The sequence below is a fragment of the Frigoribacterium sp. NPDC087798 genome (assembly GCF_044742985.1).
GTDB lineage: Bacteria > Actinomycetota > Actinomycetes > Actinomycetales > Microbacteriaceae > Frigoribacterium.
In genome coordinates, this window is the sequence record NZ_JBIUVP010000001.1 from 1 (window position 1) to 227,776 (window position 227,776).

218 protein-coding genes, 2 tRNA genes and 2 pseudogenes (1 of these 222 cut by a window edge) are annotated in these 227,776 nt (G+C 70.1%); 106 read left to right on the forward strand and 116 right to left on the reverse strand.

All coding sequences use genetic code 11. The features are described from left to right. Nucleotides 1-277: 277 nt before the first annotated feature. Nucleotides 278-1,180: a hypothetical protein gene (locus tag ACIOSR_RS00005; RefSeq protein ID WP_173154454.1), complete on the forward strand. Its 903-nt coding sequence runs from the start codon at nt 278-280 to the stop codon at nt 1,178-1,180. Nucleotides 1,181-1,218: 38 nt separating this feature from the next. Here the strand turns inward: ACIOSR_RS00005 and ACIOSR_RS00010 are convergent, their stop codons facing one another. The 5 genes from ACIOSR_RS00010 to ACIOSR_RS00030 all read right to left on the reverse strand — a co-directional run bounded on the left by ACIOSR_RS00010 (nt 1,219) and on the right by ACIOSR_RS00030 (nt 3,619). Further along, a complete protein-coding gene (locus tag ACIOSR_RS00010) occupies nt 1,219-1,476 on the reverse strand; it encodes a hypothetical protein (RefSeq protein WP_402751552.1) in 258 nt (85 codons plus the stop codon). Between the two features lie 151 nt (nt 1,477-1,627). Beyond that, nucleotides 1,628-2,026, reverse strand: a complete 399-nt coding sequence (locus tag ACIOSR_RS00015) for a hypothetical protein (RefSeq protein WP_159825157.1) — start codon at nt 2,024-2,026, stop codon at nt 1,628-1,630. A 256-nt stretch (nt 2,027-2,282) separates the two neighbouring features. Then, nucleotides 2,283-2,657 carry a hypothetical protein gene (locus ACIOSR_RS00020; RefSeq protein WP_402751553.1) on the reverse strand — a complete coding sequence of 125 codons (375 nt, stop codon included), beginning with the start codon at nt 2,655-2,657 and terminating at the stop codon, nt 2,283-2,285. A 123-nt stretch (nt 2,658-2,780) separates the two neighbouring features. After that, complete coding sequence (locus ACIOSR_RS00025) at nt 2,781-3,122, reverse strand: hypothetical protein (protein ID WP_402751554.1); 342 nt, start codon at nt 3,120-3,122, stop codon at nt 2,781-2,783. A 152-nt stretch (nt 3,123-3,274) separates the two neighbouring features. Further along, on the reverse strand, nt 3,275-3,619 hold the full coding sequence (locus ACIOSR_RS00030) for a hypothetical protein (protein WP_173154445.1): 345 nt from the start codon (nt 3,617-3,619) through the stop codon (nt 3,275-3,277). 561 nt (nt 3,620-4,180) lie between these two features. Here ACIOSR_RS00030 and ACIOSR_RS00035 point away from each other — a divergent pair. The 9 genes and pseudogenes from ACIOSR_RS00035 to ACIOSR_RS00075 all read left to right on the forward strand — a co-directional run bounded on the left by ACIOSR_RS00035 (nt 4,181) and on the right by ACIOSR_RS00075 (nt 10,145). Then, complete coding sequence (locus ACIOSR_RS00035) at nt 4,181-4,447, forward strand: hypothetical protein (protein WP_402751555.1); 267 nt, start codon at nt 4,181-4,183, stop codon at nt 4,445-4,447. A gap of 140 nt (nt 4,448-4,587) precedes the next feature. Further along, the gene (locus tag ACIOSR_RS00040; protein WP_402751556.1) at nt 4,588-5,649 is read left to right on the forward strand and encodes a hypothetical protein; all 1,062 of its coding nucleotides are present in this window, start codon (nt 4,588-4,590) and stop codon (nt 5,647-5,649) included. 140 nt (nt 5,650-5,789) lie between these two features. Continuing rightward, nucleotides 5,790-6,467, forward strand: coding sequence for a hypothetical protein (locus ACIOSR_RS00045; RefSeq protein WP_402751557.1), 678 nt, complete (start codon nt 5,790-5,792; stop codon nt 6,465-6,467). 575 nt (nt 6,468-7,042) lie between these two features. Then, nucleotides 7,043-7,465 (forward strand): hypothetical protein, encoded by a 423-nt coding sequence (locus tag ACIOSR_RS00050; protein WP_192123521.1) that lies wholly within the window; start codon nt 7,043-7,045, stop codon nt 7,463-7,465. 189 nt (nt 7,466-7,654) lie between these two features. Next, nucleotides 7,655-7,873 (forward strand): hypothetical protein, encoded by a 219-nt coding sequence (locus tag ACIOSR_RS00055; RefSeq protein WP_056044946.1) that lies wholly within the window; start codon nt 7,655-7,657, stop codon nt 7,871-7,873. Nucleotides 7,874-8,074: 201 nt separating this feature from the next. Then, nucleotides 8,075-8,572: a helix-turn-helix transcriptional regulator gene (locus ACIOSR_RS00060; RefSeq protein ID WP_402751558.1), complete on the forward strand. Its 498-nt coding sequence runs from the start codon at nt 8,075-8,077 to the stop codon at nt 8,570-8,572. 32 nt (nt 8,573-8,604) lie between these two features. Beyond that, nucleotides 8,605-9,015: pseudogene (locus ACIOSR_RS00065) on the forward strand (GNAT family N-acetyltransferase); the annotation flags it as partial. Nucleotides 9,016-9,146: 131 nt separating this feature from the next. Beyond that, nucleotides 9,147-9,671, forward strand: a complete 525-nt coding sequence (locus ACIOSR_RS00070) for a DUF427 domain-containing protein (protein ID WP_200412931.1) — start codon at nt 9,147-9,149, stop codon at nt 9,669-9,671. Between the two features lie 33 nt (nt 9,672-9,704). Further along, nucleotides 9,705-10,145, forward strand: coding sequence for a hypothetical protein (locus ACIOSR_RS00075; RefSeq protein ID WP_173150784.1), 441 nt, complete (start codon nt 9,705-9,707; stop codon nt 10,143-10,145). A 60-nt stretch (nt 10,146-10,205) separates the two neighbouring features. On the opposite strand, the gene ACIOSR_RS00080 is transcribed toward ACIOSR_RS00075, so the two are convergent. After that, entirely contained in the window at nt 10,206-10,796 is a 591-nt protein-coding gene (locus ACIOSR_RS00080; protein WP_056044955.1) for a hypothetical protein, read from the reverse strand. 287 nt (nt 10,797-11,083) lie between these two features. On the opposite strand from ACIOSR_RS00080, the gene ACIOSR_RS00085 reads away from it, so the two are divergent. Continuing rightward, complete coding sequence (locus ACIOSR_RS00085) at nt 11,084-12,691, forward strand: MFS transporter (protein WP_402751559.1); 1,608 nt, start codon at nt 11,084-11,086, stop codon at nt 12,689-12,691. Here the strand turns inward: ACIOSR_RS00085 and ACIOSR_RS00090 are convergent. The 8 genes from ACIOSR_RS00090 to ACIOSR_RS00125 all read right to left on the reverse strand — a co-directional run bounded on the left by ACIOSR_RS00090 (nt 12,688) and on the right by ACIOSR_RS00125 (nt 20,487). After that, complete coding sequence (locus ACIOSR_RS00090) at nt 12,688-13,230, reverse strand: hypothetical protein (RefSeq protein ID WP_402751560.1); 543 nt, start codon at nt 13,228-13,230, stop codon at nt 12,688-12,690. The two genes, ACIOSR_RS00085 and ACIOSR_RS00090, sit on opposite strands and share 4 nt — an antisense overlap. 20 nt (nt 13,231-13,250) lie before the next feature. Next, the gene (locus ACIOSR_RS00095) at nt 13,251-13,730 is read right to left on the reverse strand and encodes a heme-degrading domain-containing protein (protein ID WP_123569985.1); all 480 of its coding nucleotides are present in this window, start codon (nt 13,728-13,730) and stop codon (nt 13,251-13,253) included. A 124-nt stretch (nt 13,731-13,854) separates the two neighbouring features. Continuing rightward, a complete protein-coding gene (locus ACIOSR_RS00100) occupies nt 13,855-15,078 on the reverse strand; it encodes a glycosyltransferase (RefSeq protein ID WP_402751561.1) in 1,224 nt (407 codons plus the stop codon). 47 nt (nt 15,079-15,125) lie between these two features. Next, on the reverse strand, nt 15,126-16,001 hold the full coding sequence (locus tag ACIOSR_RS00105; RefSeq protein ID WP_402751562.1) for a patatin-like phospholipase family protein: 876 nt from the start codon (nt 15,999-16,001) through the stop codon (nt 15,126-15,128). A 104-nt stretch (nt 16,002-16,105) separates the two neighbouring features. Next, nucleotides 16,106-17,155 (reverse strand): MBL fold metallo-hydrolase, encoded by a 1,050-nt coding sequence (locus tag ACIOSR_RS00110; protein WP_402751563.1) that lies wholly within the window; start codon nt 17,153-17,155, stop codon nt 16,106-16,108. A 109-nt stretch (nt 17,156-17,264) separates the two neighbouring features. Next, on the reverse strand, nt 17,265-18,296 hold the full coding sequence (locus tag ACIOSR_RS00115; protein ID WP_402751564.1) for an NADPH:quinone reductase: 1,032 nt from the start codon (nt 18,294-18,296) through the stop codon (nt 17,265-17,267). 123 nt (nt 18,297-18,419) lie between these two features. Next, nucleotides 18,420-19,382, reverse strand: a complete 963-nt coding sequence (locus tag ACIOSR_RS00120; protein WP_402751565.1) for an acetylxylan esterase — start codon at nt 19,380-19,382, stop codon at nt 18,420-18,422. 61 nt (nt 19,383-19,443) lie between these two features. Next, complete coding sequence (locus ACIOSR_RS00125; protein WP_402751566.1) at nt 19,444-20,487, reverse strand: LLM class flavin-dependent oxidoreductase; 1,044 nt, start codon at nt 20,485-20,487, stop codon at nt 19,444-19,446. Between the two features lie 66 nt (nt 20,488-20,553). Between ACIOSR_RS00125 and ACIOSR_RS00130 the strand changes: the two genes are divergently transcribed. Beyond that, the gene (locus tag ACIOSR_RS00130; protein WP_056044973.1) at nt 20,554-20,955 is read left to right on the forward strand and encodes a hypothetical protein; all 402 of its coding nucleotides are present in this window, start codon (nt 20,554-20,556) and stop codon (nt 20,953-20,955) included. A 255-nt stretch (nt 20,956-21,210) separates the two neighbouring features. Continuing rightward, nucleotides 21,211-21,828 (forward strand): TetR/AcrR family transcriptional regulator, encoded by a 618-nt coding sequence (locus tag ACIOSR_RS00135; protein ID WP_402751567.1) that lies wholly within the window; start codon nt 21,211-21,213, stop codon nt 21,826-21,828. Nucleotides 21,829-21,840: 12 nt separating this feature from the next. Here the strand turns inward: ACIOSR_RS00135 and ACIOSR_RS00140 are convergent, their stop codons facing one another. After that, nucleotides 21,841-23,163, reverse strand: coding sequence for an MFS transporter (locus tag ACIOSR_RS00140; RefSeq protein WP_402751568.1), 1,323 nt, complete (start codon nt 23,161-23,163; stop codon nt 21,841-21,843). Between the two features lie 142 nt (nt 23,164-23,305). Here ACIOSR_RS00140 and ACIOSR_RS00145 point away from each other — a divergent pair, with 142 nt between their 5' ends. The 4 genes from ACIOSR_RS00145 (at nt 23,306) to ACIOSR_RS00160 (ending at nt 26,856) form a co-directional block, all read left to right on the forward strand. Continuing rightward, the gene (locus ACIOSR_RS00145) at nt 23,306-24,163 is read left to right on the forward strand and encodes a LysR substrate-binding domain-containing protein (RefSeq protein ID WP_043594893.1); all 858 of its coding nucleotides are present in this window, start codon (nt 23,306-23,308) and stop codon (nt 24,161-24,163) included. A gap of 78 nt (nt 24,164-24,241) precedes the next feature. Continuing rightward, nucleotides 24,242-24,646: a hypothetical protein gene (locus tag ACIOSR_RS00150; RefSeq protein ID WP_402751569.1), complete on the forward strand. Its 405-nt coding sequence runs from the start codon at nt 24,242-24,244 to the stop codon at nt 24,644-24,646. 113 nt (nt 24,647-24,759) lie between these two features. Next, a complete protein-coding gene (locus ACIOSR_RS00155) occupies nt 24,760-26,229 on the forward strand; it encodes an NCS2 family permease (protein WP_173150795.1) in 1,470 nt (489 codons plus the stop codon). 144 nt (nt 26,230-26,373) lie between these two features. Next, nucleotides 26,374-26,856, forward strand: coding sequence for a VOC family protein (locus ACIOSR_RS00160; RefSeq protein ID WP_056044983.1), 483 nt, complete (start codon nt 26,374-26,376; stop codon nt 26,854-26,856). 31 nt (nt 26,857-26,887) lie between these two features. On the opposite strand, the gene manD is transcribed toward ACIOSR_RS00160, so the two are convergent. The 3 genes from manD to ACIOSR_RS00175 all read right to left on the reverse strand — a co-directional run bounded on the left by manD (nt 26,888) and on the right by ACIOSR_RS00175 (nt 29,983). Then, nucleotides 26,888-28,126: a D-mannonate dehydratase ManD gene (gene manD, locus ACIOSR_RS00165; protein ID WP_402751570.1), complete on the reverse strand. Its 1,239-nt coding sequence runs from the start codon at nt 28,124-28,126 to the stop codon at nt 26,888-26,890. Nucleotides 28,127-28,262: 136 nt separating this feature from the next. Further along, on the reverse strand, nt 28,263-29,123 hold the full coding sequence (locus tag ACIOSR_RS00170) for an aldo/keto reductase (RefSeq protein ID WP_402751571.1): 861 nt from the start codon (nt 29,121-29,123) through the stop codon (nt 28,263-28,265). Then, the gene (locus ACIOSR_RS00175; protein WP_402751572.1) at nt 29,120-29,983 is read right to left on the reverse strand and encodes an EI24 domain-containing protein; all 864 of its coding nucleotides are present in this window, start codon (nt 29,981-29,983) and stop codon (nt 29,120-29,122) included. Before ACIOSR_RS00175 ends, ACIOSR_RS00170 begins: the two co-directional genes overlap by 4 nt. A 121-nt stretch (nt 29,984-30,104) precedes the next feature. Between ACIOSR_RS00175 and ACIOSR_RS00180 the strand changes: the two genes are divergently transcribed. Continuing rightward, nucleotides 30,105-31,109, forward strand: coding sequence for an aldo/keto reductase family protein (locus tag ACIOSR_RS00180; RefSeq protein ID WP_056044991.1), 1,005 nt, complete (start codon nt 30,105-30,107; stop codon nt 31,107-31,109). Between the two features lie 81 nt (nt 31,110-31,190). Here ACIOSR_RS00180 and ACIOSR_RS00185 read toward each other — a convergent pair whose 3' ends face one another. The 3 genes from ACIOSR_RS00185 to ACIOSR_RS00195 all read right to left on the reverse strand — a co-directional run bounded on the left by ACIOSR_RS00185 (nt 31,191) and on the right by ACIOSR_RS00195 (nt 33,660). Then, a complete protein-coding gene (locus ACIOSR_RS00185) occupies nt 31,191-31,739 on the reverse strand; it encodes a YbhB/YbcL family Raf kinase inhibitor-like protein (protein WP_192123723.1) in 549 nt (182 codons plus the stop codon). 72 nt (nt 31,740-31,811) lie between these two features. Further along, nucleotides 31,812-32,675 (reverse strand): aldo/keto reductase, encoded by an 864-nt coding sequence (locus ACIOSR_RS00190; RefSeq protein ID WP_056044995.1) that lies wholly within the window; start codon nt 32,673-32,675, stop codon nt 31,812-31,814. Nucleotides 32,676-32,688: 13 nt separating this feature from the next. After that, nucleotides 32,689-33,660, reverse strand: coding sequence for an aldo/keto reductase (locus tag ACIOSR_RS00195; RefSeq protein ID WP_056044998.1), 972 nt, complete (start codon nt 33,658-33,660; stop codon nt 32,689-32,691). Between the two features lie 62 nt (nt 33,661-33,722). Here ACIOSR_RS00195 and ACIOSR_RS00200 point away from each other — a divergent pair, with 62 nt between their 5' ends. The 4 genes from ACIOSR_RS00200 to ACIOSR_RS00215 all read left to right on the forward strand — a co-directional run bounded on the left by ACIOSR_RS00200 (nt 33,723) and on the right by ACIOSR_RS00215 (nt 36,811). Beyond that, nucleotides 33,723-34,130, forward strand: coding sequence for a TIGR02611 family protein (locus tag ACIOSR_RS00200; protein WP_082460206.1), 408 nt, complete (start codon nt 33,723-33,725; stop codon nt 34,128-34,130). A gap of 70 nt (nt 34,131-34,200) precedes the next feature. Further along, entirely contained in the window at nt 34,201-35,148 is a 948-nt protein-coding gene (locus tag ACIOSR_RS00205; RefSeq protein WP_402751573.1) for a DnaJ domain-containing protein, read from the forward strand. Between the two features lie 89 nt (nt 35,149-35,237). Further along, nucleotides 35,238-35,624 (forward strand): VOC family protein, encoded by a 387-nt coding sequence (locus ACIOSR_RS00210; RefSeq protein WP_056045002.1) that lies wholly within the window; start codon nt 35,238-35,240, stop codon nt 35,622-35,624. Between the two features lie 209 nt (nt 35,625-35,833). Then, nucleotides 35,834-36,811 carry an NUDIX hydrolase gene (locus tag ACIOSR_RS00215; protein WP_402751574.1) on the forward strand — a complete coding sequence of 326 codons (978 nt, stop codon included), beginning with the start codon at nt 35,834-35,836 and terminating at the stop codon, nt 36,809-36,811. Between the two features lie 60 nt (nt 36,812-36,871). Here the strand turns inward: ACIOSR_RS00215 and ACIOSR_RS00220 are convergent, their stop codons facing one another. Next, nucleotides 36,872-38,362, reverse strand: a complete 1,491-nt coding sequence (locus tag ACIOSR_RS00220; RefSeq protein ID WP_402751575.1) for a S1C family serine protease — start codon at nt 38,360-38,362, stop codon at nt 36,872-36,874. 233 nt (nt 38,363-38,595) lie between these two features. Between ACIOSR_RS00220 and ACIOSR_RS00225 the strand changes: the two genes are divergently transcribed. The 3 genes from ACIOSR_RS00225 (at nt 38,596) to ACIOSR_RS00235 (ending at nt 40,488) form a co-directional block, all read left to right on the forward strand. Continuing rightward, complete coding sequence (locus ACIOSR_RS00225; RefSeq protein ID WP_056045006.1) at nt 38,596-39,084, forward strand: FHA domain-containing protein; 489 nt, start codon at nt 38,596-38,598, stop codon at nt 39,082-39,084. A 2-nt stretch (nt 39,085-39,086) separates the two neighbouring features. Further along, a complete protein-coding gene (locus ACIOSR_RS00230) occupies nt 39,087-39,785 on the forward strand; it encodes a MerR family transcriptional regulator (RefSeq protein WP_159826735.1) in 699 nt (232 codons plus the stop codon). 154 nt (nt 39,786-39,939) lie between these two features. Next, nucleotides 39,940-40,488 carry a MerR family transcriptional regulator gene (locus ACIOSR_RS00235; protein WP_056047373.1) on the forward strand — a complete coding sequence of 183 codons (549 nt, stop codon included), beginning with the start codon at nt 39,940-39,942 and terminating at the stop codon, nt 40,486-40,488. Between the two features lie 93 nt (nt 40,489-40,581). On the opposite strand, the gene ACIOSR_RS00240 is transcribed toward ACIOSR_RS00235, so the two are convergent. Next, nucleotides 40,582-41,394 carry a ParA family protein gene (locus ACIOSR_RS00240; RefSeq protein WP_054146774.1) on the reverse strand — a complete coding sequence of 271 codons (813 nt, stop codon included), beginning with the start codon at nt 41,392-41,394 and terminating at the stop codon, nt 40,582-40,584. Between the two features lie 160 nt (nt 41,395-41,554). On the opposite strand from ACIOSR_RS00240, the gene def reads away from it, so the two are divergent. Further along, nucleotides 41,555-42,052: a peptide deformylase gene (gene def, locus ACIOSR_RS00245; protein ID WP_056045010.1), complete on the forward strand. Its 498-nt coding sequence runs from the start codon at nt 41,555-41,557 to the stop codon at nt 42,050-42,052. Here def and ACIOSR_RS00250 read toward each other — a convergent pair whose 3' ends face one another. Beyond that, complete coding sequence (locus ACIOSR_RS00250; RefSeq protein ID WP_159826731.1) at nt 42,053-43,891, reverse strand: long-chain fatty acid--CoA ligase; 1,839 nt, start codon at nt 43,889-43,891, stop codon at nt 42,053-42,055. It abuts the gene before it with no gap. A 101-nt stretch (nt 43,892-43,992) separates the two neighbouring features. On the opposite strand from ACIOSR_RS00250, the gene ACIOSR_RS00255 reads away from it, so the two are divergent. From ACIOSR_RS00255 to ACIOSR_RS00265, 3 genes are all read left to right on the forward strand, one after another. Beyond that, on the forward strand, nt 43,993-44,946 hold the full coding sequence (locus tag ACIOSR_RS00255; RefSeq protein WP_173150806.1) for an ROK family glucokinase: 954 nt from the start codon (nt 43,993-43,995) through the stop codon (nt 44,944-44,946). Between the two features lie 30 nt (nt 44,947-44,976). Beyond that, nucleotides 44,977-45,666: a 1-acyl-sn-glycerol-3-phosphate acyltransferase gene (locus ACIOSR_RS00260; RefSeq protein WP_123570011.1), complete on the forward strand. Its 690-nt coding sequence runs from the start codon at nt 44,977-44,979 to the stop codon at nt 45,664-45,666. A gap of 95 nt (nt 45,667-45,761) precedes the next feature. Further along, the gene (locus ACIOSR_RS00265) at nt 45,762-47,090 is read left to right on the forward strand and encodes a class II 3-deoxy-7-phosphoheptulonate synthase (protein WP_402752187.1); all 1,329 of its coding nucleotides are present in this window, start codon (nt 45,762-45,764) and stop codon (nt 47,088-47,090) included. A gap of 112 nt (nt 47,091-47,202) precedes the next feature. Here the strand turns inward: ACIOSR_RS00265 and pknB are convergent, their stop codons facing one another. Beyond that, the gene (gene pknB / locus ACIOSR_RS00270) at nt 47,203-49,161 is read right to left on the reverse strand and encodes a Stk1 family PASTA domain-containing Ser/Thr kinase (RefSeq protein WP_123570012.1); all 1,959 of its coding nucleotides are present in this window, start codon (nt 49,159-49,161) and stop codon (nt 47,203-47,205) included. An 87-nt stretch (nt 49,162-49,248) separates the two neighbouring features. Then, nucleotides 49,249-50,595: a LysM peptidoglycan-binding domain-containing protein gene (locus ACIOSR_RS00275; protein ID WP_267659654.1), complete on the reverse strand. Its 1,347-nt coding sequence runs from the start codon at nt 50,593-50,595 to the stop codon at nt 49,249-49,251. Between the two features lie 193 nt (nt 50,596-50,788). Between ACIOSR_RS00275 and ACIOSR_RS00280 the strand changes: the two genes are divergently transcribed. After that, nucleotides 50,789-51,145, forward strand: a complete 357-nt coding sequence (locus ACIOSR_RS00280) for an Rv2175c family DNA-binding protein (RefSeq protein ID WP_056045021.1) — start codon at nt 50,789-50,791, stop codon at nt 51,143-51,145. 56 nt (nt 51,146-51,201) lie between these two features. On the opposite strand, the gene ACIOSR_RS00285 is transcribed toward ACIOSR_RS00280, so the two are convergent. Beyond that, on the reverse strand, nt 51,202-52,323 hold the full coding sequence (locus tag ACIOSR_RS00285; protein ID WP_173150808.1) for a polyprenyl synthetase family protein: 1,122 nt from the start codon (nt 52,321-52,323) through the stop codon (nt 51,202-51,204). Nucleotides 52,324-52,433: 110 nt separating this feature from the next. Between ACIOSR_RS00285 and ACIOSR_RS00290 the strand changes: the two genes are divergently transcribed. The 21 genes from ACIOSR_RS00290 to dnaE all read left to right on the forward strand — a co-directional run bounded on the left by ACIOSR_RS00290 (nt 52,434) and on the right by dnaE (nt 76,745). Then, nucleotides 52,434-52,832: a DUF3040 domain-containing protein gene (locus ACIOSR_RS00290; RefSeq protein WP_123570752.1), complete on the forward strand. Its 399-nt coding sequence runs from the start codon at nt 52,434-52,436 to the stop codon at nt 52,830-52,832. A 273-nt stretch (nt 52,833-53,105) separates the two neighbouring features. Then, on the forward strand, nt 53,106-53,537 hold the full coding sequence (mraZ, locus tag ACIOSR_RS00295; protein WP_055973040.1) for a division/cell wall cluster transcriptional repressor MraZ: 432 nt from the start codon (nt 53,106-53,108) through the stop codon (nt 53,535-53,537). 101 nt (nt 53,538-53,638) lie between these two features. Further along, a complete protein-coding gene (gene rsmH / locus ACIOSR_RS00300) occupies nt 53,639-54,589 on the forward strand; it encodes a 16S rRNA (cytosine(1402)-N(4))-methyltransferase RsmH (protein ID WP_402751576.1) in 951 nt (316 codons plus the stop codon). Next, entirely contained in the window at nt 54,586-55,239 is a 654-nt protein-coding gene (locus tag ACIOSR_RS00305; RefSeq protein WP_402751577.1) for a hypothetical protein, read from the forward strand. Before rsmH ends, ACIOSR_RS00305 begins: the two co-directional genes overlap by 4 nt. 74 nt (nt 55,240-55,313) lie before the next feature. Then, entirely contained in the window at nt 55,314-57,080 is a 1,767-nt protein-coding gene (locus ACIOSR_RS00310; RefSeq protein ID WP_402751578.1) for a peptidoglycan D,D-transpeptidase FtsI family protein, read from the forward strand. Nucleotides 57,081-57,094: 14 nt separating this feature from the next. Continuing rightward, nucleotides 57,095-58,645 carry a Mur ligase family protein gene (locus tag ACIOSR_RS00315; RefSeq protein WP_056045031.1) on the forward strand — a complete coding sequence of 517 codons (1,551 nt, stop codon included), beginning with the start codon at nt 57,095-57,097 and terminating at the stop codon, nt 58,643-58,645. Continuing rightward, on the forward strand, nt 58,642-60,048 hold the full coding sequence (gene murF, locus ACIOSR_RS00320) for a UDP-N-acetylmuramoyl-tripeptide--D-alanyl-D-alanine ligase (RefSeq protein WP_402752188.1): 1,407 nt from the start codon (nt 58,642-58,644) through the stop codon (nt 60,046-60,048). Before ACIOSR_RS00315 ends, murF begins: the two co-directional genes overlap by 4 nt. Beyond that, nucleotides 60,045-61,148 carry a phospho-N-acetylmuramoyl-pentapeptide-transferase gene (gene mraY, locus ACIOSR_RS00325; RefSeq protein WP_043594922.1) on the forward strand — a complete coding sequence of 368 codons (1,104 nt, stop codon included), beginning with the start codon at nt 60,045-60,047 and terminating at the stop codon, nt 61,146-61,148. Before murF ends, mraY begins: the two co-directional genes overlap by 4 nt. After that, on the forward strand, nt 61,145-62,710 hold the full coding sequence (gene murD / locus ACIOSR_RS00330; RefSeq protein WP_402751579.1) for a UDP-N-acetylmuramoyl-L-alanine--D-glutamate ligase: 1,566 nt from the start codon (nt 61,145-61,147) through the stop codon (nt 62,708-62,710). Before mraY ends, murD begins: the two co-directional genes overlap by 4 nt. Next, nucleotides 62,667-63,974 (forward strand): putative lipid II flippase FtsW, encoded by a 1,308-nt coding sequence (gene ftsW / locus ACIOSR_RS00335; RefSeq protein WP_159826718.1) that lies wholly within the window; start codon nt 62,667-62,669, stop codon nt 63,972-63,974. The genes murD and ftsW overlap by 44 nt, the downstream gene beginning before the upstream one ends. Further along, nucleotides 63,971-65,086, forward strand: a complete 1,116-nt coding sequence (locus ACIOSR_RS00340; RefSeq protein WP_402751580.1) for a UDP-N-acetylglucosamine--N-acetylmuramyl-(pentapeptide) pyrophosphoryl-undecaprenol N-acetylglucosamine transferase — start codon at nt 63,971-63,973, stop codon at nt 65,084-65,086. The genes ftsW and ACIOSR_RS00340 overlap by 4 nt, the downstream gene beginning before the upstream one ends. Then, nucleotides 65,083-66,513 (forward strand): UDP-N-acetylmuramate--L-alanine ligase, encoded by a 1,431-nt coding sequence (gene murC, locus ACIOSR_RS00345; RefSeq protein ID WP_402751581.1) that lies wholly within the window; start codon nt 65,083-65,085, stop codon nt 66,511-66,513. Before ACIOSR_RS00340 ends, murC begins: the two co-directional genes overlap by 4 nt. Before the next feature lie 367 nt (nt 66,514-66,880). Then, nucleotides 66,881-67,702 (forward strand): FtsQ-type POTRA domain-containing protein, encoded by an 822-nt coding sequence (locus ACIOSR_RS00350; protein ID WP_236556990.1) that lies wholly within the window; start codon nt 66,881-66,883, stop codon nt 67,700-67,702. Nucleotides 67,703-67,840: 138 nt separating this feature from the next. Continuing rightward, nucleotides 67,841-69,001, forward strand: a complete 1,161-nt coding sequence (gene ftsZ / locus ACIOSR_RS00355; protein WP_054146791.1) for a cell division protein FtsZ — start codon at nt 67,841-67,843, stop codon at nt 68,999-69,001. Nucleotides 69,002-69,007: 6 nt separating this feature from the next. Beyond that, nucleotides 69,008-69,706, forward strand: coding sequence for a YggS family pyridoxal phosphate-dependent enzyme (locus ACIOSR_RS00360; RefSeq protein ID WP_402751582.1), 699 nt, complete (start codon nt 69,008-69,010; stop codon nt 69,704-69,706). Nucleotides 69,707-69,743: 37 nt separating this feature from the next. Continuing rightward, nucleotides 69,744-70,268 (forward strand): cell division protein SepF, encoded by a 525-nt coding sequence (locus ACIOSR_RS00365; RefSeq protein ID WP_123570020.1) that lies wholly within the window; start codon nt 69,744-69,746, stop codon nt 70,266-70,268. 93 nt (nt 70,269-70,361) lie between these two features. Beyond that, nucleotides 70,362-70,664, forward strand: a complete 303-nt coding sequence (locus tag ACIOSR_RS00370; RefSeq protein ID WP_056045042.1) for a YggT family protein — start codon at nt 70,362-70,364, stop codon at nt 70,662-70,664. A gap of 145 nt (nt 70,665-70,809) precedes the next feature. Next, complete coding sequence (locus ACIOSR_RS00375) at nt 70,810-71,586, forward strand: DivIVA domain-containing protein (RefSeq protein ID WP_056045044.1); 777 nt, start codon at nt 70,810-70,812, stop codon at nt 71,584-71,586. A 4-nt stretch (nt 71,587-71,590) separates the two neighbouring features. Next, complete coding sequence (gene lspA, locus ACIOSR_RS00380) at nt 71,591-72,262, forward strand: signal peptidase II (RefSeq protein ID WP_173150817.1); 672 nt, start codon at nt 71,591-71,593, stop codon at nt 72,260-72,262. Next, nucleotides 72,259-73,182, forward strand: a complete 924-nt coding sequence (locus ACIOSR_RS00385; protein WP_402751583.1) for an RluA family pseudouridine synthase — start codon at nt 72,259-72,261, stop codon at nt 73,180-73,182. The genes lspA and ACIOSR_RS00385 overlap by 4 nt, the downstream gene beginning before the upstream one ends. Nucleotides 73,183-73,280: 98 nt before the next feature. Next, nucleotides 73,281-76,745: a DNA polymerase III subunit alpha gene (gene dnaE, locus ACIOSR_RS00390; RefSeq protein WP_056047386.1), complete on the forward strand. Its 3,465-nt coding sequence runs from the start codon at nt 73,281-73,283 to the stop codon at nt 76,743-76,745. 65 nt (nt 76,746-76,810) lie between these two features. Here dnaE and ACIOSR_RS00395 read toward each other — a convergent pair whose 3' ends face one another. Then, nucleotides 76,811-77,329 (reverse strand): flavin reductase family protein, encoded by a 519-nt coding sequence (locus ACIOSR_RS00395; RefSeq protein ID WP_056045048.1) that lies wholly within the window; start codon nt 77,327-77,329, stop codon nt 76,811-76,813. A gap of 33 nt (nt 77,330-77,362) precedes the next feature. Between ACIOSR_RS00395 and hisD the strand changes: the two genes are divergently transcribed. From hisD to ACIOSR_RS00410, 3 genes are all read left to right on the forward strand, one after another. Then, a complete protein-coding gene (gene hisD, locus ACIOSR_RS00400; protein ID WP_402751584.1) occupies nt 77,363-78,673 on the forward strand; it encodes a histidinol dehydrogenase in 1,311 nt (436 codons plus the stop codon). Nucleotides 78,674-78,756: 83 nt separating this feature from the next. Further along, on the forward strand, nt 78,757-79,239 hold the full coding sequence (nrdR, locus tag ACIOSR_RS00405) for a transcriptional regulator NrdR (protein ID WP_402751585.1): 483 nt from the start codon (nt 78,757-78,759) through the stop codon (nt 79,237-79,239). Then, nucleotides 79,236-80,288, forward strand: a complete 1,053-nt coding sequence (locus ACIOSR_RS00410; RefSeq protein ID WP_402751586.1) for a quinone-dependent dihydroorotate dehydrogenase — start codon at nt 79,236-79,238, stop codon at nt 80,286-80,288. The genes nrdR and ACIOSR_RS00410 overlap by 4 nt, the downstream gene beginning before the upstream one ends. 87 nt (nt 80,289-80,375) lie before the next feature. Here ACIOSR_RS00410 and ACIOSR_RS00415 read toward each other — a convergent pair whose 3' ends face one another. Continuing rightward, nucleotides 80,376-80,954, reverse strand: coding sequence for a DUF3043 domain-containing protein (locus ACIOSR_RS00415; protein ID WP_173150821.1), 579 nt, complete (start codon nt 80,952-80,954; stop codon nt 80,376-80,378). Between the two features lie 41 nt (nt 80,955-80,995). Between ACIOSR_RS00415 and ACIOSR_RS00420 the strand changes: the two genes are divergently transcribed. The 5 genes from ACIOSR_RS00420 to ACIOSR_RS00440 all read left to right on the forward strand — a co-directional run bounded on the left by ACIOSR_RS00420 (nt 80,996) and on the right by ACIOSR_RS00440 (nt 86,224). After that, nucleotides 80,996-82,411: a dipeptidase gene (locus ACIOSR_RS00420; protein ID WP_402751587.1), complete on the forward strand. Its 1,416-nt coding sequence runs from the start codon at nt 80,996-80,998 to the stop codon at nt 82,409-82,411. 131 nt (nt 82,412-82,542) lie between these two features. Beyond that, the gene (erpA, locus tag ACIOSR_RS00425; protein WP_043594936.1) at nt 82,543-82,905 is read left to right on the forward strand and encodes an iron-sulfur cluster insertion protein ErpA; all 363 of its coding nucleotides are present in this window, start codon (nt 82,543-82,545) and stop codon (nt 82,903-82,905) included. A 282-nt stretch (nt 82,906-83,187) separates the two neighbouring features. Next, nucleotides 83,188-84,045 (forward strand): cytochrome c oxidase subunit II, encoded by an 858-nt coding sequence (coxB, locus tag ACIOSR_RS00430; RefSeq protein WP_159826700.1) that lies wholly within the window; start codon nt 83,188-83,190, stop codon nt 84,043-84,045. Nucleotides 84,046-84,056: 11 nt separating this feature from the next. Continuing rightward, nucleotides 84,057-85,802: a cytochrome c oxidase subunit I gene (ctaD, locus tag ACIOSR_RS00435; RefSeq protein WP_082460211.1), complete on the forward strand. Its 1,746-nt coding sequence runs from the start codon at nt 84,057-84,059 to the stop codon at nt 85,800-85,802. Between the two features lie 5 nt (nt 85,803-85,807). Continuing rightward, nucleotides 85,808-86,224, forward strand: a complete 417-nt coding sequence (locus tag ACIOSR_RS00440; protein ID WP_054146161.1) for a cytochrome c oxidase subunit 4 — start codon at nt 85,808-85,810, stop codon at nt 86,222-86,224. Nucleotides 86,225-87,650: 1,426 nt separating this feature from the next. Here the strand turns inward: ACIOSR_RS00440 and ACIOSR_RS00445 are convergent. The 4 genes from ACIOSR_RS00445 to ACIOSR_RS00460 are packed head-to-tail and all read right to left on the reverse strand — an operon-like array spanning nt 87,651 to nt 91,895. Then, on the reverse strand, nt 87,651-89,261 hold the full coding sequence (locus tag ACIOSR_RS00445) for a cytochrome bc complex cytochrome b subunit (protein ID WP_043595069.1): 1,611 nt from the start codon (nt 89,259-89,261) through the stop codon (nt 87,651-87,653). A gap of 47 nt (nt 89,262-89,308) precedes the next feature. Beyond that, complete coding sequence (locus tag ACIOSR_RS00450; protein ID WP_402751588.1) at nt 89,309-90,376, reverse strand: Rieske 2Fe-2S domain-containing protein; 1,068 nt, start codon at nt 90,374-90,376, stop codon at nt 89,309-89,311. Between the two features lie 37 nt (nt 90,377-90,413). Beyond that, complete coding sequence (locus tag ACIOSR_RS00455; protein WP_056045057.1) at nt 90,414-91,229, reverse strand: c-type cytochrome; 816 nt, start codon at nt 91,227-91,229, stop codon at nt 90,414-90,416. Nucleotides 91,230-91,250: 21 nt separating this feature from the next. Beyond that, nucleotides 91,251-91,895: a heme-copper oxidase subunit III gene (locus ACIOSR_RS00460; RefSeq protein ID WP_082460212.1), complete on the reverse strand. Its 645-nt coding sequence runs from the start codon at nt 91,893-91,895 to the stop codon at nt 91,251-91,253. A 106-nt stretch (nt 91,896-92,001) separates the two neighbouring features. Here ACIOSR_RS00460 and trpD point away from each other — a divergent pair, with 106 nt between their 5' ends. Continuing rightward, entirely contained in the window at nt 92,002-93,057 is a 1,056-nt protein-coding gene (trpD, locus tag ACIOSR_RS00465) for an anthranilate phosphoribosyltransferase (RefSeq protein ID WP_123570026.1), read from the forward strand. 79 nt (nt 93,058-93,136) lie between these two features. Here the strand turns inward: trpD and glpK are convergent, their stop codons facing one another. Then, nucleotides 93,137-94,657 (reverse strand): glycerol kinase GlpK, encoded by a 1,521-nt coding sequence (gene glpK, locus ACIOSR_RS00470; protein ID WP_056045060.1) that lies wholly within the window; start codon nt 94,655-94,657, stop codon nt 93,137-93,139. Between the two features lie 156 nt (nt 94,658-94,813). Beyond that, nucleotides 94,814-95,551: an MIP/aquaporin family protein gene (locus tag ACIOSR_RS00475; RefSeq protein ID WP_123517649.1), complete on the reverse strand. Its 738-nt coding sequence runs from the start codon at nt 95,549-95,551 to the stop codon at nt 94,814-94,816. Between the two features lie 198 nt (nt 95,552-95,749). Between ACIOSR_RS00475 and dhaK the strand changes: the two genes are divergently transcribed. The 3 genes from dhaK (at nt 95,750) to dhaM (ending at nt 98,170) form a co-directional block, all read left to right on the forward strand. Then, the gene (gene dhaK / locus ACIOSR_RS00480; protein WP_402751589.1) at nt 95,750-96,751 is read left to right on the forward strand and encodes a dihydroxyacetone kinase subunit DhaK; all 1,002 of its coding nucleotides are present in this window, start codon (nt 95,750-95,752) and stop codon (nt 96,749-96,751) included. A 79-nt stretch (nt 96,752-96,830) separates the two neighbouring features. After that, nucleotides 96,831-97,481 carry a dihydroxyacetone kinase subunit DhaL gene (dhaL, locus tag ACIOSR_RS00485; RefSeq protein WP_056045063.1) on the forward strand — a complete coding sequence of 217 codons (651 nt, stop codon included), beginning with the start codon at nt 96,831-96,833 and terminating at the stop codon, nt 97,479-97,481. Nucleotides 97,482-97,483: 2 nt separating this feature from the next. Next, complete coding sequence (gene dhaM, locus ACIOSR_RS00490; RefSeq protein WP_402751590.1) at nt 97,484-98,170, forward strand: dihydroxyacetone kinase phosphoryl donor subunit DhaM; 687 nt, start codon at nt 97,484-97,486, stop codon at nt 98,168-98,170. A 64-nt stretch (nt 98,171-98,234) separates the two neighbouring features. Here the strand turns inward: dhaM and ACIOSR_RS00495 are convergent, their stop codons facing one another. The 6 genes from ACIOSR_RS00495 to ACIOSR_RS00520 form a co-directional block, all read right to left on the reverse strand. Continuing rightward, on the reverse strand, nt 98,235-98,999 hold the full coding sequence (locus ACIOSR_RS00495) for a pyrimidine reductase family protein (protein WP_056045067.1): 765 nt from the start codon (nt 98,997-98,999) through the stop codon (nt 98,235-98,237). Beyond that, nucleotides 98,996-99,937, reverse strand: a complete 942-nt coding sequence (gene folP / locus ACIOSR_RS00500; RefSeq protein WP_402751591.1) for a dihydropteroate synthase — start codon at nt 99,935-99,937, stop codon at nt 98,996-98,998. Before folP ends, ACIOSR_RS00495 begins: the two co-directional genes overlap by 4 nt. Then, nucleotides 99,930-100,517, reverse strand: a complete 588-nt coding sequence (gene folE, locus ACIOSR_RS00505; RefSeq protein WP_402751592.1) for a GTP cyclohydrolase I — start codon at nt 100,515-100,517, stop codon at nt 99,930-99,932. The genes folP and folE overlap by 8 nt, the downstream gene beginning before the upstream one ends. Nucleotides 100,518-100,529: 12 nt before the next feature. After that, nucleotides 100,530-101,030, reverse strand: a complete 501-nt coding sequence (locus ACIOSR_RS00510) for a hypothetical protein (protein WP_159826690.1) — start codon at nt 101,028-101,030, stop codon at nt 100,530-100,532. A 149-nt stretch (nt 101,031-101,179) separates the two neighbouring features. Continuing rightward, on the reverse strand, nt 101,180-101,644 hold the full coding sequence (locus ACIOSR_RS00515) for an NUDIX hydrolase (RefSeq protein WP_402751593.1): 465 nt from the start codon (nt 101,642-101,644) through the stop codon (nt 101,180-101,182). A gap of 13 nt (nt 101,645-101,657) precedes the next feature. Beyond that, nucleotides 101,658-102,425: an SDR family oxidoreductase gene (locus tag ACIOSR_RS00520; RefSeq protein WP_056045077.1), complete on the reverse strand. Its 768-nt coding sequence runs from the start codon at nt 102,423-102,425 to the stop codon at nt 101,658-101,660. A 123-nt stretch (nt 102,426-102,548) separates the two neighbouring features. Here ACIOSR_RS00520 and ACIOSR_RS00525 point away from each other — a divergent pair, with 123 nt between their 5' ends. The 4 genes from ACIOSR_RS00525 (at nt 102,549) to ACIOSR_RS00540 (ending at nt 105,442) form a co-directional block, all read left to right on the forward strand. After that, entirely contained in the window at nt 102,549-103,028 is a 480-nt protein-coding gene (locus ACIOSR_RS00525; RefSeq protein ID WP_123570043.1) for an NfeD family protein, read from the forward strand. A 4-nt stretch (nt 103,029-103,032) separates the two neighbouring features. Then, nucleotides 103,033-104,172 (forward strand): SPFH domain-containing protein, encoded by a 1,140-nt coding sequence (locus ACIOSR_RS00530; protein ID WP_082460214.1) that lies wholly within the window; start codon nt 103,033-103,035, stop codon nt 104,170-104,172. Further along, complete coding sequence (locus ACIOSR_RS00535; protein WP_402751594.1) at nt 104,172-104,960, forward strand: glycerophosphodiester phosphodiesterase family protein; 789 nt, start codon at nt 104,172-104,174, stop codon at nt 104,958-104,960. Before ACIOSR_RS00530 ends, ACIOSR_RS00535 begins: the two co-directional genes overlap by 1 nt. A gap of 116 nt (nt 104,961-105,076) precedes the next feature. Beyond that, on the forward strand, nt 105,077-105,442 hold the full coding sequence (locus ACIOSR_RS00540; RefSeq protein ID WP_402751595.1) for an RNA polymerase-binding protein RbpA: 366 nt from the start codon (nt 105,077-105,079) through the stop codon (nt 105,440-105,442). A gap of 84 nt (nt 105,443-105,526) precedes the next feature. On the opposite strand, the gene lnt is transcribed toward ACIOSR_RS00540, so the two are convergent. The 9 genes from lnt to ACIOSR_RS00585 form a co-directional block, all read right to left on the reverse strand. Then, nucleotides 105,527-107,155 (reverse strand): apolipoprotein N-acyltransferase, encoded by a 1,629-nt coding sequence (gene lnt / locus ACIOSR_RS00545; protein WP_402751596.1) that lies wholly within the window; start codon nt 107,153-107,155, stop codon nt 105,527-105,529. Between the two features lie 74 nt (nt 107,156-107,229). After that, complete coding sequence (locus tag ACIOSR_RS00550) at nt 107,230-109,725, reverse strand: DEAD/DEAH box helicase (protein WP_402751597.1); 2,496 nt, start codon at nt 109,723-109,725, stop codon at nt 107,230-107,232. Nucleotides 109,726-109,729: 4 nt separating this feature from the next. Next, nucleotides 109,730-110,485: a twin-arginine translocase subunit TatC gene (gene tatC / locus ACIOSR_RS00555; protein WP_056047397.1), complete on the reverse strand. Its 756-nt coding sequence runs from the start codon at nt 110,483-110,485 to the stop codon at nt 109,730-109,732. A 78-nt stretch (nt 110,486-110,563) separates the two neighbouring features. Further along, complete coding sequence (tatA, locus tag ACIOSR_RS00560) at nt 110,564-110,857, reverse strand: twin-arginine translocase TatA/TatE family subunit (RefSeq protein WP_159826684.1); 294 nt, start codon at nt 110,855-110,857, stop codon at nt 110,564-110,566. Nucleotides 110,858-110,961: 104 nt separating this feature from the next. After that, nucleotides 110,962-111,954: a helix-turn-helix transcriptional regulator gene (locus ACIOSR_RS00565; protein ID WP_402751598.1), complete on the reverse strand. Its 993-nt coding sequence runs from the start codon at nt 111,952-111,954 to the stop codon at nt 110,962-110,964. After that, nucleotides 111,947-112,969, reverse strand: coding sequence for a helix-turn-helix transcriptional regulator (locus tag ACIOSR_RS00570; protein WP_402751599.1), 1,023 nt, complete (start codon nt 112,967-112,969; stop codon nt 111,947-111,949). The genes ACIOSR_RS00565 and ACIOSR_RS00570 overlap by 8 nt, the downstream gene beginning before the upstream one ends. 24 nt (nt 112,970-112,993) lie before the next feature. Then, nucleotides 112,994-113,923, reverse strand: coding sequence for a hypothetical protein (locus ACIOSR_RS00575; RefSeq protein WP_056045089.1), 930 nt, complete (start codon nt 113,921-113,923; stop codon nt 112,994-112,996). A 106-nt stretch (nt 113,924-114,029) separates the two neighbouring features. Then, complete coding sequence (locus tag ACIOSR_RS00580; protein ID WP_056045090.1) at nt 114,030-115,079, reverse strand: tRNA (adenine-N1)-methyltransferase; 1,050 nt, start codon at nt 115,077-115,079, stop codon at nt 114,030-114,032. Between the two features lie 67 nt (nt 115,080-115,146). Further along, nucleotides 115,147-115,839, reverse strand: coding sequence for an HAD family phosphatase (locus ACIOSR_RS00585; protein ID WP_233568315.1), 693 nt, complete (start codon nt 115,837-115,839; stop codon nt 115,147-115,149). Nucleotides 115,840-115,960: 121 nt separating this feature from the next. On the opposite strand from ACIOSR_RS00585, the gene ACIOSR_RS00590 reads away from it, so the two are divergent. Beyond that, the gene (locus ACIOSR_RS00590; protein ID WP_056045092.1) at nt 115,961-116,872 is read left to right on the forward strand and encodes a proteasome assembly chaperone family protein; all 912 of its coding nucleotides are present in this window, start codon (nt 115,961-115,963) and stop codon (nt 116,870-116,872) included. 58 nt (nt 116,873-116,930) lie between these two features. Here the strand turns inward: ACIOSR_RS00590 and ACIOSR_RS00595 are convergent, their stop codons facing one another. The 5 genes from ACIOSR_RS00595 to ACIOSR_RS00615 all read right to left on the reverse strand — a co-directional run bounded on the left by ACIOSR_RS00595 (nt 116,931) and on the right by ACIOSR_RS00615 (nt 122,558). Further along, nucleotides 116,931-117,626: a response regulator transcription factor gene (locus ACIOSR_RS00595; protein WP_056045093.1), complete on the reverse strand. Its 696-nt coding sequence runs from the start codon at nt 117,624-117,626 to the stop codon at nt 116,931-116,933. Continuing rightward, the gene (locus ACIOSR_RS00600; protein ID WP_402751600.1) at nt 117,623-118,969 is read right to left on the reverse strand and encodes a sensor histidine kinase; all 1,347 of its coding nucleotides are present in this window, start codon (nt 118,967-118,969) and stop codon (nt 117,623-117,625) included. The genes ACIOSR_RS00595 and ACIOSR_RS00600 overlap by 4 nt, the downstream gene beginning before the upstream one ends. Before the next feature lie 130 nt (nt 118,970-119,099). After that, the gene (gene mshC, locus ACIOSR_RS00605) at nt 119,100-120,362 is read right to left on the reverse strand and encodes a cysteine--1-D-myo-inosityl 2-amino-2-deoxy-alpha-D-glucopyranoside ligase (protein WP_056045100.1); all 1,263 of its coding nucleotides are present in this window, start codon (nt 120,360-120,362) and stop codon (nt 119,100-119,102) included. After that, a complete protein-coding gene (locus tag ACIOSR_RS00610) occupies nt 120,359-121,201 on the reverse strand; it encodes an undecaprenyl-diphosphate phosphatase (protein ID WP_056045103.1) in 843 nt (280 codons plus the stop codon). Before ACIOSR_RS00610 ends, mshC begins: the two co-directional genes overlap by 4 nt. Nucleotides 121,202-121,229: 28 nt before the next feature. Next, on the reverse strand, nt 121,230-122,558 hold the full coding sequence (locus tag ACIOSR_RS00615; protein ID WP_402751601.1) for a M20/M25/M40 family metallo-hydrolase: 1,329 nt from the start codon (nt 122,556-122,558) through the stop codon (nt 121,230-121,232). Between the two features lie 109 nt (nt 122,559-122,667). Between ACIOSR_RS00615 and ACIOSR_RS00620 the strand changes: the two genes are divergently transcribed. Beyond that, nucleotides 122,668-122,752 (forward strand) — tRNA-Leu (locus tag ACIOSR_RS00620). A gap of 132 nt (nt 122,753-122,884) precedes the next feature. On the opposite strand, the gene ACIOSR_RS00625 is transcribed toward ACIOSR_RS00620, so the two are convergent. Beyond that, nucleotides 122,885-123,835 carry a ferritin-like domain-containing protein gene (locus ACIOSR_RS00625; protein ID WP_402751602.1) on the reverse strand — a complete coding sequence of 317 codons (951 nt, stop codon included), beginning with the start codon at nt 123,833-123,835 and terminating at the stop codon, nt 122,885-122,887. 177 nt (nt 123,836-124,012) lie between these two features. Here ACIOSR_RS00625 and ACIOSR_RS00630 point away from each other — a divergent pair, with 177 nt between their 5' ends. The 4 genes from ACIOSR_RS00630 to ACIOSR_RS00645 all read left to right on the forward strand — a co-directional run bounded on the left by ACIOSR_RS00630 (nt 124,013) and on the right by ACIOSR_RS00645 (nt 127,812). After that, nucleotides 124,013-124,942, forward strand: coding sequence for an alpha/beta hydrolase fold domain-containing protein (locus tag ACIOSR_RS00630; protein WP_402751603.1), 930 nt, complete (start codon nt 124,013-124,015; stop codon nt 124,940-124,942). A 55-nt stretch (nt 124,943-124,997) separates the two neighbouring features. Further along, nucleotides 124,998-125,975, forward strand: coding sequence for an aldo/keto reductase (locus ACIOSR_RS00635; protein WP_402751604.1), 978 nt, complete (start codon nt 124,998-125,000; stop codon nt 125,973-125,975). Nucleotides 125,976-126,072: 97 nt separating this feature from the next. After that, a complete protein-coding gene (locus ACIOSR_RS00640; protein WP_043594967.1) occupies nt 126,073-126,360 on the forward strand; it encodes a hypothetical protein in 288 nt (95 codons plus the stop codon). Nucleotides 126,361-126,480: 120 nt separating this feature from the next. Continuing rightward, nucleotides 126,481-127,812 (forward strand): NAD(P)/FAD-dependent oxidoreductase, encoded by a 1,332-nt coding sequence (locus ACIOSR_RS00645; protein WP_402751605.1) that lies wholly within the window; start codon nt 126,481-126,483, stop codon nt 127,810-127,812. 90 nt (nt 127,813-127,902) lie between these two features. Here ACIOSR_RS00645 and ACIOSR_RS00650 read toward each other — a convergent pair whose 3' ends face one another. Continuing rightward, the gene (locus ACIOSR_RS00650; protein ID WP_159826635.1) at nt 127,903-128,475 is read right to left on the reverse strand and encodes a TetR/AcrR family transcriptional regulator; all 573 of its coding nucleotides are present in this window, start codon (nt 128,473-128,475) and stop codon (nt 127,903-127,905) included. An 80-nt stretch (nt 128,476-128,555) separates the two neighbouring features. Here ACIOSR_RS00650 and ACIOSR_RS00655 point away from each other — a divergent pair, with 80 nt between their 5' ends. Beyond that, nucleotides 128,556-130,013, forward strand: a complete 1,458-nt coding sequence (locus ACIOSR_RS00655) for an MFS transporter (RefSeq protein ID WP_200412190.1) — start codon at nt 128,556-128,558, stop codon at nt 130,011-130,013. On the opposite strand, the gene ACIOSR_RS00660 is transcribed toward ACIOSR_RS00655, so the two are convergent. Further along, nucleotides 130,014-131,225 (reverse strand): MFS transporter, encoded by a 1,212-nt coding sequence (locus ACIOSR_RS00660; RefSeq protein WP_402751606.1) that lies wholly within the window; start codon nt 131,223-131,225, stop codon nt 130,014-130,016. Between the two features lie 82 nt (nt 131,226-131,307). Between ACIOSR_RS00660 and ACIOSR_RS00665 the strand changes: the two genes are divergently transcribed. The 11 genes from ACIOSR_RS00665 (at nt 131,308) to ACIOSR_RS00715 (ending at nt 143,724) form a co-directional block, all read left to right on the forward strand. Next, on the forward strand, nt 131,308-132,696 hold the full coding sequence (locus tag ACIOSR_RS00665; protein WP_402751607.1) for an LLM class flavin-dependent oxidoreductase: 1,389 nt from the start codon (nt 131,308-131,310) through the stop codon (nt 132,694-132,696). Between the two features lie 242 nt (nt 132,697-132,938). Continuing rightward, nucleotides 132,939-133,589, forward strand: coding sequence for an ABC transporter permease (locus ACIOSR_RS00670; protein WP_233568317.1), 651 nt, complete (start codon nt 132,939-132,941; stop codon nt 133,587-133,589). Then, entirely contained in the window at nt 133,576-134,838 is a 1,263-nt protein-coding gene (locus ACIOSR_RS00675) for an ABC transporter ATP-binding protein (RefSeq protein WP_056045134.1), read from the forward strand. Before ACIOSR_RS00670 ends, ACIOSR_RS00675 begins: the two co-directional genes overlap by 14 nt. An 80-nt stretch (nt 134,839-134,918) precedes the next feature. Beyond that, nucleotides 134,919-135,623, forward strand: coding sequence for an ABC transporter permease (locus ACIOSR_RS00680; RefSeq protein WP_402752189.1), 705 nt, complete (start codon nt 134,919-134,921; stop codon nt 135,621-135,623). Further along, the gene (locus tag ACIOSR_RS00685) at nt 135,620-136,633 is read left to right on the forward strand and encodes a glycine betaine ABC transporter substrate-binding protein (RefSeq protein WP_402751608.1); all 1,014 of its coding nucleotides are present in this window, start codon (nt 135,620-135,622) and stop codon (nt 136,631-136,633) included. Before ACIOSR_RS00680 ends, ACIOSR_RS00685 begins: the two co-directional genes overlap by 4 nt. Before the next feature lie 695 nt (nt 136,634-137,328). Continuing rightward, nucleotides 137,329-138,900: a sugar transferase gene (locus tag ACIOSR_RS00690; RefSeq protein WP_402751609.1), complete on the forward strand. Its 1,572-nt coding sequence runs from the start codon at nt 137,329-137,331 to the stop codon at nt 138,898-138,900. A gap of 77 nt (nt 138,901-138,977) precedes the next feature. Beyond that, the gene (locus ACIOSR_RS00695) at nt 138,978-140,240 is read left to right on the forward strand and encodes a glycosyltransferase family 4 protein (RefSeq protein ID WP_056045142.1); all 1,263 of its coding nucleotides are present in this window, start codon (nt 138,978-138,980) and stop codon (nt 140,238-140,240) included. Then, nucleotides 140,237-141,034 (forward strand): CDP-alcohol phosphatidyltransferase family protein, encoded by a 798-nt coding sequence (locus ACIOSR_RS00700; RefSeq protein WP_402751610.1) that lies wholly within the window; start codon nt 140,237-140,239, stop codon nt 141,032-141,034. Before ACIOSR_RS00695 ends, ACIOSR_RS00700 begins: the two co-directional genes overlap by 4 nt. Next, nucleotides 141,031-142,479: a hypothetical protein gene (locus ACIOSR_RS00705; protein ID WP_285063451.1), complete on the forward strand. Its 1,449-nt coding sequence runs from the start codon at nt 141,031-141,033 to the stop codon at nt 142,477-142,479. Before ACIOSR_RS00700 ends, ACIOSR_RS00705 begins: the two co-directional genes overlap by 4 nt. 146 nt (nt 142,480-142,625) lie before the next feature. Continuing rightward, nucleotides 142,626-143,066 carry an adenylyltransferase/cytidyltransferase family protein gene (locus ACIOSR_RS00710; protein ID WP_056047412.1) on the forward strand — a complete coding sequence of 147 codons (441 nt, stop codon included), beginning with the start codon at nt 142,626-142,628 and terminating at the stop codon, nt 143,064-143,066. A 91-nt stretch (nt 143,067-143,157) separates the two neighbouring features. Continuing rightward, nucleotides 143,158-143,724: a hypothetical protein gene (locus ACIOSR_RS00715; RefSeq protein WP_173150841.1), complete on the forward strand. Its 567-nt coding sequence runs from the start codon at nt 143,158-143,160 to the stop codon at nt 143,722-143,724. On the opposite strand, the gene ACIOSR_RS00720 is transcribed toward ACIOSR_RS00715, so the two are convergent. The 4 genes from ACIOSR_RS00720 to ACIOSR_RS00735 form a co-directional block, all read right to left on the reverse strand. Continuing rightward, nucleotides 143,673-143,927, reverse strand: a complete 255-nt coding sequence (locus ACIOSR_RS00720; protein WP_056045153.1) for a hypothetical protein — start codon at nt 143,925-143,927, stop codon at nt 143,673-143,675. The genes ACIOSR_RS00715 and ACIOSR_RS00720 overlap by 52 nt on opposite strands. A gap of 18 nt (nt 143,928-143,945) precedes the next feature. Then, nucleotides 143,946-145,802, reverse strand: coding sequence for a DEAD/DEAH box helicase (locus ACIOSR_RS00725; RefSeq protein ID WP_402751611.1), 1,857 nt, complete (start codon nt 145,800-145,802; stop codon nt 143,946-143,948). A gap of 11 nt (nt 145,803-145,813) precedes the next feature. Beyond that, a complete protein-coding gene (dinB, locus tag ACIOSR_RS00730) occupies nt 145,814-147,097 on the reverse strand; it encodes a DNA polymerase IV (protein ID WP_402751612.1) in 1,284 nt (427 codons plus the stop codon). Between the two features lie 78 nt (nt 147,098-147,175). Next, nucleotides 147,176-148,378, reverse strand: coding sequence for an acyl-CoA dehydrogenase family protein (locus ACIOSR_RS00735; RefSeq protein ID WP_402751613.1), 1,203 nt, complete (start codon nt 148,376-148,378; stop codon nt 147,176-147,178). Between the two features lie 22 nt (nt 148,379-148,400). Between ACIOSR_RS00735 and ACIOSR_RS00740 the strand changes: the two genes are divergently transcribed. Continuing rightward, nucleotides 148,401-149,189 (forward strand): SGNH/GDSL hydrolase family protein, encoded by a 789-nt coding sequence (locus ACIOSR_RS00740; RefSeq protein ID WP_056045163.1) that lies wholly within the window; start codon nt 148,401-148,403, stop codon nt 149,187-149,189. Between the two features lie 8 nt (nt 149,190-149,197). Here the strand turns inward: ACIOSR_RS00740 and ACIOSR_RS00745 are convergent, their stop codons facing one another. Next, on the reverse strand, nt 149,198-150,430 hold the full coding sequence (locus ACIOSR_RS00745; protein WP_402751614.1) for a D-alanyl-D-alanine carboxypeptidase family protein: 1,233 nt from the start codon (nt 150,428-150,430) through the stop codon (nt 149,198-149,200). An 8-nt stretch (nt 150,431-150,438) separates the two neighbouring features. Next, entirely contained in the window at nt 150,439-151,266 is an 828-nt protein-coding gene (locus tag ACIOSR_RS00750) for a TrmH family RNA methyltransferase (RefSeq protein ID WP_402751615.1), read from the reverse strand. Between the two features lie 103 nt (nt 151,267-151,369). Between ACIOSR_RS00750 and ACIOSR_RS00755 the strand changes: the two genes are divergently transcribed. After that, complete coding sequence (locus ACIOSR_RS00755) at nt 151,370-152,212, forward strand: NAD-dependent protein deacetylase (RefSeq protein WP_402751616.1); 843 nt, start codon at nt 151,370-151,372, stop codon at nt 152,210-152,212. Between the two features lie 28 nt (nt 152,213-152,240). Further along, nucleotides 152,241-152,888 (forward strand): histidine phosphatase family protein, encoded by a 648-nt coding sequence (locus ACIOSR_RS00760; RefSeq protein ID WP_402751617.1) that lies wholly within the window; start codon nt 152,241-152,243, stop codon nt 152,886-152,888. Nucleotides 152,889-152,935: 47 nt separating this feature from the next. Here the strand turns inward: ACIOSR_RS00760 and ACIOSR_RS00765 are convergent, their stop codons facing one another. Both ACIOSR_RS00765 and ACIOSR_RS00770 read right to left on the reverse strand, forming a co-directional pair. Next, a complete protein-coding gene (locus ACIOSR_RS00765) occupies nt 152,936-154,024 on the reverse strand; it encodes a glycosyltransferase family 4 protein (protein WP_402751618.1) in 1,089 nt (362 codons plus the stop codon). Next, a complete protein-coding gene (locus tag ACIOSR_RS00770) occupies nt 154,021-154,926 on the reverse strand; it encodes an alpha/beta fold hydrolase (protein ID WP_233568320.1) in 906 nt (301 codons plus the stop codon). The genes ACIOSR_RS00765 and ACIOSR_RS00770 overlap by 4 nt, the downstream gene beginning before the upstream one ends. A gap of 70 nt (nt 154,927-154,996) precedes the next feature. On the opposite strand from ACIOSR_RS00770, the gene treS reads away from it, so the two are divergent. Together treS and ACIOSR_RS00780 are read left to right on the forward strand one after the other, a co-directional pair. Then, nucleotides 154,997-156,736, forward strand: a complete 1,740-nt coding sequence (gene treS / locus ACIOSR_RS00775) for a maltose alpha-D-glucosyltransferase (protein ID WP_056045180.1) — start codon at nt 154,997-154,999, stop codon at nt 156,734-156,736. 54 nt (nt 156,737-156,790) lie between these two features. Beyond that, entirely contained in the window at nt 156,791-157,513 is a 723-nt protein-coding gene (locus tag ACIOSR_RS00780; protein ID WP_402752190.1) for a 3'-5' exonuclease, read from the forward strand. A 181-nt stretch (nt 157,514-157,694) separates the two neighbouring features. On the opposite strand, the gene ACIOSR_RS00785 is transcribed toward ACIOSR_RS00780, so the two are convergent. The 3 genes from ACIOSR_RS00785 to glgA all read right to left on the reverse strand — a co-directional run bounded on the left by ACIOSR_RS00785 (nt 157,695) and on the right by glgA (nt 160,042). After that, nucleotides 157,695-157,943 carry a type B 50S ribosomal protein L31 gene (locus tag ACIOSR_RS00785; protein WP_043594989.1) on the reverse strand — a complete coding sequence of 83 codons (249 nt, stop codon included), beginning with the start codon at nt 157,941-157,943 and terminating at the stop codon, nt 157,695-157,697. A 118-nt stretch (nt 157,944-158,061) separates the two neighbouring features. After that, nucleotides 158,062-158,847, reverse strand: coding sequence for an ABC transporter ATP-binding protein (locus tag ACIOSR_RS00790; protein ID WP_056045184.1), 786 nt, complete (start codon nt 158,845-158,847; stop codon nt 158,062-158,064). 10 nt (nt 158,848-158,857) lie between these two features. Continuing rightward, entirely contained in the window at nt 158,858-160,042 is a 1,185-nt protein-coding gene (gene glgA, locus ACIOSR_RS00795; protein WP_402751619.1) for a glycogen synthase, read from the reverse strand. Nucleotides 160,043-160,089: 47 nt separating this feature from the next. Between glgA and ACIOSR_RS00800 the strand changes: the two genes are divergently transcribed. Both ACIOSR_RS00800 and serB read left to right on the forward strand, forming a co-directional pair. Then, the gene (locus ACIOSR_RS00800; RefSeq protein WP_054146106.1) at nt 160,090-161,331 is read left to right on the forward strand and encodes a glucose-1-phosphate adenylyltransferase; all 1,242 of its coding nucleotides are present in this window, start codon (nt 160,090-160,092) and stop codon (nt 161,329-161,331) included. A 53-nt stretch (nt 161,332-161,384) separates the two neighbouring features. Next, a complete protein-coding gene (gene serB / locus ACIOSR_RS00805; RefSeq protein WP_402751620.1) occupies nt 161,385-162,023 on the forward strand; it encodes a phosphoserine phosphatase SerB in 639 nt (212 codons plus the stop codon). A 58-nt stretch (nt 162,024-162,081) separates the two neighbouring features. Here the strand turns inward: serB and fabG are convergent, their stop codons facing one another. Beyond that, the gene (fabG, locus tag ACIOSR_RS00810; protein WP_402751621.1) at nt 162,082-162,792 is read right to left on the reverse strand and encodes a 3-oxoacyl-ACP reductase FabG; all 711 of its coding nucleotides are present in this window, start codon (nt 162,790-162,792) and stop codon (nt 162,082-162,084) included. Between the two features lie 205 nt (nt 162,793-162,997). Here fabG and ACIOSR_RS00815 point away from each other — a divergent pair, with 205 nt between their 5' ends. The 3 genes from ACIOSR_RS00815 to ACIOSR_RS00825 are packed head-to-tail and all read left to right on the forward strand — an operon-like array spanning nt 162,998 to nt 164,456. Further along, the gene (locus ACIOSR_RS00815) at nt 162,998-163,372 is read left to right on the forward strand and encodes a DUF3099 domain-containing protein (RefSeq protein ID WP_267658038.1); all 375 of its coding nucleotides are present in this window, start codon (nt 162,998-163,000) and stop codon (nt 163,370-163,372) included. Further along, nucleotides 163,372-163,608 carry a hypothetical protein gene (locus ACIOSR_RS00820; protein ID WP_056045199.1) on the forward strand — a complete coding sequence of 79 codons (237 nt, stop codon included), beginning with the start codon at nt 163,372-163,374 and terminating at the stop codon, nt 163,606-163,608. The genes ACIOSR_RS00815 and ACIOSR_RS00820 overlap by 1 nt, the downstream gene beginning before the upstream one ends. Beyond that, nucleotides 163,605-164,456, forward strand: a complete 852-nt coding sequence (locus ACIOSR_RS00825; RefSeq protein ID WP_402751622.1) for an SURF1 family protein — start codon at nt 163,605-163,607, stop codon at nt 164,454-164,456. Before ACIOSR_RS00820 ends, ACIOSR_RS00825 begins: the two co-directional genes overlap by 4 nt. A 105-nt stretch (nt 164,457-164,561) precedes the next feature. On the opposite strand, the gene ACIOSR_RS00830 is transcribed toward ACIOSR_RS00825, so the two are convergent. Further along, nucleotides 164,562-166,160: an ABC-F family ATP-binding cassette domain-containing protein gene (locus ACIOSR_RS00830; protein WP_402751623.1), complete on the reverse strand. Its 1,599-nt coding sequence runs from the start codon at nt 166,158-166,160 to the stop codon at nt 164,562-164,564. A gap of 148 nt (nt 166,161-166,308) precedes the next feature. Here ACIOSR_RS00830 and ACIOSR_RS00835 point away from each other — a divergent pair, with 148 nt between their 5' ends. Beyond that, nucleotides 166,309-166,914, forward strand: coding sequence for a biotin transporter BioY (locus tag ACIOSR_RS00835; protein ID WP_402751624.1), 606 nt, complete (start codon nt 166,309-166,311; stop codon nt 166,912-166,914). A 102-nt stretch (nt 166,915-167,016) separates the two neighbouring features. Here ACIOSR_RS00835 and ACIOSR_RS00840 read toward each other — a convergent pair whose 3' ends face one another. From ACIOSR_RS00840 to sufB, 5 genes are read right to left on the reverse strand one after another with little or no spacing between them, the layout of a single operon-like run. Next, entirely contained in the window at nt 167,017-167,349 is a 333-nt protein-coding gene (locus ACIOSR_RS00840) for a metal-sulfur cluster assembly factor (protein ID WP_043594998.1), read from the reverse strand. Between the two features lie 2 nt (nt 167,350-167,351). Beyond that, nucleotides 167,352-168,137: a Fe-S cluster assembly ATPase SufC gene (gene sufC / locus ACIOSR_RS00845; RefSeq protein ID WP_056045210.1), complete on the reverse strand. Its 786-nt coding sequence runs from the start codon at nt 168,135-168,137 to the stop codon at nt 167,352-167,354. A 13-nt stretch (nt 168,138-168,150) separates the two neighbouring features. Then, nucleotides 168,151-168,483, reverse strand: a complete 333-nt coding sequence (locus ACIOSR_RS00850) for a non-heme iron oxygenase ferredoxin subunit (RefSeq protein WP_082059966.1) — start codon at nt 168,481-168,483, stop codon at nt 168,151-168,153. After that, nucleotides 168,483-169,709, reverse strand: coding sequence for a Fe-S cluster assembly protein SufD (gene sufD, locus ACIOSR_RS00855; RefSeq protein ID WP_402751625.1), 1,227 nt, complete (start codon nt 169,707-169,709; stop codon nt 168,483-168,485). The genes ACIOSR_RS00850 and sufD overlap by 1 nt, the downstream gene beginning before the upstream one ends. Further along, on the reverse strand, nt 169,710-171,128 hold the full coding sequence (sufB, locus tag ACIOSR_RS00860) for a Fe-S cluster assembly protein SufB (protein ID WP_402751626.1): 1,419 nt from the start codon (nt 171,126-171,128) through the stop codon (nt 169,710-169,712). A 299-nt stretch (nt 171,129-171,427) separates the two neighbouring features. On the opposite strand from sufB, the gene ACIOSR_RS00865 reads away from it, so the two are divergent. Continuing rightward, nucleotides 171,428-172,396, forward strand: coding sequence for a heme A synthase (locus ACIOSR_RS00865; protein ID WP_402751627.1), 969 nt, complete (start codon nt 171,428-171,430; stop codon nt 172,394-172,396). Nucleotides 172,397-172,413: 17 nt separating this feature from the next. Here ACIOSR_RS00865 and ACIOSR_RS00870 read toward each other — a convergent pair whose 3' ends face one another. Beyond that, entirely contained in the window at nt 172,414-172,848 is a 435-nt protein-coding gene (locus ACIOSR_RS00870; protein WP_402751628.1) for a GNAT family N-acetyltransferase, read from the reverse strand. Nucleotides 172,849-172,852: 4 nt separating this feature from the next. Next, nucleotides 172,853-173,776 carry a heme o synthase gene (locus tag ACIOSR_RS00875; RefSeq protein ID WP_123570072.1) on the reverse strand — a complete coding sequence of 308 codons (924 nt, stop codon included), beginning with the start codon at nt 173,774-173,776 and terminating at the stop codon, nt 172,853-172,855. Between the two features lie 281 nt (nt 173,777-174,057). Between ACIOSR_RS00875 and tkt the strand changes: the two genes are divergently transcribed. The 6 genes from tkt to pgl all read left to right on the forward strand — a co-directional run bounded on the left by tkt (nt 174,058) and on the right by pgl (nt 182,284). Further along, on the forward strand, nt 174,058-176,151 hold the full coding sequence (gene tkt, locus ACIOSR_RS00880) for a transketolase (protein ID WP_043595005.1): 2,094 nt from the start codon (nt 174,058-174,060) through the stop codon (nt 176,149-176,151). A 28-nt stretch (nt 176,152-176,179) separates the two neighbouring features. After that, nucleotides 176,180-177,307, forward strand: a complete 1,128-nt coding sequence (tal, locus tag ACIOSR_RS00885; protein WP_056045222.1) for a transaldolase — start codon at nt 176,180-176,182, stop codon at nt 177,305-177,307. After that, a complete protein-coding gene (locus ACIOSR_RS00890) occupies nt 177,304-178,899 on the forward strand; it encodes a glucose-6-phosphate isomerase (protein WP_402751629.1) in 1,596 nt (531 codons plus the stop codon). The genes tal and ACIOSR_RS00890 overlap by 4 nt, the downstream gene beginning before the upstream one ends. Before the next feature lie 113 nt (nt 178,900-179,012). Then, complete coding sequence (gene zwf / locus ACIOSR_RS00895; protein WP_123570074.1) at nt 179,013-180,548, forward strand: glucose-6-phosphate dehydrogenase; 1,536 nt, start codon at nt 179,013-179,015, stop codon at nt 180,546-180,548. Continuing rightward, entirely contained in the window at nt 180,545-181,498 is a 954-nt protein-coding gene (locus ACIOSR_RS00900; protein ID WP_056045231.1) for a glucose-6-phosphate dehydrogenase assembly protein OpcA, read from the forward strand. The genes zwf and ACIOSR_RS00900 overlap by 4 nt, the downstream gene beginning before the upstream one ends. 15 nt (nt 181,499-181,513) lie before the next feature. After that, a complete protein-coding gene (pgl, locus tag ACIOSR_RS00905; RefSeq protein ID WP_056045234.1) occupies nt 181,514-182,284 on the forward strand; it encodes a 6-phosphogluconolactonase in 771 nt (256 codons plus the stop codon). A gap of 111 nt (nt 182,285-182,395) precedes the next feature. Here pgl and ACIOSR_RS00910 read toward each other — a convergent pair whose 3' ends face one another. The 20 genes from ACIOSR_RS00910 to polA all read right to left on the reverse strand — a co-directional run bounded on the left by ACIOSR_RS00910 (nt 182,396) and on the right by polA (nt 206,665). Beyond that, the gene (locus ACIOSR_RS00910) at nt 182,396-182,752 is read right to left on the reverse strand and encodes an RNA polymerase-binding protein RbpA (RefSeq protein ID WP_043595011.1); all 357 of its coding nucleotides are present in this window, start codon (nt 182,750-182,752) and stop codon (nt 182,396-182,398) included. Next, nucleotides 182,752-183,003: a preprotein translocase subunit SecG gene (gene secG / locus ACIOSR_RS00915; protein ID WP_043595012.1), complete on the reverse strand. Its 252-nt coding sequence runs from the start codon at nt 183,001-183,003 to the stop codon at nt 182,752-182,754. The genes ACIOSR_RS00910 and secG overlap by 1 nt, the downstream gene beginning before the upstream one ends. A gap of 106 nt (nt 183,004-183,109) precedes the next feature. Next, nucleotides 183,110-183,898 carry a triose-phosphate isomerase gene (gene tpiA, locus ACIOSR_RS00920; protein WP_056045237.1) on the reverse strand — a complete coding sequence of 263 codons (789 nt, stop codon included), beginning with the start codon at nt 183,896-183,898 and terminating at the stop codon, nt 183,110-183,112. Then, nucleotides 183,892-185,103, reverse strand: coding sequence for a phosphoglycerate kinase (locus ACIOSR_RS00925; protein WP_402751630.1), 1,212 nt, complete (start codon nt 185,101-185,103; stop codon nt 183,892-183,894). Before ACIOSR_RS00925 ends, tpiA begins: the two co-directional genes overlap by 7 nt. A 63-nt stretch (nt 185,104-185,166) precedes the next feature. Beyond that, a complete protein-coding gene (gene gap, locus ACIOSR_RS00930; RefSeq protein WP_043595015.1) occupies nt 185,167-186,171 on the reverse strand; it encodes a type I glyceraldehyde-3-phosphate dehydrogenase in 1,005 nt (334 codons plus the stop codon). A gap of 170 nt (nt 186,172-186,341) precedes the next feature. Then, nucleotides 186,342-187,322 (reverse strand): DNA-binding protein WhiA, encoded by a 981-nt coding sequence (whiA, locus tag ACIOSR_RS00935; protein WP_159826586.1) that lies wholly within the window; start codon nt 187,320-187,322, stop codon nt 186,342-186,344. A 68-nt stretch (nt 187,323-187,390) separates the two neighbouring features. Further along, on the reverse strand, nt 187,391-188,272 hold the full coding sequence (rapZ, locus tag ACIOSR_RS00940) for an RNase adapter RapZ (protein ID WP_055972789.1): 882 nt from the start codon (nt 188,270-188,272) through the stop codon (nt 187,391-187,393). Between the two features lie 40 nt (nt 188,273-188,312). After that, the gene (gene uvrC / locus ACIOSR_RS00945; protein ID WP_123570080.1) at nt 188,313-190,235 is read right to left on the reverse strand and encodes an excinuclease ABC subunit UvrC; all 1,923 of its coding nucleotides are present in this window, start codon (nt 190,233-190,235) and stop codon (nt 188,313-188,315) included. Next, nucleotides 190,232-193,183 (reverse strand): excinuclease ABC subunit UvrA, encoded by a 2,952-nt coding sequence (uvrA, locus tag ACIOSR_RS00950; RefSeq protein ID WP_402751631.1) that lies wholly within the window; start codon nt 193,181-193,183, stop codon nt 190,232-190,234. Before uvrA ends, uvrC begins: the two co-directional genes overlap by 4 nt. Before the next feature lie 70 nt (nt 193,184-193,253). Then, nucleotides 193,254-194,168 carry an SDR family NAD(P)-dependent oxidoreductase gene (locus ACIOSR_RS00955; protein WP_173150858.1) on the reverse strand — a complete coding sequence of 305 codons (915 nt, stop codon included), beginning with the start codon at nt 194,166-194,168 and terminating at the stop codon, nt 193,254-193,256. Continuing rightward, nucleotides 194,158-196,224, reverse strand: coding sequence for an excinuclease ABC subunit UvrB (uvrB, locus tag ACIOSR_RS00960; protein WP_402751632.1), 2,067 nt, complete (start codon nt 196,222-196,224; stop codon nt 194,158-194,160). The genes ACIOSR_RS00955 and uvrB overlap by 11 nt, the downstream gene beginning before the upstream one ends. Nucleotides 196,225-196,234: 10 nt before the next feature. Next, entirely contained in the window at nt 196,235-196,885 is a 651-nt protein-coding gene (gene coaE / locus ACIOSR_RS00965) for a dephospho-CoA kinase (protein ID WP_056045251.1), read from the reverse strand. A 78-nt stretch (nt 196,886-196,963) separates the two neighbouring features. Further along, nucleotides 196,964-198,412, reverse strand: coding sequence for a 30S ribosomal protein S1 (gene rpsA / locus ACIOSR_RS00970; RefSeq protein ID WP_043592805.1), 1,449 nt, complete (start codon nt 198,410-198,412; stop codon nt 196,964-196,966). Between the two features lie 168 nt (nt 198,413-198,580). Further along, the gene (locus tag ACIOSR_RS00975; RefSeq protein WP_402751633.1) at nt 198,581-200,272 is read right to left on the reverse strand and encodes a DUF885 domain-containing protein; all 1,692 of its coding nucleotides are present in this window, start codon (nt 200,270-200,272) and stop codon (nt 198,581-198,583) included. A 125-nt stretch (nt 200,273-200,397) separates the two neighbouring features. After that, on the reverse strand, nt 200,398-200,667 hold the full coding sequence (locus tag ACIOSR_RS00980) for an HPr family phosphocarrier protein (protein ID WP_043592801.1): 270 nt from the start codon (nt 200,665-200,667) through the stop codon (nt 200,398-200,400). 26 nt (nt 200,668-200,693) lie between these two features. After that, nucleotides 200,694-201,158 carry a PTS sugar transporter subunit IIA gene (locus tag ACIOSR_RS00985; RefSeq protein WP_056045258.1) on the reverse strand — a complete coding sequence of 155 codons (465 nt, stop codon included), beginning with the start codon at nt 201,156-201,158 and terminating at the stop codon, nt 200,694-200,696. A 2-nt stretch (nt 201,159-201,160) separates the two neighbouring features. Then, complete coding sequence (locus ACIOSR_RS00990; RefSeq protein WP_054146078.1) at nt 201,161-201,469, reverse strand: PTS lactose transporter subunit IIB; 309 nt, start codon at nt 201,467-201,469, stop codon at nt 201,161-201,163. A 47-nt stretch (nt 201,470-201,516) separates the two neighbouring features. Then, nucleotides 201,517-202,713 carry a PTS mannitol transporter subunit IICB gene (locus tag ACIOSR_RS00995; protein ID WP_056045261.1) on the reverse strand — a complete coding sequence of 399 codons (1,197 nt, stop codon included), beginning with the start codon at nt 202,711-202,713 and terminating at the stop codon, nt 201,517-201,519. Between the two features lie 113 nt (nt 202,714-202,826). After that, nucleotides 202,827-203,588, reverse strand: coding sequence for a DeoR/GlpR family DNA-binding transcription regulator (locus ACIOSR_RS01000; RefSeq protein WP_056045263.1), 762 nt, complete (start codon nt 203,586-203,588; stop codon nt 202,827-202,829). A 404-nt stretch (nt 203,589-203,992) separates the two neighbouring features. Beyond that, nucleotides 203,993-206,665 carry a DNA polymerase I gene (polA, locus tag ACIOSR_RS01005; RefSeq protein ID WP_402751634.1) on the reverse strand — a complete coding sequence of 891 codons (2,673 nt, stop codon included), beginning with the start codon at nt 206,663-206,665 and terminating at the stop codon, nt 203,993-203,995. 186 nt (nt 206,666-206,851) lie between these two features. On the opposite strand from polA, the gene ACIOSR_RS01010 reads away from it, so the two are divergent. After that, a complete protein-coding gene (locus ACIOSR_RS01010) occupies nt 206,852-207,205 on the forward strand; it encodes a PaaI family thioesterase (RefSeq protein ID WP_233568385.1) in 354 nt (117 codons plus the stop codon). 58 nt (nt 207,206-207,263) lie between these two features. Here the strand turns inward: ACIOSR_RS01010 and ACIOSR_RS01015 are convergent, their stop codons facing one another. After that, nucleotides 207,264-207,869 (reverse strand): ANTAR domain-containing response regulator, encoded by a 606-nt coding sequence (locus ACIOSR_RS01015; RefSeq protein ID WP_043592796.1) that lies wholly within the window; start codon nt 207,867-207,869, stop codon nt 207,264-207,266. 39 nt (nt 207,870-207,908) lie between these two features. Between ACIOSR_RS01015 and ACIOSR_RS01020 the strand changes: the two genes are divergently transcribed. Both ACIOSR_RS01020 and ACIOSR_RS01025 read left to right on the forward strand, forming a co-directional pair. Further along, nucleotides 207,909-207,994: transfer RNA gene (locus ACIOSR_RS01020), tRNA-Leu, on the forward strand. A gap of 292 nt (nt 207,995-208,286) precedes the next feature. Further along, the gene (locus tag ACIOSR_RS01025) at nt 208,287-208,490 is read left to right on the forward strand and encodes a cold-shock protein (RefSeq protein WP_043592793.1); all 204 of its coding nucleotides are present in this window, start codon (nt 208,287-208,289) and stop codon (nt 208,488-208,490) included. A gap of 123 nt (nt 208,491-208,613) precedes the next feature. On the opposite strand, the gene ACIOSR_RS01030 is transcribed toward ACIOSR_RS01025, so the two are convergent. From ACIOSR_RS01030 to ACIOSR_RS01110, 17 genes and pseudogenes are all read right to left on the reverse strand, one after another. Continuing rightward, on the reverse strand, nt 208,614-209,240 hold the full coding sequence (locus ACIOSR_RS01030; protein WP_123570083.1) for a hypothetical protein: 627 nt from the start codon (nt 209,238-209,240) through the stop codon (nt 208,614-208,616). Between the two features lie 85 nt (nt 209,241-209,325). Beyond that, complete coding sequence (gene pyk, locus ACIOSR_RS01035; protein ID WP_402751635.1) at nt 209,326-210,774, reverse strand: pyruvate kinase; 1,449 nt, start codon at nt 210,772-210,774, stop codon at nt 209,326-209,328. A gap of 78 nt (nt 210,775-210,852) precedes the next feature. Beyond that, entirely contained in the window at nt 210,853-212,310 is a 1,458-nt protein-coding gene (locus tag ACIOSR_RS01040; RefSeq protein WP_056045271.1) for a glutamate synthase subunit beta, read from the reverse strand. Then, complete coding sequence (gltB, locus tag ACIOSR_RS01045) at nt 212,303-216,880, reverse strand: glutamate synthase large subunit (protein WP_402751636.1); 4,578 nt, start codon at nt 216,878-216,880, stop codon at nt 212,303-212,305. The genes ACIOSR_RS01040 and gltB overlap by 8 nt, the downstream gene beginning before the upstream one ends. Nucleotides 216,881-217,168: 288 nt before the next feature. Beyond that, complete coding sequence (lgt, locus tag ACIOSR_RS01050) at nt 217,169-218,170, reverse strand: prolipoprotein diacylglyceryl transferase (RefSeq protein ID WP_402751637.1); 1,002 nt, start codon at nt 218,168-218,170, stop codon at nt 217,169-217,171. Nucleotides 218,171-218,256: 86 nt separating this feature from the next. Then, a complete protein-coding gene (gene trpA / locus ACIOSR_RS01055) occupies nt 218,257-219,072 on the reverse strand; it encodes a tryptophan synthase subunit alpha (RefSeq protein ID WP_056045280.1) in 816 nt (271 codons plus the stop codon). Further along, nucleotides 219,069-220,277 (reverse strand): tryptophan synthase subunit beta, encoded by a 1,209-nt coding sequence (trpB, locus tag ACIOSR_RS01060; RefSeq protein WP_056045283.1) that lies wholly within the window; start codon nt 220,275-220,277, stop codon nt 219,069-219,071. The genes trpA and trpB overlap by 4 nt, the downstream gene beginning before the upstream one ends. A gap of 2 nt (nt 220,278-220,279) precedes the next feature. After that, nucleotides 220,280-221,053 carry an indole-3-glycerol phosphate synthase TrpC gene (gene trpC / locus ACIOSR_RS01065; protein WP_123570085.1) on the reverse strand — a complete coding sequence of 258 codons (774 nt, stop codon included), beginning with the start codon at nt 221,051-221,053 and terminating at the stop codon, nt 220,280-220,282. Beyond that, a pseudogene (locus ACIOSR_RS01070) lies at nt 221,054-221,269 on the reverse strand (DUF6704 family protein); the annotation flags it as partial. A gap of 144 nt (nt 221,270-221,413) precedes the next feature. Beyond that, entirely contained in the window at nt 221,414-222,058 is a 645-nt protein-coding gene (locus ACIOSR_RS01075) for a Trp biosynthesis-associated membrane protein (protein ID WP_402751638.1), read from the reverse strand. Continuing rightward, a complete protein-coding gene (locus ACIOSR_RS01080) occupies nt 222,058-223,590 on the reverse strand; it encodes an anthranilate synthase component I (protein ID WP_402751639.1) in 1,533 nt (510 codons plus the stop codon). The genes ACIOSR_RS01075 and ACIOSR_RS01080 overlap by 1 nt, the downstream gene beginning before the upstream one ends. Next, entirely contained in the window at nt 223,583-223,999 is a 417-nt protein-coding gene (gene hisI / locus ACIOSR_RS01085; RefSeq protein ID WP_123570087.1) for a phosphoribosyl-AMP cyclohydrolase, read from the reverse strand. Before hisI ends, ACIOSR_RS01080 begins: the two co-directional genes overlap by 8 nt. A gap of 81 nt (nt 224,000-224,080) precedes the next feature. Next, nucleotides 224,081-224,887, reverse strand: a complete 807-nt coding sequence (gene hisF, locus ACIOSR_RS01090; RefSeq protein WP_192123637.1) for an imidazole glycerol phosphate synthase subunit HisF — start codon at nt 224,885-224,887, stop codon at nt 224,081-224,083. A 2-nt stretch (nt 224,888-224,889) separates the two neighbouring features. Then, complete coding sequence (gene hisG, locus ACIOSR_RS01095; protein ID WP_056045298.1) at nt 224,890-225,729, reverse strand: ATP phosphoribosyltransferase; 840 nt, start codon at nt 225,727-225,729, stop codon at nt 224,890-224,892. A gap of 64 nt (nt 225,730-225,793) precedes the next feature. Further along, nucleotides 225,794-226,057: a phosphoribosyl-ATP diphosphatase gene (locus ACIOSR_RS01100; protein ID WP_043592769.1), complete on the reverse strand. Its 264-nt coding sequence runs from the start codon at nt 226,055-226,057 to the stop codon at nt 225,794-225,796. Beyond that, nucleotides 226,054-226,719, reverse strand: coding sequence for a ribulose-phosphate 3-epimerase (gene rpe / locus ACIOSR_RS01105; RefSeq protein WP_173150869.1), 666 nt, complete (start codon nt 226,717-226,719; stop codon nt 226,054-226,056). Before rpe ends, ACIOSR_RS01100 begins: the two co-directional genes overlap by 4 nt. A gap of 9 nt (nt 226,720-226,728) precedes the next feature. Next, nucleotides 226,729-227,776 carry the 3' portion of an RsmB/NOP family class I SAM-dependent RNA methyltransferase gene (locus ACIOSR_RS01110; protein WP_402751640.1) on the reverse strand. It continues 323 nt past the right edge of the window, so the window shows 1,048 of its 1,371 coding nt (coding positions 324-1,371); its start codon lies beyond the right edge, outside the window — the gene reads right to left on this strand; the stop codon is at nt 226,729-226,731.

Consider the following 227,776-nt stretch of genomic DNA (forward strand, 5'->3'; position numbering starts at 1 on the left):
CCAAGGTATGAGCTCGGCCCAAGTTCCAGCGCTGACGCCGTACGCGCATTTGCGTCCCGTGGCAGAACGGCGACATCAAGGGGTGATGCTGAGATAAGGTCGCTAAGTTCTGCCCACGCATTGTCCCCAGTGTTCCCCATGGTCATAGTTTGAGCCATAGCCAGGGTTTACCGGATGCAGACCCAGAAGATCTGCCCGGTAGGGGATCGCCTGCCGGCCTACTCGATGGCTTGAACGTGGTCCCATCTCGCGAGCGTGTGTGCTGGATGATGGACGCATGACGGTCCCCGAGGAATCGCCCCCGCTGCGGAGATCGAAATTCCGTAGCAGGGACGAGATGGCGGCGGCTGCCGAACGGAGCGTCCTCTCGGAGCACCCGGATCTGTCCCAGCGTGTTGTTGGAGTCATCGACGAGTACGGGACCACGACGTCGAGGATCATTAAGCAGCGGCTCCAACCAGGGGATGCGGACAAAGTCAGAGACGTTCGCTCGGTCCGCTGGCTGAATGTGCGAGGTATTCCCGGTGCCGTCTCTCTCCTCGCAACGTTCTTGGTCTTCGAAAACCTGAGTGGTGGCAGGTATCAGCCGCGGGCTGTCCCGTTCTCGAACATTACGGCCCCCATCCCGCATCCTCTCGACATCTGGGCCGCTGCGTGGGCTGGGGTGGCGCTGCTCGGCGCTTTCATCGGGGTCATGGCGGCAGATCGGTCGCGGCCGCCATACCTGCTCGGAGGGGCGGCGGCGCTGTCGATGCCGTCTGCGGTCATCGGTGTGTTCGATGAAGGCACGGCAGTCAACGAGCACATCGCACCGTGGCTCGGCACGTGGTCGTTGATGCTCCTCGTGCTTGCGGGATCGGCATTGGCAATGTGGTCACGGGGTCACCGGCGCCGCCTCGCGGTGTCGGGGGGAGCGACTGCCAGGGTTGCCGCCGCGCGGGCGGGCGTAGAGGTCGAGCATGAACGTGCTCTGTACCGCCTCGCGGAACTGATGCCACCTCGCTCGCCAGAGGGGCGTGAGCTGCTCGCGGACCGTGACCGGGCTGTGGTCGCATCCCGTCGAGCGGCCGGCGCTTCTGCATGGGACTGGAGAAGGTCCGAAGGGCCGGTACCCGTCGGCGGCTTTATGTTGGCAGCAGAACACTCGGTCAGGTGCGCCGAGCTCGGACCGGCAGGATGAAGGTGTCCCGATAGACGATCGGTCACCGGCCGCGGTTGTTAGTTGGATACCTCTGGTGGGGTTGGATCTTCGTAGGCCTCGTAAGGGAGGGCTCGCAGGTAGAACGTGACCTTGAGGAGCATGGCGCCGGAGATGGCGCCTGCCCCTACGCCGAGCCAGAAGATCCAGATGCCCGTGACAATCGCAGCAAAGACGAGCAAGCCGGTGCAGAGGCCAGCCGCGGTCGCACCCAGGTACGTGATCTCGCGAGGTATGGACCCCCAAATTTTTCGATCTTCGAGAATCGTCAGGCTCATGACCGTCTCCTTCTGGGTCGTGCTTAGATGCGACCCTCTCCTAGCCAACCGAATTTGCACCCCGTCTGACCTTTCTGTCGCGCCGGTCGGTGCCCGATAGGGGATCGACATCTAGGACGAACCGTGGGGTCCCCAACCGCCGTGACGCAGGCTAAGTCCGTCGAAGCCCTCGGAGCCAAGACGCCACGGCAGCGAGGTCGCCCCAGGCCCAGAGCAAAAGGACAAGGAATGCGATCGACAGCACTGCGAACACCGGTGGAAGGACGTAACCCACCCATTCGGACTGGCCATCGTTGACTGTTTCGTTGGGGCCGAGGTAGGCGGTGGGCTGGGCGTAGGCATAGGCGTGTCCGTCCGGCCCGGTGGAACCTGTCAAGACGACGTCGTCAAGCGTTACGTGCGCGTCAGCGGAAATCCACCGGCCGATGATGACGTCACCGCCACGGCGGCCGGCCAATTCCCGTCTCTCCTCCGTGAACGTGCCCCAGATCTTGGGCTCACCTCGATCATGCGCGGCGAATGCGGAGATGACGATGAAGAACGCCGCCAAGGCAATGCAAGAGACATACGCGGCCAGTTGACCCCAGCGCTGTAGTCGGAAGAAGAAGGGTCCACGTGGTCGGGCGGGGCGCAGTGGAGGCACCAGGTCAGCGTGCCATACCGCGATGCACGTACCGGCTTCGAGCATCCGTCAACCCCAGGAGGGACCGTCTGCTCCACGTTGCGTTGCTCCACGGAGCCAGCCCACAAAGCAGTGCCCGATAGGGGATCGCTCATCGAATCAAACTCTGGCTTAGGTGCGGCGTTCAGGGGCGTGACTTTGGTACCTGTGGCTGTGGCTTCACTGTGATGAGAAAGCGCCTGTTGAGTTCGTCGACGACCTCGCCCGACCACGGTGCTTCAAGGTGCCCGTCGTCCTCGTCGTCAAAGCCGCGCAGGGCAACTCCACTGGGAACGCGAAGAATTGGTGTCGAGGAACCATCCTCGGCGACCACGACGATGTCCACGACTCGACCGCGCACACGAGTTTCAATGGGGGAGTCGTGGTGCGCCTCGATCAGCCGCACTTGTCCGTCCGCGTCCCGCCATCGGAGGCAGCCCAGGTCGACTGTCTCGTTGCGTTCGATCGCCGCACCGCAGCATTCGTGCTCCCAGTCGCCCACTTCGACTGTGACGTTCAAGGGCGTTCCTTCCGTGACCTGTATCTGCACCGTAGTGGAGCCAAAGTGGTGCCCGATAGGCGATCGGTCAGCGGTCGAGGCCCTAGGGGCCCGTCCCACGGATCGTCCCTCCGGCTCAGGCCCCTAACAGAGAGACGGGCAGGGGAGGCTGGCTGTGAGCAGGAACATGCTCGCGTGGGAGGCCACAGCAGCAGCGCCAGTCAGCCAGAGCGCCGGAACAAGTGCGCGGTGGTCACGTAGCATGCGGCGCCCAGAAAGTGCGCACGCCAGGAGCCACAGCGACAACTGCACGCCTACCAGAATTGGCCTAGCCCACAGGAAGACGTCGCCCATGATGTCGCGCCAGAGAACTGCAACGTCGATGACGACCAAGGTCGCTGCGAAGCCGACGATCAGGACCATGATCGCTCCCGCGTCGACCCTGGCTGAGATTCGCGGCGGCGCCAGCGGCTCGGCGGTGCTCATGACCCGAGACTAGACGGCTCGTCAATGTCGCCGACAGCCCCGTAGAGCTTCACAAGAAGGTGCCCGTTAGACGATCGGCGATAGGGCAAGCCCACTCTTGGTCACGGGAATCTCACGGGCCACGTGGCTTTCGTCTTTTCGTCGGTCAGACTTCAGGGCCTGGACGCTTTGCGGCGTCTCCACGAATTTCTCAGACGCGCTAAGTCGCCCCACTTTTCGGCTGCACGCAGGACGCCGAGAGCGAGCACGACGAGCAAGATGGTGGCGACGAGGACTCCGATGAGGGGGCTGCTGGTGCTGTCGTGGACGGTGTCGGTGCCGCCGAGGATGGCATCGGGTATCGCGTAGGAACGGGAGGTGCCGTCCGTTCCCACTGCCCCGTCGAGTCCGACGCTGCGGTAGGTCAACTGACCGTCGTCGCTCGTCCACGTGCCGACGCTCTGGCAGCCGTACCGGCCATCGCCTTCGCAACTCTCCTCGGTGAACGTGCCTGCCACATGCGCCTGAGTCGAGTCGTGGACGGCTGAGGCGAGAAGTAGAGCGACGACCAGCGCTGCTAGAGCGGCCCCGGCGTAGACCATGAGATGCCAGGCGCGCGTCCAGGGGCCCGAACGGTGGCAAGTTCTGTCAGGGCGCCGGTGTCTTGGGCTATAGAACCCATCATCCATTTCTGAGGGCACAACTTCGCTCACGCTGGCAAGCGTGGCACAACTCAAGGTCACCTCTGGCTATGCGCCCGTTAGGGGATCGGCCATCGGCCATCGGCCATCGGCCATCGGCCATCGTCTGTCAGGATCTGCCCATGATCTCGCGCATAGCCATAGTCCCTGTCGTGCTCTTCGTCGGCGTCGCTGGCTTCGCCTTGGGCTGGAACGGATGGGTCGTGGGGACCATCGGTTTGTTCTTCGGTGTCGCTGCGGTCGGTGGTGACTCCCTTGTGGAGCGGTCACGCCGCCGACAAGTCGGCAAGGCGTCTGATGCGCCTCGTCTTGGTGCCCGATAGGGAATAGGCCATCGGTCGCGACTGCTCGGGTCGAAGAATGGGTTTTACTCGTGGCATGGGTAGTCACTCCGGGGATCCGGCATCAGGCGAGCAGCGTGTCCCGATCGAGCAGGCTCTGGCGGGCTTAGAAGTCCATCCACTGGAGGAAGGCGAGACGGCCATTGAGGCGTTCGTGCTTGTGAAGACCCTAAATGCCGTGGGGGAAGCGACGTGGGCCTACAGAACGACAAACAGGCTCAACCGCGAAGAACTGCTGGGGGCCCTGACGGTTCAGGTCGCAGTTCTTACAAAAGAGATGCGCGACGAGTGGGATGACGACTGAGTCCCTGACAAACGCGCTTTGCGTCGACCTGAGTTAGTGCCCGATGGGGGATGGTGCAGCGGCCGTTTCGACGCGTGATGGACGCGAAGGAGTCAGGTTCGGTGGCCCAGGGGATTGCTTGGATTCTCTAGTGTTGCGGCATGGCTGACCTCCCTTCGATGGAAACACTCGCGGAGATATCCACGCATTGGGGTCAGCGTTGGTCGCCGGCGCCGCCTGGTTCGGTGGAGGACTACCGCTTCGGCAGTGGGGTCCTCTTAGAGTTCGACAGGCTCCCGACCTTGCATCAGCATGCCGAGCAGGCCATGCAATACGCCGAGATCATCTTCCGCGACCTGACGCTTCTTCGAGCCCTGAGGCAAGGCGCATCCGACGCCAGCGTCTTCGTCTCGACTTTTGCGTGGTCTCGTGGACCGGAGCCTGAGGATCGTGACTCGTGGCTCCAGCGTTTCCTCCCGGCACGCCTATGGCAGTCGAACATCAGCGTGACGTGGATGGCCGATCCAAACTTTGCCGAAGAGCTCCCCATCTACGAGCACACGTACGTCACCCAGCTCGGACTAGACGATCCTGGCCTTGCTGCCGCGTTGGCGCTGTCCTCAGGGATGGATGGGGAATCGTTGGCGATCTACCCGTCAGATGCCTCGTGGGTGTTCACCCAAAAGGAGGACGGGGCCTTTGTCCGGACTGACGGGGACAGAGCTGCCGAATTGGTGGCTCAGTTCCCTGAATGGGTCGGGCGGGCAACCCACGTGAGGCCATCGAATGCCCGCTTGGAAGATCAACGCGACTGGCAGATCGATTTCTCGTATCTTGACGAGCGGACTGCTTCGCGCATCCTGGACATGGCAGAGACCCAGGGGCTTCTGGAATGGCCAGCAGGTGGACGCCTCGTTGATCCTCGAGACGATCACAAGCTGGCCCTCTCTCGAGAGCAGGGGCAGCGCCTCCGAGTGCTCGCTACTGATGCGCCGGGCCTCGTCGTGGACGACTTCACGGGCGAAGGGCGCGAGATGACCCCGGCCATGGTGCGGGAGGAGATCGAAGAAGGACAGGACCCCCTGGCGGGTCTCGACGAGTTCATCGACGAAGTGGCCTACCGTCATCCCGCCGAGGCCAAAGACGGCCATCTTCCGAAGCGTTTCTGGAGCCCACGGCACAGTTACGACTGCATCGACGGATCGGATCTCGCGTTTACCTGAAACACGCAAAAGTCCGAGGGCCCGGCGTCCCAAAAGGGGATCGGTCACCGGGAGCTGAGCAGACGTAGGGTCTTGCTCTCTACTTTGAGTTTCGGTCAAGCGCCCTCGCCGTCTCTATCGGGAATCGGCATACTGAGGTCGTGCCGATCCCGCCCCATCACGAAGCCACATTCGGGCGGCTGACCGACGCAGCCAGGAGGACGTTCGGGACGGACCACGTCTCCGCGACCCTGCTCGATCCCGACACGGATCGCCTGCCGTTTCTGGAAGTCCCCGGACTGTCATTCATCGGCGAGCAATGGATCGTCGTCGAATTCGCCGGCGGCCGAAGACTAGAACTCGAGTGGAACGTAGCCGGTGTCGGCCGGGCATTCAGTCTGCTCGAACGACGGCAGCTGAGGATGACCATCGACAAGACCGCCCCAGAGGGCCTGCCAGGCTGGATCGAGGCACTCGTCGGCACTCACGGCCGGGTGACGGTCCACGCTCCCGTCGCTGAGTTCGACCTGGAGATGCGGGTGGTTCCTGACCGGGGTTCCGCTTTGCCCTTCTACGTTCACGTGCGGCATGACGGCAATGTTGTGGTCGAGGGCTCGCAACTTCACTGGTGGACCTTCGGCGCCGGACGCACTGACGATGACGGCATGGCGGCAGCGAAGGACCTGATGGAACAGGTCGTGCTCTACGGCGGCAGCATCAGACGCACGTGGCGAGGCGTCACCTTGCTCGACGAACACGGTGACTACTTCTCAGGGCCGATTCCGGGGCCGAGGCTGCCATTCCGGCCCCAACGTCTCCACTTCCGCGCCTACAGCTAGCCTCATCCTGCCCGCACAGAACGCAATTACGTTCAATTCAGATGTTCTGCATTTTCGACCGCCGCCCGATAGGGGATCGGCTACTGGGCTGCTCTAGACCCCAGGTGACCCGGAGAACGCGTTGCTGAACGTGCCGACCAGGATGACGATGGCGATGACCACGAATATGAGACCTACGAGCAGAAACGTGGGCGGGTGGCTTTCGGAACCCACGTGAACTCCTAGTCGTTCGCGTTCACTCCTGGTTCGTCTCGAAAAGGGCCGGTGAAAGATGACGAGGAGGATCCCGCCGCTGATGCCCAGCGAAGCAACGATGAGGGCTGGCACTTCTGTCGTGTTTGTCGTGTTCAGGGTCTCGCCTGCCGGGAGAAGTGCACGGCAGCTTTTCGCTCAGCGAGGTAAGAGGACCGGGCCCTGTAGGTATCTAATCGGATCTTGGGAGCGCGTTTGGACCTTGAGCGGCACTGCAGGGTGTCCGATAGCCGATCGTTCCCTGCGACGGTTGGGTCGGCAACTCGAGAGGCGGGTAGGGGGCCGCCCTGGTGCTGGCTTCATCGCTCGGCCAGGATGAGGACATGACCACGGGGCAGTGGGCACGACTGGCGGTAGTGCTTCTAGGTGCCGGCGCACTAGCGGGTTGCTCGGTGGCCACAACGAATGACGTGTTGGCTGAGGAACAGGTCAGTTCTGATGCCCTGCCGCAAGTCGAGAGTGTGGTCCTCGACGATCTGGACCCGGAGTCGGCGCGGTATCTCGGCGAGGCTGAAGGGACTCGGTATTGGGCGGCCCGGAACGCGGATGACGAGTTCTGCGTCCTCACGCAGGTTGTCGCGGGCGAACCTGATGACATGATGTCCGGCTGCAGCCCGGGCGATGGGGGCACGCTCACGATCTCCATGAGCGGAGGGCCGTCAGCTTCGTGGTCGGCCGTTGAAGATCCGACCGTGCCCGAGGGCAGCACGCTGCTCCGCGGTCACCTCGTTGTGTCGCCCCGCTGACCACACAGGCGGTCAGTCGCCTCGTGGCGGAGAACCCTGCCCGAACTCGGCTCGAATGGGCTGATTAGCGTTCGCATCGTCCATTCCCAGTGAGGCCGGCCTGTCCCGATAGACGATCGGTCGGTGAGACAGTGGTTGCCGGTCAGCGGCCCGCGCGCAGTAGTTCGTCGTATCCGGCATCCTCATCACATGCAGTTCTCGTGGTGGACCTGGTCGGGGCTCGTGATCGTCGCCCTCGGGGGACTCGGGCTGATCGGACGCGCCTGTGTGATGGCCGTTCGCCGAGACGGCATCGCGGGGGCCAGGGCGGAACGCGGTCCGAGCGCTCCGTGGTTCTGGTCCGGAATCGGGTTGCTCGTCGTGACCGGTGTCGTACTGGCCCTCTGGGTCCTCGCGCTCGACAGCTGACTGGCTCACGTGCAGCTCTGACCGGGCGACCAGCCGTCCGGATGGACGGTCGTTCATCGGACCCCATCTGAGACCGAGGACTGCTGCGGTGGAGGTGATGATTGGGACGGGGTGCCCGGAGGTGCTCTGTCGTGAGGGTGTCGGCTGTTTGTCGGGTCCGTTTCGTGGACCTCGGGGCTGGTCGTTCTTAGTGTGAGGTGCATGAACGAGACACGGATCGTCGATCTCCGGACCCAGATGGGTTGGACCCAGGAACGCCTCGCAGACGCGAGCGGCGTGACCGTCCGCACCGTCCAGAGGCTCGAGGCGGGCAATGACGGGAGCCTCGACACGCTGTCGCGGGTGGCGAAGGCCTTCGGCGTACCAGTCCGTGACCTCTTCGTCACCGTCACCGAGGACGACTACGGCCGCTCGGTCACCGCTCTCGACGAGCGGACGACTCGCCAGCAGGATCGGCGAGGCCGGGTCGAGGACGGCTTCCGAGCCCTGTACTACGGCGTGGGCGTGCTCTTCACGATCACCGTGGTCGTCGCAGTCGCCACCGACATCGTGCCGAACGTCGTGATCTTCTCGATTCCCGCCTACTGGATCGCCGGGTGGTTGCTGTCGATGTTCTTGTTCCTCGTCGTCCTCAGCCCCCGCCTGGACCGCGCCTATCCCCTCTCCCGTGCCGCCACGGATGAGGCGACGAGCGGGTAGCCACAGCGTGTCGATGGGAACTCGAAGCGCGTTACCGCCGTCAGTCGACGGGTCAGTCCGAAGAGGGACGTGCCGGGCGGCTGAACTGGATCATCCGATCTGCTGGCGGTGGGCCGGCCGTCGGATTCGTCCAGGTGACGCTCTTACGCGAGGGCGCTGACCTCATCGCTGATCTCGCGTGGCTGGTCACGGCCTCGGAACAGGGTCGCGGTCTCGCCGGGGAGGCGGCGACAGCCGTCGTGACGTGGCTGACCTCGCTGGGTGTCGGGCGCCTTCAGGCCTACGTCCACCCCGACCACGAGGCGTCAGCCCGGGTGGCCCGTCGGCTCGGGCTCGTACCCACGTCGACGGTCGTCGACGACGAGATCCTCTGGGAAGCCGTCGTCGCTCCCGTGGCACAGCGGCACGAGGGCGTCCGTCAGTCGATCGTCCAGCGGGGGTAGGTGCGGTTCGGCCGTCGAGCATCAGCCTCGTGGTGGAGTCGGGGCTCGTCCGGCCACCCCAATCGGCCACGGGGGCGACGGCTGCGGGCGACCCGGTGCGGCGTCCCAGCCCCGCGGCGCATCATGAGGCCATGCCCGCCTTCCGCCGCCCCTCCCGTCCGTCCCACCCCGTCCGCGTCGAGCCCGGCCCCGGGCAGGAGTCCGTCTGGGACTACCCCCGCCCGCCACGCGTCGAACCCCGCACCGAGCGCGTCGTCGTCCGTCTCGGCGGCGTCGTGGTGGCCGACACGACGGCCGCGATCCGCGTGCTCGAGACGAGCCACCCGCCCGTCTACTACCTGCCCCGCTCGGACTTCGCCGCTGGAGCCCTGTCGCGCGCCGAGGGGCGAAGCCTCTGCGAGTTCAAGGGCCAGGCCGGCTACCTCGACGTGACCGGCGGGGGAGTCGTCGCGCGCCGCGCCGGCTGGTCCTACGCCGAGCCCTGGCCCGGCTACGAGTCCCTCGTCGACCACGTCGCGCTGTACCCGGGCGCCATGGACTCCTGCGAGATCGACGGCGAGGTGGTCCAGGCGCAGGAGGGCGACTTCTACGGCGGCTGGATCACCGCGAACCTGGTCGGTCCGTTCAAGGGCGCACCCGGCACGATGGGCTGGTAGGGACGAGGGCCCCGACAGGAGGAGACTGGACGGATGTCCAGACGACCCCGCCCCCGCCCCACGTCCCTCGCCCGCACCCTGGGCCGCATCGCCCTCGGTGGCGCCCTGGTCTTCGCCGGCACGAGCCACCTCACGTTCGCCCGCGAGCCGTTCCAGGCCCAGGTGCCCGAGTGGTTGCCGCTCGACGACGACTTCGTCGTGCTCGCCTCCGGCGTCGTCGAGATCGGCATCGGCGCGGCCCTCGTCGTCGCCCCCAAGCACCGCGTGACCGTCGGATGGGTCGCCGCGGCGTTCTTCACCGCGATCTTCCCCGGCAACATCTCGCAGCTCGTCACGCACACCGACGCGTTCGGCCTCGACACCGACGGCAAGCGCGCCTTCCGCCTGGTCTTCCAGCCGCTGCTCGTCCTGCTGTCGCTCTGGTCGACGGGCGCCTGGCGCGACCGTCGCAGCATCGGCCGTCGCGCCAAGTAGTCACGGTGGGCCCCGACGGGCCCCGACGGGCCGACCGGCCCCGACCCGAGGAGGCGCGGCTCAGCTCGACAGCGCCGCCACGACCACCTCGGCGTCGGGGAACCACTTCGTGTAGTGGTCGGGGTCGGCGTTGACCTGGACGGCGTGCGCCGCCTGGGTCGGCGTCAGGTCCTTCCAGCCCGGGATGGCCACGAGCTTCGTGAAGAAGCTGGTCGCCGCCGTGTAGGGGTCCATCCGCTGCTCGTAGGTGCCCCACTGGCCGTTGTCCCGTTGCTGGAAGAGCCCTCGGCTGTCGGGCCCGACGGCGTCGCCGTAGTCGATGTTGCGGAGGCTCGACTCACCCATCGCGGTCATCACCCCGATGGCCTGGGTGTGCTCCCCGATGCCCTGCGCCCGGGCGGCCAGCATGATGTACGCGGCGTTCACCAGCCGGTCCTGGCAGTACCCGGCGACCGGCCCGGCCGGCACCTCGATGTCGCCGACCATCACCGGGTCGACCTCGGGGCAGGCCGGCACGGGCGTCGACGTGATCGCCGTGACGTCCTCGTCGCGGGGTGCCGTGAGCGCCGAGACGACCATCGCGACGGCGACGACGAAGGCGACGAGCCCCACGCCGAACACGACGGAGACGGCGATCAGCACGCGGCGCACGGCGGGCCTCCTGGGGGTCGGGTGGGGTGGCGATCAGCGGGCGGCGACCGGCACGGAAGTCGTCGTCGAGGATAGGCGATCCGCTCGGCAGTTCGTCCCGCGTCGGCTGGGGGGTGGGTGTGCCTCCCTCCGAATGCCCTGGCAATCCGCCGCCGACATGCCGGTAACGTTGCCCGCCGTCGACCCGACCACTCGGGCCGCGGCAGCCGGGCACCGCCCCTCCGCAGCTCGATCGCCGCGGCGCCCGTTCCTGCGACCGGCGCCCGAGATCCAGAGGAACGTCGTTCATGGGAACCCCACCCACCCCTGTCCGCGAGACCCGTCCCGACCGCCCGACCCGCGCCTCCGGACGGAGGCGCCCGCGGCGTCTGCGCGTCGACGACGTCACCGTCGTCGACCCCGCGATGATGAAGCGCGCCATCGGCGGCACCGTCGTCGGCAACACCATGGAGTGGTACGACGTCGGCGTCTACGGCTACCTCGCCGTCACGATGGGCCGGGTCTTCCTGCCCGAGGCCGACCCGTCGCTGCAGATCCTCTTCAGCCTCGGCGTCTTCGCCTCGACCTACGTCGCGCGTCCGCTCGGCGGGGTCGTCTTCGGCCGCCTCGGTGACCGGGTCGGACGTCAGAAGGTGCTCGCGACCACGCTCATCCTGATGGCGGGCGCGACCTTCCTGATCGGCGTGCTGCCCGACTTCGCCGCGATCGGTGCCCTCGCCCCGATCGCCCTCGTCGTGCTCAAGCTGCTGCAGGGCTTCTCGACCGGTGGGGAGTACGCCGGGGCGACGACGTTCGTCAGCGAGTACGCACCCGACAGACGGCGCGGATTCTTCGCGAGCATCCTCGACCTCGGCAGCTACCTGGGCTTCGCGCTCGGCGCCGCGGTCGTGTCGGTGCTGCAGTTGCTGACCACCGAGCAGCAGATGCTCGACTGGGCCTGGCGCCTGCCCTTCCTGCTGGCCGGCGTGCTCGGCGTCGTCGCGATCTACTTTCGCCTGAAGATCGAGGAATCGCCCGCGTTCCAGGCGACGCAGGACGCTCAAGAGAACAAGGTCGGCGAGATCGCCGACGCGCAGGGCCGTCCGCGCAACACCCTCGCCCTCGTCCGGCAGCACTGGCGTCCGATCGTCATCGCGATCGGCCTCGTCGCCGCCTCCAACACCGTCGGCTACGCGCTGACCAGCTACATGCCGACCTACCTGACCGACTCGCTCGGCTACGACCCGCTGCACGGCACGCTGCTGACCATCCCGGTGCTCGTGCTGCTCGCCCTGCTGCTGCCCGTCGCCGGGCGCCTCAGCGACCGCATCGGTCGACGTCCCGTCATGTGGCTCGGTGCCGCATCGGTGCTGCTGCTCGCCCTGCCCGCGTTCCTCCTGATCGGCGTCGGCAGCATCGTCACGACCCTCGCCGGGCTGTCGCTGCTCGCCGTGAGCGTCGCGCTCTGGGTGTCGAGCCAGGCGTCGTCGCTGCCCGCGCTCTTCCCGACGGCGAGCCGCTACGGCGCGATGGGCGTGTCGTACAACGTCGCGATCGCCGTGTTCGGCGGGACGACGCCCCTGATCATCCAGGCGCTGCTGCAGGCGACCGGCAACGAGCTCGTGCCGGCGTTCTTCCTGATGGCGACCTCGCTGGTCGGAGCCGTCGCGGTGTGGTTCATGAAGGAGTCGTCGCAGCGCCCGCTGCCCGGCTCGATGCCGAGCGTGGCCACCGAGGCCGAGGCGCACGAGCTCGTCGAGACGCAGGACGCCAACCCGAACATCGACCTCGGCGACCTGCCCTTCCTCGACGCCGAGCCCGCCGAGCCCGCCCAGCCCGTCGACCGCGCCGAGCCTGACGAGTCCGCGGCGACGACCGCGTCCGCTGCGTCGCCCTCGCGGGGGACCGTGCGTTAGAGCAGTTCGGCCCGATCGGCGAGGTACGCGGCGAGATCGCGGACCTCGCCGGTCGCCGTGCCCCACCGCACGAGGGCGTGCCCGTCGCGGACGAGGAGGCGCTGCTCGCCGCCCTGCAACGCCGCGGTCGACAGGTCCACCGGCTCGTACCCGTAGTTGACGACCTCGCCCTCGGCGAAGTGGCCGCGCACGGCCGCCCGCCGTTCGGCCTTGCGCTGCTCGACCTGGGCGGACAGGTGCTGGGAACGGGTCGGCGTGACCGCCCGGGTGATGCGTCCGGTCTCGAAGACGCGGCCGTCGGTGCCGAGCAGCAGCACGCCGAGTCGCCAGGCGCGCCCGGCGGGCTCGAGCGACTCGGCGGTCTTCACCACGACGATGCGCCGGGCGGGCTTGTGGCGGGCGAGGGCCTCGGTGCGCGCCCCGCGCGCGGCCAGGTCGGCGGCCGCCTGCTCGACGAGGGCGCGGAGCGAGGCGGCCGCCTCGTCGTCGGAGGGGAATTCGGGGGCCGGCACCGCGCCTCCTGCCGTCGGGTCGTCCACGTGATGCTCGGGCGGTGGGCTCAGGCGTCGTAGCCGTGGTCGAGGAAGTCCTCGATCACGTCGACGACGAACGCGTGGTCGTCGGCCTGCGGCAGGCCGGAGACGCCGGCGGAGCCGACGACGCCGACGCCCGTGACCCGCACGGGGAACAGCCCGCCGTGCGCCGCGTAGAGGCCGGTGTCGAGGCGCGACTTCTCGTCGAACGTGCCGCCCTGCACCCGGAACGACTCGCCCACCCGGTACGAACTCTGCCCGTAGCGCTCGACCACGCGGGCCTTGCGGTCGAGCCACTCGTCGTTGTCGAGGCTGCTGCCGGGCAGGGCCGCGTGGAACGCCCGCTGCCGACCGTGCCGCACGGTGACCGCGACGGCGAGGTCGCGGCGTCGGGCCTCGGCCAGGAGGTGGGCGCCCAGGTCGAGGGCGACGTCGAGGGTGAACCGCCGGAAGACGAGGCGCTCTTCTTGTTCGATGAGGGTCTGGAGCAGGGTGTCGTCGGTCATCGGTGGCCTCCTGGGGTGGTCGGGCGAGCTGGTGGGTCGGCACGGGCGCGCGGCGGCGCGCCGTCGCGGGACGACCCGAGCCTAGGCCCGGCCCCCGTCAACGGGCTGGTGGCGCCGAGAGGGGTCAGGCCGAGGCCGCGGCGCAGGGCGACCCCTGGCGGGCGAGCGACCCGCAGTAGACGCCCACGAGGTCGTCGGCCGAACGCGACCACGGGTGGTCGAGGGCGTGGGACCGGGAGGCGCGCGAGAGCCGGTCGCGCAGCCCGGCGTCCGCGAGCACCTGCGTCATCGCCCGGGCCCAGGCCTGCGGGTCGCGCTGCGGCAGCACGATGCCCGTGACGCCGTCGACCACCGATTCGCGGAGGCCGCCCGACGCCGCGGCGATCACCGGGACCCCGCTGGCCGCGGCCTCGAGAGCGATGAGCCCGTAGGTCTCGGAGTGGGAGGGCACGAGCACGAGGGCAGCGTCGCGCAGCAGTGCGGCGAGGCCGGGCCGCGATCGCGGGCCCAGGAAGTGCACGGTGAGGTCGAGGTCGTCGCTCAGGGCGCTCAACTCGGACTCGTACCCGGCGAACTCGGTCGAGGCGCCGCCGGCGATGACGAGGTCGGGGCGCACCTCGGCGGGGACCGCCGCCACCGCGCGCAGGGCGAGGTCGGGTGCCTTGAGCGGTTCGAGTCGCCCCGCCACGACGACGTACGGGCGGCCCGGGGCGGTCCGGCCCGCCTCCGCCGGGTGGAAGAGCTCGCCGTCGACGCCCGGCAGGACGACGTGGACGCGGTCGGGCGAGCCGCCGAGACGGGAGGTGACGGTCCCGGCCTCGGCGTGGCTGATCGCGACCACGGCGTCGGACTCGCGGGCGAGCCGTTCTTCGCCGCCGATCCTGCCGGGGGACTCGGCGCGTTCGCCGTGCGAGAGGGGGGTGGAGTCGTGGGCGGCGATCGAGTGGAAGCTCTGCAGGTGGGGCACGCCGAGGGCACGGGCGACGGGAAGCGCGGCCATGCCCGAGAACCAGTGGTGCGAGTGGAGGACGTCCCACGGGCCGAGCTCGGCGAGCCGGTCGCGGAACTCGTCGACGTAGAGCTCGTTGCGCCCCTTCGTGACCGGTTCGGCCGGGCCGGCGTCGAGGAACCGCAGCGTGACGCCGGGGGCGAGGGCCAGGCTCGCCGGCTCGTCGGGCGAGGACCGGCGGGTCAGGATCTCGACCTCGTGGCCCGCGGCGCCGAGCGCCTCGGCCTGGTTGCGGACGACGACGTTCATGCCGCCGACGTCGCCCGACCCGGGCTCGGCACCGGGGGACGTGTGCAACGACACGAGGGCGATGCGGAGCGGGGAGGAGGCGGTGGTCACTTCCCGAGGGTACCGGCCCACCGCCCCCGCGGTCTGCGCGTCGCCGGTCAGGCGACCCCGCCCGCCCAGAAGGCCCGGACGTCGTCGAGCACGGCCTCGGCCTGTCGGCGACCGGCCTCCGCCGCGGGGCGACGGGTGGTCGTCGCGAGGACGTCGGTGCCGAACGCCTGCAGGGACTCGGCGTCCGCCTGGACGACCAGGACGTCCCGGCCGGCGGTGCGGCGCGCCTCGACGACCTGCGGCAGCGTCGGTCCGAGCGGCGACAAGTCGAGCTCGGGTCCGCACGACAGCACGAGCACCCGGTCGTAGTCGTCGGCGAGGTCGGCGTTGGTGCCCGAGCGCACGCCGCCGTCCATGGTCGGGCGGCCGTCGACGTCGACGGTGGGCCAGACGACGGGCACCGAGCAGCTCGCGGCCACGGCCCGGTACAGGTCGACGTCCGAGCCCGCGTCCAGCGGACGGAACGAGCCGTCGGTGGCGTCCACGGTGCAGACGGTCAGGGCGGCGTCGGGCCAGGCCAGGCCTCCGAAGCGCTCCCGCATGGCGGTGACGAGTTCGGGTTCGTCCGCGACCACGGGCGTCTCGCGCGCCAGGGCGCCGATGCGGGCCCGCGCCTCCTGCTGGTCGGTCGCCCCGGCGAGGGCCTGCCCGAGGGTCTGCTGGAACACCTCGGGGTCGATCGAGCCCGACGGAAGTTCGGTCACGGCCTCGAACTGCTCCCGCAGGCCCTCGTCGACGCGGCCGAGCCGCACCATCGTCCCGACGACCGATCCGGCCGAGGTGCCGACGACGAGGTCGGCCTCGTCCACGGGCACGCCCGCCTCGAGCAACCTCGACAGCACGCCGAGCTCCCAGGCGATGCCGGTGATGCCGCCACCGCCCAGGACGAGGGCGGTGCGGGTGGGGGTCGTGGTCGTGCTCATGTCTCTCCTCGGTCGTGGTGGCGGTCCGGGCAGGAGGCGCGGCGCGTCCCCCGGGGCCGCGCTCGACACTAGGCCGGTCACCTCGCCACGTCCTCGGGCGGGTGTCAGGCGGCGCGCAGCTCGTCGGCGCGGCCGAGGTCCTGCACGTGCCACTCGGTCTGTGCGAGGGCGGAGCCGAGCCGGTAGCCGTGCAACGAGGCGATGCCGCCGCTCCACGACATCCGCTCGGCGACCTGCCACACCGTCGGCCGCTCGAGCGCGTCCAGGGCGGCGGCCGCGTCACGGCTGCGGTCGGTGCGGTGCGCGATCAGGGCCTCGGCCCGCGCGCGGAGGCCGACGAAGCGGTACTCGTGGCCGGGGCACACCTCGAGGGCGTCGGGGCCCGCGACGTCGAGCGCCACCATGCGGTCGAGCGAGGCGAGGTAGTCGGTCAGCGGGTTCGCTCCCGTGCGCCCGCCGAGGCCGATGCCGGGGTTGATCCGCGGCAGCACGTGGTCGCCCGTGAAGACGAGTCGCTGCTCGGGCTCGACGAAGCAGAGGTGGCCCGCCGTGTGCCCCGGGGTGTGCACGGCCCGCAACAGCCGTCCCGCGACGGGCAGCACGTCGCCGTCGCCGAGCAGCAGGTCGGCGGTGAGCGCGGGCAGGTGGCGACCCGACCCCCACGACGCGACCAGCGCCTCCTGGTCGTCCCGGGGCGCGCCCCACCGGGCGATGTCGGCGTCGGCGGCCGCGGCGTCGGACGGCCGTTCGCCCAGCGCGCGCTGCTCGGCGGCGTGCAGGGCGATCCGGGCGCCGGAGGCCCGACGCAGTGCCTCGGCTCCGCCCAGGTGGTCGGCGTGCAGGTGGGTCACGGCGATCAGGTCGACGTCGGCCAGCGAGTGGTCGACGTCGGCGAGGGCGCTCTCGAGGCGGTCGAGGTTGGCCTCGACTCCCCACCCGGGATCGATGACCGTCAGGGCGCCGTCGGAGCCCTCGACGACGTAGCCCAACGAGTGGTCGTCGATGCCGTCGCCGAACTCGAACGCGACCGACCAGACGCCGTGCCGGACCTCCTCCACGGGCGGCAGCGCGCCGCGACGGACGGCCTCGGCCTGCACGGGGCTGAGCGGGACGGGAGGGGCAGGAGGCTCGGGTCGGCTGGTGGCGTCGCTCACCCCGCGAGCCTAGCCAGCGCCGCCCGCGCCGCCCCGCGTCCGCGGAGGCGGCGCCGGGCCATGCGGAGCCCGTCGTCGACGCGGCGCCGGACTACGCGGCGCCCGTCGTCTACTCGGCGGAGACCTCGATCAGCACCTTGCCGACCACGTCGCCCTCGACGGCCTCGTGGGCGGCGGCCGTGTCGGCGAGCGGGAAGGTGTGCAGCGGAAGGCCGGCGGCCTCGCCGACCGGCAGCACGCCGTCGCGCAGGGCCGCGGTGACGTCCTCCACGGCGGCCTGCAGCGCCTCCTCGCCCACGGTGTAGAGCAGGACGAACTGGAACCGGGTGTTCGTGATCATGTTCGCCCGGATCGGGATGGTCGTCGTGTCGCCGCCGTTGTCGGCGTAGATCGCCACGGAGGCGCGGTGGGCGACGACGTCGGCCAGCAGGTCGGCGTTCTGCGAGATGGCGACCTCGACGACGACGTCGACGCCGGCGGGGGCGATCTCGCGGATGCGGGCGGCGGCGTCGTCCGTGCGGTAGTTGACGACGTGGTGGGCACCGGCGGCCGCGGCAAGGGCGGCCTTCTCGTCGCTGCTGATGGTCGTGACGACGGTGGCCCCGGCCCAGCGGGCGAGCTGGATGGCGGCGTGACCGACCGCACCCGCGCCTCCGGCGACGAGGACGACGGCACCGTCGAGGCTGCCGGCGGTCAGGCGGCTCGGGCCGTCCTCCCACACGGTGAGCGCGCGGTGGGCGGTCATGGCGGGGACGCCGAGGCTCGCACCGACGTCCAGGCCGACGCCCTCGGGCAGCGAGACGACGCGGGACGCGGGCAGGACGGTGAACTCCTGCGCGGTGCCGGTCGGGCGCTGGTGGGCCGAGAGGTAGGTCCAGACGCGGTCGCCGACCGACAGGCCGGTGACGCCCTCGCCGACGGCGTCCACGACGCCCGAGCCGTCCTGGTTGGGCGTGACCTCGGGGAACGGCAGCGACTCGCCGGGCCCGCCGCCCGCGCGGGACTTCCAGTCGGTGGGGTTGACGCCCGAGAACACGACGCGCACCCGCACCTCGCCGGCGGCGGGTTCGGGCAGGTCGCGGTCGACGAGCTGCAGCACGGTGGGGGCGGGTCCGGTCTCGGAGTACACGATCGACTTCATGCCCGGAGCCAACCAGACCCGGCCCCGCCGTGTTCCCTCCGGGACGCCACCGAGTGGACACGGCACCGCTGCACGTCACGGTGTCGTGCCCACTCGACGGCGTCGTGTGGTGCGCGGGCCGGCTCAGGCCCCGGCGCCGCGGAACAGGGCGAGCGCCAGCAGGTCGTCCTCGAACCCGCCGCCCTCGTGTCCGTTGTACGGCCAGACCGTGACGTCGGCCGCCCCGGCGTACGCGTGGAACGCGCCGAACACCGTCGACGGCGGGCAGGTCGGGTCCATCAGCGCCGTCGTGAACAGGGCCGGGGCCGTGGCCCGCCTCGCGAAGTTGACGCCGTCGAAGTACGCGAGGACGTCGTGCACCGAGGAGGCACGGTGTCGGTGGACCGCCAGGTAGCGTCCGATCTCCTTGTACGGGTCGGCGTCGGTGATGACGGTCGCGCGCCGGAAGTCGCAGAGGAACGGCACGTACGCCGCGACGGCGGCGAGGTCGGGGACGAGTCCCGCGACGGCGAGGGCGATGCCGCCGCCCTGGCTGCCGCCGACGACGGACACCCGGGAGGCGTCGACGACGTCGAGTCCGCGCGCGGCCTCGACGGCGCGAACGGCGTCGGCGAACACCCGGCGGTAGTAGTAGGTCTCGCGCGAGTCGATGCCCCGCGTCATGACGCCGGGGTGCGCCGGGCCCGAGCCGTCCGGGTCGGGGGTGGCGCCGAGGCTCCACCCCGAGCCCTGGCCGCGGGTGTCCATCTGCAGGTGAGCGAAGCCGGCCGACGACCAGAAGAGGTTCTCGACGGCGGCGCCGCGACCGCCGCCGTAGCCGACGAACTGCACGACCGCCGGCAACGGTCCCTCCGCTGCGGCCGGCACGCGCAACCAGGCCCGCACGGGCTGACCCGCCCACCCGGAGAACGTCACGTCGTAGACGTCGACCGTCGTCAGCCCCGTGTCGACCCGGTCGACCCGCAGGTCGAGCGGGTGCGCCCGCGTCTCGGCGAGCGTCGTCGCCCAGAACTCGTCGAAGTCGTCGGGGTCGGTCTGGGTGCTGCGGTACTCCCGCAGGGCGGGTTCGGGCAGGTCGGTGAACATGCCCCCTTGTCTACCGCAGCCCGTGACGACAGCCGAGGAGGCGCGGTGCAGGAGGCGCGGCTCAGCTCGCGCGGGCCAGGTTCGGCACCCAGCCGAACGCCGGGGCGACGTGGTCCGCCACCGTCTGCAGCAGACGGGCGTTGTAGGCGACCCCCAACTGGTTGGGCACCGTCAGCAGGATCGTGTCGGCGCCCCGGACCGCGGCGTCGGCGGCCAACTGCTCGGCGATGACGTCGGGTTCGCCCACGTAGCTCTTGCCGAAGCGTGACTGCACGCCGTCGAGCAGACCGACCTGGTCCTGCGAGTCGGCCTGGGCGCGGACGCCGAAGTAGCGACGGTCCTCGTCGGTGGTGATCGGGATCACGCTGCGGCTGACGGACACCCTCGGCTCACGGGCGTGCCCGGCGGCGCGGTAGGCCTCCCGGTACAGCGCGATCTGCTCGGCCTGCAGCTCGTCGAAGGGCACCCCCGTGTCCTCCGTCAAGAGGGTGCTGCTCATCAGGTTCATGCCCTGCTCGCCGGTCCAGACGGCCGTCGACCGGCTGCCGGAACCCCACCAGATGCGCTCGCCGAGGCCGGGGGAGTGCGGCTCGACCGAGAGCCCGTGCGACCAGCCGGTCATCTTGGGGTCCGACTCGGCGACGTCTGCGCCGTCGATCGCCGCCCGGAACGCCTCGGTGTGCCGGCGGGCGAGGTCGGCGTCGCTCTCGCCGTCGAGGGGGACGTGGCCGAAGGCCTCCCAGCCGCGCAGGGCGGGCTCGGGTGATCCGCGGCTGACGCCGAGCTGCAGGCGCCCCGCGCTGATCAGGTCGGCGGCCGCCGCCTGCTCGGCCATCGAGAGCGGGTTCTCGTAGCGCATGTCGATCACGCCGGTGCCGAGCTCGATGCGGGTCGTCCGCGCGGCCATCGCCGCGAGCAGCGGGAACGGGTTGGCGGCCTGGCGCACGTAGTGGTGCACGCGCACGGCGGCCACGTCGACGCCGATCTCCTCCGCGGCCTCGGCCAGCTCGATCGACTGGACCAGCGCCTCCCGGGCGGTCGGCGTCGCCGAGCCCCGCACGTCCTGGTAATGGCCGAACGACAGGAACCCGATGCGCTTCTTCATGACCGGGCGAACCCCCGACGTCGCCCGGCCATTCCGCCGGGCGGCCGTGCTGGGTAGCGTGGTGCCGTGGAGAACCGCTTTCGCATCGACGGTGACGACCTCGGCATCGACCTGCGCGCCTCCTCGGTCACGCTCGGAGACGACGGCGTCGTGGACGCCCGCATCGTCGCGGGTCGGGTGCCCGAGGTCGCGGACTGGTCCGACGAGCCGCCGTCGCTGGTGTTCCGTGACGTGCCCGTGAAGTTCGACGGTGCCACCTTCGGTGCCACGGTCGACGACGACCTGCTCGACGAGCACGAGATCGTCTTCCGGCTCGGCGAGAACCTCGACGTGCACGGGGTGCTCAGCCTCGGTGCCGGCGACCGGCTGCGCTTCGTGGGCACCACGCACGTCTCGGGCGAGCCGAAGGCCTGGCGCCTCGACGTCTCGATCGGCTTCGGCGGATCGGCGCGGCGCACCGCGATCTGACGCGGCTCGCGGTCGACGCCGGGAGGCGCGGGTCGTGCCCCTTCGACGGCCTCCGACCGGGAGTGGGGTGCGGGGTGCGCGACCGGCCTGGGGACGTGGTGAGGGTCGGACGGTCGCGCACCCGCGCGTTCTCCTGATGCTTCGGGTTCACCAGGCGATCACGATGGTAGCGCCTGGATACCCGTCGGTATGCGCCTTCTGCGAGGGCGGCGCGGGTGACTTCTGAGGATCACCCGCACCCGTTAGGGTCGCAGCATGGCCACCACCTCCGGGGCTCCGATTCCCCGCATCCCACGAGCCGAGGTCAAGCAGCGGCTGCTCGACGCGGCGGCTGAGCTGTTCTCCCGACGCGGGGTGCACGCGACCACCCTGGACGACGTCGCGCGGGCCGCCGGGTTCAGCAAGGGTGCGGTCTACTCGAACTTCTCGTCGAAGGACGACCTGGTCCGCAGCCTCATGCGTCGCGAGACCGACGGCGCGCTCGGCGCACTCGAGGGCATGTTCTTCCCGGGCACCTCGCTCGACCAGCTGCCCGAGAAGATCGGCACGGCGTTCGCGCCCTACGGCCCCGGGCAGGTCGAGGACTTCGCGCTGATGAGCGAGTTCCGCGCGCACGCCCTCTCGCACCCCGAGGTGATGGCGGACTTCGTCCGTCAGCGCCGCGAGGTGCTCGACGCCCTGCACGGCCTCGTCGAGGAGGTCTTCCAGGGGCAGACCGTCCCCGTGACCGGTCTCGAGTCGCGGACGCTCGCCCGCGTCCTCATCTGCATCACGCTGGGCGTCGCCTTCGACTGGCCCGCCACGGGTGAGCAGGCGGCCGGCGACCTCATGGGCGACGTCGTCGCCGCCCTCACCCGCGGCGTGACGGCCTGACGCCCGCCCGGCCTAGCGCTGCTCGATCGTGACGACGGGCACGTGCCCGCGGGTCCGCACCTGCAGGGTCAGCTGACCCCGCCGGGCGAGCACCAAGGCCGTCACGGCGGCGGCGACGGCCGGCACGCCGCCCGAGACGATCATGCCGACGTGCGTGCCGAAGGTCTCGACGATCACGCCCATCAGCGGTCCGCCGATCGCCTGGCCGCCGAGCAGCACGAGGATGTACAGCGACATCACGCGCCCCCGGATCGCGATGTTGCTCGACATCTGCACCAGCTGGTTCGCGGCCGTCAAGAACAGCAACGACGCGAGCCCGACGCCGACGAGGACGACGGCGAACGGCACGAGCGAGGGCATCGAGCCGGCGACGGCCTGCAGCACGCCGGTGACGAGCACGCCCAGCACGATGGTGCGCAGCCGGATCGTCGCGCGCCGCGTCGACAGCAGGGCGCCGGTCAGGGCCCCGACGGCGATCATCGAGTTGAACAGGCCGTACCCGCCGGGGCCCACGTCGTAGACGTCCGCCGCGAACGACGCGAGCAGCACGGGCATCGTGAGGCCGAACACGGCGTAGACGCCGACGAGCAGCACGGGCACGACGATCGTCGGCTTCGAGCGGGCGTAGGAGAGGCCCTGCCGCAGCTGGCCGCGGCCTCGTGCCGACGAGGCGACCCGCGTCATCTGCGCGGTCCGCAGCATCGTCAGCATCACGACCACGACCAGGCAGGCGACGCCGTTGACGACGAACGCCCACCCCGCGCCGACCGCCAGCAGCAGCACGCCGGCGATCGCGGGGCCGACCATGCCGCCCAGCTGGAACACGCTCGAGTTGACGCTGATGGCGTTGCGGAGGTGGGTGTGGCCGACGAGCTCGGTGACGATCACCTGTCGGGCCGGGTTGTCGACCACGGTGACGAGGCCCGTGGCGAAGGCGATGGCGAAGACGTGCCAGGCCTCGACGACGCCCGCCAGGGTCAGGGCGGCGAGCCCCAGGCTGAGCACGGCGAACAGGCTCTGCGTGACGAGCATGAGGGCGCGCTTCGAGAAGCGGTCGACGATGACCCCGCCGAGCAGGCCGAAGAAGAGCATCGGGGCGAACTGCATCGCCACGGTGATGCCCACGGCGGTCGCGCTGCCGGTCAGTTCGAGCACGAGCCAGTCCTGGGCGATGCGCTGCATCCAGCCGGCGGTCATCGCGACGACGTTGCCGGCCGTCCAGAGACGGAAGTTCGGCACGCTGAGGGCGATGAAGGTGTGCCGCCACGGCGGGCGGGTCGTGCTGATCGGGAGCGGGGCGGTCGGGGGGAAGTCGGTGCGGGGCGGGGCGGACATCACGTTCCTGCGCTGGTGGTTCGGTTCACGGTCTGCACCAACGGTAGGGCCGGCCTGGTCATTCGGACCCCGGTGGGGGATGATCAATCACATTGGCTTCGTGAATGACGAGGCCCGAGACCTTTTCGACGGAGGAGGCGCGGTGTACGACCCCACGCTGCTCGCGACGTTCCTCGTCGTGGCCGAGACGCGCAGTTTCACCCGGGCCGCGCAGCGCCTAGGCATCAGCCAGCCGACGGTCAGCCAGCAGGTCGGCCGGCTCGAGAAGGCCGCGGGCCGCACGCTCGTCGCCCGCGACACCCGGGACGTCCGCCTGACCGACAACGGCGACGCCATGGCCGGCTTCGCGCGCACGATCCTCGCCGCGCACGCCGCGGCCGAGAGCTACTTCAGCGGCTCGGCCATGCGGGGCCGCCTTCGCTTCGGCGCCGCCGACGACCTCGCCATCACCCAGCTGCCGCGCATCCTGCGCCACTTCCGCCAGCTCTATCCGCAGATCAACCTCGAGCTCACCGTCAACCAGTCCGCGCCGCTGCGCCGTCGTCTGGCCGCAGGCCACCTCGACCTCATCTTCGTGAAGCAGACCGCGGGCGAGTCCGACGAGGGCACGCGGGTCGCGGGCGACGCCATGGTCTGGATCGGCCAGGAGAAGCTGGTCGTCGAACCCGGCCAGCCCGTGCCGCTCATCGCCTACCAGGCGCCCAGCCTGAGCCGCCAGATGGCCATCGACGCCCTCGAGCGCGCCGGGCGCACCTGGCGGATCACCTGCAACACCCGTGACGTCAACGGCGTCCTCGCCGCCGTGCGAGCCGGCATGGGGGTCGCCGTGTTCCCCTTCTCGCTGATCCCCACCGACCTCGTCAAGGTCAGCGACCGGTTCTCGCTGCCCACCCTCGGCGACGTCGACTACGTGCTCGTCGCCAACCCGGGTGCCGCCCGTGAGCCCGTCGACGCCCTCATGTCGGCCATCACCAGCCGGGGCGTCAGCCGCGCCGTCTGACCCGGTCCGGCAGCGTCGTCCGACCGCTCCGGCGCGCCGCCCCCGCCCGACCCCGGGAGGCGCGCGCAAGATGGTCGCATGAGTCACCGCCCCACACGCCGTCAGAAGTCCGCCGCCCGTCGGGACGCCCGCGTCCTCGCCGCGATCCTGGGCGGTTCCGGCCTCCTGCACCTCGCCACACCCGCGGTCTTCGACGCGGTCGTCCCGAGGAGCGTCCCGGGCCCCGCGCGGTTCTGGACGATCGGCTCGGGTCTCGCCGAGGTCGGCATCGCCGCCACCCTCCTCGCCCCGCGCACGCGTCCGGTCGGCGGGCTCGCCGCCGCCGCGCTCTTCGTCGCCGTCTTCCCGGCCAACGTCTCGATGGCCCTCCGCGCCCTGACGAGCGAGCGGGCCACGACGGCTCGCCGGGCCGTCACCCTCGTGCGGCTGCCGTTGCAGGTGCCCCTGGTGACGCGCGCGCTCGGCGTGCACCGCGCTTCCTAGGCGTCCGGGCGCGTCGGCGGTCACGGGGCGGGGTCGTTGCTGGGTGCACCCTGGGCGCGCCCTATCCTGTTCTCTTCCCCCTCGACATCCGATCTCACCGGAGACGCATCGCCATGGCCACGAACGCCCCCGTCACCACCCCGCCGAGACCCGGAGTCGGGGGCACCCTCGACCGGTTCTTCGAGATCACCCATCGCGGCTCGACCTGGGCCCGCGAGATCCGGGGCGGCGTCGTCACCTTCGTCACGATGGCGTACATCGTCATCCTGAACCCGTTGATCCTCGGCGGCTTCAGCGCCGACCAGGCCGCCAAGGACGTCGCCGGCAACTGGCTGCAGAACGGTCAGGTGGGCGCGGTCACGGCCCTCACCGCCGGCGTCATGACGATCCTCTTCGGAACCGTCGCGCGCCTCCCGTTCGCGTTCGCCGCCGGACTCGGCATCAACTCGTTCCTGGCCGTCAACGTCGTGCAGGACGTCACCTGGCCCGAGGCCATGGGTCTCGTGGTGATCAACGGGCTCGTCATCACGATCCTCGCCGTGACCGGTCTGCGCAGCATGATCTTCACCGCGGTGCCCGCCGCGCTCAAGACCGCGATCACGGTCGGCATCGGCCTGTTCATCGCGTTCATCGGCCTGGTCGACTCGGGCTTCGTGCGCACCAGCGGGACGTCGTCGCCGCCCCTGCAGCTCGGCGACTCCGGCTCGGTGGCGACCCTCCCGACCATCACCTTCGTCATCGGCCTGCTCGTCATCGGCGTGCTGATGGCCCGCAAGGTGCGGGGGGCGATCTTCATCGGCATCGTCGCGTCCACCGTCATCGCCATCGCCCTGCAGGCGATCTTCCAGGTGCCGCCGTCGAACGGCCAGAACCTCGACGACTGGAACCTCAACGCCCCCGTGCTGCCCACCCAGATCGTGGCCCTGCCCGACCTTTCGCTGGTCGGCCAGTTCAGCTTCGGGGCCTTCGCCCGCATCGGCGTGCTGTCGGCGGTCATGCTGGTCTTCACGCTCGTCTTCACCAACTTCTTCGACGCCATGGGCACGATGACCGGCCTGGCCAAGGCCGGCGACGTCGCGGACGCCGACGGCACCTTCCCCCGCCTCCGCTCGGCCCTGATCGTCGAGGGGGTCGGCGCGGTCGCGGGCGGTGCGACGAGTTCGTCGTCCAACACCGTGTTCGTCGAGTCGGCCTCGGGCATCGGTGAGGGCGCCCGGACGGGCTTCGCCTCGGTCGTCACCGGTGCGCTGTTCCTGCTCGCCATGTTCTTCACGCCGCTGACCCAGGTCGTCCCGCTCGAGGTCGCCGCCTCGGCGCTCGTGATCGTCGGCGCGCTCATGGTGTCGCAGATCAGCCAGATCGACTGGACCGACTTCTCGGTCGCCCTGCCGGTGTTCCTGACGATCATCACCATGCCGCTGACCTACTCGATCGCGAACGGCATCGGCGTCGGCTTCGTCAGCTGGGTGGTCGTGCGGGCGTTCGCGGGCAGGGCGCGCACGATCAGCCCGCTGCTCTGGATCGTCGCGGCGGGGTTCCTGGTCTACTTCGTGCGCGGCCCGATCGAGGCGCTGATCGGCTAGGCGTCCACCGGGACGTCACGACGGGCCGCTCGGCGTTCCGGGCGCGCGGCACGTCGTGAGGTCTCGTGCGGCGATCCGCTCCGCAGTACGCTGACCGGCAGCAGGCGGCGACGGCGCCGCCTGCCCACCCCGAGGAGGCGCGTCATGCCCCGCATCACCCCCACGCTCTGGTTCGGTCGTGACGTCGAGACCGCAGCGGACTTCTACGTCACCCTGTTCCCGTCGTCGCGCGTCACCGACGTGTCGCGCTATCCCGACGACTTCCCCGACGAAGCGATGGCCGGTCAGGCCCTCGTCGTCGACCTCGAACTCGACGGCCAGCCCTACCGCCTGCTGAACGGCGGCGACGGAGGGCCGAGGCCGACCGAGGCCACGTCGTTCTCGATCTCGGTCGAGTCCCAGGACGAGCTCGACCACTACTGGGACGCCTTCGCGGCCGACGGCGGACAGGAGGGGCGGTGCGGCTGGGTGACGGACCGCTGGGGCTTCTCCTGGCAGGTCGTCCCGTCGGTGATGGACCGCTACCTCGGCGGGCCCGACCCCGAGGGTGCCGCCCGGGCCATGACCGCGATGATGGGCATGACGCGGTTGGTCATCGCCGAGCTGGCGGCGGCCTACGAGGGGTGACCGACGCGCTCGCCCGCGCCGCGCCTCCTCGTCACCAGTCGTGGACGGTCCCGTCCGCGAGGCGGTTGTAGGGCAGGTAGGCCTGCGCGTAGGGGTACGCCGCGGCGGCCCGCTCGTCCAGCTCGACCCCGATGCCGGGCTGCTCACCCGGGTGCAGCATGCCGTCCTCGAACGTGAAGCTCTGCTGGAAGACCTCGTCCGTCCTCGCGCCGTGCTTCATGTACTCCTGGATGCCGAAGTTGTGGATCGCGAGTCCGAGGTGCATCGCGGCCGCCATGCCGACCGGTGAGATGTCGGTCGGACCGTGCATGCCCGACTTGATCTGGTACTGCGAGGCGTACTCGAGCACCTTCTTGAGGTGGGTGATGCCGCCCGTGTGCGTGACGGCGCTGCGGACGTAGTCGATCAACTGCTCGCGGATGATCTGCTGGTAGTCCCACACGGTGTTGAAGATCTCGCCGATGGCCAGCGGGGTCGTCGTGTGCTGCCGGACGAGTCGCAGGGCCTCGGGGTTCTCGGCCGGGGTGACGTCCTCGAGCCAGAAGAGGTCGAAGGGCTCCAGGCTCTTGCCGAGCCTCGCCGCCTGGATCGGCGTCATGCGGTGGTGACCGTCGTGCAGCAGGGGGATCTCGGGGCCGAACTCGTTCCGCACCGCCTCGAACACGGTGGGCACGTGCCGCAGGTACGAGCGGGTGTCCCAGTCCTCCTCGTTCGGCAGGGCCCCGCGTTGGGCGGGCTCGTGGTCGTAGCGCACGCCGCTGTTGGCGTCGAAGGTGGCGTTCGAGGCGATGCCGTAGATCGACTCGAGGCCGGGCACCCCGGTCTGCACGCGGATGGCCTTGTAGCCCTGTTCCTGGTGGTAGCGGACGCTGTCGAAGAGCTCCTCGAGGTCCTTCCCCGAGGCGTGGCCGTAGGTCAGCAACCCCGTGCGCGAGGCCCCGCCGAGCAGCTGGTAGAGGGGCAGGCCGGCGACCTTGGCCTTGATGTCCCAGAGGGCGACGTCGACCGCGGCGATGGCGGCCATCGTGACCGGCCCGCGCCGCCAGTACGCGCTGCGGTAGAGGAACTGCCAGGTGTCCTCGATGCGGGCCGGGTCGCGCCCGATCAGCAGGGGCACGACGTGTTCGGTCAGGTAGGCGACGACGGCGAGTTCGCGCCCGTTCAGGGTGGCGTCGCCGAGGCCGGTGACGCCGTCGGAGGTCGTGATCTTCAGCGTCACGAAGTTGCGGTCGGGGCTGGTGACGATCACGTCGGCTCTGTCGATGATCATGCGGTGTCCTCTGGAGCTCGCGTCCGGGTGACGTCGATGTCACCCGGGCTGGTCCCTCCACTCTGGCGCATGCGCGAGCGCGAGGCGAGCCCGTCGGGCGCATGCGCGGGCGCGAGGCGAGCCCGGGAGGCGCGGGTCAGCGCATCTCGAGCGGCACCCTGGTCGTCGGCGCGGGGAACGCGCGCTCGAGCTGCACGAACGCCTGGTCGTCGAGGTCGACGGCCAGTGCGGCCGCGTTCTCGAGGGTGTGCCCGGCCGTGCCCGCCTTGACGGCGACCATGATGTCGGGCACGAGGCGCAGCACCCAGGCGAGGGCGAGCTGCGCCGACGAGACGCCGAGATCGGTCGCGACCTGCTCGAGCACGGGGTGACCGAGCAGTTCGCCGCCGTCGACGGGGGAGTACGAGGTGAGCGGCACGCCGTGCTCCCGCGCCCAGGGCAGCAGGTCGAGCTCGGGTCCGCGACGGGCCAGGTTGTACAGGACCTGGTTCGTCTGGACGTTCTTGCCACCGGGCACCGAGAGCAGCTCGTGCAGGTCCTCGACGTCGAAGTTGCTGACGCCCCAGCCTCCGATCGCGCCCTCGGCGACCAGCGCCTCCAGGGCCTCGACGGTCTCGGCGAGCGGGTGGCGCCCCCGCCAGTGAAGCAGGTAGAGGTCGAGGCGGTCGGTGCCCAGGCGCCCGAGGCTGGCGTGGCAGGCCTCGACCGTGCCCCGGCGCGAGGCGTTGCCCGGCAGCACCTTGCTCACCAGGAACACCTCGTCGCGCCGGCCCGCGATCGCCTCGCCGACCAGCTGTTCGGACCGCCCGCCGCCGTACATCTCGGCGGTGTCGATCATGGTCAGGCCGGCGTCGAGGCCGGCCCGTAGGGCGGCGACCTCGTCGGCGCGGCGCCGCGGGTCGTCGCCGATGTTCCAGGTGCCCTGGCCGAGGGCCGGGACGACGCGCCCGTCGGGCAGGGCGACGGCGGGATTGGTCGGTGTCGCGGGGGTGGTCATGCCGGGAGATGGTAGTCGTCGCGCGGGGAGGGTGTGGCCGGCCCCGCCGCGCTCAGGCCCGCCGTGCTCGGCCCCGTCGTGGTCGGGCCCACCGTGGTCGGGCCCGCCGTGCTCGGCCCCGTCGTGACCTCGCGGGCCAGCAGGGTGGCCGCGGCGACGGCGGCCGGCATCACGAGCACGGCCCCGAGGGGGACGAAGAACAGGAGGTAGGTGGCGGTGCCCAGCCCCAGGGTGCGCGCCCGGTTGACGGCGAGGCCACGGCGGCGCTCGGCGAGCGAGCGGCCCCGGGCGTCGAAGGCGTACCCGGTGAGCTCGACCGCCAGGAACCATCCGCCGGTCAGGGCGCCGAGCACCGGGACGACCGTCTGGCCGAGCACCGGGACGAACCCGCCGACGAACAGGAGGACGCCCACGCCGGCCGTGGCCAGCAGCAGTCGGAGCGAGTCGCCGGCACTCCGGGCGAGCCCGCGCCAGAAGCCCCGGTCGACGTCGGCCGGCGGGTCGCCCTCTCGCTCCTCGACGCGACGCCAGATGCGCTCGTAGAAGGGATCGCCGACGAGGAGCGTGACGGCGGTGAACGCGACGACCGCGAGCAGCACGGCCAGGGCCGCGACGGCCAGGCCGCCGCCGAGACGCACGAGGGTGCGGGACCACTCGGGCCACCCGTCGGCGAACGGCGTCAGGGTGCGGGCCAGGTCGTCGGCGGCGAGCCCCACGCCCACGAGGGCCGCGGCGAAGACCGCACCCACGACGAGGGCGGGCACCGCGCCCAGCAGCATGAGCCGCGGGGAGGTCGCCCACAGGCGCAGGCCCCGGCCGAGCAGGCCCACCCCGCCGAAGAACTCCCCGATCACCGACACGGGGCGAGCGTACCGAGTGCCGGAGGCGCGGGTGCGGTCGGACGACGCGTCACGGCGCGGGGGCGGCGCGTAGCGTCGACGGCGTGCCGCATCGAGGCGGCACCACCGAGAAAGGTCGTCCATGAAGTTCAGGTACCTCGGCAACAGCGGGCTCAAGGTCAGCGAGCTCACCTACGGCAACTGGCTCACCCACGGGTCCCAGGTGGAGAACGACACGGCGACGCGCTGCGTCCGTGCGGCGCTCGACGTCGGCATCAGCTCGTTCGACACGGCCGACGTCTACGCGAACACGCAGGCCGAGACGGTGCTCGGTGAGGCGCTGAAGGGCGAGCGGCGCGAGTCTCTCGAGATCTTCACCAAGGTCTACGGTCCCACCGGGCCCAAGGGCCACAACGACACGGGCCTCAGCCGCAAGCACGTCACCGAGTCGATCAACGGGTCGCTGAAGCGCCTGCAGACCGACTACGTCGACCTCTACCAGGCCCACCGGTACGACGTCGAGACGCCCCTCGAGGAGACGATGGAGACCTTCGCCGACCTGGTCCGCCAGGGCAAGGTGCTCTACATCGGCGTCTCGGAGTGGAACGCCGAGCAGCTGCGCGAGGCGCACGCCCTGGCTCGCGAGCTGAAGATCCAGCTCGTCTCGAACCAGCCCGAGTACTCCCTGCTCTGGCGCGTCATCGAGGACGAGGTCGTCCCGGCCTCGGCCGAACTCGGCATCTCGCAGATCGTCTGGTCTCCCGTCGCCCAGGGCGTCCTGACCGGCAAGTACACCGTCGGTGCCGAGCTGCCCGCGGGCAGCCGGGCCACCGACCAGAAGGGCGGTGCGGGCATGATCGAACGCTGGATGCGCGACGACGTCCTCGACGCCGTGGCCCAGCTCGAGCCGATCGCGTCCGACCTGGGGCTGACCCAGGCGCAGCTGTCGCTGGCGTGGGTGCTGTCGAACGAGAACGTCGCCTCGGCGATCATCGGGGCGTCGCGTCCCGAACAGGTCGAGTCGAACGCGAAGGCGTCGGGCGTCACCCTCGAGGCCGACGTCCTGTCGCGCATCGAGTCGATCTTCGACGGTCTCGCCGAGACGGACCCGCGCAAGACGCAGATGCCGGCCGGCCGCGAAGCCTGATCGGCCGTCGCCCGACGCGACGACGCCCCGCCACGAGATCGTGGCGGGGCGTCGTCGTGCGTCGACTCGGCGTGCGACCGCTCAGGCCCCGGGGACCTCGAACGTCGCGGAGATCACCGCGCGGGCCAGCGTGTGGAAGTGCAGGTTGAAGCCGAGGTACGCCGGGCTGGCGGTCTCGTCCACCCCGATCTTCTCGACGTCGAGGGCGTGCACCGCGACGAAGTACGTGTGCGGTCCGTGGCCCTCGGGCGGTGCCGCACCGACGTAGCGGGCGAGCCCACCGTCGTTCTTCAGCTGGAGGGCCCCCTCGGGCAGGCCCGAGCCTTGGTCGTCACCCGCACCGGAGGGCAACGACGTCGTGTCGGCGGGGACGTCGGCCACGGCCCAGTGCCAGAAGCCCGAGCCCGTCGGGGCGTAGGGGTCGTAGACCGTCACGGCATAGCTCTTGGTGCCCTCGGGGGCGCCGGACCAGCTCAGCTGGGGGCTGGCGTCGTCTCCGCCCGGGCCCATGATGCCGCTCACCTGCGCGCGCTGCAGTTCACCCCCGTCGGTGAGGTCCGTGCTCGAGAGCTCGAACCCGGGCACGATGCCGATGATGTCGTAGGGGCGGGTCAGGTTGGCGTCGGCCATGGCTGTCTCCTGTTCGTCGGGATGGTCGTGACGGTGCGCCCGCCCCGAGGGGCGGGCGCACCGGGTGTGCGATCAGGCGGCGTCGAGCCGCTGGATCTCGTCGGTCGAGAGCTTGATCGACGTCGCCGTCGCCGAGTTCATGATCGTCTGCGGTCGGGTCGACCCCGGGATCGGGATGACGAGTTCGGACTTGGCGAGCTCCCAGGCGAGCGTCAGCACCTGCGGCGTGACCCGTCGGGCGTTGGCGATCTCGGCGAACACGGCGTGCTTCGCTCCGAGCTCACCGGCGTTCGTGATGCCGCCGAGGGGGCTCCACGGCAGGAACGCGATGCCCATCTCGTCGCACAGCGCGAGCTCCACCTCACTCGACCGGAACGCGGGCGAGTACTGGTTCTGCACCGACACGAGTCGGTCGTCCAGCACCTCGTTCGCTTCGCGGATCTGGTCGGGCGTGGCGTTCGAGATGCCCGCCATGCGGATGACGCCCTCGTCGAGCAGCTCCACCAGGGCGCCGATCGAGTCGGCGTAGGGCACCGCCGGGTCCGGTCGGTGGAACTGGTACAGCCCGATCGTCTCGACGCCCAGCCGTTTCGCCGAGGCCTTGGCGGCCTCCTTGAGGTAGGCCGGGTCGCCGTTCTGCGCCCACGCCCCCGCCTCGGGGCGGAGGTGTCCACCCTTCGTGGCGACGAGCACCTGGTCGGTGTCGGCGTGGTAGCTCTTCAGCGCCTTGGCGATGAGCAACTCGTTGTGCCCGACCTCGTCCTTTCCCGCCTGGTGGTAGGCGTCGGCCGTGTCGATCAGGGTGATGCCCTGCTCGAGTGCGGCGTGGATGGTCGCGATGCCCTGCTTCTCGTCGGGTCGGCCCTCGATCGACAGGGGCATGCCGCCCAGGCCGATCGCACTGACCGTCACGTCTCCGATTGTCCTGGTCTTCATGTCGTCCTCCGGTTCACCACGCGTAGTCCTCGGGCGACGTCTCGTGCCCGGGGAAGATCTCGTCCAGCCGCGCCAGCGCGGCCTCGTCAAGCTCGACGTCGACGGCGGCGACCGCCGACTCCAGTTGCGCCATCGTCCGCGGGCCCGTGATCGGCCCGGTGACGCCCGGCTGGTGCAGCAGCCAGGCGAGGGCGACCTCGCCGGGCGCGTGGCCCAACTCGCGGGCGAACGCCTCGTAGGCCTCGAGCTGGTCGCGGTGTTCGGCGACGTATTCCGCGCTCCGCCCCTCGAGTCGTCGTGAGCCCTCTTCGGTCTTCTCGATGACGCCGCCGAGCAGACCGCCGTTGAGCGGCGACCACGGGATCATCCCGAGACCGTAGTGACGGGCGGCGGGCAGGGTCTCGCGCTCGACGTCCCGCACGATCAGGTTGTAGATCGACTGTTCGCTCACGAGGCCGCTGAAGTGACGTGCCTTGGCGGCTTCCTGGGCCTGCGCGATGTGCCAGCCGGCGAAGTTGCTGCTGCCGACGTAGAGGACCTTGCCCTGCTGGACCGCGACCTCCATCGCCTGCCAGATCTCGTCCCACGGCGTCTCGCGATCGACGTGGTGGAACTGGTAGAGGTCGATGTGGTCGGTCTGCAGACGCGTCAGGCTCGCGTCCAGCGCTCGACGGATGTTCAGGGCGCTGAGCTTGCCGTCGTTGGGCCAGTCGCCCATGTCGCCGTACAGCTTCGTGGCGAGGACGGTCTTCTCCCGTCGCCCGCCCCCACGGGCGAACCACCGACCGATGATCTGCTCGGTGATGCCTTCGCCCTTCTCCCAGCCGTAGACGTTGGCCGTGTCGAAGAAGTTGACGCCGAGCTCGTGGGCCCGGTCCATGATCGCGTGGGAGTCGTCTTCCGTGGTCTGGGGCCCGAAGTTCATCGTGCCGAGGACGGCCCGTGAGACGGACAACCCTGTGCGTCCGAGGTGTGTGTAATCCATGTTCCCTGGCTACCCCCTCCCGGGCCGTGCTGCTCACAGGAACGCCCCCTAACGTCGCCGTCATGGACGAGCAGCCCGAGAGCCCGGACGGCGTGCCCCTCGACGAGCGTCGCGGGGCCGGTCCGCACCGCGGTGCTCGGCGCCGTGCACTGCGCGACGGTCACGCGAAGATGCGCCTGAGGCTCGACGCGCACCCTCGGCTCCGGTTGCTCTACAAGATCGGCGTCGGGGTGCTCGGAGCCCTGATCGTCGTCGTAGGCCTCATCCTGGTCCCGCTGCCCGGACCCGGTTGGCTCGTCGTCTTCCTCGGGGTCGCCGTGCTGGGCACGGAGTTCCCGGCCGCCCACCGCATCACCCTGTGGGTGCGTCGACTCGTCGGCCGCGCCCGTCTCCGGTGGCGGGCGTGGCGGGTCGCCCGGTCGGCGCGGCGGGCGTCGACCGTGAAGCCCTCGGCCGCCCCGTCGCGGTGAACCATCGGGCCCACACGGTCCCGGCGGCCGTCGACCGGACGTCCAGCGCACGTTCGGTAAAGTCGCCGTCGTGACGCCCAGTCCCGCCTCCGCCACGCCCTACGAGGTGCTCGGCGTGCCGTCGACGGCGTCGACCGACGACCTCCGTCGCGCCTATCGACGGCTGGCCCGCCAGACCCACCCCGACCTCGGCGGCACCGCGCAGGCGTTCCGCGACGTGCAGCACGCGTGGCAGCAGGTGGGCACGCCCGAGGCCCGCGCCTCCTACGACCAGGGGTCGGCGTCCCAGAGCACCGCCCCCTCGGGCAGCGCGCGGTCCGCGGGTTCGAATGCCCCCGGCTGGTCACCGCCGCCCCGGGAGCCGGCTCGCACCGATTCGAAGCCCAAGGCCCGGGTGCACGGCCACCCCGGTGGTGCGAACCGCGAGCGGTACCTCGGCCTGATGCGTGAGTGGGTCGGTCGGGGAGTCCCGCTCGACGATCCGTACGACGAGCGCCTCGTCCGGAGCGCGCCTCCCGAGATCCGTCACGTGCTCGCCGACGCGATGGCCGAAGAGGCCACCGTCGCGGCCGTCACCGAACTCGGCATCGGCTTCACCATCTGGAGCGACGTCGACGCGGGTGTCGAGGGCAAGCTCGACCACGTCGTGCTGGGGCCGTCGGGCCTCTTCGCCATCCAGTCCTCCGACTGGGGCAGCGAGGTGCAGGTGTCGCGCGGCGAGCTCGTCGGCAGGGGCATCCCCGCCGACGAGGAGCCCGTCCGCGACCTCACGCGTCAGGCCCGCGCCGTGCGACGGGAGACCCGCGTGTCGTTCACGGCCCAGTTGATCGTGGTGCCCGACGACGACTTCGGGCCCGCCCTCGAGAAGGTCGGGCGTCGTGCCGGGGGCACCTGGGTCGTGCGTCGCTCGCTGCTGCCGCAGGTCCTGCGTCACGGTCCCGAGCTCGGCGACCGCACGAGCATCTCGGACGTCTTCGAGGTCCGGGCCCGGCTGCAGCAGGCCATCCGGTTCGTCTGACCGGGGCTGGCGCCCGGGCCCGGCAGGGTCCACGCTGGGGGCGAGACGCCGGCGTCCGTCGGCCGTCCCGCGTCAGAGAGGGGCCACCCGTGTTCCGTCCTCGGTCCGGCTACTCCGGGTTCAGCGTCGACGACGTGGCGGCCGCCACGTCCTTCTACCGCGACGTCCTCGGCCTCGAGATCGAGGTCCTCGTCGACGGTCAGATGTTCCGGCTCCGCCTCCCGGGAGGCGCGGCGTGGGTGTTCGTCTACGGCAAGCCCGACCACGCCCCCGCGTCGTACACCGTCCTCAACCTCGTCGTCGACGACGTCGACGCCGCCCTCGACGCGCTGGCCGAGCGGGGCCTCGAACCGCTCCACCTCGGCGGGTACTCCGACGAGCGGGGCGTCATGCGGGGGCGCAGCGTCGACCTGGGCCCCGACATCGCCTGGTTCACCGACCCGGCGGGCAACGTCTTCTCCGTCCAGCAGCCCTGATCGCCCGGTCCGACGCGCGAGCCGGGGAGGCGCGGTGCCGGACCCGGGGGAGGGCTGGCCCGACATCGGGTTCCGGGCCAGCCCCAGGTGTGCCTTCGGAACTGCCGCACCCATCGGTTTGGTCGCCCGCCATCGGGTCGACCCGTCGACGTGACGTCGTGCGCACGACGCGGCCACCGCCTCCTCGTCCCTGTGGCAAGCTCGACCGTGTGAACACGCACGAGCCCGCGGACGGCTGGGTCGAGGCCCCCGACGGGCGTCGGTTCTGGGGCCGTGCCGGTGCCGCGGGCCTGCTCGTCGTCGACCAGGACGACCGGGTGCTGTTGCAGCACCGGGCCGACTGGAGCCACTTCGGCGGCACCTGGGGGCTCCCCGGCGGAGCCCGCCACCACGACGAGAGCGCGGTACAGGGCGCTCTGCGCGAGAGCGGCGAAGAGGCGGCGGTGCCGGCCGACGCGCTGCGTCTGCTGTTCGCCGCGGAGCTCGACCTCGGCTTCTGGTCGTACACGACCGTCGTGGCCCGGGCCGTGCGCCCGTTCGAGCCCGTCGTCTCGGACGCCGAGAGCATCGCCCTGAGCTGGGTGCCCGTCGACGAGGTGTCCGACCTCCCGCTCCATCCTGGATTCGCCGCGTCTTGGGCGAGGCTCCGGTCCGAACTCGGGGGCCGGGTGCACGTCGTCGTCGACGTCGCGAACGTCCTCGGCTCACGTCCCGACGGATGGTGGCGCGATCGGGTCGGTGCCACGACTCGGTTCCTGGAGTCCCTCTCGCGGGGTGCCCGGGACGGAGTGGCCGAGGCGCTCGTCGCACCCGGTGGCGGCGGGACCCCCGCGGCGACGGGTCGGCCGGACGCCGACGACTCGCCGACGGACGCCGCGGCGTTCGCGGACGGCTCCACCGGCGAGCCTCCCGGCGCGCCCACCTGGCGGTGGCCGGACGTGACGGCCGTGGTCGAGGGCGAGGCCCGTGCCGTCGGTGGATCGTTCCCCGGCCTGACCGTCGTCCGGGCCGAGGCCGACGGCGACTCGGCGATCGTGGCCCGCGTGCACGACCTGCGGGACGTGTCCGGCGTGCCGCCGCGCGTCGTCGTCGTCACCGCCGACCGGGGCCTCGCCGACCGGGTCCAAGCCCTCGGGGCCACCCTCGTGCGTCCAGGCGCCCTCCGCCGCGCGGTCGGCCTCGACTGACACGGACGAACGGCCCGCTCCACCGGTCGGTGGAGCGGGCCGTTCGCGTCCGGTCCCGGGTCAGGCGGCGGGGCCGTCGCCCAGCGTGACGGTCGCGGTGTGGGACGCGCCCGTCGTGGCGGTCCAGGTGACCGAGACCTGGTCACCCGAGTCGTGCGCCTGGATCGCGGCGGTGAGTGCGGACGCGTCCGCCACGGCCGTGCCGTCGATCGCGGTGATCACGTCGCCGGCGACCAGGCCGGCCGACGCCGCCGCGCTGCCCTCGACGGTGCCGGCGATCGTGACGCCGCCCGCGGTGCCGGTCGCCGTGCTCGAGATCTGAGCCCCGAGGAAGGCGGGCAGGCCGATCTGCACGGTCGAGCTCCCCGTACCCGACTGGATCTGCTTGGCGATGGCCAGGGCGTGGTCGATCGGGATGGCGTAACCGGTCACCGTCGACGATCCCTGCGCTGCGGCCGTGACGATGCCGACGACGTCGCCGTCACCGTCGCGGAGGGGACCGCCGGAGTCGCCCGACACCACGTCCGCATCGACCTCGATGAGACCGGACAGCGACTCGGTCCCCGATCCCGACTCGCTCTGCACCGTGATCGACTGGTCCGTGGCGAGGACGGTGCCCTGGGCGGTGACGAGGTCGCCCGTGCCCTCGGCGTTGCCCGTCGAGTGGACGACGTCCCCCGTGGCGACGTCGCCGGACGCGTCGAAGCTCACCGGGGTGAGGCCCGTCGCGTCCTGCAGCTTCAGCACGGCCACGTCGTTCGTGGCATCCGTGCCGACGACGTCGGCCGTGTAGGTCGTACCGGTCGACTCGACGGTCACCTGGATGCTGGTCGCGCCCTGCACGACGTGGTTGTTCGTCAGGATGAGCCCTCCGGAGGTCAGGATCATGCCCGTGCCGGCGGATTTGTACGAGGCGTCGTAGTTCAGCGTCGACACGATGGTCACGACGCCGGCCGTCTCCTCGGCGGTGGCCGCGGTGGCGCTGGTCTGGGTCGAGGTGCCCTGCGACGAACCGTCCTGCGACGACCCGTCCTGGGGGCTCGAACCCCCGAAGGGCGATGCCGGGTCGCTCGATCCACCTCCCGGCCGCGTGAGCTGGGGGAGCAGCTCGAGCGCCTGGCGTTCGCTCGCCGCCTGGGCCGCCGCGGTGCCGGCGGAGCGACCGGCGGCGTAGGCGCCGCCGCCCGCCGCACCCGCGACGATGACGACGGCGGCGGCCGCGCCGGTGAGGGCGAGCCACTTCTTCGAGCGGCGCGGTCTCGGGGCGCCGCCGAAGGCCGGGGGCACCGTGCCGTCCGCGCCGTCGCCACTCCGCACCGTCGACGCGCCGGCCGCCGCGTCGTAGGCCTGGTGGGCGTCGTCGCGGGCCATCCAGGTGGGAGCCGCCGACACGTAGCGTGCGTATGACGCGCCGGTGACGTGGGGGAGCGTGTGGGCCTCGGCGGGCTGCTCGACGCCCTCGCCGGCAGGCGGGGCGGTCGACGGGGAGGGCGTCACGGGCGTGGCGTCGTTCGGGGTGCCGGTCGTGTTGTCGCCGTCTCGGTCGTTCATGGTGTGCCTCCTGTGGCGGTGGTGGTGACGTGGGGTCCATGGAACGGCGTGACCCCAAGAGATCCCTATGACCGGACCGTGAGGCGGTGGGGAGTCCCATGAGGAGGCGCGGTGAACGGAGCCGAGATCGCCTCACCATCACTCGCACCGCGATCTGCAGGGGTCGGTCCCCGAAATCGGTTCCCGACGAGGGTCGGAGTTCCGATACGCTGGGACGCCAAAGGAGGTCCACGATGGCAGAGCCCGCCAACCCGGCACCCGGCGAGCAGGACCGCGCTCCCGGCGCCCCTCGCGAGGTCGACACGACCCTCAGCTTCAACGAAGAGTTCCAGGCGCAACTGGCCGCTCTCGAGAGCGGCGTGTCCACCGACGAGCGTGACGCCGTCGCCGCACTGCCTTCGGGCTCCGCGCTGCTCGTGGTCCGTCGTGGCCCCAACATCGGCGCCCGGTTCCTCCTCGACTCGGACGTCACGGTCGCCGGACGTCACCCCGAGGCCGGCATCTTCCTCGACGACGTCACGGTCAGCCGCAAGCACGCCGAGTTCCGTCGCGAGGGCAGCACCTTCAGCGTGCGCGATCTCGGGTCGCTGAACGGCACCTACTTCGACGGCGTCCGCATCGACGAGGCCCGGCTCTCCGACGGAGCCGAGGTCCAGGTCGGCAAGTTCCGCCTCACGTTCTACGCATCGCGGGTCGACCTCGCGAACCTGGCGATCAAGTAGTCGTGCCCCGCACCGCCGCCGCCCGGTCGTCGCAGACCGGGCCGTCCGACCTGCTGACGATCGGGCAGGTCCTCTCACGGCTCAAGCCCGAGTTCCCCGACCTGTCGAACAGCAAGCTGCGCTTCCTCGAAGAGCGCGAGTTGGTCACCCCGGTGCGCACCCCGTCCGGCTACCGCAAGTTCTCCCCGGCGGACGTCGAGCGACTCCGCTTCATCCTCGGTCTGCAGCGCGACCACTACCTGCCGCTCAAGGTCATCAGGCAACACCTCGCCGACCTCGACGCGGGCCGGCCTGCGTCCCTCCCGTCCGGGGCGGCGCCCGTCTCGATCCTGACCCACGGTCGGCGACTCGGTCGCGACGAGTTGCTCCGCGAGACCGGCGCCACGCCCGCCCTGCTCGACGAGGCCGTCTCGGCGTCTCTCCTCCCGTCGGCGGGGCACTACGGCGACGAGTCGATCTCGGTGTTGTCGGCCCTGGTCGAGCTGGGCAGGTCGGGCATCGAGCCTCGTCACCTCCGGACGGTCCGGGCCTCGGTCGACCGCGAACTCGGCCTCATCGAGACGGCCCTCGCGCCACTCGCCCGGAAGCACGACGCGGCCTCCCGGGCGCGGGTCGCCGAGCTCTCCCGTGAGCTCGCGGCGCAGGTCGACGTCGTCCGGTCGGGGCTCGTCCGGTCGGCTCTCGGGCGACTCGACGCCTAGACGTCTGCCCTCCGGGCGAATATCCTCGACACGCCGACCCGTCGATGCGAATGTCGCCCAGGCAGCTCCCCGTTGTGGGTACCGTGAGTCCTGTACAACCATCAACCCGATGTTGAACGTTGAGCTCCGGAAGTAGAACGTGGAAGGCAACAGCATGAGTGAGTCAGGTTCCTCCGAGGAATCCCGCTACGAGCTGGGTCTGCTCTTCACGGACGGCCTGCCCGAACACGACGCCGACAGCGGCTACCGCGGTACCGTCGCGGCCAAGGCCGCCGGCATCAGCTACCGCCAGCTCGACTACTGGGCCCGCACCGAACTCGTCGAGCCGACCATCCGCGGCGCGGCCGGCTCCGGTTCGCAACGCCTCTACGGGTTCCGCGACATCCTCGTCCTCAAACTCGTCAAGCGCCTCCTCGACACGGGCATCTCGCTCCAGCAGATCCGCACGGCCGTCAACCAGCTCCGTGAGGCCGGGGTGAACGACCTCGCCCAGACGACCCTGATGAGCGACGGTGCGAGCGTCTACCTGTGCACGTCGGACGACGAGGTCATCGACCTCGTCAGCCGCGGTCAGGGCGTGTTCGGCATCGCCGTGGGCAAGGTCCTCCGCGAGGTCGAGTCGAGTCTCGTCGAGATCGACAGCACCCCCGCCGCGGATCCCTCCGACGAGCTCGCGGCGCGACGCGGCACCCGAGCCAGCTGACCACACCTCGACCGCGAGTGGCGGTCGAGGACGACGAAGGCCCCGCATGAGATCGTGCGGGGCCTTCGTCGTGTGCAGCTGGGACCGCGGAGGTCAGCGGGCAGCAGGCTCGGCGTAGTCGCCGATCTTGGCCGTCCGCATGATGCGTTCGAGGAGCTGGTCGAAGTTGCGGGCCATCTCCTGGGCGCTCTCACCGGGCCAGGCGTGCAGCGGCTTGGCGGCACCCTGTGCCTGTTGTAGCGACGTACGCTCGGGCAGCTGGGGTGACAGGACGAGGGGGCCGAACATGTCGCGCAGCTCCTTGATGCGGAACTGGTGCTCGAGGGACTGCACCCGGGCCCGGTTGACGATGATGCCGAGGGGCTGGAGGCGCGGTGACAGGCCTCGACGGATCTCCTCGATCGCCCGGAGCGCCCGGTCGGCGGCGGCCACGCTGAACAGACCCGGTTCGGTGACGACCGTCACGCGGTCGGATGCGGCCCAGGCCGTGCGCGTGAGGGCGTTGAGCGACGGGGCGCAGTCGATCAGGACGAGGTCGTAGTCGGCCTCGACGTTGGCGAGGGCCTCTTCGAGCTTCCAGATGTCTCGGATCGACGGGTGCGGACCGTCGAAGTTGATGGCCGAGGGGCTGCCGATCATGACGTCGACCTTGCCCTGGCGGCCCTTGGTCCACCCGCTGGGGGCGATCGCCGCCCGGACCGTCTTCTCTTTGGGCGACGCGAGGACGTCCGCGACGTTGAGGTGGCCCGAGACCGTGATGTCGAGGCCGGTCGAGACGTCGGACTGGGGATCGAGGTCGACGACGAGGGTCCTGAGACCTTTGGCGAAGGCGGCCGACGTGAGTCCGAGCGTCACCGTCGTCTTGCCGACGCCCCCTTTGAGAGAGCTGACGCTGAGTACATGCACGACACAGACGATACCTTCACTACTGTTGAATCACCCAACAGCCACGTCGATGCGGCGTGCGTCGACTTCTGCGAAGCGACAGCACCAGCCCACCCGTCGTCGTCACGGTGTCGCGACCCGTCGTCCGCACCACACCCCGACCCACCCCAGGAGGCGCGCCGTGAGCGTGAGACCCATCCGCCTGTTCGGCGATCCCGTCCTTCGATCGGCGTCCGACCCCGTGACGGTCGGTGATCCTCGGCTCGCGTCCCTGGTCGAGGACCTCCTCGACACCGTTCGCGAGCCGGGACGAGCCGGGGTCGCGGCCGCCCAGATCGGCGTGTCGCTCCGAGCCTTCAGCTACAACGTCGACGGTGAGGTCGGATACGTCCTCAACCCCGTCGTCGTCGAGGTGTCCGGAGAGAAGACCCTCGTCGACGAGGGGTGCCTCTCCGTGCCGGGGTTCTGGTTCCCCACCCCCCGCTATGAGTACGCCCGTGTCGAAGGGGTCGACCTCGACGGCCAGGAGGTCGTACTCGAGGGCACCGGACTCATGGCCCAGGCCCTCCAGCACGAGACGGACCACCTCGACGGCACGCTCTACGTGCTCACCCTCGAACCCGAGACGAAGCGCGAGGCCATGCGAGAGATCCGCGCCGCCGACTGGTGGCGCGCCTGATCACCGTCCCCGTGCGGTGACCGTGCGCACCGACTCGGTGTCGGGGTGGGCGGTGTAGATGTCGGCGATCTGCTGGGCGAAGTCGTTCAGGACGACGGCACGCTTGACGCTCATCTTGGGCGTGAGATGCCCGCCGGCCTCGGTGAACTCGACCGGCAGGATCTCGAACTTGCGGATCGACTCGGCGCGCGACACGGCGGCGTTCGCACCGTCGACGGCTCGTTGGACCTCGGCGCGGACCTTGGGGTGCCGGGCGGCCTCGGCCAACGGCATGTCGGCTGCCTCACCGGCATTGTTCAACCACACCGGCAGCATCTCCGTGTCGAGGGTGACGAGGGCCGCGACGAACGGCCGCTGGTCGCCCACGACGACGACCTGGCCGACCAGCGGATTGGCCCTGATCGGGTCCTCGAGGGCCGCAGGGGAGACGTTCTTGCCTCCGGCGGTGACGATGATCTCCTTCTTGCGACCGGTGATCGTCAAGTAACCGTCGGCGTCGAGCGAGCCGAGATCGCCGGTGCGGAACCAGCCGTCGTCGAGGACCTCGGCCGTGGCCTCGTCGGCCTTCCAGTACCCCGCGAAGACGTTGACGCCCTTGACGAGCACTTCTCCGTCGGCGGCGATCGTGATGCCGACGCCGGGGAGTGCCGGGCCCACCGTTCCGATCTTGAACTTGGAGACGAGGTTGACGGCCGCAGGCGCCGTGGTCTCGGTCAGTCCGTACCCCTCGAGGATGCGGATGTCGAGACTCCGGAAGAAGTGACCGAGTCGCGTGCCGAGCGGAGCCGAACCCGAGACGGCGTAGCGGATGTTGCCGCCCATGGCCTTCTTGAGCTTGCTGTAGACCAGGCGGTCGAACAGTGCGAAGCGGAGCTTGAGTCCCAGGGGCACGGTGCCCTCGTCGAGCGCGCGACTGTGGGCGATCGCGACGGCCACGGCCTGCCGGAAGATGCCGCCCTTGCCCCCTGCCTCGGCTTTCTGCTCGGCCGAGTTGTAGACCTTCTCGAAGACGCGGGGGACCGCGAGCAGGAAGCTCGGCTTGAACGAGGCCAGCGACGGCAACAACTGCTTGGTGTCCGCCTGGTGGCCGACCTTCACGCCGGCGTGGACCGACATCACGGCGATGAAGCGCGCGAAGACGTGCGCGGTCGTCACGAACAAGAGGGTGGAGGAGCCGGGTGCCACGACGTCGCTCATGGCGACGGCGGCGTTCCGGCTCGTCTCGACGAAGTTGGCGTGGGTGAGCACGCAGCCCTTGGGCCGGCCGGTGGTGCCCGACGTGTAGATGATCGTCGCGACGTCCCCGGCGACGGCCGCGCTGCGGCGGCGTTCGAGTTCGTCGTCGGAGACGTCGACACCGGACGCGGCCAGCTTGTCGAGGTCTCCGAGGTCGACCTGCCAGACCCGTGTCACGGCGGGCAACTCGGGGTGCACCTCGTCGAACCGCGAGAAGTGGTCCGCGGTCTCGACGATGACGGCCACGGCCTCGGAGTCGCTGAGGTTCCAGTGGACCTGTGCCGGCGACGACGTCTCGTAGACGGGCACGAGCAGGGCGCCTGCGAACCAGGTCGCGAAGTCGATGAGCGTCCACTCGTAGCGCGTGCGGCACATCAGGCCGATCTTGTCGCCCGGTTCGACGCCCGCGGCGATCAGGCCCTTCGCGAGTGCGCGCACCTGCTCGAGGAACCGAGCCGCCGTGATGTCGCGCCAGCCGCCTCGTCCGTCCGGCACGGAGAAGAGTGGTTCGTCGGGCGTGGCCGCCGCCCGCGCGAGCAACAGGTCGGTGGCGTTCGCCGACGGGTCGGCGGGGACGGCGGGGGGGACGATGTGTTCGTTCACGGCAGCTCCTTCGGTACCGAACGATGGTCCGACCACCCTAACGCGGCCTCGCAGGAGCGGGTGCCCGAGGTGGTGGGTCGTCGAGGATAGACTCGATCCTCGTGCAGGCAATCGGAATCGACATCGGTGGGACGAAGATCGCGGGCGGGGTGGTCACCGAGTTCGGCGAGATCGTCGACGAAGAGCGCGTGGCGACGCCCGCGGGCGACGCGGGTGCGATCGTCGACGCGGTCGTCGAGATGGTCACCTCCTTGCAGGCACGCCACCCCGACGTCGCCGCCGCCGGTGTCGCGGCGCCCGGCTTCATCGACGCCGCACAGTCGACCGTGTACTACACGCCCAACATCGCGTGGCGCAACGAGCCCCTCCGGGCGCGGCTGTCCGAACGTCTCGACCTGCACATCACCATCGACAACGACGCCAACGCCGCCGGCTGGGCCGAGTTCCGGTTCGGGGCCGGTCGTCTCGCCAGCGACATGACCATGCTCACCATCGGCACGGGGGTGGGCGGTGCCATCGTGGCGCAGGATCGCCTCCTGCGCGGAGGATTCGGCACGGGTGGCGAACTCGGCCACATGCGCATCGTGCCCGATGGTCTGCCCTGCGGCTGCGGGGCCCGTGGGTGCATCGAGCAGTACGGCTCGGGGCGCGCGCTGCTGCGCATCGCCGGTGAGGTGGCCGACGAGGGCGGCCTCGGCCGCGGTCTCGCGGACGTCCGCACGGCGAACGGCGGCGAGCTCTCCGGTCACGACGTCAGCTTGTTGCTGCAGTCCGGTGACGACGGTGCCGTCGAGGCCCTGCGCCGCCTCGGGACCTGGCTCGGACAAGCCGCCGCGTCGCTGAGCGCGATCCTCGATCCGCAGGTGTTCGTCTTCGGCGGCGGGGTCGCGCAATCGGGCGAACTGCTGCTGGCACCCGTCCGCGCGGCCTACCTCGAGCACCTGCCCGCTCGCGGTTACCACCCCGAGCCCGAGTTCGTGATCGCCGAGCTGGTGAACGACGCGGGGGTCGTGGGCGCCGCCGACCTCGCCCGCCTGCACGCCGGCGACCGCTAGACTCCCGACGCCCCGACGAGAGGAGCACCGATGCTCTACTGGTTCCTGAAGACGATGGTCGCGAGTCCGCTCGTCCTGTCGATCTTCCGACCGTGGGTCAGCGGTCGTGAGCACGTCCCGGCCTCGGGTGCCGTCATCTTCGCGAGCAACCACCTCTCGTTCGTCGACTCGATCTTCCTGCCGCTCGCCCTCGATCGGCGCATCTCCTTCCTCGCCAAGAGCGACTACTTCACCGGCAAGGGCGTCAAGGGGTGGGCCATCCGTCTGTTCTTCACGGCCACGGGTCAGCTCTCCATCGACCGATCCGGGGGCAAGGCCTCCGAGGCGTCGCTGGCGACGGGCCTGTCCGTCCTCCGTCGCGGCGAGCAACTCGGCATCTACCCCGAGGGCACCCGCAGCCCCGACGGCAAGCTGTACCGCGGTCGGACGGGCGTGGCGCGCATGATCCTCGAGGGTCACGTGCCCGTGATCCCCGTCGCCATGATCGGAACCGAGAAGGTGATGAAGACCGGTACCAAGATCCCTCGCCTGCACCGGGTCGGGATCGTGTTCGGTGAACCCCTCGACTTCAGCCGCTTCGAGGGCATGGAAGGCGACCGCTTCATCCTGCGGTCCATCACCGACGAGATCATGTACGAGCTCAACGCCCTCAGTGGCCAGCAGTACAGCGACGTCTACGCGACCAGCGTCAAAGAGAAGCGCCCGACCCTTTCACGGTAGGCTCGCCTGTCGAGGTCGTTCGGCCTCGAGACCGTCAAGTGGCAAGGAAGACCGTGGCCCAGCTCACCGAACCGTTCGTCGTCACCGATCCCGACGTGATCGACGGTCTCGACCATTGGCGCACGCTCCCCATCAAGCAGCAGCCCACCTGGCACGACGGTGCAGCCGTCGAGGCCGCCTCGACCGAGCTGTCCACCCTGCCTCCGCTCGTCTTCGCCGGCGAGGTCGACACGTTGCGCACCAGGCTGGCGTCGGCGGCCCGGGGCGAGGCGTTCCTGCTGCAGGGTGGCGACTGCGCCGAGACCTTCGCGGGAGCGACCGCGGACCAGATCCGCGACCGCGTCAAGACCATCCTGCAGATGGCCGTCGTCCTCACGTACGGCGCGTCCGTCCCCGTGATCAAGATGGGCCGCATGGCCGGCCAGTTCGCCAAGCCGCGCTCGAGCGACACCGAGACCCGGGACGGCGTCACCCTGCCGGCCTACCGCGGTGACATCGTGAACGGCTACGACTTCACCCCCGAGTCCCGACGTGCGGATGCCTCGCGGCTCGTGAAGGGCTACCACACCTCCGCCTCGACCATCAATCTGATCCGGGCCTTCACGCAAGGCGGGTTCGCCGACCTCCGCCAGGTGCACAGCTGGAACCAAGGCTTCGCCCGCAACCCGGCCAACGCCGAGTACGAGCACCTCGCCCGTGAGATCGACAAGGCGATCCGGTTCATGGAGGCGGCGGGGGCCGACTTCGACGAACTCAAGCGCGTCGAGTTCTACACCAGCCACGAGGGCCTGCTCATGGACTACGAGCGCCCCCTGACCCGCATCGACTCGCGCACGGGTACGCCGTACGTGCTGTCGTCGCACTTCGTGTGGATCGGCGAGCGGACCCGCGACCTCGACGGTGCCCACGTCGACTTCCTCTCCCGGGTGCGCAACCCGATCGGCGTCAAGCTCGGCCCGACGACGACGGCCGACGACATGTTGCGCCTCATCGACAAGCTCGATCCCGAGCGTGAGCCCGGGCGCCTGACCTTCATCACCCGCATGGGGGCAGGCACCATCCGGGATGCCCTGCCTCCCCTCCTCGAGGCCATCAAGAAGGCCGACGCGACGCCCCTGTGGGTCAGCGATCCGATGCACGGCAACGGTCTGACGACGCCTACGGGCTACAAGACCCGGCGCTTCGAAGAGATCATGGACGAGGTCAAGGGGTTCTTCGAGGCACACCGTGCCGCGGGCACCCACCCGGGCGGAATCCACATCGAGCTGACCGGCGACGACGTCACCGAGTGCCTGGGTGGTTCCGAGCACATCGACGAGGCGACGCTCGCCACCCGCTACGAGTCGCTCTGCGACCCCCGCCTCAACCACATGCAGTCACTCGAACTGGCCTTCCTGGTGGCCGAGGAACTCGCGGCCGACTGAGCCCGGTCGACACGGCGACGGCCCCGGGACCCTCGGTCCCGGGGCCGTCGCCCTGTCGGTGCCCTCGACCTCGGAGCTCGTCGGTGCCCTCGGCCTCAGGGGAGGCCGGGACTCATTCCACCCGGTACGTGAGCGTGATCGTCGCACCCTTGGTCGCGGTCAGGCCGGCGACGGGGTTCGTCTCGGTGACCGGCAGGCGGGCCTCCCAGTCGTAGAACGCACACGTGAAGGCCGTGCAGGTCGGGTAGCTCACCCGGAAGCCGAGACCCTGCAACTGGGACGTGGCCGCGTCGATGGTCTTGCCTCGGACGTCCGGGATGGTGATGGGCGGCGGACCCTTCGACACGACGAGGTTGACCGTGTCGCCGTGTCGGAGCGGCCCCTCGGCCTGCTGTTCGTACCGGATGACCTCCCCGGAGGCGACCGCATCGCTGAATTCCGTTCCGCTCTCCACACCCGTCAACTGTGCCCCCGCGAGAGCGCCCTGCGCGTCCGCCACCGAGAGGCCCGCCACGTCCGGGACGGGGCCGAGCGAGACGGTGAGCGTCACGGGTCGTCGTTCTCCGTACTGGGCTGCTCCGGCGAGATCGACCGGCGTGTCCGCGTCGTCCACGCCACTGATCCCGAGGACGGTGCCGGCGGCCGACTCGTCGAACTGGCTCGACGTCGGCTGCAGTGTGAAGTCCGAGAGCGCTTCGGTGGCCGCGGTCTCGGTGTCGCCGACGACGGTCGGGACCGGGAGTTGCCGGGGCCCCTGGGAGACGACCAGGGTGATCGTGGACCCCTTCTGCACACGGGTCGTGGCGTCGGGGTCCGTGCGCGCGACCTGGCCCGAGGGCACCACCGGGGAGAAGTCCGTCTGGGGATCGGGGGCGACCACGAAGCCGGCCGACGTGAGGGCGGCCGTCGCCGCGTCCGGTGCCCGTCCTGACACGTCGGGGACGGACGCCTGCGCCCCGGGACCCGAGCCGAACCACCAGCCGGTCCCTCCGGCGAGCAGCGCGACCGCGACGACGACGGCCATGAGCACCCGTCCCCGCCGCCGACGACGGTCGGCGACGGCCGCGAGCGTCGTGGCGGCGTCGTCGGGTGCGGCCTGGACCGGCCCGGTCCGGTGTCGCGCCTTGGGCAGGATCTGCGTCTCGCCCGTGCCGCCGGACGGCAGGACGGAGGTCGCGCCCGCGGCAGGGAGCACCATCGTCCGGTTCGCGGGTGGTCCCGAGGGATCGGCCAGGACCCGTTGCACGTCGAGGAGTTGGTCGAGCAGGGCCCGGGCGTCCCTCGGTCGCTGTTCTGGATCGCGAGCGGTCGCCCAGAGGACGAGCTCGTCCAGCTCGACCGGCACGCGGGGGTTGGCGGAGCTCGGGGTGGGGACCGTGTCGTTGGCGTGCTGGTAGGCGATCTGCATGGGCTGGTCGCCCTTGTAGGGCTGCTCGCCCGTGAGCATCTCGTACATCATGATGCCGAGCGCGTAGATGTCGCTGCGGGTGTCGGCGATGCCGCGGGTCACGAGCTCGGGGGAGAGGTACGCGATCGTCCCCAACAGCGCGGCACCCGTGGCGGTGTTGGCCGTCGCGGCCCGCGCCAGGCCGAAGTCGCCGATCTTGATGCGTCCGTCGTCGGCGAGGAGGACGTTCTCGGGCTTGAGGTCGCGGTGCACGATGCCGGCGCGGTGGGCGGCGGCGAGACCGGCGAGGACGGCTTCGAGGATGTCCATCGCCTGCTCGGGCGTCAGCACCTTGTGGTCCTGCAGGAGTTCGCGCAACGTGATGCCGGGCAGGTACTCCATCACCAGGTAGGCCGACTCGTCGTCCTGGCCCTGGTCGAAGACGTTGACGACGTTGGGGTGGGCCAGGCGGGCGGCCGAGCGCGCCTCCTGGATGAAGCGCTCCTTGAACGACGCGTCGTCGGCCAGGTGGCCGTGCATGATCTTGATCGCGACGCGACGTTCGAGTCGCAGGTCGGTGGCCAGGTAGACGGTGGCCATGCCACCTCGGGCGATGCGCGAACGGACCTCGTACCGGCCCTCGATGAGACGGCCGATCATCGGGTCAGTCTGGTTCACGCTCACCTTCGTGATTTTACGGACCGAGGGCCGTGCGGGTGTCCCAACTCACCGCACGGCGGGAAACCGCCCGGCATGTGGGTCGTCCGGGGTTCAGCGCAGGGTCGCGAGCCAGGTGGTGGCCGGAGCTTCCCACTTGGCGTAGGCATCCGGGAACGCCGAGTACTGGACGGCCTGGGCCGCCTTCGTCAGGGACATCGACTGCCACCCCTTGACGTCCAGGAGGCCGCGCGTCTTGCCCGTGTTGGGGTTGCTCGCGCCACCGAAGAAGAGCTTGGTCGCGTGCACCGGGTCGCGCAGCTGGGCGGGGGTGCCCCACCCCGTGCTCGGACGCTGTTGGAAGAGGCCGAGGGAGTCACGGTCGCCGTGGTCGAGGTTGCGCAGGCTGCTCTCCTGGGCGGCCGCGGCCAGGGCGATCACGATCGCACGGTCTCCCACCCCGAGCTGGCGTCCGACCGAGATGATGATCCGGGCGTTGGCGGCCTGCTCGGCGGTCAACGTCGCGCTGACGCCCAGGGGTGCGGCCGACGTCGACGCGACGACGGTCGTGGCGGTCGGCGCGGAGGCGCCGGGGAGGGTGAGGGTCTTGCCGGCGTAGATGGTGCTGGTGAACGAGAGGCCGTTCGCGGCGAGGAGGGCCTTGACGCTCGTCCCCGACTTCGAGGCGATCGAGGCGATGGTGTCACCCCGCTGGATGACGTAGCTGCCCACCGCGGGCCCCCCGGCGGGGGCCGGTGTCGGGGCGGCGGCGGAGGCGCCCGTCGGGACGGTCAGGGTCTGGCCCGGGTAGATGATGCTCGACAGTCCCAGCCCGTTCGCCTGGATGAGCGCGCTGGTCGTGACGCCGTGCGCACGCGCGATGGAACTCAGCGTGTCCCCACGGACGATGACGTACCGGCCGCCCGTCGCCTTGGCCGGGGCGGGCGCGGCGGACGGCTTGGCTGCGGCGCTCGTGGCGGCGCTCAGGCTCAGGGTCTGGCCCGGGAAGATGGTGGACTTCCAGCTGAGGCCGTTGAGGGCGAGCACCGACGCGGTGCTCAGGCCGAACGAGCCGGCGATGCTCGCGACCGTGTCGCCCGACTTGACGGTGTACGTGGCGGGGGCCGCGCCGAAGACCGTGGCAGAGGTCGCGGCCGTCTCGACCGTGGCCGCGGTCTTCTGCTCGGGCGCGGACAGTCGAGGAGGCAGCACGGGACGCGGTGACGCGTCGGGCTTCTTCGTCGGGTTCTGGTCGAGGGCGAACACGGGGCCCGTGACGCCCATGCTGAGGGCCATCGAGCCCGCCAGGACGATCGGGACGGTGTTGAGCATCGACCGGGCCATGCGGGAGAGGGGCTTGCGCTCGTCTCCGCCACCGAGGGGGCCGAAGGCGCTGGTCGACCGGGCGTCCTGGGTCGTCACGGACTCGGAGTCGGGGCGGGCGGAACTGACGTCGTTCATGGGCTGATCCTCGGTTCGGGGGCGGGGACACGGTCGCTGGGTGATCGGTGAGCCGCGGTGCCACGTCGTCCAAAGTTGGCACACGTGGATATCCAAGTCAATCAGCGTGACGGATGTTGCGCATGTGACTCGACCCACGTGAGGGAGACGAGGAGGCGCAGCGAGGGCCACGAACCCGTGGCAAGGTTGTGGCGTGACCGATCTCTCTCAACGCCCCTGGTTCGCCGACACCGAATGGCTCACCGTGCCCGACCTCGTCGAGCGGCTCGGCCTCGGCGTCAGCCGTGTCCGGCGCCTCCTCGAGGAGCACGTCCTCGTCGGGACACGCGTGGACGGCGTCACGAAGGTGCCGGCCGTCTTCCTCGACGGCTCGGAGCCGAGGCACGACCTCCGGGGCACCCTGACGGTCCTGTCGGACAACGGGTTCGACGACGACGAGGCCCTCGACTGGATGCTGTCGCACGACGAGGCCCTCGGCACGAGCCCCGTCGCCGCCCTCCAGGCCGGACGCAAAGCCGAGGTCCGGCGCATCGCGCAGAGCCTCCTCTAGCCCCGATCCGCGCCTCTGGCGGCTGCCGGTCCTCGGCCGCCCTGGCGCAGAGGGCGTCAGGAGGCGCGGCGCGTGACGGTCTCGGCGAGTCGCGTCAACTGCGTCCGGGCCGACGGCGCGAGTCCCGACCTCTCGAGCGCGTGGACGGCACGCTCCACCTGATCGGTGATCGTCTGCTCGACGGCGTCGACGGCACCGCTGTCGCGGAGCGTCGCCTGGAGCATGCTGATCTGGTCGTCGTCGAGTTCGGGGTCACCGAGGAGTTCGTCGAGCAGGCGGACGGCCCCGGGGGGCAGGGCTCGGCGGGCCGTCGCCACGAGGACCGTGCGCTTGCCCTCTCGGAGGTCGTCGCCCGCGGGCTTTCCCGTGACCGAGGGATCGCCGAAGACGCCGAGGAGGTCGTCACGCAGCTGGTAGGCGATGCCGAGGGGCAGCCCGAAGTGCCGCAGGGACTCGAGGGCTGGCCGGTCGGCCCCGGCCATGGCCGCGCCGACGGTCAGCGGGGCTTCGACGCTGTACTTCGCCGACTTGTAGACGATGACGCGCTGGGCACGCGGCAACAGCTGCACCTCGTCGACCGTCCGCCACGCGTTCTCCTCGAGGATGTCGAGGTACTGGCCCACCGTGACCTCGGTCCGCATCCGGTTGAGCTCGAGGCGGGCCGCGCGGGCGGCGTCACGGGACGGGAGGGAGTCCAGGGCCTCGCTCAGCAGCTCGTCGCTCCACGCCAGGAGGAGGTCTCCCATGAGGAGGGCTCCCGAGCGACCGAACGCCTCGGGGGACCCGAGCCAGGCCCCCTCGCGGTGCAGGGACTCGAAGCGCCGATGCGCCGCCGGGAGTCCGCGGCGCGTGTCCGAGTTGTCCATGATGTCGTCGTGCACGAGCGCGGCGGCGTGGAAGAACTCGAGCCCCGCCGAAGCGGTCATGACGGCGTCGATCTCGCGTTCGTCGCGGGGCTCCCCGAGGGGATCGAACCCGGTGTCGAGCCCGGCGACGGACTGCCAGCCCCAGTAGCAGAAGAGAGCCCGGAAGCGTTTCCCGCCGCGGAGCAGATCGCCCGAGTAGAGGGAGAAGGAATCGAGGTCGGGAGCGATGCCCATGAGGGCCGGTCGCTGACGCTCGAGGAACCGATCGATGCGCTCTTGAACGACGTCCACTAACCGCGTACTCTCAGCCACGCTGCCTAGCCTAGCGATAGCTGTCGGGCATACACTCGCAGCTACTCATCGCGTCGATCCCGAGGCTCCCGCCTCGCGCTTGAGAGCCCGTGCTCGAAGGGAACACCAAGATGCCACTTTCCGAACAGGAGCAGCGGCTCCTCGAAGAGATGGAGCGGAGTCTCTACAACAACGACTCCGACTTCGTGGCGACGGTCGGGACCCGCGGCGCCAGACCCAACTACACGCTGGTCGTGGTCGGGGTCCTCGGGGCGCTCGTCGGCATCGCCGTGATCGTCGCGGGCGTCATCTTCCGCCAGCCCTTGATCGGCGTGGCGGGGTTCGTGGTCATGCTCGCCGGCGTGCTGTTCGCCATCGCGCCTCCCAAGCGGAAGGGGTCCTCGACGGCCTCGATGCCGTCGGCTCCCCGTTCCTCCACCTCCCGCCCCGCGCATCCCGCCAAGGGGGGCCTGATGGATCGACTCAACGACCGGTGGGACCGCCGCCAGGACGGCGACGAGCGCTCCTAGGCGCCACCAGCACCACGACCACAGGGGTCGGCCTTCGGGCCGGCCCCTTTTTCGTGCGCCCATCCATCCTGCGGGAGGCGCGCGACACGCAGGACGCGCCTCCCCGTGGTCCTTTCCCTCCACCGTCCTCCACCCGTGTGCCCCCCGAACTGGAGCGGATCGAAGGCCGAACACGCGCCCGAGGACCCGCTGTTTCATTGTCTGGTGGTGGGTTGTGGAGTAAAGTGGAGGTACGTGCCACAGACGGGGTGCGGGGCGAGGGGAGACGGGCGCATGTTCCTCGGCACCTATTCGCCCAAGCTCGACGAGAAAGGGCGCATCATCCTCCCCGCGAAATTCCGTGACGAACTGGCTTCGGGCCTCGTCATGACCCGTGGGCAAGAGCGGTGCGTCTACGTCTTCAGCCAGCGCGAGTTCGAAGACATGCACTCGCGCATCCGTCAGGCACCCGTCACGAGCAAGCAGGCCCGCGACTACATGCGCCTCTTCCTCTCGGGCGCGAGCGACGAGATCCCCGACAAGCAGCACCGGGTCACCATCCCGGCGACACTGCGCGAGTACGCCGGCCTCGGCCGTGACCTCACCGTCATCGGCGCGGGAAACCGTGCCGAGATCTGGGCCACCGACGCCTGGAACACCTACTACGAGGCCCAGGAGGCCGAGTTCGCCAACACCACCGAGGAGGTGATCCCCGGGCTCTTCTAGCCCGTGGGCCCCGACCCTCAGCCGTCAGCCCTGGCGCACCTTCCCCGGTGCCAGGTCCCGACGGATGGGGATCAGGGCCGACGAGCACAGCCCGTGTCGTCATGGCCGATCAGATCCACACCCCCGTCCTCCTCGAGCGGACCCTCGAACTCCTCGCCCCGGCCGTCTCGCGTCCCGGCGCCGTCGTCGTCGACTGCACCCTCGGCATGGGTGGCCACAGCGAAGCGATGCTGCAGGCCTTTCCCGAGCTCACCGTCGTCGGCCTCGATCGCGACACCGAGGCACTCGCCCTCGCCGGCGAGCGGCTCGCACCCTTCGGCGACCGGGCTCGCCTCGTGCACACGACGTACGACGGCATCGCCGACGCGCTCGACGACCTCGATCTCGACACGGTCGACGGCGTGCTCTTCGACCTCGGCGTGTCGTCGCTGCAGCTGGACCGGGTCGAGCGCGGTTTCTCGTACTCGAAGGACGCGCCCCTCGACATGCGCATGGACCCCACCTCGCCCGTCACGGCGGAGCGCGTCCTCGCCGAGTACCCCGAGAGCGAGCTCCGGCGCATCTTCTACCAGTACGGCGAAGAGAAGCTGGCTCCGCGCTACGCCCGGCGGATCGTCGAGCACCGGGCCGACTCGCCGCTCACCCGCAGCGGTGAGTTGGTCGACCTCCTGATCGCGGCGACGCCCATGGCCCTGCAACGTGCCGGTCACCCCGCCAAGCGCGTGTTCCAAGCGCTCCGCATCGAGGTGAACGGCGAGCTGGCCTCGCTCGAGGCGGCCGTCCCGGTCGCCCTCGACCGTCTCGCCGTCGACGGGCGGATCGTCGTCCTCGCCTATCAGTCCCTCGAAGACCGTTTCGTCAAGCGGGAACTCGCCGCTCGGACGACCTCAACGGCGCCGCAGGGCCTCCCGGTGGAGTTGCCGGAGCACCGTCCCGACTTCCGCCTCCTCGTCCGAGGGGCCGAGCTGGCTTCCGACGCCGAACGCGACCTCAACCCCCGAGCCAAGCCCGTGAGACTGCGCGCCGCCGAACGAATCCGGAGACAAGCATGAGCAGCAACCTGGCCATCGCGACCCCGTCGAGCCGTCCTCAGCCGTCGTCGACCCCGACGGCGCGCCCGGTCGAGATCGTCACGAGTCGGTCGCAGCGACGGGCCCGTCCGAAGATCGCCTACGCGCTCATCGCGACGGCGGCGCTGTTCGTCCTCCTGCTGGCCCAGCTCGCTATCAGCATCGCCTTGAGCGACGGCGCCTACAAGATCTCCGACCTGCAGGCCGCGAAGACCGAGCTCGTCCGCGACCAGCAGAAGTTCAGCGAGCAGCGCGACGTGCTGTCCTCGCCGCAGAACCTCGCCGCCAACGCCGACGAACTCGGCATGGTCCGCAACTCGAACCCCGTCTACCTCGATCTGGCCACGGGCGCGGTCCACGGCTCGCCCGCCCCCGCGGCGGGGGCGGGCGAGGCGACGTCCGGCAACCTGATCCCCAACACCCTGCTCGAGGGCGTCCCGCTCACGACCAAGGCCCCCGCGACCGCCGCCGACGGCACGGCGACCACCGACCCCTCCGCCTCGTCGGTCGGTGCTCCGACCACGGCGGGCGCGGTGGCCGTTCCGACCGACGCAGGCGCGGCGGACGAGGGATCAGCCGGCGAGTCGGTAGCGTCGGGCGCGAATGAGCTGGCGGCTCCGCAGACCCGCTAGCGGCGTGCCGTCACCGGTACATCGAACGACGACAGCGGGTCGGGCAGGCGCCCGGCCGCGGTGAGGAACCTCTCGTGAAAGCAGCTCCCCGAAGCCGCCGTCTCCGCGCGACGCTGGCGATGGCGCTGATCATCGCGCTCGTCGGCGTGTTCGTGGTGCGCCTGGCGGACATCCAGCTCGTGCAGGCGGCCGAGCTCAACGAGCAGTCCCAGAACAAGCGCGAGATCGTGCAGACGACCTACGGCGATCGTGGCGACATCACCGACGTCGACGGCACCGTGCTCGCCGGCAGCGTCACCCGGTACAACATCACGGCCGCTCCGGCCTTCGCCACGACGGCCAAGGTCAAGGGCGACGACGGCACGACCACCGAGCTGACGGTCGACCAGGTGGTCGAGCGCATCTCCGAGATCACCGGGGGTGACGCCGCGACCATGACGAAGGCGTTGACCACCGACCCCGAGGCGAACTTCGCGTACCTGGTCAAGGGCGTCGACGTCGACGCCTTCCGCGAGGTCCGCGAGATGGACGTGTCGTGGGTGTACTTCCAGCGCCAGGCCGCGCGCACCTACCCCAACGGCGCGGTGGCGGGCAACCTCACGGGCTTCATCGGCACCGACGGGCCGCAGGCCGGACTCGAACTTAGCCAGGACGCGTGCCTGGCGGGCACCGACGGCTCGGAGACCTACGAGCGCGGAGCCGACGGCGTCCAGTTGCCCGGCAGCACCGTCACGACCAAGAAGGCGGTCGCCGGGGGCACGCTCCGTCTCACGGTCGACAGCGACCTCCAGTACATGACCCAGCAGGCGCTGGGCGAACAGGCCGAGGCCATCGGAGCCGAGTCGGCGACGGCCGTCGTCATGAAGGCGAGCGACGCCTCGCTGCTCGCGGTGGCCGACTACCCGGCCGTCGACCCCAACGACGTCAACGGCACCGCCGTCGACGACCTCGGCAGCAAGGCCTTCACCTACTCGTACGAGCCGGGTTCGACCTTCAAGGCGATGACCGCCGCCATGCTGCTCGACTCGGGCAAGGCCGATCCCGCGACGCGGGCGACGGTGCCGTACTCCCGCACGTTCCCCTGGGGCGGCGAGATCCACGACGCCACCTTCCACCCGACCGAGAACCTCACGCTGACGGGCATCCTGCGCGACTCGTCGAACGTCGGCATCTCCCTGCTCGGCCAGTCGCTCTCGGCCCAGCAACGTCACGACTACATGGTGAAGTTCGGTCTGAACGACCCGACCGGCGTGGCCTTCCTCGGTGAACCCACGACGGGCATCCGGCCGGCCTCCCAGTGGGACCAGCAGACGAGCATCAACACGATGTTCGGACAGGGCGTCTCGACGACCGCCATCCACATCGCGAGCATCTACCAGACGCTGGCCAACCACGGCACCCGGTTGCCCGTCAACCTCGTCGCCGGGTGCACCGCCCCCGACGGCACCGTCACCGACGCGCCCTCCGCCGAGGGCACGAGCGTCGTCTCGCCGTGGGCCGCCGACACGACCGTCAACATGCTCGAGAAGGTCGTCAGCGACGGCGACCTCAAGGACGTCCTGTCGATCCCCGGCTACCGCGTCGCGGCCAAGACCGGCACCGCCGAGGTCGCGCGGTCCGACGGAACCGGCTACGGTTCTGACCGCATCGTCTCGGTGGCGGGCATCGCTCCGGCCGAGAACCCGCAGTACGTCGTCGTCGTGACCTTCACCAAGCCCAGTACCATCAAGACGTCGGCCGCTGCGGCGCCGACCTTCAACAAGATCATGTCCCAGGTCCTCGAGATGTATCGGGTCCCTCCGTCGACGGAGCCGGCACCCAGCCTGCCCGAGACCTGGTGAGAGAAGAGGATTCTTTGAGCGCCCGGATCCCCCCGGTCCTTCGACCGGAACATCCGTCGGCGAGGTCACTCGCCCAACTGGTCAGCGAGTTCGGACTCGAGCACGAGGGTTCCCTCGACGGCATCGAGATCACCGGCATCACGCTGAGCACGGCGGACCTCCACCCCGGCGACCTGTACGTGGGCGTGCCCGGCGCGCACCGGCACGGAGCCGAGTTCGCCGACCAGGCACGTGACGGCGGCGCGGTCGCGCTGCTGACCGACGCCGCGGGGGCCGAGCTGGCCCGGTCCAGCGGTCTCCCCGTCGTCCTCGTCGACTCGCCCCGGGCGGCCCTCGGCGAGCTCTCGGCATGGATCTACCGCACGGACAGCGACGACGCACCCCTCCTCCTCGCGGTCACCGGCACCAACGGCAAGACCAGCACCTCGTACCTGCTCGAAGGCGTCCTGCGACAGCTGGGCCTCGTCACCGGCCTCAGCAGCACGGCCGAGCGCCACATCGGCGACCTCACCGTCGTCAGCCGCCTCACCACCCCCGAGGCCAGCGAGATGCACGCCCTGCTGGCCCGCATGCGCGAGAGCGAGGTGCGCGCGGTGGCCGTCGAGGTCAGTGCCCAGGCACTCAGCCGCAACCGCGTCGACGGCCTCGTCTTCGACGTCGCCGCCTTCACGAACCTGAGCCACGACCACCTCGACGACTACGCCGACATGGAGGAGTACTTCCAGGCGAAGTTGCCGCTCTTCCAGCCCGACCGTGCCCGTCGTGCCGTGGTCTCGCTCGACTCTCCCTACGGACAGCGCGTGGTGGACAACGCACGCATCCCCCTGACGACGATCACGATCCTCCCCGACGTCGAGGCCGACTGGACGGTCCAGATCCTGGACGAGCAGGCCGCCTACACCGAGTTCCGTCTGTCGGGCCCCGAGCAGCGTTCGCTCGTGACGCGCGTCCCGCTGATCGGGTGGCACATGGTCGCGAACGCGGCCCTGGCGATCGTCATGCTGGTCGAGGCGGGCTTCGAGCTCGAGGCCATCGGCCAGGCGCTCGACGCCGACGGCGGCATCGTCGCGTACCTGCCCGGGCGTACCGAGCGGGTGTCCGGCGACACCGGCCCGAGCGTCTACGTCGACTTCGGCCACAGCCCCGACGCGTTCCTGACCACCCTGGCCGCGGTGCGCACCTTCACACCCGGCAAGGTCATCATGCTGTTCGGCGCGGACGGCGACCGCGACACGACGAAACGCGGCGAGATGGCCCGGGTGGCCGCGGCCGGTTCCGACATCCTCGTCGTGACCGACCACCACCCCCGTTTCGAAGACCCGGCCTCCATCCGCAAGACGCTCGTCGACGCCGCCCGCGAGGCGTACCCCGAGCACGAGATCCACGAGGTGAGCCCGCCCGAGGCGGCCATCCGGGCGGCCGTGGCCCTGGCCCGAGAAGGCGACTCGATCCTCTGGGCCGGTCCAGGCCACCAGGACTACCGCGACATCCGTGGTGAGCGCACCCCGTACTCCGCTCGCGACGAGGCCCGTGCCGCCCTGCGCGAGGCCGGGTGGTCCGAGTGATCGCGCTCACGCCTCGCCAGATCGCCGACATCACCGGCGGGCGCCTGGTCCACCCCGAGGAGGCGCGGGTCGCGACCCCGGTCGACGGCACGGTCGAGACCGACTCGCGTCTGGTCACCCCGGGGTCGATCTTCTTCGCCCTGCGCGGTGAGGTCACCGACGGGCACCTCTTCGTCGAGGCCGCCACGTCGAACGGCGCCGCCCTCGTGGTCGCCGAGCGCGAACTCGAGACGACCGCACCGCTCGTCGTCGTCGACGACGGGGTCGTCGCGCTGTCCCGACTCGCCGCCGCCGTCGTCGAACACGTCCGGCGCCTCGGACGCTTGAAGGTCGTCGGCGTCACGGGTTCCAACGGCAAGACGAGCACCAAGAACATGCTCCGCGCGGTACTGGGCGACGTCGCGCCGACCGTCGCCCCCCAGGGGTCGTTCAACAACCACGTCGGTGCCCCGATCTCGATGCTGCGCATCGACGAGACCACCGAGTACCTCGTCGTCGAGATGGGCGCGAGCGGCCCGGGCGAGATCGCCCGGCTCGTCGACATCGCCCGTCCCGACACCGGGGTCGTGCTCAAGGTCGGCCTCGCCCACGCGGGCGGCTTCGGCGGCATCGAGGGCACCCGTGCGGCGAAGGCCGAGATGGTGACCGACCTGCCCGCCACGGGGACGGCCGTCCTCAACGCCGACGACGACCGCGTCGCCGGCATGGCGGCCGTGACGGCCGCACGGGTCGTCACCTTCGGTCAGGGTGCCTCGGCCGACTACCGGGCGTCCGACATCGACGTCTCGGCGTCGGGCACCTCGTTCACCTTCGAGCACGGCGACGCGAGCCGCCGGGTGTCGCTGCGCATCCTGGGCGAGCACCACGTGATGAACGCCTTGGCGGCCCTCAGCGTCGTCGGCGAATGGGGCGTCGACCTCGATCGGGCCGTGACGGTCCTCGAGGGCGTGACACGGGCCGAGCGCTGGCGCATGGAGGTCCTGGACGCGCCCGGCGGCGTGACGGTCGTGAACGACGCCTACAACGCGAGTCCCGACTCGGTCGCCGCGGCGTTGAAGACCCTCGCCCAGATCACCGGCCCCGACCACCGCTCGGTGGCCGTGCTCGGCGAGATGGCCGAGCTCGGCGAGTACGCGCGTGACGAGCACGACCGCGTCGGCCGCTTGGTCGTCCGGCTCAACGTCGGCCAGCTCGTGGTCGTCGGCCACGAGGCACGACACATCCACATGGCGGCGGGCCTCGAAGGCTCGTGGGACGGAGAAAGCGTGCTGGTCGACACGATCGACGAGGCGTACGACTTCTTGCAGGGCACCCTGCGAGCCGGGGACGTCGTCCTCGTGAAGTCGTCCAAATCGGCCGGCCTGCGCCTCCTGGGTGACCGCCTGGCCGGGGTGACCGCATGATCGCGCTGCTGATCGGCGGCGGGTTCTCCCTCGCCTTCACGCTGCTGATGACGCCGGCGTTCATCAAGCTCTTCCACCGTCTCGGGTGGGGCCAGTTCATCCGTGACGACGGCCCGCAGTCGCACCACACCAAGCGCGGCACGGCGACCATGGGCGGCATCGTCCTGATCATCGGCACCGTGCTCGGCTACTTCATCGGTCACCTGGTCGGCGGGGACGAGCTCACCCTCAGCGGCATGCTCGTGCTGTTCATGATGGTCGGCCTCGGCGTGGTCGGGTTCCTCGACGACTTCCTCAAGGTGCGCAACCAGCGCAGCCTCGGGCTCGGCGGGTGGGCGAAGATCGCCGGGCAGGTCGTCGTGGGGGCGGTGTTCGCCGTCCTGGCGCTCTCCTTCACGAACGATCGCGGGCTCGCCCCCGCGTCGACGATGATCTCGGGCCTGCGCGACATCCCCTGGCTCGACTTCATGTTCTTCGGCACCATCGTCGGGGGCGGGCTGTTCCTGATCTGGGTCGTCCTGATCACCGTCAGCACCTCCAACGGCGTGAACGTCGCGGACGGCCTGGACGGTCTCGCCACGGGCGCCTCCATCCTCGCGATCGCGTCGTACATCTTCATCGGCTTCTGGCAGAACAACCAGCTCTGCACGAGCGTGCGCCTCGACGAGGCCACGCGGGCGGCCTGCTACCAGGTGGCCGACCCGCTCGACCTGGCCGTGGTCGCCGCCTGCATCTGCGGTGGCCTGATCGGGTTCCTCTGGTGGAACACCTCGCCTGCACAGATCTTCCTGGGCGACACCGGTTCGCTGGGCCTCGGCGGGGCGCTGGCCGCCCTGGCCATCCTGAGCCGCACCGAACTCCTGCTCGTGCTGATCGGTGGTCTCTTCATCGTGGTCACCGGCTCGGTGATCCTGCAGCGGGCGTACTTCAAGATCACGAAGGGCAAGCGGATCTTCCTGATGAGCCCCCTGCACCACCACTTCGAGCTCAAGGGCTGGGCCGAGGTGACCGTCGTGGTCCGGTTCTGGATCATCGCCGGGCTCTTCGTCGCCGCCGGCGTCGGCACCTTCTACCTCGAATGGATCCTCCGCACCTCATGAGCGACGGCAGCACCGCCCCCCTCGCCGAGCGGCTCGCCGGGCTCGACAGCTGGCACGCCGACTGGTCGGGCCTGCGCGTGGTCGTCCTCGGGCTCGGCGCGACCGGTTTCTCGGTGGCCGACACCCTGGCCGAACTGGGCGCCGACGTCCTCGTCGTGGCCCCCGCGGTCGACGCCGACAAGGCCGAGCTGCTGCAGCTGATCGGGGCCCGTCTCGACGAGGTCGAGTCCACCGACACACCGTCGGCCACGCTCACGGCCTTCGACGCGCACCTCGTCGTGGCCAGCCCGGGCTTCGCCCCGCACCACCCCCTGGTCCGCTGGGCCGTCGACTCGGGGAGGGCCGTGTGGGGTGACGTCGAGTTGGCCTGGCGCGTGCGCGACAAGGTCGAGCGCGTGGCCGAGTGGGTGCTCGTCACCGGGACGAACGGCAAGACCACGACGACGCAGCTGGCGTCGGCGATGGCCGGCGCCGACGGTCGCCGCGTGGCGGCCTGCGGCAACATCGGCGTCCCCGTCCTCGACGCGGTGCGCGACCCCGACGGCTTCGACCTGTTCGTCGTCGAGCTCTCGAGCCACCAACTGCACTACCTGCCGACCGGGGGAGCCGGTGCCCTCAGGCCCCGGGCCTCCGTGTGTCTCAACCTCGAGGCGGACCACCTCGAGTGGCACGGCGGGGCGGACGCCTACCGTGCCGCGAAGGCCAAGGTGTACGAGAACACGGTCGTGGCGTGCGTCTACAACAAGGCGGACGAGGCGACCCTGCGCATGGTCGAGGAAGCCGACGTCGAGGAGGGCTGCCGCGCCGTGGGCTTCGGCCTCGACGCCCCGGGGCCCAGCGAGGTCGGCATCGTGACCGGCGACGGGGTCTCCGTCCTGGCCGACCGCGCCTTCCTCGCCGAGCGCAACACGCGAGCGCTCGAACTGACCACCCGGGAGGCCCTCGAGGGCGTCGGCCTCGGCGCCGACCACCTCGTCGAGGACGTGCTCGCGGCCGCCGCGCTCGTGCGTGCGGTGGGCGTCGCTCCCGTCTCGATCCGCGACGCCCTCGCCGGCTTCGCGGTGGACCACCACCGCACCGAGGTCGTGGCCGAGTCCGGCGGCGTGACCTGGGTCGACGACTCCAAGGCGACGAACCCGCACGCCGCGCGCGCCTCCCTGACGTCCTTCCCGTCGGTCGTCTGGATCGTCGGAGGCCTGTTCAAGGGCGTCGACGTCGAGCCACTCGTGCTCGAGTCCACGGACGCCGTCCGGGCGGCCGTGTTCGTCGGCGTCGACCGTGAGCCGCTCCGCCGGGCCTTCTCCCGACACGCGCCCGGCATCCCCGTCTTCGAGGTCGACGCCACCGACACTGGGCAGGTGATGCCGACGGCCGTGCGCCTCGCCGCGAGCGTGGCCCGTCCCGGGGACACCGTGCTCCTCGCCCCGGCGGCGGCGTCCATGGACCAGTTCACCGACTACACGGCCCGAGGGCGATCCTTCGCCCAGGCCGTACACGAACACTTGAGGGGTGACGTCGATGGCCAACCCGCCGTCCAGCCTCCCGCGCCGTCGGCCGACTGAGTCGAGCCGCACGCGCCGCGGGCCCGTCCGACCGACCGACGACGCCTCGAGCGGCCTGGGTTCCTCGAAGCGCACCGCCGGCGCCGTCGTCCGCGTCAAGAAGCTCTTCGCCGCCGAGACGGGCTCGTACTTCGTCATCCTCGGGACGACGTTGTTCATGGTCGTGCTCGGGCTGGTCATGGTGCTCTCGTCGTCCTCGGTCGAGCAGTACATCTCGTCACGACACACGTCGTTCTTCGGCGCGTTCATCCGACAGGGCACGTACGCGGCCGTGGGCATCCCGCTCATGCTCATCGTGTCCCGGCTGCCGGTGTCGTTCCTCAAGCGCTGGGCGTGGCACGTCCTGGGCGCGACCATCGTCCTGCAACTGCTCGTCTTCTCGCCCCTCGGCTACGAGATCGGCGGCAACCGCAACTGGATCGACCTCGGCTCGTTCACGGCGCAGCCCTCCGAGGCCGTCAAGCTCGCGTTGGCGATCTGGCTCGGCATGATCCTCTCGGTCAAGCGCGACCTGCTCGACGACTGGAAGCACCTGGCGATCCCACTCGTGCCCGTGGCGGGAGTCGCGATCGGCCTCGTCGTGCTCGGTGGCGACCTCGGGACGACCATGATCATGCTCCTGCTCGTCTTCGCGGCCGTCTGGTTCGCCGGCGTCCGGCTGCGCTACCTGCTGGCGCCCCTCGCGTTCCTCGCGGTGGTCGTGCCCCTGATCGCCCAGGGGTCGAGTTCGCGCAACTCACGCATCGCCGCGTGGCTGTCGGGTTGCTCGGACTCGAGCCAGTACCAGGCCGAGTGCTGGCAGACCCTGCACGGAACGTGGGCGCTGGCCTCGGGGGGACTCTTCGGCGTCGGTCTCGGCAACTCGAAGTCGAAGTGGTCCTGGCTGCCCGAGGCCGACAACGACTTCATCTTCGCCATCATCGGCGAAGAGCTCGGATTGATCGGAGCGATGGTCGTGTTGGCCCTCTTCATCGTCCTCGCCGTCGGTTTCGTCAAGATCATCCGCCGGACGAACGACCCCTTCGTCCGTGTGACGACCGGGGCCATCACGGCGTGGATCATCGGTCAGGCGCTCGTCAACATCGCGGTCGTCCTGGGGCTGCTGCCCGTCTTGGGCGTCCCCTTGCCGCTCATCTCGGCCGGTGGATCGGCGTTGATCGTCACGCTCGTGGCCATCGGCGTCGTGCTCTCGTTCGCCCGGGTGCCCGAAGAGTCCGCGACGCCGCAGGGGCTCCCGCGACAGCGGGTAGGGTCTCTGCGGTGACGACGTATCTCCTCGCCGGCGGTGGCACCGCCGGGCACGTGAACCCCCTCCTCGCCGTGGCCGATCGGCTCCGTCGGCGCGAGCCCGACGCGACCGTGCTCGTGCTCGGCACCGCCGAGGGGCTCGAGGCACGGCTCGTCCCGCAACGCGGGTACGAACTGCTCACCGTGCCGCGGCTGCCCTTCCCCCGCAAGCCCTCCGCGGCGGCGCTGCGATTCCCCGGCCGACTCGCCGGCGCGATCGACGGCATCCGGTCCTTGCTCGCACAGCACGACGTCGACGTCGTCGTCGGATTCGGCGGCTACGCAGCCGCCCCGGCCTACGTCGCGGCCTGGCGGTCGAAGGTGCCCGTGGTCGTCCACGAGGCCAACGCGAAACCCGGCATGGCGAACGTCCTCGGCTCGTTCCTCTCGTCCCACGTCGGCGTCGTCTTCCGCTCCACCCGACTCCGGGGCGGACGGCAGGTCGGCATGCCGTTGCGCGACGAGATCGAGTCCCTCGACCGACGGGCCCACCGCGACGAGGCCGTCGCGGCCTTCGGCCTCGACCCGGCGCGGCCGACCCTGCTCGTCACGGGTGGTTCGACCGGTGCGCGGCGGCTGAACGAGACCATGTCGAGGGCGGCCGTCAGCGTGCTCGGCGCCGGCTGGCAGATCCTGCACATCACGGGTGAGAAGTCCGATCTCACCTCGACCGACCTCGACGGCCACCACCTCCTCCGGTACTGCGACCGCATGGACCTCGCGCTCTCGGCGGCGGACTTCGTCGTCTCCCGGGCTGGCTCGGCCACGGTCAGCGAGCTCACCGCGCTCGGGTTGCCCGCGGTGCTCGTCCCGTACCCGGTGGGCAACGGCGAACAGCGACACAACGCCACCGACGTCGTCGGTGCCGGGGGAGCACTGCTCGTCGCCGACGCCGACTTCACGCCCGCCTGGGTCGAGCGCACGCTCGTCCCCCTGCTGCTCGACCGGGCCGTCGTGGCGGACATGGCCGTCCGCGCCGCCTCGGTCGGGGTGCGCGACGGAACCGACCGCACGGTCGACCTCGTCCTCGACGCCGTGGGCCGCGCCTCCTCGTCATCCCCGAACCCCGACCTCAGCGAGACATCATGATCAAACCCGACCTCGACCAGCCGATCCCCGCCGAACTCGGTGCCGTCCACTTCGTCGGCATCGGCGGTTCGGGGATGAGCGGCATCGCCCGGGTCTTCCTCGCCGCCGGCCACCGTGTCACCGGGTCGGACGCCCGCGACAGCGCGGCCGTCGAGTCGCTCCGGGCGGCAGGCGCCGAGATCGCGATCGGCCACGACGCGGCCAACGTCGGCGACGCCGACACGCTCGTGGTGACCGGCGCCCTCTGGCAGGACAACCCCGAGTACCAGCTCGCGCTGTCGAAGGGACTGCCCGTCCTGCACCGCTCGCAGGCGCTCGCCTGGCTCGTCGGGCAGCAGCGGCTCGTCTCGGTCGCCGGGGCGCACGGGAAGACCACGTCCACCGGCATGATCGTCACCGCCCTGCTCGCCGCGGGGCACGACCCGAGCTTCGTGAACGGCGGGGTCATCCAGTCGTTGGGCGTCAGCGCCCGTGGCGGTGACGACGACCTGTTCGTCGTCGAGGCCGACGAGTCCGACGGCTCGTTCCTGCTCTACGACACCTCGGTCGCCCTGATCACGAACGTCGACGCCGACCACCTCGACCACTACGGCTCGCACGAGGCGTTCGACGACGCCTTCGTCCGGTTCGCGTCGGCAGCGCGCGAGTTCGTCGTCGTCTCGAGCGACGACGACGGTGCCGTCCGTGTCACCGAACGCCTCGACCACCCGCGCGTCGTGACCTTCGGCGAGGCCGCCGACGCCGACGTCCGCCTGAGCGACGTCGCCACGACCGGTCCGGTCTCGTTCACCCTGCACGCCCAGGGTCGTTCGTGGCCCGTGCAGTTGCGCGTGCCCGGGCGGCACAACGCCGTCAACGCCGCCGGTGCCTTCGCGGTCCTCGTCGGCCTGGGCGTCGACGCGGAGGCCGCCATCGCGGGTCTCGAGACCTTCGGCGGCACCGAGCGGCGGTTCGAACTGCACGGCGTCGTGCGGGGCGTCAGCGTGTACGACGACTACGCCCACCACCCCACCGAGGTCGCCGCGGCGCTGCAGGCGGCGCGTTCCGTGGTCGGCGACGGGCGCCTCATCGCCGTGCACCAACCCCACCTCTACAGCCGCACGCGGATGATGGCCGGCGAGTTCGCCGAGACCTACGAGCGACTCGCGGACCACACCATCGTGCTCGACGTGTACGGCGCGCGCGAGGACCCCGAGCCCGGCGTCACCGGCGCGCTGGTGTCCGAACGCTTCGCCGACCCCGACCGCGTCGACTTCGTGTCCGACTGGCAGGCCGCGGCGGACCGGACGGCCGAGGTCGCTCGAGAGGGCGACTTCGTCATCACGCTCGGCTGTGGCGACGTCTACCGCATCGTGCCGCAACTGCTCGGCTCACTCGACGCGGCCCACGAACCCGTCGTCGCCGTCGCGGAGGACTCCGCGGAGTGACTCGTCACGACAGGTCCGTGGTGTCGGGGGCCCTCCGATGAAGCGGCCCGACGGATTCGACGAACCAGAACCCACCCCGACTCCTCCGGCCGCGCCCAACCGACGCCGTCGGGGACGGGACCCGGAGGCCACCGGGCCCGTCCCCGTCGTCGGTGCCTCGCGGCCTCCCCGAGGTGCTGCCGGTGATTCGCGGGCGGCCGACGCCGACGCATCCGATCCGTCGTCCCCGTCGTCGCTCAAGGGCCGCCTCGGGTCGATCACCGGAGTCCCCGCGGCCTGGCGTGACCGCCTGACGAAGCCCTCGACCTCCGACGCGAGCGAGCACCCCGGGCGGGTCGCACCTCGGGGCTCCGAGCCTCCGCGCATCGTGGCGCCCGACGGCACGGCCGCCGAGGCCAAGGCACGAGCCGTCGCGGCACGCCGGCAGGCGCGTCGGGCATCGAGCGAACGGAGGCGCGTCGAGCGCGTCGAGGTCCGTCGCTTCACGCGTCGCAGCCGACACCGTCGGGCGACCCTGGTGTCGCTCGGGGCCGTCGTGCTCCTCCTCGTCGCGTCCGTCGCGGTCGCCGTGTTCACGCCGCTCCTGTCGTTGCAGACCATCCGTGTCGAGGGGACGGACCGCGTCGACGCCGCGGCCGTGCAGACCGCCCTCGACGGGCAGCTCGGCACGCCCCTCGCCCTCATCGACTTCGACGAGGTCACCCGCGAGCTCGGGGCGTTCCCCCTGATCGCCAGCTACGTGACCGAGACCGCTCCGCCCCACACGCTCGTCGTGCGCATCCAGGAGCGGCAGCCCGTCGCCACGGTCGCCGCGGGGGAGGGGTTCGACCTCGTCGACCCGGCCGGCGTCGTGGTCCAGACGCTCGACGCCCGGCAAGAGGGAGTACCCCTGGTCGACGTCGGGGGAGCAGCCCTCGACGGCCCCGCGTACCGTTCGGTGGCCGAGGTGCTGCTGGCCTTGCCGGTCACGTTGCGTTCGACCGTCGACACCGTGACGGCGTCGACGGCCGACGACGTGACCCTGCAACTCACCTCGGGTGAGCGGGTCGTCTGGGGCAGCGCCGACGAGTCGGCGAAGAAGGCCCAGGTGCTCACCGGACTCATCGCCGACCAGGCCCGGCGCGACCCGGGCGCGAGCGTCGAGTACGACGTGTCCGCGCCTGACAACGGGATCATCAGGACGAGATGAGAGGGTGTGTTCGCGACACGCTGGCCACCCTGGCGACAGCGCCTGCGGCGCACCCATACCTTGTGACTGCAGAACTTGCATACCATGTACAACTTTAACCTTCAACTGCAGAGTTAAGGTTCAAGCGGAGGCCCGGACGTGACAACGAACCATAACTACCTAGCCGTGATCAAGGTCGTCGGTGTCGGCGGCGGTGGCGTCAACGCCGTCAACCGCATGATCGAACTCGGGCTCCGCGGGGTGGAGTTCATCGCCATCAACACGGACGCGCAGGCGCTGCTGTTGAGCGATGCCGACGTCAAACTCGACGTCGGTCGCGAACTCACCCGGGGCCTCGGCGCCGGTGCCGACCCCGAGGTCGGACGCCGCGCGGCGGAGGACCACGCCGAAGAGATCGAGGAAGCCCTCGCGGGTGCCGACATGGTCTTCGTCACGGCCGGCGAGGGCGGCGGCACCGGCACGGGCGGGGCCCCGGTCGTCGCCCGCATCGCGAAGTCGATCGGCGCACTGACCATCGGTGTCGTCACCAAGCCCTTCGGCTTCGAGGGCAAGCGCCGTCAGGCCCAGGCGGAGGCCGGCGTGGCCGCCCTGAAGGACGAGGTCGACACCCTCATCGTCGTCCCCAACGACCGCCTGCTCGAGATCAGCGAACGCGGCATCAGCATGGTGGAGGCCTTCGGCACGGCCGACCAGGTGCTCCTCGCCGGTGTCCAGGGCATCACCGACCTGATCACCACGCCCGGTCTCATCAACCTCGACTTCGCCGACGTCAAGTCGGTCATGCAGGGTGCCGGCTCGGCCCTCATGGGCATCGGATCGTCGCGGGGCGCGGACCGCGCCATCAAGGCGGCCGAGCTGGCCGTGGCGTCTCCGCTCCTCGAGGCGAGCATCGACGGCGCACACGGGGTTTTGTTGTCCATCCAGGGCGGTTCCAACCTGGGCATCTTCGAGATCAACGACGCGGCGCGCCTGGTGCAGGAGGCCGTCCACGCCGAGGCCAACATCATCTTCGGTGCCGTGATCGACGACACCCTCGGTGACGAGGTCCGCGTGACGGTCATCGCGGCGGGGTTCGACGGTGGTGAGCCCTCGACGAAGGTGAAGGATCGCCGGTCGAGCTTCGTCGACTCCGAGGGCCCCACGGCGACCTCGGTCGCCGGTGTCTCGGCCATCGCCGACAGCGGTGCGACGCACGAGCCCGCGGCGTGGAAGCGGCCCGAAGAGCCCGCGACCCAGGCCGTCGACCCGGCCTTCGACGACGGTGACGACGACCTCGACGTCCCGGACTTCCTCAAGTAACGACGAGTGACCGATCCGACGAGTGTCGACGGCGACCTGGGCGAGCGTCTCGCCCGGGTCGCCGCGGCCGTCGACGACGCCTGCACCGCTGTGGGACGCTCTCCGGGCGAGCTCACGACGATCGTCGTCACGAAATTCCATCCGCCCGGCCTCATCAGGGCGTTGTACGCCCTCGGGGTCCGCGACGTCGGCGAGAACCGTCACCAAGAGGCGCAGACCAAGGCCGTCGAATTGGACGACCTCGACGGACTCCGGTGGCACTTCGTGGGCCAGTTGCAGTCGAAGAAGGCGCGCCAGGCCCGGCGCTACGCGGACGCCGTCCACTCGCTCGACCGTGACTCGGTCGTCGACGCGCTCTCGGACGACTCCGGGTCCCTCGTCGACGGATTCGTCCAGGTCAACCTGACCGACGACCCCGGCCGCGGGGGAGTGGCCGAGCACGAGGTCGAGCGGCTCGCCGAGCGGGTGCTCTCGACCCCGGGGCTGCGACTGCGCGGCGTCATGGCCGTGGCCCCCCTGGGTGAGGAGGCGCGTCCGGCCTTCGCGCGCCTCCGTGCGGTCTCCGAGAGGGTGCGGTCCCTCGAGACCACTGCCGACGCGATCTCGGCCGGCATGTCTCCCGACTTCGTCGAGGCCGTCGCCGAGGGCGCGACACACCTACGGATCGGCACGGCAATCACGGGTTCTCGCCCCGATGCTCGTTAATGTCGGTCCTGACGATCCACTGACTCGGAGGAACACCATGGCCAACCCGCTGCGCAAGACGATGGTCTATCTGGGCCTCGCCGACGAAGAGCTCGAGTACGACGAGCAGCCTCACGAACGAGCGCAGCCCCAGCAGTCGCCGCGACCGCAGGCGGCCGCCCAGGCTCCGGCTCCCGTCGCCCCGGTCCACTCGGCTCCCGCCGCCCCCGCGCCCACCCGCGCCCCCGTGACGCCGCTGCGTCGCTCCTCGACCCCGAAGAACACGGTGCCCCACGACATGAACGAGATCCTGACGGTCCACCCCCGCGAGTACAAGGACGCCCAGGCGATCGCCGAGAGCTTCCGTGACGGCATCCCGGTGATCATCAACCTGTCGCAGATGACCGAGGCGGACGCCCGTCGTCTGGTCGACTTCGCCAGCGGTCTCTCGCAGGGGTTGTACGGCAAGATCGAGCGCGTGACCAACAAGGTCTTCCTGTTGTCGCCGGCGCACATCGCGGTGAGCGGTGATCAGGCTGAGGTAGAATCCGACATCGAAGCGTCGTTCTTCGCCCAGTCGTGACGAGTCCGTCGTCGCGGCTCCTCTGCGTCGACGTGACGACCTGCCCGTCCGCGAGTCTCCTCGCGCCGACTCGTGTGAGCTGATGACCCCCCGATGATCACTTACCTGATCGCCACGATCGCGTACTACGCGTTGCTGATCTTCTTCCTGCTCATGTGGGCCCGCTTCGTGCTCGACCTCGCGCAGTCGTTCAGCCGCGGGTGGCGCCCCAAGGGGCCCGTGCTCGTCATCGCCGAAGTGGCCTACACGGTGACCGACCCGCCCATCCGCCGCGTGCGGAAGATCCTGCCCCCCGTACGCCTCGGATCGGTCGCGCTCGACTTCGGCTGGAGCATCATCATGCTGGCCGTCATCATCCTGATGAGCGTCGCCTCCGGGCTCCGCACCTTCGGCTGACCACGTCGTCCGTGGACGACAGGGTAGGCTCACTGCAGCGCCCGAACGGCACGATCCCGGCCCGACCGGGCCCCGCTCCTCTACGGTGTAGAAGAACGACCCAGACCACGATCACACGATCCAACAGATGCACGAGGTGACGGCAATGGCTTTGACGCCGGAAGACGTAGTCAACAAGCGGTTCCAGCCGACGAAGTTCCGCGAGGGATACGACCAAGACGAGGTCGACGACTTCCTCGACGAGGTCGTCGCCGAGCTGCGACGTCTCAACCAGGAGAACGACGAGCTGCGTCAGCGCCTCTCGTCCGGCGACTCCGCCCCCGTGGCGCAGGCCGCTCCCGTCTCGGCTCCGGTGGCCAGCGCGCCGGCTCCTGCGTCGGCACCGGCTCCCGCGTCGGCGCCCGAGGCCGTCGAGCCCGAGCCGGTCGTCGAGTCCGAGCCCGTCGTCGCGGCCCCCGCCGCCGTCGCGTCCGCTCCGGCCTACTCCGCCCCCGCGGTGTCCGAGGCCGACGAGACCAGCAGCACCAACAGCCTGCTGCAGCTCGCTCGCCGTCTGCACGAAGAGCACGTCCGCGAGGGCGTCGAGAAGCGCGACCAGCTCATCGCCGAAGGCCACGCGACCGCGGCCCGGCTGGTGTCCGAGGGCGAGGCCCGCCAGCGTGAGGTGGTCGCCGAGGCCGAGACGAAGTCCCGCGACATCATCGGTGCCGCCGAGACCCAGCAGCGCGAGATCCTCGACCGCCTCAACACCGAGCGTTCGAGCGTCGAGCGTCGCATCGACGACCTGCGCTCGTTCGAGCGCGACTACCGCTCCAAGCTCAAGAGCTACATCGAGGGTCAGCTGCACGAGCTCGACGGCGAGGGCACCGGCGAGGCCGGTCGGCCCACTCCGGCCAGCGCCCAGGGCTTCGGCTCGAACTAAGGACTTGTCGAGCGACAAGCCCGCCACGAAGGCCAGCGTCCGCGTTCTCGCGACGCTGGCCTTCGTCGCTGTCGTGGCCTACGGCCTCGACCAGGGCACCAAACTGCTGGTCACCCGGACTCTCGTCGAAGGAGGTTCCGTCGACGTCGTCGGCGAGTTCTTCCAGTTGCACTTCGTCAAGAACCCCGGTGCCGCCTTCTCGTTCGCGAGCGGGTCGACGTGGATCTTCTCGATCGCCGCCGCCGGCGTCGCCGTCGCGATCCTGGTCGTGGCCCGACGCATCCGATCGCTGGCCTGGTCGATCATGCTGGGCATGCTGCTCGGCGGCACCCTCGGCAACCTGACGGACCGCCTGCTCCGAGAGCCGTCGTTCGGCCAGGGGCACGTGGTCGACTTCATCTACTTCCCCTCCCTGCTGCCGGCCATCTTCAACGTCGCCGACGTCTTCATCGTGTCCAGCATGGGATTGCTCCTCCTGCTCACGCTGCTGGGCATCGGGCTCGACGGCACGCGCACGCCGAGCGCCGGCAAGTCGGCTCGACCGGCGGGCGACGGTCGCGACGGCGACCCTCAAGTGGCCGGCTCAACGGCCGTCGGCGACCCGGGCACGTCCGGTGACGAGCCCGGCGGTCCCGTCGACACGACGCCTCCTGCCGATCACCGGAGCGCCTCGTGAGCGAGACGCGCGCTCTCCCGGTCCCCGACGGGCTCGCCGGCGAACGTGTCGACGCCGCCCTGGCCAAGCTGCTCGGCTTCAGCCGGACCTTCGCGGCCGAGGTCGCCGCCTCGGGCGGGGTGACGGTCGACGGGCGCACGGTCGGCAAATCGGACCGGCTCGAGGCCGGTGCGTGGCTCGACGTCACATGGTCACCGCGTGAGGCACCGGCCGTGGTCGCCGTCGAGGTGCCCGGCATGGCGGTCGTCCACGACGACGACGAGATCGTGGTCGTCGACAAGCCGGTCGGAGTCGCAGCACACCCGTCGGTGGGCTGGACGGGACCGACGGTGCTCGGCGGACTCGCCGCCGCGGGCTTCACCGTGTCGACCTCGGGCGCGTCCGAGCGTGCAGGCGTCGTGCACCGCCTCGACGTCGGAACGAGCGGCCTCATGGTCGTCGCCAAGACCGAGCGGGCCTACACCCTGCTCAAACAGGCGTTCCGCGAACGCACCGTCGAGAAGATCTACAACGCGGTCGTCCAGGGCCACCCCGACCCGTTGACCGGGACGATCGACGCACCCATCGGGCGGCATCCGTCGTCCGACTGGAAGTTCGCCGTGGTCGTCGACGGCAAGCCGTCGGTCACCCACTACGAGACCGTCGAGGCGTTCCCGTCGGCGTCGTTGCTCGAGATCCACCTCGAGACGGGTCGGACCCACCAGATCCGCGTCCACATGGCCGCCCAGCGACACCCGTGCGTCGGTGACGCGACCTACGGAGCCGACCCGACGCTGTCGGCGACCCTCGGTCTCACGCGGCAGTGGCTGCATGCCGTCCAGCTCGGATTCCGACACCCCGGTACGGGTGAGCCGGTGGTCTACCGCTCGACCTACCCCAGCGACCTGCAGCACGCCCTCGACGTCCTCCGTCACGGTTAGGCTGTTCCCCTAGTCGCCAGATCCACCACCAGACGAGGAGCCCCGTGGCCTCGAGCAAAGACTCATTCGTCCATCTGCACGTGCACAGCGAGTACTCGATGCTCGACGGCGCCGCCCGGGTCAAACCGTTGGTCACCGAGGCCGCCGCCCAGGGCATGCCCGCGGTGGCGGTCACCGACCACGGCAACGTGTTCGGTGCGTACGACTTCTGGAAGACGGCGACCGAGGCGGGCGTCAAACCCATCATCGGCACGGAGGCCTACATCACACCGGGCACGCACCGGGGTGACAAGACTCGCGTGCGCTGGGGCGACGGTGGACGAGACGACGTGTCGGGCTCCGGTGCCTACACGCACATGACGCTGTTGTCCGAGAACACCACGGGCATGCACAACCTGTTCCGGCTCTCGTCCCGGGCCTCGCTCGAGGGCTACTACTTCAAGCCGCGCATGGACCGCGAGCTGCTCTCCCAGTACTCGGAGGGCCTCATCGCGACGACCGGCTGCCCGAGCGGCGAGGTCCAGACCCGCCTGCGGCTCGGCCAGTACGACGAAGCGCTCAAGGCGGCCTCCGACTTCCGCGACATCTTCGGCCGCGAGAACTACTTCGCCGAGATCATGGACCACGGGCTCGGCATCGAGCGGCAGATCATGGGCGACCTGTTGCGCCTGGCGAAAGACCTCGACCTGCCCCTCGTCGCGACGAACGACCTCCACTACACGCACGAGCACGACGCGACCAGCCACGCTGCTCTCCTCTGCGTCCAGTCCGGCTCGACGCTGAACGACCCCAACCGGTTCAAGTTCGACGCCGACGAGTTCTACCTCAAGTCCGCCCAGCAGATGCGGCACCTCTTCCGCGACCACCCCGAGGCCTGCGACAACACGCTCCTCATCGCCGAGCGCTGCGACGTGCAGTTCAACACCTCGGCCAACTACATGCCGCGTTACCCGGTGCCCGAGGGCGAGACCGAAGAGACCTGGTTCATCAAAGAGGTCGAGAAGGGGCTCGTGTACCGCTATCCCGCGGGCATCCCGGACGACGTGCGCAAGCAGGCCGAATACGAGATCGGCGTCATCACCGGCATGGGCTTCCCCGGCTACTTCCTCGTGGTCGCCGACTTCATCAACTGGTCCAAGGAGAACGGCATCCGGGTCGGTCCGGGCCGTGGTTCGGGGGCCGGCTCGATGGCCGCCTACGCCATGCGCATCACCGATCTCGATCCTCTGCGCCACGGTCTGATCTTCGAGCGGTTCCTCAACCCCGATCGCGTGTCCATGCCCGACTTCGACGTCGACTTCGACGACCGTCGTCGCGGCGAGGTGATCCAGTACGTCACCGAGAAGTACGGAGACGAACGCGTCGCCCAGATCGTCACGTACGGCACCATCAAGGCCAAGCAGGCCTTGAAAGACAGTTCACGGGTGCTCGGGTTCCCCTTCGGCATGGGTGAGAAGCTCACCAAGGCCATGCCCCCCGCCGTGATGGGCAAGGACATCCCGCTCACCGGCATCTTCGACAAGCAGCACGAGCGCTACAAAGAGGCCGGCGACATCAGGACTGTCGTCGAGTCCGATCCCGAGGCCAAGACCGTCTTCGACACGGCCTTGGGGCTCGAGGGCCTGAAACGTCAGTGGGGCGTGCACGCCGCAGGCGTCATCATGTCCAGCGATCCGCTCATCGACATCATCCCGATCATGAAGCGTGAGCAGGACGGGCAGATCGTCACGCAGTTCGACTATCCGGCGTGCGAGTCCCTGGGCCTGATCAAGATGGACTTCCTGGGGTTGCGGAACCTCACGATAATCAACGACGCCCTCGACAACATCAAGACGAACCGCGGTTTCGACCTCGTGCTCGAAGACCTCGAGCTCGACGACCGGGGGGCCTACGAGTTGCTGGGTCGCGGCGACACGCTCGGGGTGTTCCAACTCGACGGCGGGCCCATGCGCGGGCTCCTCCGGCTGATGAAGCCCGACAACTTCGAAGACATCTCGGCCGTCATCGCGCTGTACCGCCCGGGGCCCATGGGCGCGAACTCGCACACGAACTACGCGCTCCGCAAGAACGGCGCGCAAGACATCACCCCGATCCACCCCGAGCTCGAAGAGCCGCTCAAAGAGATCCTGTCGACCAGCTACGGGCTGATCATCTACCAAGAGCAGGTCATGGCCATCGCGCAGAAGGTCGCCGGCTTCTCGCTCGGTCAGGCCGACATCCTCCGGCGGGCCATGGGCAAGAAGAAGAAGTCCGAGCTCGACAAGCAGTACGCCGGGTTCGAGCAGGGCATGTTCGACAACGGCTTCTCGCCCGATGCCGTCAAGATGCTCTGGGACATCCTGCTGCCCTTCTCGGACTACGCCTTCAACAAGGCGCACTCCGCGGCGTACGGCGTCGTCTCGTACTGGACGGCCTACCTCAAGGCCCACTACCCGGCCGAGTACATGGCCGCCCTGCTCACCAGCACGGGGGACTCCCGCGACAAGCTGGGTCTCTACCTCAACGAGTGTCGCCGCATGGGCATCAAGGTGCTGCCGCCCGACGTCAACGAATCCATCGGCTTCTTCGCGGCCGTCGGCGACGACATCCGCTTCGGCATGGGTGCCGTGCGCAACGTCGGCTTCAACGTCGTCGACCACGTCATCGCCGCGCGCAAGAAAGAAGGGGCGTTCACCTCGTTCCACGACTTCCTGCGCAAGGTGCCGCTCCCCGTGGCGAACAAGCGCACCGTCGAGTCGCTCGTCAAGGCCGGTGCATTCGACTCCCTGGGGTCGACGCGGCGTGCCCTCGTCGAGATCCACGAGTCCGCCGTCGAGGCGGCGGTCAGCGAGAAGAGGGCCGAGGCGAACGGTCAGGTCGGCTTCGACTTCGACTCCCTGTGGGACGAGCCGCAGGACGTCCAGCACGTGCCCGAACGTCCTGAGTGGTCCAAGCGCGACAAGCTGGCCTTCGAGCGCGACATGCTGGGCCTGTACGTCTCCGACCACCCGCTCGCGGGCCTCGAGCTCCCCTTGGCCAAGCATGCCCAGACGACGGTCACCGACATCCTGGCGAGCGACCCCGCGACCATCGACGGCGAGACGGTCACGATCGCGGGGCTCATCACCAGCGTGCAGCACCGGGTCGCACGCAACTCGGGCAACCCCTACGGAATCATCACCGTCGAGGACTTCGGGGGCGAGATCTCCGCCATGTTCCTCGGCAAGACCTACCAAGAATTCGGGCCGTCGCTCGTCGGGGACTCGATCATCGTCCTGAAGGGTCGGGTCAGCGTCCGCGACGACGGCATGAACATGCACGCCGCGAGCATGTTCATGCCCGACCTCGGTGTCGGCGTGAACCACGGGCCGCTGCTCCTGCAGATGCCCGAGCACCGGGCGACGCACGACACGGTCACCGAGCTGGCAGCGGTGCTCGGGCGTCACGCCGGCGGCACCGAAGTCCGTCTCCGACTCGTCAAGGGCGAAGCCGCACGGGTCTTCGAGATCCCCATGCCGGTCGACGTCACGGCCGACCTGTTCGGCGAACTGAAGAGCCTGCTGGGCCCCGGCTGCCTCGTCTGAGGTGGCCGGTGCTCCGGCGGGTCCTGGTGCCCCGACCGGTTCCGGCGCCCGGCACCCGTTCGGCGTCAGTCCTCGAGGTGGACCGGTCTCAGGTACCGACGGTCGTGGTACAGCAGGGCGTCGTCGTCCTCGCCCACCCCGCCGGTTCCGATGCGCACGACCACGACGGCGTTGCCGTGGACGGGCACCCGCTCGACGATCGTCCCGGTCATCCACGCGGTCACGCCCGTGAGCAGAGGTACCCCGTTCGGACCGTCGGTCCAGTGGTCGCCCGCGAAGCGTTCGGCGGCGGGTCCCGCCATGCGGCGGGCGAGGTCGCGGTTGCGCAGGCCGAGCAGGTGCACGATGACCTGGTCCGTCTCCGAGACGGCGGGCCACGAGCTCGCCGTCCTGGCCATGTTGAACGTCGCGAGGGGCGGCACGGCGGCCAGCGACGCCAGCGACGTCGCCGTGAACCCGACCGGTGTGCCCTCGCCGTCACGCGCCGTGACGATGGCCACGCCCGCGGCGTGTCGTCGGAAGGCCTCCTTGAACACCTCGAGAGAGTCGTCGGGCCGCGGAGCAGCCGCGTTGTCGTCCGTCATGCTCCCGACCCTACTGACTAGGCTGGACGAGCCATGATCCAGACCACAGATCTGCGCGGTCTCGCGCCGACCCACGCCCAGCTGCTCGACCTCGTCCCCCGGTCCCACGCCGACGTGGGCGCCGCGACGGACGCCGCCCGGCGACTGGTCGACGACGTCCGCGAGCGGGGCGCCGCCGCACTGCGGGACCAGGCCGCGCGCTTCGACGGCGTCCGTCCCGACGCCCTGCGCGTCACGACGCAGACCATCGACGAGGCCGTCGCGGCCCTCGACCCGCTGGTCAAGGAGGCGCTGGTCGAGTCGATCGCGCGCGTCACCCAGGCCAGCCGCGCCCAGGTCCCGGCGCCCACCACGACCCGCCCGGCGCCGGGGGCGACGATCGAGCAGCGGTGGCAGCCCGTCACGCGGGCCGGCGTGTACGTGCCCGGCGGCAAGGCCGTGTACCCCTCCAGCGTGGTGATGAACGTCGTCCCGGCGCAGGTCGCGGGGGTGTCGTCGATCGCCCTCGTCTCCCCGGCGCAGCGCGAACACGGCGGGGGAGTCCACCCCGTCATCCTGGGTGCCGCCGGCCTGCTCGGCATCGACGAGGTCTACGCGATCGGGGGCGCCGGAGCGATCGGCGCGCTCGCCTACGGCGTGCCCGAGCTCGAGCTCGAGCCGGTCCAGGTCATCACCGGTCCCGGCAACAACTTCGTCGCCGCCGCGAAGCAACTCGTTCGCGGTCGTGTCGGCATCGATTCCGTGGCCGGTGCGACCGAGATCCTCGTCATCGCGGACGACTCGGCCGACGCCACGTTGGTCGCCGTCGACCTCATCAGCCAGGCCGAGCACGACGAGGAGGCCTCGGCCGTCCTCGTGACGGACTCCGCGCCCTTCGCCGAGGCCGTCGTCGCCGAACTGACCAGGCTCGTGCCCCGCACCCTCAGCGCCGCCCGGGTCAGGACGGCCCTCTCGGGTCGGCAGTCGGCGGTGGTCCTCGTCGACGACCTCCGGCAGGCTGCTGCCTTCAGCAACGCCTACGGCCCCGAGCACCTCGAGGTCCAGACCCGTGACGACGACGCGGTCCTGGCCGACATCACCGATGCCGGAGCGATCTTCGTGGGGCCCGACACGCCCGTCAGCCTGGGTGACTACCTCGCCGGGTCGAACCACGTCCTGCCCACCAGCGGTCAGTCGCGCTTCTCGTCGGGGCTCGGGGCGTTCACGTTCCTCCGACCACAGCAGATCGTCCGGTACGACGCCGAGGCCCTGGGTGCCGTGGCCGAGCGGCTCGTGGCGTTGTCGAACGCCGAGCTGTTGCCCGCCCACGGCGAGGCCGTCGCGGCTCGGTTGTCGCGCCCCTGAGCCGGGCGGGGCCTCCGCGATCCGGTGCTCGGGTGGCCCTGGCGTCCGACGTCGAGCCCGCCGTCCGATAATCTGGCCCCACCATGTTCTGCCCCTTCTGCCGCCACCCCGACTCACGAGTCGTCGACTCCCGGACCAGCGACGACGGCACGTCGATCCGACGTCGGAGGCAATGCCCCAACTGCGGTCGTCGGTTCAGCACGACCGAGACCGCGAGCCTCAACGTCGAGAAGCGCAACGGCGTCCTCGAACCGTTCAGTCGCGACAAGATCATCTCGGGTGTCCGCAAGGCCTGCCAAGGGCGCCCGGTGACGGACGGCGATCTCGCCGTGCTGGCACAGAAGGTCGAAGAGGCCGTCCGGGCGAGCGGTGCGTCGCAGATCGAGGCGAACGACATAGGTCTGGCCATCCTCCCTCCGCTCCGCGACCTCGACGAGGTGGCCTACCTCCGGTTCGCGAGCGTCTACCAGGCCTTCGACTCGCTCGAGGACTTCGAGGCCTCGATCGGACAGCTGCGCGAAGAGCACGCGTCCCGGCCGCTCTCCACCCGATCGGTCGACGAGTGAGGACCCCGTACCGCGTCCTCTTCGACGTCGTCTTCGCGAAGATGGACCCCGAGGACGCCCACCACCTCGCCTTCCGGGTCATCAAGGCGATCCCCAAGCTGGGCCTCGCCGGCCTCGTCGGGCGCTTCACGGCCCCGGCCCCGTCCCTGGCGGTCGACGCGCTCGGACTCCACTTCCCCTCGCCGTTCGGTGTCGCAGCCGGTTTCGACAAGGACGCCGAGGGCATCGCCGGCCTCGGCGCTCTCGGGTTCGGGCACGTCGAGGTGGGGACGGTGACCGCTCGACCGCAGCCCGGCAACGAACGACCTCGTCTCTTCCGACTCGTTCCCGACCTCGCGGTCGTGAACCGCATGGGGTTCAACAACTCCGGGGCCCACGCGGCGGCCCTCGAACTCAGCCGGGCTCGGTCGGCTCCGTCGCGGCCGGTGATCGGCGTCAACATCGGGAAGAGCCGCGTCGTCGACGTCGACGACGCGATCGACGACTACCTGGCCAGCACGCGCCTCCTGGCTCCTCTGGCGGACTACCTCGCCGTGAACGTCAGCTCGCCGAACACCCCGGGGCTCCGCGGGTTGCAAGAGCTCGAGAGGCTCGCTCCACTCCTCGAGGCCGTGCGCGACGCCGCCGGGCACACTCCGGTGTTGGTCAAGATAGCTCCCGACCTCGACGACGACGGCGTTCGTCGGATCGGTGCCCTCGTCACCGAGCTCGGCCTCGCGGGCGTCATCGCGACCAACACGACGGTGTCCAGGGAAGGCCTCGCCACCGAGGGGGCGGTCGTCGAGGCCGCCGGAGCCGGCGGTCTGTCGGGTGCCCCGCTCGCCGTCCGGTCGTTGGAGGTCCTCAAGCTGGTCCGTGAGTCCGTCCCGAGCGGCATGTGCGTCATCTCGGTCGGTGGGGTCTCGAGCGCCGCCGACGTCGACGCGAGGCTCCGGGCCGGGGCCACGCTCGTGCAGGGCTACACGGCGTTCCTCTACCGAGGGCCCCTCTGGGCACGACAGGTCAACCGGGGGCTCGTCGCCCTGGATCGGCGTCGACGCGCCACCTGACGAACCACGCGGTCGGCGAGGTCGAGAATGCGAAACGGCGCCACCCCCCGGGGGTGACGCCGTTCGTCGTACGGGGAGCCGCGTCGGCTACGCGGTCGGGTACTCGCCGCGCTTGACCTGCGGCTTCGGCAGGCGCATGGGCTTGAGCTGCATCGCCCGCATCGCCGCGTACCAGCGGTTGCCCTTCCGGACGTTCTCCGCGCCATACTTGGCAGCCAGCTTGCGGTTGACGCTCCGGCCGACGATCAGGCAGTCGACGACGGCGAGGGCGAAGAATCCCCACAGCACGAGCAGGGTGATCGACTGGATGGCCGCAGACTGCACGAGCGTCATCGCGATGACGACGACCATGATGGGGATCATGGCCTCGCCGACGCTGTAGCGGGCGTCGACGTGGTCGCGGATGAAGCGGCGCTGCGGCCCCTTGTCGCGGTCGGGCAGGAAGCGCTCCTCGCCGTTCGCCAAGCCGACGCGGGCGCGGTCACGCTGTTCGGCGAGACGGGCACGCTGGGCCTTCTGGGCTTCTTTGCCCGAGGCCACCAGGGGCCTCTGGTTGGCGGCTTCGCGCTCGCGTCGCGTGGGCGTCGGGCGACCCTTGCCGACCGCGGTCGACTCGGGCTCGGCGACGGCGGTCGTCTCGGTCGTCTTGCTGTCTGGCTTGGCCACGGGAGATCCTCAGGGTTGTCCGAGTTCCTAAGATTACCTGCATGAGCGACTCGCAGCATCCCGTCCGACCGACCGATCCCCGTACTGTCAGCGAACTCGCGGAGGCCGTGCACGCGGGTCTGCCCGCGACGATCGCCGACCTGGGTGCCCTCGTGCGCATCCCTTCCGTCTCGTGGGACGCCTTCGACCCCGAGCACGTGAGACGTAGTGCCGAGGCCGTGGCCGCCCTGGTCGAGGGGACGGGCCTCTTCGACGAGGTGACCGTGAGCCGGGCGCCGATCGGCGAGGGCGGCCCCCTCGGCCAGCCCGCCGTGCTCGCCCGACGCCCGGCCCGCGAGGGCAAGCCGACCGTCCTCCTGTACGCCCACCACGACGTGCAGCCGCAGGGCGACGACGCCGACTGGGACACCCCTCCGTTCGAACCGACCGTGAAGGGCGACCGGCTGTACGGGCGTGGGGCGTCCGACGACAAGGCCGGCGTGATGACGCACGTCGCGGCGCTGCGCGCGGTGCACGAGGTGCTCGGAGACGACCTCGGTGTCGGCGTCTCGTTGTTCATCGAGGGCGAGGAGGAGTTCGGTTCCCGCTCCTTCGCCGACTTCCTCGTGCAGCACGAAGACGAGCTCCGTGCCGACGTCATCGTCGTCGCCGACTCCGACAACTGGAGCACGACCGTCCCCGCCATCACCGTGGGCCTGCGCGGCAACGTGACCTTCCGCCTGACCGTCCGCACCTTGGCCCACGCCTCCCACTCGGGCATGCTCGGCGGCGCCGTCCCCGACGCCATGCTGGCCATGGTCAAGCTCCTCGCGACCCTGCACGACGACGAGGGCAGCGTCGCGGTCGCCGGGCTGACGAGCCGCGAGGCCGACCACCCGGAGCAGAGCGAGCAGCAGCTGCGCGACGAGAGCGGCCTGCTCGAGGGGGTGACCCCCATCGGTCGGGGTCCGATCCTGAGCCGGGTGTGGTCGCAACCGTCGATCACCGTGACGGGCATCGACGCTCCGTCGGTCGCCAACGCGTCGAACACCCTGAGTCCCGAGGTGTCCGTCCGCATCAGCGCCCGCATCGCTCCCGGGCAGACCGCCGAGGACGCCTACGCCGCCCTGGACGCGCACCTGCGCGCGCACGCACCGTTCGGCGCCCACGTCCAGATCGACGACGTCGACCGGGGCGACCCCTTCCTGGTGGACACCACGGGCACGGCGATCGCCGACGCGACCGTCGCGATGACCGAGGGGTGGGGCGAGGCCCCGGTCCAGACGGGCATCGGCGGGTCGATCCCGTTCATAGCCGACCTCGTGCGCACGTTCCCCGAAGCCCAGATCCTCGTGACCGGCGTCGAGGACCCCGACACCCGAGCGCACAGCCCGAACGAGTCCCAGCACCTCGGAGTCCTCCACCGGGCCGTCCTCAGCGAGGCGATCCTGTTGGCGCGCCTCGACGCGAGGGGCTGACCGGTCCGCCCGCGCCTCCCCACCACCGGCGACACCCGGGGAGGCGCGGGTCCGGAACAAAACGAGGCTTCGCTTGCTTACACTGGTCGACGACGAGTGCCCCGCACTCGACCCGGCCCGAAGGAGGCACCATGACCGACATCGCAACCGCTCCCGTCGACGCGAAGGCGCACGGCGTGACGATCACGTCCACCGCCGCGGACAAGGTGAAGAGCCTGCTCACGCAAGAGGGGCGCGACGACCTCCGCCTTCGCGTGGCCGTCCAGCCCGGTGGCTGCTCGGGGCTCATCTACCAGCTCTACTTCGACGAGCGCATGCTCGACGGGGACGCCACCGTCGACTTCGACGGCGTCGAGGTCATCGTCGACAAGATGAGTGTCCCTTACCTCGACGGCGCAGCCATCGACTTCGAGGACACCATCCAGAAGCAGGGATTCACCATCGACAACCCCAACGCACAGGGCAGCTGCGCCTGCGGCGACAGCTTCCACTGATCGTCGAGGGGCTGCTCCGGTCGTCGAAGGACGACTCCGGGCCGTCCGTCGTGGGGGAGCCGGCGTCACCGAGGGGACCATCCGACAGGGTGGTCCCCTCGGTCGTACCACGACGGTTCTCGCTCGACGTCGAGAGGCTTCCGGCGCGTGCCGTGCGTTGGGGAGGCGAACCTGCGAGTAAGCTAGGCAGGTCCCCGTCAACACTGGGAACACCCCCACTGTCGTGTCATCCGAGAGGTAACAGTGCGTTCTAACCGCCGTCTTCGTTGGGCTGCCGCCCCCATGGCAGTCGTCCTGGCTCTCGTGCTAGCGGGGTGCACCACCGACCAGCTCCAGGGGTGGCTGCCCACCACCGCGGGCACGACCAACCACGTGGACCGTGTGATCGGACTCTGGGTCACCTCGTGGATCGTCCTGCTGATCGTCGGCGTGATCGTGTGGGGCCTGATCATCTGGGTCTGCGTCGCTTACCGGCGTCGCAAGGGCCAGACCGGCCTCCCGGTCCAGCTTCGCTACAACATGCCGATCGAGATCTTCTACACCGTCGTCCCCCTGATCCTCGTGCTGGGCTTCTTCGCCTTCACGGCCCGCGACCAGGCCGCCATCGAGGCACCCACCGCGAGCCCCGACGTCAAGATCGACGTCTACGCCAAGCGCTGGGCGTGGGACTTCAACTACATCGACCAGCAGAACGAAGACGAGAGCGTCTACTACCAGGGCATCCAGGCGCAAGAACTGGGTGACGGCACGATCGACGAGAGTCAGCTCCCCGAGCTCTACCTCCCCGTCGGCAAGACGGTGCAGATCGACCTCAAGTCCCGCGACGTGGCTCACTCCTTCTGGATCATCGACTTCCTCTACAAGAAGGACACGATCCCCGGCAAGACCAACTCGATGTACTTCACGCCCGAGAAAGAGGGCACGTTCAGCGGCAAGTGCGCCGAGCTGTGCGGCGAGTACCACTCGTTGATGCTGTTCAACGTCAAGGTCGTGTCGCAGTCCGAGTACGACCAGTACATCCAGACGCTCGATGCCGAGGGAAACACCGGCCTGCTGGGCGACCAGTACAACACCAACACCAACCAGCCCGGCACCGAGGCTCCCGCCAACGCCGCCGGCACCGAAGACTCCGAGAAGTAAGGCACGGTTCGATGAGCTCAGCCACCGCCACCCGTCCCACCACCGGCGGGACCTCGTCCGGTCAGAACTTCGGCGCCACGAAGGTCGGCCGCAAGGGCAACGTCGTCGTCAACTGGATCACGTCGACCGACCACAAGACGATCGGGTACATGTACCTGATCACGTCGTTCCTCTTCTTCTGCCTCGGCGGGGTGATGGCGCTCATCATCCGTGCCCAGCTCTTCGCACCGGGCCTCGAGATCGTGGCCACGAAAGAGCAGTACAACCAGCTCTTCACCATGCACGGCACGATCATGTTGCTCATGTTCGCGACCCCGCTCTTCTCGGGATTCGCCAACGTGCTCATGCCGCTGCAGATCGGTGCACCGGACGTCGCCTTCCCCCGTCTGAACGGCTTCGCGTTCTGGCTGTACTCGTTCGGCTCGATCATCGCCGTCGCCGGCTTCCTCACCCCGCAGGGTGCTGCATCGTTCGGCTGGTTCGCCTACGCACCGCTGAGTGACACGACGTTCTCGCCAGGGCTCGGCGGCAACCTGTGGGTCTTCGGCCTCGGCCTCACCGGCTTCAGCACGATCCTCGGTTCGGTGAACTTCATCACGACCATCGTCTCGATGCGTGCTCCGGGCATGACGATGTGGCGCATGCCGATCTTCACCTGGAACACCCTCATCACCTCCATCTTGGTGATCATGGCGTTCCCCGTGCTGGCGGCCGCACTCTTCGGCCTCGGGTTCGACCGCGTCTTCGACGCCCAGGTCTTCAACCCCGCGAACGGTGGCGCCATCCTCTGGCAGCACCTGTTCTGGTTCTTCGGTCACCCGGAGGTCTACATCATCGCCCTACCGTTCTTCGGCATCGTGTCCGAGGTGTTCCCGGTCTTCAGCCGCAAGCCGATCTTCGGGTACAAGACGCTCGTCTACGCCACCATCTCGATCGCCGCCCTGTCCGTCACCGTGTGGGCCCACCACATGTACGTGACCGGCTCGGTCCTGCTGCCCTTCTTCTCGCTGATGACCATGCTCATCGCGGTGCCCACCGGCGTAAAGATCTTCAACTGGATCGGCACCATGTGGCGCGGTTCGGTGACGTTCGAGACGCCCATGCTCTGGGCCATCGGATTCCTCATCACGTTCACCTTCGGTGGTCTCACCGGCGTCATCCTGGCCTCGCCCCCGCTCGACTTCCACGTGTCCGACACGTACTTCGTCGTGGCTCACTTCCACTACGTGGTCTTCGGTACCGTCGTCTTCGCGATGTTCTCCGGGTTCTACTTCTGGTGGCCGAAGTGGACCGGCAAGATGCTCAACGAGCGTCTCGGCAAGATCCACTTCTGGATGCTGTTCGTCGGCTTCCACACCACGTTCCTCGTGCAGCACTGGCTCGGCGTGATGGGCATGCCCCGTCGCTACGCCACCTACCAGCCCGAAGACCACTTCACGTGGATGAACCAGCTCTCGACCATCGGTGCCATGTTGCTCGGTGTCTCGATCCTGCCGTTCCTCTACAACGTCTACATCACGGCTCGGCGTGCGCCCAAGGTCGAGGTCAACGATCCCTGGGGTTACTCTCGCTCGCTCGAGTGGGCCACCTCGTGCCCGCCGCCGCGACACAACTTCACGTCGATCCCGCGCATCCGTTCGGAGTCGCCGGCATTCGACCTCAACCACCCAGAGGCCGGACTGCCCGTCGGCATCGGGCCGGTGAAGGATGCCCCTGACGCCCCCACGTACGACGCGTCCAGCGAGAAAGTGAAGTAGACCTGATGAAGACCAACGCGACGCTGTTCTGGATCCTCGCGATCTTCTTCTTCCTCATGTGTGCGGTCTACGTGCTCTGGAGCCTCCTCGACACCGGTCAGGTCGAATGGGCCGGTACGCTCGGCATCGGTCTGGCCGGCATGCTCGGAGCATTCCTGGCGTTCTACATGGGTCGCTCGCACGCGACCCAGGGAGGCGAGCTTCCCGAGGACCGTCTGGACGCCAACATCGACGACGGTGACCCCGAGATGGGCTTCTTCAGCCCCTGGTCTTGGTGGCCCATCATCTTGGCCGCCGGTTGCAGCCTGATCTTCCTGGCGCTGGCCGTCGGCATGTGGATCATCTACATCGGTGCGGCCCTGACGGCCGTTGCCTTGGTCGGCTGGGTCTACGAGTACTACCGCGGAAACTTCGCACACTGACATCACTGCTCCCTCGAGTGTGAAGGGCGTCGGTCTTCGGGCCGGCGCCCTTCGTCGTGTTCGCCACGGGTGTTGTGGCCAGAGGCGAGGACTGCAGATCTGAACTGATGAGTGGCCACTGGGCCTCTCGTTCCCACGTGCGGGACAGGACGCCCTGGGCCGGCCCAGACGACCAGTTTGGTGATCGTTTGAGCCATGCGTCAGCCGCTGTCCGCCGTCCGCTGGCCGCTGCCCACGAGCCGCTGCCGCTGGCTACGGGCCATGGGTTGCTGCCTCTATGGGCCGCTGGCCGCTGCCTTCGGCCAATTGCCGCTGGTCGGTGCCGAGCGCGGGTGGACAAGCGCCGGTAGCCGTAGCCTTACCGTGGCAGTGCCTGGGCCTGGCCCGGGCCTGCGCCTGTGCTGTCACTCTGGCTCCGTATGCGTCCGTCCCGGTGGCGACGGCACCGGCGGTACCAGAGTCCTTGCTCCACGCGGCTGGCTTGGGTTCGGTCGCAGGGCCGGGTTTTGGTCGTCACGGTGTCCACCGGGGTTGCGGTCGCTCCTGGTGCTGGTCGACGCGCGGTCCTGAGACGCGGCGACGCGGCCAGGAGTGGGAGGTGGGCGCCATGGCCCTGAGGCTCCGGACGACGTGAGTGAGGCTGGGGGAGTGCTGCCCGAACCACGGTTGACGTTCTCGCCGAGCCGGGTGTGGCTCTGGATCTCGTAAAGCGACCGATGCATCGTCGGCTGTCCGGGCCAGGGAGAGGCGGCTCAGGGACGTATACAGGCTTCCTCGGGGGTTGCCGTCCTGACGGGGAACGTGGGCCTTGTCGCTGGGGACGACAGCGCCTGTGTGGTCGATCGTGACGGACTCACGCGGTCGCCGGCTGGGGATGGTGAGCACGCCCCTCGACGGAGCTGACATCGGTCCTTCGCGCCCGGAGCGAGTGGTGGGCGAGCAAGGCAGAGTCATCCTAGGGTTCGCGTGGAGTGGACACAGGGAGGACACGAGGAAGAGTCCGGACGGTGATCGCCACTGCCGACCGTTATATGCGCTCAACCGAGGGTGTGTCGTCGTGGCTGAGAAGCTGGCCGCAGGCCGCGGTGATGTCCCGATCACCGTGGCCGGGATCACTGTGTCAACTCCGTGCAGGACTGGAGGAGTCATCATAGTCACGTACCACGCAGCATCCTTCGGAGGAGGCCCGCTCGTGCGGTCGGCCGGGATGTCTCAGCCTCGACGGTTCTGAGGGAGATGCTGTCGCGGCGTCTCGACACTCGATCCGATGACGTCCAGAGGGTTGTCGCCGGAGATCCCATCTCACCCAACGGTTGGACTCGTCGGCTGCGCGAGCGTGGGCCGACTGAACTGCCGTTCGCCACCCCGGGAACGCCGAAGGCCCGGCCGCACACGATGTGCGACCGGGCCCAGGGGCTAACGAAGGTCAGTGTCCTTCGTCGTGGTGCGATGCCTCGATCTCGGAACGCTTCACCGGGGCGATGCGGTCCTCGAAGAAGAACGACGACGCTGATGCTCGGGCCCGCTGCAGAGCGGTGATCTTGCCGTTGGCGTTCGGTCGGACCATGAGGGGCTCGTACTCGTTGAAGTCGAGCAAGCGCCAGCGCTCGTACTCGTCGAGCTGCTCGTGCACCTCGATGTACTCACCACCCGGCAGGCGAACGATGCGTCCCGACTCGTAGCCGTGGAGGGCGATCTCACGGTCCTTCTTCTGAAGGGCGAGGCAGACCCGCTTCGTGACCCAGAAGGCGATGAAGGGCCCGATGATCAGGGCTGCCTGGCACGCGTGGATGACGTAGTTCAACGACAGGTGGAAGTGCGTCGCCATGATGTCGGAGCTCGCCGCTGCCCAGAGGCTGGCGTAGAACACGATGCCGGCGGCGCCGATCGCGGTGCGCGTCGGAGCGTTGCGAGGCCGGTCGAGGATGTGGTGCTCGCGCTTGTCGCCGGTCACCCAGGCCTCGAAGAACGGGTACAGCAGGACGACGACGATGAAGAGACCCAGGACCGTGATCGGCACGAGGATGTTCATGGAGACCGTGTAACCGAAGGCGACGAACTCCCAGCCCGGAGGAACGAGACGGAGGGCGCCGTCGGCGAAACCGATGTACCAGTCGGGTTGCGTACCTGCCGACACGGGGGAGGGGTCGTACGGGCCGTAGTTCCAGATGGGGTTGATCGTGAACAGCGAGGCGATCAACACGATGACGCCGAAGACGATGAAGAAGAATCCACCGGCCTTCGCCGCGAACACGGGCATGACGGGCACGCCCACGACGTTCTGGTTCGTCTTGCCGGGGCCGGCGAACTGCGTGTGCTTGTTGATGATGAGCAACAGCAGGTGCACGCCCAGGAGGGCGATCAACAGTGCGGGGAGCAGCATGATGTGCAGCGAGTAGAACCGGCCGACCATGTCGGTACCCGGGAACTCTCCACCGAACACGAGGTACGAGATCCAGACGCCGATCACGGGGATGCCCTTGATCATGCCGTCGATGATGCGGGCACCGTTGCCGGAGAGGAGGTCGTCGGGAAGCGAGTACCCGGTGAAGCCCTCGGCCATCGCGAGGATCCAGAGCGTGAAGCCCACGACCCAGTTGATCTCGCGGGGCTTGCGGAATGCGCCGGTGAAGTAGACGCGCAGCATGTGCAGCATGATCGCGGCCACGAACAGCAGTGCGGCCCAGTGGTGGATCTGGCGGAACAGGAGGCCGCCACGGATGTCGAACGAGATGTCGAGCGTCGAGGCCATCGCCGCCGACATGTTGAGGCCCTTGAGCGGAACGTACGAACCGTTGTAGTTGACCTCAGCCATCGAGGGCTGGAAGAAGAACGTGAGGAACGTGCCCGAGAGCAGGATCACGACGAACGAGTAGAGAGCGACCTCGCCCAACATGAACGACCAGTGGTCAGGGAAGATCTTTCGACCCACCTCTTTGACCAAGCCGGACATGCTCGTGCGCTCGTCGATGTAGTTGGCCGTCGCGCCGAGGAATTTGTTGGTCTTCGTCGGTGCGAAGGCAGGGGCCTTGCCGATGTTCTCGGACGTGGCCGGTTCGGCACCGTGTGCCGGGGTGGTGGTGATCACTTTTCGCGCTCCCAGAAGCTCGGGCCCACAGGTTCGTGGAAGTCGCTCTGCGCGACGAGGTACCCGTCGGCGTCGACAGTGATGGGCAGCTGCGGCAGGGGGCGCTTGGCGGGCCCGAAGATGACTTCGCAGTTGTTCGTCACGTCGAACGTGGACTGGTGGCAGGGGCAGAGCAGGTGGTGTGTCTGCTGTTCGTAGAGGGCCACGGGGCACCCGACGTGCGTGCAGATCTTCGAGTAGGCGACGATTCCGTCGTACTGCCAGTCTTCGCGTCCCTCGGCCGGGTTGAGGTCTTCCGGCTTCAGGCGCATGAGAAGGACGGCCGCTTTGGCTTTCTCTTCGAGCAGGTGTTCTGATTCGTTGAGGTTCTCGGGGATGACGTGGAACACGGAACCGAGGGTGACGTCCGACGCCTTGATGCGGGTCCCGGAGGGGTCGGCGGCGAGATGCATGCCTTCTTCCCACAGCGTGTGGCGGAGGACCGCGTTGGGGTCTTCCGCAGGTGCGAGGTCGCGGAACAGCACCACGGCGGGGAGGGGCGTCGCGACGAGAGCGCCGATCAGGCTGTTTCGGATCAGCGAACGACGACCGAAGCCGCTCTCGTGATTGCCCAGTGCGAAGACCTCGACGGCCTTCTCACGCGTCGGCTCGGAGCCACGCGTGTCGTGGCGCATCTCGGTGATCTCTCGCGCCGGCATGAGGGTCTTGGACCAGTGCACCGCACCGATTCCGACGGACAACAGACCGAGGGCGATCCCGAGGCCCAAGAACAGGTTGTTCAGGCGGACCGAGCCGGAGTCACCCGACGTGATCGGGAAGGCCACGTACGCGCCGATGGCCGCGATGCTGCCGACGATCGACAGGAAGAAGAACAGGCTGACCTGGCGCTCCGCACGCTTCTCGACCTTGGGGTCGATGTCGGTGACGCGGTCGCGGTGGGCCGGTTCACCCGGGTTCTGGAACACGTCGGACGTCACGACCGCCGTGCCGGCCGAGACCTGTCGAGGCTCGCGCTTCTCGACAGCCGAGCCCGCCGTGGGGGCCTCGTCGTCGTGCTCTGCCATTGATTCTGCCTTTCGTGAAGTACGGAGAGAACGCGGGTCAGTTCGACCGGGCGGTCAGCCAGATGGTGATCGCGACGATCGCACCGAGCCCGAAGATCCAGATGAAGAGACCTTCGGCGACGGGGCCGAGGCTCCCGAGCTCGAATCCACCCGGCGACGGGTTGTTCTCGACGTACTTGAGGTACGTGATGATGTCGGCCTTGTCTTGGGGCGACAGGTTGAGGTCGTTGAAGACCGGCATGTTCTGCGGGCCCGTCTGCATGGCCTCGTAGATGTGGTGGGCGGTGACGCCGTCGAGTGCGGGGGCGAACTTGCCCTGGGTGAGTGCGCCACCCGCACCGGCCACGTTGTGGCACATGGCGCAGTTGATGCGGAACAGCTCGGCGCCGTTGGTCGTGTCGCCGTCGGCCTGGAGCAGGGACTCGTCGGGGATGGCCGGACCCGGGGCGAGGGAGGCGACGTAGGCGGCCATGGCGGCGACCTGCTCATCCGAGAACTGCGTGGGCTTCTGTTCGGCCTGAGGGCCGTTCACGGCCATGGGCATGCGACCGGTGCCGACCTGGAAGTCGACCGAGGCCGCCCCGACGCCGATCAGGCTGGGACCGCTGTCGGTGCCGGCAGCGCTCAGACCGTGGCAGGTCGCACAGTTCGAGGCGAAGAGCTTCTGACCCTCGTCGATGCTCTGCTGCGACGTGGCGGTGGCGCTGCTCTCGTCTGCCGAGGCGGTCGAGGAGAAGAGCGCGTAGGCACCGCCCGTGGTGAGCAGACCGACGAGCAGGAGGGAGGCGGTGGCGACGGGGCCGCGACGGCCGGCCTTCTTGGTGCGTCGGGAGGACGAGGTTCTGGAGAACATGCTGTGCAGACGATCCAATGCCTATTTGAGGAGGTAGATGACGATGAAGAGGCCGATCCAGACGACGTCGACGAAGTGCCAGTAGTACGACACGACGATGGCCGTCGTGGCCTCTTTGTGCCCGAAGTTCTTGACTGCGTAGGCACGACCGATGGTGAGCAGGAAGGCGATGAGGCCACCGATGACGTGGGCGCCGTGGAAGCCGGTCGTCATGTAGAAGGCCGAGCCGTAGGCGCTGGAGCTGAGGGTGACGTGCTCGGAGATCAGCGTCGCGTACTCGAACACCTGGCCGCAGACGAAGACCGCGCCCATGGCGTAGGTGAGGAAGAACCACTCGACCATGCCCCAGCGGCCGACCTGGAACAGGCGGCCGGTACGGTGCGGCTGCATGCGCTCGGCCGCGAACACGCCGAACTGGCAGGCGACCGAGGACAGCACCAGGGTGATGGTGTTGGTCAGCGCGAACGGCACGTTGTGCAGCGCCGTCTGGTCGGCCCACAGGCCCGGAGACGTCGAGCGGAGCGTGAAGTAGATCGCGAAGAGGCCGGCGAAGAACATGACCTCGCTGCCGAGCCACACGATGGTGCCCACGGCAACCGTGCTGGGTCGATTGACGACGGGGCCGCCAGAAGGTCTCGAGAGAGAGGTACTTGTCACGAGGTCCATTATGCCTGGTAAGTCGCTTTGGGTTTGCGCTCGAAACCCCGGGTCGGGAATTTCCCTTGACGCCGAGACATCGGAGCCGCCCGTGCTCCGCCGGTAGCCTGGGCGCATGACCTCCGAGCTCACCTGGCCCCTGATCATCGACGCGCTCCTCGTCGGTCGCGACCTCTCGATCAGCGAGGCGACGTGGTCGATGGAGCAGGTCATGACCGGCGACGTCACCCCGGCCCAGCTCGGGGCCTTCCTCGTGGCCCTGCGGGCCAAGGGGGAGACGGTGGACGAGATCGTGGGATTCCGCGACGCCGTCCTCGCCCACGCCGTGGCCCTGCCGGTCGACAGCATGGCCGTCGACATCGTCGGCACGGGCGGAGACCGTTTCGGGACGGTCAACGTCTCGACCATGGCCTCCGTCGTCGTGGCGGCCACCGGCGTGCCCGTCATCAAGCACGGCAACCGGGCGGCGAGTTCGTCGTCCGGTTCCTCGGACGTCCTGTCGGCCCTCGGCATCGACCTGACCATCGGCGCCGACCGTGTGGCCGAGGTCCTGCGCGAAGCCGGGCTGACCTTCGCCTTCGCGGCCGCCTTCCACCCGGGCTTCGGCAACGCCGCCGCCGTGCGGCGTGAGATCGGCGTCCCGACGGTCTTCAACTTCCTCGGGCCCCTCGTGAACCCGGCACGACCCGAGGCGAGTGCGGTCGGCGTCGCGTCGCTCGACAAGGTGCCGCTGATCGTGGGCGTGTTCCAGACCCGGGGCGCGACGGCGCTCGTGTTCCGCGGCGACGACGGCCTCGACGAGTTGACCACCACCGGTCACAGCCACATCTGGGAGGTCACCGGAGGCTCGGTGACCGAGCACGACCTCGACCCGCTCGAGTTGGGCATCCCGCGGGCGCGCATCTCCGACCTCGTCGGCGGCGACGCGGCGTACAACGCGGCCGTCGCCCGCGAGGTGCTGGCGGGGGAGCGCGGCCCCGTCCGCGACATCGTGCTGCTCAACGCGGCGGCCGGACTGGTCTCGTACGGGCTGGCCGCGGACCCGGGCCAGCGCGAACGGCCGCTCCTCGCCCGCTTCCGGGAGCAGCTGGACGTCGCGGCCCGCGCCGTCGACTCGGGGGCGGCGATCGCGAAACTGGACCAGTGGGTGGCGGCGACCCGCGCCTCCTGAGACGAACCGTGCCTCCTCGTCCTCGGGCGGGCGGACGACGAAGGGCCCGTCCGATCGGACGGGCCCTTCGCGCGGAGGATCAGTTGACGTCGTCGTCGACCCAGTCGAAGGTCTTCGTGACGGCCTTCTTCCAGAGACGCAGCGTGCGGTCACGCTCGTCGGCGTCGATGTTCGGCGTCCAGCGCTTGTCCTCCTGCCAGTTGGCACGGAGGTCGTCGAGCGTCTCCCAGAAGCCGACCGCGAGACCGGCCGCGTAGGCCGCTCCGAGCGCGGTGGTCTCGGCGACCACGGGACGGACGACCGGGACGTCGAGGATGTCGGCCTGGAACTGCATGAGCGCGTCGTTGGCGGTCATGCCACCGTCGACCTTGAGCTCGGTCAGGTCGACGCCGGAGTCGGCGTTGACGGCGTCGAGCACCTCGCGGGTCTGGAACGCGGTCGCCTCGAGGGCGGCGCGGGCGATGTGGCCCTTGTTGACGTAGCGGGTGAGGCCGACGAGGGCACCACGCGCGTCGGACCGCCAGTAGGGCGCGAACAGGCCCGAGAAGGCGGGCACGAAGTACACTCCGCCGTTGTCCTCGACGGTCTTGGCGAGCTCCTCGACCTCGGGGGCGGAGCCGATCATGCCCAGGTTGTCGCGCAGCCACTGGATCAGCGAACCCGTGACCGCGATGGACCCTTCGAGGGCGTAGTGGGGTGCGGCGTCGCCGAGCTTGTAGCCGAGCGTCGTGAGCAACCCGTTCTTCGAGTGGACGATCTCTTCGCCCGTGTTGAAGATCAGGAAGTTGCCGGTGCCGTACGTGTTCTTCGACTCGCCCTGGTCGAAGGCGGCCTGGCCGAAGGTGGCGGCCTGCTGGTCGCCGAGGATGCCGGCGATGGGCACCTCGCGCAGCAGGCTCGAGGCCTCGACCGTGCCGTAGACCTCGGACGAGCTCTTGATCTCGGGGAGCATCGACCTCGGCACGTCGAAGGCCTCGAGGATGTCGTCGCGCCACTCGAGCGTCTCGAGGTCCATGAAGAGGGTGCGCGAGGCGTTCGTCACGTCGGTGACGTGGACGCCACCGTCGGTGCCGCCGGTGAGGTTCCAGAGGACCCAGGTGTCGGTCGTGCCGAAGAGCAGGTCGCCCGCCTCGGCCTTCTCACGGGCGCCCTCGACGTTCTCGAGGATCCAGACGACCTTCGTGCCCGAGAAGTAGGTCGCGAGCGGCAGGCCGACGATCGGCTTGAAGCGCTCGACGCCACCGTCGGCGGCCAGGCGGTCGACGATGGACTGCGTGCGGGTGTCCTGCCAGACGATGGCGTTGTAGACGGCCTTGCCGGTGGTCTTGTCCCAGACCACGGCTGTCTCGCGCTGGTTGGTGATGCCGACGGCCTTGATGTTGTGGCGCGTGATGTCGGCCCGGGAGAGGGCCTGGCCGATGACCTCGCGGGTGTTCTCCCAGATCTCGGCGGGGTCGTGCTCGACCCAGCCGGCACGGGGGAAGATCTGCTCGTGCTCTTTCTGGCCGGTGGCCACGATCGAGCCCGAGTGGTCGAAGATGATGGCGCGGGTGCTGGTCGTTCCCTGGTCGATGGCCAGGATGTAGTCGGTGTCGCTCACGGGTGGAACTCCTTCGTCGTTGATGGATGCGGCTCGCACGGAGGCCCGGGTCGGTCCAGTGGAGCGGACGGGCCCGAGCCTCTGCGGGGAGCGGGTGGATCGATGGGCGTCGGACGGCGCGGGGAGCCGGCCTCGGCCGATCAGCAGGTCGCCGGGTCAGGCGGCCAGGGGGAGGAGCGGGAAGGACAGCAGCGCCGCGAGGGCACCGCCGACGAGGGGGCCGACGACCGGCACCCAGGCGTAGGACCAGTCGCTGCCGCCCTTGCCCTTGATGGGCAGGAAGGCGTGGGCGATGCGCGGGCCGAGGTCGCGGGCCGGGTTGATGGCGTAGCCCGTGGGACCACCGAGCGAGGCGCCGATGCCGACCACGAGGAGTGCGACGGCCAGGCCGCCGAGCGGGCCGAGGTTCGCGGCGTTCGGGGAGGCGCCGTTGGTGATGGCGATGATCGTGAAGACCAGCACGAAGGTGCCGATGATCTCGGTGACGAGGTTCCAGCCGTAGTTGCGGATGGCCGGGCCGGTCGAGAACACGCCGAGCTTGGTGGCGGGGTCGGGCTCCTCGTCGAAGTGCTGCTTGTAGGCCAGCCAGACGACGACCGCACCGATGATCGCACCGACCATCTGCGCCGCGACGTAGACGAGGAACGCGGCGAACGTGATGTTGCCGAGGATCAGCTGGGCGATGCTGACGGCCGGGTTGAGGTGCGCCCCGGACGAGTACGAGGCCAGGATGCCGACGAAGACCGCGAGGCCCCAGCCGAAGTTGACCATGAGCGTGCCGCCGTTGAAGCCCTTCGTCTTCGTGAGGGCAACGTTGGCGACGACTCCGCCACCGAGGGTGAGCAGCAATGCGGTGCCCACCGTTTCTGAAAGAAAAATCAATCCCAGGTTCACGTCGACCTTCCTTGTCGTACGGCGGGGCGACAGTGCACCCGCGGTGAGCGTGTGTCAACACCTTAGTGCGGTGATCACACGTGATGAGAAGGAAAGATCCGGTGATTGCACATATGTGCATCAGAGGGTGCCGGGAGTAGGTTGAGCGGCAGCCTGGTGCACCAGAGCACCGTTCCCGGCGCCGAGAAAGGGACTTCGATGAAGAAGCTCATCAACGATCCGTCCGACGTCGTCGCCGAGGCCGTGGCCGGCTTCGGCGCGGCCCACGCGGACCTCGTGGTCGTCTCGCACGACCCGACGTTCGTCCGCCGATCGGCGGCTCCCGTGGCCGGCAAGGTCGCGATCGTGAGCGGCGGCGGCAGCGGTCACGAACCGTTGCACGCGGGGTTCGTCGGCTTCGGCATGCTCTCGGCCGCCGTGCCGGGTCCGATGTTCACGTCGCCCACGCCCGATCCGATCGTCGCCGCCACGCAGGCGGTGGACGCCGGAGCGGGCGTCCTCTACATCGTCAAGAACTACACGGGCGACGTCCTCAACTTCGAGACGGCTGCCGACCTCGTGGAGGCCGAGGGCATCCAGGTGCGCTCGGTGGTGGTCGACGACGACGTCGCGGTCAAGGACTCCCTCTACACCGCCGGTCGCCGAGGCGTCGCCGGCACGGTCGTGGTCGAGAAGACCGCCGGTGCCGCGGCCGAGCGGGGTGATTCCCTCGACGCCGTCGCCGAGGTGGCTCGACGCACGAACGCGGCGACCAGGTCGATGGGCGTCGCCCTCACCGCGGGCACCGTCCCCCATGCCGGTGAGCCGAGCTTCACGCTGGCCGACGACGAGGTCGAGATCGGGATCGGCATCCACGGCGAACCGGGGCGGGAGCGCATCCCGCTCGAACCGGTCGACGCCATCGTCGACCGGCTGCTCGACGCCGTCACCGACGATCTGGGACTCGCCTCCGGCGAGCGGGTGCTGCTCTTCGTCAACGGCATGGGCGGCACGCCGCTCGTCGAGCTCTACATCGCCTACCGTCGTGCGGCCGAGGCCCTCGAAGCACGAGGAGTCGAGGTGTACCGCAGCCTCGTCGGTTCGTACGTCACCTCGCTCGAGATGCAGGGCATGTCGACCACGGTGACCCGCCTCGACGACGAGCTGGCCGAGCTCTGGGACGCCCCGGTCGAGACCGCGGCCCTGCGCCGGGGCCGGTAGGCGTCCGCGTGGACGCCGAGAGCAGGGCACGCCGCGCCGCATCACCGAACCACTGCACGATGAGAGGAACGACCACCGCATGACACTCGACGCCACCTGGACCCGGGCCTGGATCGACCGGACGGCCGACGTCGTCGCCGCCCACCACACGGCCCTCAGTGAACTCGACCGCCAGATCGGCGACGGCGACCACGGCGAGAACCTGTCCCGCGGCTTCACCGCCGTGCGCGCCCGGCTCGCCGACCTCCCCGCCGACGCGACGCCCGGAGCAGCCCTCAAACTCGTCGCCACGACGCTCATCTCGACGGTCGGCGGCGCGTCGGGCCCCCTGCTGGGCACGGCGTACCTGAAAGGGTCGGCGGCCCTGGGCGACGCCACGGAGCTGGACGCGGAGGCGCTGGTCGCCTTCCTGACCGCGGCCCGCGACGGTGTCGTGCTGAGGGGCAAGGCCGAGGTCGGCGACAAGACCATGATCGACGCGTGGACCCCGGCCGTCGACGCAGCAGCCGCCGCAGCTGCGGACGGTGCCTCGCCCGCAGGCGTCCTCCGTGCCGCAGCGGACGCCGCGGCGACCGGTGCCGCCTCGACCGAACCCCTCGTCGCCCGCAAGGGCCGAGCCAGCTACCTCGGCGAGCGTGCCGTGGGTCACCGCGATCCCGGCGCGCAGTCGTCGTCCCTCATCATCGCCGCCGCGGCCGACGCCGCGGACGGCTCGAGCAAGGAGTCCTGAGCATGCCCACCATCGGAATCGTCGTCGTCTCGCACAGTGTCAAGATCGCCGAGGGCGTGGTCGACCTCGCTCGCCAGATGGCCCCCACGACCACCCTCGTGGCCGCCGGAGGGACGGACGACGGGTCCATCGGCACCAGCTTCGACAAGATCTCCGCCGCCCTGGCCGAGGCCGGGCGGGGCGGCGGGGCGGTCGTGCTCTGCGACCTCGGTTCCGCCATCCTGACGAGCGAGACGGCCGTCGACTTCCTCGACGACGCCGACAAGCAGCGGGTGCTCATCGCCGATGCGCCACTGGTCGAGGGAACGGTCGCCGCGGCCGTCTCCGCCGAGACCGGGGGAGACCTCGAGGCCGTGGCGGCGGCCGCCCGGACGGCCACCGGAGTCGCCGACGCGCACGCCGACGAGCGCGACCTCCGAGGTGGCGACGCCGTCGAGCGCTCGGCCGTCCTCGTCAACGCGTCGGGGCTGCACGCCCGTCCCGCCGCCGACCTCGTCACGCACGCGTCTCGGTTCCAGGCCGACGTCACGGTCAACGGCGTCGACGCCAAGAGCCTGCTCCGCATCATGGGGTTGAACGTGGGCGTCGGTTCGACGGTGGCCGTCATGGCGACCGGTCCCGACGCCCCGGCCGCCGTGGACGACCTCATCGCCTTGATCGAAGGCGGTTTCGGCGAGAAGGCGAGCTGATCGCCCGCGGAGCCCGCGCCTCCTGACCTCGCGTCGCGCGGCCGCGACCTGGCGCCGTCGCGACCTAGCGCCGTCGCGACCATTTCGTGAGGAGCATGTCGCCCGACACCAGGACGTGGTCGAGGGCGAGGCCGCGGAGGGCCATCTCGTCGCGGGCCGCGACGATGCGCGGGCCGGCTCCGCCCTCGAGGTTGGGCGACACGGTGAGGCACAGCTCGTCGACGACGTCGGCGGCGACGAGGTCGCCGAGCAACGCCGGGCCTCCTTCGGTGTGGATCTGGGGAAGCCCTCGCTCGACCAGGACCCGGACGAGGAGGCGCGGGTCCACCCGGTCGCGACCGCACGACACGACGTCGGCGACCTCGTCGAGTCGGGCCCGAGCCGCGCGAGGTGCCGCGTCGTGGGTGAGCACCAGGGGGCGGACCGGGGCGTCCGCGAACACGCCGCTCGCCGGGTCGAGGCCGAGTCCGCTCGAGACCACGGCGAAGACGGGATGGTCGGACAGGCCCGCGGCTCGACGCCAGGCGACGGCCTCGTCGTCGAGTCGCATCGGGCCGTAGCCCTCGTCGCGGACCGTGCCCGCCCCGACCACGACCACGTCGCAGAGTCGGCGCAGCAGGTCGAAGACGAGCAGGTCGGCCGGCCCGCCCAGGTCGCGCGTCCTGCCGGCCGCCGTCGCCGATCCGTCGACGCTGGCGACGAAGTTCGCCCGCACGGACGGCGTCGTCCGGTCGTGGGGCCGGTGGAGCTCGACGAGGTCGTCGATCGTCAGTGCGCCGCGGCCGACCGGGGGAGCGGGGTGCAGCTGCACGAGGGTGGTCGCGGTCACAGGGCGTCCTCGTCGAGGTTGTGGCGCTCGACGAGGGGGTCCCGCCAGCCGAGGATCGCCTCGATCATCCGGACGGCGTCGACGCTGGCCCGGACGTCGTGCATGCGGACGATGCGTGCGCCCTGCAGCACGCTCACCGTGGCCGCCGCGAGCGAGCCCGCCAGGCGGTCGGGCTTGTCGCGACCGAGCGACTCGCCGACGAAGTCCTTGTTCGACACCGCGGCGAGCGTCGGGTGACCCAGGGCCGCCACCTCGGACAGGCGCCGGGTGAGTTCGAGCGAGTGCCGGGTCGTCTTGTTCAGGTCGTGCCCCGGATCGACGACGAGTCTGTCGTCGGGCACGCCGTGGGCACGGGCGACGTCGACCCGTCGTGCGAGGAACTCGACGACCTCGGCCACGACGTCGCCGTAGTGCGGACGGGGGTGCGGACGCCGTGGTGCCGCCAGGCTGTGGGTGACGACGAGCGTGGCCTCGCCGTCGGCGACCACGTCGGCCAGGCGCGGATCGTGGAGCCCCGTGGTGTCGTTGACGACGTGCGCCCCGGCGGCGATGACGCGTTCGGCGACCTCGGGGCGGAAGGTGTCGACCGAGATCACGACGTCGGACCGGCTCGCGAGCGCCTCGACCACGGGCAGCACCCGGTCGAGTTCGTCGGAGGCGGACAGCTCGGGCCCGGGCGCGAAGGGGACGCCCCCGATGTCGACCCAGTCGGCGCCCGCCTCGGCCGCGTCCACGGCGGCCTCCACGGCGCGGTCGAGGGCGAAGGTGGCGCCACGGTCGAAGAACGAGTCGGGCGTGCGGTTGACGATCGCCATCACGGCGACCTGGTGCGAGAAGTCGAAGGTCCGCGACCCGATGCGGCGGCGGGGGACGAGGAGGGGCGGCACGGCGAATCCGGCGGGGTCGGCCGCGGGGGAGGGAGCGGCCGCCTCAGCCACGGGAGGTGCCGATCAGGGCGACCGCCTCGACCCGCGCCGACGGCGTGGACAGGACGCCCCGGCTCGCGAGCGTCACCGTCGTGCTGCCCGTCTGACGGGGGCCCCGGGTCGTGACGCATCCGTGCGAGGCGTCGAGCACCACGAGGACGCCGTCGGGGCGGGCGCCGGTCTCCACGGCCTCGGCGATCTCCTCGCCGAGCCGCTCCTGGAGCTGGGGGCGCGAGGCGACCGCGTCGACCACGCGGGGGAGCGCACCCAAGCCGACGATCGTCTCGCCCGGGACGTAGGCCACGTGAGCGACGCCGACGAAGGGCAGCAGGTGGTGCTCGCACACCGACCGGAACGAGATGTCGCGAACGATCACGACCTCGCCCAGCTGGTGCGCTTCGGCCGGGACGGTGGCCTGGCGGACGAGTTCGGCCGCGTCGACCGTGAGCCCCGAGAAGAACTCGGCGTAGGCGTCGGCCACGCGTCGGGGGGTCGACTCGAGCCCGGGCCGGTCGACGTCCTCACCGATCGCGGCGAGCAGTTCGAGCACGGCGGCCTCGATGCGGGGCCCGTCGATCGGCGGAGGAGTCATCGCACCATCCTCTCAGGCGGAGGGGCCGACCGCGCCGTCCGTGCTGCTCCCGAGGTCGACGGCGGTCTCGCGGGGGAGCGCCTCGTGGTGGCGCCGTCCGTGGCTGCGCCGCGCCTCCTTCATCTCGGCCTCGAAGAGGTGCTTCTTGCCGTCCGCCAAGGAATCACGTACGTTCTTCTCATGGTCGCGGAAGGCGGCGTAGTAGCCGTCGTCGTAGTCCTCGACGAGTTGGTAGGTCCAGCGTCCCTCGACGACGTTGCGACCGACGAGGTCCCGGTCCAGCAGGTCGGCGATCTCGTCGTGCCCGGCTCGGCGAAGCGATTCCACGGCATCGCCGAGGGCGAGGTCGGCCTTGCCCGTCAGTCGGTGGAATCCGTAGAGGAATCCACGGGCCTGCTCGACGATCTCGAGCGCGGCGGAGAGTTCACCGAGGGCAGCGACGGTGTCGTCGTCGAGCCCCTGGGGTCGGCGATGCGCGTCGTCGGGCGGCGTGGGGGTCGTGTCGGTCGTCATGCGACCAGGAAACTCCGAGGAGGCGCGGCGTGCGTCAGCGGGGAGCGCTTCCGTCGCCCCTCTCGATGTTACTTGACATAATGTACATTATCAGTCACGCAGGGATGACGCCGGAAGGGGTGCACGGTGGCTCGGGTGGCGCCCCGCCCTCACGCCCCGGACGACTCGGCCAGCACCCGACGCAGCAGCTCGGCCAGGTCGCCGGGTTCGACCGGCTCGTCGGTGGTCGCCAGCTCGTCGAGGGCGAACCAGCGCGACTCGAGGATGTCGCTGCGCTCGTCGTCGGTCCAGTCGTCGTCGACGACCTCGAAGTGCGGCAGACGGACGACGTAGAACTCGGCGTGACCGTGCGTGTGGTCGGCGTCGTCCCAGGACACCTCGAAGTCGTCCACGCGCACGACTTCACCGACCTCGGTGACCACCTGACCGGTCTCTTCGTGCAACTCGCGGATCGCCGCCTCGACATGGGTCTCGCCCGGGTCGACCCCGCCACCCGGCGTGATCCAGCGAGCGAAGCGACTCGTGTCGGGCGCCACCGTCTTCATCAGCAGCACGCGGTCGTCGTCGTCGAGGACGAGGAGGCGCGAGGTCGGTCGGACGATGCGCTCGGTCACGAAGGGGCCCGTCTCAGACGATCGGGGCGAAGTCGCTGGTGTCGCCCACCAGGCGGGTGTGGTCGGCCGGGACGGGATCGACGGCGGCCGACGCGACCTCGGCGGCGAACTCGGCGACGTTGTACAGCTTGCCCGCGCTCTCTTTCCGCGACGAGATGGCACCGGGGTTCGAGCGTTCGAGCAGGGTCGCCGTGATCGTGCCCTCGATCATGTCCCCCGAGACCACGACGAACTCGACGCCCGCGGTCTCGAGCTGCGGCAGCATCTCGCGCAGGGCGTCCTCGCCGGCACGCTTGCTGAGGGCGACGGGGAGGTACTCGGGCATCGTCTCGGTCGTGCGGATGAAGTGGGCCTGGTGGCTCGTGACGAAGACGACGCGCGACCCCGGGGCGAGCAGCGGCAGGGCCGCGGTCAACAGCGCCACCTGGGCGTCGCGGTTGAGCTTGAGCGCGTAGTCCTCGGCCATGCCCGTCTCCATGCCGCCCGAGGCGTTCATCACGAGGACGTCGAGGCCGCCCCAGGCGTCACGCACCGTGTCGAACATCGCCGCCAGGCTGGCCTCGTCGGTGAGGTCGGCCCCGATGGCGATCGCCTCGCCGCCCGCCTGCTCGATGGTCGAGACGAGCTGCAGTGCGCGCTTCTCCTTGTTGCGGTAGTTCACGACGACCTTCGCTCCGGCCTCGGCGAAGTAGCGCACGGTGTCGGCACCGATCCCCCGGGACGATCCGGTGACCAGGACTCGGGCTCCGGCGAGGGACTCTGCGGCGAGGGGGTTGGACAAGGCGTGCTCCAGACTGTGCGGGGATCGATCGGCCCGTGGACCGGACTCGACCCTACCAATCCCCCTCGTCATCGTCAGGGGCGGGTGATAGTTTTCATAACAGGGGAACGAGAGAAGGTCGACGTGGACGTCTTGAACGATTACGCATGGGTCGCGTGGATCGCGCTCATCCTGGTGTTCGTCATCGTCGAGGTGACGACGCTCGAATTCACCTTCCTCATGCTCGCCATCGGCAGCGTCGGCGGTCTGCTCGCCGGCCTCTTCGGTGCCCCGTGGTGGCTGCAGGCGATCATCGCGGCCGTCCTCGCGGTCCTGTTGCTGTTCACCGTGCGGCCGCCGTTGCTGCGGGCGCTGCGCCGCGGGGGCGATCCGACCCCCAGCAACGTCGAGGCGCTGCTCGGGCTGCGCGGCACGGTCGTCGTGCCCATCGGCTCCGACCCCGGCCAGGTCAAGCTGTCGAACGGCGAGACCTGGACGGCCCGCGTGCTGTCCTCCCCCGCGACGTCGGCAGGCGCCGACCTCGCACTCGACACCGGGGCCCCGGTCGTCGTGACCGCCATCGAGGGGTCGACCGCCTTCGTCGCCCCCGCAGAGAGGTCCTGAAGCCATGGACACCATCAGTGCCGGAACCGTCGTCACGATCGTGGTCGTCGCGATCGTCGTCGTGCTCGTCCTCGTCATCCTCTTCCGCTCGGTCCGCATCATCCCGCAGGCGAGTGCCGGCGTGGTCGAACGTCTGGGGCGGTACCACAAGACCCTCTCCCCCGGGCTCAACCTGCTGGTGCCGTTCATCGACCGCGTGCGGCCGCTGATCGACATGCGCGAGCAGGTCGTCTCGTTCCCGCCGCAGCCCGTCATCACCGAGGACAACCTGGTCGTCTCGATCGACACGGTCGTGTACTTCCAGGTGACCGACGCCCGGGCGGCCACCTACGAGATCGCCAACTACCTCGGGGCCGTCGAACAGCTCACGACGACCACGCTGCGCAACGTGGTCGGCGGGTTGAACCTCGAGCAGGCCCTCACCAGTCGCGACAACATCAACGGCCAGTTGCGCATCGTGCTCGACGAGGCCACCGGCAAGTGGGGCATCCGGGTCGGCCGCGTCGAGCTGAAGGCCATCGATCCGCCCCTGTCGATCCAGGACTCGATGGAGCAGCAGATGCGTGCCGAGCGCAACCGTCGCGCCGCCATCCTCACCGCCGAGGGCACCAAGCAGTCCCAGATCCTCGAGGCCGAGGGGTCGCGGCAGTCGTCGATCCTCAAGGCCGAGGGCGACGCCAAGGCCCAGGTGCTGCGGGCACAGGGCGAAGCCGAGGCCATCGCGACGGTCTTCAACGCCATCCACGCCGGCGACCCCGACCCGAAGCTGCTCGCGTACCAGTACCTCCAGACCCTGCCGAAGATCGCGGACGGCTCGGCCAACACGATGTGGATCATCCCGAGCGAGTTGACCGAGGCCCTGAAGGGCATCGGGCAGGGCTTCTTCGCCCCGCGCGACCCGAACGCCCCGGGGTGGACCCCGACCGAGGCCCCCAAGGTCTCCGAGATGGACGTCACGCCCGACCTCGCATCGACCGTCGACCTCGAGGCCGAACCGGACCTCGGCTTCCCGACCGTCACCACGCCCGGTGAGACCGGCTCCGGTGTCGGTTCAGGAGGCGCGGGTGCGGCCGGCGCCGATCGGCCGGCCCCCGGGGCGGGCGCGTCGGACACCGGGCCGACCACTCCTCCGGCGACCTCGTAGTGCCGTCCGCTCCCCCGATCTCGGCCGGCTGGTTCGCTCCGGCCGGCCCCCGGGTGTTGGCGCACCGGGGCCTGGCCGTCGACGCCCCGGAGAACACGATGCTGGCGTTCGCCCTCGCCGTGTCGGCCGGGGCGACGTACGTCGAGACCGACGTGCACGCCACGCGCGACGGCATCGCGGTGATCAGCCACGATCCCGACCTGACGCGGCTCGCGGGACGCGAGCAGCGCCTCCTCGACCTCGACCTCGCGGAGGTCAAGACGGTCCGGCTCGACGGTGAGCACGAGATCCCCACCCTCGACGAGGCGCTCGACGCCTTCCCCGAGACCCGGTTCAACATCGACCTCAAGTCGGACGAGGCCGTCGCGCCGGCCGTCCGAGCGATCGCCCGCGTCCGGGCGACGGATCGCGTCCTGGTGACCTCGTTCGACCACCGGAGGCGTCGGCGGGCGGTCCGGGCGCTGCCGGGAGTCGCGACGTCGGCCTCGTCCCGGGGCATCGTCGCGGCGGTGGCCGCAGGCCTCGTCCCGCTCCCCCGCCTCCGGCGATCGCTGGTGCGGCGCGCCCTCGTCGGGTGCCGGGCCGTCCAGGTCCCCGAGCGTAAGGGCCCGGTCCGCATCGTCACGGCCGCGCGCGTGGCCGAGTGGGCGGCACTGGGGGTCGAGACGCACGTGTGGACCGTCAACGAGCCTGCCGACATGGTGAGGCTGCTCGACCTGGGCGTGCACGGCATCGTCACCGATCGCGCCGACCTGGCGCTCGACGAGGTGCGTCGGCGCGCCGTGTGACCCTGGCCCGAGACTGCCCGAGCACTGTGAAGGGACTGTGAAATCGCACGGCTCGGAACGGCGGAGGTCCAGAACGGGTTACAACGGGTGATTGCAACGCGAGAGGAGACCACACAATGGCAGATCGCAGTTTGCGCGGAATGAGGCTCGGCAGCCAGAGCCTGCAGAGCGAAGAGGGCGTGGAGTTCTCGCCCCGCAAGAAGGCCGTTTACCAGACGACCGACGGTCAGACGTTCGACATGGTGTTCGCTGCGGACGCCGAGATCCCGGACATCTGGCAGTCACCCAAGAGCGGCCAAGAGGGTCGTTTGCTCTCGGCCGACGGCAAGCCCGTCGAGATCGACGCCGGAGACGCGAAGGTCCCCCGGAGCCACTGGGACATGTTGCTCGAGCGACGCAGCCGCGACGAGCTCGAGGAGCTCCTCCAAGAACGACTCGACTTCCTCAGGGCCCGCAAGGGCCAGCACAAGATCGGCGCCTGACGACCCGTCCGGCAGCGATCCGACGAGAAGGCCCGACCACCTCACGGTGGTCGGGCCTTCTCTCGTCTCGGCGGGGCCGGACCGTCAGTCGACGACCCGCCACCGCGGCAGGATCGGGTCGGATGCCTCGTCGAGCCGGCGTCGACGAGTGGAACGCCGGGTCCCGATGAAGAGGCGCGACAGCAGCAGCATCGCGAGACCGAAGAACGACACGAGGAGTTCGATCGCCCGACTCGCCACGACGGCGGGCGTCGTCCCGGTGCCGAGGTCGACGACCGCCACCATCGTTCCGGGCTCGTAGTCGGGGATGCTCGCCGTCGTACGGCCCGAGGCGTCGATGGCCCGCGTCGAGGCGACGGTTGAGACGTTGACGAGGGGACGCGCCGTCTCGATCGCCCGCAGGCGTGCGATGGCGAGCTGTTGCTCGTTCTCGTCGGTCTGCCCGGGACGGGTCCCGAAGTCGGCGTTGTTCGTCTGGCCGATGATGACCTGCGCGCCCTCGTCCATCATGTTGGTGATGAGCTGGTCGTCGACGATGTCGAAGCAGATCGAGATCCCGGCACGGAAGTCACCGAGGTCGAAGACCTCGTCCCGCGTGCCCGGCGTGTAGTCCCGCCCGATGAGGTCGATCAGGTCGGGAGCGAAGGGCCGCCAGAAGGCGCGATCGGGGACGTACTCCCCGAACGGGACCGGGTGCTTCTTGTCGTACTGGTCCGTCACCCCACCGCCCGACCAGAGCAGGGACGAGTTGTGGACGGTCTCACCGTCGTCGCTCTCGGTGATGACACCCGACACGAGGGGGGCGTCGTAGCCACGGGAGATCGCGTCGAAGACGTACTGGCCGGTGGCGTCGCGGGTGGGATCACGGTCGCTGCCTCCCTCGGGCCACACGATCATGTCGAGGGAGCGCTGGTCCTCCGGCAGCCGTGCGAGCTGGGCCTGCAAGTCGCTCATCGCGAGGACCTGGGCGTTGGTCAGGTCGCCGTACTGCCGGTCGGCGAAGTAGCCGGCGTCGCCGTCGCCCTGGACGGCGGCGATGGTGGCGGTGCCGGAGGAGTGCGTCGGCCAGTGCGGCACCGCGAGGGCGGCGACCACGACCGTGGCAGCGGCGAGCACGCGGGTCGAACCCCGGACGGTCGTCTGCAGGGCGAGCTGGATCAGTGCGGCGACGATCGCCACCATGAGGAACGACAGCCCCGAGATGCCGAGCCAGGCGACGAGACCGGCGAACGGGCTCTCGGACTGGCTCAGGGCCACGCGACCCCAGGCGAAGCCGCCGTAGGGCCAATTGCCGGCGACGAACTCGCGGAGCGTCCAGAGCCCCCCGACGACGACGGGCAGGAGGACCGTGCGGCCCAGGGTGCCGGGCCAGATGAGCGGGACCCAGCGGTACGCGAGGGTGATGAGCATCGCCCCGGCGGCGAAGAAGAGCGCCTCGAGGGTCGACAGCGCGGCCCAGGGCACGACACCGAGGAAGAGCGTCGCCCACGAGATGTGGATCAGGTAGAAGGACAGGCCCGCCACGAGGCCGACCAGGAAGGAACCGCCGAGCGACCGGCCCCGGAGGGCCACCAGCACGAACCCGATGCCGACGAAGGTCAGCGGCCAGACGTCGCCGTCCGGGAAGCCACCGTCGAGGACGGCGCCGGCACCGAGGGCGACGATCAGGGCGAGCCAGAGGGGCAGTCGGACGTCGGTCGCTCGGGAAGACACCCGGTGATTCTAGGTGGCGGCGTCTGGGAGACCGGTCGTCCTCGGCGGGCGTCCAGCCTCGTCGGGGAGGAGGGTCAGGGGCCGACCGCGGTGTAGGCCACGATGCCGCGACGGACGGCGTCGAGCGCCTGCCGGGCCGTCGGACCGACCGGCAGGTCCCCCACGACCGACAGCTGGTCGAGCAGGTCGATCGTCTGCTTCGTCCAGCGGACGAAGTCGCCGGCGGCGAGGTCGGCGTCGTCGAGCACCGAATCGAGTGCGGCACCTCGGGCCCAACGGTGCATCGCGAGGGCGAGACCCGGTGCCGGGGGCTGGCTGCCCGGAAGGTGGTGCTCGTGCTCGAGGTCGTCGAGTTCTGCCCAGAGCAGCTGAGTGGCGTCGAGCGCGGCACGGAACTCGCCGCGAGGCAGGAACCGCTCGGAGAGCTGGCCTTCGTCCCGACGGGGCTCGTACACGAGGGTGGCCGCCATGGCCGCCATGGACGGCACGTCGAGCATGTTCCACACACCGAGGCGCAGGCTCTCGGCCACGAGCAGGTCGCGATCGCCGTAGATGCGACGCAACGTGCGACCGCTCGGGGCGACGGTGACCTCGGCGTCCCGCGGGACGCGACCCGCCCCTCCTGCGTTCGTGCCCGTGGGGACGAGGTAGCCGCGGTCGAGCAGCACGTCGGTGACCCGGTCGAAGACCTTGGCGACGGCGCCGGTCCGACTGCGGATCTGCGCCGACAGTTGGTCGGTCTGTTTCTTCAGCTTGAACCAGCGCTCGGACCAGCGGGCGTGCTGTTCACGCTCCGGACAGGCGTGGCAGGGGTGCGTCCGCACCTGCTTACGCAGTTCGCCGATGCGGCGCTGACGCTTGTCGCGCTCGGCCCGCGACTGCGAGTCGGCCCGGGCCGCCCCCTGCTTCTCGAGGTCGCCGACCTCGCGACGCAGCATCGTGTACTCGCCGAAGTCGCCCAGGTGGCACGCCATCGACGCGGCGTAGCCGTCGAGCGACTGCTGCTGCGATCGCACCTTGCGGGCCAGGTCGACGACCGAGCGGTCGGCCTGGAACTGGGCGAACGACGTCTCGAGCACCTCGCGGGTGCGGGATCGTCCGAACTGCTCGATGAGGTTGACGGCCATGTTGTACGTGGGCCGGAAGCTGCTGTTCATCGGGTAGGTGCGCCGCGAGGCCAACGAGGCGACGGCCTGCGGGTCGAGACCCTGCTGCCACTGGATGAGCGAGTGGCCCTCGACGTCGATGCCCCGGCGACCGGCACGACCGGTCAACTGGGTGTACTCGCCGGGCGTGATGGGCACCCGAGCCTCGCCGTTGAACTTCTCGAGCTTCTCGAGCACGACCGTGCGGGCCGGCATGTTGATGCCGAGCGCCAGCGTCTCGGTCGCGAACACGACCTTGACGAGCTTCTTCTGGAAGAGCTCTTCGACGACTTCCTTGAAGGCCGGCAACAGGCCGGCGTGGTGGGCCGCCACACCTCGCTCGAGCCCGTCGAGCCACCGCCAGTAGCCGAGGACCGCGAGGTCTTCGTCGCGCAGGGTGCGACAACGGGCCTCGACGATCTCGCGGATCTCACGACGCTGGTCGGCGGTCGTGAGACGGATGCCCGACCTCAGCACCTGGGACACGGCCTGGTCGCAGCCGACCCGGCTGAAGACGAAGAAGATGGCGGGGAGCAGGTTCTGGTCGTCGAGCATCTCGACGATCTTCCAGCGGTCGAGGCGACCGGGACCGCCCTGCGTCGGAGGTACGACGTGGCCCCGGGGGCCGGTCCGACCCACCGAGTGGCCGTCTCGACGACCACCGCTCCGCCCGCCGCGTCGACCGAGCGAGGTCGCGCGCAGGAGCTCGGGGTTGACCCGGTTCGTCGCGGCCTGCCCCGAGGAGTCGAAGAGGTCGAGGAACTTGCCCCCGACCAGGACGTGTTGGTCGAGGGGCACGGGACGGTCCTCGGAGACGATGACCTCGGTGCTCCCCCGGACCGTCTGGAGCCAGTCGCCGAATTCTTCGGCGTTCGACACCGTGGCGCTCAACGAGATGAGCCGCACGTCGAGCGGCAGGTGGATGATGACTTCTTCCCAGACCGCGCCGCGGAACCGGTCGGCCAGGAAGTGGACCTCGTCGAGGACGACGTACCGCAGGTCGGTCAACATCTCGGACCCGGCGTAGATCATGTTGCGGAGCACCTCGGTCGTCATCACGACGATGCGCGCCCGGGAGTTCACGTTCGTGTCACCGGTGAGCAGCCCGACCTCGGACGCTCCGTACTCGGCCACGAGTTCTTGGAACTTCTGGTTGCTCAGTGCCTTCATGGGTGCGGTGTAGAACACCTTGGCCCGCGGGTCCTGCATGGCGAGGTGGATCGCGTACTCGGCCACCAGGGTCTTGCCGGCGCCGGTCGGTGCCGCGACGAGGACGCTGTCGCCCGCTTCGAGTGCGGCGCACGCGGCGAGCTGGAACGGGTCGAGCGCGAAGCCGAGACGGGACCGGAAGGCCTGGAGCTTGGGGGTCCTGTCTCGCGTCTTCGCCGCGGCGAAGCGTTCCGCGGGACTGAGGTCGGGGCTCACCGGGTCACCCCGCCGCGAGTTCGGCGTCGAGCGCGGCCGCCCGCTTCGCGACCCGGCGGTCGTGCAGCCAGGCGACGCCGGCGGCGAGGAAGAACAGCACGATCATGGGGATGGCCAGGAGGAACATCGAGAAGATGTCGGCCGACGGGGTCGCGATCGCGGTGAACAGGACGATGACGAGGATGGCGACCCGCCAGCCCTTGACGATGGCGGCGGCCGAGACGACGCCCACGAAGTTCAACAGCACCAGGAACACCGGCATGACGAAGGCGATGCCCACGGCGAGCACCAGCTTGAGGACGAAGTCGTAGTAGACCTTCGACTCGATGATCGTCGCGTCCTGGGTGTCGACGAAGCCGGTCATGACCTCGACGATGTGGGGCAGCACGTACCATCCCGCCAGGCAGCCGCCCAGGAAGAGCGGGATGGCGGTGCCGATGAAGCCGACGGCGTAGAGCTTCTCTTTGCGCACGAGGGCGGGGACGATGAAGGCCCAGACCTGGTACAGCCAGACGGGACTGGAGATGACGACCCCGACGGTGACCGCGATCTGGAGCTTGAGGTCGAAGGCGCCCGTGATGTTCGAGTAGTTGAGGGTGGTCTCACCCGTGCGTGCCGCCGCGATCGCCTCGACCGGCGACCTCAGGGCGTCGAGGACGAAGGGCGCGAGGAACCAACCGGCGACAGCGGCCAGGATGAGGGCCAGGGCGGAGATGAAGAGTCGCTTGCGCAACTCGAGCAGGTGTTGCCCGAGGGACATCTTGCCGTCGCGGCCTCGGCTGCGGCCCGTGCCCCTTCCCTGGGTGCTGTCGCCACGAGTCGTCGTCGTGGCCACGCGTCAGGACTTCGGCGGGACGTCGCGGTTCGGCGACGGGTACGAGTCGTCGACGCGGCGTGCGGTCGGACCGTCGGTGTACCGGGCGGACGAGTCGTCCGGACGACGGACGGGACGGTCGTCGAGGTCGTCGTCGACGGCCGACTCCTTCTTGTCGCTGTTGACCTCGTTCTTGAAGATGCGCATCGACTGGGCGATGCTCTTCGCGAGGGCCGGGAGCTTCGGCGCACCGAAGAGCAACAGGACGATCGCCAGGATGATGATCAGGTGCCAGCCTGAGAGCGCGTTTCCGAACATGGTGGGGTCTCCTTGCGGGGCAGGGTGACGTCCACTCTACCGTGCGGCCTCGTCTGCGGCAGGCACGGCGCAGGCGATGCACAGGGCGTGCCGCAGCCGGACGTTCAGGGAGTGACGGACGGGTCGACGTCGTAACGCTCGATCGCCCGACGCGCCCAGTCGGCCACGGCCGAGCGCGCCGACTCGGGCCCGACGACCTCGGGGTGACCCGGGAGTCCCGCCACGAGGCGACAGAGCGTGCCGAGTCGGTTGACGCGCAACCTGAGGCGCATGCGGTCGTGCGGGAGGGGTTCGGGTTCGTCGGGACCGTAGTCCGCGAGGAGCGGCGCCGCGGCGGCGTCGAGGTCGAGCACCACGACCAGGTCGTCCGGAGACCCCTCGAACAGCGTCTCGGGCAGGGTGACGTCGTCGGCCCGGTGAGCGATCGGAGTCTCGGTGAGCGCCGGGGAGGCGATCCGGTCGAGTCGGAACGTCCGGGGCGCCTCGCGCAGGTGGTCCCAGGCCCTGAGGTACCAGTCGGCGTCGACCGACTCGACCCGCAGCGGATCCACCCGCCGTCGTTCCGCGACCCCCCGGGTGCCGCGATAGTCGAACTCGAGCTGGACGCCCGCCTCGACCGCCCGGCCGACGAGCCCCAGGACCTCGTTCGTCTCGGACTGGTCGACGGCCACCTGGCTCGGTTCGCTGGACGCCCCACGCGACAGCTTGCTCATCAGTGTGGCGATGGCCGCGCGGTCCGCGTTCTCGGGCAGCGACGAGAGGTACTGCAGGCCCGCGATGAGGGCGGCCGCTTCGCGAGCGGAGAACCGTGGCGAGTCGTCGATGGCGACGAGGTTGGTCAGCACGATGACGTCGTTCTGCTCGAAGTCGTCCCACGCGATGTCGAAGAGGTCGCCGTGCTGGTACTGCGTCGTCTCGCCAGGGACGCCAGAGACGGCGATCAGCTCGACCGCACGCCGGATCTCGCCCACGCTCACGCCGAAGTGCGCGGCCGCCTCGGCCACGCTGACTCGCTCGTGGTCCATGAGCCACGGGACGAGCGACAGCAGGAAGGCGAGTTTGTCGGCGGCGTGGAGGGCGCTGCGGGGCTCAGCCACGGGCACCCCCGTCGACCGGGTCGGTGGTGTGCGCGGCGAGCACGGCCTCGAGGCGGGTGCGCACCAGGGCACGGAGACCGTCGGGTTCGACGACGGTGACCTCGGGACCGAAGGAGGCCAGCTCGTCGGCGAGCAGGTTGTCGTCGGTCCAGTGGACGAGGAGCGTGTCGGGATCGAGACGGGTCGTGCCACGGCGCTTGACGAGTCGGGTCTCGGCGTCGGACAAGGGCTCGACGCGGACGGTCGCGGTGCGATCGCGCCAGACCTGCTCGAGGTCGGCCAGGGCGCGCTCGGCCGTGGCGTCGTCGGGTCTCGTGTACGGGGTGGTGGTCAGCTGGACGGGGCCGACGACACGGGACAGGAGGAAGGTCTTGAGTGCCCCCGTGCCGACCTCGACCGCCGACACCAGCCACCGGCCCTGGTGTTGCACCAGCGCTGCCGGGGCGACCTCGCGCCGACGGGCGGACTCGTCACCGGGCTTCAGGTAGTCGAACCGGACGACGACGCCCCGGTCGAGAGCCGTCCGCAGCGGCTCGAAGGCCGCGTCGCGGGAACGGAGCCGAGGGGCGTACTCGAGCTCGGGAACGCTCGCCGCGCCGCCGAGCGAGCGCAACTTGAGGAGTGCCCGTCGGGACTCGTGCGAGAGCGACCCCTCGCGCCACACCATCGCCGCCAAGGTGAGGAGGGCGGTCTCCTCGGACGAGAACGAGATGTCCTCGGGCAGCTCGTACGCGCCCCGCGGGATGCGATAGCGGAGGGCCTGGTTGTTGCCTGCCGCCGCCGGGTCGTCGATCGTCTCGAGGGGGACGCCCAGTTCGCGGATGTCGTCCTTGTCCCGCTCGAACTGCCGCTCGAGCGCGGCGTTGTCACCCGAGCGCGAGTACCTCTGGCGGTACCCCTGGACGGTCGACAGGATCTCGGTCTTGCTCAACCCGGAGTCCGTCGCGAGCAAGGCCAACACGAGGCTGAAGAGTCGCTCTTCGACGGGGACGCGGGGGGTGCGGGCAGTGGGCACGGCGACCGGCTCAGCAGGGCCGGGTCATCGGATCGCCCCGAGCACGTCGAACACGTACACGTAGGCGGAGCCACCGCTGTCGGACGTCGCGGGGAGCACGACCATGACCTGCGAGCCGACCTGCTGGCCCACCAGGGCCGAGCGGATGTCGTCGGGGATCTGCTCGTCGCCGAGGTCGACCGGCGTCGCCGAGCCGCCGTTGGTCCAGGTCGACCCCGCGACCGTGGACGGCTGGCTCCAGGTGACGGCCGTGAACTGCACGACGGCGGAGTCGTCGGCGGTCAACGTCGGACCGTGCCCCTTGCGGACGAGGTGCACGACCTCGTCGGTGGGGGCGTCACCCGCGGGGATCGTGATGCCGGGTGCACCGTCGGGGGCGGTGACCACCGCGGGCAGGCCGTCCGCGCCGAGCTGGAGGGCCCCGTCGGCCTTCGCGAGGAACGCCCGCTTGACGTCGACGACGGCGACGTAGGCGGCGTCGGGATCGTCGTTCGGGGTCGACGCGGCGCCGTTGATCGATGCCGAGAGGTCGCTGGCCTTGACGGCGACCGCGACGCGCGACCCCACCGTGGAGCACTCCAACGCGTCGACGAGCGGGGCGAGCGTCTGCCCGCCCACCGTCAACGGGACGTTCGTCGAGCCGTCGTAGCCGCTGTCCTCGAGTTCCTGGCCCGTGCTGCCGTCGAACAGGGTGTAGTCGATGACGACCGGGGTGCCGTCGACGAGTCGCTGACCGTCGCCCTCGATGAGCGTCGAGACCTCGGTCTTCTTGGTCACGATCGGCGTCGGCACGTCGACGTCGGGCTTCGTGCCGAAGTCGCCGGTCGCGGTGACGACCGAGGCGGCGTCACCCGTGGGAGGGCAGCCGGCGGAGCCGGGGCCGGCCGTGCTCGAGCAGGCCGTCATCGAGGCGAGCAGGCCGACCGTCACGACGAGGGCGGGGATCTTGCGCACGGGGACTCATTTCGTGGAGGCGACCGGGGGGTCGGGTGGGGCGACCGGTCGGGTCGTTCGGATGCGGGGACAGCTTAGCGGGGGTGGTCGGAGCCCTCGACGATGCTCAGGCCGGGGTGGAACCGGTCGACGTGCCGTCGGCGCCGGCTCCGTCGGTGGTGCCGTCGACGGCCTCGGTCGCCGCGATCGCGGCCTCGGCCGCCGTCCGGGCCTGGCGTGCCGTCTTGCGCAGCTTCTTGTCGCTGGCCGACCGCTCGCCGAGTGCGCCGGGCGTCCAGGCCTCGACGTCGGCATCGCTGTAGTCGGACTTGGAGGGGCGTCGTTTGAGCTGCGGGAGCACCGCTCCCGGTGCCAGCCGGCGGGCGGTGAGGAGGAAGCCGGTGTGCCCGATCATGCGGTGGTCGGGGCGGACGGCGAGGCCCTCGACGTGCCAGCCGCGGACGAGCGTCTCGGACGCGTCGGGCTCGGTGAAGGCCTCGGAGGCGCGCAGGGCCTCGGCCGTGCGCGAGAGCTGTGTCGCGGTGGCGACGTAGCAGATCACCAGACCGCCCGGCTTGAGGGCGTCGGCCGTGACGTCGACGTTCTCCCACGGCGCGAGCATGTCGAGCACGACCCGGTCGACCGTCCCGTCGGGCATCGCCGCGGGCAACTCGTCGGCCAGGTCGCCGACCGTGACCGTCCAGTTCTCGGGCTCGGCACCGAAGAAGCTCGCGACGTTGCCCTCGGCGACGTCGGCGAACTCCTGTCGGCGCTCAAAGGACGCCAGGCGACCCTCGGGGCCGACGGCCCGCAGCAGCCAGAGCGACAGCGCACCCGAACCCACGCCCGCCTCGACGACCGTCGCGCCGGGGAAGATGTCGGCGAACGCCACGATCTGGGCGGCGTCCTTCGGGTAGACGATGGCCGCGCCCCGGGGCATGGACATCACGAAGTCGCTCAGCAGCGGACGGAGGGCGAGGTACTCGTCGCCCGTCGTGCTGGGGACGACGGACCCGTCGGGCAACCCGACGACGTCGTCGTGCGCGATCATGCCGCGGTGCGTGTGGAACACGGCGCCCGGGGTCAGCACGATGGTGTTCATCTTGCCCTTGGGGCCCGTGAGCTGGACCTTGTCGCCTTCGACGAAGGGGCCGGACTGGCGGCGGAACGCGGTCATGCGAGGGTGCTGCTTTCGATCGGGTCGCACCCCGAGGGGTGCAGGAGGCGCGGCGTGCGCACCGGGGTCAGGAGTCGGAGGTCGCCTGGTCGCGGACGGCACGGCCGGCCCGGTGCAACGCGCGGAGGTCGTCGACCGTGGTGCCGACGAGGGTGTCGCGGCGGATGTAGGGGCCGTCGTCGGCGAGCGGTGCGTGGTGCTCGACGCCGATCGCGACGGTGCCGGCGGCCACGGCCGAGGCCAGGCCGGGGGTGCTGTCCTCGATGGCGATGCAGTCGGCGGGGTCGACTCCCAGCAGGGCGGCACCCCGCAGGTAGGCCTCGGGGTGCGGCTTGGCGTGTTCGACGTCGTCGCCGGCGACGATCGCGTCGAAGGCCTCGAACTCGATGGCGTCGACCATGAACTGGGCCATGCGGCGGATGGACATGGTGACCAGGGCGGTCGGGACGCCTTCTCGCCGGAGCTCGGCGAGGAGTTCCTTCGCCCCGGGACGCCACGGGATCTCGACCGCGGCCCGCTCGAGGACCGCGGTGGTCAGGCGGTCGATGATCTCGTCCTCGGTAAGGTCGACCCCGTGGGACTGCAGGACCCGGGCGGACTGCCACAGGCCGCTCCCGATCATGGCGTCGCCGTCCTCGCGGCTCCAGGTGCCGCCGAACGACTCGACCAGTTCGACCTGGCAGAGGAACCAGTACGGTTCGGTGTCGACGAGGGTTCCGTCCATGTCCCACAGGACGGCGGCAGGCAGGGTTTCGGTCACGGCGGACCAGTCTACCGGGCCTGGTCGACGTGGCCTCCCGGCCCGCGCCTCCTGGTGGCGGTCACGGTCTATCGTGGAGGGTCAAGCGCCGGACGCCCTTCCGGCACGGTGAGGACTCAGGTTGACGAACACGTCGGATTTCGCTGCGGGACGCCTGCTGGTGGTCGCCTTCGAGGGCTGGAACGACGCCGGCGAGGCCGCCAGCGGCGTCGCGCGCAGCCTGGTCGAGACCCTCTCGCTCGAACCGGTGGCCGAACTCGACGGCGAACGGTACATCGACTACCAGTTCAACCGCCCGCAGGTGGGGCTCGACGACGACGGGGTGCGAACCCTCGTGTGGCCGCGCATCCAGCTGCACGCGGCCGCCGACGCCGCGACGGTCCTCCCCCGCGACCCGTCGTCGCCCACCACCGAGGTGCTCGTGCTGCTCGGCGCCGAACCGTCGCGGAGCTGGCGCGGTTTCGCCGCCGAGATCGTCGACCTGATCGACGTGCACGACGTCACGGGCGTGGTGTTCCTCGGAGCCATGCTCGCCGACGTCCCCCACACGCGGCCCATCTCGGTCTTCGTCAGCAGCGAGAACGAGGCCGTCCGCGACGAGTACACCCTCGAGCGCAGCACCTACGAGGGACCGGTGGGCATCTTGTCGGTCCTCGCCGACGCCGTCGAGGCCGCGGGCGTGCCGACCCTGTCGATCTGGGCCTCCGTCCCCCACTACGTCCACAACGCCCCGTCGCCCAAGGCGACGCTCGCGCTCATCGAGAAGCTCGACGAGCTCTCGGGCGTGACGATCCCCCGCGGCGAGCTCGCCGCCGAGTCGACGGCCTGGGAGTCCGGCATCGACGCCCTCGCCGCCGACGACGAGGACATGGCGGGTTACATCGAGCAGCTCGAGCAGGCCCGCGACACGGTGGACAGCCCCGAGGCGAGCGGTGAGGCCATCGCGCAGGAGTTCGAACGGTACCTCCGTCGGCGCGACGGCAAGGGCGGGGACGGACGACCGGACGACCCGCGGTACCCCCCGGTCCCCTGACCGGTCCGCCGGCGACCCGTCAGGAGGGGCGGGGTGGGGCCCGATACGACGGCCCCGGTCAGGTGGCGGGCCCGCCCGGGACCGCGACGCCGTTCTCGTAGGCGAACACCACGGCCGCCGTCCGGTCGCGGAGGCCGAGCTTGCCGAGCACGTTGGAGACGTGCGTCTTGACCGTGGCCTCGCCCAGGAACAGCCGGCGGGCGATCTCGGCGTTGGAGGCCCCCGAGGCCAACCGGTCGAGCACCTCGCGTTCGCGTTCGGTAAGGGTCGCCAGTGCGGGGCTGGGGACGACGACGCGCGTCGTCGCGGGGTCGCCCACGGCGCGTTCGACCACGGCACGGGTGAGTTGGGGCGAGAGCAGGGCGTCTCCGCGGTGGACGACGGCGATCGCCTCGATCAGGTCCTCGGGCGTGGCCGTCTTGAGCAGGAAGCCGCTCGCCCCCGCCTGCAGGGCCCGGAAGACGTAGTCGTCCCGGCCGAAGGTCGTCAGGACGAGGACCGCCGGGCCGCCCCCGGGTGACTGCGCGAGGATGCGACGCGTGGCCTCGAGTCCGTCGAGGACGGGCATCTCGATGTCCATGACGACGACGTCGGGGCGGAGCCGCCGGACGAGGTCGACGGCCTCGAGCCCGTCGCAGGCCTCGCCGACGACGCGGACGTCGGGTGCGGTGTCGAGGATGATGCGGAAACCCGTGCGGACGAGGTCCTGGTCGTCGACGAGCAGGACGGAGACGGGGGCGGTCGTGTCGGTCATGGTCTCTCGGAAGGGTCGGCGGCGGTGACGTGGTCGAGGGGGCGGGCGTCGGCGCAGGCGGTCACGGGCAGGACCGCGCACACCCGGTAGCCCCCGCGCGGGCGGGGGCCGAGCTGGAGCTCGCCCCCGTGCAGGTCGACTCTCTCGCGCATGCCCCGCTGGCCCAGTCCGGGGCCGGTCGCCGTCGATCCCTGCGGGATTCCCGCGCCGGGATAGGGCATGGGGCCGGGACGACCGTCGTCGACGACCTCGACCTCGATCGTCCGGTCGCCGTAGCGGAGGTGCACCTCGGCGAGGGAGGCGTTGCCGTGCTTGAGGGTGTTGGTCAGGGCCTCCTGGGTGATGCGGTACAGGGTGACCCCGATGCTCTCGGGGACGTCGCGGGCGTCGCCGTGCACCGAGAACCGGACCTCGAGGCCCAGTGCCCGCGTGTCGGCCATGAGTTCGGGCAGGGCGCCGAGGCCCGAGGGGCCGGACCCGGCCTCGCCGTCCCGCGACCGCAGGACGGACAGCAGGCGGTCGAGCTCGACGATGGTCGTCCGCGCCGTGCCCTCGACGGCCGAGAGGGCGCCTCGTGCGATGTCGGGCCGGTCGAGCGTCCGCCGGGCGGCGCCCGCCTGGATGCCGATGACGGCGACGTGGTGGGCGACCACGTCGTGCAGCTCACGGGCGAGGCGGGTGCGTTCTTCGTTGATGGCCCGATCGGCGACGAGCTCGTGGGCGGCGCGGAGCTCGACCCCCGTGCGTTCGAGGGCGTGGAGCCGGGTGGCCGACACGCGGGCCGCCCGGCCGAACGCGATGGCCGTGACGAGGACGATGCCGTTCGACACGAGCGTGTAGGCGATCGTGGCGAGGGTCACGGGGTCGGGTGCCTCGGCGTCGGACACGTAGACGGAGTGCAGCCACACGCCGAGCCAGACGAACATGACCGCGGTCACGACGACGCTGACGACGAGCGCACGGCCGCGCCGGGCGGCCCAGGCGTTCGCGGTGAAGATGACCACGAACTCGACGATCGACGGGGTGAGGGTGTCGGGGTAGCCCCTCAGTTGGGCGGCCAGGAACACGGCCGACACGACGACGAGGACGGCCACGGGACGCTGCCGTCGGAAGGCGAGCGGGGCGCAGAGGCCCAGGAGCCACAGCACGCTCTCGAGGGTCGAGGGCGAACCCGCCCCGTCGGCGTCCTCGACGATGACGGCGCTGAGCCAGAGCGTGACGAGGCCGAGCGCCGCGGTGAGGGCGGTGATCCAGAGGTCGACGCGGGTGTCGCGTCGGGTGAGCGGCCGGCGGGCGTCGCCCGGCGTCGCGGCCGGGGTCGGGGCGGTCGTCGACGTCTCCACGCCGACCATCGTAGGGCAGACGGGCGTGCTGATTGAGGAAGACTCATGCATGCGCATGGAGAACGGGATGGACGACCCGTTTCGTCCGGGTGTCGGGGCGGACCGATCGCCTCGGCGCCCTCGGCGCCGTTCAGGCGCGCAGGTCGATGCCCAACAGCGCCTGCACGGCGTCGACGTCGACCTCGGACGGGGCGGTTCCCCGGGCCACGACGGCGTCGACGGCGTCGAGGGCCGAGGGCGTGTCGAGGTCGTCCGCGAGCGACGAGCGCAGGCCGACGACCAACGGGGTGGGGGCCGGGACCGGCACCGCGCCTCCTGCTCTCGTGGCGGCCCAGGCGAGCCAGCGCTCGAGCCGTCGTTCGGCGGTGACGAGGTCGGCGTCGAACCACTCCCAGTCGGAGCGGTAGTGGTGCGCCAGGAGGGCGAGCCGGACGGCGCGGGGGTCGCGGCCCGCGGCGACGAGCTCGCTGACCTTCACGAGGTTGCCGAGCGACTTGCTCATCTTCTCGCCCTGGTAGCCGACCATCCCGGTGTGCGTGTGGTGGACGGCGTAGGGGCGGCCGGTGAGGGCCGTGCCGTGCGCCGTGCTCATCTCGTGGTGCGGGAACACCAGGTCGCTCCCGCCGCCGTTGACGGTGACGGGCACGTCGAGGTGCTGCTGGGCGATGACGGTGCACTCGATGTGCCAACCGGGTCGGCCGGCGCCCACCGTGGTGGGCCAGGACGGCTCGTCGTCGCGGGCCGCGCGCCAGAGCAGCGGGTCGAGGGGGTCGCGCTTGCCGGCGCGATCGGGGTCACCGCCGCGCTCGGCGAAGAACCGGGCCATCGTCTCGGCGTCGTAGCGACTCTCGAGCCCCAGGTGCCAGTCGGTGTCGCGCTCGGCGGCCCGGACGTCGAAGTACAGGTCGTCGCCGGCGGTCGAGGCATCGGTCGGCACGGGGTACGCGAGACCCCGGTCGAGGAGGCGCGCCACGGCGTCGGCGACGTCGGTCACCACCTCGGTCACCGCGACGTAGTGCGTCGGCGGCACCACGGCCAGGTGCTGCATGTCGCTGCGGAAGAGGTCGGTCTGGCCGTCCGCGAGCTCTCGCCAGTCGACGCCGGTGGCCGTCGCCCGCTCGAGCAGCGGGTCGTCGACGTCGGTCGTGTTCTGGGCGTAGACCACCTCGACCCCGGCGTCGCGCCAGACGCGCAGCAGGGTGTCGAAGGCCAGGTAGGTCGACGCGTGACCCAGGTGGGTGGCGTCGTACGGCGTGATGCCGCACACGTAGAGACCGGCCCGCGACCCGTCGACCTCGGTCGGGTGCACCGTGCCGGTCGACGTGTCGTGGAGCGCCGGGAGGTCTCCCAGGCCCGGGAGGCGCGGGACGTCGGGTTCTGCCCAGGACCTCATGCGGCCACCACGCCCGTGCCGAGCAGGACGAGCAGGACGACGCCGAGCACGATGCGGTAGGCCACGAACGGGGCGAAGCTGCGGCGCGAGATGTAGTTCATGAAGAACGCGATGACGACGAAGCCGACGACGAACGCGACGACCGTGGCGGCCAGGGTCTCGCCCAGCGAGTAGGGCCCGGGGTCGCTGAAGCTCTGGACGAGTTCGTAGAGACCGCTGCCGAAGACGGCGGGCACGGCGAGCAGGAACGAGAACCGGGCGGCGGCGGGACGCGTGTAGCCGAGTGCGAGTGCCGTGGTCGTCGTGGCACCCGACCGCGAGACGCCGGGGAAGAGCGCCAGCACCTGGGCGACGCCGACGGCGATGCCGTGGCCGTAGCGCATGTCCTCGAAGCGCTCGGTCTTCTTGCCGAGACGATCGGCCAGTCCGAGAAGGACGCCGAACACGATCAGGACGATCGCCACGATCCAGAGCGAGCGGAACACCGTGCGGATGTACTCCTGCGCGACGTACCCCACGAGCACGATAGGGACGGTGCCGATGATGACGAGCCAGCCCATGCGGACGTCGGGGTCGGTGCGGGGGATCTTGCCGGTCACGCCCGCGAACCAGCGCGAGACGATGCGGGTGATGTCGCGCCGGAAGTAGATGACGACCGCGAGCTCGGTGCCGAGCTGCGTGATCGCCGTGAAGGTGGCGCCCGGGTCGAACTCGGCCGCCGCCCCGGGATCGCTGAAGAACAGGCCGACGAGCCGCAGGTGGGCGCTCGACGAGACGGGGAGGAACTCCGTGAGGCCCTGGACGAGGCCGAGCAGGAGTGCCTGGAGGAGATGCTCCACGCGGGTGACCCTTCTGGTGCGGGGGTTGCTAGTACGTCGACAACAAGTCCCGCAGGACGCGACTGCCAAAGGATAGTGCGTCGAGCGGGACCCGTTCGTCGACGCCGTGGAACATGGCCGGGAAGTCCATGTCCTCGTCGAGCCGGAGCGGGGCGAAGCCGTACCCGGCGATGCCGAGCAGGCTGAGGGCCTTGTTGTCGGTGCCGCCCGAGAGCAGGTAGGGCAGGACGGGTGCTCCCGGGTCGTGCCGGTCGAGGGTGGCGGTGATGGCGTCCACCAGGGGCCCCGAGAAGGGCGTCTCGAGCCCGATGTCGGTGTGCATCGTCTCGATCTCGACGTCGTCGCCGATCAGGGCCCGGACCTCGGCGAGCACCGCCGCCTCCTGCCCCGGCATGCACCGGATGTCGACCAGGGCCTCGGCCGTGTCGGGCACGACGTTGTGCTTGTAGCCCGCCGTCAGCATCGTGGGGTTGGTCGTCGTGCGCAGCGAGCCGCGGATGAAGCCCTTGGCGGTGCCGGTGCGCAGGACCAGTTCGTCGGGTGCGACCTCGTGCACGTCGACGTCGAGGATGCGGGCCACCTCGCCCAGCAGGGCGGTCGTCGTGTCCGTCAGCACGATCGGCCACTGCTGGCGGCCGAGGACGGCCACCGCCTCGGCCAGGCGCGTCACGGCGTTCGCCTCGATCATCTGCGAGCCGTGGCCGGCGGTGCCCCGAGCCCTGAGCTTGATCCAGATCAGGGCCTTCTCGCCCGTCTGCAGCAGGTACGAGCGTCGACCGTCGATGAAGGTCGAGTAGCCACCGACCTCGCTGATCGCCTCGGTGGCGCCGTCGAACAACCCGGGGTGTTCCTTCACCAGGAAGTGCGAGCCGAGGACTCCCCCGGCCTCCTCGTCGGCGAGGAAGCCCAGCACGAGGTCGCGGGCCGGTCGTTCGCCCGCCCGCAGGATGTCGCCGACGGCCGTCAGCATCATGGCGTCCATGTTCTTCATGTCGACGGCGCCGCGCCCCCAGAGCATGCCGTCGCGGACGACGCCGCCGAACGGGTCGACCGACCAGTTCGCGGGGTCGGCGGGCACGACGTCGAGGTGGCCGTGCACCACCAGTCCGGGCTTCGCCGGCTCGGCGCCCTCGACCCGGGCGATCACGCTGACCCGGCCGGGTTCGGACTCGAACAGCTGCGGCTCGAGACCGAGGGCGCGGAGGGCCGCCTCGACGTACTCGGCGGCATCCGCCTCGCCGTTCGACCGCCCACCGCCGTAGTTCGACGTGTCGAACCGGATGAGGTCGCGGGCGATGCGGGCCGTCTCGTCGAGCTCGGGCTCGGTCGGGCCGGTGCTCGTGGGGGTCGTCGTCATGCGCCCCACGCTACCTGCCGCGCCGCTCACGCCGACGGACGTGGCCGTGGTCACGAGGGCCCTCCGAGCCGTGCTAATCTTTCGTGTCGGCTTCGGTCGACACCATCCAGTCCGGGTGGCGGAAATGGCAGACGCGCTAGCTTGAGGTGCTAGTGCCCGTATAGGGCGTGGGGGTTCAAGTCCCCCCTCGGACACTCGAAACACTCTCTCTCTCGAGAGTGGGTTTCATCAGATCTGTGTTGAGACAGATGCTTGTTCGCAAGCGACGGAAGGCCCGCACACCCCGGTGTGCGGGCCTTCCTTGGTTCTCCGGCCTTCGTCGGTCGTCAGACCGCGCTGCCGAGGTTACCGCTGGCGACGATCGAGCCGTTGATGCCCTGCGGGAAGAACCCGCCCTTGTCGATCTGGTTCGGCGTCAGGTACACGACGTTGAGCACGCGCTCGGCGGTCCGTCCGTAGACGATGGCGTTGGCGTCGGTCGGCACGAGGTTCTGGACGCCACCGAGGGTCAGGCCCTGGTCGTCGTCCGTCGACCCGTCGAGGGAGTCGCGGGCGTCCGAGATCTTCGTCGCGGGCACCTGCAGTCCCTTGGCGTTCAGCGTGGTGCGGATGATGCCCGCGTGGTACGCCTCGACCGCGAGGATGCCGGCGGCCGCGCCGAGGTAGGTCTTGTTGTAGATCAGGGGCGCGGCGCCCTTGTAGGCGGTCACGCCGACGTCCTCGAAGATGAACGCCCCGAGCAGGAAGTTCTCCTCCGAGGCGAACGGGTCGAAGGTCTGGCCCGGTGTGATGACCCCCGCCGCGAGGGCCGCCGCCGTGAAGCTGCTCTGCAGGTCGATCGCCGGTCGCGACACCTTCGCGCCGCCGAGTGCCGACCGCAAGAAGGAGACGTGCGCCTTCTCGTCCGCCGCGATCTCCTGCGCGATGCGCTTGACGATCGTGGTCTTGAACGGCACGGGTGCGCCGCCGACGACGCCGCCCTGGGGGTCGATGCCCGTGATCTGGTCGGCGGGCAGCCCCGAGCCGGTGACGGCCCGGAGGTAGAACTCCGCCTCGAGGTACTCGAGGTTGAGTGCGAAGTTGAGGATCGTCGCATCACTGATCACCTCGTCGGAGGGCGACACGGCGGCCGCGGACTGGGCGGGCAGCGTCGCGGCGACCGCGGCGAGCCCCGTGCCGAGGCCCGTGACCCCGGCGGCGGCGAGCAGCCGTCGTCGATCGATCGGGGTCTCGGCGCTCCGGGAGATGGCACTGCTGATGAAGCGTGTGTCGAACATCGTCGTTCCTTCGGGTGTGTTCGTGCAGCGAGGTGTGCCGTCGGTGCGCGCTCCCAGATGACGGCACCGGCGACGTCGGGGTCGGGTGACCCGTTCGGGGGACAAGCTAGCCCCCTCGCCTCCCGTCCGGTAGCCCCCGCCTCCCCTGGTCGTCCCCGGCGCCCGTAGGGTCGGGTCATGTCGCTCTCGATGGCCGCCACGCGTGCTCTTCTGCGCCTCCGGCTCCGCCTCCGCCCCCGCTCGACCGAGTCCGAGGACTCGCTCGTCCGCTCGGTCGCCCGTCAGGGCTCCGCCGCGCCGGTCACGCGAGCGGTGCACCGCGTCGCGACCGTCGAGGAGGCGCGGGTCGGTGGTGAGCGCGTCGTCACGCTCCGTCCGCGTCGGGCCCCGAGCGGCGTCCACGTGGTCTACCTGCACGGCGGTGCCTACGTGCACCCCGTCCTGGCCACGCACTGGAACCTGCTCGCGGGTCTCGTCCGCGCCTCCAGGGCCGTCGTCACGGTGCCCCTCTACGGGCTCGCCCCGGCCCACGACGTGGACGACGCGCTGCCGCTGCTGGACGCCGTCCTCGAGGACGTGCGACGCGCCTCCCCGTCCCGCGTCGTCGTGGCCGGCGACTCGGCGGGCGGGGCGCTCGCCCTCGTCGCGGCCATGCGGGGACGCGACGCCGGCCGACCGGCACCCGACGCGCTCGTGCTCTTCTCCCCGTGGGTGGACGCCCTGCTCGACTCCCCCGCGATCGACGAGGTCGCACCGCTCGACCCGATGCTCGCCCGCGACGGTCTCGTCGCCGCGGGTCGGTGGTGGGCCGGCGACCGTGATCCGGCCGACCCCCTCGTCAGCCCGGTGCGCGGCGACCTCTCGGGTCTCCCGCCCGTGTTCGCCTACGCCGGGGATCGCGACCTGCTGACGCCCGACGTGAAGCGGCTGGCCGCCGGCGTGACCGCGGCGGGTGGACGCGTCGAGCTGCGGCTGTACCGCGGTGCCTTCCACGACTTCGTCGGCGCGCCCTGGACCCCGGAGGCGCGGAGGGCGCTCCGACACGCCGCCTCGGTGATCCGTGGGGACGCGTCGATCGCGGGCCGGACCGTGCCGCCCCGCGCGTAGGGTCGCAGTCGGCGCGGGCGTCGGTGCCCCGCCTCGACGACGAGAGGTGCCACACATGGAGTACGCACGACTGGGCACGAGCGGCCTGACCGTCTCGGCGGTGACCCTGGGGTGCATGAGCTACGGCGTGCCCGACCGCGGGACGCACGAGTGGAGCCTGCCCGAGGACGAGAGCCGCCCGTTCATCTCGCGGGCGCTCGAGCTCGGCATCACGACCTTCGACACCGCCGACGTCTACTCGGACGGCACCAGCGAGGAGATCGTCGGACGGGCACTGCGGGACTTCGCGACCCGCGAGGAGGTCGTCCTGGCGACCAAGGTGCACGGCCGGATGCGTCCCGGCCCGAACGGGGCCGGGCTCAGCCGGGGGCACGTCATGAGCGCGATCGACGACAGCCTGCGCCGGCTCGGCACCGACCACGTCGACCTGTACCAGATCCACCGCTTCGACCCCGAGGTGCCCGTGGAGGAGACGATGGAGGCGCTCCACGACGTCGTCAAGGCCGGCAAGGCCCGCTACATCGGCGCCTCGAGCATGTGGGCCTGGCAGTTCGCCTCGATGCAGCACGCGGCCGACCTCGGGGGCTGGACGCGTTTCGTCTCGATGCAGGACCAGTACAGCCTGATCCAACGCGAGGAAGAGCGTGAGATGCACCCCTATTGCCTGGACCAGGGCGTCGGCGTGCTGCCCTGGTCGCCCCTGGCCCGCGGGAAGCTGACCCGGGACTGGGACGCCACCACGGCCCGGACCGAGACCGACCGCTTCGGTCAGACGCTCTACAAGCAGCGCGAGGACGGTGACCGCCTCGTGGCGCAGGCCGTCGCCGACGTCGCGGAGGCGCGGGGCGTGCCTCGCGCACAGGTCGCGTTGGCCTGGGTGCGGCAGCAGGACGCGGTCACGTCTCCCATCGTCGGTGCCACGAAGATGCAGCACCTCGACGACGCCGTGGCCTCGGTCGACCTGTGGCTCACCGACGACGAGCTCGACGCGCTGGAGTCGCCCTACGTGACCCGCGAGAACGAGGGGTTCTGACGACACGGTCCCGCCCGGTCGACCGGCACCACGTCGGTCTAGGGTGAGCCGCACGGGCGGCGACGACGCCGACCGACCTCGACGAAGGGCAGCACCCATGGGCAGCGACGCCAACCACCACGAGCACGACCGGCCGAGCACCGGCGGACCCACCTCGGGCGAGGACGGCTCGTACGTCGACGACGACCTCGACGGCGGCGCCCGCACGCGCGGGCCGCACGACGGCGAGGCCGACGGCACCTACACCGAAGAGGCCGGCACGAGCGAGGGCGACGGGTCGTACGTCGACGCGCAGGTCCCGGACGAGCCGGCCGCCGACGGCGGTCCCCACGACGGCGAACCGGACGGGTCGTTCACGCAGAGCGACCTCGACGGCGGTCGCTGACCCCACCGGCCGACGCGTGGCCGTGCCCGGCCCGGCCCCCGAGGGGTGCCGGGCCGTTCGGCGTGTGGCGTTCCGGCAGGCTGCCCCGGGGGTACGGTCGTCTGAGGGAGGAACACATACATGACCAAGCGAATCGTAATTCTCGGCGGCGGTTCCGCCGGGCTCACCACTGCACTCGAACTGCAGAAGCGACACCCACCCCAGGCGGCGAGCATCACACTCGTCGACCAGGCCCCGTACTTCACCTACCAGCCGTTCTTGCCCGAGGTCGCCGGTGGCCACATCGCCGCCCGCGACGTCACCGTGCCGCTGCGCAAGACGCTCAAGCGCACGAAGGTCGTCGAGGCGTCGGTCACCGGGTTCGACAGCGAGGCCAAGAAGGTCACCGTCACGAGTGCGGACGGCGAGTCCAGCGACATCGCCTACGACCAGTTGGTCGTCGCCCTCGGCGCCGTCACCCGGACCTTCCCGACCCCGGGCCTGGCCGAGAACGGCGTGGGCTTCAAGAGCGTCGAAGAGGCTCAGTACGTCCGTGACCGCATCCTCGGCAACATCGCCGAGGCGGCGAGCGTCAAGGACCCGGCCGTCCGCCGCAAGCTCCTCACCGTCGTCTTCGTCGGTGGCGGCTACACCGGCGTCGAGGCCCTCGCCGAACTGTCCGACGCCGCGAACTCCGCCATCGACACGTTCCCGAACCTGTCGCGCGACGAACTGCGCTTCGTGCTCGTCGAGGCCCTGGACCGCGTCGCCCCCGAGGTCGGTCCCGAGCTCTCGAAGTGGACCCTGGGCCAGTTGCGCGGTCGAGGCATCGACATCCGCCTCAAGACGACGATGCCCTCGTGCGTCGACGGCGACGTCGTGCTGAGCGACGGCGAGACCATCCCCGCCGGCACGATCGTCTGGACGGCCGGCGTCAAGCCGAACCCGGTGCTCGGCGACATGGGCCTCCCCCTCGGCCCGAAGGGGCACGTGAACGTCAGCGCGACCCTGCAGGTCCAGACCGAGGACGGCCAGAAGCTCGACGGCGTCTGGGCCCTCGGCGACGGCGCGCAGGTCCCCGACCTGCTGGCCGAGAAGCAGCCGGCGTACTACCCGCCGAACGCGCAGAACGCCGTGCGCCAGGCGGTCACCGTGGCCGACAACGTCATCGCGACCCTGTCGGGCGAGCCCGTCAAGGAGTACCGCCACGAGTCGCTCGGCACCGTGGCGAGCTACGGCATCGGCAAGGGCGCGGCCAGCATGTTCGGCCTCCAGCTGAAGAACGTGCCGGCCTGGATGGCCCACCGCGGCTACCACCTGTACGCGATGCCGACGCTGAACCGGAAGTTCCGCATCCTGTCGGGCTGGGTGACGAACTTCGTCGGCGGCCGCGACACGACCCCGCTGGTGGGTCTCGGCGACCCGCGCGCGGGATTCCTCAAGGTGACGCCGAAGGTCGACGCGAAGAAGTAGTCGCGACCGACCTCGAGAAGGAGGCGCGTCCCGGGTGACCGGGGCGCGCCTCCTTCGTCGTCGGTGCGGTGGAGCGGCCCGGGGCCCGGCTCAGGCCGTGGTGAGGCGCCGCACGGCCTCGTGCACGATCTCGCGTTGCAGGGCGGGGTCGAGCACCACGCCCGGATGCGCCTCGCCGAGACCGGGCAGGTTCTGCCAGGCGCAGGCGAGCGACATGACGAGGGCGAAGATGTCGTCGCTGCTCCAGGACACCGTCACGGCGGGGTCGCCGCGAAGGCGGTCGAGCTGCGACAGGGCGGCGTCCTGGACCGAGCGCAGGGTGGGGACCGAGGCCTCCCAGTCGTGCTCGCCCTCGAGCCGGGCCCAGGCGAGCAGCCGGTTGTGGTCGGGGTGGGCCTGCATGTGGTCGAAGACGGCGAGGGCGAACTCCTCGACGCTCGCGGCAGGGCGGGACGCGGCCTCGCCCATGGTCTCGAAGGTGCCGTTCAGGACGGTCGTGAAGAGCGACCGCTTGTCACCGAAGTTCGCGTAGAGACGCTCCTTGCTGCAGCCGGCCTCGGCCGCGATGCGGTCGACGCGCGCCCCGGCCAACCCGTGTCGCGAGAACTCCGCGGTCGCGGCCTCGAGGATGGCTCGACGGGTCTCGGCGGCATCGGTTCGCATCGGATCACCGTAGCCGACTTACGGACCAACCAACTAGTAGGTAGGGTAGTTCGTCGTCCCCCAGAGAAACAGGTACCGCAGTGACCACCGTCGCCCCCGCCCCCACCGAGACGCGTTCGTCGCGCCGTTGGTGGGTGCTCGTCATCGTCGCCCTCGCGCAACTCGTCGTCGTCCTCGACGGCACCATCGTCAACATCGCCCTGCCCGACGCCCAGGCCGACCTCGGCCTCAGCGACGAGAACCGCCAGTGGGTCGTGACGGCCTACGCGCTCGCCTTCGGCGCGCTGCTGCTGCTCGGCGGTCGGATCGCCGACTTCTGGGGCCGCAAGCGCACCTTCATCGTCGGGATGGTCGGCTTCGGAGCCGCCTCCGCGTTCGGCGGGCTCGTGCAGACCGGTGGTGAGCTGATCCTCGCCCGCGGCCTGCAGGGCGTGTTCGCGGCCCTGCTCGCCCCCGCGGCCCTGGCCGTGCTCACCACCACCTTCGCGTCGGGTCGCGACCGGAACACCGCCTTCGCCGTCTTCGGCGCCATCTCGGGCGCCGGCGCGGCCGTCGGGCTCGTGCTCGGCGGTGTGCTGACCGAGTTCGTCAGCTGGCGCTGGTGCCTGCTCGTCAACGTGCCGATCGTGCTCGTCGCCATCGTCGCCGCCGCCTTCGTCGTGAGCGAGAGCCGGGCCGAGGGGCGGAACCGCCTCGACGTCGTCGGCACGATCGTCGTCGCGGCCGGCCTCGCCAGCCTCGTCTACGGCTTCACCCGGGCCGAGGACGGCTGGGGCTCGGCCGTCGTCATCGGCTTCATCGCCCTGGGGGCCGGTCTGCTCGCCCTGTTCGTCGTCGTCGAGCGACGGAGCGACCACCCGCTGCTGCCGATGCGCGTGCTCGCCGACCGCGTCCGTGGCGGAGCCTTCCTGGTGCAGTTGATCGTCGGGAGCGTCATGATCGGCGCCCTGCTCTACCTGACCTTCCACCTGCAGATCGTGCTCGGCTTCGGCCCGCTCGAGGCGGGGCTCGCCAGCCTGCCGATGACGCTGGTCATCATGGTCTGCGCTCCCCTGCTGACGAAGGCGCTGCCGGTCGTCGGCCCCCGCCCGATGATGATCGTCGGGCCGCTCGTCGCGGGGGCCGGGCTGCTCTGGCTCGCCACGCAGATCACGGCCGACGGCTCGTATGCCGTCCAGGTACTGCCGGCCCTGCTCGTCATGGGCGTCGGCCTCGCCGGCGTCTTCGTGCCCATGCAGAACCTGGCGCTCAGTCGGGTCGCCCCGCACGACGCCGGTGCCGCCAGCGCGACCTCGAACGCCATGATGCAGATCGGCGGATCGATCGGTCTCGCCGTCTTCACGAACCTCTACGCCGGGGCCGTCGCGTCCTCGACGTCGACGGTGGGCGGGCCGCTCGGTCCGCTGGTCGACGGCTACTCGGTGGCCTTCCTCGCCGCCGCGGTCGCCATGCTGCTCGCCGCGCCGATCTCGTTCTTCCTCATCCGCGGCCGCAAGGAGGACCTGCTGCCCACCGAGGCGCCCGTGCACCTCGGCTGATCAGGTCGGGGTCGGCGTGCCGGTGGCGGTCCGGGGCAGGCGGATCGCCGCCCCGGCTGCCACGGCCAGCAGGACGGCCGCGACGCCGAACGCCGCGGGGTACGAGACCGTGTCGACGAGCAGGCCCGCGACGAGCGGCCCGGCGATCGCCCCCACGTCCGAGCACATCGAGAAGATCGCGACGGGACGACCACCGCGGGCCCCCGCGGCGTCGCCGACGAGTGCCGCGGGCGCGGTGCCCATGAACGCCGTCGCCACGCCGTAGAGGCAGAGCAGGGCGCCGAGCGTCCAGACGTCCGGGGCGAGGGACACCGCGAACAGGGTCACGGCCGCCACCGCGAAGGAACCGATCACGGCCGGTCGACGGCCGACGGTGTCGACGAAGCGCGCAGCCGGTGCCAACGCGATGGTCTGGGCCACCGCCGACGCGGCGAAGAGCAACCCCGTCCAGGCCGTCGGTCCGCGCAGGACCTCGACCACGAGGACGGGGACGAGGGCGCTGCGCACCCCCAGAGACGACCAACCCTGTGCGAAGTTGGCCACGCACGCGGTCCGGAACCGCACGTCGCGCAGCACGACCCCGAGGGGCACCGGAGGCGCGGTGACGGTCGTCGAGGAGTGCTGCGGTGCCCGGCGCAGGAGCACGACGCCGACCAGGCCGGCCACGGCGAGCGTGCCCGCGTACAAGAAGAACGGCGCCGTCAACGAGATGGTCGCGAGCAGCCCGCCGAGGGCAGGACCCGCCATGCCGCCGACGAGGAACCCGCCCTGGTAGAAGCCGACGGCCCGGGCCCGGAGCGACGGGTCGGTCGCGCCGAGAAGCAACGTCATCGCCGCGATGCTGAACATGGCCGAGCCGATGCCGCCCGCCCCCCGGAGCAGGAGGAGCTGCGGGTAGGTCTGGGCGAGCCCGGCGAGTCCGCTCGACAGCGCCACGATGCCGATGCCCACCGAGAGCACGACCCGCTCGCCCATCAGGTCGATGAGTCGACCCACGAACGGGCTCGCCACGAGGCGCATGAGGGCGAAGGCCGAGAGGACGGCACCCACCAGGGCGTGGTCGACGCCGAAGCTGCGGGCGTAGACCGGCAGGACCGGGACGACCACCCCGAAGCCGACCATGACGAAGAAGGCGATCACGCCGAGGACGTAGACGTCGCGGGTGAGACGGGGGCGGTCGACGTCGGTGACATGGCGGCGGAACGGGAGCACCGACACAGGCTACGGGGCGCGGAGTGTGACCTCGTGTGTCGGCGAGGACGACAGCACGGGCCCGGGTCGTGATGATGGCCTCATGACTCGACGAATCCGGTTCAACGCCTTCGACATGAACTGCGTGGGGCACCAGTCCCCCGGTCTCTGGCGGCACCCCGACGACCGCTCGGCCGACTACACGAAGCTGAGCTACTGGACCTCCCTCGCGCGCCTCCTCGAGAAGGGCGTCTTCGACGGGCTCTTCATCGCCGACGTGCTCGGCACGTACGACGTCTACGGCGGCAACCACGACGCGGCGTTGCGCAACGGCACCCAGACCCCGGTCGGCGACCCGGTGCTGCTCGTCTCGGCCATGGCCGCCGCGACCGAGCACCTGGGCTTCGGCATCACCGCCGGCACGGCCTACGAGCACCCCTACCCGTTCGCCCGGCGCATGTCGACGCTCGACCACCTGACGGAGGGGCGGATCGGCTGGAACGTCGTCACCGGCTACCTGCCGAGCGCCGCCCGCAACATGGGTGCCGACGACCAGCTCGACCACGACACCCGGTACGACCAGGCCGACGAGTACCTCGAGGTCCTGTACAAGCTGTGGGAGGGGTCGTGGGAGGACGACGCGGTCGTCCGCGACCGTGAGTCCGGCGTCTTCACCGACCCGGCGAAGGTGCACGAGATCGGGCACGACGGCACCTACTACAAGGTGCCCGGCATCCACATCGCCGAGCCCAGCCCTCAGCGCACCCCCGTGATCTACCAGGCGGGTGCCTCGCCGCGGGGCATCCGCTTCGCCGCCGGCAACGCCGAGTCGATCTTCGTGGCGGCCCCGACCAAGGAACGCCTGGCCGCGACGGTCGGCAAGATCCGGGACGCGCTCGAGGCCGCGGGCCGCGACCGCTACTCGGCGCGCATCTACACGTTGCTGACCATCATCACCGACGCCACCCCCGAGGCCGCCCGGGCCAAGCACGACGAGTACCGGCGATACGCCTCGCACGAGGGCGCCCTGACGCTCATGTCGGGCTGGATGGGCGTCGACCTCTCGACCTACTCGCTCGACGACCCGGTGGGTGACGTCGAGAGCAACGCCATCCAGTCGGCCCTCGCGAACTTCCAGGCGCAGGCGGGTGACACGGGCGCGGAGTGGACGATCCGCGACATCGCCGAGGCGGCCGGGATCGGCGGTCTCGGGCCCCGCATCGTCGGGTCCGGCGAGGAGATCGCCGACCAGCTCCAGGAGTGGGTCGACGAGACCGACGTCGACGGGTTCAACCTCGCCTACGCCATCACTCCGGGCACGTTCGAGGACGTCGTCGAGCACGTGATCCCCGTGCTCCAGGCCCGGGGCGTCTATCCCACCGAGTACGAGCCGGGCACGCTGCGGCAGAAGCTGTTCGGGCGCGGAGACCGGTTGCCGGACGAGCACCACGGGGCGCGGTACAAGGTCTCGAGCGGAGCCCGCGTCGGCTGACGGAGGCCCTGCGGGGCAAGGATCTGAGGATCGTTACAACGGCGTGTCGGCGAAAGTCGACACGCCGTTCCCATCGGGGCTTTCGTCCGTCGGATTTCATAACGGCAAGCGACTCCCGGGCTCCCGGACGGGTGGTCGGCGACATGACGCGGCGTGGGGGCCGTGGTTAGTGTGGACGCCGGTCGCCTCTCCGGGAAGCGACGATTCGGACTGATGGTCGTTGCTCAGAGGAGATGGTCTGCTTGGCGTGGGATTTCGTGGTGGACCGGTGGAGCCAGATCTGGTTCGCCTCATGGCAACACTTCTCGCTCGTGGTGCAGTGCCTCGTCCTGGCGGTCGTCGTCTCGGTCGGCCTCGCCGCCCTGGTGCACCGCAACCCGACGCTCTACGCGCTGGCCAACGGGGTGTCGGCCGTGGGGCTGACCCTTCCGTCGTTCGCGCTGGTCGGCCTGCTCATCCCCTTCGCGGGGTTCGGCGTCGCGCCGTCGGTCATCGTCGTCACGTTCTTCGCCGCACTGCCGATCCTGCGGAACGCCGTCGTGGGCCTGCACGAGGTCGACGGTTCGCTCGTCGAGTCGGCCCGCGGCATCGGCATGGGGCGCTTCCGGACCCTGGCGACCGTCCAGATGCCCCTCGCCTGGCCGATCATCCTCACCGGCGTGCGCGTCAGCGCGCAGATGGTGATGGGCATCGCCGCGGTCGCGGCGTACGCGCTCGGCCCGGGCCTCGGCGGCTTCATCTTCTCGGGCCTGTCCCGACTGGGCGGCGCGAACGCGCTCGCCTCCGTGGTCACGGGCGTGGTGGGCGTGGTCCTCCTCGCCCTCGTCCTCGACCTCCTCCTCGTCGGCCTCGGCCGCCTGACCATCTCGAGAGGCATCCGTGTCCAGAACTGACCCCACCCGCGCCTCCTCGTCCCCCTCGGACGAGGTCTCGGGCCGCAGCATCACCCTCGACCAGGTCACCAAGCGGTACCCCGGCCAGGCCGAGCCGGCCGTCGACGGCATCACGCTCGAGATCCCGGCCGGCAAGATCGTCATGCTCGTCGGACCGTCGGGGTGTGGCAAGACCACGACCCTCAAGATGATCAACCGGCTGATCGAGCCCACCGAGGGGCGGATCGTCCTGGACGGCGACGACGTCACCTCGATCGACGGCGACGAGTTGCGCCGCCGCATCGGCTACGTGATCCAGGCCGGCGGGTTGTTCCCGCACATGACCGTCGGGGCGAACATCGCCATCGTCCCGAAGATGCTCGGTTGGTCGAAGGAGCGCATCGCCGCCCGCGTCGACGAGCTGCTCGAACTCGTGTCGCTCGATCCGGCCACGTACCGCGACCGTTACCCGCGTGAGCTCTCGGGTGGTCAGCAGCAGCGCGTCGGCGTCGCGCGGGCACTGGCGGCGGACCCGCCCGTGTTGCTGATGGACGAGCCCTTCGGTGCCGTCGACCCCATCACCCGCCAGCGCCTGCAGGACGAGCTGATCAACATCCAGCACGAGCTGCAGAAGACCATCGTCATCGTCACCCACGACTTCGACGAGGCCGTGAAGCTCGGCGACTGGATCGTCATCTTCTCCGAGGGCGCGCACATCGTGCAGTACGACACCCCGGAGCGCATCCTCGCCGAGCCGGCGAACGAGTTCGTCGAGAACTTCATCGGGTCGGGGGCCGGCCTCAAGCAGCTGACGCTGACGCGCGTCCGTGACGTCGACCTCGCCGAGGCCGTCGTCGCCCGAGCGGGCGACTCGGCCGCCGACGTCCTCGCCCGGGTCGAGGCGGCCGGCCACGGCCACGCGGTCGTCGTCGACGACCGGGAGCGCCCCGTCTCGTGGCCCTCGCGCCGCCAGCTCGGCCGTCTCGACGTGCTGGGCTCGTCACCCGACGCCGACCTGCCGGTCATCGGCAGCGGTGCCACCCTCAACGACGCCCTGGACACGATGCTCGTCTCGAGTGCGGGTGCGGCCCTCGTCACCGGTCGACGCGACGCCTTCATCGGCGTCATCACGGTCGAGGTCGTCATGGAGGCCATCACGCGGGCGCGCGCGTCGGCCGCCGAGGCCCACCACGACGCTCCGGTGGGCACCAACACGGGCTCGTTCGACGTCGTGCCGGGAGCCCCCGTCGACGAGAAGGACGCGGCGTGACCGCCTCGGTCGCCCTGGCCTCGGTCGGCGGACGCCCGTCCGGCCGGCGGGGGCCCCGCCCGGCGTGGCTCGGACTGCTCGTGCAACCCGTGGCCGTGTTCGCCGTGTTCGCGGCATTCGTCGTGTGGCTGACCACGGCCGACCTGACGACGGCCGAACGGACCACCCTCAACCCCTCCGACCTGCTGGCCTACACGGGCGAGCACCTGGCGTTGACCTTCGTCTCCGCAGCGCTCGTCCTCGTCCTCGCCATCCCCCTCGGCGTGCTGCTCACCCGGCGGCCGTTCGTGCGCATCAGCGGTCCCGTCCTGGTCCTCGCGAACTTCGGCCAGGCCGCGCCGGCCATCGGACTCATCGTGCTGCTCGCGTTCTGGCTCGGCTTCACGTTCTGGGCTGCGGTCGTCGCCCTCGTGCTCTACGCGGCACTTCCGGTGCTGCGCAACACCATGATCGGACTGCAGAGCGTCGACGCCCGCCTCGTCGAGGCCGGTCGGGGCATGGGGATGAGCGCGTCGTCCGTCCTGCTCAAGGTCGAGCTGCCGCTGGCCGTCCCCGTGATGCTCTCCGGCATCCGCACGGCCCTCGTGCTGCTCGTGGGGTCCGCGGCCCTCGCCACGTTCATCGGTGCCGGCGGCCTGGGGCTGCTGATCACCACCGGGGTCAACCTGTTCCTGCCGCGGGTCCTCGTCTCCGGGGCCCTGCTCATCGCCCTGCTCGCCCTCTTGATCGACTGGCTGGGCCGTGTGGTCGAGTACGTCGCCCGTCCGAAGGGACTCCGCGCATGACCGTCTCCCGCCTCCCCCGACGACTGCGTCGCGCCTCCTCGTCCCTCGCCGTGGTCGGCGCCGCGACGCTCGCCCTGACCGGGTGCGGCCTGCAGCCGGCGACGGCGTTCGTGCCCGCCGTGGCGCCCGGCTCGATCCGAGCCGTCGAGGGGTTGCCCGACGACGCGGCGATCACCGTGACGGCGAAGAACTTCACCGAGCAGTTGATCCTCGGGAAGATCGCCGTGCTCGCCGCGCAGGCCGCGGGCTTCGAGGTCACCGACATGACGAACGTGCCGGGGTCGGTGGCGGTGCGACAGCTGATGCTCGACGGGACGGCCGACATGACCTACGAGTACACCGGCACCGCCTGGCTGACCTACCTCGCCGAGGCGGAGGGCATCCCCGACCAGCAGGAGCAGTACAAGGCCGTCCGCGACGCGGACGCCGACAACGGCCTGACCTGGCTCGAGCCCGCGCCCCTCAACAACACCTACGCCATGGCGGTCCGGGCCGAGGCCGTTCCCGAACTCGGCGACATCACGTCGCTCTCCCAGATCGCCGACCTGCCCGTCGAGCAGCGCACCTTCTGCGTCGAGGCCGAGTTCAACTCGAGGGCCGACGGGTTCGCCCCCATGCTCGCGGCGTACGGGCTCGAACTCGGCGCCGCCGACGGTGTGCCGACGAGCAACGTGAGCATCCTGGACACGGGCACGGTCTACACCGCGACCGACCGGGGCAGCTGCAACTTCGGCGAGGTCTTCACGACGGACGGCCGGATCGACTCGCTCGACCTCGCCGTGCTGGAGGACGACCAGGGCTTCTTCCCCGCCTACAACGCGGCACCCGTCCTCTCGACGGCCACCCTCGAGGAGTACCCGCAGCTGGCCGAGGTGTACGACGAGATCTCGCCGGCCCTCACGGACACCGAGATGCGACGACTCAACCTGGCGGTCGACGTCGAGGGCGAAGAGCCCGCCGACGTGGCCTTCGACTGGATGGTCGAGCAAGGATTCGTCACCCGTCCGTGACACGCGGACGAGGGTGATTGTGACGGGTGATGCGCCCCCCGGCCGAAGGGCCGGGGGGCGCTGTCCGTCTGTACCCCACCTGCGCTGCAGACACCAGGGGTGACGAGAGATGAACGACACCTGTCGGGGTGATGAACGGCACGGACGGCGGCGTGTCGACCGTCGGGCCGGACGTGGTGTCACCGGTCTGAACAGGACTTTTGCGTGTCTCACGCCGCGGGCCACCCTCCGCCTGGAACGGGACGCGCCGTGGCCGCGCTTTTCACGGCTTCTTGTCACCCCCGCACGGGTGACATCGCGGGGTCCGAGGGTCACCCGTTCGGGTGTCGGCAACAGGGGGGACACGATCGCCCCCGAACGGGGGGTCTTGTTAGACTCCTATGGCGGGTGCCCCCCGAACTAGAGTCACAGCATCCTCCTGGTCGACCCGAAATCGCCAGGAACCGAGAAACCCGACCCTCTCCACCGGGAGCATCTGCTCCCGTCACCGCACCGACCCGAATCGTGCGTCGAGCAGACCCGCTGCCCGGCGCGCCCGTCGCCGCCCGGCCGACGTCGCGCACCATCGTGATGTCCGTGCTCCGGCGCGACGCCTGGGCGGTCGATCGAACCCGAACCTCGATCGACCGCCCGCCACCGCCCCCGTCGTCACCACCGACGTGGGCGTGCCGTCGCCTACCCGAACCCGAGACCCGATGTCCAGCACGCAGAGCGAACTCCGCTCACTCCTGGTCGGACCGTCGTCACCCCGACGGATCGACCCCCCGTTCGACCTGACCGAGTCGGACGGCCCCCTCGCGGCGCCCGCCGTGACACACGACGCCGAGTCCGGCGCCGCCTGGGCTCGCCGCTACCGGCGCCGGCTCCGCCTCGTCGACACGGCCGTCCTGACCCTGAGCATCGTCGGTGCCGTCGTGGTGGACGCCGCGAGGGCCATCGCCGCCGGTCGGGGCTCGGACGCGTCCACCCTGATCGAGTCGGTGGGTTCTCCCGTGCTCCCCGTCGTCGTCGGGCTGGTCTGGACCTTCTGCCTCACGCTGCACCGCACCCGCGACCTCGCGGTCGTCGGCAGCGGCGTCGTCGAGTACAAGCGCCTCCTCACGGCGAGCGTCTGGGCCTTCGCCGTCGTGGCGATCGGGTTCGCCTCGGTCGGCCACATCGGCGGCGAGGGCTACTTCCTGGTGGCGCTGCCCGTCGGCGGTGCCGGCCTGGTCGTCGGCCGGTGGACCATGCGGCGCTGGCTCGAACGCCAGCGGGCCAAGGGCCACTACCTGTCGCGAGCCGTCATCGTGGGATCGCGCGACGACATCGCCGACGTCGTCCGTCGCATCGACAAGACGAGCGGTGCCGTGTACGACGTCGTCGGGGCGGCCGTCCCGGACGCCGACCCGAGGGGCATCGTCGTCGGAGGCCGCACCGTCCCCGTGGTGGCCGACCTCGACGGCGTCCCGCGTGCGGTCTGGCGCCTGGGCGCCGAGAGCGTGATCGTCGCCGGCGAACCGGGTCGTGGCCGGGAGTACCTCCGCGACCTCGGATGGTCGCTCGAAGGACGAGCGACGGAGCTCGTCATCGCCTCGCGACTGACGAACGTCGCCGGGCCCCGCATCCACTACCGCCCGGTCGAGGGTCTCCCCCTCATGCACGTCGAGCTGCCGCAGTTCGACGGCCCGCGACACGCCCTCAAGCGTCTGTCCGACCTCGCGCTGGCGTCCGCCGCGCTCGTCGTCCTCGCGCCGGTGTTCGCCGTCGTCGCCCTCGCGGTGCGGCTCGACGGTCCCGGCCCGGTGCTGTTCCGTCAGCGCAGGGTCGGCCGTGACGGGCGCACCTTCGAGATGCTGAAGTTCCGCTCCATGGTCGTCGACGCCGAGAGTCGGCTCGCCGGCCTCGCGCAGGCGGACGAGGGAGCCGGCCTGCTCTTCAAGATGAAGTCCGACCCGCGGGTCACCCGCGTGGGTGCCGTCCTCCGTCGGTGGTCGCTCGACGAGCTGCCCCAACTGTGGAACATCGTCCGAGGCGACATGAGCGTCGTCGGGCCCCGGCCGCCCCTCCCTCGCGAGGTCGAGGGGTACGAGGACCACGTCCACCGACGCCTGTACATCAAGCCCGGACTCACGGGCATGTGGCAGGTGAACGGACGCAGCGACCTCAGCTGGGAGGAGAGCGTCCGCCTCGACCTCTACTACGTCGAGAACTGGTCGCTGACGGTCGACTTCGTCATCATGTGGCGCACCGTCCGGGTCCTTTTCGAGCACCGGGGAGCGTATTGACCCCCACCAGCAGCATCCGAGACCACCGCGGGCCGTTCACGGGCCCGGACCACGCTCACGACGACAGGGGAGAGAGCATGTCCGTCGACATCAGGCACTACCGGGACCGCGAGTCCGCACCGGCGACGACCGCCGCACCGATCCTGCGGGAGGACGCCCGGACGGGCGTCGACCTGCCCGAACTCCCCCGCCGCCGGAGGGGATCGCGGCGCAGCCGGGTGCTGCTGGTGCATTCGTCCGACGAGATGTACGGCTCGGACCGGATCGTCCTCGAGGTGGTCGGTGAGCTCGCCGCCCGCGACGACCTCGACGTGACGGTCTGGCTGCCCTCCGACGTGTCCGTCGGGCCCCTGGGGCCGAGGCTGCGCGAGCTCGGGGCGCGCGTCGAGCGCACGCCCCTCCCGATCCTGCGCCGGACCCGGCTCGGACCGCTCGGACTCGTCCGCCTGGCCCGCGACGCGGCGCGCACGGCGCTGAGACTGTCCGGGCGCCACTTCGACCTCGTCTACTGCGCCACGAGCGCCTGCCTGATCGTCGCGCCCGTCGCCCGGGCCATGGGCGTCCGCCGCGTCGTGGGGCACCTGCAGGAGCCCTGGAGCGACGGGGACCGTCGAGGCCTCCGTCCCCTGGCCCGCGCCTGCACCTCGTTGGTCGCCGTGTCGCGGTCGGTGCTCGACTCGTCCGGCCTCTCGGAGGACTCGCGCGCCGTCGTGGTCCACAACGGCGTGTCGGACCGCTCGATCGCCGTCACCGACCGTGCCGAGGGTCGCGCGCCCCAGTACGTGGTCGCGAGTCGCTGGAACGGCCACAAGGGCCACGCGACGCTCCTGACGGCCTGGAACGCGGCAGGCTGCCCCGGGCAGCTCGTCATCCTGGGCGGCCCGCCGGCCGTCGGCTCCTCCGTCGACGTGCCCGGTCTGGTCGCGGCGATCGTCTCGCGACCCGAGACCGTCACCGTCGTGGGAGAGGTCGACGACGCGTCGCCCTACCTCCGCGACGCCGACGCGGTCATCCTGCCGACCGACACCCTCGAGGGCTTCGGACTCGTCACGCTCGAGGCGTTCAGCCAGGGGCGTCCCGTCATCGCCAGCCGCTCCGGCGGCCCCGAAGAGGTCGTCGACGAGGGTCACACGGGCTGGCTCTTCGACCGTCGCGACGTCGACGGCCTGACCGAGATCCTGGCGTCGATGGACGTCTCCACCCTGGCCGTCGCCGGGCGCCACGCCCGCGAGGCCTACCTCCAGCGGTTCACACCGGAACGCATGCGCCGCCGCATCGGCGCGGTCGTCACCCGCGAGCTGCACACGGCCGACGTCGACTCCCTGGCGGTGGCCTCGTGAACGACGCCCCCGCGACCGCCGAGGCGACCTCGGCCCGACCCGCCGTGCCCCGCGCCGTGCGTCCCGCCCTCGCCGCGCTCGCGTCGGCCCAGAAGCCGTCCACGGGTGCGCCCGCCTATTCGCGCTTCGTCAACCGCCGACTCGGTCGATGGGCCGCCGCGGTGGCCTACACCGTGGGTGCCACTCCGAACCAGGTCACGGCGCTCAGCGCCGCGTGCACCTTCGCCGGCATCGCGGTCCTCGCCTTCGCGCCGTCCGGCATCGGGACGGCCCTGACCGTCGTCCTGCTGCTCGTCGTGGGTTACGCCCTCGACTCGGCCGACGGACAGGTCGCGCGCCTCCGGGGCGGCGGCAGCCCCGCGGGCGAGTGGCTCGACCACGTCATCGACGCGACCAAGATCGCGGTGCTGCACCTGGCGGTCTTCGCGTCGTGGCTCCGTGAACCGGAGGGTCGCGAAGCCCTGCTGGCCGCGCCGCTCGTCTACCAGGTCGTGGCGACGGTGGCGTTCTTCGCCATCGTCCTGACCGATCAGCTCCGCCGGGCGGAGGCGGCCCGGACCGGCGTCGCCGCGCCCGTCGGACGTCGCACGGGACTGCTCTACTCGCTGGCGGTCGTCCCGACGGACTACGGCCTGATGTGCCTCGCGTTCGTCCTGCTGGCCTGGCCGCCGGCGTTCACGGTGGTCTACCTGGCGCTCCTCGTCGCGAACGCCGGCTACCTCGTCCTCGCCCTGCCGAAGTGGTTCCGCGAGCTGAGGTCCCTGACTCCCCCGTCGATCGGTTCGAGGTCGTGAGCCACGAGGTCGCCCCGGTCCGTCGGGCCGTCTCGGGGGGTCTCGGTCGGGCCGTCTCGCGCCATGCCGCGCTCATCGGCGTGGCGGCGCTCCTCGGGGTGGCCGCGGGCGTCGGCGCATCGCAGCTCGCTCCGGCCGACTGGCGCGCCGAGGCGACGCTCCTCGTCCGGGTCGAGTCCCCGGGCTCGGGCCTCGCGGCCCGCGGTCAGTTCGCCCAGCAGCGCGTGGCGTCCTACGCCGAGCTCGGCACGAGCCCGGAAGTCCTCGGACCGGTCGCGGCCGACCTCGGCCTGCCCGTCGACGAGCTCGCCGAGCGGGTCTCGGTGGTCAACCCGGACGGCACCGCGGTCCTCCGCGTGCAGACGACGGCCGGAACGCCCGACGGGGCCGCCTCGCTCGCCGACGACGTCGCCGAGAGCCTCTCGGCGGTCGTGGATCGCGCCGAATCGGACGCCGGGTCGGACGGTCAGACCGTCGCGCTCGACCTCACCTCCCCCGCGGCCGTCCCGACGACGCCCGACGAGCCGGGCCTCGCGCTGACGGTCCTCTCGGGTCTCCTCGCCGGCCTGGCGGTCGGTCTCGCCGGCGCGCTCGTCCTGGCCCGTGCCCGGCCCACGGTCGACACGGTCGACGACGTGCGCCGCATCACGGGGCTGCCGGTCGTGGGACAGCTCCCGGGGGCCCTCCGGCAGGGCGACGACCCGGTCACCGGAGCCTCGTCCGCCCGGACCCGCACGGCCCTGCGCGAGGTCGTGCAGAACACGAGGGCCCTCCGGGGTGGCTCGCTGCCCGCCACGCTCCTGCTGGCCCGGACGGACTCGGTCCGCGAGGCGGTCGGCGTCGACGGCGGCCTCGCGCGCGCCGTCGTCGAGCTCGGCGCCACGTGCGCCCTGGTCCAGTCCGACTTCGACACCCGCACGCTGTCCCGTCCCTCGACGGTGCCCGTGGGCGCCGTCCCCGAAGAAGTCGAGGCCGATCGGCACGGCTACGACCGCGTGCCGGTGTCCGACGGGGTCGTCGCGTCGTCCCGTCACCTGGTCCGTTCGGGAACCCACGCCTTCTTCGCCGCTCTGCGCGAGGACTACGACGTCTCCGTCGTCCAGGCCTCCAGCGACTCGCACCCGCTCGCGCTGCGCAGCGTGACCGACGAGGTGGACGGCGTGCTGCTGGTCGTCCGGTCCGGGGTCACGACGGTCGAGTCCCTCCGGAGCCTGAGCGCAGAGCTCGTCAGCCTGGACGTGCAACCCGTGGGCGTCGTGCTGACCGGGGTGCCCCCGTGGCGCCGGGTCCTGGTGCGTGCCACCTGGCTCGACGACGACGTCCGTCACCCCGTCGAGGAACCCGCGCCCTCGTTCAGCATCGCCGACCTCGTGGACCACGCGGGCGCCGCCCGCCCGCTGCAGGACCTCCCCCGCCTCCGACGCCGGCCCGGTGCCCTGTCGTGAGCACCTCCGAGCACCACCCCGACGAGAGGACCACACCCGTGGACGTCATCCCCACCCCCGCCACCGGCCTCGCCCTCGACCCCGTCGACGGCGGGAGCGGACGAGGAGGCGCGGGCCGGGTCGGCTACGCGGCCGGCGCCTTCGACCTGTTCCACATCGGTCACCTGAACCTGCTGCGGCACGCGTCCGCGCAGTGCGACCACCTCATCGCCGGCGTCGTGTCCGACGAGATGTTGCAGGTGACCAAGGGCATCTCCCCCGTCGTCCCGCTCGCCGAACGGCTCGAGATCGTCCGCCACATCGACGTCGTGGACGGCGTCCACGCCGAGACCGTGCCCGACAAGATGGACGTCTGGCGCGAGCTCCGCTTCGACGTCTTCTTCAAGGGCGACGACTGGCGGGGCACCGAGAAGGGCCTCCGGCTCGAGCGAGAGTTCGGGGCGGTCGGGGTCGAGGTCGTCTACTTCCCGTACACCATGAGCACGTCCAGCACGGTGCTCCGCAGGGCGCTCCGGGCACTGTCCGGGGCGCCGGGCCAGGGCGGCGAGACGGTCGCCGTCGGCGACTCCGTGCGACTCCAGGGCTGATCGATCCTCCCCAGCCCCGCGTCGATCCTCGTCGATCGATGCGGCTGGGGAGAACCGTCCGGGAGCGGTGGCGGCCCGAGATGCTCGACCCATGACACTCACCTCGGTCCTCGACACCACCCTCGACCGCCCTCCCGCCGACCCGGTCGCAGCCTTCGCCGCGTCCGATCCCGGACGCGTCCCCGATCCGCACGCGCCCGTCCAGGACGTCGACGACCTCGTCCGCCACGTCGAGGCCATCGTCCCGTCGGCGGTGCGTCGCCAGCTCTGGACGTTGTTCTTCGACGACGACGACGTCCCCCTCCCCCTCATGGTGCCCCTCGAGGGCATACCCGAGGTGCCCGACACCGCCGCCCTCGACCACTACGGCGATGCCCTGGCCGCCGTCGCCACCGAGTTCGGCGCCGCGACCGTGGCGTTCGTCCTCGAAAGGGTCGGCGCCGCGTCGCCCCGTCCCTCGGACCGCCGGTGGGGTGACGGCCTCCGGGCGCTCGGGCGAGGACGGCCCTTCGAGGTCAGACCGGTGCTGCTGTGCGGCGACGAGGGTGTCTCGACGCTCGGCCCGAGCGGGGGCACCAGGGTGCGCCCGGCCCCGGACGGCGTCCCTCAGGCGTCCTCGAGGCCCGTCCGCCTGGTCGACATCGTCCGCCTGCCCTGACCCCGCTCGCGGTCGACGAGTCGCCACCAGGCGGTCTCGGCGAGCTCGGGGGACGTGTAGACGCCCAGGCGGGCCGGCTCGGCGTCGGTCGGGCTCCACCGGCTCAGTCGGTAGCCGCCGCCGAAGCGCTCGACGACCGCCTCGGGTGCCCCCTCGGGGTCGGCGCGCACGGTCCACCGGTCGGGGACGTTCTCGTCGAGCATCGGTCGATCGTACCCGGGTCAGGCGCGCTGGCCGAGGCGGCCGCGCAACACGTCGATGCGCTTCTGGATCTGTTCGGTGCTGGCCTGAGCGACGGACGGGCCCCCGCTGATGCGCCTGAGGTCCGCGTGGATCAGCCCGTGCGGTTCGTTCGAGTGCCGCGACCAGATCGACACGAGCCGGCTGAGCTCTTGCCGCTGCTCTTTGATGGTCTGGTAGAGGGGTCGGGCCTCGTCGACCGGAGCGGTCGTGGGCAACCCGGTCTTCGGAGCCCGTCGCGCCTGGGTGGCCTGCCGCTGCCGCAGCAGGTCGCGGACCTGGTCGGGCTCGAGCAGACCGGGGATGCCGATGAAGTCGAGTTCTTCGAGGCTGCCGATCTCGCCTCCGGTGCCGAACTCGCCGCCGTCGTAGAGCACCCGGTCGAACGAGGCCTGCGAGTCCAGGGCCTCGAACGGTTGCTGCTCGAGGAGGCTCGACGCCTTCTCGTCGCGGTTGGCCGCGGCCATCATGTCTTCTTCGGGGGCGAACAGGCCGTCGTCGGCGTCGGTGGGCCGGTCGAGCGCGTGGTCGCGTTGCAGTTCGAGCTGGTTGGCCAGGGCCATCAGGCTGGGCACGCTCGGCAGGAAGATCGACGCGGTCTCGCCCCGTCGGCGGGCTCGGACGAACCGTCCCACGACCTGGGCGAAGAAGAGCGGCGTCGACGCCGAGGTGGCGTACACGCCGACGGCGAGACGCGGGACGTCGACGCCCTCGGAGACCATCCGGACCGCGACCATCCAGCGGCTGTCGCCGTCGGAGAAGGCCTGGATGCGGTCGGAGGCGGCCTTCTCGTCGCTCAGGACGACGGTGGGGCGCTCACCCGTGAGCTTCTGCAACACGGCCGCGTACTGCCGAGCCGCGGTGTGGTCGGTGGCGATGACGAGACCACCCGCGTCGGGCACGCCCCGGCGCACCTCGGTGAGGCGCTTGTCGGCCGCCGAGAGCACGGCCGGAATCCAGTCGCCCTGCGGCGACAGCGCCGTACGCCAGGCCTGGGCCGTGATGTCTTTGGTCACGGCTTCGCCGAGGGACGCGTTCATCTCGTCGCCCATCCGGGTGCGCCAGCGCATCTGACCGGCGTACGCCATGAAGAGGACGGGTCGCACCACGCCGTCGGCGAGGGCACGGCCGTAGCCGTACGAGTAGTCGGCCCTCGAGGTGCGGATGCCGTGCTCGTCCGGGGCGTACTGCACGAACGGGATCGGAGCCGTGTCGGACCGGAACGGGGTGCCCGTCAGCGAGAGACGGCGGGTGGCACCGGTGTAGGCCTCGCGGATGCCGTCGCCCCAACTGAGCGCGTCGCCGCCGTGGTGCACCTCGTCGAGGATGACGAGGGTGCGACCGGCCGTCGTGATGGCCTTGTGCACCTCGGGCTTCATGCCGACCTGGGCGTAGGTGACGGCGATGCCGTGGTAGTGCCGCCCGAAGGTGCCGTCGGCGTTCTTGAACATCGGATCGAGGCGGAGGTTGACCCGGTCGGCGGCGTCGGCCCACTGGCGCTTCAGGTGCTCGGTGGGGGCGACGACCACGACGCGGTCGACCTCGCCGCGGGACAGGAGTTCGGTGGCGAGGCGGAGGGCGAACGTCGTCTTGCCGGCGCCCGGTGTGGCCGCCGCGAGGAAGTCCCTCGGCATCGTCGAGAAGTAGAGCTCGAGGGCGTCGGCCTGCCACGCGCGCAACTTGCTGGCGGTGCCCCAGGCGGCCCGCTCGGGGAACGCGGGCGAGAGGTGTTCGGCGGCCGAGTTGCCTGCCGAGACGCCGACGTCGAGAGGGTCGGACGAGAGGCCGTCGAGGTGCTGCTCACCCCCGGCGGGGTCGGATGCGTTGGCGGTGCTCACTCGAACCGAGTTTACCCTCGACCGGCGTCGTCGACGGACGCGGCACCCGCATCTCGACCGGAGGTGCCGGGTCGACGCCGCGAGGTGCCGAGCAGCGAGGCCGGCGTCAGCATGGCCGAGCCGAACTTGGCCCGGAGGGCGTCCATGGTCGACTCCGCCTCGCGCCAGTCGGCGTCGTCGTCCCACAGGCCGAGCGAGTCACCGCCCGTCCCCTCGCTGAGCTGCTCGACGCGCACGCCGACGAGCCGGATGCGTTCGTGCTGCTTGCCCGTGGCCTCGTAGAGGGACACGACCTCGTCGTAGATGCGTCGCCCGAGGTCGGTCGGGTCGGCGAGCGTCCGGGACCGCGTGATCGTCACGAAGTCGGTCGTCCGCAACTTGAGCACGACCGTGCGACCGCTCACGCCCGCGGCCCGCAGACGGGTGCCGACCTTGTCGCTCAGGCGGAGGAGTTCACGTCGGACGACGACGGGGTCGACGACGTCGGTGCCGAACGTGTTCTCGTTGCCGACGCTCTTCTCGGCCGTCTCGGTGTGGACGCTGCGGGGATCGCGGCCCCACGCCAGGTCGTGCAGCTTCGCGCCCGCTGCCGGCCCGACCGCGTGGACGAGCATGTCGAGAGGGGCCGAGGCGACGTCGCCGACCGTTCGCAGGCCGCGGTCGAGCAGCACCTGTTCGGTCTTGCCGCCCACGCCCCAGAGCGCGCTGATCGGCCGCGGGTGCAAGAAGGCCAGGGTGTGGCGGTGCGGTACGAGCAGGAGCCCGTCGGGCTTGGCGACGCTCGACGCGAGTTTGGCGACGAACTTGGTCGACGCGGCCCCGATGCTGCAGTGCAGCCCGGTCTCGGCGTGGACCCGACGACGCAGTGCCGTGGCGATCTCGAACGGCGAACCCATCAGGCGGATCGAGCCGCTGACGTCGAGGAACGCCTCGTCGATGCCGAGGCGTTCGACCAGCGGCGTGACGTCGTCGAACATCGACATGACTCGTGAGGACCAGTGCTGGTACTTCTCGAAGTGCGGTTCGAGCACGACGGCCTGCGGGCAGCGACGCAGTGCGATCGCCATGGGCATCGCCGAGTTGACGCCGTACTTGCGGGCCTCGTAGGTGGCGGCCGTGACGACCGACCGGTCGGAGCGGTGCCCGATGACCACGGGTCGGCCCCGGAGCTCGGGGTGGTCGAGCAACTCGACGGACGCGAAGAAGGCGTCCATGTCGACGTGGAAGATCGGCGCGGTCGCGTCGTCGGTCGGCACCGTCGTGACGATCCGCCCGCTGCCGTCTTGTTTGCTCACCGGAGCATCCTCACACGCGCCACCGACATCGTCGTCGCCCGGGGCGCGGCCCCCGGTGCGGCCGCGTGCGTCGACCCGTCAGGAACCCGGTCCGAGGAGCGCCGCCGCGATCGTCGCGTGCGCCGAGTCGGTGTTCGACGGGTGGAAGCGTCCGGCGAGGACGTCCCGTTGCAGGCGCCCGAGCTCGGAGGACGACCGGTACGAGGACCCCCCGGCCACCGTGACCGCCTGCTCGACCACCGCGCGGGCCGTCCCGGTGGCGCGCGTCTTGAGCCCGACGACGAGCCGCGGCCAGTCGGCCCCGTGGTCGACGAGCTCGTCGACGTCGCGGGCGACCCGGTCGACCTGCGGCTCGAGTCCGTCGACCGCCAGTCCGGCGTCGGCGACGCGCCAGCGGACCACGGGGTCGAGCGCCCTGGCCGCTCCCCCGGCACGCCGCGAGGTCGTCCCGAGTGCCGACTCGACGGCGAGCTCGAGGGCCCGGCGGGCGATGCCCCGGTACACGGCGGCCACGGTCGTCTCGAAGACGGCGAAGACCGCGAAGACGAACGGGTCGGCGCTCGGGCCGACGGGCAGTCGACGGACGACCCGTGAGGCGGGCACCTCGACCCCGGTCAGCCGGGTCGTGTGGCTCTGCGTGGCGCGCATGCCGATGGTGTCCCAGTCCTCGAGCGAGGCGTGGCCCGGCTGCTCGCGGTGGACGAACCCGTGGACGAGGGCCGGCACCTCCGGGTCGGAGTCGTCCCGTCCGAAGACGCCGAGGCGCGTCCAGACCGGCGAGAGGGACGTGGAGACCTTGGTGCCGGTGAACCGGTAGCCGCCGTCGCCCGTGGGTTCGGCCGAGGTCACCGAGTCGGACAGGACGAGGTCGTTGCCGGGCTCGCTCACCCCGAAGGCGAAGACCTCGTCGTGCGCGGCGTCCTCGAGGACGAGGTCGAGCGAGTCGTCGCCCCGGGCGTGCAGCACGGCCGCGCACCCGGTCCAGACCAGGTGCATGTTGACCGCCAGCGCCGTGGCCGGGGCCGCCGCCGCGAGGCGTGACTGCAGGGACGCGACCTGCTCGAGTCCGAGACCCGCGCCTCCTCGGTGCTCCGGGACGAACGCCCTCAGGTAGCCGCGCTCGCGCAGCTCGGCGAGGTCGTCGTGGGGGAACGTGTTCTCGCGGTCGTGGTCGGCGGCCCGCCCCCGGAAGCGCTCGAGCAGCTCGTCGGGCAGCAGCTCGCCGGGCGACCAGGAGGCGCGGGTCGGGTCGGACGGAGGGGCGGGCTTCGGTGCGGGCACGCGTCGAGAGTAGTTTGGTGGCATGAGTCAGCAACACCCGTGGTCCCGTTACGTCGCGCTCGGCGACTCGTTCACCGAGGGGATCGGCGACCCCGAGGAGCGCTCCCCCGGGGGGCACCGGGGCTGGGCCGACCGCGTCGCCGAGGTGCTGGGCTCCTCGACCGAGGACTTCGCCTACGCCAACCTCGCCGTGCGGGGCCGCCTGCTGAAGCAGATCATCGACGAGCAGTCCGAGGCCGCGCTCGCCCTGCGGCCCGACCTCATCTCGGTGTCGGCCGGGGGCAACGACATCATCCGTCCCGGCACCGACCCCGACGAGGTCGCCGCGGGCTTCGAGGGGTTGGTCGCGCGACTGCGGTCCGACGGTGCCACGGTCGTGGTCTTCACCGGGCCCGACATCGGCCTCACCCCGGTCCTCGGTCGTCTCCGCGGAAAGGTCGCGATCTACAACGAGCACGTCCACGCCATCGCGCTGCGACACGACGCGGTGGTCGCGGACATGTGGGCGTTGCGTCAGCTCGTCGACCCACGGATGTGGGCGCCCGACCGGTTGCACTTCAGTCCCCTCGGCCACCACACGATCGCGCGGATGGTCCTCCAGGCCCTCGCGGTCGAGAACGACCTCGCGCCCTACGAGCCCGAGCCGCTCGAGCGTCGCCCCTGGCGCAACGCACGGGCCGACGACATGGGCTGGGCCCGCGAGTACCTCGTGCCCTGGGTGGTACGACGCATCCGGCACCAGTCGTCGGGCGACCTGGTCCGGGCCAAGCGACCGGACGCCGTCACCGTGGTCCACCGCACCGACGACTGACGATCGGGTCACAACACCTCGTCGGGATGCGTCAACCGCCACCAGGCGCCCGGCTCGCCGATGCCCGCGTCGAGTTCGAGGGGCACGACGTGCCGTTCTCCGTCGACGGTGAAGGTGACGTCGCCCACGCGCGTCCCGACCGGGGCCGCGCCCACGTCGTCGGTCTCGACCGACGCCTGCACGGTCTCGTCGCCCCAGACGAGGACGGTGGCGTCCTCCGCAGCCACCGCTCGGGCCTCGTCGCCCCAGGGCAGTTCGTAGTCCGCGAAGGCGTCGCCGCGGCTGGTCAGCGTGATGGTCCGGAAGCCCTCCGCGACGCTCGCGAGCAGGGCCTGCACGTCGCGGTCCAGCTGGTCGTGGTCGACGCCGCCGAGCATGGCGCCCACGACCGTGACCCGTCGCCCGCCGATCGTGTAGTCCGCCGCGAACAGCAGGCAGGCGCCGGCCTCGTCGAGCGTCCCCGTCTTGATGCCGACGACGCCGTCCAGCCCGAGCAGTTCGTTGCTGTTGCTGATCTCGCCGATGCCGGGCACGGACGTCGTCGCCGTGCCGACCGTGCGGGCGACGTCGGGGTCGGCCAGGGCCAGACGGCCGAGTGCGATCAGGTCGGTCGAAGTGCTCGTGTTCTGCGGCGACAACCCGGTGGGTTCGACGAGCGTGGTCGACGAGAGGCCGTGGCCGTCGAGCCAGGACCGCGCCGCGTCGACGAAGGCCTGGTCGCTGCCGAACGCCCACCGGGCCAGCACCTCGGCGTAGTTGTTGGCGGACTCGATCAGCATGACCTCGAGCACCTGCCGCTCGGTGAGGACCTGCCCCGCGGCCATCGGTGCCACCTTGCCGTTCCGTGCGCGGTACGCGTCGACCAGGGCCGCCTCGGCCGGGCCGAAGGTGAGGGACGGGCCGTCACCGCCGTCGAGGGGTTTCTCGTCGAGGACGACGAGGGCCGTGACCACCTTGCTGATGCTCGCGATCGGACGGGGTCGTTCGTCGCCGCTCGTCGTCAGGCTGTCGTCCCAGCCGATCGCCTCGACCGCCGTCGCGCCGTAGGCGGGGAAGGTCAGGTCGGGAGCCTCCTCGACCGGTGCGGCGTACGAGGCGACGTCCGCCGCGGCGGGCGCCAGCGGGCTGAGCAGTGCCAGGGGGACGTAGCCGCCGACCGCGACGACCAGGGCGAGCAGCGCGACCACGCCCACGCGCCTCCGGACCACGCCGGGTCGACGACGCCCGTCGACTCCGGTCACGCGACCGGTCACGCGACCGCCGCCGACCCGTCCGCCGGCAGACGCAGGGCCCAGAGGGCCACGGCCGAGGCGGCGGCCACGTTCAGGCTGTCGACGCCGTGCAGCATCGGGATGGTCACCACCGTGTCGGCGGCCCGGAGGGCGGCCCGGCTGAGCCCGTCGCCCTCGGTGCCGAGCAGCAGGGCGACGCGGTCCGGAGGCGCGGCCGCGTAGGCGTCGAGGGTGACCGCGTCGTCGCTCAGCGCCAGGGCGGCCACCTCGAACCCCGCCTCGCGGAGCAGCCCGGCACCGGCCGGCCACTCGGGGAGGCGCGTCCACGGGACCTGCAGCACGGTGCCCATGCTGACGCGGACGCTGCGCCGGTAGAGCGGGTCGGCGCAGCGCGGGGTGATCAGGACGGCGTCCGCCCCCAGGCCGGCGACTGCCCGGAAGATCGCGCCCACGTTCGTGTGGTCGACGATGTCCTCGAGCACGACGACGCGCCGCGCGCCGTCGAGCACCGACTCGACCGGGGGCAGCTCGGGACGGTGCATGGCGGCGAGGGCCCCGCGGTGCAGGTGGTAGCCGGTCAGCGTCTCGAGCAGGGCCGCGTCGCCGACGAAGATCTCGCCCTCGTGGTCGGCCACGAGGGGTTCGATGTCGGGCAACCACCGGTCGGTCATCAACACCGACCGGGGCACGTGGCCCGCCCGCAGCGCCCGCTCGATGACCTTGGTCGACTCGGCGATGTAGAGGCCGCCCTCCGGCTCGGACACGCGCCGCAGCGCGACGTCGGTGAGCCGGTTGTAGTCGGCGAGTGCCTCGTGGTCGAGGTCGGTGATGCGGGTGACGTGCACGGTGCTCCACGGGGGACGGCCCCGGCGGACGGGCGACCGCTGGAATCGAATCGGAGGGGGACGCGTTTAGGCTAGCGTCACCGCACCCGAAGGAGCCCCACCCGTGTCGAACGCCCCCGCGGCCCCCACCGACGAGCAGGCCCTCGAGGCCGCGGTCGAGGCCCTCCGCGGGCGCCGCGTGGCCGTGCTCACCGGGGCGGGGGTCAGCACCGACTCGGGCATCCCCGACTACCGGGGCGAGGGCGCTCCGCCCCGCAACCCCATGACCTTCCAGCAGTTCCTCTCGAGCGAGAGCTACCGCAAGCGCTACTGGGCCGGCAGCCACCTCGGCTGGAAGTCCTTCCGTGCCGCCGGGCCCAACGAGGGGCACCGGGCGCTGGCCCGGCTCGAGGCCGCCGGCGTCACGAACGGCGTCATCACCCAGAACGTCGACAACCTGCACGTCCGCGCCGGGTCGCGCCGGGTCGTCGACCTGCACGGCACCGTCGACCGCGTCGTCTGCCTCACCTGCGGGCAGGCGTTCGCCCGCGACATGGTGGCGGCCCGCCTCGCCGCCGAGAACCCCTGGATCGACGAGCCCGACCAGGTGCGGCTCGCCCCGGACGGCGACGTCGAGGTGCACGACATCGACGCGTTCGTCGTGCCGACCTGCACGGTGTGCGGCGGCCTGCTCAAACCCGACGTCGTGTTCTTCGGCGAGTTCGTGCCCACCGAGCGGTTCGCCGAGGCGCGCTCGATGATCGTCGGCGCCGAGGCGCTGCTCGTCGCCGGCTCGTCCCTCGTCGTCAACAGCGGCATCCGCCTGCTCGACCAGGCGACGCGCCGCAAGCTGCCCGTGGTCGTCCTGAACCGCGGCGTCACCAAGGGCGACTCGCGGGCCACGGTTAAGCTGGACGCCGGCACGTCGGAGACCCTGGCGGCCCTGGCCGAGCACCTGGGCGCCTGACCCCCGGGCCGTGCCCACCGGAGGAACGATGACGCTCTTGTACCTGGTCCGCCACGGCGAGACCGACTGGAACCGCGCCCGGCGCATCCAGGGCTCCACCGACATCCCCCTGAACGACCTCGGTCGGTCGCAGGCCCGAGAGACCGGCGACCTGCTCGCCCGGCGTCGGTTCGACGCCGTCGTCGCCAGCCCTCTGTCGCGCGCGGCCGAGACCGGGTCCATCATCGCCGAGCGCCTGGGCCTGGCCGCGCCCGAGCTCGTCCCCGAGGTCGCCGAGCGTCGCTACGGCGACGCCGAGGGGCTGACCGGCGAGCAGGTCGAGGCACGGTTCCCCCACGGCACCCCGGTGCCCGGTCGTGAGAGCCGCGGGGCCCTCGTCGCACGGGTGCTGCCCGCCCTCGCCGCGATCGCGGCACGGCACGGCGACGACTCGTCCGTGGTCGTCGCGACGCACGGCGCGGTCATCAGGGCGGTCGTGAACCACGTCTCCCCCGACACCGACGCGCACCTGGGAGTGCCCATCCGCAACGGGTCCGTCCACTCGTTCGAGTTCACGGGCGACGCCCTGACGCTGCGGGAGTTCGACGACCCGATCGAGGTCGAGTCCGAACGTGCCGGCACCTACTCGTTCGAGTACCAGAACCCCCTCGAGCGCGACGCGGCCGAACCGGCCTGAGCCGCCGGCCCGGCCGCCGACGGGTCAGCGTCCCGGGCGCCCGTGGGTCAGCGTCCCGGGCGACGACGCCGGTGGCCGCCCGCTGCGGCGACGTCGGCCAGCAGGCGCAGCAGCACGTCGGCCGAGTCACGCCAGCTGAACCGGGCGGCCTGCTCGACCGACGCGGCCGAGCGCGCCTCCCACTCGCCCTCGAGTCGTCGGACGGACGCGGCGATCGACGCGGGCGACGACGGGTCGAAGTAGAGCGCCGCGTCTCCGCCGATCTCGCGGAAGATCGGGATGTCGCTGACCACGGCCGGCGTGCCGAGTGCCATGCCCTCGACGAGCGGGATGCCGAAGCCCTCGGCGCGCGAGGCCGTGACGACGGCCGTCGCCCCCAGCAGGGTCTCGCGGTACTCGTCGTCGCTCGCCCCGTCGTGGAAGACCAACGACCCGGCGGGTGCCAGGGCCGTCAAGGAGGCGCGCTCGGCCCCGGACACCCGGCTCATCAGGTGCAGTCGGTACCCGTCGAGCAACGGCAGTGCCCTGGCCAGCGCGGCCACGTTCTTGTACGGCATGAACGACCCCATGTAGACGAGGTCGCGGCTCACCGGCGCGGTGCGGGGCTCGACGGGGTCGACCGGGTCGGCCGCGTTGTACACCACCGTCACGGGGCGCCGGGTCAGGCGGTGACGACGCATCTCGTCCCGCGTCGTGCGGCTCACGGTGACGACGGCGTCGGCCCGGTTCAGGAGCACCCGCTGCGGCCACCAGGCCAGGTGGTACAGCCGCCAGAGCAGCTTGATCGGCCAGGCGAACTCGGGTGGCGGCGTGCGGTTCGTGTAGTAGATCAGGTCGTGCAGGGTCAGGACGAGCGGGTACCGGCGTCCGGCGGATCCCATGGTCTGCATGGGCGACCAGACGACGTCGGGGCGCAGCGTGTTCACCTGCCGGGCCACGAGCGGCTCGAGGACGCTCGTGGGCGCGCTGACGAGCAGGTGGGGTGCGTCGGGCAACGCGTGGAGCTGGCGGGGGTCGCTGACCAGCATCGTCACCTCGTGGCGCTCGGCCAGCGCCGACACCACGCCGGCGCTGAAGCGGCTGATGCCGTCGTGGCGTCCGACGCGGACGTAGCGGCAGTCGACGACGATCTTCATCGGACGAAGGCCTCGATCGCGGCGGCGGCCTGGCGCGGCTTCTCGTAGTGGATCAGGTGGCCCACGCCCTCGATCACGTCGAGCGTGGCGTCGGGGAAGAGCGCCTGCAGCCGGTGCTGGGCGGGCAGGGCGGTGATGTCGTCGCGGTCGGCGGCGACGAGCAGGGTGGGCACGCTGATGCGGGCGGCGTACGTGCTCACGTCGCTCGAGACCGATGCGCGGAACGCGTCGAGCACCACGCGACGGTCCGAGAACCGCGAGAAGAAGCTGTCGTGCTGGTCGTGGATCCACCGGCGCAGGGCCCGGTCGTGGGTCTTGACCATGGCGAGGCTGGTGAACCTCGTCACGGCCGCGTTCTGCAGCACCTGCTGGCCGGCACGTTCGGGCAGGGCCGCGCCGGCCCAGTAGTAGAAGACGGCCAGACGCGTGACCACGCCGCGCGGGCCCTGCAGGGCGGGGGCGGCGATCGGGTTGACCAGGATCAACCGGGAGGCGCGGAGCCCGTCGGCCACCGCGGCCGACGTGACGATCGAGCCGAACGAGTGCCCCAGCACCACGACGTCGTCACCGAGCGAGAGGGTCGCCACGAACGCGGTCAGCCAGCGCGCGTACGCCGCGACGCTGTGCTCCCCGTCGAGCGGGGTCGACTCGCCGAAGCCCGGCAGGTCGGGCATGACCACCCTCACGTGGTCGAGGTGCGCCACGACCGGTTCGAGACCGTGGTGATCGCCCCGGAAGCCGTGCACCGCGACGACGGTGACCCGCGCCTCCTGCCCCTCGGGCGGCTCGTACGTCCAGTAGCGGGTGAGGCTGCCGGCGACCTCGACGGCGTCGTCGCGCACCGGTCGGGCGTCGAGGCGGGCACGGTAGGGCGACTTCACGCGCGGGGGTCGGACGATCACGAGCCCGAGTCTACGAGCGACGCGCTGGTCGGAGTGCGCGTCCCGGGGCGCGCGCCCGTAGGGTGGGCGGGTGAGCTTCACTGCCCCGATCCAGCAGCCCGGACTGACCCTCGACCCCAACTGGCACCGCCGTGCGGTGTTCTACGAGGTGATGGTGCGGTCGTTCGTCGACAGCAACGGGGACGGGGCGGGCGACCTCCAGGGTCTGCTCACCCGCCTCGACTACCTGCAGTGGCTCGGCGTCGACGCCCTCTGGCTGCCGCCGTTCTTCCAGTCGCCCCTGCGCGACGGCGGGTACGACATCCAGGACTACAAGGCGATCCTGCCCGAGTTCGGCACACTCGACGAGTTCCGCGACCTGGTCACGAAGTCGCACGAGCGCAACATGCGCATCGTCATCGACATGGTGCTGAACCACACCAGCGACCAGCACGAGTGGTTCCAGCAGAGCCGCGAAGACCCCGAGGGCCCCTACGGCGACTTCTACGTCTGGCGCGACACCGACGACGAGTACTCGAACATCCGCGTCATCTTCGTCGACACCGAAGAGTCGAACTGGACGTTCGACCCGGTGCGTCGTCAGTTCTTCTTCCACCGCTTCTTCTCGCACCAGCCCGACCTCAACTTCGAGAACCCCGCCGTCCAAGAAGCGGTCTTCGACGTCGTCCGTCACTGGCTGGCGATGGGCGTCGACGGGCTCCGCCTCGACGCGATCCCTTACCTGTTCGAGACCGAAGAGGGCAACGGCGAGGGCGAACCGGCCACCCACGAGTTCATCAAGCGTCTGCGCGCCATGGTCGACGAGGAGTTCCCGGGTCGCGTGCTCATCGCCGAGGCGAACCAGTGGCCCGCCGAGACGGCGGCGTTCTTCGGCACCGAGGACGAGCCGGAGTGCCACATGGCCTTCGACTTCCCGGTCATGCCCCGCATCTTCTACTCGCTGCGCGCCCAGAGCGCCGACGAGCTCAAGCGCATCCTCTCCGAGACGACCGAGGTGCCCCCGGGCGCGGCCTGGGCCGTCTTCCTCCGCAACCACGACGAGCTCACCCTCGAGATGGTCAGCGAGGAGTACCGGCAGGCGATGTACGGCTGGTACGCGTACGACCCCCGCATGCGCTCGAACATCGGCATCCGTCGTCGCCTCGCTCCTCTGCTCGACAACTCGCGTGCCGAACTCGAACTCGTCCACGCGCTGCTCTTCTCGCTGCCCGGCAGTCCGTTCCTGTACTACGGCGACGAGATCGGCATGGGCGACAACATCTGGCTTCCGGACCGCGACTCGTCCCGCACGCCGATGCAGTGGACGCCCGACCGCAACGCCGGCTTCTCGACCGCCGACCCGGGCAAGCTCTTCCTGCCCGTCGTCCAGTCGCTCGTCTACAACTACAACCTGGTCAACGTCGAGAGCCAGCTGGCGCAGTCGCGGTCGCTGCTGCACTGGGTCCGCAACGTCATCCACGTGCGCAAGGCCCACCCGACCTTCGGCCTCGGCACCCTCGAGGTGCTCGAGACGAACCAGGAGTCCGTCCTGTCGTTCGTCCGGTCCTACGAGGGGGCCGGCACGCAGTTCGGCGACTCGGCCGAGGACATCCTCTGCGTCTTCTCGTTCGGTCACAACCCGACCTCGGTCGACATCGTGGCCCCGCAGTTCGCCGGGCGCACGTTGGTCGACCTCTTCGGCGGAGCGCAGTTCCCCTCGTTCGACGACGAGGGCAAGGTCACCCTGACCCTCGGCACGCAGGCGTTCTTCTGGCTGCACGTCGGCGACGTGCCCGTGGCGGCGGCACCCGCTGTCGGTGGCGCCTCCTAAGCTCACAGAGTGACTGACACCGACACGACCGGCACCGCCCCCGACCTCGCGGCCGTGGGCGAGCCGCCGGCCGCCTGGTGGCAGGCCCTCGGCGTCTTCGACCTCGAGACGACGGGCATCGACGTCGAGACGGCCCGGATCGTCACCGCGCACGTCGGCCTGATCGACGCCACCGGTGCGACGGTCGCACACGGCGAGTGGTTGGCCGATCCGGGCGTCGAGATCCCCGAGCAGGCCAGCGCCGTCCACGGCATCTCGACCGAGCGGGCCCGAGCCGAGGGGCGACCGGCCGCCGAGGTCGTGGCCGAGATCGTCGCGGCCATCCGTGCCGTCTTCGCCCGCGGCGTGCCGTTGGTCGTCTACAACGCGCCCTACGACCTCACGCTGCTCGACCGTGAGGCCCGCCGCCACGGTGTCGAACCTCTCGGCGAGGTGGGCGAGATCGGCTGCGTCGTCGATCCGCTCGTCATCGACAAGGCCGTCGACACCTACCGCAAGGGCAAACGCACCCTCGAGGCCGCCGCGGCCGTCTACGGCGTCTCGCTCGACGACGCCCACGACGCCGGGGCCGACGCGATCGCCGCGGGCCGTGTCGCCCAGGCGATGGCCAAGCGGTATCCCGATCGCCTCGGCGTGCCCGTGACCGAGTTGCACGACCTCCAGGTCGGGTGGTGCTCGACCCAGGCCGAGAGCTTCCAGCAGTACATGCGCCGTGCGAAAGACCCCACCTTCACCGCTCACGGTGACTGGCCGCACCGCCCACTGCCGTTCGCCTGAGCACGAACGCCCCTCCGCGCCTCCTGGGCTCGCCCGCGCCTCCGTCTCCTGGGCTCCGCCCGGGCCTCCTGCGGTGCGGTGTCGTCAGCGTCCACCCTCTCGGTCGGGCACCCTCACCCGGGCGCACGAAAGAGGCGGCCCACCGAAGTGGACCGCCTCTTTCGGGCGTGAGGGCTGTTGCCTACTTGCCGAAGTTCTTGTAGCGCGAGTTGAACTTCTCGACGCGACCGGCCGAGTCGAGGATGCGCTGCTTGCCCGTGTAGAACGGGTGCGACTCGGACGAGATCTCGACGTCGATGACCGGGTAGGTCTCACCGTCGAGCTCGATGGTCTTGTCGCTGGTCGTCGTGGAGCGCGTGAGGAACGTGGCGCCCGACGCGAGGTCCCGGAAGACGATCTGCTTGTACTCGGGGTGGATGTCGGTCTTCATGATTGTCCTAGGTCTAGCGAACGAGTGATGATGGTGAGTTCAGGAGGCGCGTGCAGCATCGCTGCGGGCCAGCTGTCAACGATACCAGACCGACGGCCCGGATCGTAGGAGGCGCGGTTCAGCCCGCGGCGCGGGCCGAGTACCGGCCCCCGTCGGACTCGACCCGCAGTTCGACGCCGAACGTGGCGCCGAGGGTCTCGGCCGTGATGACCTCGTCGAGCGGACCGGCGGCCACGACGGAGCCGTGGTCGAGCAGCAGGGCGTGCGTGAATCCCTTGGGGATCTCCTCGACGTGGTGGGTCACCATGACGATGGCCGGAGCGCCCTCGGACGAGGCGTAGCCCGAGAGCATCTGCAGCAGTTCTTCGCGGGCGCCGAGGTCGAGGCTCGCGGCCGGCTCGTCGAGCAGCAGCAACTCGGGGTCGGTCATGACCGAGCGGGCGATCTGGACGCGCTTCTGCTCACCGTCGCTCAGCTCGCCGAAGGTACGGTCCGAGAGGTGGTCGAGCTTCCACTCGTCGAGAACGCGGTGCGCCCGACGGACGTCGACGCCCTCGTACTCTTCGTTCCATCGCCCGGTGACCGAGTAGGCGGCCGTCAGGACGACGTCGACGACCTTCTCCTTCGCCGGGATGCGCCGGGCGATGGCCGTCGAGGCGAAGCCGATGCGTGGCCGCAGGTCGAACAGGTCGACGGAGCCGAGGTCGGAGCCGAGGATGCTGGCCTCGCCCGAGGACGGGTGGCTCTGCGCGGCCGCGACCTGCAGCAGGCTCGTCTTGCCGGCACCGTTCGGGCCGAGCACGACCCAGCGCTCGTCGGAGTCGACCGTCCAGGTCAGTTTGTCGACGACGGCTGTGCCGCCTCGGACGATCGAGACATCGGTGAGCTGCAGGACGGTAGGCATGGTCCTCAGCCTAGTTGAGCAGGCCCTCGTAGATCCCCAGCGTCTGCTCGGCGATCCGCGACCACGAGAACTCTTCTTCGGCCCTCATGCGGCCGGCTCGTCCCATGAGGCGGGCGAGTGCCGGGTCGGAGACGACCTCGGTGAGGGTGGCCGCCAGGTCGGCCACGAAGCGGTCGGGGTCGACCGGGGTGCCGGTGCCGTCCTGCACCTGGTCGAGGGGCACGATCCGGCCCGTCAGACCGTCCGCGACGACCTCGGGGATGCCGCCCGTGTCGGACCCGACGACGGGGACGCCGCAGGCCATCGCCTCGAGGTTGACGATGCCGAGGGGTTCGTACACCGAGGGGCAGACGAAGGTGGTGGCGGCGCTCAGCACCGCACTGAGCTGGTGACGGGGCAGCACGGTGTCGATCCACACGACGCCGGTGCGCTCCTCTTGCAACTCTCGGACGAGACCCGTGACCTCGGCCATGATCTCGGGGGTGTCCGGCGCGCCGGCGCAGAGCACGAGCTGCACGTCGGCCGGCAGCAGCTTGGCCGCGCGCAGCAGGTACGGCAGGCCCTTCTGGCGGGTGATGCGACCGACGAAGACGACGGAGGGGCGGTCGGGATCGATGCCCAGGCTGCGGACCAGCTCGGCGTCGTCGACGCGCTTCCAGCCCTCGAGGTCGATCCCGTTGTAGACGACCTGGACCTTCGACTCGTCGATCGACGGGTAGGAGCGCAGGATGTCGCGGCGCATCCCGTCGCTGACCGCGATGACGCGGTCGGCGGTCTCGTAGGCCTGACGCTCGATCCAGCTCGAGACGCGGTAGCCGCCTCCGAGCTGTTCGGCCTTCCAGGGTCGGAGCGGTTCGAGGCTGTGTGCCGTCAGGACGTGCGGGACCCCGTGCAGCATCTGGGCCAAGTGGCCGGCCGCGTTCGCGTACCAGGTGTGGCTGTGGACGACGTCGGCTCCGGCCACGTCCTGGGCCATGCTGACGTCCACGCCGAGGGTGCGCAGCGTGGCGTTGGCCTGGTCGAGCTGGGGCAGGTCGGGGTACCCGGTCGTGTCGGGTTCCGGGTCGACCTCGCCGAAGGCCCGGACCTGCACCTCGACGCCCTGACGCAGGGCCTTGACGAGTTCGACGACGTGGACGCCCGCTCCCCCGTAGACGTTGGGCGGGTATTCCTTGGTGATGACATCGACTCGCACGTGGTTCACCGTAGTCGTGCGACCGCGAATCGTGCCATTCTGGCCCCATGGCATCAAAGAAGATCTTCGGCATCGTCCTGGCTGGTGGCGAGGGCAAACGCCTGATGCCGCTGACCGCCGACCGCGCGAAACCCGCTGTCCCGTTCGGTGGCAACTACCGTCTCATCGACTTCGCCCTGTCGAACCTGATCAACTCGGGTCTCCGGCAGATCGTCGTCCTGACCCAGTACAAGTCGCACAGCCTCGACCGCCACGTGTCGCAGACCTGGAGCATCGAGGGCCTGCTGGGTGCCTACGTCGCCTCGGTCCCGGCCCAGCAGCGGCTCGGCAAGCGATGGTTCGCCGGCAGCGCCGACGCGATCCTGCAGAGCCTGAACCTCCTGCGTGACGAGAAGCCCGACATCGTCGTCGTGGTGGGTGCCGACCACGTCTACCGCATGGACTTCTCGCAGATGATCGAGGCGCACATCGCCTCGGGCGCCGGGGTCACCGTCGCCGCCATCCGTCAGCCCATCTCGCTGGCCGACCAGTTCGGCGTGATCGAGGTCGACTCGGACGACCCGACCCGCATCGGCCGGTTCCTCGAGAAGCCGACCGACGCCACGGGCCTGCCGGACTCCCCCGACGAGATCCTCGCGTCGATGGGCAACTACGTCTTCGACGCGGACGTCCTGATCGACGCCGTGCTGCGCGACGGCGAGAAGCCCGACTCCAACCACGACATGGGCGGGGACATCGTCCCCGACTTCGTCTCCCGCGGCGACGCGGCGGTGTACGACCTCAACCGCAACGAGGTGCCCGGGTCGACCGAGCGCGACCGCTACTACTGGCGCGACGTCGGCACCATCGACTCGTTCTACGACGCGCACCGCGACCTGATCTCGGCCCTGCCGATCTTCAACCTCTACAACACCGACTGGCCGATCTTCAGCCAGCAGCTCAACTCGCCCCCCGCGAAGTTCGTCCGCGACGGCCACGGCAACCTCGGCACGACGATCGACTCGATCGTGTCGCTCGGTTCGTTGCTCTCGGGAGCGCACGTGGAGCGCAGCGTCCTGGGGCCATGGTGCACCCTCGACAGCGGCTCGCGGGTCGTCGACTCGGTGGTCTTCGAGCGGGCCCACGTCGGCCCGAACGCCGTCGTCAACCGGGCGATCCTCGACAAGGACGTCGTCATCGCGGCCGGCGCCTCCGTCGGCGTCGATCCCGAGGCCGACCGGGCCCGCGGGTTCACCGTCACGCCCTCCGGCATCACGGTGGTCGGCAAGGGCGTCCGGGTCGACCAGTAGACGCCCGGAGTCACACGAGCGGCGCGGTGCGTCGGCGGCCCTAGGCTGTCGGCGTGCCGCGTTTCCTCATCGTCCTCGACGTCGACTCCACCCTCATCGAGGACGAGGTCATCGAACTCCTCGCCGACGCCGCCGGCTCCCGGGCGCACGTCGAGGACGTGACCTCCCGGGCCATGGCCGGCGAGCTGGACTTCGCCGCGAGTCTCGCCGAGCGGGTCGCGACCCTCGAGGGTCTGCCCGAGTCGGTCCTCGCCGAGGTCCGAGCGCACCTCACGCCGACCCGCGGCGTCCGTGAACTCGTCGACGGCGTCCATGCCGCCGACGGTCTGGTGGGCGTCGTGTCCGGTGGGTTCCACGAGACCCTCGACCCGCTCGCGGACGACCTGGGGCTCGACTTCCGCCGGGCCAACCGCCTCGAGCTCCGAGGGGGCAGGCTGACCGGACGGGTCTCCGGTCCCGTGATCGACGCGCACGCCAAAGCCGCCGCGCTGCGCGGATGGGCCGAGGAGGCGCGGGTCGACCTCGCGCACACCGTCGCGGTCGGCGACGGGGCCAACGACCTCGAGATGATGGCCGTGGCAGGGCTCTCGGTGGCGTTCAACGCCAAGCCGCGGGTCCGGGAGCGCGCCGACGTGGTCGTCGGGACGAACGACCTGTCCCAGGTGCTGCCCCTGCTCGGGCTGCGGGGCTGAGCCACCGGACGAGGCGGGCGCCCGTCGGTGGTCGACCCGCACCTCCTGCCCGGTGGGCCTAGTGGCCCATGCCGAGGCCGCCGTCGACGGGGATCACGGCACCCGAGATGTAGGCGGCGTCGTCGCCCGCGAGCCACGTGATCGTCTTCGCGACCTCGGCCGTCGTGCCGTACCGGCCGGCGGGGATGCTCTTCTTGTACTCGGCCTGCTGAGCCTCGGGGAGGACGGCGGTCATGTCGGTCTCGACGAAGCCGGGGGCCACCACGTTGGCGGTGACGCCGCGGGCACCGAGCTCGCGGGTCAGGGAGCGGGCGAAGCCGACGAGGCCCGCCTTCGAGGCCGCGTAGTTGGCCTGACCCGGTCCGCCGTAGAGGCCGACCACGCTCGACACGAGCACGATGCGGCCGAACCGGGCCTTGAGCATGCCCTTGGACGCCCGCTTCACGACGCGGAAGGCCCCACCGAGGTTCGTGTCGACGACCGAGGTGAAGTCGTCCTCGGTCATGCGCATGAGCAGACCGTCCTTCGTGATCCCGGCGTTGGCCACGACGACCTCGACCGGGCCGAGCTCGGCCTCGACGGTGCTGAAGGCCGCGTCGATCGAGGCGGCGTCGGTGACGTCGGCGACGACGGTCAGCGTGCCCTCGGGGCCCTGACCGCTCCGGGCGGTGACGGCGACGCGGTGTCCCTGGGCGACGAACTCCTCCGCGATGGCGAAGCCGATGCCTCGGTTGCCGCCGGTGACGAGGACGGTGCGGGGCGTGGTCATGGGTGGTCTCCTCGGGGGCGATCTCGACGGCCACCGCTCGGTGCGGCGGACTCACGGCGAACCTGTGATCGGCAGGCCGCCGACCAGCCTACTGTCGGACCCGGGTCTTAGGATCGAGGCGGTCCCCCGGACGTCTGGTCCCCGAGATCGATCCGGCACCCGTCCGTGGTGCGTCCACCCTCCTCCCGACATCGAGGTGTGCCCCGTGAAGGCCTCGAACACGATCACGTCCCTGCCCCCCTCCCCCACCGACGACCGGCACTCCCGCATGGTCAAGTACCTGGTGGCGATGGGCATCAGGTTGGTCTGCATCGCCCTCTGCTTCGTCTTCCCCCTCGGGTGGTGGACGTTGTTGCCCGTCATCGGTGCCGTCGTCATCCCGTACATCGCCGTGGTGTTCGCCAACGTCGGTCACGAGTCCGGCGACGCGGTCGAGAGCCCCGGCGGCATCGAGCTGTACCGCGAGCCCCAGGCGCCGTTCCGACCGACGGTGGTCGACGGCGACGCCGGTCCTGCGGGCCCCGCAGCCCCGTCCGACGACGATCCCGGCGAGCCTGACCACGATCGGCCCACCGTCTGATGCTCGGTCTCGATCCCGTCGGCGTCCAGTGCTCTCGCGCCTCCTGTCGAGCCGAGGCACGGCATAATGTCCACTGGCGCAACCCCAAGATCCACGGCATCGACCGGGTCAAGGTGTGGTCGGCATGCGACGAGCACGTCGACTTCCTGCGCGAGTTCCTCGCGGCACGTGACTTCCCGGTCGTCGTGACGGGGGTGTCAGAGGTCGTCGAACAGGTCGGAACGGAGGCGCGGTGACGAACATCCGCTTCGCCCTCTCACGCAGATGGCTGGGCTACCTGGCCGTCGCCGTCGCGTTCGCGATCATCTGCGTGTTCCTCGCGCACTGGCAGTGGTCCCGACACGACGAGAAGCTCGCGGTCGTGCACCAGCTCGAGCAGACCTACGACGCCGACCCGGTCCCCCTCCAACAGGCCCTGCCCGAACTGTCGTCCTACGACGCGGCCCAGGAGTGGCAACCGGTCGAGATGACGGGGCGCTACCTCACCGACGACGAGTTGCTGGTCCGCAACCGTCCGCTCAACGGCCAACCCGGCTTCGAGGTCCTCGTCCCGTTCCGCACCACCCAGGGCGACGTCTTCGTGGTGGACCGCGGTTGGGTGCCCACCGGCAACGCCCAGGACTCCCCCGACGTCGTGCCCGCGCCTCCTCCGGGCGACGTCACCGTGGTCGCACGCCTGAAGCCGGGCGAGCCGGCATTGGGCGACCGCACGGGCGTCCCCGGGACGAACCAGATCGCGACCATCCAACTCAGCGAGGTCGAGTCGCGAGTCGGGCAGCCCGTCTACTCGAGCGCCTACGGTCTGGTCGTCAGCGAGAGCCCCGCGCCGGCCACGGCACCCGTGCCGTCCTCGAAGCCCGAGATCGACACCGGTCTGAACCTGTCGTACTTCGTCCAGTGGCTCATGTTCGCGGTCGGTGCCTTCGGGTTCCTGTTCTACGTGTTCCGCCAGGAGTACCGCAACCAGAACGCGGACGACGACGAACTCGTCGAACGCGAGGCCGAGCGCCAGCGCCGTCGTGACTCCCGACCCCGCCACGACAACGACGTCGAGGACGAGATCCTGGACGGCGCCCACCGCTGACCGGACCGCCGGCCGGGCGCCCGGGTGGACCGGGGCCCTACGGCATCCAGGGCCGGGAGCCTGAGTCCTGAGGCCTGAGGCCAAGGGCTTGGGCCGGTGCCCGGGTCAGGCCAGGTTGATCAGGTCGGAGTAGTCCGGGGTCCAGTGGTCCTCGGTGCCTTCGGGCATGATCAGCACGCGCTCGGGGTTCAGGGCCTCGACGGCGCCCTCGTCGTGGCTCACCAGGACGACGGCCCCCTCGTAGTTGCTCAGGGCGTCGAGGATCTCGAGTCGGCTCGCGGGGTCGAGGTTGTTGGTGGGCTCGTCGAGCAGCAGGACGTTCGCCCCCGAGACGACGATCATGGCCAGCGCCAGGCGGGTCTTCTCGCCCCCGGACAGCACGCCGGCCAGCTTCGCCGAGTCGTCGCCCGTGAAGAGGAACGAGCCCAACACGCGTCGCGCCTCCATCTCGGTGATGTTCGGAGAGGAGGACACCATGTTCTCGAGCACGCTGCGCTTGACGTCGATCGTCTCGTGCTCCTGGGCGTAGTAGCCGACCCGCAGCCCGTGGCCCGGCTCGAGCTGCCCGGTGTCGGGAGCGTCGACCCCGGCGAGGATGCGGAGCAGGGTCGTCTTGCCCGCACCGTTCAGGCCCAGGATGACGACCTTCGAGCCGCGGTCGATGGCGAGGTCCACGGCCGTGAAGATCTCGAGGGAACCGTAGCTCTTCGAGAGGTTCGAGGCCATCAGCGGCGTCTTGCCACACGCGACCGGCGTCGGGAAGCGCAGCTTCGCCACGCGGTCGACCGCGCGGACCTCGTCGAGGCCGGAGAGGAGCTTCTCTGCCCGAGCCACCATCTGGTGGGCCGCAGCGGCCTTCGACGCCTTGGCGCCGAACCGGGCCGCCTGCTTCTGCAGGGCCGAGGCCTGCTTCTCGGCGTTCGAGCGCTCTTTCTTGCGGCGCTCCTCGTCGGCGGCGCGCTGTCGCTGGTAGTTCCGCCATCCCATGTTGTAGACGTCGATCGCCTGCCGGTTGGCGTCCAGGTAGAAGACGCGGTTGACGACCTCCTCGACGAGTTCGATGTCGTGGCTGATGACGATGACGCCGCCCTGGTAGGTCTTCAGGTATTCGCGCAGCCAGACGACCGAATCGGCGTCGAGGTGGTTCGTCGGCTCGTCGAGGATCATCGTGTCGGCGGCCGAGAAGAGGATGCGGGCCAGTTCGATGCGCCGGCGCTGACCACCCGACAACGTCGACAGGGGCTGGTCGAGGATGCGGTCGGGCAGGCTGAGGTTGCTCGCGATGGACGCCGCCTCGGCCTCGGCCGCGTACCCGCCGAGCGCGTTGAACTGGTCGTCGAGGTCGCCGTAGCGCTTCATGGCGCGGGCGGCGACGGCGGGGTCGGGGTCGCCCATGGCCAGGGTCGCTTCCTGGATGCCGAGCAGCAACTGGCCGAGACCTCGGGCGTCGAGGATGCGCGTCCGGGCGAGGTCTTCGGGGTTGCCGCTGCGGGGGTCCTGCGGCAGGTAACCGATCTCGCCGGAGCGCTCGATCTTGCCGCCCGTCGGGAGGGTCTCGCCGGCCAGCGTCTTGGTCATGGTCGTCTTGCCGGCGCCGTTGCGGCCGACGAGGCCGATCTTGTCGCCCCGGTCGACCCGGAACGAGACGTCGGCCATGAGGAGGCGCGCGCCGACGCGGATCTCGAGATCGTGCACGGAGAGCACAGCAGATGTCCAATCGATTGGTGAGGAGTCCACAACGGGGCCCGGAAGGGGGCCGCCCATAAGATGGGGACGTCGTGTGGAGAGGGTCGCAGCACTGCGCTGCCGACCAGCCGCTCGGCCGATCAACCTACCCATTCTAGGAGTCCCCATGACGAACACTGCCGCATCGACCTCACGGCCGGTCCTCGCCGACCGTCTGGTGGCCCGGGGCGCCGCCGCCGACGTGGCCCTCGTCCTCGGTGGAGTCGCCGTCGTCTCGGCGCTGGCGCAGGTCCAGGTGCCGCTCTGGCCGGTGCCCGTCACGGGACAGACCCTCGGCGTCATGCTCGTCGGCGCCTCCCTCGGGGCCCGTCGAGGGGCGCTGTCGTTGGCCACCTACCTCGTGCTGGGAGTCGCCGGCCTGCCGATCTTCGCCGAGTTCTCGGGCGGTCCCCTCAGCGTCCTCAAGCCGAGCTTCGGCTTCGTCATCGGATTCGTCGTGGCGGCTGCCGTCATCGGCTGGCTCTCCGAGCGCGAGTGGGACAAGCAATGGTGGCGTTCTGCCGCCGCGTTCTTCCTCGCGAGCCTGATCCCCTTCGCCGTGGGCCTCCCCTACCTGGCCGTCGTGCTCGGATCACTGGGCCTGCCGAACGACCTGCCGAGCGTCCTCGCCGCCGGTCTGTACCCGTTCATCGTGGGCGGGATCGCCAAGTGGCTGATCGCGGCGGCGGTCCTGCCCCTCGCCTGGCGTGCGCTGAAGCGCATCGGCGACTAGCTGCCTGCCGCTCCCTCGGCGTGCCCGGCGAGGGACGCGACGACGAAGCCCCGCCCCTCTCGGAGGGGCGGGGCTTCGTCGTGTCGCGTCGTCGGGCGACTCTCAGATGGAGAACCCGATGGCTCGCATCATGTCGCGTCCGTCGTCCGTGATGCGGTCGGGGCCCCACGGCGGCATCCACACCCAGTTGATGCGGAACGCGTCCACGACCCCGTCCAGGGCGTTCGCCGTGTCGCCCTCGATGACGTCCGTCAACGGGCAGCCTGCACTCGTGAGCGTCATGCTGATGATGAGGGCGTTCTCGTGCTCTTCGTCCATCGCCAGGTCGTAGATGAGACCGAGGTCGACGATGTTGACGCCCAGCTCGGGGTCGACGACCTCTTTCAGGGCCTCGATGGTCTGGTCGAACTTCTCGGGGCTGAGTGCGACGGCCATGGTCAGACCGCCGAGGTCGCGGCGGCCTCGGCGGCGGCGGCCGTCACGTACCGGTCGTAGCCCTCGTTCTCGAGACGGTCGGCCAGCTCGGGGCCGCCCTCGTCGGCGACGTGGCCGTCGACGAAGACGTGGACGAAGTCGGGCTTGATGTAACGGAGGATGCGCGTGTAGTGCGTGATGAGCAACAGACCGAGGCCGGTGTTGGCCTTCGCGCGGTTGACACCCTCGGACACGATCTTGAGGGCGTCGACGTCCAGACCGGAGTCGGTCTCGTCGAGGACGGCGAACTTCGGCTTGAGCAGTTCGAGTTGCATGATCTCGTGGCGCTTCTTCTCGCCACCCGAGAAACCCTCGTTGACGTTGCGCTCGGCGAAGGCCGAGTCCATCTTGAGGGCGGTCATCGACTCGCGGAGGTCCTTGATCCAGCCGCGGATCGCGGGGGCCTCGCCGTCCAGGGCCGTCTTGGCCGTCCGGAGGAAGTTCGAGACCGTGACGCCGGGGATCTCGACGGGGTACTGCATGGCGAGGAAGAGGCCCGCCTTGGCTCGCTCGTCGACGCTCATCTCGAGCACCTCGCGACCGTCGAGCAGGATCGATCCGCCGTCGACGTTGTAGCGGGGGTGGCCGGCGATCGTGTAGGCGAGCGTCGACTTGCCCGAGCCGTTGGGGCCCATGACGGCGTGGATCTCGCCCTCGTTGATGGTGAGGTCGACGCCCTTGAGGATGGGCTTGGGGCCGGCGTCGGTGTCGATGCTGACCTTGAGGTCACGGATCTCGAGAGTGGACATGCGTTCTGTTCCTTTACTGTGCGGCGCCGGTGGAGGTCGAGGTGGTGTCGACGTACACCTCGCCGTCGATGACGGAGACCGAGAAGACCGGTACGGGTTCGTAGGCGGGCAGCGTGAGCGGCTTGCCGGTGGTGAGCTCGAACTTCGAGCCGTGGGCCCAGCATTCGAGGGTGTCGTCCTCGACGAAGCCCTCGGAGAGCGAGATGTCGCCGTGGGTGCAGGTGTCGCCGATGGCGTGGATCGTGCCGGCGCTGTCCTTCACGACGGCGATCGCGACGCCGTCGACGACGACGCGGTGGGCCTGGGAGGGGCTGACGTCGTCGACGCCGCAGACCTTCGTCGCCATCAGGCGATCGTCTCGGTCGAGGTCGCCTCGCCCGCGGCCAGTTCGACCTCGATGGCGTCCACGAGGCGGGCCTGCAGGTCGGCGTCCCCGATCTTCTGGATGACCTCGACGAGGAATCCGAGGACGACGAGGCGACGCGCCTCGTGCTCGGAGATGCCGCGCGACTGGAGGTAGAAGAGGTGCTCGTCGTCGAAGCGACCCGTCGCGCTGGCGTGACCGGCACCTTCGATGTCGCCGGTCTCGATCTCGAGGTTCGGGATCGAGTCGGCGCGCGTGCCTTCGCTCAGCACCAGGTTGCGGTTCTGCTCGTAGCTGTCGGTGCCGGGAGCCGTCCGACCGATCAGGACGTCGCCGATCCACACCGTGCGGGCACCGGCGCCTTGGAGGGCGCCCTTGTAGTTCACCCGGCTCCGCGTCTTGGGGGCGTCGTGGTTCACGTACACCTGCTGCTCGAGGTGCTGACCGGCGTCCGCGAAGTACACGCCGTAGAGCTCGGCGTCCGCGCCCTGCTCGGCCAGGTGGGCCGACGGGTTGACCCGGACGACCGAACCGCCCAGGCTGACGACGAAGTGCTTCAGCTGGGCGTCGCGCCCGATCCGGGCGTGGTGGCTCGCGAGGTGCACGGCGTCGTCGTCCCACTCCTGGAGCGTGACGACGGTGAGGTGCGCGCCGTCGTCCACGACGATCTCGACGTTCTCGACCAGCTGGGCCGATCCGGTGTTGCGGAGGACGACCATGGACTGGCTGTTGGCCTTGGCGTGGATCAGCGTGTGACCCGCCCGTGGTGCACGGTCGAGTCCCGAGCGGCCGATGGTGATGGCCGACGGTTCGTCGCCGTCGAGGGTCACGACGAGCACCTTCTCGACGCTCGACCACGCGTTGGCGGCGGCCTTGTCCTCGGGAGTGCCCGCCGTGCCGACACGGGAGTCGGACCGGTCGACCCATTCGACGGTCGCGCCGGGCGTCTCGCGGGCCAGGTAGGCGTAGGGCGAGCCGTCGAGGTCTCCGTCGATCAACGGACGGAGGCGCGACACCGGACTGAGCTTCCAGTCCACCTCGCGACCGGTCACGTCGGGGAACGCCGTGGGGTCGACCGAGGTGAACCGCTCGGAACGCGTCTGGACGGGCACGAGGCCCCAGCCGCCGTCACTGTGGGCACCCGCGCCGTGCTGGACGCCCGGCGTGGTGGTGGACTCTGGTGTGGTGGTGGGTGCTGCGGCGGACATCTAGCCGACTGATCCTTCCATGCTCATCTCGATGAGCTTGTTGAGTTCGAGCGCGTACTCCATCGGGAGTTCGCGGGCGATGGGCTCGATGAAGCCACGGACGATCATGGCCATGGCCTCGTCTTCGGCCATGCCGCGTGACATGAGGTAGAAGAGCTGCTCTTCGCTGACCCGCGACACCGTCGCCTCGTGACCGAGCTGGACGTCGTCGACGCGGATGTCGATCGCGGGGTAGGTGTCGGAACGAGAGATCGTGTCGACGAGCAGGGCGTCACAGCGGACCGTGTTGGCCGCGTGGTGGGCGGCCTCATCGACTCGCACCTCGCCACGGTAACCCGCGCGACCGCCGCCTCGCGCGATCGACTTCGACACGATGGACGACGTCGTGTAAGGCGCCATGTGGATCATCTTCGCGCCGGCGTCCTGGTGCTGACCGGGGCCCGCGAAGGCCACGGACAGGGTCTCGCCCTTGGCGTGCTCACCGACCAGGTAGATGGACGGGTACTTCATCGTCACCTTCGAGCCGATGTTGCCGTCGATCCACTCCATGGTGGCGCCCTCGTGCGCGATCGCCCGCTTGGTGACCAGGTTGTACACGTTGTTCGACCAGTTCTGGATCGTCGTGTACCGCACGCGGGCGTTCTTCTTCACGATGATCTCGACCACGGCCGAGTGCAGGGAGTCCGACTTGTAGATCGGGGCCGTGCAGCCCTCGATGTAGTGGACGTAGCTGCCCTCGTCGGCGATGATCAGCGTCCGCTCGAACTGACCCATGTTCTCGGTGTTGATGCGGAAGTACGCCTGGAGCGGGATCTCGACGTGGACGCCCTTGGGCACGTACACGAACGAGCCGCCCGACCACACGGCGGTGTTCAGCGCCGCGAACTTGTTGTCACCGGCCGGGATGACCGTGCCGAAGTGCTCCTGGAAGAGTTCGGGGTGCTCGCGCAGCGCGGTGTCGGTGTCCATGAAGATGACACCCTGCTGCTCGAGGTCCTCACGGATCTGGTGGTAGACCACCTCGGACTCGTACTGGGCGGCGACGCCGGCGACCAGGCGGTTGCGCTCGGCCTCGGGGATGCCGAGCTTCTCGTAGGTGTTCTTGATGTCGTCGGGCAGCTCGTCCCAGGTCGTCGCCTGCTTCTCGGTCGACCGGACGAAGTACTTGATGTTGTCGAAGTCGATGCCGGACAGGTCGGCACCCCACGTCGGCATGGGCTTGCGTTCGAACAGCGTCAGGCCCTTGAGCCTGTTCTTGAGCATCCACTCGGGTTCGCTCTTCAAGTTCGAGATGTCGGTGACGACCTCGGGTGACACCCCTCGGCGCGCCGAGGCGCCCGCGGTGTCGGAGTCGGACCAGCCGAACTCGTACTGCCCCAGGCTCTCGAGCTCGGGTCGATCGATCAACACGTCTGACATGACTACCTCTTTCTCTGCCGGACCGAACACGGGTCGGCCGAACGGCATTCCCCGGGTGGTGGAGCGGCCCAGCTGCTCGCCCTGCGAGTCGAACACGTCGGCTGCCGCCGCTCCGTCCGCCGACGCTCGACATGATCGAGACGTCAGGCGGCGTTGCTTAGACTGTTGATGAAGGCCGCGTCCCGCTTCTGCGGATCTCACGTCCTTCGGATGTCTCCGTCGACACCCTGCCGGGTCGTGTTCCTGAACCCGTTGATTCTACAGGGCCGACCGCCGAAAGTGACGAAAGGCAGCAAGTCGTGAGCAACGCACAGGTGGGCGCCACCGGAGTCCTGACCCGAGCCTGGTCGTGGCTCCCCACGACCGTCGATCGCCGGGTCCGTTTCGTCGCGTGGGCGTCGTTCGTCTGCCAGGTGCTGCTGATCGGCACGGGAGGTGCGGTGCGGCTCACGGGATCGGGGCTCGGCTGCCCCACCTGGCCACGCTGCACCACCGACTCCTTCGTCAGCACGCCCGAGATGGGCATCCACGGGGTCATCGAGTTCGGCAACCGCCTCCTGACCTTCGTGCTCACGCTCGTCGTCATCCTCGCCTTCCTCTTCGTGCTGCGGATGCGGAAGGTCCGCCGCGACTTCTTCTGGCTCACCCTCGTCCAGGGCCTGAGCATCCCCTTCCAGGCCGTGCTCGGGGGGATCACCGTCCTCACCGGTCTGAACCCGTACATCGTCGGGGCACACTTCGTCGTCTCGATCGCCCTCGTCGCCCTCACCACCACCCTGCTCTGGCGCGTGTACCGCGGGCCCCGTGGGCACCACGCCGCCACTCCGCGTGGTTATGCGCGACTCGTCCACGTGACGGCCGCCGTGGTCGGCGTGACCGTGATCGTCGGCGTCCTGACGACCGGCTCCGGCCCCCACGCCGGCGATGCGGCGACCCCCCGCAACGGCCTCGACCCGGCGATCATGGACCACGTCCACAGCTGGCCGGCCTATGCGACCCTCGCTCTCACCCTGGCGGTCCTCGCCTGGACCGTCCAGGCGGGCCTCCCCCGTCGGTTCCCCGTGGCCCTGCTGGGCGTCGAACTCGTCCAGATCGCCGTCGGCATCACCCAGGCGCGCTCCGGACTGCCGCCCCTGCTCGTGGGGAGTCACATGGTCCTGGCCGCGCTGCTGGTGGCCGCGACGACCGCCGTGGTGCTGTCGCTGCGCAACGACCAGGCTCCCGACGAGGTCGAGCCGATCGTCGAGGCGGCCGCCGCCCGCGTCTGACCCGGGCGACCGGGGGTCTAGCCCCGGCGCATGACGGTGTCGACGTCGTCCTGCTCGACGACGACGAAGCCCGTCCGCTCGTAGAGCGACACGGCTCGGCTTCCCGTGAGCACGTCGAGGGTGACCGACCCCGTGGTGACCGAGTCGATCGCCTGCGAGAGGAGGGTCGTCCCGATCCCGTGACCCCGCGCCTCCTCGACCAGGTAGAAGTGACGGAGCCAGGTCGTGTCGCCGTCCGGGTGAAGCGCGATGCAGCCGAGGAGGCGCTGGTCGCCTTCGACGACTCGTGTCTCGTCGGCCACGTACTCGCGGACGAATCGAGCCCGGTGGCGGGCCGGGTTCCAGATGCCGAGCCTCTCGAACTCGGGTCGCAGCACCACGAGCTTGAGAGCGGTCAGCTGTTCGAGGTCGTCCGGGCTCGCCGGACGGACGGTCCAGTCGGACGGCCTCACGGGATCAGAACGGCAGCAGGGGGTCGACCCCGACGGCGACGAACAGGAGCGTGAGGTACGTGATGGAGCTGTGGAAGACGCGCATCGGACGGACCTCGGCGACGTGCTGGATGGCCCGGCTGTAGAGCCGGTGCGACTCCCAGACGAACCAGGCCCCGCTCGCGAGTGCCACGACGGTGTAGAGCACGCCCATGCCTGCGACGGGGACGAGGATCAGCGAGCAGACCACGGTGGCCCAGGCGTAGAGGATCACCTGCAGGCCGACGATCGACCGGCCGCGCACGACGGCGAGCATGGGGACGTCGGCCGCGGCGTAGTCGTCGCGGTACTTCATCGACAGCGGCCAGTAGTGCGGCGGCGTCCAGAGGAAGATGACCATGAAGAGGATGACGGCCGACCAGGACAGGTCGTTCGTGACGGCGGCCCAGCCGATGAGCACCGGCATGCACCCGGCGATGCCGCCCCACACGATGTTCTGCGGCGTGCGGCGCTTCAGCCAGAGCGTGTACACGACGACGTAGAAGAGGATCGCCCCGAGCGACAGCGCCGCCGAGAGCAGGTTGACCGTCAGGCCGAGCCAGACGATCGACGCGACGCCGACCACGTACGAGAAGATCAACGCCTCGCGGTCGCTGACCTCGCCGGTCACGAGCGGTCGGCCCTGGGTCCGCTTCATGATGCGGTCGATGTCGCGGTCGATGTAGCAGTTGAAGGCCGAGGCCGAGCCGGCGCTCAGCGCCCCACCGATCAGGGTCGCGGCGACGAGCCACAGGTTGGGGATGCCCCCCTGGGCCAGGAACATCGTCGGCGCCGTGGTGACGAGCAGGAGCTCCATCACGCGGGGCTTCGTGAGGGCGACGTACGCCCGAGCCTTGCGACGGAAGCCCCGGGGTGACGTGTCGGGGCGGATGTCAACGGCTGCGGTCATGAGTCCTCTAACGAGACGAACGGTTTGCCCAAGGAGTCTAGGCGATGAACGTCGACGCTGACGGCGAACCCTCGGCCGATGCGGACGGGCGAAGGGGGTTCGTCCCTATACTTACAGGTGCTTGCCAGTCGTACGCCCTCTCGGTCCCGAATCACCGGACGAACCGTCCCGATCTCCGCCCCGGCGTGTGTGCGACCCAGCCGACGACGTCTCGGCAGGCGCACGTCAGCGCGGGAGCGAATCGACCCCGCGCAGTTCGCATCAAGAAGGGTCAACTTCCAGTGGCAGATCTGCAATGGGAATCCATTGACAACAAAGCAGTAGACACGGTCCGCGTCCTCGCGGCCGACGCGGTCGAGAAGGTCGGCAACGGTCACCCCGGCACCGCGATGAGCCTGGCGCCCGCCGCGTACCTGCTCTTCCAGAAGGTCATGCGTCGTGACCCGAGCGACAGCACCTGGATCGGTCGCGACCGGTTCATCCTGTCCGTCGGCCACAGCTCGCTGACGCAGTACATCCAGTTCTACCTGGGCGGCTACGGTCTCGAGCTCGACGACCTCGAGGCCTTGCGCACCTGGGGCTCGAAGACCCCCGGCCACCCCGAGTACGGCCACACGGACGGCATCGAGATCACCACCGGTCCGCTGGGCCAGGGCTTCGCCAGCTCGGTGGGCTTCGCCTACGCCGCCCGTTTCGAGCGCGGCCTGTTCGACCCCGACGCCGCCCCCGGCACGAGCCCCTTCGACCACTTCGTGTACGTCATCGCCGGTGACGGCGACATGCAAGAGGGCGTCACGAGCGAGGCCGCGTCGCTGGCCGGGCACCAGAAGCTCGGCAACCTCGTCGCCATCTACGACTCGAACCAGATCTCGATCGAGGACGACACCAACATCGCCTTCACCGAGGACGTCCACAAGCGCTTCGAGTCCTACGACTGGGACGTCCAGGTCGTCGACTGGAAGAAGACCGGCGAGTACGTCGAGGACGTCGCCGAGCTGCACGACGCCATCGAGAAGGCCAAGGCCGTCACCGACAAGCCCTCCCTGATCATCCTCAAGACGATCATCGGCTGGCCCTCGCCCAAGAAGCAGAACTCCGGCAAGATCCACGGTTCGGCCCTCGGCGCCGACGAGGTCGCCGGCCTCAAGTCGGTCCTCGGGTTCGACCCCGAGAAGTCCTTCGACGTCGACCCCGCCGTCCTCGAGCACACCCGCAAGGCCGTCGAGCGCGGTCAGGCCCAGCACGCCGAGTGGGACGAGAAGCTCGCCGCCTGGGCGTCGGCCAACCCCGACAAGAAGGTCATGCTCGACCGCATCCTCGCGAACGAGCTGCCCGAGGGCGTCGAAGAAGCGCTCCCCGTCTTCGAGGCCGGCAAGGACGTCTCCACCCGCGCCGCCTCCGGCAAGGTCATCAACGCCCTCGCCGGCGTGGTCCCCGAGCTCTGGGGCGGGTCGGCCGACCTGGCCGAGTCGAACCTGACGACGATCACGGGCTCGAAGTCGTTCGTCCCCACCGAGTGGTCGACCGACGAGTGGAGCGGAGACCCCTACGGTCGCGTTCTGCACTTCGGCATCCGCGAGCACGCGATGGGCGCCATCCTCAACGGCATCACGCTGCACGGCAACACGCGCCCGTTCGGTGGCACGTTCCTGATCTTCAGCGACTACATGCGCCCGGCGGTCCGCCTCGCGGCACTGATGAAGTCCCCGGCGATCTACGTCTGGACCCACGACTCCGTGGCCCTGGGCGAGGACGGTCCGACGCACCAGCCGATCGAGCAGCTCGCGTCGCTCCGCGCGATCCCCGACCTCGACGTCGTGCGTCCCGCCGACGCCAACGAGACGGCCTGGGCCTGGGCGACGATCCTCGAGCGCCACCACGGCCCCGCCGGCATCGCGCTCAGCCGTCAGAACCTGCCCGTCTTCGAGCGCGGCACCGGTGACGCCGAGGGTGACACCTTCGCGTCGGCGAAGAACGTGGCGAAGGGCGCCTACGTCCTGGCCGAGGCACCGGGCGGAACGCCCGACGTGATCTTCGTCGCCACGGGTTCCGAGGTGCAGATCGCCGTCGAGGCCCGTGAGGTCCTGCGCGGCGAGGGCATCAACGCCCGCGTCGTCTCGGCACCGAGCATCGAGTGGTTCGACGAGCAGAGCGACGAGTACAAGGAGGCGGTCCTCCCGGCCGCCGTCAAGGCCCGCGTCTCGATCGAGGCCGGTGTGGCCATGCCGTGGCGCGGCATCGTCGGTGACGCCGGTCGCAGCGTGTCGATCGAGCACTTCGGTGCTTCGGCCGACTACAAGACGCTGTTCAAGCAGTTCGGCATGACGACCGAAGCCGCCGTCGCCGCCGCCAAGGACTCGATCGCCGCTCTCTGAGCGACGACGAAGGAAAGAGAAGAACACCATGACCGATTCCAACACCGCACAGCTGTCCGCCGCAGGCGTCAGCATCTGGCTCGACGACCTCTCGCGTGAGCGCATCAACGCGGGCGGCCTCCAGAAGCTGATCGCCGAGCGCAACGTCGTCGGCGTCACCACCAACCCCACGATCTTCGCGTCGGCTCTCGCCAAGGGCGAGGCCTACGACGACCAGGTCGCCCTGCTCGCGAAGACCGGTGTCAGCGTCACGGACGCCGTCTTCGAGATCACGACCGACGACGTCACCCGCGCCTGCGACATCTTCCGCGAGCTCTACGACACGACGGACGGCTTCGACGGCCGCGTGTCGATCGAGGTCGAGCCCGGTCTCGCGCACGACGCGCAGGGCACCATCGACCAGGCGGTCAAGCTCGCCGCCAAGGTCGGTCGCCCCAACGCCCTGATCAAGATCCCCGCGACCGTCGAGGGCCTCGAAGCCATCACCGCCGTCATCGCCCAGGGCATCAGCGTCAACGTGACCTTGATCTTCAGCCTCGAGCGCTACCGCGCCGTCATCAACGCGTACCTCACGGGTCTCGAGCAGGCCAAGGCCGCCGGCATCGACATCACCGAGATCCACTCCGTCGCCTCGTTCTTCGTGTCGCGCGTCGACACCGAGATCGACAAGCGTCTCGACGCGGTCGGGACCGACGAGGCCAAGGCCCTGAAGGGCAAGGCCGGCGTGGCCAACGCCCAGCTCGCCTACGAGGTCTACCAGCAGGCCTTCGACACCGAGCGGGCCAAGGGCCTCCTCGCCGCCGGTGCCAACAAGCAGCGTCCCCTCTGGGCTTCCACCGGTGTCAAGGACCCCGCCGTCCTCGACACCACGTACGTGGTCGAGCTCGTCGCCCAGGACGTCGTCAACACGATGCCCGAGAAGACGCTCGAGGCGACCTTCGACCACGGTGACGTCCGTGGCGACACGATCAGCGCCTCCTACGCCTCGGCCAACGAGACCATGGACGCGATCGCGGCGCAGGGCGTCTCGTACGACGACGTGACCGAGGCCCTCGAGAAAGAGGGCGTCGAGAAGTTCGTCGTCTCGTGGAACGAACTGCTCGACACGGTCACCGCTGCCCTCGAGGCCGCCAAGCCCGCCGGGGAGTCCAAGTGACCATCACCATCGCTGCCAGCGGCGACGCCGCACAGGCGGTCGAGACGGTCGTCCCGCAGCTCGTGAGCGACCTCGTCGCCTCGGGCATCACGGCTCAGAACCCCACCCTGTGGGGCCCTGACGCCGAGGACGAGTCCGCCAAGCGTCTCGGCTGGACCGAGGCCGTCGTGGTCTCGACTCCGTTGCTCGACGAGATCGACTCGCTCCGGGACGAGCTCGCCGCCAAGGGCGTCGACCACGTCGTGCTCGCGGGCATGGGTGGATCGTCGCTCGCGCCCGAGGTCATCACCCGCACCTACGGCGTCGAGCTCACCGTGCTCGACGCCACGGAGCCCGGTCAGGTCCTCACGGCCCTCGCCGACCGTCTCGAGCGCACCGTGCTCGTGGTCTCGTCGAAGTCGGGTTCCACCGTCGAGACCGCCAGCCAGCGCAAGACCTTCGAGAAGGCGTTCACCGACGCCGGCATCGACCCCGTCGAGCGCATCGTCGTGGTCACCGATCCCGGATCGCCCCTCGACGGGCAGGCCCGTGAGGCCGGTTACCGCGTCTTCAACGCCGACCCCAACATCGGCGGGCGCTACTCGGCCCTGTCGGCGTTCGGCCTCGTGCCGTCCGGCCTGGCCGGCGCCGACATCCGCGAGCTGCTCGCCGAGGCCGACGCCGTCACGGTCGAGCTGGCCCAGGACCGCGCCGACAACCCGGGTCTCGTGTTGGGTGCCGTCTTGGCAGGCACCTCGCCCCTGCGCGACAAGATCGCCATCGTCGCCGACGGCACCCATATCGTGGGGTTCCCGGACTGGGCCGAACAGCTCATCGCCGAGTCGACCGGCAAGCAGGGTCGCGGCCTGCTTCCCGTCGTCATCGGCACCTCCGCCCCCGACATCACGGCGGGGCTGCACGACGTGCAGGTCGTCCGTCTCGTGGCGAACGCCGACGAGACCCGTGAGGTCGCGCCCGGCGAGGTCGAGATCTCGGGTTCGCTCGGTGGCCAGATCATGGTCTGGGAGTACGCCGTCGCCGTGGCCGGGCGTCTGCTCGACATCAACCCGTTCGACCAGCCCGACGTCGAGTCGGCCAAGGTCGCGACGCGGGCGTTGCTCGACGACCGTCCCGAGCCCACTCCCCCGGCCTTCACGGCCGAGGGTGTCGAGGTCCGCGAGGTCGGGGGAATCGAGCTGGGCGACTCTCTCGAGTCCGCCGTGGCCGCGCTCCTCTCGCACCTGAGCGATGACGGCTACGTCTCGATCCAGGCCTACGTCGACCGCGTGGCGAACCCGCAGCTCGAAGAGGTCCGCGACCTCCTCGCGATGCGCACGCAGCGTCCCGTCACCTTCGGATGGGGTCCGCGCTTCCTGCACTCGACGGGTCAGTACCACAAGGGTGGGCCGGCCAACGGGGTGTTCCTGCAGATCACGCAGGTCCCCGCGACCGACCTCGAGATCCCGGACAGCCCGTTCACGTTCGGGCAGCTCGTGCAGGCCCAGGCAGCCGGTGACGCCAAGGTCCTGGCCGAGCACGGTCGTCCCGTGCTCACGCTGACGGTGACCGACGTGGCGGCCGCGCTGCCGGTCATCACCGCCGCACTCCGCTGAGCCGAAAGGGCCGGCGTCCCCCGGGGCGCCGGCCCTTTCGCCTTGCCACCGCGGTTCCCGGCCGTCTCCGCCCGTCCCGACCGGAACACCTTCGAACCACAGAACGGAACATCATGTCACCGGTGCCGATCACGCCGGAGTCCAACCCGCTCCGGTTGCCCTCCGACCGACGTCTCAACCGCATCGCGGGGCCCAGCGGTCTCATCATCTTCGGTGTGACGGGTGATCTCTCCCGCAAGAAGCTCATGCCCGCCGTGTACGACCTGGCCAACCGTGGCCTGTTGCCCCCCGGGTTCGCGCTCGTCGGCTTCGCCCGTCGTGAATTCGAGGGCCAGGACTTCGAACAGGTCGTGTACCAGGCCGTCAAGGAGCACGCTCGCACGCCGTTCGACGAAGACGTCTGGCGTCAACTCAAAGAAGGCTTCCGTTTCGTCCAGGGGGTCTTCGACGACGCCGACGCGTTCGCTCGACTCAAGGACACCATCGAAGAGCTCGACCGTGAGCGCGGGACGATGGGCAACCACGCCTTCTACCTCTCGATCCCGCCCAAGGCGTTCCCCATGGTCACCGAGCAGCTGCGCAACTCGGGCCTCGCCGAGGAGAAGGACGGTGCGTGGAGACGCGTCGTCATCGAGAAGCCCTTCGGCAGCGACCTCACGACGGCCCGCGAGCTCAACGCCGTCGTCGAGACCGTCTTCGAGCCCGACAGCGTGTTCCGAATCGACCACTACCTCGGCAAAGAGACGGTGCAGAACCTCCTCACGCTGCGGTTCGCCAACCAGATGTACGAACCCCTCTGGAACTCCAACTACGTCGACCACGTGCAGATCACCATGGCCGAGGACATCGGCGTCGGCGGCCGCGCCGGTTACTACGACGGCATCGGCGCCGCTCGTGACGTCATCCAGAACCACCTCCTCCAGCTCCTCGCCCTGACGGCGATGGAAGAGCCGGTCACCTTCGCCGCCCGCGACCTCAGGGCCGAGAAGGAGAAGATCCTCTCGGCCGTCCGCCTCCCCGCCGACCTCGCCGCGGGAACGGCGCGGGGTCAGTACGCCGGGGGGTGGCAGGGCGGAGAGAAGGTGCTCGGCTTCCTGGACGAAGAGGGCATGAATCCCGAGAGCACGACGGAGACGTTCGCCGCCATCAAGCTCGAGATCGCGACCCGGCGGTGGGCGGGAGTCCCCTTCTACCTCCGGGCCGGAAAGCGTCTCGGCCGTCGCGTGACCGAGATCGCCGTCGTCTTCAAGCAGGTGCCCGAGAACATCTTCGGCACGCAGACGTCGCTGGGGCAGAACGCCCTCGTGATCCGGGTCCAGCCCGACGAGGGAGTGACCCTGCGCTTCGGGTCCAAGGTGCCCGGGATCGGCACGCAGGTCCGTGACGTCACGATGGACTTCGGATACGGGCACGCCTTCACCGAGGCGAGCCCTGAGGCCTACGAGCGTCTCATCCTCGACGTCCTCCTGGGCGACCCGCCCCTGTTCCCCCGGCACGAGGAGGTCGAGCTCTCCTGGAAGATCCTCGACCCGATCGAGGAGTTCTGGGCGACTCAGGGTCAGCCCGAACAGTACCGACCCGGCACGTGGGGACCCGCCTCTGCCGACGAACTCATGGCCCGTGACGGCCGTACCTGGAGGCGTCCGTGATCGTCGACCTGCCCGACAGCACCATCAGCCGCGTCCAGAAGACGCTGGTCAAGATCCGGGAAGAAGGAGGCGCGGTCGCGCTGGGCAGAGTCCTCACCCTGATCATCTCCACCCGTCTCGGTGACGAGGAGGAAGCCATCGAGGCCGCGAACGACGCCTCGCGAGAGCACCCCATGAGGGTCATCGTCGTCTCCACGTCGACCGACCTCGATCTCGACGAGGTCGACGGGCGACTGGACGCGCAGATCCGGGTCGGCGGCGACGCCGGTGCCAGCGAGGTCATCCTGCTCCGGGCCTACGGAGAGACCGCGAGCGACGAGGAGGGGCTCGTGACCGGGCTCCTGCTGCCCGACGCTCCCGTCGTCGCCTGGTGGCCGAAGACCGCTCCCGCCGTCGTCTCCGAGTCTCCCCTCGGGCGCATCGCGCAACGGCGGATCACGGATGCGGCGAGCCAGTCCAACCCACGCCAGTCGATCATCGACCTCGCCCGGAGCTACGCTCCCGGCGACACCGACTTCGCCTGGACCCGGCTCACCCTCTGGCGGGCGCAACTGGCTGCCGTGCTCGACCAACCGCCTTACGAATCGGTCACCGAGGTCGGTGTCTCCGGCGCACCCGATTCTCCGTCGACGTTGCTCCTGGCCGCCTGGTTGCGTCTGCAGCTCCAGGTACCCGTCGACGGTGAGCTGACGACCCGGGCGACGGGATCGAGCGGCATCCACGGTGTCCAACTGGTCCGCGCCTCCGGGTCCATCGTCCTCGAACGCTCCCTGGACGACGTGGCGACGCTCACCCAACCGGGTCAACCCACGCACGACCTCGCGCTGCCACGCCGCTCGCTGCGCGACTGCCTGGCCGAGGAACTCCGTAGACTCGACCCCGACGACCTGTTCGGGAACGTCGTGAGACACGGGGTCGGCCAACTGAGCGAACCCGTCCAGAGCAACTAGAGCAGATAGAGAACCGTGACGAACGAACGCCGGGTGCTGGTCCACCCCGACAAAGAATCGCTGGGTGCCTCCGTGGCCGCCCGCTTCATCACCAAGATCATCGACGTGCTCGAAGAGCAGAACTACGCGTCGGTCGTCGTCAGCGGCGGCTCGGTGAGCACGCTCGTGCTGGCGGCCATCAACGCGTCGCCGGCTCGTGACAGCGTCGACTGGTCGAAGGTCTCGATCTGGTGGGCCGACGAGCGGTGGGTCCCCGCAGGGGACGCAGACCGAAACGACACCCAGGCCGGCATCGACCTGCTCGACCACATCGGGTTGCTGCCCGAGAACGTCCACCGATTCGGTGCGGTCGGCGACTTCGACGACGTCGAGGCGGCCGCCGACGCTTACCGGAACGAGTTGCTGCAGCACGCACAGGCCGACGACGCGGCCCCCCGCTTCGACATCACGCTCCTCGGCGTCGGTCCCGACGGTCACGTCGCCTCGTTGTTCCCCGACAAGGCACAGATCCGTCAGCTCGAGCCGACCGTGCTCACGATCGACGACTCCCCTAAGCCTCCGCCCGTGCGCCTCACGTTGAGCCTGCCGGTCATCAACAACTCTCAGCGCGTCTGGATGATCCTCGCCGGAGCCGAGAAGGCTTCGTCGTTGGGGCTCGCCCTGGCGGGTGCCGGCGCGGACCAGGTGCCGGTGGCAGGGGTCAAGGGGCGCAAGCGGACGGTCTTCTTCGTCGACCAGGACGCGGCGGCTGAGGTCCCCGAGAACCTGATCGCCTCCACCTACTGAGTCCCGCCGCGGGCGCCCCGACGCCGGCATGACGAAGGGCCCCGCAGCTCACGGCTGCGGGGCCCTTCGTCATGTCCGGTGTGGAGACACCGGGAGGCGCGATCGGCTGGGTCAGGCCTTGCCGCGTCGGACTCGCAGCTGCTGAAGAGCCTCTTCGAGCAACTGCTCGGCTTCTTCTTCGGTCCGTCGCTCTTTGACGTACGCGAGGTGCGTCTTGTACGGCTCGAGCTTCGCGACCGTCGGTGGGTTCGCCTTGTCGCGCCCTGCCGGCAATCCACTCGAGGGTGAGTCGACGGTCTCGGGGATCTCCTCGTCGGGCACGTTGGCCGCGAAGTGACGAACGACCTCGTTGCCGAGGGCATCCCAGTACGAGATGGTGATCCGCTCGGCGTGGAAGCCACGATCTTGCTCACCCATGGGGCCTGCGCCGACGCGCGAGCCGCGGATTGCGCTACCGCCCGAGGCCATCAGCTGACCGCCGCGAACTTGGTGATGAGGCCCAGGACCACGATGCAGGTGATCCAGACGAGACCCAGGAAGACCGTGATGCGGTTGAGGTTGCGCTCGGCGACGCCGGACGCCCCGAGGTTGCTCGTGACGCCACCGCCGAACATGTCGGAGAGACCGCCACCACGGCCGCGGTGGAGCAGGATGAGGAGGGTCAACAGGAGGCTCGTGATGCCGAGCAACACCTGCAGGATGACCTGGAGAATTTCCACGTAGGACCTTTCGATGCGGTGAGACCGCTGAACAGTATAACCGCGAGAGGCCGTCGCCCTGGCAGGCCGAGTCGGAGGGGCGCCGACGGGCGACGCACCCGGCCCGTCAGACGCCGACGTGCGCCTGGAAGCGGACGATGTTGGCGAACTCGGACACGTCGAGGCTCGCCCCACCGACGAGGGCTCCGTCGACGTTGGGCTCTCGCATGAACGATGCGATGTTCGTGGACTTGACCGAGCCGCCGTAGAGGACGCGGGTGGTGGCGGCGGCGTCCGGACCGACGATCTCGACAAGGGCCGCCCGCAGGGCCGCGCAGACCTGCTCGGCCTGCTCGGCCGTGGCGGCCTGTCCGGAGCCGATGGCCCAGACGGGCTCGTAGGCGACGACGATCTCGGCGGAGGCCGGCACCTGGGCGAGCGCCGCACGGAGCTGGGCGACCGGCACCGCGCTGGGGCCGTGCTGCTCGAGATCGTCGGCCGTCTCACCGACGCAGACGACGGGGACGAGGCCCGAGCGATGCGCGGCGGCGACCTTCGTCGCCACGACCTCGTCGTCCTCGGCATGGAGCGTCCGACGCTCCGAGTGCCCGACCAGGACGTAGCGCACGTCGAGCTTGGCGAGGAATTGCCCCGAGATCTCGCCCGTGTAGGCACCCGAGTCGTGAGCGGACAGGTCTTGGGCTCCGAGGGCCAACTCGAGCTTGTCGGCGTCGAGCAGCGTCTGCACGCTCCGGAGGTCGGTGAACGGCGGGAACACCGCGGTCTCGACCGCGTCGAAGTCGTGCTTGGCGTCCTTGAGGGACCATGCGAGCTTCTGGACGAACGCGATCGCCTGCAGGTGATCGAGGTTCATCTTCCAGTTGCCGGCGATGAGGGGCGTACGTGTGGTCACCATCCGAGGACCTCCAGTCCGGGGAGTCGTTTGCCCTCGAGGAACTCGAGGCTGGCTCCACCGCCGGTGGAGATGTGGCCGAACTGGTCGTCGGAGAACCCCAGGGCACGAACGGCCGCGGCCGAGTCGCCGCCGCCCACGACGCCGAGACCGGAGACCCGGGTCAACGCGTCGGCGACCTTCTGGGTGCCGTGTGCGAAGGCGGGGAACTCGAAGACTCCCATCGGACCGTTCCAGAAGACCGTGGACGACGTCTGGACGGTCTCCGCGAAGCGCGCGGCCGTCTCGGGGCCGATGTCCAGGCCCAGGGCCTCGGAGCCCAGAGCAGAGGATTCGATGCCGTCCGAGGCGACCACCGTGTGCTCGGCGTCCGCGCTGAAGGACGAGGCGACCACCACGTCGACGGGGAGCACGAGGTTGACGCCGCGGCGCGCGGCCTCTTCGACGTAGCCGCGGACCCGGTCGAGCTGGTCCTTCTCGAGCAGGCTCTTGCCGACGGGGAGTCCCTGGGCGGCGAGGAACGTGAAGAGCATCCCTCCACCGATGAGCAGGTTGTCGACCCGGGGAAGGAGGTGCTCGATGACGCCGAGCTTGTCGGAGACCTTCGAGCCGCCGAGGACGACGCTGTAGGGGCGCGTTGGGTTCTCGGTCAGCTTGTCGAGGACCTCGAGTTCGCGCGAGATGAGCGTCCCGGCCGCACTCGGGAGGAGCGCGGGCAACTCGTACACACTCGCCTGCTTGCGGTGCACGACCCCGAAGCCGTCGGAGACGAAGACATCACCGAGCTCGGCCAGGCGTGCGGCGAACTCCCGACGCTCGGACTCGTCCTTCGACGTCTCGGCAGCGTTGAAGCGGAGGTTCTCGAGGACGACGATCTGGCCGTCGGTGAGGTCGGCCACCGCTGCGGCGGTCTCGTCACCCACGGTGTGCGCGGCGAAGCCGACGCTCTTCCCGAGGAGTTCGCTGAGGCGTTGGGCGACCGGTCGAAGGCTGTACTCGGGCTTCGCCTCGCCGTCGGGGCGGCCGAGGTGAGATATGACCACGACCCTGGCCCCCTGGTTGATCAGCAGGTCGAGGGTCTCGAGGGAGGCACGGATGCGGCCGTCATCGGTGATCTCGCCGTCCTTCAGAGGGACGTTGAGGTCGCATCTGACGATGACGCGTCTGCCCGACAGGGGACCGAGGGAATCGAGGGTACGCAGGCTCATGGGTTCGTTTCGGGTTCGGAGGACGGTGCCCCGGCCCGTGAGAGCCGGGGCACCGAGGTCGGACTAGAGGCGGTCGGCCACGTACTTCGTCAGGTCGACGAGACGGTTCGAGTAGCCCCACTCGTTGTCGTACCACGAGGTGATCTTGACGAGGTTGCCGATGACCTTGGTCAGGCCCGAGTCGTAGATCGACGAGTGCGGGTCGGTCGTGATGTCGGTCGACACCAGAGGGTCTTCGGAGTAGGCCAGGATGCCCTTGAGTTCACCCTCGGCGGCGGCCTTGTAGGCGGCGTTGATCTGCTCGACCGTCACCGGCGTGCTGGTCTCGAGGGTCACGTCGGTGATCGAGCCGGTGGGCACGGGCACGCGCAGGGCGTAACCGTCGAGCTTGCCGGCGAGCTCGGGGATCACGAGGCCGATGGCCTTGGCGGCACCGGTCGACGTCGGGACGATGTTGAGCGCGGCGGCACGGGCACGGCGGGGGTCCTTGTGCGGACCGTCCTGCAGGTTCTGGTCGGCCGTGTACGCGTGGACCGTCGTCATGAGACCGCGCTCGACGCCGAAGTTGTCCAGGAACACCTTCATCAGGGGGGCCAGGCTGTTCGTCGTGCAGGACGCGTTCGAGATGATGTGGTGGTTGGCGGGGTCGTAGATGCCCTCGTTCACACCCAGCACGATGGTGGCGTCGTCACCCGTGGCCGGAGCCGAGATGAGGACCTTCTTCGCGCCGGCGGTGATGTGCTTGCGTGCGTCCTCGGCCTTCGTGAAGAAACCGGTCGACTCGACGACGATGTCGACGCCCAGCTCGCCCCAGGGCAGGTTGGCGGGGTCGCGCTCGGCGAGGACCTTGATCGGCTTGCCGTCGACGACGATCGAGTCGCCGTCCAGTTCGACGGTCGCGTCGAGACGTCCCGTGATCGAGTCGAACTTGAGGAGGTGCGCGAGGGCGGCGTTGTCGGTCAGGTCGTTGACGGCGACGATCTCGATGTCGGTTCCCTTGGCGAGCGCCGCGCGGAAGTAGTTACGGCCGATGCGACCGAAGCCGTTGATGCCGATCTTGACGGTCAATGAAACTCCTGATGATCAGGCGTCGTGGGGACGCGTGGAGGGTGTGGGCGACCAGGCCCGTGGCGACGCCCGAACTCTCGATGACCTCGGGTCGGACACCGCTTACGACAGTAGCAGCAGCCCTCCGGAATTCGTCCTCCGGTGACGTCGTGAAGACCCTCCGCCGCCCCTCAGTCGAGGTCGAGGTCGTGCGGCAGGTTGGCGTCCGTACCCGGCAACCCCAGGTCGCCGGCCTTCTTGTCGGCCATGGCGAGCAGGCGACGGATCCGACCCGCGACGGCGTCCTTGGTCATCGGGGGGTCGGCGTGGTGGCCGAGTTCGTCCAAGCTGGCGTCGCGATGGGCCAGTCGCAGCTCGCCCGCGTACTTGAGGTGCTCGGGGATGTCGTCGCCGAGCAGTTCCATCGCCCGGTCGACGCGGGCGCACGCGGCCACGGCGGCCTGGGCCGACCGTCGCAGGTTGGCGTCGTCGAAGTTGACGAGTCGGTTCGCCGTCGCGCGCACCTCGCGGCGCTGGCGCATCTCTTCCCAGTCGGTGACGCTCTTCTCGGCGCCCATCACCTTGAGCATGGTGCCGATGGCCTCGCCGTCGCGGATGATGACCCGGTGCACGCCGCGGACCTCTCGGGCCTTCGCCGCGACGCCCAGTCGGCCAGCGGCCCCGACGAGCGCCATGGCGGTCTCGTTGCCGGGGCACACGACCTCGAGCGAGGCGGACCGACCGGGATCGGTCAACGAGCCCTGCGCGAGGAACGCCCCTCGCCAGATGGCGGCGAGATCGTCGCGCGAGCCGGTCGTGAGCCGGTTCGGCAGGCCACGGACGGGTCGTCGGCGGGCGTCCATGAGCCCGGTCTGACGGGCCAGCGTCTCACCGGCCTCGTGGACCCGGACGAGGAACCCGGGGGTGCGGCGTGAGCCGGAAGGAGCCGTCATCGCGACGTCGCTCCTGGCTCCGTACAGCTCGGCCAGGTCCTTCCGGACCCGCCGGGCGATCAGCGCGGAATCGAGCTCCGCCTCGACGGCGATCCGACCGGAGATGAGGTGCAGTCCCCCGGCGAAACGGAGGACGGTGGCGAGCTCAGCGGCCCGGATCGTCGTCCTGCTCACCTCGACGCGGGCGAGTTCTTCTTTGACGTCGGCAGTCTGGGCCACTCCGGTTGTTCCTTTTCGTCAGGTCGAGGTGTCGTCGGTACACGGGCGTGCTGAAGCGCCTCGGTGGGTCATTCTCGGCCGAGGTCGCGGTGTTTCACGCTGACGGCCACGCCGGGGAGTCCACGCAGACGCGCCGCCAGTTCACCCACGAGGGTGACCGATCGATGTTTGCCCCCGGTGCAGCCAATGGCGATCGTAGCGTGTCTCTTGTTCTCACGCTGATAGCCCGACAAGACGGGGACGAGCGAAGCGGCGAAGGCGTCGACGAACTCCCGGGCCCCGTCCTGCTGCATGACGTACGTCGTGACCGGCTCGTCGAGCCCGGACTGCTGCCGGAGCGCGGGCACCCAGAACGGGTTGGGGAGGAACCTCGCGTCGCCCACCATGTCGGCGTCGGTGGGCAGGCCGTACTTGAACCCGAAACTGAGGACGGTCACCTGGACCCCGGCGCGGTCGGACTCGGCGAACTTCTCGGAGATCGTCGTGGCCAGCTGATGGATGTTGAGTTCCGACGTGTCGATGATCACGTCGCTGGTCTCGCGGAGCTCTTCCATGCGCGCACGCTCGGCGAGGATGCCGTCGAGCAACGTGCCGTCACCCTGCAACGGGTGCGGCCGCCGGACCTGCTCGAAACGTCGGACCAGCGCCGCGTCGGTCGCGTCGAGGAACAGCACCCGCACCTTGCTGGGCATGCTCGCCCGCAAGGTGCGCACGGCCTCTTGGGCCTCACTGAAGAGGCGTCCCCCGCGGACGTCGACCACGGCAGCGATCTTGGGGAGCGAGTCCCCCGCACGTTCGGCCAGGTCGAGCAGCGGTCGCAACATCTGCGCCGGCAGGTTGTCGACCACGTACCAGTCGAGGTCCTCGAGGGCGTTGCCGACGGTCGACCGCCCGGCGCCGGACATCCCCGTCACGATCAGGACCTCTTGCTGTTCGCTGACGTCGCTCATGTCGGTGGTGTCCTCCGGGTCGGCGTGCGGTGCATCGAGTCTAGGCGGGGCTCGTGGGGGGCACGACGTCGTCGGCCGCCACGTCGTCGGCCGCCACGTCCTCGGCCCCGCGCAGCCGCTCGACGACTGCGGCGGCGAGCGTCGGGCCGATGCCGCGGATGGCCGAGATGTCCGCTGCCTCGGCATCCTTCAACCGCTTGACCGAGCCGAAGTGCTTCAGGAGCACGGCCACCCGGGAGGGCCCCAACCCCGGGATCTCCGCGAGCTGCGTCGAGATGTCGCGCTTGCGACGCTGCCGCTGGTGTGTGATCGCGAACCGGTGTGCTTCGTCGCGGATGCGTTGGATGAGGAAAAGCGCGTCGCTGTTGCGAGGGAGGATGACCGGGAAGTCGTCGTCGGGCAGCCAGATCTCCTCGAGCCGTTTCGCGATCCCGCAGAGCGCGATGTCCGTGACGCCGGCGTCGTCGAGTGCTCGTCGGGCCGCCGCCACCTGGGGCTGTCCGCCGTCGACGATGAGGAGGTTGGGGCGGTAGGCGAACCGTTTGCGTTGCTCTCCCACCTCCTCGACGGGCGCGAGTTCGTCGTCGAGGCGAGAGAGACGGCGGCTGAGCGTCTGGTAGATCGACTCGGTGTCGTCGGTCGACCGGGGGATGTTGAAACGCCGGTACTGGTCCTTCCGCGGCAGGCCGTCCTCGAAGACCACCATCGAGGCGACGATGTTCGTGCCCGAGAGGTGGGACACGTCGTAGCACTCCATGCGCAAGGGCGCGTCGCTCATGCCGAGGGCCTCCTGGATGTCGGCCAGGGCGGTCGACCGGGTGGCGAAGTCGGCGCTGCGACGGGTCTTGTAGAGCATGAGCGACTGCTGCGCGTTGAGGGTCGCCGTCTGCATCAGGTTTGCCTTCTCGCCGCGCTGTGCCGTGTGGATCTGGACCCGTCCCCGACCGCGGAGGGTGCTGAGCACGCTCTCGAGGGCATCGTTGTCGTCCGGCGTCTCGGTCACGACGATCTCGCGGGGAAGCTCGGCGCCGGCGGTGTAGATGCCCTGCAGGACCTGCTCGACGAGGTCGCCGGTCGAGATGTCGATCTCTTTGTCGACGACCCAGCCGCGGGAACCACGGATGCGACCGCCCCTCACCGTGAAGAGCTGGACGGCGGCCGCCAGCTCGTCCTCGGCGAGGGCGTAGAGGTCGAGATCGACGTTGTCGCGGAGGACGACCGCCGACTTGTCGAGCACGGCCTCGAGGGCCTGGACCTGGTCGCGGTACGTGGCCGCGTCCTCGAAGCGCTGCTCGACGGCGGCCGTCTTCATGGAGCGCTGCAGGTCGGCGATCACCCTCTTGTCGTAGCTGCCCATGAACTTGACGAACTCGTCGACGATCGCCCGGTGCTCGTCGATCGACACCTTGTGCGAACACGGCCCCCCACAACGACCGATCTGCCCCGGGAAGCAGGGCTTGCCCGTCTGCATGGCCTTCTTGTAGCTGCTGTCGGAACAGGTCCTGATCGGGAAGACCTTGATCATCAGGTCGATGGTGTCGTGGACGGCCCAGATCTTCGGGTACGGCCCGAAGTACTTGGCCCCCTTGATGCGCGGGTTGCGCGTGACCATCACCCGAGGTGCCTCGTCGGCCAGGGTGACGGCCATGAACGGATAGGTCTTGTCGTCGCGGAACTTGACGTTGAAGGGCGGGTCGAACTCTTTGATCCACGTGTACTCGAGCTGTAGGGCCTCGATGTCGCTGCCCACCACGGTCCATTCGACGGATCGAGCGGTGAGGACCATTCGTCGGGTGCGTTCGTGCAGCGACGGAAGCGGTGCGAAGTAGTTGCTCAGCCGGGCCCGGAGGTTCTTGGCCTTGCCGACGTACAGCACCCTCCCCCGCTCGTCACGCCAGCGGTAGACGCCGGGGTCGGTGGGGATCTCGCCCGCTTTCGGACGCCAGGAGACGGTGTTGCTCATCGTGCTTCGACGGCCTCCCGGCGTCGCGTCGACGTGGCCTTCTTCTTCTGCACCCGGGGCACGGTGTGACCCGACTCGAGGATCTCCCTCAGGAAGACGCCCGTGTGGCTCTCGGGCACGGTCGCGAGGTGCTCGGGGGTTCCGGTGGCGATGACGGTGCCGCCACCCGCGCCTCCTTCAGGGCCCATGTCGATCAGCCAGTCGGCGGACTTGATGACGTCGAGGTTGTGCTCGATCGTGATGACGGTGTTGCCCTTCTCGACCAGACCGTTCAGCACGAGGAGGAGCTTGCGGACGTCCTCGAAGTGCAGGCCGGTCGTCGGTTCGTCGAGCACGTAGACGCTGCGCCCGTTGGAACGCTTCTGCAGCTCGGTCGCGAGCTTCACGCGCTGGGCTTCGCCCCCGCTCAGCGTGGTGGCGCTCTGGCCGAGTCGCACGTAGCCCAGGCCGACGTCGACCAGCGTCGACATGAACCGGGAGATCGCCGAGATGGGGGCGAAGAACTCGGCGGCCTCGTTGATCGGCATCTCGAGGACCTCGGAGATGTTCTTGCCCTTGTACCGCACCGCCAGGGTGTCGCGGTTGTACCGCGCACCGCCGCACACCTCGCAGGCGACGTAGACGTCGGGAAGGAAGTTCATCTCGATCTTGATCGTGCCGTCACCTGCGCAGTTCTCGCAGCGGCCGCCCTTGACGTTGAAGCTGAACCGGCCCGGCAGGTAGCCGCGGGCCTTCGCGTCGGTCGTCTCGGCGAAGAGGGTGCGGATGCGATCGAAGACACCCGTGTAGGTCGCCGGGTTCGAGCGCGGGGTGCGACCGATCGGCGCCTGGTCGACGTGGACGACCTTGTCGAGGGCGTCGAGGCCCGTGACCCTCGTGTGCTTGCCGGGGATCTGACGGGCTCCGTTGAGCTGGTTGGCCAGGACCTTGTACAGGATGTCGTTGACGAGCGAGGATTTGCCCGAGCCGCTGACGCCCGTCACCGCGACGAAGGTGCCCAACGGGAAGTCGACGGTGACGTCGCGCAGGTTGTTGGCCTTGGCGCCCACGACCGAGATCATGCGCTTCTTGTCGACGGGGCGACGGCTGGTCGGGGTCTCGATGGAGCGCCGCCCGGCGAGGTAGTCGCCGGTGTACGAGTCGGTGTTGGCGACGAGGTCCTCGTAACTGCCCGAGTGAACGACCGTGCCGCCGTTGACGCCGGCACCCGGGCCGATGTCGACGACCCAGTCGGCCGTCTTGATGGTGTCTTCATCGTGTTCGACGACGATCAACGTGTTGCCGAGGTTCTTGAGTTTGACCAGCGTGTCGATGAGACGGCGGTTGTCACGCTGGTGGAGGCCGATGCTCGGCTCGTCGAGGACGTAGAGGACTCCGGTGAGACCCGACCCGATCTGGGTCGCGAGGCGGATGCGCTGGGCTTCTCCACCGGAGAGGGACCCCGCGGCGCGGGCCAGGGAGAGGTACGTGAGACCCACTTCGAGCAAGAACTCGAGTCGGACCCGGATCTCACGCAGCACCTGGGCCGCGATGCGCGCCTCGCGGGTCGTGAGGGTGAGGCTGTTCATGAACCCGAACGCGTCGGCGAGGCTGAGTTCGGACACGCTCGCGATGTCGTGCCCGTCGACCAGGACGGCGAGGACCTCGGGCTTGAGCCGCTTGCCCTTGCAGACGACGCACGGGATCTCGCGGAGGTAGGACGCGTAGCGCTGGCGTTGCGTGTCGGTCTCGGCCTCGGCGTACTTGCGCTCGATGTAGGGCATGACGCCCTCGAAGCCCGTCGAGTAGGTCATCTCTCGGCCGAAGCGGTTTCGCCACTTCACGGTGACCTCGAAGTCGTTGCCCTGCAGGACGGCCTGTCGGACCTTCTCGGGCAGCTCGTGCCAGGGCGTCTTGAGGCTGAAGCCCAGATCGCCGGCCAAGCCCTCGAGGAGCTTCTGGAAGTAGTTGTACAGCCCCTTGCCGGATTGGGTCCAGGGGAGGATGACGCCGTCGGCGAGGCTGAGCTCGGGGTCGCCGAGCAGCAGGTCGGAATCGACCGACATCTTCGTGCCGAGACCGGAGCACTCGGGGCAGGCGCCGAAGGGGGCGTTGAACGAGAACGTGCGGGGTTCGATCTCGGTGAGCTGGACCGGGTGGTTGTTCGGGCACGAGAGCTTCTCGGAGAACGTCCGGTACTTGCCGGCCGCGCCCTCGTCGGTGTCGACGAAGTCGATCGTGACCAGGCCGTCCGTCAGGCGCAGGGCGGTTTCGAGCGAGTCGGTCAGACGGGTCAGCGCCTGGTCGGAGGCGACGAGGCGATCGACCACGACCGAGATGTCGTGCTTGATCTGCTTCTTCAGCTTGGGCGGCGAACTGAGCTGGATCTGCTCACCATCGACGATGGCCCGGGAGTACCCCGTGGACGCGAGCTCGGCGAACAGGTCGACGAACTCGCCCTTCTTCTGCGAGACCACGGGGCTCAGCACCTGGTACCGGATGCCCGACTCGAGGGTCATGAGCTGGTCGGCGATCTGCTGCACGCTCTGCTTGCTGATCTTCTCGCCGCAGACGGCGCAGTGCGGAACGCCGATGCGTGCCCAGAGGAGGCGCATGTAGTCGTAGATCTCGGTGATCGTGCCGACCGTGGACCGCGGGTTGCGGTTCGTGGACTTCTGGTCGATGGAGACGGCCGGGCTCAGGCCCTCGATGAAATCGACGTCGGGACGGTCGACCTGACCCAGGAACTGCCGCGCGTAGGCCGACAGGGACTCGACGTACCGACGTTGCCCCTCGGCGAAGATCGTGTCGAACGCCAGGGACGATTTGCCCGAGCCGGACAACCCGGTGAAGACGACCAACGAGTCACGTGGGATCTCGAGGTCGACGTTGTTCAGGTTGTGCACTCGGGCACCCCGGACGCTCAGCGTGGAGGAACCTTCTACAGGTGAGATGGACACTCTTACCATTCTGTCGATGTGGACGACACTCGTCGTCGTGGCGGGCGGGCCCGCGGGAGGTGCAGCCGGCGGCGCGGGGTCAGGGGGCCGGGGACGAGACGGTCGGTTGGACGCCCGTCAGGCCGGCGGACACCTGCCACAGACGCGATGCCACCGACTCGTCACGGCTGTGACGTTTCGCGGGCACGCGGGCCGGAGCGCCGGTCAACTGGAACCATCCGGCCGGACCCCAGTATTCCCCGCCGTGGACGTCTTCGCCCACGAGGGCGTGGACGAGAGGCTCTGCTCCGACCTCCTTGCCCTGGGAGAAGACGTGCATCATCGAGGTGAGGACGGCGGGAGGGCGGCGGGGCTCGACGACGGGCGGGCGCGGGTCGCTGAGCGAGTCCCACGAGAACCCGGGGTGGGCGACGACGCTGGAGACCGAGGATCCGGCGGCCCGGAGGCGACGGTCGAGGTCGAAGCCGAAGGTCATGACCGCGAGCTTGGAGCGTGCGTAGGCGACCGCGCCGGAGTAGCTCGAGACCATCATGGGATCGTCCAGGTCGAGTCGCACCCACCGATGGCTGATGCTTCCGAGGTGCACGACTCGAGCCCGCCCTGCCGACTCGAGGGCCGGCATGAGGTGCGAGACCAGGGCGAAGTGGCCGAGATGATTGGTGCCGAACTGGAGCTCGAACCCGTCGGTCGTCGTCTGACGCCGACGGGAGCCGACGACGCCGGCGTTGGCCAGGAGGCCGTCGACCGGTCCGCCCGCGGCGATGGCGGATGCACCCGTGCGGACCGACGCGAGGTCGGCCAGGTCGAGGGCGACCGTGTCGACGTCCGCCCCGGGCACGCGGCTGCGGAGGAGATCGGCGGCCCGCACGGCCCTCTCGGCGTCGCGGGCCGCAAGGACGACCTGGTGACCGGCCGCGACGAGCCGCTCGGCGGAGTAGTAGCCGAGCCCCGCGGTCGCACCCGTGACGACGACGCGTCGACGATCACCGGGCATGACCGGCCGCCTCCATCTGTCGCAGGTCTTTCTTCAGGTCGGCGACCTCGTCGCGGAGCCGACCGGCCAACTCGAACTTGAGCTCGGCCGAGGCCTGCAGCATCTGCTCGTTGAGGTCGGCGATGATCGCTTCGAGGCCGTTCGCGGCGCTGGCGGCCTTGCCCTCGCGGCGGAGGTTCGGCGTGGGGGCGCGCTTGCCACCCTGGCGATCCGCGAGGAGACGTGCGGTGTCGGCACCTTCTCGGGCCAGGACCTCGGTGATGTCGGCGATCTTCTTGCGGAGCGGTTGGGGGTCGATGCCTCGCTCGAGGTTGTAGGCGACCTGCTTCTCTCGACGACGATCGGTCTCTTCGAGAGCCTGCTTCATCGAGTCGGTCATCACGTCGGCGTACATGTGGACCTGACCCGAGACGTTTCGCGCCGCACGGCCGATGGTCTGGATCAGTGACGTGGACGAACGGAGGAAGCCCTCTTTGTCGGCGTCGAGGATCGCGACGAGCGACACCTCGGGGAGGTCGAGGCCCTCACGGAGCAGGTTGATGCCGACGAGCACGTCGTAGACGCCCTGCCGCAGTTCGGTGAGCAGTTCGACCCGCCGGAGCGTGTCGACGTCGGAGTGCAGGTACCGGACACGCACTCCGGCCTCGGTGAGGAAGTCGGTGAGTTCTTCGGCCATCTTCTTGGTCAGGGTGGTGACCAGGACGCGTTCGTCGACCTCGACCCGTGTGCGGATCTCTTCGAGCAGGTCGTCGATCTGGCCTGCGGACGGCTTGACCACGATCTCGGGATCGATGAGGCCGGTGGGTCGGATGATCTGCTCGACCACGCTGTCGGTGATGCCCAGCTCGTACTTGCCGGGCGTCGCCGAGAGGTAGACCTTCTGGCCGACCCGGTCGAGGAACTCCTCGAACTTGAGGGGTCTGTTGTCGAGGGCGCTGGGAAGCCGGAAGCCGTGGTCGACGAGGGTGCGTTTGCGCGAGGCGTCGCCTTCGTACATGGCGCCGATCTGGGGCACGGTGACGTGCGACTCGTCGATCACCACGAGCAGGTCGTCCGGGAAGTAGTCGAGCAAGCAGTGGGGTGCCTCGCCGGGCGACCGACCGTCGATGTGCGCGGAGTAGTTCTCGATGCCGTTGCAGAAGCCGATCTGTTCCATCATCTCGAGGTCGAAGGTCGTGCGCATGCGCAGGCGCTGGGACTCGAGGAGCTTTCCCTGCTTGTCGAGCTCGTCGAGGCGGGTGGCGAGTTCGTCCTTGATGGTGCCGATGGCGCGGTGCATGACATCTGTGCCCGCGACGTAGTGCGAACCGGGGAAGACCGAGACGGCGTCCATCGTCTTGACGACGTCGCCCGTGAGCGGATGGAGGGCGTACAGCGCCTCCACCTCGTCGCCGAACATCTCGATGCGGATGGCCAGTTCTTCGTACATCGGGATGATCTCGATCGTGTCTCCTCGCACGCGGAAGTTGCCACGGGAGAAGTCGATGTCGTTGCGCTGGTACTGCATCGAGACGAACCGCCGGATGAGCGTCTCGCGATCGATCCGCATGCCGACCTGGAGAGCGATCATGGCCTCCATGTAGCCCTCGGGGGTACCGAGACCGTAGATGCAGGAGACCGTCGAGACGACGATGACGTCGCGTCGGCTCAGCAGCGAGTTCGTCGTCGAGTGCCGCAACCGCTCGACCTCGGCGTTCACCGAGCTGTCCTTCTCGATGAAGGTGTCGGTCTGCGGGACGTAGGCCTCGGGCTGGTAGTAGTCGTAGTACGAGACGAAGTACTCGACGGCGTTGTTCGGGAAGAGCGACCGGAACTCGTTCGCCAACTGGGCCGCGAGCGTCTTGTTGTGGGCGAGCACGAGCGTGGGCCGTTGTACCTGCTCGACGAGCCAGGCGGTGGTCGCCGACTTGCCCGTTCCGGTGGCGCCGAGCAGGACGACGTCGGTCTCGCCGGCGTTGATGCGCCCCGCCAGTTCGGCGATGGCGGCCGGCTGGTCGCCACTGGGTTCGAATTCGCTGATGACTTCGAACGGGCGCACACTGCGGGTCGGTTCCATGGATTCCAGCTTAGGAGGGACCACCGACACTCGTGTCGTGGGAGGCCGCCTGCTTCGCCGCTGACAGCGAACGCAGGCGGTCGTAGAGGTCGTCCGCCTGTTCCAGCGTGCTCTCGAGCGAACCGGAGGAGTCGACGACGAGGTCCGCCACGGCGAGCCGCGTCCGGTCGTCCGCCTGCGCGTCCACGCGACGCCGCGCCTCCTCGTCGTCCATCCCGCGGAGCTCGACGAGTCGCCTCAGGCGGACCTCGCGCGGGGCGTGCACGACGACGACCACGTCGAAGCCGTCGGTCCCCCGCGACTCGACGAGCAACGGCACGTCGTAGACGACGACGCGACCCGCGTCGTCCGCGACGGCGTCGGACATGCGCCGGACCGAGAGCTCGTGCACGGCCGGATGGGTGATCCCCTCGAGGTCGCGGCGTGCAGCGGCATCGGCGAAGACGATCGCCCCCAGGGCGGCTCGGTCGAGGGAACCGTCGGGCTGCAGGACGTCGGACCCGAAGCGCGCGACGACGGCCTCGAGTCCGGCGGATCCTGGCTCGACCACCTCGCGGGCGAGGGCGTCGGCGTCGATGTGCGCCGCGCCCCGTTCTGCGAGTCGACGGGCCACGACCGACTTGCCGGCAGCGATGCCACCGGTCAATCCACAGACGAACACGACGTCGAGACTACGCCGGAAACGCCGGAAGGCGGCTCCCCCGAGGGGGAACCGCCTTCTGGTCGAGACCGGAGGGACTCAGTTGTTGTTCGACAGCTTCTCGCGCAGAGCGGCGAGCGACTCGTCGTCGGCGAGGGTGCCGGCGCCCGAGGCGGACTCGGCCGAGAACGACGAACCCGTGGGAGCGTCGAACGTCGTCTCTTCGACGAGCGAGGCAGCGACCTGCTTCTTGTGGGCTTCCCAGCGCGCCTGGGCGGCAGCGTAGTCCTGCTCCCACTTCTCGCGCTGCGAGTCGAAGCCCTCGCGCCACTCGTTCGTCTCGGGGTCGAAGCCCTCGGGGTACTTGTAGTTGCCCTGGTCGTCGTACTCGGTGAGCATGCCGTAGAGCGCCGGGTCGAACTCGGTGCCCTCGGGGTCGACGCCCTCGTTGGCCTGCTTGAGGCTCAGCGAGATGCGACGGCGGTCGAGGTCGATGTCGATGACCTTGACGAACACCTCGTCGCCGACGGCGACGACCTGCTCGGCCAGCTCGACGTGCTTCGCCGACAGCTCGGAGATGTGCACGAGACCCTCGATGCCGTCGGCCACGCGGACGAACGCACCGAAGGGGACGAGCTTGGTGACCTTGCCCGGAGCGACCTGACCGATCGCGTGCGTGCGGGCGAACACCTGCCACGGGTCTTCCTGGGTGGCCTTGAGCGAGAGCGACACGCGCTCACGGTCGAGGTCGACCTCGAGGATCTCGACGGTGACCTCCTGGCCCACCTCGACGACCTCGCTGGCGTGCTCGATGTGCTTCCAGCTGAGCTCCGAGACGTGCACGAGGCCGTCCACGCCGCCCAGGTCGACGAACGCACCGAAGTTGACGATCGACGAGACGACGCCCTTGCGGACCTGGCCCTTGTGGAGGTTGTTGAGGAAGGTCGTGCGGCTCTCCGACTGCGTCTGCTCGAGCAGGGCGCGGCGCGACAGGACCACGTTGTTGCGGTTCTTGTCGAGCTCGAGGATCTTGGCCTCGATCTCCTGGCCCAGGTAGGGCGTGAGGTCGCGGACGCGGCGCAGCTCGATGAGCGATGCGGGGAGGAAGCCACGGAGGCCGATGTCGACGATGAGGCCACCCTTGACGACCTCGATGACCGTACCGGTGACGACGCCGTCGGCGTCCTTGATCTTCTCCACGTCGCCCCAGGCACGCTCGTACTGAGCGCGCTTCTTGGACAGGATCAGACGGCCTTCTTTGTCTTCCTTCTGGAGGACGAGGGCCTCGACCGTGTCGCCGACCTCGACGACCTCGGTGGGGTCGACGTCGTGCTTGATCGAGAGTTCGCGCGAGGGGATGACGCCCTCGGTCTTGTAGCCGACGTCGAGGAGGACCTCGTCGCGGTCGATCTTCACGACGGTGCCCTCGATGAGGTCGCCGTCGTTGAAGAACTTCAGGGTCTTCTCGACCGCGGCCAGGAAGTCATCAGCGGATCCGATGTCGTTGATGGCGACCTGCTTGGGTGCCTTGGTCGTTACGGTTGTCATGTAGTTAGTGCTCCAGTACGGGCATGAATCGGGCCGTGCTCGTCCCTCGAACGGTGTCCGGGAGGGTGTGTCGAACGCGGCGTGCGGAAATGTCGACGCAGATAGCGCTCGGTCATCTTAGCGCGGCGCCGCAGGTGTGGGCAACGGCGTGTCGTGGGTCGCGGCGACTCACGCGAGCAGTGCCCGCCGGAGCGTGTCGAGCCCGACCCCGCCCAGCTGCAGGGCGTCCCGGTGGAAGGCCTTGACGTCGAAGGCGGCGCCGTCTCGACGCGCGCGTTCGGCGCGGAGGTCTTCCCAGATGCGCTGACCGACCTTGTACGACGGCGCCTGCCCCGGCCAGCCGAGGTACCGGTCGACCTCGAAGCGCACGAACTCGGTGTCCATGTTGACGTTGTCCGACATGAAGGCGAAGGCGTTCGTCGCGTCCCACCGCCCGCCACCGCCGGGGAACGGCTTGCCGAGGTGGACCCCGATGTCGAGCACGACACGCGCGGCACGCATGCGCTGACCGTCGAGCATGCCGAGCCGATCGCCCGGGTCGCCGAGCCAACCGAGCTCGTCCATCAGCCGTTCCGCGTACAGGGCCCAGCCCTCGGCGTGCCCCGAGGTGCCGGCCAGCTGGCGACGCCACGTGTTGAGCGTGGCCCGGTTGTGGACGGCCTGACCGAGTTGGAGGTGGTGACCGGGGACCCCCTCGTGGAAGACCGTCGTCGTCTCACGCCACGTGCCGAAACGGGTGACCCCCTCGGGCACGGACCACCACATGCGGCCGGGACGCGAGAAGTCGTCGCTGGGGCTCGTGTAGTAGATGCCACCGTCCTTGGTCGGTGCGATGCGGCACTCGAGCCGGCGGACCGGTTCGGGGATGTCGAACTGGTCCCGGCCCAGCTCGGCGACCGCGCGGTCGCTGAGCTCCTGCATCCAGGCGCGGAGGGCGTCGGTGCCGTCGAGCTGGCGTGCGGGGTCGGCATCGAGCAGCTCGATGGCCCGGGAGACCGACGCCCCGGGTTCGATCCGCCGGGCGACCTCTTCTTGTTCGGCCGTCATCCGGGCGAGCTCGTCGATCCCCCACTCGTAGGTCTCGTCGAGGTCGACCGTCGCTCCGAGGAACCGTCGCGAGTGCAGGGCGTAGGCGTCGCGCCCGACGGCGTCGTCGGCGGTCGCCGCGGGGAGCAACTCGTCGAGCAGGAAGCGTCGGAGGTCGACGTAGGCCTCCGCCGCCGACGAGGCGCCCGAGGTGAGGTCCCGGCCGAGCGCCGTTCCGGGTTCGGTGCCGTCACCGAGCCGGGCGCCCCGCACGAACTCGGCGAAGAAGCCGTCGTCGGCACCGATGCGGGCACACTGCTCGGCCACCTTCTCGACCTGGCGCCGGGCGGGGGTGACTCCCCCGGCGATGCCCCCGCGCAACGTCTCGACGTACTGGTCGACGGCGGTCCGTACCCGGCCGAGGCGGGTCGCGACGTCGACCCAGTCGCCCTCGGAGGCGGTGGGCATGAGGTCGAACACGTCGCGGATGCCCTGGGCCGGTGACGCGATCACGTTGAGGTCGCGCAACTCGAGGCGCTGTTCGGCGTAGAGCAGCTCGAGTTCGAGCTCGCTCGTCAGGTCGTCCCGGGTGACCCGGTCGACGTCGTCGACGGGGGTGGTGGCCCGCAGTTCGGCCAGCGTGGCCCGGACGGCCTCGACGCGTCGGGCATGACCGTCGGGCGAGTAGTCGCCGTACTCGCCCGTCCGGCCCTCACGGCCGATCCAGGTCGCGGTCGTGGGGTCGAGCTCGCAGAGGGTGTCCACCCAGCGTTCGGCGACCCCGTCGACGGGGGTGGGCGTGCGAGGGGTCGGCGTCGTCGCGGCATCGGTCATGCCGACGAGCCTAGTGACGCAGGAGGCGCGGTGCAGGGGGCCCCGCACCGCGCCTCCTCGGCTCCCACGACGAACGGGACGCCCGCCGACTCTCGTCGGCGGGCGTCCCGTTCTGGTGTCGGTGCCTACTCTTTGTCGAGGTCGGTCGCCAGGAGCGCGACGAGTTCATCGAGGGCGGCCTCGGCGTTGTCGCCCTCGGTCGCGACGACGACCTCTTCACCGTGGCCGATGCCCAGCGAGAGCACGCCGAGGATGCTGGCGGCGTTGACGCTCTTGCCGGCCGCGGAGGTCAGCGTGACCTTGGCGCCGGTCTTGCCGGCGGCCTGGCTGAACAACGAGGCGGGGCGGGCGTGCAGCCCGACGCTCGAGGCGATGGTGACGGAACGTTCTGGCATGTCTTCTCCTCTGGAGGGGGTGGGGATCAGTCGTCGTCGTCGGTCGACGCGAGCAACTCGTAGACCTCGGCGGTCGTGGTCGACCCGCGCAGGGCGGCGGCCTTGTCGGGGTCCATCAGGATGCTGGCGAGCTGGCTGAGGATGGCGATGTGGCCGTTGCCCTTGGCGGCGATGCCGACCGTGACCGAGACCTCGTTGCCGTCCCAGTCGACCGGGGTCGGGAACCGCAGCACGACGAGGGCGTCCTCTTTGACCGAGTCCTTGCCGGCGAGGGTGCCGTGCGGGATCGCCACACCCTCGCCGACGTAGGTGGACACCGAGTTCTCGCGCTCGAACATGGCGTCGACGTACGACTCGTCGATCGCACCCGCGTCGATCAGGGCACGACCCGTCTTGCGGATGGCCTCGTCACGCGAGGCGGCGACCTCGTCGAGTCGGATGGACGACTCCGCGAGGAGCGCCGAGAGCTCGGGTGCCTGCTGGTCGGTCATCGTCAGACCTCGACCGTCGAGCCGTCCTGGATCGCCTTGACGACCTTGGCGACGTTGGGGTCTCCCATGAACAGCTGGAACGGCACGACGGGCACGTTCGGCACGACGCCGCGGGCGCGCTCGGCGAGGTTGTTCTGGGTGACGACGACGTCGGCGTCCGACGGGATCGACGCGACGGGCGAGTGCTCGACGGTGACACCGCTCTTCTTCAGCTGCTTCTTGAGCGTGGACGCCAGCATGACGCTGCTGCCCATGCCCGCGTCGCACGCGACGATGAGTTTCTTGATGCTGGAACCGTCGAGGGTTGCCATGACCTTCTCCTTGTGTGGTGGTGGTGCTGACTGGTGGTGCGGGCGGGCTAGGCGGTGGGTGCCGCGGTGCCCTTGCTGGTGGCCTTGTTGGCCGCGGTGGCGGCCTGGGCGTCGGCGAGAGCCTGCTCCTGTGCGGCGGAGTCCTCGGCACGGGCCTCGCGGTTCTCCTTGCGACCGAAGCCCATGAGGAGGGACGAGACGACGAACGAGACGGCCGCCGAGAGCAGGATACCCAGGTAGATCGGGAGAAGGTCCCCGCGGGCGGCGACGAGCGTGTAGGCGATGATGCTGCCGGGCGAGGCAGGGCCGACGAGGCCGACGTTGAACAGGGCGAAGGTCGCGATGCCGGTCGCTCCACCGAGGACGGCGGCGACGAGCAGGATCGGCTTCATCAGCACGTACGGGAAGTAGATCTCGTGGATGCCACCGAAGAAGTGCACGATGATCGCGGCCGGGGCCGAGGGGCGGATGGCGCGCGGACCGAAGAAGAGGTACGCGAGGAGGATGCCGAGACCCGGGCCGGGGTTCGACTCGAGCATGAAGAGGATCGACTTGCCGGCCTCCTGCACCTGCGTGCCACCGAGGGGGGTGAGGATGCCCTGGTTGATGGCGTTGTTGAGGAACAGGACCTTGGCCGGCTCGATGATGATCGACGCCAGGGGCAGCAGGCCACGGTCGACGAGGAAGCCGACGGCGCCGCCGAAGACGTTCGTGATCGCGGTGGTGACCGGAGCCAGGCCGAAGAAGGCGAGCACGCCCATGGCGCCACCGATGATGCCGAGCGAGAAGTTGTTGACGAGCATCTCGAAGCCGGACTTGATGCGGCCGTCGACGAGCTTGTCGAACTGCTTGAGGACCCAGGCGGCCAGCGGGCCGACGATCATCGCGCCGAGGAACTGCGGCACGTCGGTCGCGACGATGACGCCCATGACGGCGACGGCGCCGATGACGGCACCGCGCTGACCGTGGACCATGCGACCACCCGTGTAGGCGATCAGGATCGGCAGCAGGTACTTGATGATGGGACCGACGAGGCCGGGCCACGGGGTGCCGTCGGACATCTCGCCGAAGCCGCCGAGCTGGGGCACCGGCGTCCAACCGGTCTGGATGAACAGGGCCGTGATGAGGCCCCAGGCGATGAAGGCGCCGATGTTCGGCATGATCATGCCGGCCAGGAAGCCACCGAAGCGCTGGACGCGCGCTCGGGCTCCCGTACCGGTGACGGTGGGGGTGAATTCGGACATGGTGACGACTTCTCCTTGTTTCTCTCAGCGACGAGAGGGGTGTGGGGTGATGGAGGTGGTGCGAGGTGCTGCGGTGCGTCGGGAGGGAACGAGGGGGGCCGGTCGGAGTCGCGTCATGCGATCACGACCCGGGGGCCGGCCTGTTCGACGTCGTCGGCCAGCTCGGCGTCCACGCCGGAGTCGGTGATGACGGTGTCGACGTCGGTGAGCGGCGCGACCTTGGCGAAGTCCTCGCGACCGAACTTGGTGTGGTCCGCGAGGACGACGGTGCGTCGTGACGCGGCGATGAGCGCGCGCTTGACCCGCGCCTCCGCCAGGTCGGGGGTGCTGATGCCGCGCTCCACCGAGACGCCGTTCGTCCCGATGAAGGCGACGTCGGCGAAGACGTCGGCGATCTGGGCCCGCGTCCAGTCCCCCACCGCGGAGTACGTGCGGGTGCGGATGAGGCCGCCGAGCAGGTGGAGGGTGACGTTCGGTCGGCTGATCAGGATGGTGGCGACGGCGAGCGAGTGGGTGACCACGGTCAGCTCGCGGTCGAGGGGCAGGAGTTCGGCCAGACGGATGGTCGAGGTGCCGGCGTCGACGATGATCGAGCCGCCGTCGGGCAGCTCGTCGAGGGCGGCCCGGGCGATGCGCTCCTTCTCGGACGCGGCCGTTCCCTCCCGGTCGACCACGGGAGGCTCGATGCCGAGGCGCTCGACGGCGATGGCGCCTCCGTGGACGCGGCGGAGGACGCCCCGGCGCTCGAGGGCGGTCAGGTCGCGGCGCACGGTCTCGGGCGCGACCGAGAGCTCTCGTGCGAGACCGGCCACCTCGACTCGGCCCCGGGACAGGGCCGTGTCGAGGATCTGCTGGTGACGCTCCGGTGCGTACATGGGAGACCTCGTCGTCGGACTGCACGGCCGCCTCGGGGGCTGACCGGTGGTGCGGAAGTGCGGAAGGAGTTCAACTGTTGTTGATCTGCGCTTATATAAGTCCGTTTGTGTGGCCCGGTCAAGTCTGTACCGCGTGTCGTGTCCGTTTGTGCCCGAGTGGGGGGACGATTGGCTGCCCGATGGGCAACCGATGCCCGATGAACGGGCAGCACGTGCCCGAGCGGGGCCGCTCGGGCCGGGTCGTAGGACCCCGGGGACGGGAGGCGCGCGCAGAAGGGCAGGACGGACCGTCTCGGCGACGTGCTACGTGCGACGTGCGACGTGCGACGTGCGACGTGCTACGTGCGATGTCGCCGAGACGGACCTCAGGGCCCGCGGCCGTTCGGCGCCGCGGCGCCCGGGGCTCAGTGGGCCGCTGCGTCCCAGCTCTCGCCGAGGCCGACGCTGACGTCGAGCGGCACGCGCAGGTCGGCCGCCCCGCTCATGCGCCGACGCACGATCTCGCGTACGTCGTCGACCTCGCCCGGTGCGACCTCGACGATGAGTTCGTCGTGCACCTGCAGCAGCACGCGCGACCCCATCTCTCGCTCGTCGAGTTCGGATCGGACACCGAGCATCGCGATCTTCATGATGTCGGCAGCCGAGCCCTGGATCGGCGCGTTCAGGGCAGCCCGCTCGGCGTTCTCGCGCAGGACGCGGTTCGGGGACTTGAGGTCGGCGAAGGGGCGGCGCCGACCGTAGATGGTCTCGGTGTAGCCGTCTTCGCGCGCCTGCTCGACGACGTTGCGGAGGTACTCGCGTACGGCACCGAACCGGGCGAAGTAGTCGGTCATGAGCTGGCGTGCCTCGGCGGTCTCGATGCGCAGCTGCTTCGACAGGCCGAAGGCGCTGAGCCCGTAGGCGAGGCCGTAGGACATGGCTTTGACCTTCGTGCGCATGGCCGGGCTGACGTCGGCGGGTTCGACCCCGAAGATGCGGGCACCGACGAACCGGTGCAGGTCTTCGCCCTCGTTGAACGCCTGGATCAGCCCCTCGTCGCCCGAGAGGTGCGCCATGATGCGCATCTCGATCTGCGAGTAGTCGGCCGTGAGGAGCGTCTCGTAATCGGGCCCGTGCACGAACGCGGCCCGGATCTCGCGACCGACGGCGGCCTTGACCGGGATGTTCTGGAGGTTGGGGTCGACGGACGAGATGCGCCCGGTCGTCGTGCCCGTCTGGTCGTACGTCGTGTGGATGCGCGCGTCGTCGGCGATCGACTTCTCGAGGGTCTCGATGATCTGGCGCAGCTTCGTCGCGTCGCGGTGCTTCAGGAGCAGGTCGAGGAAGGGGTGCGGGTGCTTCTCCTGCAGATCGGCCAGGGAGGCGGCGTCGGTCGAGAAGCCCGTCTTGGTCGCTCGGGTCTTGGGCATCTGGAGTTGCTCGAACAGCACCTCTTGCAGCTGCTTGGGTGAGCCGAGGTTGACCTCGCGTCCGATCTCGGCGAACGCCGCCGTGGCCAGCTCGCCGGCCTGCTCACCCAGACGGAGCGAGAGCGCCTTGAGCGTGTCGCGGTCGGCGGCGACACCGGTGAGTTCCATGTCTCCGAGCACCGGCACCAGCGGCAGCTCGATCTCGGTGAGCACCCGACGGGAGCCCTCGTCGAGGGCGGCAACCAACGACTCGGACAATCGGAGGACGTACCAGGCCTCGGAGGCCACGTTGACGTCGTCGTCCGCCGACACGAGCTGGTTGGGATCGCCGACGGGCAGCGTCTCTCCGAGCTGCTCGTAGACGAGGTCGGACAGGGCGAACGAGGTGCGGCCCGGGCGCAGCAGCCAGGCGGCGATCCGCGGGTCGCCGGCGATGCCCGTCAGCGTGAGGCCGGCCCGCGACAGCGCCTTGTAGGCGCGCTTCGCGTCGTGGACCACCTTGGGCGTGGCGTCGTCGAGCCAGGCTTCGAGGGCCACGTAGTCGCCGCGACCCGCGGCCCAGGGCACGTACGCCGACTCGTCGAGGGACGAGATGCCGAGCCCGACGATGTCGTCCGCGCCGTACTCGACCGTGAGGCCGACGGGCTTCTCGGGGTCGGACGCGTGCTTCTTCAGCCAGAAGGCCAGTTCTTCGTCGATGAGGGTCCGGACGACGGGGAGGCCTTCGGGGGCCGCCGTCACCGCTGTCTCACCCGCGTTCGCGGCGGAGGGCTCGGTCGATCCCGACAGGGCCAGGACGCGCTCGAGCAGGGTGCGGAACTGCAGTTTGTCGAAGAGCTCTCGGACGGCCGCCTCGTCGATCGCCCGGCGCTCGAGGTCACCCGGCCCCACCGGGAGCTCGACGTCGGTCACCAGCCGGTTGAGCCGGCGGTTGCGGATGGCGTTCTCTTTCTGCTCGCGGAGCTTCTGCCCGACGACGCCCTTGATCTCGTCCGCACGAGCGATGATCTCGTCGAGACCCCCGTAGAGGTTGATCCACTTGACGGCGGTCTTCTCCCCCACCTTGTCGATGCCGATGAGGTTGTCGCTCGTCTCGCCGACGAGAGCGGCGACCTCGGGGTACTGGTGGGGTTCGATGCCGTATCGCTCGAAGACCTTGTCGCGGTCGTACCGGGTGAGTTCGCTCACGCCGCGGGCCGAGGGATAGAGGAGGGTGACGTCGTCGTTGACCATCTGGATGGCGTCGCGATCGCCGGAGACCACCAGGACCCGGTACCCGTCGTCACGACCGCGGCTCGCCAGGGTCGCGAGGATGTCGTCGGCCTCGAAGTCCTCTTTGGTGATCGTGGTGATGCCCATGGCGTGCAACGCCTCTTGGAGAAGCGGTATCTGGCCCACGAACTCGGGCGGGGTCTCGGACCGCGTGCCCTTGTACTCGGGGTACTCGCGGGTGCGGAAGGAGAAGCGAGAGATGTCGAAGGCGACGGCCAGGTGCGTCGGTTTCTCGGCCTTGAGCAGGCTGAGCAACATCGAGATGAAGCCGTGGATGGCGTTGGTGTGCTGACCTTCGCGGTTCACGAAACTGTCGACCGGGAGGGCGTAGAAGGCCCGGAACGCCAGGGAATGGCCGTCGATGACCAGGAGGGTAGGCTTCGTGTCGTCCGTCACCACGTCAGCCTAGCGGGCACCCCCGACACCGTCGCCGGGCGCCCCGGTCCGATCCACCGGAGAACCATGAGCACTCCGTCCGCCGTCCCGAACGACGCCGAGAGGACCGTCGCGTCGGACGCGTCCCTGAGCGACGCCGCCGTCGAGTTGTTCCGACGACGGGGTGTCGGTGCCCTGGCCGAGAAGATGGGCATCGTGATCGACGAGATGAGCGCCGAGCGTGCCGTGGGTCGGATGCCCGTCGACGGCAACACCCAACCCGTCGGCATCCTTCACGGCGGCGCGCACGTCGTCCTGGCCGAGACCCTCGGTTCGGTGGCGGCGAACGTGCACGCGGGAGCGGGACGCGTCGCGATGGGCATCGAACTGAACGCGAGCCACAGCCGGTCGGCGGCGACCGGGTGGGTGACGGGCACCTGCACGGCCATCCATCTCGGTTCCACGCTCACGACGCACCAGGTCGTCATGACCGACGATCGCGGTCGGCTGTTGTCGACGGTCCGCATCACGAACTTCCTCACGGACGCCCGCGACCGGTGAGCCGACGAGAGAAGGCCCGCCCCGATCGTCGGGGCGGGCCTTCTCTCGTCGCGGACGACTACTTCTTGGCGCTCAACTGTTCGATGATCGCCTGGGCCACGTCGTGCATCGTCAGGCGGCGGTCCATGGACGCCTTCTGGATCCATCGGAAGGCCTCGGGTTCGGTGAGCCCCATCTTCTCGTTGAGGAGCCCCTTCGCCCGGTCGACGAGCTTGCGGGTCTCGAAGCGCTCGACCAGGTCGGCGACCTCGGCCTCGAGGGTGATGATCTGTGCGTACCGCGAGAGGGCGATCTCGATCGCGGGCAGCAGGTCGTTGGGGGTGAAGGGTTTCACGACGTAGGCAAGGGCGCCTGCCTCGCTCGCCCGCTCGACGAGCTCCTTCTGGCTGAACGCGGTCAGGAGGACGACCGGCGCGATGTGCGCCTTCGAGAGCCGCTCGGCGGCGGAGATGCCGTCCAGCTGGGGCATCTTGACGTCCATGATGACGAGGTCGGGGCGCAACTCGGTGGCGAGGGCGACGGCGGTCTCGCCGTCCCCGGCCTCTCCCACCACCTCGAAACCGTTGTCGCGGAGGATCTCGACGATGTCGAGGCGGATGAGGGACTCATCTTCGGCCACGACGACGCGACGGGGTGCTGCTGGGGTTGCTTCCTGGTCACTCACGACGTGAAGCCTACGGTATTGTCGACCTGGTTGTTGTGCGCCGGATTGGCGGAATGGCAGACGCGGAGCACTCAAAATGCTCTGTCCGTGAGGGCGTGTGGGTTCGAGTCCCACATCCGGCACCAGCCCCGGCGCGAAGCCGACCGACGAGATGTGGCTCTCCTTGCCTCGTCAGGTCATCGGGCCGACACACCGACACGAGTTCTGCTCAGAGGGTGTGTTCGTGGGCATCCGTGCACTACGCTGATGGAACTGGTTGTTGTGTTACGCATTTGTATCTCGCGACGTGCCGAAGGCCTCCTCTCACCGAGAGGGGTTCCGACGGTGGCGTCGTTCTCAGAGGGAGCGGACAAAAAGGCACCGCGACGAGCGATCTCGAAATCGAGATCGACAACTCTGATTGAAGGAACAAGAAAAATGGCAACAGGCACCGTTAAGTGGTTCAACTCCGAAAAGGGCTTCGGCTTCATCACCCCCGACGACGGAACCACTGACGTCTTCGCGCACTTCTCCGCGATCGCCGGCGACGGCTACCGCAACCTGGAAGAGAACCAGAAGGTCGAGTTCGACACGGCTCAGGGCAACAAGGGCCTCCAGGCCGAGAACATCCGCGTCATCTGACTCGGTGGCGTCCTCGTGACGCCGTCAGTCGGCGGGCTCGCCCGCCACTGAACCGAAAGCCCCGATCCGCTCCGGCGGGTCGGGGCTTTCTCCGTTCCCGCCTGGGTGGGAGGGCCGACCATCTCACGGCAGGGGAAAGCCGAGGAGGCGCGCCACCGGCTCGTAGTCCCGGCTCGCAGTCCGGTAGGCGCTCTCCCATTCGGCGATCCGTGCTCCGGCCTCCCTCGGGTCGGTGAACCGGTCGTCCTCGCCGCCACCGGCGACGAGGGCTTCCCGCGCCTCGCGGTATCGGCTGGTCAAGGTCGCCCAGAGGACCAGTTCGTCCCCGGTGGAGTCCTCGGGCGCCGCCCGGGCGACGTCCCACGGCACCTCGACGGCAGGCAGAGGTCCTTCCGGTGGACTCGGCGCCGCGGTCCCACGAGCTTGGTCACCCGCCCCCTCCTGGAAGATCGTCCGGGTGCCGATCGCCAGCACGGCCCCGACCGCGGCGCCGAGGACGAAGATCAGCGAGAGGGCCCAGAGGCCGTCGACCCGCCACACGGTCGCCGCCACTCCCCCGAGGAACGAGCCGCCCACGAGGGCACCGAGAGCTGCCCACCGGCCCACCCCCGCGCCTCCTCGGCTGGTCTCTCGGATCTCGGGGCCGAGGCTGCGACGAGTCTCGACCACACCGTGACCGCTCCAGGACGGCACCACGTACAAGCGGGCCTCGAACTCGAAGCACGAGGGATGACGGGCGTCCACGGACATGCCGTGAGCGTACGCCCCGCCGACACGACGAAGCCGGGGCGATCCGAGGGGATCGCCCCGGCTTCGCCAGGGGTGTCGCGGTGCGTCAGGGCTGCGACGCGTAGGCCGGAGCGGCCTCCCCGTGGGCGTCACCCACGCGGTGCACCCGGAGATCGTTCGTCGAGCCCGCGATCCCGGGAGGGGACCCGGCGATCACGATGACCTTGTCGCCCGATTCGGCGAGGTCGTTGCCGAGCAGGATGTCGTCCACCTGCGCGAACATGGCGTCGGTGTGCGTGACGGTCTCGACCAGGTAGGACTGGACGCCCCAGCTGATCGCCATGCGGCGTCGGATCGCCTCGTTGGGTGTGAAGGCCAGGATGGGGATCGAGTGACGCAGGCGCGACATGCGACGCACCGAGTCACCCGATTCGGTGAAGACGCAGAGGAACTTCGCCTGGACGAAGTCGGCGACGTCGGCCGCTGCCAGGGTGATGGCGCCGCCCTGCGTGCGCGGACGCGTGCCGAGCGGAGGGATGCGCTCGAGCCCGTGCTCTTCGGTGGAGGCCACGATGCGCGCCATGGTCTGCACCGTGATGACCGGGTACTCGCCGACGCTCGTCTCGCCCGAGAGCATGACCGCGTCGGTGCCGTCGAGGACGGCGTTGGCGACGTCCGAGGTCTCGGCGCGGGTCGGGATCGGGCTCGAGATCATGGACTCGAGCATCTGGGTGGCGACGATGACCGGCTTCGCCATGCGACGCGAGAGCTCGACCGCGTGCTTCTGCACGATGGGCACGGCCTCGAGGGGCAACTCGACGCCCAGGTCGCCACGGGCGACCATGATGCCGTCGAACGCGTCGATGATGGCCTCGAGGTTGTCGACGGCCTGGGGCTTCTCGATCTTCGCGTAGACGGGGACCTTGCGGCCCTCTTCGGCCATGATCTCGTGCACGCGCACGACGTCGTCCGCGTCGCGCACGAACGACAGGGCGATCAGGTCGGCGCCGAGTCGGAGACCCCAGCGGAGGTCGGCCTCGTCCTTCTCGGAGAGGGCGGGCACGTTGACCGCCACGCCGGGGAGGTTGATGCCCTTGTTGTTCGACACCGTGCCGGCGACGACGACCTCGGTCGTGACGACGGTGCCGTCGGTCTCGAGGACGCGGAGCTTGACGCGGCCGTCGTCGATCAGGAGCGGGTCTCCCGCCGTGACGTCGTCGGGGAGGCCCTTGAACGTCGTGCCGCAGATCTCCTTGGAACCCAGGATGTCGTCCGTGGTGATCTTGAACACGTCGCCGACCTCGAGGTCGTGCGGACCGTCGGCGAACTTGCCGAGGCGGATCTTGGGGCCCTGCAGGTCGACGAGGACCGCGACGGCGCGGCCCGAGTCGGCCGACGCCTGGCGGACGTTCGCATAGACGCCTTCGTGGACGTCGTAGCTGCCGTGGCTGAGGTTCATGCGGGCGACGTCGACGCCGGCGTCGATGATCGCCCGGATGTCGTCGTAGCTCGACGTCGCCGGCCCGAGGGTGGCGACGATCTTTGCGCGTCTCATGTGTTCCGTTCGTGTGGGGGGAAAGGGGGTGGGACGACTACAGCCCGACTCCCACCCTATTCCCGTCGGATGGCCGGATCAGACCGAGATGGACCGATCGGTGGGCTTCACCGGGAAGGGCAGCACGGTCTGGCCCTCGAGGTAGGCGTCGACGGCGGAGGCCGTGGCGCGGCCCTCGGCGATCGCCCAGACGATGAGCGACTGCCCGCGCCCGGCGTCACCGGTCACGAAGACGCCTGGTTCGCCCGTCTCGTAGGTGGCACCGCGCTCGAGGGAGCCGCCACCGTCGAAGGTGAGCCGCAGCTGCTCCTCGATGGTGTCGCGCTCGGGTCCGGTGAAGCCGAGTGCGAGCAGGACGAGGTCGGCGGGGACCTCGCGCTCGGTGCCCGCCTTGGGGACCCGTCGACCGTCGACGTACTCGGTCTCGGCGACGCGGATGGCCCGCACCTCGCCGACCTCGTTGGTCAGGAACTCGACCGTCGACGCGAGGTAGACCCGCTCGCCGCCTTCTTCGTGGGCACTCGACACCTCGAACAGCGTGGGGAACATCGGCCACGGCTGTGCCTCGGGGCGTTCTTCCGGGGGCTGCTGGCCGATCGCGAGGTTGGTCACCGAGAGGGCACCCTGCCGGTGGGCGGTACCGATGCAGTCCGCACCGGTGTCGCCGCCGCCCAGCACGACGACGTGCTTGCCCTCGGCCGTGATCTGGTCGGCCACCGTGTCGCCCGCTCCGGCCCTGTTCTGCTGCACGAGGTAGTCCATGGCGAAGTGGATGCCGGACAGGTCGCGTCCCGGGATCGGCAGATCGCGGGGAACCGTCGCGCCCGTCGCGACGACCACGGCGTCGTAGCGGGCCCGGAGGTCGTCCCAGGCGATGTCCCGACCGATCTCGACCCGGGCGCGGAAACGCGTGCCCTCGGCCTGCATCTGGGCGATGCGCTGCTCGATCTGCTTCTTCTCCATCTTGAAGTCGGGGATGCCGTAACGCAGCAGGCCACCGATGCGGTCCTCGCGCTCGTAGACGGCGACCGTGTGGCCGGCACGCGTGAGCTGCTGGGCGGCGGCCAGCCCGGCGGGGCCGGAACCGACGACGGCGACCGTCTTGCCCGTCAGGCGCTCGGGCGGGTGCGGGGTGACCCATCCGGCGGCGAACGCCTGGTCGATGATCGAGACCTCGACCTGCTTGATCGTCACCGGGGGCTGGTTGATGCCCAGGACGCAGGAGGACTCGCACGGCGCGGGGCAGAGACGACCGGTGAACTCCGGGAAGTTGTTGGTCGCGTGCAGGCGCTCGACGGCCTGACGGCCCTCGCCACGCCACATGAGGTCGTTCCACTCGGGGATCAGGTTGCCGAGCGGGCAGCCCTGGTGGCAGAACGGGACGCCGCAGTCCATGCAACGGCCCGCCTGACGTCGGAGCTCGCCGCTCTCCTGCTGCTCGTAGACCTCTTTCCAGTCCATGAGCCGGACCGACACGGGTCGGCGCTTGGGCAGCTCGCGGGTCTGCGTCTTCAGGAAGCCTTTGGGATCAGCCACCGGTCACCTCCAGGATTCTCTTCCATGCTTCGTCGCCATCGGGGTCGAGACCCTCGTCGACGGCCGTCTGCCGGGTGGCGAGGACGGCGGCGTAGTCGCGCGGCAGCACCTTCACGAACTCGGCCACCGTGGCGTCGAGGTCGTCGAGCATGTGCTCGGCCACGGGCGACCCGGTCTCGGCCAGGTGCCGGCGCAACAGGTCGGTCAGGATCTCGACGTCGGCGCTGCCGAGGGGGTGGAGTTCGAGTTCACCCGACGCGAGCGCCTCGGCGTTGACCCGTTCGGGCTTGAGCCGGTGCACGTAGGCCGTCCCTCCGGACATGCCTGCTCCGAGGTTGCGGCCCGTGTCGCCGAGGATGACGGCGAGACCGCCCGTCATGTACTCGAGCGCGTGGTCGCCCACGCCCTCGGCGACCGCGCTGGCCCCCGAGTTGCGGACCAGGAAGCGCTCCCCCACGATGCCCCGCAGGAACATGCTGCCCTGGGTCGCGCCGTAGCCGATGACGTTGCCGGCGATGACGTTCTCCTCGGCGGCGAACGCGCTGCCGCGGGGCGGACGCACCACGACGTTGCCGCCGGAGAGGCCCTTGCCCACGTAGTCGTTGCTGTCGCCCTCGAGGCGCAGGGTGATGCCGGCGGGCAGGAACGCACCGAGCGACTGACCGGCCGAACCACTGAGGTTGATCTCGATGCTGCCGTCGGGCAGGCCTTGCTCACCGTGTCGCAGGGTGACCTCGTGCCCGAGCATGGTGCCGACCGCGCGCTCGGTGTTGCGGATCGGGAGCGTGATCTCGACGTGCCCACCGTTCTCGAGCACGTCGGCACTGCGCTCGATCAGCTGCACGTCGAAGTGCTCGTCGAGGCCGTGGTCCTGCGAGGTGCGGTTGCGTCGGGGCTCGTCGTCGGAGAACGTCGGACCCACCAGCACCGGGGCGAGGTCGAGACCCGAGGCCTTCCAGTGGTCGACGGCGCGGTCGACGTCGAGGACGTCCGTCCGGCCGATGGCCTCGTCGAGACTGCGGAAGCCCAGCGCGGCGAGGTACTCGCGCACCTCCTGTGCCAGGAACTCGAAGAAGTTGACGACGAACTCCGGCTTGCCGGAGAAGCGGGCACGGAGCTCGGGGTTCTGGGTCGCCACACCGACCGGGCAGGTGTCGAGGTGGCAGACCCTCATCATGATGCAGCCCTCGACGATCAACGGCGCCGTGGCGAAGCCGAACTCCTCGCCGCCGAGCAGGGCGGCGATGAGGACGTCGCGGCCGGTCTTCATCTGACCGTCGACCTGGACGACGACACGCTCGCGCATCCCGTTCATCATGAGGGTCTGCTGGGTCTCGGCGAGGCCGATCTCCCAGGGCGTGCCCGCGTGCTTGAGCGAGTTCAGCGGGCTCGCGCCGGTGCCCCCGTCGTGGCCGGACACGAGCACGACGTCGGCCAGGGCCTTCGTGACCCCTGCCGCGACCGCGCCGATGCCGGACTGGCTCACGAGCTTGACGTGGACGCGGGCCTTGGGGTTGGCGCGCTTGACGTCGAAGATCAGCTGCTTGAGGTCCTCGATCGAGTAGATGTCGTGGTGCGGCGGCGGCGAGATGAGACCGACGCCGGCCGTCGCGTGACGCGTTCGTGCCACCCAGGGGTAGACCTTCGTCGGCGGGAGCTGACCGCCCTCGCCCGGCTTGGCGCCCTGGGCCATCTTGAGCTGGATGTCGGTGGCGTGCGTCAGGTACATGCTGGTGACCCCGAAGCGCCCGGAGGCCACCTGTTTCACGGCGCTGCGGCGCTCGGGGTCGAGGAGGCGGTCGACGTCCTCTCCCCCCTCGCCGGTGTTGGATTTGCCGCCGAGGCGGTTCATCGCGATGGCGAGGGTCTCGTGCGCCTCCTGCGAGATCGAGCCGTAGCTCATCGCCCCCGTCGAGAACCGCTTCACGATCGACTCGATGGGCTCGACCTCGTCGAGCGGGACGGCCGGGCGGACGCCGTGCTTGAGCCGGAACAGCCCGCGCAGCGTCATCAGCTGCTCGGCCTGGTCGTCGACGAGCTTGGTGTACTCGCGGAAGATGTCGTAGCGGCGGGTGCGCGTGGCGTGCTGCAGCCGGAACACGGTGTCGGGGTTGAAGAGGTGACGGGGGCCCTCGCGGCGCCACTGGTACTCGCCGCCGGTGGCCAGCCGCTCGTGCGCGATGACGGAGCCGTCGCTGGGGTAGGCGCTCGTGTGTCGCTGCTTGTTCTCGGCCGCGATGACGTCGATCCCCACGCCTCCGAGCATCGACGAGGTACCGGTGAAGTACGTGTCGACGAACTCCTGGCTGAGGCCCACGGCCTCGAACGCCTGCGCCGCGGCGTAGCTCGACACCGTCGAGATGCCCATCTTCGACATGATCTTGAGCACGCCCTTGCCGAGAGCCTTGATCAGGTTGTGCACGGCGTCCTCGGGGCTCAGCCCGGTGATCATCCCGGCCCTCACGAGGTTCTCGCAGGTCTCCATCGCGAGGTACGGGTTGACCGCGGACGCGCCGTAGCCGATCAGCGTGGCCACGTGGTGCACCTCGCGCACGTCACCGGCCTCGACGATCAGGCCGACCTTCATGCGGTTCTCGGTGCGGATCAGGTGGTGGTGCACCGCGGCGATCATGAGCAGCGACGGCACCGGGGCGAAGTCGGCGTTCGAGTCGCGGTCGGAGAGGACGATGAACTCCGCACCGGCCTCGATCGCGTCGTCCACCTCGTTGCACATGGCGGCGATGCGCTTCTCGAGTGCCCGCGGGCCCTTGTCGGCGCGGTACAGCCCGCGGATGGTCGACGTCTTGCGGGAGCCGGGGCTCGGGTCGATGTGCTGGATCTTGGCGAGCTCGTCGTTGTCGATGACGGGGAAGTCCAGGATCACCTGGCGGGCGTGCTCGGGGGTCGCGGCGAGCAGGTTGCGCTCGGGACCGAGACCCAGCTTGAGCGACGTGACCACCGACTCGCGGATGGAGTCGAGCGGCGGGTTCGTGACCTGGGCGAACTGCTGCGTGAAGTAGTCGAACAGGAGGCGCGGGCGCTCGGACAGGACGGCGATCGGCGTGTCGCTTCCCATGGCGCCCAGGGGCTCCGCCCCGGTCTTCGCCATGGGCGTGAGCAGGATGCGGACCTCCTCTTCGGTGTACCCGAAGGTGCGCTGACGGCGGGTGACCGACGCCGGGGTGTGCACGATGTGCTCGCGCTCGGGCAGCTCCGAGAGGTGGATGCGCCCCTCGGCGAGCCACTCGCCGTAGGGCGCGGCCGTGGCGAGGTCGCGTTTGATCTCGTCGTCCTCGATGATGCGGCCGGCCTCGGTGTCGACCAGGAACATCTTGCCGGGGCGGAGCCGTCCCTTGCGGACCACCTTGGCGGGGTCGACGTCGATGACGCCGATCTCGCTCGCGAGGACCACGAGGCCGTCGTCGGTGACGAGGTAGCGGCCCGGTCGCAGGCCGTTGCGGTCGAGGGTGGCGCCGACGTGCGTGCCGTCGGTGAACGTGATGGCCGCGGGGCCGTCCCACGCCTCCATGAGCATCGAGTGGTACTCGTAGAAGTCGCGCAGGGTGGGGTCGATGTCGACCTGGTTCTCCCACGCCTCGGGGACCATCATCATGACCGCGTGCGGCAGGGACCTGCCGGTCAGGCTGAGCAACTCGACGACCTCGTCGAACGACGCCGAGTCGCTCGCCCCGGGGCTGACGATGGGGAGGATGGGCTTCAGGTCGCCGATGAGCTCGTTCTCGAGCTGGGACTGCCGGGCGCGCATCCAGTTGCGGTTGCCCCGGACCGTGTTGATCTCGCCGTTGTGGGCGATCATGCGGAACGGCTGTGCCAACGGCCACGACGGGAACGTGTTCGTCGAGTAGCGCGAGTGCACGATCGCGAGTTTCGAGGCGAAGCGCTCGTCGCTCAGGTCGGGGTAGAACGGCTCGAGCTGAAGTGTGGTGACCATGCCCTTGTAGACCATGGTCCGGCTGCCCAGAGAAGTGAAGTAGGCCGAGAGCTTGCGCTCGGCACGCTTGCGCAGCCGGAACGCCTGGCGGTCGAGCGCGACGCCGGCGAGTGGGACGCCGTCGGCGTCGTGGTGCCTGCTGGCGACGAAGAGCTGCTCGAAGGCGGGCATCGCGTTGCGCGCCAACGTGCCGAGTTCTTCGGGGCGCACGGGGACCTCGCGCCAGCCGAGGACGTCGAGGTGCTCGAGGTCGGCGATGCGCTCGATGCCCGTCTTCAGCTCGGAGCGCTCCTGCTCGTCGAGGGGCAGGTAGGCGATGCCCACCGCGTACTGACCGGCCGGCGGCAGGTCGAAGTCGACCTCGTGGCGCAGGAACTCGTCGGGCACCTGGCAGAGGATGCCCGCACCGTCCCCGGTACCGGCGTCGGAACCCACGGCACCTCGGTGCTCGAGGTTCCGGAGGGCCCGCAGGGCGGTGTCGACGATGTCGTGACCGGGGGTTCCACGGAGGGTCGCCACCATGGCGAGGCCACAGGCGTCCTTCTCGTTGCGCGGGTCGTAGAGGCCGCTGGCCTCGGGGACCGTGCTGAACTGCTGGTGTGCTGGCGTGAGAGCCATGGAATCCGTCCTCACGAAGAGATCCGACAGGGGGCGGGACGACGTCGGCCCGAGGTGCCTGACGGGGCCGGCTTCTGTGGGCGGCCCCGACTCGGCGGGAGAGGTCGGCTCGTGGCGACCGTGGGCGTGCACGCCGGCGGGAGGGGCCGACTGCGCTCGATCTTACGAGGCGCGGGTGCGTGCACGGGACCGTGTCGCGGGCGGATCGTTCGCACCGGGATGGGGTGGAGGGGATCGGGCGCCACGACGGTGGGGCGCCGGGCCCGCGGTCGTCGTGGAGTGGACGACCTAGGGACGCGGTGAGCGATCGGTGTTGTCGTCCGATGCGCCGACGGTGACCAACTCGGGTTCGTCGTTCTCCGTGTACGTGCCGTCGGAGTCTACAGCAGCCGCCCGCTCGCTCGGCGCACGGCCGGGCACGTAGGGGCCGGGGACCGTGCCGGTGTGGCGGCGGGAGGCGAGGACGAAGAGGACGATCCCGAGGACGATGGCGAAGAAGCTCATCCAGACGTTGGTGCGGATGCCGAAGAAGAGAAGGCTGGGATCGGTGCGGATCGACTCGAACCAGGCCCGTCCGATGCCGTACCAGACCAGGTAGAAGGCCAACGACCGACCCCACTGCATGGGGGCCTTCTTCTCGAGGAGCAAGAGGATCGCGACGCCGGCGAGCATCCAGACGATCTCGTAGAGGAAGGTCGGGTGGAAGAGCGTGCCCTCGGGCAGGCCGGTGGGGTAGGCGGCGTTCGTGGACTCGATCTCGAGGCCCCAGGGCAGGTCGGTCGGCATGCCGAAGAGCTCGTGGTTGAACCAGTTGCCGAGGCGTCCGAAGGCCTGCGCGACGAGCAGGCCGGGGGCGAGGGCGTCGGCGAAGACCGTGAACCGGAGACCGGTGAAGCGGCAACCGAGCCAGACGCCGACGGCACCCAACAGCAGGGCGCCGTAGATGGCGAGGCCGCCCTCCCACACGAAGAGGACGTGGATGTACTGGTCGGGCGAGGAGAAGTAGTCCGCCGGGTGGGTGATGACGTGGAACAGGCGTCCCCCCGCGATGCCGAACACCACGGCCCAGATGGCCACGTCGATGACGATGCCCTTCTCCGCCCCCTGCCGGTTCAGACGGTGGTTCGTGATGACCACCGCTGCGACGATGCCGACGAGGATGCAGATCGCGTAGGCGTGGATCCGCAGCGAGCCGGGCAACGACGCCCCGAAGGTCGAGTTCAACCAGGCGGTGACGTCGAAGTACTGCCAGGCGGCCGACGGGCTCGGGATGCTCAAGGGAACGAACACGGGCGTGGTGCCTTTCGGAGGGGGTGCGGAGCGTCGGTCACCCGACGGGTGACGACTCTAGCGCGAGGGCGTCGGACCCGAGGGGGTCAGGAGGCGGAGGGGGCCGCGCCGGACGACAGGTCGGCGGAGACCTCGGCGAGGCGTTCGACCCCGCCGTCGGCGAGGGCACGGACGAAGGCCGAACCGATGATGGCACCGTCGGCGTAGTCGAGCACCTCGCGGACCTGCTGGGCCGTGGAGATGCCGAGACCGACGCAGGCGTTCTCGACGCCCACCTCGCGGAGTCGGGCGACGAGGGTGCTCGCCGCCGCGTCGACGTCGGTTCGGGCTCCTGTGATGCCCATCGTCGAGACGGTGTAGACGAAGCCGCGACTACTGGCCACGGCCTGCCGGAGGCGCGAGTCGCTGGACGACGGAGCGGCCAGGAACACCCGGTCGAGGTCGGCGGCCTCGGCCGCGGACATCCACGCGTCGGCCTCGTCGGGGATGAGGTCGGGGGTGATGAGCCCGGCACCGCCCGCGGCCGCGAGGTCGTCGGCGAACCGCTGGACGCCGTACTGCTCGACCGGGTTCCAGTAGGTCATCGGGATGACGGGAGCGTCGACCCTGGAGGTGATCTCACGGATCGCCGTGAAGACGTCGCGCACGCGGAACCCCTCGGCCAGGGACCGCTGTGTGGCTGCCTGGATGACCGGGCCGTCCATCACGGGATCGGAGTACGGGATGCCGAGTTCGATGACGTCGATGCCGTTCTCGGCCATCGCCACCGCGGCCTCGATGCTCGTGTCGAGATCAGGGAACCCGACCGGCAGGTATCCGACGACGGCGCCGCTCCCGGCGTCTCGCCGGGCCCGGATCGCGTCGCCGACCTTGCTCGTCCCGGCGGGGACTGCGGCGGTCACAGCTGCTGTGCCTTCTCGTCGAGGACGCCGAAGTACCGGCTCGCGGTCGAGACGTCCTTGTCGCCACGGCCGCTGAGCGAGACCAGGATCGTCCAGTCGGGGTGCTCCAGACCGAGCTTGATCGTGCCCGCCAGGGCGTGTGCCGACTCGATCGCGGGCATGATGCCCTCGGTCTGCGAGAGCAGTCGGAAGGCCTGCATCGCCTCGTCGTCGGTGATCGGCTGGTACTCGGCCCGGCCCGACTCGGACAACCAGGCGTGCTCCGGGCCGACGCTCGGGTAGTCGAGGCCCGCGGAGATGGAGTGGCTCTCGAGCGTCTGACCGTCTTCGTCCTGCATGAGGTACGACTTGGTGCCCTGGAGGTTGCCGATGCGGCCGAGGGTGATCGACGCCGCGTGACGGCCCGTCTCGACGCCGTCCCCGCCGGCCTCGAAGCCGAACAACCGCACCGAGGGGTCGTCGAGGAACGCGTGGAAGATGCCCATGGCGTTCGAGCCGCCGCCGACGCAGGCCGTCACGGCGTCGGGCAGTGCTCCGGTCAGGTCGAGGACCTGCTGGCGGGCCTCTTCGCCGATGATCTTGTGGAAGTCGCGCACCATGGCCGGGAACGGGTGCGGACCGGCGACCGTGCCCAGCACGTAGTGCGTGGTGTCGACGCTGGAGACCCAGTCGCGCATGGCGTCGTTGATGGCGTCCTTGAGGGTGCGGGAGCCCGTCGTGACCGAGACGACCTCGGCTCCGAGCAGGCGCATCCGCGCGACGTTGAGCGCCTGGCGCTCGGTGTCGACCTGCCCCATGTACACGACGCACTCCATGCCGAAGAGGGCGGCGGCGGTGGCCGTCGCGACGCCGTGCTGACCGGCTCCGGTCTCGGCGATCAGACGGGTCTTGCCGAGCTTCCGGGCCAGCAGCGCCTGTCCGAGCACGTTGTTGATCTTGTGGGACCCCGTGTGGTTGAGGTCTTCACGCTTGAGGATGATGCGGGCACCACCGGCGTGCTGGGCGAACCTCGGAACCTCGGTGATGATCGACGGCCGGCCCGTGTAGGTGGCGTGGAGAGCCGTCAGCTCGGCGGCGAACTCGGGGTCGACGGCCGCGGCCTTGTAGGCCGCGTCGAGCTCGTCGAGGGCGGCCACCAGGGACTCGGGGACGAAGCGACCCCCGAACGAACCGAAATACGGACCTGTCTCGTCGCGCAGTGCCATGGTCAGACCTCCAGGAAGCGGGTGATGGCGTCGGCGGGGTCGCCGTGGGTCACGAGGGCTTCGCCCACGAGCACGACGTCGGCACCGGAGCGACGGTAGTGGGCGACGTCGTCGGGCGACGAGACCGCCGACTCGGCGACGCGGGTGACGCCCGTCGGGATCGAGTGCGACAGGCGACCGAAGAGGTCCCTGTCGAGTTCGAAGGTCGTGAGGTCGCGGGCGTTGACGCCGAGGACGGTGGCACCGGCGTCGAGGCCGCGCGACACCTCGTCGGCGGAGTGCGCCTCGATGAGTGCGGTCATGCCCAGTTGCCTCACGAGGTCGTGCAATTCGAGGAGGCGAGGCTGTTCGAGCCCGGCGACGATCAGCAGCACGAGATCGGCACCGGCCGCCCGGGCCTCGAACACCTGGTACGGGTCGGCGATGAAGTCCTTGCGGAGGACGGGCACGTCGACTGCGGTGCGGACGGCCTCGAGGTCGGCGAGGGAGCCCTTGAACTTCCGGCCCTCGGTGAGGACGCTGATCGCGCTCGCTCCCCCGGCCGCGTAGGAGCGGGCCAGAGACGCCGGGTCGGCGATGGTCGAGAGGTGGCCCCGTGACGGGCTGGCGCGCTTCACCTCGGCGATGACCTTGACACGGTCGCCGGGGGCGAGGGCGGTGCGGGCGTCGAGTGCGGGCTCACGAGAGAGCGCCGCTGCCTCGACGGCGGCGAACGGGAGGGACTCGCGGCGTGCTGCGGCGTCGGCCACGGCACCCGCGTAGAGGTCGTCGAGCACCTAGTTGTGGGCCTTCGGCACGTAGCGGTGACCACCGACGCCGTAACCGGCCTTCTTGAGCACGAGACCGACGATCAGTCCGACGACGACCAGGCCGGCCGACGCCCAGACGATCCACGGGACGTCGAGGAAGAAGGCCAGCGTGCCGATGGCGAAGCCGACCAGCATGATGACGACGGCGGTCCAGGCGGCGGGCGAGTTGCCGTGCCCGAGGTCGTCGGCCGTCTCGGTGTCGCGGCCCTTCGAGCCGGAGTCGACCTTCGCGGGGGCGTTCGCGAGGGGCGCGTCGCCACCGGACGGGGTGCTCGTCGTGTTCGTGCTCACAGTGCTCCTTGGATCAGGTCGGTACGAGGGCTGAGTCTACCGGGTACGACCCGGCTCGGTGGGGCCCGACCCGCCCTCGTCGAGGTGCGCCGGGTCGTCGGTGGGATCGTCGCCACCCGACAGCGCGTCCCAGGCGGCAGCCGGATCGGCCGAGGGATCCGCGGCGACCAGTCGCGTGGCGGAGTACTTGCGGGTGGCCCGGGGCCAGGCGCCCGCGAGGAGCACGGTGGCGACTCCGAGGAGCGCGGCGAGGACGCCGGCCACGAGCCCGAGCCAGGGCCAGGCCGTGGGCTCGACCGAGGAGACGATGGCCCGGATCGAGTCGGTGCCGTCGACGCCCGTGGCGGTCGTCACGGCGCTCCCCGAGGCGCGCACGGGGTCGGCCAGGGCGGTCGACGTCGTGACGACCACGCTGACGCCCAGTGCCACCTGGAGCACCCCCAGGACGACGCGGAAGACGCGGCCGGCGATCGTGAGCGCCCCGAAGAGCGCCAGGCTGGCCAGCGACAGGGCGGACAACGGCGCACCGGCGACGTCGCCGGCGACGTCGAGCGGGAGGTCTCCGCCCTGGGGGGAGGCGACGACGACGTGGAACCAGTCCTGCGTCCAGGACAGCAGGGCGAGTCCCGCGAGCAGGATGCCCCCGAGGATCGTCGTGAGCTTCAGGCGACGAGCGGGCATCAGCGGAGCCGTGCCATGGCGTTCGCGACCGCGACGGCACGCAAGGGGGCCGCGGCCTTGTTGCGCGCCTCCTGGTTCTCGGCGACCGGGTCGCTGTCGGCGACGAGACCGGCACCCGCCTGCACGCGGGCCACGCCGTCCTGCAACAGGACGGTGCGGATCGCGATCGCGACGTCGGCCGAGCCGGCGAAGTCGAAGTACCCGACCACTCCCCCGTAGACGCCCCGCTGGGCGGGCTCGAGTTCGTCGATGATCTCGAGGGCCCGGGGCTTGGGAGCACCCGACAACGTGCCGGCCGGGAAGGTGGCACGGAACGCGTCGATGGCGTCCTTGCCGGGAGCGAGGTCGCCCTCGACGCTCGAGACGAGGTGCATGATGTGGCTGAACCGTTCGACCTGCATGAACTCGGTGACCTCGACGGTTCCCGGCGTGCACACCTTGAGCAGGTCGTTGCGGGCCAGGTCGACGAGCATGAGGTGCTCGGCGCGTTCTTTCTCGTCCGAGGCGAGTTCGTCGGCGAAGCGCTGGTCCTCGTCGGGCGAGGCTCCACGCGGCTTCGACCCGGCGATGGGATGCGTGTAGGCCCGCCGCCCGTCGACCTTGACCAGCGCCTCGGGCGACGAGCCCACGATGGTGTAGGGCCGACCTTGCACGTCGTCGAGGGTCACCAGGTACATGTACGGGCTCGGGTTGAGCGTCCGCAGCACCCGGTAGACGTCGAGCGGCTCGGCCGTGACCTCGTGGTCGAAGCGCTGGGAGACGACGACCTGGAAGACGTCGCCGTCGTGGATGAACTGCTTCGACCGCCGGATCGCGTGCGCGTACTCGTCGTCGGTCGAACGCCGGGTCGGCGTGGCCTCGATCGTCAGGTCGACGTCGGACAGGAACGCCTCGCTCGGGGCCGCGAGTCGGGATTGGAGGTCGTCGAGTCGGGACTGCGCGTCGGCCCACAGGACGTCGGGCTCGTGGGTTCCGTCGTTCAACGCGGTGGCGACGAGCAGGACGGCACCCGTGCGGTGGTCGAGGGCCACGAGCTCGGACACGAAGCTGAGCGCCTGGGAGGGCACCGTGAACTCGGCCGGCGGCGCGTCGGGAAGGTGTTCGAGCTCGCGCACGGCCTCCCAGCCGATGAACCCGACGAGGCCACCGGTGAGGGGCGGCATGCCGTCGATGCGCGGGGTCGCCCACCGGTGGTGCAGGGCGGAGAGCACCTCGAGGGGACGGCCGACGGCATCGCCCAGCGCCCGATCGCGGTCGATGCCGTAGTCGATCCAGCGGGCCTCATCGTCGTCGGTCGTGAGCACGCCGAACGACGAGACGCCGACGAAGGACCACCGGGACCAGATCCCTCCCTGGGCCGCCGACTCGAGGAGGAAGCTGCCGGGCCTGCCGTCGGCGAGCTTGCGGTACACCCCCACGGGCGTCTCGCCGTCGGCGAACAGGTCGCGGACGACCGGGACGACCCGATGCCCGGCCAGCCGCTCGTCGAACTGGGCCCGGGTCGTCGAGGTGCGGATCGGGGCGTCAGCCACGGAGGCCTCCGGTGGGGTCGGTGTCGCCGGACGGCAGGGACGAGGAGGCGGTGGCCGGCTCGAGCGGGTCGACCTCGAAACAGGAGTGCGAGCCCGTGTGGCAGGCGGCGCCGATCTGTTCGACCGTGACGAGCAGCACGTCGTCGTCGCAGTCGAGGGCGGCGGCGCGGACGAACTGCGCGTGGCCCGACGTGTCGCCCTTCCGCCAGTACTCCTCTCGAGAGCGGGACCAGAAGGTGACGCGCCCCTCCGTGAGGGTGCGGCGGAGCGCCTCGGCGTCCATCCACCCCATCATGAGCACGTCTTTCGTGCCCTCTTGTTGGATGATGGCGGGCAGCAGGCCCGACGCGTCGAACCGGGCACGGGCGACGACGGGCTCGACCGTCTCACGCGTCAGCTGGTCGGTCATGGTGTGCTCCTCGATGCGATGCGATGCGATGCGGTGCGATGTCGGCTGGTCGGCTGCGGCCCGGTGCGGTGACGGCCCGCCTCAGCGGACGACGGCCCCCGACCGGGCCAGCTCGTCCTTGACCTGGCCGATCGTGAGTTCGCCGTTGTGGAAGACCGACGCCGCGAGCACGGCGTCGGCACCCGCCTCGATGGCCGGGGCGAAGTGCTCGAGCCGACCCGCCCCTCCGGACGCGACGACCGGCACCCGGCTGAGCTCGCGCATGGCGCGGACGAGTTCGAGGTCGAAGCCCTGCTTGGTGCCGTCGGCGTCGATCGAGTTGACGAGCAGCTCGCCCGCCCCGCGTTCGATGGCCTCGCGCGCCCAGGCGAGCGCGTCGAGGGTCGTCTCGGTGCGACCGCCGTGGGTCGTGACGACGAAGCCGGAGGGGGTGCCGCTCGAACGCTTGACGTCGAGCGAGAGGACGACCGCCTGGGCTCCGAACCGGTCGGCGATCTCGCCGATCAGGTCGGGCCGCGCGATGGCGGCGCTGTTCACGCCGATCTTGTCGGCCCCCGCCGCCTGCAGCCGGGCGACGTCGTCGGTGGTGCGCACGCCGCCCCCGACCGTCAGCGGGATGAAGACCTGCTCGGCCGTCGCCCGGACGACGTCGTAGGTCGTCGACCGCTCGTCGACCGTGGCGGTGACGTCGAGGAAGGTGATCTCGTCGGCACCCTGCTCGTAGTACGTGCGGGCCAGCTCGACCGGATCGCCCGCGTCGCGCAGGTCGAGGAAGTTGACGCCCTTCACCACGCGGCCGGCGGCCACGTCGAGGCAAGGGATGACCCGGACGGCGAGGGAGGCGTCGGCGGCGACCGCGCCGGGGACGACCGCGTCGTCGGCGGTCACGGCTACAGCCTCGCGGCGTGGATCGGGCTGACCAGGATCGCCCGGGCGCCGAGGTCGTAGAGGGCGTCCATGACCTGGTTGGTGTCGGACCGCGGGACCATCACGCGGACGGCGGCCCAGTCGCGGTCGTGCAGCGGGGAGACGGTGGGCGACTCCATGCCGCCGGCGACGGCGGTGGCGGCGTCCAGCTTGTCGACCGGGACGTCGTAGTCCATGAGGACGTACTGCCGGGCCACGAGGACGCCCTGCAGGCGACGGTGGAGGACCGCCAGACCGTCCACGTCGGCGTCGGACGAGATGAGGACGGCCGTCGATTCGAGGATGACCGGCCCGAAGATCTCGAGCCCGGCCGCCCGCAGGGTCGCACCGGTCGACACGACGTCGGCCACGGCGTCGGCGACGCCCAGCTGCACGGCGCTCTCGACCGCTCCGTCGAGCGGCACGAGGGTCGCGGTCACGCCGTGGCTCTCGAGGAACGAGCCGACGAGGCCGGCGTAGCTCGTCGCGACCCGGGTGCCCTGCAGCTGACGGAGGTCGGCGAAACGGCCAGGAGGGCCCGCGAAACGGAAGGTCGAGCCGCCGAAGTCGAGGGGAGCGACCTCGTGTGCGGGCGAGTGCGAGTCGAGCAGCAGGTCGCGACCCGTGATGCCCACGTCGAGGGCGCCCGACCCCACGTAGGTCGCGATGTCGCGCGGTCGGAGGTAGAAGAACTCGACGCCGTTGCGCGGGTCCTCGACGTGGAGGGTCTTGGGGTCTCGGCGACCGGTGTAGCCGGCCTCGGCGAGCATGGCGGAAGCGGTCTCGCTGAGCGATCCCTTGTTGGGCACTGCGACGCGGAGCATGGGGTTCTCTGTCTGCTGGGGTGCCGCGCGAGCGGCGTGACGAACGGGGGTGACGGAGGCCGACTCAGAGATGTCGGTAGACGTCGGCCGGGGTGATGCCCTTGGCGATCATCATGACCTGCAGGTGGTAGAGCAGCTGGGAGATCTCTTCGGCGGTCGCGACGTCGCCCTCGTACTCGGCGGCCATCCAGACCTCGGCGGCCTCTTCGACGATCTTCTTGCCGATCTGGTGCACTCCGGCGTCGAGTTCGGCCACGGTGCCCGACCCCTCGGGCCGGTCGCGGGCCTTGTCGCTGAGCTCGAGGTACAGGTCGTCGAAGGATTTCACGACGTCAAGGCTACCGTCGCGGCGGCCGTCCGGAGTGCAGCGATGTTGTCGACGGGCGACCCGCCGTAGACGGCGGACCCGGCGACCACCGTGTCGGCACCGTTCTCGACGGCCGTGACGATGGTCTCGGTCGTGATGCCGCCGTCGACCTCGAGCCACACGTCGAGCCCGGAGGCGCGCACGGCCTCACGGGCACGGGCCAGCTTGGCCATCGTCTCCGGCATGAAGGACTGCCCGCCGAAGCCCGGCTCGACCGTCATGACGAGGATCATGTCGTACGCGTCGAGGGCCTGGAGGTAGGGCTCGAGGTCGGTGCCCGGCTTCACGGCGACGGAGGCACGGGAGCCGTTGCTGCGGATGGCCTGCGCCGTCGAGACGGGATCGGACGCCGCCTCGGCGGAGAAGGTCACCGAGAAGGCGCCCGTCTCGGCGTAGCGGGGTGCCCAGCGGTCGGCGTCGTCGATCATCAGGTGCAGGTCGAGCGGTACGGGGCTGACCTCGCCGAGACGCTGCACGACGGGGAGGCCGAGGGTGAGGTTGGGCACGAAGTGGCCGTCCATCACGTCGACGTGCACGAGGTCGGCGGTCGAGATGCGCTCGAGGTCGCGCTCGAGGTTCGCGAAGTCGGCCGAGAGGATGCTGGGGCTGATGCGGATCGACACGGGACGAGCCTACCGTCCGGCACGTTTCTCGATCAGGGCGACGAACATGGCGTCGGTGCCGTGACGGTGCGGCCAGAGCTGGACGAACGGTGCCGACGCCAGGTCGACGGCGCGGCCGGCGATGCGCTCGACGCCGGCCGTCGCGTCGAGCAGGACGAGATCGTCGTCGCGGCCTCGGAGGCCCGCCTCGACGACTCCGCGCGTCTCGGCCGTGTGCGGGGAGCAGGTCACGTAGGCCAGGACTCCCCCGGGCGCCAGCGCGTCCAGGGCGCTGGCGAACAGGCGCGACTGGAGGGCCGTGAGCTGACCGACGTCGGCCGGCTGCTTGCGCCACCGGGCCTCGGGTCGCCGCCGCAGGGCCCCGAGGCCGGTGCAGGGCGCGTCGAGCAGGATGCGGTCGAAACCTCCGGGCCGTTCCGCCCCGAAACGGGTGGCGTCACCCTCGAGGACCTCGACGTCGCCCGGGACGGCCTCGAGCGCCTGTCGGACGAGCCCCGCCCGTGCCGGGACGAGCTCGTTGGCGACGAGGTGGGCACCCGCCCGAGCAGCCTCGGCACCGAGCAGGGCGGCCTTGCCGCCGGGTCCGGCGCACATGTCGAGCCACCGTTCTCCGGGTGTGGCGGGGCGGTGTCGACTGAGGAGGAGCGCGGCGAGCTGCGACCCTTCGTCCTGCACGCGGGCACGCCCCTCGCGGACGGCCGTCTGCTGGGCCGGATCGCCCCCACCACTCGTCGCCGCCAGTGGCGACAGGCGCCCGCTCGGGGCGCCGAGCTCGGACACCTCGGCGAGCCCCGGCAGGGCGACGAGGCTGACCTTCGGGGCGTCGTTGTCGGCCGACAGCAGATCGACGAGCTCGCCCTCCCGCCCCTCGGCGGCCAGCGAACGACGGAACGCCCGCACCACCCAGGCGGGGTGCGACCACTCCGTGGCCAGACGGTCGTCGTCCCCGGTCGTGTCGGCCAGGACCCGCTCGCGCCACTCGTCGGGCGTCGACCGCGAGATGGTGCGCAGGACGCCGTTGACGAATCCGGTCCCCGATCGGCTGCCCACCTGACGC

Bases quoted from the DNA above. Each gene is read 5' to 3' on its own strand.
- ACIOSR_RS00640 (WP_043594967.1), top strand. From the start codon at position 126,073: ATGGGCAGCGACGCCAACCACCACGAGCACGACCGGCCGAGCACCGGC.
- ACIOSR_RS00765 (WP_402751618.1), bottom strand. From the start codon at position 154,024: ATGAAGATCGTCGTCGACTGCCGCTACGTCCGCGTCGGACGCCACGAC.
- ACIOSR_RS00140 (WP_402751568.1), bottom strand. From the start codon at position 23,163: ATGTCCGCCCCGCCCCGCACCGACTTCCCCCCGACCGCCCCGCTCCCG.
- murD (WP_402751579.1), top strand. From the start codon at position 61,145: ATGAGCGACGGCAGCACCGCCCCCCTCGCCGAGCGGCTCGCCGGGCTC.
- hisG (WP_056045298.1), bottom strand. From the start codon at position 225,729: ATGCTCCGCGTCGCAGTGCCCAACAAGGGATCGCTCAGCGAGACCGCT.
- ACIOSR_RS00985 (WP_056045258.1), bottom strand. From the start codon at position 201,158: ATGACCGACCAGCAGGCACCCGAGCTCTCGGCGCTCCTCGCGGAGTCG.
- ACIOSR_RS00530 (WP_082460214.1), top strand. From the start codon at position 103,033: ATGGACACCATCAGTGCCGGAACCGTCGTCACGATCGTGGTCGTCGCG.
- ACIOSR_RS00115 (WP_402751564.1), bottom strand. From the start codon at position 18,296: ATGAAGTCGATCGTGTACTCCGAGACCGGACCCGCCCCCACCGTGCTG.
- ACIOSR_RS00195 (WP_056044998.1), bottom strand. From the start codon at position 33,660: ATGGATTACACACACCTCGGACGCACAGGGTTGTCCGTCTCACGGGCC.
- dhaL (WP_056045063.1), top strand. From the start codon at position 96,831: ATGACACTCGACGCCACCTGGACCCGGGCCTGGATCGACCGGACGGCC.
- folE (WP_402751592.1), bottom strand. From the start codon at position 100,517: ATGACTCCTCCGCCGATCGACGGGCCCCGCATCGAGGCCGCCGTGCTC.
- ACIOSR_RS00635 (WP_402751604.1), top strand. From the start codon at position 124,998: ATGGAGTACGCACGACTGGGCACGAGCGGCCTGACCGTCTCGGCGGTG.
- sufD (WP_402751625.1), bottom strand. From the start codon at position 169,709: ATGTCCGCCGCAGCACCCACCACCACACCAGAGTCCACCACCACGCCG.
- ACIOSR_RS00120 (WP_402751565.1), bottom strand. From the start codon at position 19,382: ATGTTCACCGACCTGCCCGAACCCGCCCTGCGGGAGTACCGCAGCACC.
- sufC (WP_056045210.1), bottom strand. From the start codon at position 168,137: ATGTCCACTCTCGAGATCCGTGACCTCAAGGTCAGCATCGACACCGAC.
- tatA (WP_159826684.1), bottom strand. From the start codon at position 110,857: ATGTTCGGAAACGCGCTCTCAGGCTGGCACCTGATCATCATCCTGGCG.
- ACIOSR_RS00835 (WP_402751624.1), top strand. From the start codon at position 166,309: ATGACGAACACTGCCGCATCGACCTCACGGCCGGTCCTCGCCGACCGT.
- ACIOSR_RS00580 (WP_056045090.1), bottom strand. From the start codon at position 115,079: ATGACCGCGTTCCGCCGCCAGTCCGGCCCCTTCGTCGAAGGCGACAAG.
- ACIOSR_RS00995 (WP_056045261.1), bottom strand. From the start codon at position 202,713: ATGTCCGAATTCACCCCCACCGTCACCGGTACGGGAGCCCGAGCGCGC.
- ACIOSR_RS00650 (WP_159826635.1), bottom strand. From the start codon at position 128,475: ATGCGAACCGATGCCGCCGAGACCCGTCGAGCCATCCTCGAGGCCGCG.
- mshC (WP_056045100.1), bottom strand. From the start codon at position 120,362: ATGAGGTCCTGGGCAGAACCCGACGTCCCGCGCCTCCCGGGCCTGGGA.
- ACIOSR_RS00540 (WP_402751595.1), top strand. From the start codon at position 105,077: ATGGCAGATCGCAGTTTGCGCGGAATGAGGCTCGGCAGCCAGAGCCTG.
- ACIOSR_RS01030 (WP_123570083.1), bottom strand. From the start codon at position 209,240: ATGTCCGTGGACGCCCGTCATCCCTCGTGCTTCGAGTTCGAGGCCCGC.
- pyk (WP_402751635.1), bottom strand. From the start codon at position 210,774: ATGAGACGCGCAAAGATCGTCGCCACCCTCGGGCCGGCGACGTCGAGC.
- ACIOSR_RS00510 (WP_159826690.1), bottom strand. From the start codon at position 101,030: ATGACGACCGACACGACCCCCACGCCGCCCGACGACGCGCATCGCCGA.
- ACIOSR_RS01010 (WP_233568385.1), top strand. From the start codon at position 206,852: ATGGGCATCGTGATCGACGAGATGAGCGCCGAGCGTGCCGTGGGTCGG.
- mraY (WP_043594922.1), top strand. From the start codon at position 60,045: ATGATCGCGCTGCTGATCGGCGGCGGGTTCTCCCTCGCCTTCACGCTG.
- ACIOSR_RS00975 (WP_402751633.1), bottom strand. From the start codon at position 200,272: ATGACCGATGCCGCGACGACGCCGACCCCTCGCACGCCCACCCCCGTC.
- ACIOSR_RS00225 (WP_056045006.1), top strand. From the start codon at position 38,596: ATGGCAGAGCCCGCCAACCCGGCACCCGGCGAGCAGGACCGCGCTCCC.
- ACIOSR_RS00370 (WP_056045042.1), top strand. From the start codon at position 70,362: ATGATCACTTACCTGATCGCCACGATCGCGTACTACGCGTTGCTGATC.
- ACIOSR_RS00040 (WP_402751556.1), top strand. From the start codon at position 4,588: ATGGCTGACCTCCCTTCGATGGAAACACTCGCGGAGATATCCACGCAT.
- ACIOSR_RS00925 (WP_402751630.1), bottom strand. From the start codon at position 185,103: ATGAGCCTGCGTACCCTCGATTCCCTCGGTCCCCTGTCGGGCAGACGC.
- rpsA (WP_043592805.1), bottom strand. From the start codon at position 198,412: ATGACAACCGTAACGACCAAGGCACCCAAGCAGGTCGCCATCAACGAC.
- ACIOSR_RS00460 (WP_082460212.1), bottom strand. From the start codon at position 91,895: ATGGACCTCGTGACAAGTACCTCTCTCTCGAGACCTTCTGGCGGCCCC.
- ACIOSR_RS00840 (WP_043594998.1), bottom strand. From the start codon at position 167,349: ATGGCCGTCGCACTCAGCCCCGAGAAGTTCGACCAGACCATCGAGGCC.
- uvrB (WP_402751632.1), bottom strand. From the start codon at position 196,224: ATGGAACCGACCCGCAGTGTGCGCCCGTTCGAAGTCATCAGCGAATTC.
- mraZ (WP_055973040.1), top strand. From the start codon at position 53,106: ATGTTCCTCGGCACCTATTCGCCCAAGCTCGACGAGAAAGGGCGCATC.
- ACIOSR_RS00685 (WP_402751608.1), top strand. From the start codon at position 135,620: ATGACCGTCTCCCGCCTCCCCCGACGACTGCGTCGCGCCTCCTCGTCC.
- tatC (WP_056047397.1), bottom strand. From the start codon at position 110,485: ATGTCCCTCGGGCAACACCTGCTCGAGTTGCGCAAGCGACTCTTCATC.
- ACIOSR_RS00075 (WP_173150784.1), top strand. From the start codon at position 9,705: ATGTCCAGACGACCCCGCCCCCGCCCCACGTCCCTCGCCCGCACCCTG.
- ACIOSR_RS00220 (WP_402751575.1), bottom strand. From the start codon at position 38,362: ATGAACGACCGAGACGGCGACAACACGACCGGCACCCCGAACGACGCC.
- ACIOSR_RS00790 (WP_056045184.1), bottom strand. From the start codon at position 158,847: ATGCCTACCGTCCTGCAGCTCACCGATGTCTCGATCGTCCGAGGCGGC.
- ACIOSR_RS00645 (WP_402751605.1), top strand. From the start codon at position 126,481: ATGACCAAGCGAATCGTAATTCTCGGCGGCGGTTCCGCCGGGCTCACC.
- ACIOSR_RS00615 (WP_402751601.1), bottom strand. From the start codon at position 122,558: ATGACGACGACCCCCACGAGCACCGGCCCGACCGAGCCCGAGCTCGAC.
- ACIOSR_RS00980 (WP_043592801.1), bottom strand. From the start codon at position 200,667: ATGCCAGAACGTTCCGTCACCATCGCCTCGAGCGTCGGGCTGCACGCC.
- ACIOSR_RS00695 (WP_056045142.1), top strand. From the start codon at position 138,978: ATGTCCGTCGACATCAGGCACTACCGGGACCGCGAGTCCGCACCGGCG.
- trpB (WP_056045283.1), bottom strand. From the start codon at position 220,277: ATGGCACTGCGCGACGAGACAGGTCCGTATTTCGGTTCGTTCGGGGGT.
- ACIOSR_RS00910 (WP_043595011.1), bottom strand. From the start codon at position 182,752: ATGGCCTCGGGCGGTAGCGCAATCCGCGGCTCGCGCGTCGGCGCAGGC.
- zwf (WP_123570074.1), top strand. From the start codon at position 179,013: ATGTCACCGGTGCCGATCACGCCGGAGTCCAACCCGCTCCGGTTGCCC.
- ACIOSR_RS00375 (WP_056045044.1), top strand. From the start codon at position 70,810: ATGGCTTTGACGCCGGAAGACGTAGTCAACAAGCGGTTCCAGCCGACG.
- ACIOSR_RS00630 (WP_402751603.1), top strand. From the start codon at position 124,013: ATGTCGCTCTCGATGGCCGCCACGCGTGCTCTTCTGCGCCTCCGGCTC.
- murC (WP_402751581.1), top strand. From the start codon at position 65,083: ATGATCAAACCCGACCTCGACCAGCCGATCCCCGCCGAACTCGGTGCC.
- ACIOSR_RS00800 (WP_054146106.1), top strand. From the start codon at position 160,090: ATGGCATCAAAGAAGATCTTCGGCATCGTCCTGGCTGGTGGCGAGGGC.
- ACIOSR_RS00290 (WP_123570752.1), top strand. From the start codon at position 52,434: ATGCCACTTTCCGAACAGGAGCAGCGGCTCCTCGAAGAGATGGAGCGG.
- ACIOSR_RS00190 (WP_056044995.1), bottom strand. From the start codon at position 32,675: ATGAAGACCAGGACAATCGGAGACGTGACGGTCAGTGCGATCGGCCTG.
- ACIOSR_RS00035 (WP_402751555.1), top strand. From the start codon at position 4,181: ATGGGTAGTCACTCCGGGGATCCGGCATCAGGCGAGCAGCGTGTCCCG.
- ACIOSR_RS00155 (WP_173150795.1), top strand. From the start codon at position 24,760: ATGGCCACGAACGCCCCCGTCACCACCCCGCCGAGACCCGGAGTCGGG.
- ACIOSR_RS00450 (WP_402751588.1), bottom strand. From the start codon at position 90,376: ATGGCAGAGCACGACGACGAGGCCCCCACGGCGGGCTCGGCTGTCGAG.
- ACIOSR_RS00455 (WP_056045057.1), bottom strand. From the start codon at position 91,229: ATGTTCTCCAGAACCTCGTCCTCCCGACGCACCAAGAAGGCCGGCCGT.
- ACIOSR_RS00420 (WP_402751587.1), top strand. From the start codon at position 80,996: ATGAGCGACTCGCAGCATCCCGTCCGACCGACCGATCCCCGTACTGTC.
- hisD (WP_402751584.1), top strand. From the start codon at position 77,363: ATGATCCAGACCACAGATCTGCGCGGTCTCGCGCCGACCCACGCCCAG.
- ACIOSR_RS00010 (WP_402751552.1), bottom strand. From the start codon at position 1,476: ATGAGCCTGACGATTCTCGAAGATCGAAAAATTTGGGGGTCCATACCT.
- ACIOSR_RS00150 (WP_402751569.1), top strand. From the start codon at position 24,242: ATGAGTCACCGCCCCACACGCCGTCAGAAGTCCGCCGCCCGTCGGGAC.
- ACIOSR_RS00305 (WP_402751577.1), top strand. From the start codon at position 54,586: ATGAGCAGCAACCTGGCCATCGCGACCCCGTCGAGCCGTCCTCAGCCG.
- dhaK (WP_402751589.1), top strand. From the start codon at position 95,750: ATGAAGAAGCTCATCAACGATCCGTCCGACGTCGTCGCCGAGGCCGTG.
- ACIOSR_RS00050 (WP_192123521.1), top strand. From the start codon at position 7,043: ATGACCACGGGGCAGTGGGCACGACTGGCGGTAGTGCTTCTAGGTGCC.
- ACIOSR_RS00260 (WP_123570011.1), top strand. From the start codon at position 44,977: ATGCTCTACTGGTTCCTGAAGACGATGGTCGCGAGTCCGCTCGTCCTG.
- ACIOSR_RS00095 (WP_123569985.1), bottom strand. From the start codon at position 13,730: ATGACCGACGACACCCTGCTCCAGACCCTCATCGAACAAGAAGAGCGC.
- ACIOSR_RS00085 (WP_402751559.1), top strand. From the start codon at position 11,084: ATGGGAACCCCACCCACCCCTGTCCGCGAGACCCGTCCCGACCGCCCG.
- ACIOSR_RS00990 (WP_054146078.1), bottom strand. From the start codon at position 201,469: ATGGCAACCCTCGACGGTTCCAGCATCAAGAAACTCATCGTCGCGTGC.
- gltB (WP_402751636.1), bottom strand. From the start codon at position 216,880: ATGGCTCTCACGCCAGCACACCAGCAGTTCAGCACGGTCCCCGAGGCC.
- ACIOSR_RS00005 (WP_173154454.1), top strand. From the start codon at position 278: ATGACGGTCCCCGAGGAATCGCCCCCGCTGCGGAGATCGAAATTCCGT.
- uvrC (WP_123570080.1), bottom strand. From the start codon at position 190,235: ATGAGCAACACCGTCTCCTGGCGTCCGAAAGCGGGCGAGATCCCCACC.
- fabG (WP_402751621.1), bottom strand. From the start codon at position 162,792: ATGACCACGCCCCGCACCGTCCTCGTCACCGGCGGCAACCGAGGCATC.
- ACIOSR_RS00135 (WP_402751567.1), top strand. From the start codon at position 21,211: ATGGCCACCACCTCCGGGGCTCCGATTCCCCGCATCCCACGAGCCGAG.
- ACIOSR_RS00440 (WP_054146161.1), top strand. From the start codon at position 85,808: ATGAAGACCAACGCGACGCTGTTCTGGATCCTCGCGATCTTCTTCTTC.
- ACIOSR_RS00185 (WP_192123723.1), bottom strand. From the start codon at position 31,739: ATGGCCGACGCCAACCTGACCCGCCCCTACGACATCATCGGCATCGTG.
- rsmH (WP_402751576.1), top strand. From the start codon at position 53,639: ATGGCCGATCAGATCCACACCCCCGTCCTCCTCGAGCGGACCCTCGAA.
- tal (WP_056045222.1), top strand. From the start codon at position 176,180: ATGACCGATTCCAACACCGCACAGCTGTCCGCCGCAGGCGTCAGCATC.
- hisI (WP_123570087.1), bottom strand. From the start codon at position 223,999: ATGACCGACCAGCTGACGCGTGAGACGGTCGAGCCCGTCGTCGCCCGT.
- tpiA (WP_056045237.1), bottom strand. From the start codon at position 183,898: ATGGTGACCACACGTACGCCCCTCATCGCCGGCAACTGGAAGATGAAC.
- ACIOSR_RS00365 (WP_123570020.1), top strand. From the start codon at position 69,744: ATGGCCAACCCGCTGCGCAAGACGATGGTCTATCTGGGCCTCGCCGAC.
- ACIOSR_RS01000 (WP_056045263.1), bottom strand. From the start codon at position 203,588: ATGTACGCACCGGAGCGTCACCAGCAGATCCTCGACACGGCCCTGTCC.
- rapZ (WP_055972789.1), bottom strand. From the start codon at position 188,272: ATGAGCGACGTCAGCGAACAGCAAGAGGTCCTGATCGTGACGGGGATG.
- ACIOSR_RS00665 (WP_402751607.1), top strand. From the start codon at position 131,308: ATGACTCGACGAATCCGGTTCAACGCCTTCGACATGAACTGCGTGGGG.
- ACIOSR_RS00160 (WP_056044983.1), top strand. From the start codon at position 26,374: ATGCCCCGCATCACCCCCACGCTCTGGTTCGGTCGTGACGTCGAGACC.
- coxB (WP_159826700.1), top strand. From the start codon at position 83,188: ATGGCAGTCGTCCTGGCTCTCGTGCTAGCGGGGTGCACCACCGACCAG.
- ACIOSR_RS00740 (WP_056045163.1), top strand. From the start codon at position 148,401: ATGAGTCAGCAACACCCGTGGTCCCGTTACGTCGCGCTCGGCGACTCG.
- dnaE (WP_056047386.1), top strand. From the start codon at position 73,281: ATGCTCGACGGCGCCGCCCGGGTCAAACCGTTGGTCACCGAGGCCGCC.
- ACIOSR_RS01075 (WP_402751638.1), bottom strand. From the start codon at position 222,058: ATGCCCGCTCGTCGCCTGAAGCTCACGACGATCCTCGGGGGCATCCTG.
- ACIOSR_RS00785 (WP_043594989.1), bottom strand. From the start codon at position 157,943: ATGAAGACCGACATCCACCCCGAGTACAAGCAGATCGTCTTCCGGGAC.
- ACIOSR_RS00180 (WP_056044991.1), top strand. From the start codon at position 30,105: ATGAAGTTCAGGTACCTCGGCAACAGCGGGCTCAAGGTCAGCGAGCTC.
- ACIOSR_RS00235 (WP_056047373.1), top strand. From the start codon at position 39,940: ATGAGTGAGTCAGGTTCCTCCGAGGAATCCCGCTACGAGCTGGGTCTG.
- ACIOSR_RS00055 (WP_056044946.1), top strand. From the start codon at position 7,655: ATGCAGTTCTCGTGGTGGACCTGGTCGGGGCTCGTGATCGTCGCCCTC.
- ctaD (WP_082460211.1), top strand. From the start codon at position 84,057: ATGAGCTCAGCCACCGCCACCCGTCCCACCACCGGCGGGACCTCGTCC.
- ACIOSR_RS00595 (WP_056045093.1), bottom strand. From the start codon at position 117,626: ATGACCGACACGACCGCCCCCGTCTCCGTCCTGCTCGTCGACGACCAG.
- ACIOSR_RS00715 (WP_173150841.1), top strand. From the start codon at position 143,158: ATGACACTCACCTCGGTCCTCGACACCACCCTCGACCGCCCTCCCGCC.
- ACIOSR_RS00170 (WP_402751571.1), bottom strand. From the start codon at position 29,123: ATGACCACCCCCGCGACACCGACCAATCCCGCCGTCGCCCTGCCCGAC.
- sufB (WP_402751626.1), bottom strand. From the start codon at position 171,128: ATGTCAGACGTGTTGATCGATCGACCCGAGCTCGAGAGCCTGGGGCAG.
- ACIOSR_RS00875 (WP_123570072.1), bottom strand. From the start codon at position 173,776: ATGACCGCAGCCGTTGACATCCGCCCCGACACGTCACCCCGGGGCTTC.
- ACIOSR_RS00625 (WP_402751602.1), bottom strand. From the start codon at position 123,835: ATGTTCGACACACGCTTCATCAGCAGTGCCATCTCCCGGAGCGCCGAG.
- ACIOSR_RS00760 (WP_402751617.1), top strand. From the start codon at position 152,241: ATGACGCTCTTGTACCTGGTCCGCCACGGCGAGACCGACTGGAACCGC.
- erpA (WP_043594936.1), top strand. From the start codon at position 82,543: ATGACCGACATCGCAACCGCTCCCGTCGACGCGAAGGCGCACGGCGTG.
- nrdR (WP_402751585.1), top strand. From the start codon at position 78,757: ATGTTCTGCCCCTTCTGCCGCCACCCCGACTCACGAGTCGTCGACTCC.
- dhaM (WP_402751590.1), top strand. From the start codon at position 97,484: ATGCCCACCATCGGAATCGTCGTCGTCTCGCACAGTGTCAAGATCGCC.
- ACIOSR_RS00060 (WP_402751558.1), top strand. From the start codon at position 8,075: ATGAACGAGACACGGATCGTCGATCTCCGGACCCAGATGGGTTGGACC.
- uvrA (WP_402751631.1), bottom strand. From the start codon at position 193,183: ATGGTAAGAGTGTCCATCTCACCTGTAGAAGGTTCCTCCACGCTGAGC.
- ACIOSR_RS00955 (WP_173150858.1), bottom strand. From the start codon at position 194,168: ATGCCCGGTGATCGTCGACGCGTCGTCGTCACGGGTGCGACCGCGGGG.
- ACIOSR_RS00850 (WP_082059966.1), bottom strand. From the start codon at position 168,483: ATGGCGACGAAGGTCTGCGGCGTCGACGACGTCAGCCCCTCCCAGGCC.
- ftsW (WP_159826718.1), top strand. From the start codon at position 62,667: ATGGCCAACCCGCCGTCCAGCCTCCCGCGCCGTCGGCCGACTGAGTCG.
- ACIOSR_RS00690 (WP_402751609.1), top strand. From the start codon at position 137,329: ATGTCCAGCACGCAGAGCGAACTCCGCTCACTCCTGGTCGGACCGTCG.
- ACIOSR_RS00105 (WP_402751562.1), bottom strand. From the start codon at position 16,001: ATGAGCACGACCACGACCCCCACCCGCACCGCCCTCGTCCTGGGCGGT.
- ACIOSR_RS00025 (WP_402751554.1), bottom strand. From the start codon at position 3,122: ATGAGCACCGCCGAGCCGCTGGCGCCGCCGCGAATCTCAGCCAGGGTC.
- ACIOSR_RS00395 (WP_056045048.1), bottom strand. From the start codon at position 77,329: ATGACGGACGACAACGCGGCTGCTCCGCGGCCCGACGACTCTCTCGAG.
- ACIOSR_RS00720 (WP_056045153.1), bottom strand. From the start codon at position 143,927: ATGCTCGACGAGAACGTCCCCGACCGGTGGACCGTGCGCGCCGACCCC.
- ACIOSR_RS00125 (WP_402751566.1), bottom strand. From the start codon at position 20,487: ATGAAGAAGCGCATCGGGTTCCTGTCGTTCGGCCATTACCAGGACGTG.
- ACIOSR_RS00070 (WP_200412931.1), top strand. From the start codon at position 9,147: ATGCCCGCCTTCCGCCGCCCCTCCCGTCCGTCCCACCCCGTCCGCGTC.
- ACIOSR_RS01025 (WP_043592793.1), top strand. From the start codon at position 208,287: ATGGCAACAGGCACCGTTAAGTGGTTCAACTCCGAAAAGGGCTTCGGC.
- ACIOSR_RS00820 (WP_056045199.1), top strand. From the start codon at position 163,372: ATGCTCGGTCTCGATCCCGTCGGCGTCCAGTGCTCTCGCGCCTCCTGT.
- manD (WP_402751570.1), bottom strand. From the start codon at position 28,126: ATGATCATCGACAGAGCCGACGTGATCGTCACCAGCCCCGACCGCAAC.
- trpD (WP_123570026.1), top strand. From the start codon at position 92,002: ATGACCTCCGAGCTCACCTGGCCCCTGATCATCGACGCGCTCCTCGTC.
- ACIOSR_RS00200 (WP_082460206.1), top strand. From the start codon at position 33,723: ATGGACGAGCAGCCCGAGAGCCCGGACGGCGTGCCCCTCGACGAGCGT.
- ACIOSR_RS00275 (WP_267659654.1), bottom strand. From the start codon at position 50,595: ATGAACGACGTCAGTTCCGCCCGCCCCGACTCCGAGTCCGTGACGACC.